This window comes from Microvirga lenta (genome assembly GCF_020532555.1).
Classification (GTDB): Bacteria; Pseudomonadota; Alphaproteobacteria; order Rhizobiales; family Beijerinckiaceae; genus Microvirga; species Microvirga lenta.
This window is the reverse complement of sequence record NZ_JAJBBR010000002.1, coordinates 1-230686: the sequence shown is the minus strand read 5'-3', so window position 1 is coordinate 230686 and position 230686 is coordinate 1. Positions and strand designations below refer to the sequence as shown.

Annotated in this window: 207 protein-coding genes, 1 pseudogene and 1 riboswitch (1 of these 209 cut by a window edge); of the genes and pseudogenes, 99 read left to right on the top strand and 109 right to left on the bottom strand. The window is 63.5% G+C overall.

The genetic code is table 11. The features are described 5' to 3' along the window. The 3 genes in view from LGR44_RS04090 to LGR44_RS04080 are tightly spaced (at most 46 nt apart) and all read right to left on the bottom strand, a layout consistent with a single transcriptional unit that may run on beyond the window. Nucleotides 1-630, bottom strand: the 5' portion of a protein-coding gene (locus LGR44_RS04090) for a carbon-nitrogen hydrolase family protein (protein ID WP_226737532.1). Its footprint begins 243 nt before the window's first position; 630 of the gene's 873 nt are visible here — the first part of the coding sequence; the start codon lies at nt 628-630; the stop codon falls past the left edge of the window. A 19-nt stretch (nt 631-649) separates the two neighbouring features. Continuing rightward, nucleotides 650-907, bottom strand: a complete 258-nt coding sequence (grxC, locus tag LGR44_RS04085; RefSeq protein WP_226737530.1) for a glutaredoxin 3 — start codon at nt 905-907, stop codon at nt 650-652. A gap of 46 nt (nt 908-953) precedes the next feature. Continuing rightward, nucleotides 954-1709: a ComF family protein gene (locus tag LGR44_RS04080; RefSeq protein WP_226737933.1), complete on the bottom strand. Its 756-nt coding sequence runs from the start codon at nt 1707-1709 to the stop codon at nt 954-956. A gap of 111 nt (nt 1710-1820) precedes the next feature. Here LGR44_RS04080 and LGR44_RS04075 point away from each other — a divergent pair, with 111 nt between their 5' ends. The 5 genes from LGR44_RS04075 to LGR44_RS04055 all read left to right on the top strand — a co-directional run bounded on the left by LGR44_RS04075 (nt 1821) and on the right by LGR44_RS04055 (nt 6299). Then, the gene (locus tag LGR44_RS04075) at nt 1821-2702 is read left to right on the top strand and encodes a methyltransferase domain-containing protein (RefSeq protein ID WP_226737528.1); all 882 of its coding nucleotides are present in this window, start codon (nt 1821-1823) and stop codon (nt 2700-2702) included. Nucleotides 2703-2786: 84 nt separating this feature from the next. Then, a complete protein-coding gene (locus tag LGR44_RS04070) occupies nt 2787-3152 on the top strand; it encodes a DUF427 domain-containing protein (protein WP_226737526.1) in 366 nt (121 codons plus the stop codon). A 147-nt stretch (nt 3153-3299) separates the two neighbouring features. Further along, nucleotides 3300-4613 (top strand): calcium-binding protein, encoded by a 1314-nt coding sequence (locus LGR44_RS04065; RefSeq protein ID WP_226737525.1) that lies wholly within the window; start codon nt 3300-3302, stop codon nt 4611-4613. A gap of 94 nt (nt 4614-4707) precedes the next feature. Continuing rightward, entirely contained in the window at nt 4708-5856 is a 1149-nt protein-coding gene (locus tag LGR44_RS04060; RefSeq protein WP_226737523.1) for an iron-containing alcohol dehydrogenase, read from the top strand. Continuing rightward, on the top strand, nt 5850-6299 hold the full coding sequence (locus tag LGR44_RS04055; protein ID WP_226737521.1) for an acyl-CoA thioesterase: 450 nt from the start codon (nt 5850-5852) through the stop codon (nt 6297-6299). Before LGR44_RS04060 ends, LGR44_RS04055 begins: the two co-directional genes overlap by 7 nt. A gap of 193 nt (nt 6300-6492) precedes the next feature. Here LGR44_RS04055 and LGR44_RS04050 read toward each other — a convergent pair whose 3' ends face one another. From LGR44_RS04050 to LGR44_RS04040, 3 genes are all read right to left on the bottom strand, one after another. Continuing rightward, nucleotides 6493-7419, bottom strand: a complete 927-nt coding sequence (locus tag LGR44_RS04050; RefSeq protein WP_226737519.1) for a methyltransferase domain-containing protein — start codon at nt 7417-7419, stop codon at nt 6493-6495. 284 nt (nt 7420-7703) lie between these two features. After that, complete coding sequence (locus LGR44_RS04045) at nt 7704-8630, bottom strand: DMT family transporter (RefSeq protein ID WP_226737517.1); 927 nt, start codon at nt 8628-8630, stop codon at nt 7704-7706. 8 nt (nt 8631-8638) lie between these two features. After that, nucleotides 8639-9049, bottom strand: coding sequence for a (deoxy)nucleoside triphosphate pyrophosphohydrolase (locus LGR44_RS04040; protein WP_226737515.1), 411 nt, complete (start codon nt 9047-9049; stop codon nt 8639-8641). Between the two features lie 229 nt (nt 9050-9278). Between LGR44_RS04040 and LGR44_RS04035 the strand changes: the two genes are divergently transcribed. Further along, nucleotides 9279-9656, top strand: coding sequence for a hypothetical protein (locus LGR44_RS04035; RefSeq protein WP_226737513.1), 378 nt, complete (start codon nt 9279-9281; stop codon nt 9654-9656). A 12-nt stretch (nt 9657-9668) separates the two neighbouring features. On the opposite strand, the gene argJ is transcribed toward LGR44_RS04035, so the two are convergent. Then, nucleotides 9669-10910 (bottom strand): bifunctional glutamate N-acetyltransferase/amino-acid acetyltransferase ArgJ, encoded by a 1242-nt coding sequence (gene argJ, locus LGR44_RS04030; RefSeq protein WP_226737511.1) that lies wholly within the window; start codon nt 10908-10910, stop codon nt 9669-9671. A 160-nt stretch (nt 10911-11070) separates the two neighbouring features. Here argJ and LGR44_RS04025 point away from each other — a divergent pair, with 160 nt between their 5' ends. Beyond that, nucleotides 11071-11286, top strand: coding sequence for a hypothetical protein (locus LGR44_RS04025; protein ID WP_226737509.1), 216 nt, complete (start codon nt 11071-11073; stop codon nt 11284-11286). Nucleotides 11287-11362: 76 nt separating this feature from the next. Here LGR44_RS04025 and LGR44_RS04020 read toward each other — a convergent pair whose 3' ends face one another. After that, entirely contained in the window at nt 11363-12274 is a 912-nt protein-coding gene (locus tag LGR44_RS04020; protein WP_226737507.1) for a peptidylprolyl isomerase, read from the bottom strand. A 256-nt stretch (nt 12275-12530) separates the two neighbouring features. On the opposite strand from LGR44_RS04020, the gene secA reads away from it, so the two are divergent. Together secA and LGR44_RS04010 are read left to right on the top strand one after the other, a co-directional pair. Continuing rightward, nucleotides 12531-15344, top strand: coding sequence for a preprotein translocase subunit SecA (secA, locus tag LGR44_RS04015; RefSeq protein ID WP_226737505.1), 2814 nt, complete (start codon nt 12531-12533; stop codon nt 15342-15344). A 477-nt stretch (nt 15345-15821) separates the two neighbouring features. Continuing rightward, on the top strand, nt 15822-16070 hold the full coding sequence (locus tag LGR44_RS04010; protein WP_226737502.1) for a hypothetical protein: 249 nt from the start codon (nt 15822-15824) through the stop codon (nt 16068-16070). A 366-nt stretch (nt 16071-16436) separates the two neighbouring features. Here the strand turns inward: LGR44_RS04010 and LGR44_RS04005 are convergent, their stop codons facing one another. Further along, nucleotides 16437-16820 (bottom strand): winged helix-turn-helix transcriptional regulator, encoded by a 384-nt coding sequence (locus LGR44_RS04005; protein ID WP_226737499.1) that lies wholly within the window; start codon nt 16818-16820, stop codon nt 16437-16439. Between the two features lie 91 nt (nt 16821-16911). Between LGR44_RS04005 and LGR44_RS04000 the strand changes: the two genes are divergently transcribed. The 3 genes from LGR44_RS04000 (at nt 16912) to ltnD (ending at nt 19716) form a co-directional block, all read left to right on the top strand. Continuing rightward, nucleotides 16912-17490: an NADPH-dependent FMN reductase gene (locus LGR44_RS04000; RefSeq protein ID WP_226737497.1), complete on the top strand. Its 579-nt coding sequence runs from the start codon at nt 16912-16914 to the stop codon at nt 17488-17490. Between the two features lie 130 nt (nt 17491-17620). Further along, the gene (locus LGR44_RS03995; protein ID WP_226737931.1) at nt 17621-18658 is read left to right on the top strand and encodes an LLM class flavin-dependent oxidoreductase; all 1038 of its coding nucleotides are present in this window, start codon (nt 17621-17623) and stop codon (nt 18656-18658) included. A gap of 125 nt (nt 18659-18783) precedes the next feature. Beyond that, a complete protein-coding gene (gene ltnD / locus LGR44_RS03990) occupies nt 18784-19716 on the top strand; it encodes an L-threonate dehydrogenase (protein WP_226737495.1) in 933 nt (310 codons plus the stop codon). 46 nt (nt 19717-19762) lie between these two features. On the opposite strand, the gene LGR44_RS03985 is transcribed toward ltnD, so the two are convergent. The 5 genes from LGR44_RS03985 to LGR44_RS03965 form a co-directional block, all read right to left on the bottom strand. Continuing rightward, nucleotides 19763-20560 carry a L,D-transpeptidase family protein gene (locus tag LGR44_RS03985; protein WP_226737492.1) on the bottom strand — a complete coding sequence of 266 codons (798 nt, stop codon included), beginning with the start codon at nt 20558-20560 and terminating at the stop codon, nt 19763-19765. Nucleotides 20561-20661: 101 nt separating this feature from the next. Further along, entirely contained in the window at nt 20662-21921 is a 1260-nt protein-coding gene (locus tag LGR44_RS03980; RefSeq protein WP_226737490.1) for a L,D-transpeptidase family protein, read from the bottom strand. Between the two features lie 141 nt (nt 21922-22062). Then, entirely contained in the window at nt 22063-23016 is a 954-nt protein-coding gene (locus LGR44_RS03975; RefSeq protein WP_226737488.1) for an acetyl-CoA carboxylase carboxyltransferase subunit alpha, read from the bottom strand. 141 nt (nt 23017-23157) lie between these two features. Further along, nucleotides 23158-24150: an alpha/beta fold hydrolase gene (locus tag LGR44_RS03970; RefSeq protein ID WP_226737486.1), complete on the bottom strand. Its 993-nt coding sequence runs from the start codon at nt 24148-24150 to the stop codon at nt 23158-23160. Between the two features lie 91 nt (nt 24151-24241). Then, nucleotides 24242-24994, bottom strand: coding sequence for a class I SAM-dependent methyltransferase (locus LGR44_RS03965; RefSeq protein ID WP_226737483.1), 753 nt, complete (start codon nt 24992-24994; stop codon nt 24242-24244). Nucleotides 24995-25100: 106 nt separating this feature from the next. Here LGR44_RS03965 and gloB point away from each other — a divergent pair, with 106 nt between their 5' ends. Next, nucleotides 25101-25868, top strand: coding sequence for a hydroxyacylglutathione hydrolase (gene gloB / locus LGR44_RS03960; protein ID WP_226737481.1), 768 nt, complete (start codon nt 25101-25103; stop codon nt 25866-25868). A gap of 37 nt (nt 25869-25905) precedes the next feature. Beyond that, nucleotides 25906-26664, top strand: a complete 759-nt coding sequence (locus LGR44_RS03955; protein WP_226737479.1) for a GNAT family N-acetyltransferase — start codon at nt 25906-25908, stop codon at nt 26662-26664. Here LGR44_RS03955 and yddG read toward each other — a convergent pair. The 3 genes from yddG to LGR44_RS03940 form a co-directional block, all read right to left on the bottom strand. Further along, nucleotides 26639-27511 carry an aromatic amino acid exporter YddG gene (yddG, locus tag LGR44_RS03950; protein WP_226737477.1) on the bottom strand — a complete coding sequence of 291 codons (873 nt, stop codon included), beginning with the start codon at nt 27509-27511 and terminating at the stop codon, nt 26639-26641. The genes LGR44_RS03955 and yddG overlap by 26 nt on opposite strands. Before the next feature lie 66 nt (nt 27512-27577). Next, entirely contained in the window at nt 27578-28303 is a 726-nt protein-coding gene (phbB, locus tag LGR44_RS03945) for an acetoacetyl-CoA reductase (protein ID WP_226737475.1), read from the bottom strand. 143 nt (nt 28304-28446) lie between these two features. Then, nucleotides 28447-29625 (bottom strand): acetyl-CoA C-acetyltransferase, encoded by a 1179-nt coding sequence (locus tag LGR44_RS03940; protein ID WP_226737473.1) that lies wholly within the window; start codon nt 29623-29625, stop codon nt 28447-28449. 247 nt (nt 29626-29872) lie between these two features. Between LGR44_RS03940 and phaR the strand changes: the two genes are divergently transcribed. Then, on the top strand, nt 29873-30448 hold the full coding sequence (phaR, locus tag LGR44_RS03935) for a polyhydroxyalkanoate synthesis repressor PhaR (RefSeq protein WP_226737471.1): 576 nt from the start codon (nt 29873-29875) through the stop codon (nt 30446-30448). Between the two features lie 10 nt (nt 30449-30458). On the opposite strand, the gene LGR44_RS03930 is transcribed toward phaR, so the two are convergent. From LGR44_RS03930 to mtgA, 3 genes are all read right to left on the bottom strand, one after another. After that, nucleotides 30459-32096 (bottom strand): EAL domain-containing protein, encoded by a 1638-nt coding sequence (locus LGR44_RS03930; RefSeq protein ID WP_226737469.1) that lies wholly within the window; start codon nt 32094-32096, stop codon nt 30459-30461. A gap of 213 nt (nt 32097-32309) precedes the next feature. Further along, nucleotides 32310-32495 (bottom strand): 50S ribosomal protein L32, encoded by a 186-nt coding sequence (gene rpmF / locus LGR44_RS03925; protein WP_226737467.1) that lies wholly within the window; start codon nt 32493-32495, stop codon nt 32310-32312. A gap of 123 nt (nt 32496-32618) precedes the next feature. After that, nucleotides 32619-33305 (bottom strand): monofunctional biosynthetic peptidoglycan transglycosylase, encoded by a 687-nt coding sequence (gene mtgA, locus LGR44_RS03920; RefSeq protein WP_226737465.1) that lies wholly within the window; start codon nt 33303-33305, stop codon nt 32619-32621. A 103-nt stretch (nt 33306-33408) separates the two neighbouring features. Here mtgA and LGR44_RS03915 point away from each other — a divergent pair, with 103 nt between their 5' ends. Beyond that, nucleotides 33409-34335 (top strand): polyprenyl synthetase family protein, encoded by a 927-nt coding sequence (locus tag LGR44_RS03915; RefSeq protein ID WP_226737463.1) that lies wholly within the window; start codon nt 33409-33411, stop codon nt 34333-34335. 6 nt (nt 34336-34341) lie between these two features. Here LGR44_RS03915 and LGR44_RS03910 read toward each other — a convergent pair whose 3' ends face one another. The 6 genes from LGR44_RS03910 to LGR44_RS03885 form a co-directional block, all read right to left on the bottom strand. After that, nucleotides 34342-34908 carry a GNAT family N-acetyltransferase gene (locus LGR44_RS03910; protein WP_226737461.1) on the bottom strand — a complete coding sequence of 189 codons (567 nt, stop codon included), beginning with the start codon at nt 34906-34908 and terminating at the stop codon, nt 34342-34344. A 43-nt stretch (nt 34909-34951) separates the two neighbouring features. Beyond that, entirely contained in the window at nt 34952-36883 is a 1932-nt protein-coding gene (locus LGR44_RS03905; protein WP_226737459.1) for a potassium transporter Kup, read from the bottom strand. A 186-nt stretch (nt 36884-37069) separates the two neighbouring features. Continuing rightward, on the bottom strand, nt 37070-38359 hold the full coding sequence (gene ispG / locus LGR44_RS03900; RefSeq protein WP_226737457.1) for a flavodoxin-dependent (E)-4-hydroxy-3-methylbut-2-enyl-diphosphate synthase: 1290 nt from the start codon (nt 38357-38359) through the stop codon (nt 37070-37072). A gap of 97 nt (nt 38360-38456) precedes the next feature. After that, nucleotides 38457-38984: a Fur family transcriptional regulator gene (locus LGR44_RS03895; RefSeq protein ID WP_226737455.1), complete on the bottom strand. Its 528-nt coding sequence runs from the start codon at nt 38982-38984 to the stop codon at nt 38457-38459. Nucleotides 38985-39127: 143 nt separating this feature from the next. After that, nucleotides 39128-39787, bottom strand: a complete 660-nt coding sequence (locus LGR44_RS03890) for a class I SAM-dependent methyltransferase (RefSeq protein ID WP_226737453.1) — start codon at nt 39785-39787, stop codon at nt 39128-39130. After that, nucleotides 39784-40935, bottom strand: a complete 1152-nt coding sequence (locus LGR44_RS03885) for a glycosyltransferase family 4 protein (protein WP_226737450.1) — start codon at nt 40933-40935, stop codon at nt 39784-39786. Before LGR44_RS03885 ends, LGR44_RS03890 begins: the two co-directional genes overlap by 4 nt. Nucleotides 40936-41067: 132 nt before the next feature. Between LGR44_RS03885 and LGR44_RS03880 the strand changes: the two genes are divergently transcribed. The 6 genes from LGR44_RS03880 (at nt 41068) to LGR44_RS21725 (ending at nt 46215) form a co-directional block, all read left to right on the top strand. Next, nucleotides 41068-41385, top strand: a complete 318-nt coding sequence (locus LGR44_RS03880) for a SemiSWEET family sugar transporter (RefSeq protein WP_226737448.1) — start codon at nt 41068-41070, stop codon at nt 41383-41385. A 29-nt stretch (nt 41386-41414) separates the two neighbouring features. Continuing rightward, nucleotides 41415-42572, top strand: a complete 1158-nt coding sequence (locus LGR44_RS03875; RefSeq protein ID WP_226737446.1) for a DNA topoisomerase IB — start codon at nt 41415-41417, stop codon at nt 42570-42572. Nucleotides 42573-42642: 70 nt separating this feature from the next. Next, nucleotides 42643-43485 carry an MBL fold metallo-hydrolase gene (locus LGR44_RS03870; protein WP_226737444.1) on the top strand — a complete coding sequence of 281 codons (843 nt, stop codon included), beginning with the start codon at nt 42643-42645 and terminating at the stop codon, nt 43483-43485. 101 nt (nt 43486-43586) lie between these two features. Next, nucleotides 43587-45023 carry a cytochrome ubiquinol oxidase subunit I gene (locus LGR44_RS03865; protein ID WP_226737442.1) on the top strand — a complete coding sequence of 479 codons (1437 nt, stop codon included), beginning with the start codon at nt 43587-43589 and terminating at the stop codon, nt 45021-45023. Nucleotides 45024-45034: 11 nt separating this feature from the next. Next, a complete protein-coding gene (gene cydB, locus LGR44_RS03860) occupies nt 45035-46084 on the top strand; it encodes a cytochrome d ubiquinol oxidase subunit II (RefSeq protein ID WP_226737440.1) in 1050 nt (349 codons plus the stop codon). Further along, nucleotides 46084-46215, top strand: a complete 132-nt coding sequence (locus LGR44_RS21725) for a hypothetical protein (RefSeq protein ID WP_264196318.1) — start codon at nt 46084-46086, stop codon at nt 46213-46215. The genes cydB and LGR44_RS21725 overlap by 1 nt, the downstream gene beginning before the upstream one ends. 17 nt (nt 46216-46232) lie before the next feature. On the opposite strand, the gene LGR44_RS03855 is transcribed toward LGR44_RS21725, so the two are convergent. Beyond that, complete coding sequence (locus LGR44_RS03855; protein ID WP_226737438.1) at nt 46233-47132, bottom strand: hypothetical protein; 900 nt, start codon at nt 47130-47132, stop codon at nt 46233-46235. 400 nt (nt 47133-47532) lie between these two features. Here LGR44_RS03855 and LGR44_RS03850 point away from each other — a divergent pair, with 400 nt between their 5' ends. The 8 genes from LGR44_RS03850 (at nt 47533) to LGR44_RS03815 (ending at nt 57923) form a co-directional block, all read left to right on the top strand. After that, nucleotides 47533-49311 (top strand): type I secretion system permease/ATPase, encoded by a 1779-nt coding sequence (locus LGR44_RS03850; RefSeq protein ID WP_226737435.1) that lies wholly within the window; start codon nt 47533-47535, stop codon nt 49309-49311. A gap of 6 nt (nt 49312-49317) precedes the next feature. Then, on the top strand, nt 49318-50637 hold the full coding sequence (locus LGR44_RS03845; RefSeq protein ID WP_226737433.1) for an HlyD family type I secretion periplasmic adaptor subunit: 1320 nt from the start codon (nt 49318-49320) through the stop codon (nt 50635-50637). A 408-nt stretch (nt 50638-51045) separates the two neighbouring features. Then, nucleotides 51046-51249: a hypothetical protein gene (locus LGR44_RS03840; protein WP_226737431.1), complete on the top strand. Its 204-nt coding sequence runs from the start codon at nt 51046-51048 to the stop codon at nt 51247-51249. A gap of 7 nt (nt 51250-51256) precedes the next feature. After that, entirely contained in the window at nt 51257-52021 is a 765-nt protein-coding gene (gene otsB, locus LGR44_RS03835) for a trehalose-phosphatase (RefSeq protein WP_226737429.1), read from the top strand. A 3-nt stretch (nt 52022-52024) separates the two neighbouring features. Further along, nucleotides 52025-53833, top strand: coding sequence for a glycoside hydrolase family 15 protein (locus LGR44_RS03830; RefSeq protein WP_226737427.1), 1809 nt, complete (start codon nt 52025-52027; stop codon nt 53831-53833). Nucleotides 53834-53892: 59 nt separating this feature from the next. Beyond that, the gene (locus LGR44_RS03825) at nt 53893-54873 is read left to right on the top strand and encodes a glucokinase (RefSeq protein WP_404809902.1); all 981 of its coding nucleotides are present in this window, start codon (nt 53893-53895) and stop codon (nt 54871-54873) included. Between the two features lie 79 nt (nt 54874-54952). Then, entirely contained in the window at nt 54953-56068 is a 1116-nt protein-coding gene (locus tag LGR44_RS03820; protein ID WP_226737423.1) for a succinylglutamate desuccinylase/aspartoacylase family protein, read from the top strand. Nucleotides 56069-56339: 271 nt separating this feature from the next. After that, a complete protein-coding gene (locus LGR44_RS03815; protein ID WP_226737421.1) occupies nt 56340-57923 on the top strand; it encodes a peptide chain release factor 3 in 1584 nt (527 codons plus the stop codon). Nucleotides 57924-57928: 5 nt separating this feature from the next. Here LGR44_RS03815 and LGR44_RS03810 read toward each other — a convergent pair whose 3' ends face one another. The 7 genes from LGR44_RS03810 to LGR44_RS03780 form a co-directional block, all read right to left on the bottom strand. Then, nucleotides 57929-58291: a DUF3088 domain-containing protein gene (locus LGR44_RS03810; RefSeq protein ID WP_226737419.1), complete on the bottom strand. Its 363-nt coding sequence runs from the start codon at nt 58289-58291 to the stop codon at nt 57929-57931. Next, complete coding sequence (locus LGR44_RS03805) at nt 58288-59190, bottom strand: sugar kinase (protein ID WP_226737416.1); 903 nt, start codon at nt 59188-59190, stop codon at nt 58288-58290. Before LGR44_RS03805 ends, LGR44_RS03810 begins: the two co-directional genes overlap by 4 nt. Before the next feature lie 82 nt (nt 59191-59272). Then, complete coding sequence (locus LGR44_RS03800; protein WP_226737414.1) at nt 59273-60064, bottom strand: bestrophin-like domain; 792 nt, start codon at nt 60062-60064, stop codon at nt 59273-59275. 84 nt (nt 60065-60148) lie between these two features. Then, nucleotides 60149-61057, bottom strand: a complete 909-nt coding sequence (locus LGR44_RS03795) for an N-acetylglucosamine kinase (protein ID WP_226737412.1) — start codon at nt 61055-61057, stop codon at nt 60149-60151. A gap of 41 nt (nt 61058-61098) precedes the next feature. Then, nucleotides 61099-61992: an N-acetylmuramic acid 6-phosphate etherase gene (locus tag LGR44_RS03790; RefSeq protein WP_226737410.1), complete on the bottom strand. Its 894-nt coding sequence runs from the start codon at nt 61990-61992 to the stop codon at nt 61099-61101. A gap of 102 nt (nt 61993-62094) precedes the next feature. Further along, nucleotides 62095-63120, bottom strand: a complete 1026-nt coding sequence (locus tag LGR44_RS03785) for a serine hydrolase domain-containing protein (RefSeq protein WP_226737408.1) — start codon at nt 63118-63120, stop codon at nt 62095-62097. 10 nt (nt 63121-63130) lie between these two features. After that, on the bottom strand, nt 63131-64228 hold the full coding sequence (locus LGR44_RS03780) for an anhydro-N-acetylmuramic acid kinase (protein ID WP_226737406.1): 1098 nt from the start codon (nt 64226-64228) through the stop codon (nt 63131-63133). Between the two features lie 140 nt (nt 64229-64368). On the opposite strand from LGR44_RS03780, the gene LGR44_RS03775 reads away from it, so the two are divergent. From LGR44_RS03775 to LGR44_RS22020, 4 genes and pseudogenes are all read left to right on the top strand, one after another. Then, nucleotides 64369-65868 (top strand): ABC transporter substrate-binding protein, encoded by a 1500-nt coding sequence (locus LGR44_RS03775; protein WP_226737404.1) that lies wholly within the window; start codon nt 64369-64371, stop codon nt 65866-65868. A gap of 71 nt (nt 65869-65939) precedes the next feature. Next, nucleotides 65940-66887, top strand: a complete 948-nt coding sequence (locus LGR44_RS03770) for an ABC transporter permease (protein WP_226737402.1) — start codon at nt 65940-65942, stop codon at nt 66885-66887. A 3-nt stretch (nt 66888-66890) separates the two neighbouring features. After that, on the top strand, nt 66891-67715 hold the full coding sequence (locus LGR44_RS03765) for an ABC transporter permease (protein WP_226737400.1): 825 nt from the start codon (nt 66891-66893) through the stop codon (nt 67713-67715). Between the two features lie 250 nt (nt 67716-67965). Continuing rightward, nucleotides 67966-68148: pseudogene (locus tag LGR44_RS22020) on the top strand (GNAT family N-acetyltransferase); the annotation flags it as partial. Here LGR44_RS22020 and LGR44_RS03755 read toward each other — a convergent pair. The 5 genes from LGR44_RS03755 to LGR44_RS03735 are packed head-to-tail and all read right to left on the bottom strand — an operon-like array spanning nt 68145 to nt 73071. Continuing rightward, complete coding sequence (locus tag LGR44_RS03755; RefSeq protein WP_226737398.1) at nt 68145-69212, bottom strand: Gfo/Idh/MocA family protein; 1068 nt, start codon at nt 69210-69212, stop codon at nt 68145-68147. The pseudogene LGR44_RS22020 and the gene LGR44_RS03755 sit on opposite strands and share 4 nt — an antisense overlap. A gap of 18 nt (nt 69213-69230) precedes the next feature. Then, a complete protein-coding gene (gene nagA / locus LGR44_RS03750) occupies nt 69231-70367 on the bottom strand; it encodes an N-acetylglucosamine-6-phosphate deacetylase (protein WP_226737396.1) in 1137 nt (378 codons plus the stop codon). Continuing rightward, complete coding sequence (locus LGR44_RS03745; RefSeq protein ID WP_226737394.1) at nt 70364-71419, bottom strand: SIS domain-containing protein; 1056 nt, start codon at nt 71417-71419, stop codon at nt 70364-70366. The genes nagA and LGR44_RS03745 overlap by 4 nt, the downstream gene beginning before the upstream one ends. Then, complete coding sequence (locus tag LGR44_RS03740; RefSeq protein WP_226737392.1) at nt 71409-72194, bottom strand: GntR family transcriptional regulator; 786 nt, start codon at nt 72192-72194, stop codon at nt 71409-71411. The genes LGR44_RS03745 and LGR44_RS03740 overlap by 11 nt, the downstream gene beginning before the upstream one ends. Continuing rightward, complete coding sequence (locus LGR44_RS03735; RefSeq protein ID WP_226737389.1) at nt 72175-73071, bottom strand: BadF/BadG/BcrA/BcrD ATPase family protein; 897 nt, start codon at nt 73069-73071, stop codon at nt 72175-72177. The genes LGR44_RS03740 and LGR44_RS03735 overlap by 20 nt, the downstream gene beginning before the upstream one ends. A gap of 404 nt (nt 73072-73475) precedes the next feature. On the opposite strand from LGR44_RS03735, the gene LGR44_RS03730 reads away from it, so the two are divergent. The 7 genes from LGR44_RS03730 (at nt 73476) to LGR44_RS03700 (ending at nt 80282) form a co-directional block, all read left to right on the top strand. Next, complete coding sequence (locus LGR44_RS03730; protein WP_377032492.1) at nt 73476-74735, top strand: ABC transporter substrate-binding protein; 1260 nt, start codon at nt 73476-73478, stop codon at nt 74733-74735. Nucleotides 74736-74804: 69 nt separating this feature from the next. Continuing rightward, entirely contained in the window at nt 74805-75764 is a 960-nt protein-coding gene (locus LGR44_RS03725) for a carbohydrate ABC transporter permease (protein ID WP_226737386.1), read from the top strand. 7 nt (nt 75765-75771) lie between these two features. Further along, the gene (locus LGR44_RS03720) at nt 75772-76605 is read left to right on the top strand and encodes a carbohydrate ABC transporter permease (RefSeq protein WP_226737384.1); all 834 of its coding nucleotides are present in this window, start codon (nt 75772-75774) and stop codon (nt 76603-76605) included. Nucleotides 76606-76639: 34 nt separating this feature from the next. Further along, on the top strand, nt 76640-77740 hold the full coding sequence (locus LGR44_RS03715; protein WP_226737382.1) for an ABC transporter ATP-binding protein: 1101 nt from the start codon (nt 76640-76642) through the stop codon (nt 77738-77740). A gap of 108 nt (nt 77741-77848) precedes the next feature. Next, nucleotides 77849-78136, top strand: a complete 288-nt coding sequence (locus LGR44_RS03710; RefSeq protein WP_226737380.1) for a hypothetical protein — start codon at nt 77849-77851, stop codon at nt 78134-78136. A 33-nt stretch (nt 78137-78169) separates the two neighbouring features. After that, nucleotides 78170-78961, top strand: coding sequence for a 2-keto-4-pentenoate hydratase (locus LGR44_RS03705; RefSeq protein ID WP_226737378.1), 792 nt, complete (start codon nt 78170-78172; stop codon nt 78959-78961). 172 nt (nt 78962-79133) lie between these two features. Continuing rightward, nucleotides 79134-80282: an amidohydrolase gene (locus tag LGR44_RS03700; RefSeq protein WP_226737375.1), complete on the top strand. Its 1149-nt coding sequence runs from the start codon at nt 79134-79136 to the stop codon at nt 80280-80282. 71 nt (nt 80283-80353) lie between these two features. On the opposite strand, the gene LGR44_RS03695 is transcribed toward LGR44_RS03700, so the two are convergent. The 6 genes from LGR44_RS03695 to LGR44_RS03670 form a co-directional block, all read right to left on the bottom strand. Next, the gene (locus LGR44_RS03695) at nt 80354-81103 is read right to left on the bottom strand and encodes a LuxR C-terminal-related transcriptional regulator (RefSeq protein ID WP_226737373.1); all 750 of its coding nucleotides are present in this window, start codon (nt 81101-81103) and stop codon (nt 80354-80356) included. 444 nt (nt 81104-81547) lie between these two features. Next, nucleotides 81548-81727, bottom strand: a complete 180-nt coding sequence (locus LGR44_RS03690) for a hypothetical protein (protein ID WP_226737371.1) — start codon at nt 81725-81727, stop codon at nt 81548-81550. A 128-nt stretch (nt 81728-81855) separates the two neighbouring features. After that, on the bottom strand, nt 81856-82401 hold the full coding sequence (locus LGR44_RS03685) for a sigma-70 family RNA polymerase sigma factor (RefSeq protein WP_226737369.1): 546 nt from the start codon (nt 82399-82401) through the stop codon (nt 81856-81858). Then, entirely contained in the window at nt 82398-82616 is a 219-nt protein-coding gene (locus tag LGR44_RS03680) for a NepR family anti-sigma factor (RefSeq protein WP_226737367.1), read from the bottom strand. The genes LGR44_RS03685 and LGR44_RS03680 overlap by 4 nt, the downstream gene beginning before the upstream one ends. Before the next feature lie 677 nt (nt 82617-83293). After that, nucleotides 83294-84199 carry an SDR family oxidoreductase gene (locus LGR44_RS03675; RefSeq protein ID WP_226737365.1) on the bottom strand — a complete coding sequence of 302 codons (906 nt, stop codon included), beginning with the start codon at nt 84197-84199 and terminating at the stop codon, nt 83294-83296. Beyond that, nucleotides 84196-85005, bottom strand: coding sequence for a hydroxypyruvate isomerase family protein (locus LGR44_RS03670; protein ID WP_226737363.1), 810 nt, complete (start codon nt 85003-85005; stop codon nt 84196-84198). Before LGR44_RS03670 ends, LGR44_RS03675 begins: the two co-directional genes overlap by 4 nt. 155 nt (nt 85006-85160) lie before the next feature. On the opposite strand from LGR44_RS03670, the gene otnK reads away from it, so the two are divergent. Then, on the top strand, nt 85161-86435 hold the full coding sequence (otnK, locus tag LGR44_RS03665; RefSeq protein ID WP_226737361.1) for a 3-oxo-tetronate kinase: 1275 nt from the start codon (nt 85161-85163) through the stop codon (nt 86433-86435). Between the two features lie 10 nt (nt 86436-86445). Then, complete coding sequence (gene otnC, locus LGR44_RS03660) at nt 86446-87084, top strand: 3-oxo-tetronate 4-phosphate decarboxylase (RefSeq protein WP_226737359.1); 639 nt, start codon at nt 86446-86448, stop codon at nt 87082-87084. 50 nt (nt 87085-87134) lie between these two features. On the opposite strand, the gene LGR44_RS03655 is transcribed toward otnC, so the two are convergent. From LGR44_RS03655 to thiB, 5 genes are all read right to left on the bottom strand, one after another. Continuing rightward, nucleotides 87135-87431 carry a DUF2218 domain-containing protein gene (locus LGR44_RS03655; protein ID WP_226737357.1) on the bottom strand — a complete coding sequence of 99 codons (297 nt, stop codon included), beginning with the start codon at nt 87429-87431 and terminating at the stop codon, nt 87135-87137. A gap of 142 nt (nt 87432-87573) precedes the next feature. After that, a complete protein-coding gene (locus tag LGR44_RS03650) occupies nt 87574-89865 on the bottom strand; it encodes a putative bifunctional diguanylate cyclase/phosphodiesterase (protein ID WP_226737355.1) in 2292 nt (763 codons plus the stop codon). Between the two features lie 68 nt (nt 89866-89933). Then, nucleotides 89934-90635: a thiamine ABC transporter ATP-binding protein gene (locus LGR44_RS03645; RefSeq protein ID WP_226737353.1), complete on the bottom strand. Its 702-nt coding sequence runs from the start codon at nt 90633-90635 to the stop codon at nt 89934-89936. Then, on the bottom strand, nt 90622-92196 hold the full coding sequence (locus tag LGR44_RS03640) for an ABC transporter permease subunit (protein ID WP_226737351.1): 1575 nt from the start codon (nt 92194-92196) through the stop codon (nt 90622-90624). The genes LGR44_RS03645 and LGR44_RS03640 overlap by 14 nt, the downstream gene beginning before the upstream one ends. A gap of 8 nt (nt 92197-92204) precedes the next feature. After that, nucleotides 92205-93209, bottom strand: a complete 1005-nt coding sequence (gene thiB / locus LGR44_RS03635; RefSeq protein WP_226737349.1) for a thiamine ABC transporter substrate binding subunit — start codon at nt 93207-93209, stop codon at nt 92205-92207. A gap of 65 nt (nt 93210-93274) precedes the next feature. Then, nucleotides 93275-93381, bottom strand: a riboswitch (TPP riboswitch). A gap of 135 nt (nt 93382-93516) precedes the next feature. Between thiB and solA the strand changes: the two genes are divergently transcribed. The 3 genes from solA to LGR44_RS03620 all read left to right on the top strand — a co-directional run bounded on the left by solA (nt 93517) and on the right by LGR44_RS03620 (nt 97278). Beyond that, a complete protein-coding gene (gene solA / locus LGR44_RS03630) occupies nt 93517-94710 on the top strand; it encodes an N-methyl-L-tryptophan oxidase (protein WP_226737347.1) in 1194 nt (397 codons plus the stop codon). Nucleotides 94711-94862: 152 nt separating this feature from the next. Continuing rightward, a complete protein-coding gene (locus LGR44_RS03625) occupies nt 94863-96611 on the top strand; it encodes a sensor histidine kinase (RefSeq protein WP_226737345.1) in 1749 nt (582 codons plus the stop codon). A gap of 61 nt (nt 96612-96672) precedes the next feature. After that, nucleotides 96673-97278, top strand: a complete 606-nt coding sequence (locus LGR44_RS03620; RefSeq protein WP_226737343.1) for a cysteine hydrolase family protein — start codon at nt 96673-96675, stop codon at nt 97276-97278. A 23-nt stretch (nt 97279-97301) separates the two neighbouring features. Here LGR44_RS03620 and LGR44_RS03615 read toward each other — a convergent pair whose 3' ends face one another. Next, complete coding sequence (locus LGR44_RS03615) at nt 97302-99662, bottom strand: Tex family protein (protein ID WP_226737341.1); 2361 nt, start codon at nt 99660-99662, stop codon at nt 97302-97304. Between the two features lie 169 nt (nt 99663-99831). Here LGR44_RS03615 and LGR44_RS03610 point away from each other — a divergent pair, with 169 nt between their 5' ends. From LGR44_RS03610 to LGR44_RS03590, 5 genes are all read left to right on the top strand, one after another. Continuing rightward, nucleotides 99832-101163, top strand: coding sequence for an Hsp70 family protein (locus tag LGR44_RS03610; RefSeq protein WP_226737339.1), 1332 nt, complete (start codon nt 99832-99834; stop codon nt 101161-101163). A 163-nt stretch (nt 101164-101326) separates the two neighbouring features. Further along, nucleotides 101327-101500: a hypothetical protein gene (locus LGR44_RS03605; RefSeq protein ID WP_226737957.1), complete on the top strand. Its 174-nt coding sequence runs from the start codon at nt 101327-101329 to the stop codon at nt 101498-101500. Between the two features lie 169 nt (nt 101501-101669). Further along, nucleotides 101670-102605 carry a dihydrodipicolinate synthase family protein gene (locus LGR44_RS03600; protein WP_226737927.1) on the top strand — a complete coding sequence of 312 codons (936 nt, stop codon included), beginning with the start codon at nt 101670-101672 and terminating at the stop codon, nt 102603-102605. Beyond that, nucleotides 102602-103378: an SDR family oxidoreductase gene (locus LGR44_RS03595; protein ID WP_226737337.1), complete on the top strand. Its 777-nt coding sequence runs from the start codon at nt 102602-102604 to the stop codon at nt 103376-103378. The genes LGR44_RS03600 and LGR44_RS03595 overlap by 4 nt, the downstream gene beginning before the upstream one ends. Before the next feature lie 199 nt (nt 103379-103577). After that, entirely contained in the window at nt 103578-103790 is a 213-nt protein-coding gene (locus LGR44_RS03590; protein ID WP_226737335.1) for a dodecin family protein, read from the top strand. A 102-nt stretch (nt 103791-103892) separates the two neighbouring features. Here LGR44_RS03590 and LGR44_RS03585 read toward each other — a convergent pair whose 3' ends face one another. Then, nucleotides 103893-104819 (bottom strand): universal stress protein, encoded by a 927-nt coding sequence (locus tag LGR44_RS03585; RefSeq protein WP_226737333.1) that lies wholly within the window; start codon nt 104817-104819, stop codon nt 103893-103895. Nucleotides 104820-105902: 1083 nt separating this feature from the next. On the opposite strand from LGR44_RS03585, the gene LGR44_RS03580 reads away from it, so the two are divergent. The 3 genes from LGR44_RS03580 to LGR44_RS03570 all read left to right on the top strand — a co-directional run bounded on the left by LGR44_RS03580 (nt 105903) and on the right by LGR44_RS03570 (nt 109704). After that, nucleotides 105903-107090 carry a fumarylacetoacetate hydrolase family protein gene (locus tag LGR44_RS03580; protein ID WP_226737330.1) on the top strand — a complete coding sequence of 396 codons (1188 nt, stop codon included), beginning with the start codon at nt 105903-105905 and terminating at the stop codon, nt 107088-107090. A 14-nt stretch (nt 107091-107104) separates the two neighbouring features. After that, nucleotides 107105-108580 (top strand): aldehyde dehydrogenase family protein, encoded by a 1476-nt coding sequence (locus LGR44_RS03575; RefSeq protein ID WP_226737328.1) that lies wholly within the window; start codon nt 107105-107107, stop codon nt 108578-108580. Nucleotides 108581-108936: 356 nt separating this feature from the next. Beyond that, nucleotides 108937-109704 (top strand): CYTH domain-containing protein, encoded by a 768-nt coding sequence (locus LGR44_RS03570; protein WP_226737326.1) that lies wholly within the window; start codon nt 108937-108939, stop codon nt 109702-109704. A gap of 45 nt (nt 109705-109749) precedes the next feature. Here LGR44_RS03570 and LGR44_RS03565 read toward each other — a convergent pair whose 3' ends face one another. After that, entirely contained in the window at nt 109750-110592 is an 843-nt protein-coding gene (locus LGR44_RS03565) for a lytic transglycosylase domain-containing protein (protein ID WP_226737324.1), read from the bottom strand. Nucleotides 110593-110851: 259 nt separating this feature from the next. Beyond that, nucleotides 110852-112483 (bottom strand): alpha-D-glucose phosphate-specific phosphoglucomutase, encoded by a 1632-nt coding sequence (locus tag LGR44_RS03560; RefSeq protein WP_226737322.1) that lies wholly within the window; start codon nt 112481-112483, stop codon nt 110852-110854. 782 nt (nt 112484-113265) lie between these two features. Between LGR44_RS03560 and LGR44_RS21910 the strand changes: the two genes are divergently transcribed. Beyond that, the gene (locus tag LGR44_RS21910) at nt 113266-113892 is read left to right on the top strand and encodes an outer membrane lipoprotein carrier protein LolA (RefSeq protein ID WP_226737319.1); all 627 of its coding nucleotides are present in this window, start codon (nt 113266-113268) and stop codon (nt 113890-113892) included. 80 nt (nt 113893-113972) lie between these two features. On the opposite strand, the gene LGR44_RS03550 is transcribed toward LGR44_RS21910, so the two are convergent. The 4 genes from LGR44_RS03550 to LGR44_RS03535 form a co-directional block, all read right to left on the bottom strand. Further along, complete coding sequence (locus LGR44_RS03550) at nt 113973-115208, bottom strand: CAP domain-containing protein (RefSeq protein WP_226737317.1); 1236 nt, start codon at nt 115206-115208, stop codon at nt 113973-113975. A 273-nt stretch (nt 115209-115481) separates the two neighbouring features. After that, entirely contained in the window at nt 115482-115877 is a 396-nt protein-coding gene (locus LGR44_RS03545; protein ID WP_226737315.1) for a VOC family protein, read from the bottom strand. 173 nt (nt 115878-116050) lie between these two features. Continuing rightward, on the bottom strand, nt 116051-116731 hold the full coding sequence (locus tag LGR44_RS03540) for a LuxR C-terminal-related transcriptional regulator (RefSeq protein WP_226737313.1): 681 nt from the start codon (nt 116729-116731) through the stop codon (nt 116051-116053). Next, nucleotides 116724-118205, bottom strand: a complete 1482-nt coding sequence (locus tag LGR44_RS03535) for a sensor histidine kinase (RefSeq protein WP_226737311.1) — start codon at nt 118203-118205, stop codon at nt 116724-116726. The genes LGR44_RS03540 and LGR44_RS03535 overlap by 8 nt, the downstream gene beginning before the upstream one ends. A 626-nt stretch (nt 118206-118831) precedes the next feature. Here LGR44_RS03535 and LGR44_RS21905 point away from each other — a divergent pair. The 3 genes from LGR44_RS21905 to LGR44_RS03510 all read left to right on the top strand — a co-directional run bounded on the left by LGR44_RS21905 (nt 118832) and on the right by LGR44_RS03510 (nt 129370). Further along, on the top strand, nt 118832-126154 hold the full coding sequence (locus LGR44_RS21905) for a peroxidase family protein (protein ID WP_319004807.1): 7323 nt from the start codon (nt 118832-118834) through the stop codon (nt 126152-126154). Between the two features lie 148 nt (nt 126155-126302). After that, complete coding sequence (locus LGR44_RS03515; protein WP_226737309.1) at nt 126303-128063, top strand: type I secretion system permease/ATPase; 1761 nt, start codon at nt 126303-126305, stop codon at nt 128061-128063. Next, nucleotides 128060-129370 (top strand): HlyD family type I secretion periplasmic adaptor subunit, encoded by a 1311-nt coding sequence (locus tag LGR44_RS03510; protein WP_226737306.1) that lies wholly within the window; start codon nt 128060-128062, stop codon nt 129368-129370. Before LGR44_RS03515 ends, LGR44_RS03510 begins: the two co-directional genes overlap by 4 nt. Before the next feature lie 80 nt (nt 129371-129450). Here LGR44_RS03510 and LGR44_RS03505 read toward each other — a convergent pair whose 3' ends face one another. The 3 genes from LGR44_RS03505 to LGR44_RS03495 all read right to left on the bottom strand — a co-directional run bounded on the left by LGR44_RS03505 (nt 129451) and on the right by LGR44_RS03495 (nt 136567). Beyond that, the gene (locus LGR44_RS03505; protein WP_226737303.1) at nt 129451-130161 is read right to left on the bottom strand and encodes a NepR family anti-sigma factor; all 711 of its coding nucleotides are present in this window, start codon (nt 130159-130161) and stop codon (nt 129451-129453) included. Between the two features lie 134 nt (nt 130162-130295). Next, the gene (locus tag LGR44_RS03500) at nt 130296-134585 is read right to left on the bottom strand and encodes a translocation/assembly module TamB domain-containing protein (protein ID WP_226737301.1); all 4290 of its coding nucleotides are present in this window, start codon (nt 134583-134585) and stop codon (nt 130296-130298) included. Further along, a complete protein-coding gene (locus tag LGR44_RS03495; protein WP_226737298.1) occupies nt 134585-136567 on the bottom strand; it encodes an autotransporter assembly complex protein TamA in 1983 nt (660 codons plus the stop codon). Before LGR44_RS03495 ends, LGR44_RS03500 begins: the two co-directional genes overlap by 1 nt. Before the next feature lie 233 nt (nt 136568-136800). Between LGR44_RS03495 and LGR44_RS03490 the strand changes: the two genes are divergently transcribed. After that, complete coding sequence (locus LGR44_RS03490) at nt 136801-137691, top strand: LysR family transcriptional regulator (protein ID WP_226737296.1); 891 nt, start codon at nt 136801-136803, stop codon at nt 137689-137691. Nucleotides 137692-137841: 150 nt separating this feature from the next. Continuing rightward, nucleotides 137842-138675, top strand: a complete 834-nt coding sequence (locus tag LGR44_RS03485) for a DUF1206 domain-containing protein (RefSeq protein WP_226737294.1) — start codon at nt 137842-137844, stop codon at nt 138673-138675. Between the two features lie 44 nt (nt 138676-138719). Here the strand turns inward: LGR44_RS03485 and LGR44_RS03480 are convergent, their stop codons facing one another. Next, complete coding sequence (locus LGR44_RS03480; protein ID WP_226737292.1) at nt 138720-139187, bottom strand: hypothetical protein; 468 nt, start codon at nt 139185-139187, stop codon at nt 138720-138722. A gap of 6 nt (nt 139188-139193) precedes the next feature. Next, nucleotides 139194-139547, bottom strand: a complete 354-nt coding sequence (locus tag LGR44_RS03475) for a DUF6152 family protein (protein WP_226737290.1) — start codon at nt 139545-139547, stop codon at nt 139194-139196. Nucleotides 139548-139723: 176 nt separating this feature from the next. On the opposite strand from LGR44_RS03475, the gene LGR44_RS03470 reads away from it, so the two are divergent. Continuing rightward, nucleotides 139724-140584, top strand: a complete 861-nt coding sequence (locus LGR44_RS03470; protein ID WP_226737288.1) for a BKACE family enzyme — start codon at nt 139724-139726, stop codon at nt 140582-140584. 4 nt (nt 140585-140588) lie between these two features. On the opposite strand, the gene LGR44_RS03465 is transcribed toward LGR44_RS03470, so the two are convergent. Further along, entirely contained in the window at nt 140589-141566 is a 978-nt protein-coding gene (locus LGR44_RS03465) for a glutathione S-transferase family protein (protein ID WP_226737286.1), read from the bottom strand. 240 nt (nt 141567-141806) lie between these two features. Between LGR44_RS03465 and purT the strand changes: the two genes are divergently transcribed. Together purT and LGR44_RS03455 are read left to right on the top strand one after the other, a co-directional pair. Continuing rightward, complete coding sequence (gene purT, locus LGR44_RS03460) at nt 141807-142976, top strand: formate-dependent phosphoribosylglycinamide formyltransferase (RefSeq protein ID WP_226737285.1); 1170 nt, start codon at nt 141807-141809, stop codon at nt 142974-142976. 110 nt (nt 142977-143086) lie between these two features. Beyond that, nucleotides 143087-143359, top strand: a complete 273-nt coding sequence (locus tag LGR44_RS03455; RefSeq protein WP_264196315.1) for an HlyU family transcriptional regulator — start codon at nt 143087-143089, stop codon at nt 143357-143359. 53 nt (nt 143360-143412) lie between these two features. Here LGR44_RS03455 and LGR44_RS03450 read toward each other — a convergent pair whose 3' ends face one another. Continuing rightward, nucleotides 143413-144228, bottom strand: coding sequence for a GntR family transcriptional regulator (locus tag LGR44_RS03450; protein ID WP_226737279.1), 816 nt, complete (start codon nt 144226-144228; stop codon nt 143413-143415). 146 nt (nt 144229-144374) lie between these two features. Here LGR44_RS03450 and LGR44_RS03445 point away from each other — a divergent pair, with 146 nt between their 5' ends. The 5 genes from LGR44_RS03445 to LGR44_RS03425 are packed head-to-tail and all read left to right on the top strand — an operon-like array spanning nt 144375 to nt 149748. After that, the gene (locus LGR44_RS03445; RefSeq protein ID WP_226737277.1) at nt 144375-145385 is read left to right on the top strand and encodes a Bug family tripartite tricarboxylate transporter substrate binding protein; all 1011 of its coding nucleotides are present in this window, start codon (nt 144375-144377) and stop codon (nt 145383-145385) included. A gap of 14 nt (nt 145386-145399) precedes the next feature. After that, nucleotides 145400-145852, top strand: coding sequence for a tripartite tricarboxylate transporter TctB family protein (locus tag LGR44_RS03440; protein WP_226737275.1), 453 nt, complete (start codon nt 145400-145402; stop codon nt 145850-145852). Nucleotides 145853-145873: 21 nt separating this feature from the next. Beyond that, a complete protein-coding gene (locus tag LGR44_RS03435; protein WP_226737273.1) occupies nt 145874-147406 on the top strand; it encodes a tripartite tricarboxylate transporter permease in 1533 nt (510 codons plus the stop codon). Between the two features lie 8 nt (nt 147407-147414). Beyond that, a complete protein-coding gene (locus LGR44_RS03430; RefSeq protein WP_226737271.1) occupies nt 147415-148449 on the top strand; it encodes an amidohydrolase family protein in 1035 nt (344 codons plus the stop codon). 6 nt (nt 148450-148455) lie between these two features. Then, complete coding sequence (locus LGR44_RS03425) at nt 148456-149748, top strand: MFS transporter (RefSeq protein ID WP_226737269.1); 1293 nt, start codon at nt 148456-148458, stop codon at nt 149746-149748. 11 nt (nt 149749-149759) lie between these two features. Here LGR44_RS03425 and LGR44_RS03420 read toward each other — a convergent pair whose 3' ends face one another. Together LGR44_RS03420 and LGR44_RS03415 are read right to left on the bottom strand one after the other, a co-directional pair. Further along, nucleotides 149760-149912, bottom strand: coding sequence for a hypothetical protein (locus tag LGR44_RS03420; protein ID WP_226737267.1), 153 nt, complete (start codon nt 149910-149912; stop codon nt 149760-149762). A gap of 130 nt (nt 149913-150042) precedes the next feature. Beyond that, the gene (locus LGR44_RS03415; protein WP_226737265.1) at nt 150043-150981 is read right to left on the bottom strand and encodes a LysR family transcriptional regulator; all 939 of its coding nucleotides are present in this window, start codon (nt 150979-150981) and stop codon (nt 150043-150045) included. Between the two features lie 136 nt (nt 150982-151117). Here LGR44_RS03415 and LGR44_RS03410 point away from each other — a divergent pair, with 136 nt between their 5' ends. The 6 genes from LGR44_RS03410 to LGR44_RS03385 are packed head-to-tail and all read left to right on the top strand — an operon-like array spanning nt 151118 to nt 156903. After that, nucleotides 151118-151693: a flavin reductase family protein gene (locus LGR44_RS03410; RefSeq protein ID WP_226737263.1), complete on the top strand. Its 576-nt coding sequence runs from the start codon at nt 151118-151120 to the stop codon at nt 151691-151693. After that, the gene (locus LGR44_RS03405; RefSeq protein WP_226737261.1) at nt 151690-152793 is read left to right on the top strand and encodes an LLM class flavin-dependent oxidoreductase; all 1104 of its coding nucleotides are present in this window, start codon (nt 151690-151692) and stop codon (nt 152791-152793) included. The genes LGR44_RS03410 and LGR44_RS03405 overlap by 4 nt, the downstream gene beginning before the upstream one ends. A gap of 17 nt (nt 152794-152810) precedes the next feature. Further along, a complete protein-coding gene (locus tag LGR44_RS03400; protein ID WP_226737259.1) occupies nt 152811-153593 on the top strand; it encodes an alpha/beta fold hydrolase in 783 nt (260 codons plus the stop codon). A 24-nt stretch (nt 153594-153617) separates the two neighbouring features. After that, nucleotides 153618-154652 (top strand): Gfo/Idh/MocA family protein, encoded by a 1035-nt coding sequence (locus LGR44_RS03395; RefSeq protein WP_226737257.1) that lies wholly within the window; start codon nt 153618-153620, stop codon nt 154650-154652. A gap of 60 nt (nt 154653-154712) precedes the next feature. Beyond that, nucleotides 154713-155804 (top strand): Gfo/Idh/MocA family protein, encoded by a 1092-nt coding sequence (locus LGR44_RS03390; RefSeq protein ID WP_226737255.1) that lies wholly within the window; start codon nt 154713-154715, stop codon nt 155802-155804. Next, complete coding sequence (locus LGR44_RS03385; RefSeq protein ID WP_226737254.1) at nt 155788-156903, top strand: Gfo/Idh/MocA family protein; 1116 nt, start codon at nt 155788-155790, stop codon at nt 156901-156903. The genes LGR44_RS03390 and LGR44_RS03385 overlap by 17 nt, the downstream gene beginning before the upstream one ends. 76 nt (nt 156904-156979) lie before the next feature. On the opposite strand, the gene LGR44_RS03380 is transcribed toward LGR44_RS03385, so the two are convergent. From LGR44_RS03380 to LGR44_RS03360, 5 genes are all read right to left on the bottom strand, one after another. Then, on the bottom strand, nt 156980-157279 hold the full coding sequence (locus tag LGR44_RS03380; protein ID WP_226737252.1) for an antibiotic biosynthesis monooxygenase family protein: 300 nt from the start codon (nt 157277-157279) through the stop codon (nt 156980-156982). A gap of 67 nt (nt 157280-157346) precedes the next feature. After that, the gene (locus LGR44_RS03375) at nt 157347-158429 is read right to left on the bottom strand and encodes an Ldh family oxidoreductase (RefSeq protein ID WP_226737249.1); all 1083 of its coding nucleotides are present in this window, start codon (nt 158427-158429) and stop codon (nt 157347-157349) included. Next, the gene (locus LGR44_RS03370) at nt 158426-158854 is read right to left on the bottom strand and encodes a cupin domain-containing protein (protein ID WP_226737247.1); all 429 of its coding nucleotides are present in this window, start codon (nt 158852-158854) and stop codon (nt 158426-158428) included. The genes LGR44_RS03375 and LGR44_RS03370 overlap by 4 nt, the downstream gene beginning before the upstream one ends. 26 nt (nt 158855-158880) lie before the next feature. Further along, nucleotides 158881-160278: an NAD-dependent succinate-semialdehyde dehydrogenase gene (locus tag LGR44_RS03365; protein WP_226737923.1), complete on the bottom strand. Its 1398-nt coding sequence runs from the start codon at nt 160276-160278 to the stop codon at nt 158881-158883. 319 nt (nt 160279-160597) lie between these two features. After that, complete coding sequence (locus LGR44_RS03360) at nt 160598-161509, bottom strand: YihY/virulence factor BrkB family protein (RefSeq protein ID WP_226737245.1); 912 nt, start codon at nt 161507-161509, stop codon at nt 160598-160600. 684 nt (nt 161510-162193) lie between these two features. Between LGR44_RS03360 and LGR44_RS03355 the strand changes: the two genes are divergently transcribed. Further along, complete coding sequence (locus tag LGR44_RS03355) at nt 162194-162916, top strand: metallophosphoesterase family protein (RefSeq protein ID WP_226737243.1); 723 nt, start codon at nt 162194-162196, stop codon at nt 162914-162916. A gap of 78 nt (nt 162917-162994) precedes the next feature. Here LGR44_RS03355 and LGR44_RS03350 read toward each other — a convergent pair whose 3' ends face one another. Both LGR44_RS03350 and LGR44_RS03345 read right to left on the bottom strand, forming a co-directional pair. Then, nucleotides 162995-163849, bottom strand: coding sequence for a universal stress protein (locus LGR44_RS03350; protein ID WP_226737242.1), 855 nt, complete (start codon nt 163847-163849; stop codon nt 162995-162997). Nucleotides 163850-163861: 12 nt separating this feature from the next. Continuing rightward, entirely contained in the window at nt 163862-165343 is a 1482-nt protein-coding gene (locus LGR44_RS03345; protein WP_226737239.1) for a SulP family inorganic anion transporter, read from the bottom strand. A 470-nt stretch (nt 165344-165813) separates the two neighbouring features. Here LGR44_RS03345 and LGR44_RS03340 point away from each other — a divergent pair, with 470 nt between their 5' ends. Beyond that, nucleotides 165814-167049, top strand: a complete 1236-nt coding sequence (locus LGR44_RS03340; RefSeq protein WP_226737236.1) for a D-alanyl-D-alanine carboxypeptidase — start codon at nt 165814-165816, stop codon at nt 167047-167049. A gap of 43 nt (nt 167050-167092) precedes the next feature. Here the strand turns inward: LGR44_RS03340 and LGR44_RS03335 are convergent, their stop codons facing one another. From LGR44_RS03335 to LGR44_RS03320, 4 genes are all read right to left on the bottom strand, one after another. Continuing rightward, nucleotides 167093-169381, bottom strand: coding sequence for a peptidase domain-containing ABC transporter (locus LGR44_RS03335; RefSeq protein ID WP_226737234.1), 2289 nt, complete (start codon nt 169379-169381; stop codon nt 167093-167095). Further along, nucleotides 169378-170730 (bottom strand): HlyD family efflux transporter periplasmic adaptor subunit, encoded by a 1353-nt coding sequence (locus LGR44_RS03330; protein WP_226737232.1) that lies wholly within the window; start codon nt 170728-170730, stop codon nt 169378-169380. The genes LGR44_RS03335 and LGR44_RS03330 overlap by 4 nt, the downstream gene beginning before the upstream one ends. Then, nucleotides 170720-171667, bottom strand: coding sequence for a hypothetical protein (locus LGR44_RS03325; RefSeq protein ID WP_226737229.1), 948 nt, complete (start codon nt 171665-171667; stop codon nt 170720-170722). The genes LGR44_RS03330 and LGR44_RS03325 overlap by 11 nt, the downstream gene beginning before the upstream one ends. Nucleotides 171668-171770: 103 nt before the next feature. After that, nucleotides 171771-171932: a hypothetical protein gene (locus tag LGR44_RS03320; RefSeq protein WP_226737227.1), complete on the bottom strand. Its 162-nt coding sequence runs from the start codon at nt 171930-171932 to the stop codon at nt 171771-171773. Between the two features lie 588 nt (nt 171933-172520). Here LGR44_RS03320 and LGR44_RS03315 point away from each other — a divergent pair. Then, nucleotides 172521-173030 carry a sigma-70 family RNA polymerase sigma factor gene (locus LGR44_RS03315; RefSeq protein WP_226737225.1) on the top strand — a complete coding sequence of 170 codons (510 nt, stop codon included), beginning with the start codon at nt 172521-172523 and terminating at the stop codon, nt 173028-173030. Then, nucleotides 173027-173836 carry an anti-sigma factor family protein gene (locus LGR44_RS03310; RefSeq protein ID WP_226737223.1) on the top strand — a complete coding sequence of 270 codons (810 nt, stop codon included), beginning with the start codon at nt 173027-173029 and terminating at the stop codon, nt 173834-173836. The genes LGR44_RS03315 and LGR44_RS03310 overlap by 4 nt, the downstream gene beginning before the upstream one ends. 56 nt (nt 173837-173892) lie before the next feature. Here the strand turns inward: LGR44_RS03310 and LGR44_RS03305 are convergent, their stop codons facing one another. The 9 genes from LGR44_RS03305 to hutI all read right to left on the bottom strand — a co-directional run bounded on the left by LGR44_RS03305 (nt 173893) and on the right by hutI (nt 183228). Beyond that, complete coding sequence (locus tag LGR44_RS03305; RefSeq protein WP_226737221.1) at nt 173893-174423, bottom strand: glycine cleavage system protein R; 531 nt, start codon at nt 174421-174423, stop codon at nt 173893-173895. A gap of 130 nt (nt 174424-174553) precedes the next feature. Beyond that, nucleotides 174554-175345, bottom strand: coding sequence for an ABC transporter ATP-binding protein (locus LGR44_RS03300; protein ID WP_226737219.1), 792 nt, complete (start codon nt 175343-175345; stop codon nt 174554-174556). After that, on the bottom strand, nt 175342-176118 hold the full coding sequence (locus tag LGR44_RS03295; protein ID WP_226737217.1) for an ABC transporter permease: 777 nt from the start codon (nt 176116-176118) through the stop codon (nt 175342-175344). The genes LGR44_RS03300 and LGR44_RS03295 overlap by 4 nt, the downstream gene beginning before the upstream one ends. Before the next feature lie 113 nt (nt 176119-176231). Beyond that, nucleotides 176232-177173 (bottom strand): ABC transporter substrate-binding protein, encoded by a 942-nt coding sequence (locus tag LGR44_RS03290; RefSeq protein ID WP_226737215.1) that lies wholly within the window; start codon nt 177171-177173, stop codon nt 176232-176234. A 157-nt stretch (nt 177174-177330) separates the two neighbouring features. Continuing rightward, the gene (locus LGR44_RS03285; protein ID WP_226737213.1) at nt 177331-177921 is read right to left on the bottom strand and encodes a HutD/Ves family protein; all 591 of its coding nucleotides are present in this window, start codon (nt 177919-177921) and stop codon (nt 177331-177333) included. A 24-nt stretch (nt 177922-177945) separates the two neighbouring features. Further along, nucleotides 177946-179610 (bottom strand): urocanate hydratase, encoded by a 1665-nt coding sequence (gene hutU / locus LGR44_RS03280; RefSeq protein ID WP_226737211.1) that lies wholly within the window; start codon nt 179608-179610, stop codon nt 177946-177948. Between the two features lie 14 nt (nt 179611-179624). Further along, on the bottom strand, nt 179625-180461 hold the full coding sequence (gene hutG / locus LGR44_RS03275) for an N-formylglutamate deformylase (protein WP_226737209.1): 837 nt from the start codon (nt 180459-180461) through the stop codon (nt 179625-179627). Between the two features lie 14 nt (nt 180462-180475). Further along, nucleotides 180476-182023, bottom strand: a complete 1548-nt coding sequence (gene hutH, locus LGR44_RS03270; RefSeq protein ID WP_226737207.1) for a histidine ammonia-lyase — start codon at nt 182021-182023, stop codon at nt 180476-180478. Then, nucleotides 182020-183228: an imidazolonepropionase gene (gene hutI / locus LGR44_RS03265; RefSeq protein ID WP_226737205.1), complete on the bottom strand. Its 1209-nt coding sequence runs from the start codon at nt 183226-183228 to the stop codon at nt 182020-182022. The genes hutH and hutI overlap by 4 nt, the downstream gene beginning before the upstream one ends. 99 nt (nt 183229-183327) lie before the next feature. On the opposite strand from hutI, the gene LGR44_RS03260 reads away from it, so the two are divergent. Together LGR44_RS03260 and hutC are read left to right on the top strand one after the other, a co-directional pair. After that, nucleotides 183328-184686, top strand: coding sequence for a formimidoylglutamate deiminase (locus LGR44_RS03260; RefSeq protein WP_226737203.1), 1359 nt, complete (start codon nt 183328-183330; stop codon nt 184684-184686). Continuing rightward, nucleotides 184683-185453, top strand: coding sequence for a histidine utilization repressor (gene hutC / locus LGR44_RS03255; RefSeq protein ID WP_226737201.1), 771 nt, complete (start codon nt 184683-184685; stop codon nt 185451-185453). Before LGR44_RS03260 ends, hutC begins: the two co-directional genes overlap by 4 nt. A 172-nt stretch (nt 185454-185625) precedes the next feature. Here hutC and LGR44_RS03250 read toward each other — a convergent pair whose 3' ends face one another. The 6 genes from LGR44_RS03250 to LGR44_RS03225 form a co-directional block, all read right to left on the bottom strand. Next, the gene (locus LGR44_RS03250; protein ID WP_226737199.1) at nt 185626-186063 is read right to left on the bottom strand and encodes a hypothetical protein; all 438 of its coding nucleotides are present in this window, start codon (nt 186061-186063) and stop codon (nt 185626-185628) included. 337 nt (nt 186064-186400) lie between these two features. Next, a complete protein-coding gene (locus tag LGR44_RS03245) occupies nt 186401-187327 on the bottom strand; it encodes a BKACE family enzyme (protein ID WP_226737197.1) in 927 nt (308 codons plus the stop codon). Nucleotides 187328-187347: 20 nt separating this feature from the next. Continuing rightward, nucleotides 187348-188280, bottom strand: coding sequence for a 3-hydroxyacyl-CoA dehydrogenase (locus LGR44_RS03240; RefSeq protein WP_226737195.1), 933 nt, complete (start codon nt 188278-188280; stop codon nt 187348-187350). 20 nt (nt 188281-188300) lie between these two features. After that, nucleotides 188301-190817, bottom strand: coding sequence for a branched-chain amino acid ABC transporter ATP-binding protein/permease (locus LGR44_RS03235; protein ID WP_226737193.1), 2517 nt, complete (start codon nt 190815-190817; stop codon nt 188301-188303). A gap of 4 nt (nt 190818-190821) precedes the next feature. Next, nucleotides 190822-191697: a branched-chain amino acid ABC transporter permease gene (locus tag LGR44_RS03230; RefSeq protein WP_226737191.1), complete on the bottom strand. Its 876-nt coding sequence runs from the start codon at nt 191695-191697 to the stop codon at nt 190822-190824. Nucleotides 191698-191822: 125 nt separating this feature from the next. Then, on the bottom strand, nt 191823-193073 hold the full coding sequence (locus LGR44_RS03225; RefSeq protein WP_226737189.1) for an ABC transporter substrate-binding protein: 1251 nt from the start codon (nt 193071-193073) through the stop codon (nt 191823-191825). A gap of 72 nt (nt 193074-193145) precedes the next feature. On the opposite strand from LGR44_RS03225, the gene LGR44_RS03220 reads away from it, so the two are divergent. The 6 genes from LGR44_RS03220 to LGR44_RS03195 all read left to right on the top strand — a co-directional run bounded on the left by LGR44_RS03220 (nt 193146) and on the right by LGR44_RS03195 (nt 199348). Beyond that, nucleotides 193146-193871 carry a GntR family transcriptional regulator gene (locus LGR44_RS03220; protein WP_226737187.1) on the top strand — a complete coding sequence of 242 codons (726 nt, stop codon included), beginning with the start codon at nt 193146-193148 and terminating at the stop codon, nt 193869-193871. Between the two features lie 95 nt (nt 193872-193966). After that, nucleotides 193967-194743 (top strand): SDR family oxidoreductase, encoded by a 777-nt coding sequence (locus LGR44_RS03215; protein WP_226737185.1) that lies wholly within the window; start codon nt 193967-193969, stop codon nt 194741-194743. A gap of 31 nt (nt 194744-194774) precedes the next feature. Then, nucleotides 194775-195902, top strand: a complete 1128-nt coding sequence (locus LGR44_RS03210) for an AGE family epimerase/isomerase (protein ID WP_226737183.1) — start codon at nt 194775-194777, stop codon at nt 195900-195902. A gap of 335 nt (nt 195903-196237) precedes the next feature. After that, nucleotides 196238-197236 (top strand): tripartite tricarboxylate transporter substrate binding protein, encoded by a 999-nt coding sequence (locus LGR44_RS03205; RefSeq protein ID WP_226737181.1) that lies wholly within the window; start codon nt 196238-196240, stop codon nt 197234-197236. A gap of 88 nt (nt 197237-197324) precedes the next feature. Next, nucleotides 197325-197816 carry a tripartite tricarboxylate transporter TctB family protein gene (locus LGR44_RS03200; protein ID WP_226737179.1) on the top strand — a complete coding sequence of 164 codons (492 nt, stop codon included), beginning with the start codon at nt 197325-197327 and terminating at the stop codon, nt 197814-197816. Beyond that, nucleotides 197813-199348 carry a tripartite tricarboxylate transporter permease gene (locus LGR44_RS03195; RefSeq protein ID WP_226737177.1) on the top strand — a complete coding sequence of 512 codons (1536 nt, stop codon included), beginning with the start codon at nt 197813-197815 and terminating at the stop codon, nt 199346-199348. The genes LGR44_RS03200 and LGR44_RS03195 overlap by 4 nt, the downstream gene beginning before the upstream one ends. A gap of 102 nt (nt 199349-199450) precedes the next feature. Here the strand turns inward: LGR44_RS03195 and LGR44_RS03190 are convergent, their stop codons facing one another. Genes LGR44_RS03190 through LGR44_RS03180 form a run of 3 tightly spaced genes read right to left on the bottom strand, consistent with a single transcriptional unit; the run spans nt 199451 to nt 202125 of the window. Beyond that, nucleotides 199451-200473, bottom strand: coding sequence for an ABC transporter substrate-binding protein (locus LGR44_RS03190; protein ID WP_226737175.1), 1023 nt, complete (start codon nt 200471-200473; stop codon nt 199451-199453). A gap of 45 nt (nt 200474-200518) precedes the next feature. Next, nucleotides 200519-201310 (bottom strand): ABC transporter permease, encoded by a 792-nt coding sequence (locus LGR44_RS03185; protein ID WP_226737173.1) that lies wholly within the window; start codon nt 201308-201310, stop codon nt 200519-200521. Further along, a complete protein-coding gene (locus tag LGR44_RS03180) occupies nt 201307-202125 on the bottom strand; it encodes an ABC transporter ATP-binding protein (RefSeq protein ID WP_226737171.1) in 819 nt (272 codons plus the stop codon). The genes LGR44_RS03185 and LGR44_RS03180 overlap by 4 nt, the downstream gene beginning before the upstream one ends. 229 nt (nt 202126-202354) lie before the next feature. On the opposite strand from LGR44_RS03180, the gene LGR44_RS03175 reads away from it, so the two are divergent. Continuing rightward, nucleotides 202355-203125, top strand: coding sequence for an SDR family NAD(P)-dependent oxidoreductase (locus tag LGR44_RS03175; RefSeq protein WP_226737169.1), 771 nt, complete (start codon nt 202355-202357; stop codon nt 203123-203125). Between the two features lie 37 nt (nt 203126-203162). Continuing rightward, complete coding sequence (locus tag LGR44_RS03170; RefSeq protein WP_226737167.1) at nt 203163-203732, top strand: GNAT family N-acetyltransferase; 570 nt, start codon at nt 203163-203165, stop codon at nt 203730-203732. A 113-nt stretch (nt 203733-203845) separates the two neighbouring features. On the opposite strand, the gene LGR44_RS03165 is transcribed toward LGR44_RS03170, so the two are convergent. The 4 genes from LGR44_RS03165 to argH are packed head-to-tail and all read right to left on the bottom strand — an operon-like array spanning nt 203846 to nt 207836. Continuing rightward, nucleotides 203846-204679: an ABC transporter substrate-binding protein gene (locus LGR44_RS03165; protein WP_226737921.1), complete on the bottom strand. Its 834-nt coding sequence runs from the start codon at nt 204677-204679 to the stop codon at nt 203846-203848. Nucleotides 204680-204710: 31 nt separating this feature from the next. After that, nucleotides 204711-205475: an amino acid ABC transporter ATP-binding protein gene (locus tag LGR44_RS03160; RefSeq protein ID WP_226737165.1), complete on the bottom strand. Its 765-nt coding sequence runs from the start codon at nt 205473-205475 to the stop codon at nt 204711-204713. A gap of 3 nt (nt 205476-205478) precedes the next feature. Continuing rightward, on the bottom strand, nt 205479-206393 hold the full coding sequence (locus LGR44_RS03155) for an amino acid ABC transporter permease (protein WP_226737163.1): 915 nt from the start codon (nt 206391-206393) through the stop codon (nt 205479-205481). Nucleotides 206394-206411: 18 nt separating this feature from the next. After that, a complete protein-coding gene (gene argH, locus LGR44_RS03150; protein ID WP_226737161.1) occupies nt 206412-207836 on the bottom strand; it encodes an argininosuccinate lyase in 1425 nt (474 codons plus the stop codon). A 129-nt stretch (nt 207837-207965) separates the two neighbouring features. Between argH and LGR44_RS03145 the strand changes: the two genes are divergently transcribed. Further along, nucleotides 207966-208859 (top strand): LysR substrate-binding domain-containing protein, encoded by an 894-nt coding sequence (locus LGR44_RS03145; protein WP_226737160.1) that lies wholly within the window; start codon nt 207966-207968, stop codon nt 208857-208859. 122 nt (nt 208860-208981) lie between these two features. Here LGR44_RS03145 and LGR44_RS03140 read toward each other — a convergent pair whose 3' ends face one another. From LGR44_RS03140 to LGR44_RS03115, 6 genes are all read right to left on the bottom strand, one after another. Further along, nucleotides 208982-210202, bottom strand: coding sequence for a vWA domain-containing protein (locus LGR44_RS03140; RefSeq protein ID WP_226737158.1), 1221 nt, complete (start codon nt 210200-210202; stop codon nt 208982-208984). Next, nucleotides 210199-211113, bottom strand: a complete 915-nt coding sequence (locus LGR44_RS03135) for an AAA family ATPase (RefSeq protein ID WP_226737156.1) — start codon at nt 211111-211113, stop codon at nt 210199-210201. The genes LGR44_RS03140 and LGR44_RS03135 overlap by 4 nt, the downstream gene beginning before the upstream one ends. Before the next feature lie 112 nt (nt 211114-211225). Continuing rightward, nucleotides 211226-212032, bottom strand: a complete 807-nt coding sequence (locus LGR44_RS03130) for an FAD binding domain-containing protein (protein WP_226737153.1) — start codon at nt 212030-212032, stop codon at nt 211226-211228. Nucleotides 212033-212044: 12 nt separating this feature from the next. Then, entirely contained in the window at nt 212045-214408 is a 2364-nt protein-coding gene (locus LGR44_RS03125) for a xanthine dehydrogenase family protein molybdopterin-binding subunit (RefSeq protein ID WP_226737151.1), read from the bottom strand. A gap of 158 nt (nt 214409-214566) precedes the next feature. Further along, nucleotides 214567-215061, bottom strand: coding sequence for a (2Fe-2S)-binding protein (locus tag LGR44_RS03120; RefSeq protein ID WP_226737149.1), 495 nt, complete (start codon nt 215059-215061; stop codon nt 214567-214569). A 175-nt stretch (nt 215062-215236) separates the two neighbouring features. Further along, a complete protein-coding gene (locus LGR44_RS03115; protein WP_226737147.1) occupies nt 215237-215698 on the bottom strand; it encodes a CoxG family protein in 462 nt (153 codons plus the stop codon). Between the two features lie 326 nt (nt 215699-216024). Here LGR44_RS03115 and LGR44_RS03110 point away from each other — a divergent pair, with 326 nt between their 5' ends. From LGR44_RS03110 to LGR44_RS03080, 7 genes are all read left to right on the top strand, one after another. After that, a complete protein-coding gene (locus LGR44_RS03110) occupies nt 216025-216348 on the top strand; it encodes an XdhC family protein (protein ID WP_226737145.1) in 324 nt (107 codons plus the stop codon). A gap of 126 nt (nt 216349-216474) precedes the next feature. Then, the gene (locus tag LGR44_RS03105; RefSeq protein WP_226737143.1) at nt 216475-217167 is read left to right on the top strand and encodes an XdhC family protein; all 693 of its coding nucleotides are present in this window, start codon (nt 216475-216477) and stop codon (nt 217165-217167) included. Further along, nucleotides 217164-218183 (top strand): molybdopterin-binding protein, encoded by a 1020-nt coding sequence (locus LGR44_RS03100; protein ID WP_226737141.1) that lies wholly within the window; start codon nt 217164-217166, stop codon nt 218181-218183. Before LGR44_RS03105 ends, LGR44_RS03100 begins: the two co-directional genes overlap by 4 nt. Then, complete coding sequence (locus tag LGR44_RS03095) at nt 218180-218770, top strand: nucleotidyltransferase family protein (protein ID WP_226737139.1); 591 nt, start codon at nt 218180-218182, stop codon at nt 218768-218770. Before LGR44_RS03100 ends, LGR44_RS03095 begins: the two co-directional genes overlap by 4 nt. Before the next feature lie 276 nt (nt 218771-219046). Continuing rightward, complete coding sequence (locus LGR44_RS03090; RefSeq protein ID WP_226737137.1) at nt 219047-219961, top strand: polysaccharide deacetylase family protein; 915 nt, start codon at nt 219047-219049, stop codon at nt 219959-219961. A gap of 21 nt (nt 219962-219982) precedes the next feature. Next, entirely contained in the window at nt 219983-220312 is a 330-nt protein-coding gene (locus LGR44_RS03085) for a hypothetical protein (protein ID WP_226737135.1), read from the top strand. Further along, nucleotides 220305-221339, top strand: a complete 1035-nt coding sequence (locus tag LGR44_RS03080; RefSeq protein WP_226737133.1) for a CobW family GTP-binding protein — start codon at nt 220305-220307, stop codon at nt 221337-221339. The genes LGR44_RS03085 and LGR44_RS03080 overlap by 8 nt, the downstream gene beginning before the upstream one ends. A gap of 83 nt (nt 221340-221422) precedes the next feature. Here LGR44_RS03080 and LGR44_RS03075 read toward each other — a convergent pair whose 3' ends face one another. Next, nucleotides 221423-222820, bottom strand: coding sequence for a M20 family metallopeptidase (locus LGR44_RS03075; protein WP_226737131.1), 1398 nt, complete (start codon nt 222818-222820; stop codon nt 221423-221425). A 186-nt stretch (nt 222821-223006) separates the two neighbouring features. Between LGR44_RS03075 and LGR44_RS03070 the strand changes: the two genes are divergently transcribed. The 3 genes from LGR44_RS03070 to LGR44_RS03060 all read left to right on the top strand — a co-directional run bounded on the left by LGR44_RS03070 (nt 223007) and on the right by LGR44_RS03060 (nt 227824). Continuing rightward, nucleotides 223007-223948: a threonine ammonia-lyase gene (locus tag LGR44_RS03070; RefSeq protein ID WP_226737129.1), complete on the top strand. Its 942-nt coding sequence runs from the start codon at nt 223007-223009 to the stop codon at nt 223946-223948. Between the two features lie 106 nt (nt 223949-224054). Continuing rightward, nucleotides 224055-224546, top strand: a complete 492-nt coding sequence (locus LGR44_RS03065; RefSeq protein ID WP_226737127.1) for a DUF2165 family protein — start codon at nt 224055-224057, stop codon at nt 224544-224546. A 254-nt stretch (nt 224547-224800) separates the two neighbouring features. After that, nucleotides 224801-227824 (top strand): bifunctional diguanylate cyclase/phosphodiesterase, encoded by a 3024-nt coding sequence (locus tag LGR44_RS03060; protein WP_226737125.1) that lies wholly within the window; start codon nt 224801-224803, stop codon nt 227822-227824. A 70-nt stretch (nt 227825-227894) separates the two neighbouring features. Here LGR44_RS03060 and LGR44_RS03055 read toward each other — a convergent pair whose 3' ends face one another. Both LGR44_RS03055 and LGR44_RS03050 read right to left on the bottom strand, forming a co-directional pair. Beyond that, a complete protein-coding gene (locus LGR44_RS03055; RefSeq protein WP_226737919.1) occupies nt 227895-229262 on the bottom strand; it encodes a putative bifunctional diguanylate cyclase/phosphodiesterase in 1368 nt (455 codons plus the stop codon). Nucleotides 229263-229989: 727 nt separating this feature from the next. Next, a complete protein-coding gene (locus LGR44_RS03050) occupies nt 229990-230358 on the bottom strand; it encodes a 6-pyruvoyl trahydropterin synthase family protein (RefSeq protein WP_226737123.1) in 369 nt (122 codons plus the stop codon). Nucleotides 230359-230686: the final 328 nt, after the last annotated feature.

The window sequence follows — 230686 nt, the reverse complement described above, 5'->3', positions numbered from 1 at the left end:
AGCCGAGATCATGAAGGAGCCCGTCTCGATGGCCCGCGACCGGTGCAGTACGTGCCAGTGGGCCTCGCCGGTCTGCTTCGTGAAGCAGGCGGGGGCCGACAGGAAGGACGCGCCGTTCTCGGCCAGCGCCCGGTAGAGCGCGGCGAAGCGCACATCGTAGCAGATGGTCATGCCGAGCCAGCCCCAGGGCGTCTCGGCCAGCACCGCCCGGTCGCCGCCGGTATAGGTGGCGGATTCGCGCCAGCTCTCGCCGTTCGGCAGGTCCACGTCGAAGAGGTGGACCTTGTCGTAGGAGGCGACGATCTCGCCGTCCGGGCCGATCAGGAAGGCGCGGTTGGCGATCTTGTCGCCGTTCTTGATCGCGTTCGAGCCGAGATGAACCACGATGCCCCGCTCCCGGGCCACCTCGCGCAGGGCCAGCAGCGTCGGGTCCTGCTCCTCCGGCCCGACCTTGTCGAACAGGGCCGCCCGCTCGCGCTCCACCAGGGAGGTCATCTCCGGCGTCTGGACGAAATGGGCGCCCTGGGAGGCCGCCTCGCGCACGAGGGCCACCGCGGCGTCGCGGTTCTTGAGGGGATCGCGCCCGGAACGCATCTGGACGCAGGCGGCGGTGAAGCGGGTTGGGGTCATCGGGTCCTCGAATCTCTCGTCAGGCCTGCAATAGCGGCTCGAGCTGGCCCTTGTCATCCAGGGCGTAGAGATCGTCGCAGCCGCCGACATGGCGGTCGCCGATGAAGATCTGCGGCACGCTGGTGCGGCCGCCCGCCCGCTGGACCATCTCGGCGCGCCGGTCGGGCTTCGCCTCGATGTCGATCTCGGTGAAGGCGGCGCCCTTCTCGTCGAGCAGCTTCTTGGCGGCGGCGCAATAGGGGCACCAGCTCTTCGTGTAGATCGTGATGTCGGGCATTCGAGCCTGTCTCCGTGAACCTTCGGGACTGAAGATATAGGAAGCTTCAGGCTTCTGTCACAACTCTGGCGAAGGCGAGAATGTCGACGGAGGCCGCGCCGCCGCGCAGCAGCACCCGGGAGGCGGCGTTCGCGGTTGCGCCCGTGGTGAGCACGTCGTCGATCAGGAGCACCCGCCTGCCATGGAGCCGCGCCTTGGCCTCGGGCGGGACCCGGAAGGCGCCCTGCAGGTTCTCCTGCCGCTGCGCCTTGGTCAGCCCGACCTGACGGCGCGTGCGCTTGACGCGGGCGAGGAGGAACGGGTCGCAGGGCACGCCGCTTTCCGACGAGACCCGGGCCGCCAGCGCCATCGCCTGGTTGAACCGGCGCCGCCACAGGCGCCAGCGGTGGAGCGGGACCGGCACGATCACGTCCGCCTCCGCCAGCAGCTCCGTCCCGGCGCGGGCTATCATGGTGCCCATGGCCGGCGCCAGGTCCAGCCGGTCGTTGTATTTGAGCCGGTGGACGAGAAGGCTCGCGGTCCCGTCGTATTCGGCCACGGCCCGGGCCCGGCCGAAGACCGGCGGATCGGCGATGGCGGCGGGCGACAGGAGCGGCTGGCCGAGATCGACCGCGAAGGGCGTGCCCAGCCGCTCGCAATAGGGCCGCTCGATGAAGCGGATCCCGGCCCAGCAGGCGGCGCAGAGCGCATGGGCCTCGCCCGTGGCCGCCTGGCAGGCGATGCAGGTGGGCGGATAGAGGAGGGCGAGAGCCGACGCGCCCGCCCGGCGGAGGAAGGTTCGCAGCAGGCCCGGTTCGCGCATTCCCGTCATGGAACGGAGCTTAGCCGTGGCGCCGGTCCTGCACATCTCTCTGCCCGGAGGGGCCGAAAGGCTCTTGGTTCTCAGGGCCTTTCACGCCATATCCAGCGCCTCATGAGCGCACCTCTCGTCTTCGACCGTCCCCTCGTCCGCCACCGCCTCGCCCGCGCGGTGAAGGCGGGCTATGCCGATTTCCTGCTCGCCCGCGCCGTCGAGGACCTGGAGGAGCGCCTGTCCACGGTGCTGCGGCCCTTCCCCCTGGCTCTCGACGTCGGAACGCCGACGCCTGCCGTCGCCGAGGCCCTGCGCCTCTCGGGCCGGGCCGAGGAGGTGGTCCGCGTGGCGCCGGTTCCGGAGCCCGGCAGCATCCTGGGCGACGAGGAGCGGTTGCCCGTCGCGGGCGAGCGCTTCGACCTCGCGGTGTCGCTTCTCGCCCTGCAGAGCGTGAACGATCTTCCGGGGGCTCTCGTGCAGATCCGCCGCGCTCTCAAGCCGGACGGGCTCTTCATGGGGGCGCTTCTCGGCGGCGCGACCCTGAACGAGCTGCGCCAGTCCTTCACACAGGCGGAGGCGGAGCTAGAGGGCGGCGTGAGCCCCCGCGTGGCGCCTTTCGCCGACGTGCGCGACCTCGGCGGGCTCTTGCAGCGGGCTGGCTTCGCGCTCCCCGTGGCGGATTCGGAGGTGGTGCGGGTGCGCTACGGCGATCCCTTCGCGCTCATGCGGGACCTGCGCCGGATGGGGTTCACCAATTCGCTCAACGACCGCCGCCGGACGCCCCTGCGCCGCGCCACGCTCCTGCGGACGGCGCAGATCTACGCGGAGCGTTTCGCCGATCCGGACGGCCGGCTGCCCGCCACCTTCGAGATCATCTGGCTGTCCGGCTGGACTCCGCACGAGAGCCAGCAGAAACCCCTGCGGCCCGGCTCGGCCAAGATGCGCCTCGCCGATGCCCTCGGCGTTCCGGAGAACCCGACAGAGGTGCCGAAGAAGGACTGATGCATCGGGGGCTCCCGACACGCCTCTTGGGTTGCCGGCCCGCCGCGCTATTTGCGTTGCCGAGCCCATGAAGCAGGTGCCGCCATGAAAGAGCCCGGACCCGATCATCCGATCACCATCGAGAAGAACCCCCACCGCATCCGGGTCGTCCTCGGCGGCTTCATCGTGGCCGAGACGACGGAGGCCCTGACCCTCCGGGAGGCGACGCTTCCGCCGGTGCTCTACATCCCGCGCAAGGACGTGAGGATGGACCTGATGGATGCCACGGACCACCGGACCCATTGCCCCTACAAGGGAGACGCCTCCTACTTCACCGCGACGGCGGGCGGGCTCGTGCGGGAGAACGCGGCCTGGAGCTATGAGGAGCCGTTTCCCGCCGTCGGCGAGATCGCGGGCTACCTGGCCTTCTACCCCGAGAAGGTGGATGCCATCGAGGAGTTCCGGGACTAGGCGCCTCCTCCGAGAGGTCGTGCGATCCGGGGGCGGCGCAACGCTCTTCCCCGCTCCGGCGCGGGGCGGCCCCGCCTGCGGGAACTTAACCGCGCGGCGCCCGTTGCAGGTACCCCGGGACAGCCGGGACTAGCTTAGGAGACGGTCTTGCCGACGACCATCGCAATCGAATCGAAGCCCGTGACCCTGCGCGGCTTCTTCGTCACTCCCTATCAGCACCTCTATCTGGTGAAGACCGTCACGGACGATGCCGGGCGGGTTCTCGACGAGCGGGTCATCCGCGGCGACGCGGGCGGGGATTTCACCCTCGTGACCCAGGCCGACATTCCGCTCGCGCGGTCCGCCGACGCGCGCGGATCGGAGACGCCGGAGCAGCGCAATCGCACGGAGATCGACCTCGACGGGCGCGACCCCGAGGCCGTGTGGCAGCTCATGGTTCAGCACGCCGTGAACGTGGACAAGGCCGACCTCCTGTACGGGGTCGATTCCTTCGGGTTCAGCACCGGGGACGGCGCCAACAGCAACACCCTCGTGGCATCGGCATTGCACACGGTCGGCATCAATCTCGGCAGGAATCTGCCCGAGGGAGTCACGTTCGACGAAGTGCCGCTCTTCAACCGCCTCGACGAGATGTTCGTGAACGACACCCTCGTCGGCCATGAGGGGAGCGACCGCGTCTATGGCGGCGTCGGCCGGGATACGATCCGGGGCGACGACGGCAGGGATCGCCTCTATGGCGAGTCCGGGTCCGACCACCTGATCGGCGGGGGCGGCAACGACCTGCTCGACGGCTCGACCGGGGCCGATCGCATGGTGGGCGGCGCGGGCGACGACGTCTACCGCGTCGAGAACCGCCGGGATCGGGTCATCGAAACCGACACGAGCGCGGAAGGCGGGATCGACCGGATCGAGGCGAAGGTGAGCTTCAGCCTGTCAGGCTCCGACATGGCCGGCGTCGAGCAGCTCGCTCTGCGCACGGGGCGCGACCTGAGCGGCAGCGGCAACAGCCTCGACAACTACATGTCGGGAAGCTCCGGCGACAACAGGCTCGGCGGCGGCGGCGGAAACGACGTCCTGCGCGGCGGCAGCGGCAACGATATCCTGCGTGGCGGCAGCGGCGCCGACGTCCTCTCCGGGCAGAAGGGGCAAGACACCTTCCTGTACAAGTCCGCAGCGGAGAGTCTCGCCGGCGAGACGACCCGCGACCGCATCCTCGACTTCTCCTCCGGGGACGTGATCGACCTTCGCGACATCGACGCCAGTGTTCTTGCCGACGGCGATCAGGCCTTCACCTTTGTCGGCTCGGGCGGCTTCACCGGAGCCGGGCAGGTGCGGTTCGAGACGGACGCCTTCGGCAACACCGTCGTGCAGGCCGATGTGGACGGCAACCTGACGGCGGATTTCGAAATCCTGCTGCAGAACTACGACGCGAGCCTGACCCGGGACGATTTCCTGCTCTGACCGACAGGCGCCGAGGTCCGGCCCCGGCGCCTGTCCCCAGCTCCGGCCGGGACGAGACTTGTCGTCCCGGCCCGCGCGGGCCAATCTCGGTCCCATGCCCGCTTTTACCTTCAACACCACCCCCTCGGTCGTCTTCGGTTCCGGCAGCATCGCGCGCATCGGCGAGATCGCGGCGGCGCGCCTCGGAGCGCGCGTGGCCCTCGTCACCGATGCGGGGCTGGTGAAGGCGGGGCTGGTGACACCCGCCCTGCAGGCCCTCGAGGCAGCCGAACTCGCGGTCGATGTGTTCGACGGCGTCGTGGCCGATCCGCCGGAGGCGGTCGTGCACGCGGCCGTGGCGCAGGCGCGGGGTTTCGGCGCCGATGGCGTCATCGGCTTCGGGGGCGGATCCTCCCTCGACGTGGCCAAGCTCGTGGCGCTGCTCGCGAAGGGCGGCGAGGATCTCTCCGCTGTCTATGGCGTCGGCATCGCCAAGGGGCCGCGCCTCCCGCTCGTCGCCGTTCCCACCACCGCCGGCACGGGATCCGAGGTCACGCCGATCTCCATCGTCACCACCGGCTCGCACGAGAAGAAGGGCGTCGTCTCGCCGCTCATCATCCCGGATGTCGCGCTCCTCGATCCCGATCTCACCCTGGGCCTGCCGCCGCACGTCACCGCCGCGACCGGGATCGACGCCATGGTGCACGCCATCGAGGCCTATACGTCGCTGAGCCCCAACAACAATCCGGTCTCCCGGGTGCTCGCCGCGGAAGCGCTGCGGCTGCTGGGCCGCAACATCGAGCGCGCGGTGCATCACGGCGACGACCGCGAGGCCCGGGGAGCCATGCTGATCGGCTCCATGCTGGCGGGCCAGGCCTTCGCCAACTCGCCCGTGGCGGCGGTTCACGCGCTGGCCTATCCCATCGGCGGTCATTTCGGCGTTCCGCACGGGCTGTCCAACGCCCTCGTGCTGCCGCACGTGATGCGCTTCAACGCGAGCGCCTGCGAACCTCTTTACGCGGAGCTGGCGCCCCACGCCTTTCCGGCCCTGGAAGGACGCGCCACGGGCGCCGCCTTCGCCGATGCCCTGGCCGAGCTCAGCGCCCGGCTCGGGCTTCAGCCGCGCCTGCGCGATGTGGGCATTCCCCAGGATGCGGTGCCGATGATGGCCGAGGACGCCATGCGCCAGACCCGGCTCCTGGTGAACAATCCGCGCCCGGTCGCGCTCGAAGACGCGCGCGCGATCTACGAAGCCGCATGGTAGGCCGCCCGATGCCGGAGAAGCCCAAGCGCCTGACCCGCGCCGCCTTCAGGCTCTATCGCCTCGTCGCGACCCGCTGGATGGACAACGACGCCTACGGGCACGTGAACAACGTCCATTACTATTCCTATTTCGACACGGCCGTGAACGGGTGGCTCCTCGAGCAGGGGCTGCTCGATTTCCGGAACAGTCCCGTCATCGGTCTCGTGGTCGAGACGGGCTGCACCTATTTCGAAAGCGTCGCCTTCCCCGATGCCCTGGAGGCGGGGATCTCCGTCGCGCATCTCGGACGCTCATCCGTCCGCTACGAGATCGGGATCTTCCGGCAGGGAGAGGAGCAGGCGGCGGCTCAGGGGCATTTCGTCCATGTCTATGTCGACCGCGCAACCCAGCGGCCCGTGGAGATGCCGGCCGAGGTCCGGGCGGCGCTCGGCGCCCTGTCATGACACGTCGGCCGCAAAGGCTGCAGGACGATACTCCGCCCGAATCCGGCCCTCCGTCGGTTCAGCCGAAAGCGAGCATGACCGTGATCAGCGCCCCGAGGGCGACCACGCCGCCCGCGAAGCCTGCGACGGTCAGCGCGTTGTTGAAGTCTCTGCGATCCATGGGGCACCTCCTGGCGTTCGGCCGTGAACTCTCCTAACGCCGGGAAAAGCCGATGGTCTCAGCGTGACCATCGCGAAGGCGATAAGACGCAACGGTCGGGGCTGGGCCGGCCTTCCGGGAGATGATGAGGGAGTTGATGGTCGAGAGGATCTCGTCCGTCTTCCCGGCAAAACGGTCGTCGACCCGGAACGAGCGGCCGGCGATCATTTCATGGGCGCGGGGGTCGATCTCCGGCACGACCTTCAGGAGGCGGTGTCCCGCTGTGCGGAACAGGTCGAGGAAATCGTCGTGCCTCAACCTGTTCATGTACATGTACCTGTTGCCGGCATAGTGCTCCCATGCCCGGTCCGAATACTGCAGGAAGTTGATGGCCGGGATGCTCTGGTCGGCGTGCCAGAAATGATCGCTGTAATCGATGCAGTGAACGAACAGGCCGCTTCGCTTAACGATCCTGTTGCCCTCCTTCAGGATGTCCCTCAGCACGTCTTCCGGAATGTGCTCCAGCGTCGTGTACGACATGTGAAAATCGACCGAACCGTCCTGCAGATCGGTCCTCGCCGCGTCTCCGGGCGCAACGTACTCGATCCGGCACAGGGCGAGGAACGCCTCGATCTCGAACCGGCCTCTCTTCGAGAACCGCACCAGGGCGTCAAGCCGCTCCGGACACAGCAGATCGCCGAAGATGCCCCTGACTTGATCCTGATTGTTGGAAATATACGCGAGGTGCTCCTTCACGATCTCGCCCTTCAGGTAAGGGTTCAGATCGACCGTGACGATCCGCCTCGCGCCCATCAGCCAGAATGCCAGCGGGGCAACGGGTGCGCGCCCCGTACCCACTTCGAAGAAGACCTTGCCCTTGGGGTCGTGTCCAAGGCTTTGGATGTTCTGCCAGATGTGAACGCCTGCATGCAGGCGGCTCAGTGGATCTGACTGCCTGAGCTCCCCGAAATGCCTTTGCATCCAATAATATAGATGAAATGAAACCGAATGCGGGAGAGTGCTGATCGCATTCTGGATACTTGCCTTGAATTTCCAATGCATGATTTTTTCCCTCACGGCGAACGTTTGTTCTTCCGCCTCGTCCTCCATTGCGGGACGGCAAGGCGCCGATTCGTTCGAGGGTGGTTCGCGGGCTTCAGTGTACGCCGTGCCGCCGCGATTGGCCGTTCCTCAACGGGGGTAGGGGAACCCCCATTCGGTGGATGGCCGCAATTGCTCTCGGGAATCCTGGGGGCGGGCGGCGCTCACCGCATGGGCCGGAGCCGTCCGCTGAACGACACCAGGGCGACGCCGGTGAGCACCACCGCTCCGCCGATCATCTCGCGCACGCCGATGGTCTCTCCCAGAAAGAGCACGGCGAGGGTGGCGGTCCAGACCGGCTGGAGATAGCCGACCATCGAGGCTCTCGTCGGACCGGCGCGGCGGATGAGGCGCATGAAGAGCAGGATCGGCAGCGCCGTCGAAACGATCCCCAGGGCCACGAGCGGGGCCGCGCTCGGCGGCACGGCCGCGAAGGCGGACGGACCCGCGAGGGCGAGCGCCAGCACCGTAGCGGGGAGGCCGGAACAGATCTGCTGCCCGAGAGCGAGACGCGCGGGATCCGCATGCCGGATCGAGCGGACATAGAGGTTCGCGGTGGCATAGCTGAGCGCGGTCGCCACCATGGCCAGCGCGCCCCAGGGGCTGAGGCCGCTGTCGGGCAGGGCGGCAGGGCCGATGAGGATGCCCATGCCGGCAAGGCCCACGAGGACCCCGGCGAGGCGCCTGGCGGTCAGCCGCTCGTCGGCGAAGAGCAGGTGCGCCAGCACCGCGACGATGAGCGGCCCGGAAGCCTGGATCATGGCCGCGGGGGCGGTGCCGATCTGCGTCAGCGCAAAGGCCACGAGGACGTTCGGCACCCAGCCGTTGAGGGCGCCGAGAATCGCCCAGTGGCGCCATTCGCCGCGTTCGGGGCGGATGCTCCTGGCCTGCACCGCGAACCAGGAGGCGAGGGCGGACGCGCCCAGCAGCCCGCGCGTGGCGGCGAGCACGAAGGGATTCACCTCACCGCTCAGCTTGATGAACAGAAAGGAGGTGGACCACAGCATCGAGCAGGCGATGAGGTTCGCCACGAGGAAGACGGGGGTCGGGGCCGAGGGAAGCGCGGCGGCTTCCCCCTTCGCGGCGGACATGAGGGCTCTCACACCAGGAGGTCGAGGAGGAACGGGATCAGGGGCTCGTCCGCGGGCGGCATCGGATACTGGCGCAGCTCCTGCGGCTTCACCCATTTCAGGGCCTGGCCCTCCAGGGACTGCACGAAGCCGTCCCAGCGGCGGCACACGTAGAGGGGCATCAGGAGATGGAAGCTCTCATAGGCATGGCTCGCGAAGGTGAGGGGGGCCAGGCACGGCTCCTTCACCGCGATCCCGAGCTCCTCGCGCAGCTCGCGGATGAGGGTCTCCTCCGGCCGCTCGCCGGGCTCCACCTTGCCGCCGGGAAACTCCCACAGGCCGGCGAGCTGCTTCCCCTCGGGGCGCTGGGCCAGGAGGATGCGGTTGTCCTGGTCGACGAGGGCGACGGCGACGACGAGGGTGAGCTTGAGAGGGGGCACAGGGGTGAATCCACGAACGGGCCGGTTGTGACGGGAAGCCTATAGACGGCTTTGGAGCCGGCGCGAACCCATGCTCCGGAGATTTGCGCAGCCGATCCAGGTGCTCCGGCACACATGGCGGAAGCCGGGAGCGACGGGAAGCAGCGCCGCCTCCTTGCCAAGCTGCTTAACGATATGTTGTAACATAAAGAGTTTCGTAGATGAAGCCCCACGACAGCAGGAGGGTATCATGAGGAAGCTCGAACTCGTCAGCGGGCTGGCGGCGGCCGCATTTTTGTTCTTCACCGGCTCGGCCTCGGCGCAGAACTGCTCCGGCGCACCCATCTACTTCAATGGCAGCATTGCGGCGGTGGAGGGCGAGCTGACCGTGAAATCGGGCAAGGGCTGCACCTTCAACATCAACAACATCCCGGGCGCCATCAACGAAACGGTGATCACGCAGAAGCCCAGGGTCGGGAAGGCGGGCGTGCAGGGCTTGACGCCCTATTACGTGGCCAAGCCCGGCTATACGGGCTCTGACGAGTTCTCCTACACGTTCCTCGGAATGGACCAGTATGGCGGCACGATGCGCGTGACGTTCAAGCAGAAGATCACGGTCGTCCCGTAACGCCCGGCCGGATCAGCTCCGGTAGTCGCCGTTGATCTCCACATAGGCCTTGGTGAGGTCGCAGGTCCAGGCCGTGGCCTCGCCGCGGCCGAGGCCGAGATCGACCCGGATCGTGATCTCGTCGCCCTTCATGTAGGCGGAGGTCTTCGCCTCGTCGTAATCGGGGTCGCGGGCACCCTTCACGGCGACCCGGATGTCGCCGAACCAGATGGCGAGCTTGTCGCGCTCGGCCGGCTCGCCGGCCTTGCCGACCGCCATGACGACGCGGCCCCAGTTGGCGTCCTCACCGGCGACCGCGGTCTTCACCAGGGGCGAATTGGCGATGGCCATGGCGATGCGCTTGGCGGAACTGGCGCCCGTGGCGCCCGTCACCTTGACGGTCACGAACTTGCGCGCGCCCTCGCCGTCGCGGGCGACCTGCTGGGCGAGGTCGCAGAGAAGGCTTTCGAGAGCCCCCCGGAACTCCTTCAGGCGCCGGTCGCTCGGCAGCGAGATCGCGGGCGCGCCCCGCTGGGCCGCCGCGCCCGTGGCGAAGAAGAGAAGGGTGTCGGAGGTGGAGGTGTCGCTGTCCACCGTCACGCAGTTGAAGCTCTTGTCGGCGCCCTTCTTCAGGAGGGCCTGCAGCACCGGCGCCGCGATGGGCGCATCGGTGAAGATGAAGGACAGCATGGTGGCCATGTCGGGGGCGATCATGCCGGCGCCCTTGGCGATGCCGTTGATGGTGACCTCGACCCCGCCGATGGTGGCCGTGCGGGTCGCCACCTTCGGGAAGGTGTCGGTGGTCATGATGGCCTTCGCGGCATCGACCCAGGCGGTGGGCTTGGCCTTCTTCTCGCAGGCCTGGAGCACGCCCTCGAACTTGGTCGCGTCGAGGGGCTCGCCGATGACCCCGGTCGAGGCGATGAAGACCTGGGACGCCCGGCAGCCGGCGGCCTCCGCCGCGAGATCGGCCGTCAGCTTCACGGCCTCGGCGCCCTTCTTGCCCGTGAAGGCGTTGGCATTGCCCGAGTTCACCACCAGGGCCCGCGCGGTGCCCTTCGCCAGGTTCTTGCGGCACCAATCCACCGGGGCGGAGGGGCATTTGGAGCGGGTGAACACCCCGGCCACCGCCGTGTCCTTGGCGAGCGCCACATAGAGCACGTCGGTTCGGTTCTTGTATCGGATGCCGGCCTCCGCGGTCGCGATCCTGACGCCTTCGATGGCGGGCAGCGTCGGATGGGACTTGGGCGCGAGGGGGGAGACGGTCTTGGACATGGGGAACTCGAAAGAGCGGGTCGGAATGCCGGACGGGCCTCGCGACCTGTGGTTTTTTAAGGCTTTTTGTCAAGCCCGCGCTTGGTCGGGAATGGCCGGCCGGACGGAACGGGGCCGGTGCCCTGCCGTTGACCCCTCAAACCAACGACGGAGCCTTCCCATGACGAGCAACAAGCATCCCAAGACGAAGCCCGAAGAGCGCCCGCGCAACGACCTCGACGTCGATCCCGGCATCGGACGCTCGAAGGGCTCCTACATGACCGGCGAGGATCCCCGCAATCTCGACGGCGACTCGACCTTCGAGGGCGACGTGAAGAACGAGACGAACCGGGAAGGCGGTGTCGATCCGGGCAAGATGGGCCGGACGAACAAGTAATTCTGCCGGCGCCCCATCGCGGCCAAAACAAAAGGGCAGCTTGCGCTGCCCTTTCCGTTTTTCTTTCCGCTGACGCTTACTGCTGCTGCGGCTTCTGCTCGACCAGGTTGCCCTTGTCGTCGAGGCGCTCGACCTTGGCGTCCTTGCGCAGGCCCATGATCAGGTCCTGCTGCGCCTTGCGCTCGAGATAGGCGTTCACCTGGTCCTTCATCTCCTCGAAGGACGGCACGGGCTTGGTGCGCTTCTCCTCGACCTTGATCACGTGCCAGCCGAACTGGGACTTGACCGGCTCGGAGACCTGGCCGGGCTCCAGCTTGAAGGCGGCTTCCGCGAAGGGCTCGACCATGCGGTCCTTGGTGAAGAAGCCGAGATCGCCGCCGTCGGTCTTGGAGCCGGGGTCCTTGGAGAGCTCGGCCGCGACCTTCGCGAAGTCCTCGCCGCCCTTCACGCGCGCGGCGGCCTTCTTGGCCTCCTCCTCGGATTCCACGAGGATGTGGCGGGCGCGCACCTCCTCCTCCGGGGTGACGTTCTTGGCCGTCTCGTCGTAGAGCTTGCGGGCGGCTTCCGGGGTCACCGCCTTCTGGGCCTCCTGCTCCAGGTACTGGTCCAGCAGGGCCTTGTCCCGGTTGTAGGCGAGCTTGCGGGCGAACTCGGCGCTGTCGCCGACCTTGGCCGCCTCGGCCGCCTTGGCGCCGAGCTTGAGGTCGATCAGGTAGCCGGTCAGGAGCTCGCGCTTCTGGGCCTCCGGAACGTTGGGGAGCTGAAGCGCCGGGTCGGCGGCGGCGACCGCGAGGTCCCCTTCCGTGATCTCGATGCCGTTCACCCGGGCGATCACCTTGCTGGGATCGGCGGGGGTTGCCGCAGGGGCGGCGGGAGCGGCAGGCGCGGCGGGTGCGGTGCCGGTCTGGGCGAAGGCCGCGCCGGCAGCCATCGGCAGGGCGACCCCGAGGGCGAGGAGGCTTTTCCGGACTTGGGTAGAAACTGACATGTCTGATCCTCTGGTGAGCTTTTCTGACCGCTCACGAAGCGCGGCGATCGTTGGCCGAATGTGTTTACGTTTGCAAGGGATGGCATATTTATGTCACAGCATCCCCCGCTCGCGAGGCCTTGATCGAGGCCAAGCTTGTGGAAGCCGGGCTGCGCCACTCGGGCACAGCCTTTAAGATGCGTGTTGGCATAATTAAGTCTATAAGGCGGCTCAAATCGCCCGCTTATCCAGAATCCTGAAAGTCTGAAGGCCCCCGATGTTCGGTTCTCTCGCGAAGAAAATCTTTGGCTCGGTCAACGATCGACGGCTGAAGTCCTACCGGCCGAAAGTGGCGGCCATCAATGCGATGGAGGCCGAGCTCGAAGCCCTCTCGGACGACCAGCTCCGCGCACGGACGGAGGAGTTCAAGGCTCAGCTCGCCCAGGGCAAGACCTTGGACGACATCCTGGTGCCGGCCTTCGCCACCGTCCGCGAGGCCGCCAAGCGCACCCTCGGCCAGCGCCACTTCGACGTGCAGCTCATCGGCGGCATGGTGCTCCACGAGGGGTCCATCGCCGAAATGCGCACCGGCGAGGGCAAGACCCTGGTCGCCACGCTCCCGGTCTATCTCAACGCCCTGGCCGGCAAGGGCGTCCACGTGGTCACGGTGAACGACTACCTCGCCCGCCGCGACTCGGAGTGGATGGGCCAGATCTACCGCTTCCTCGGCCTCTCGGTCGGCGTGATCGTCCACGGGCTCGACGATTCCGAGCGCGCGGCGGCTTACGCTGCGGACATCACCTACGGCACCAACAACGAATACGGCTTCGACTATCTGCGCGACAACATGAAGTACGAGATGGCGCAGATGGTCCAGCGGGGCCACAACTTCGCCATCGTGGACGAGGTGGACTCGATCCTCATCGACGAGGCGCGCACGCCGCTCATCATCTCCGGCCCCCTCGACGACCGCTCCGACCTCTACAACGCCATCGACAAGGTCATCCCGCGCCTCGACAAGAGCGATTACGAGGTGGACGAGAAGCAGCGCTCCGTCGCCCTGACCGAGGACGGCACCGGGAAGATCGAAGAGCTGCTGCGCGTCGAGGGCCTTCTGAAGGAGGGCGACCTCTACGACGCCCAGAACGCGACGCTCGTCCACCACATGAACCAGGCGCTTCGCGCCCACACCCTGTTCCAGCGGGACAAGGACTACATCGTCCGCAACGGCGAGGTGGTCATCATCGACGAGTTCACCGGCCGCATGATGCCGGGCCGGCGCTATTCCGAGGGCCTGCACCAGGCGCTCGAGGCGAAGGAGCACGTCCAGGTCCAGCCGGAGAACCAGACGCTGGCCTCCATCACGTTCCAGAACTATTTCCGCCTCTACGACAAGCTCGGCGGCATGACCGGCACGGCCGCCACGGAGGCCGACGAATTTCTCGAGATCTACAACCTCGAAGTGGTCGAGATCCCGACCAACCGTCCGGTCTCCCGCATCGACGACAGCGACGAGGTCTATCGGACGGCCGAGGAGCGCTACCGCGCGGTCATCCGCGACATCGAGGCCGCCTCCAGCCGGGGCCAGCCGATTCTGGTCGGCACCACCTCCATCGAGAAGTCGGAATATCTGGCCGATCTCCTCGTCAAGGACGGCTACACGCTGATCGACTTCGACAATCCGCTTGCGCTGGAGCCCCTCTACAAGGCCGCACGGGAAGGCAAGGGCACCAAGCACTTCGCGGTGCTGAACGCCCGCTTCCACGAGCAGGAGGCCTTCATCGTGGCCCAGGCCGGCGTGCCGGGCGCGATCACCATCGCCACCAACATGGCCGGCCGCGGTACCGACATCCAGCTCGGCGGTAACGCCCAGATGCGCATCGAGCGCGAGCTCGTAGGGGTCGAGGGCGAGGAGCGGGCGCGGCGCGAGAAGGAGATCGTCGCCGAGATCGCCTCCTTCAAGGAGAAGGCGCTCGCCGCCGGCGGCCTCTACGTGCTCGGCACCGAGCGTCACGAGTCCCGGCGCATCGACAACCAGCTGCGCGGCCGCTCCGGCCGCCAGGGCGACCCGGGCCGCTCCAAGTTCTACCTGTCGCTCCAGGACGACCTGATGCGCATCTTCGGCTCCGACCGCATGGACGGCATGCTGCAGAAGCTCGGCCTCAAGGAGGACGAGGCCATCATCCACCCGTGGATCAACAAGGCCATCGAGCGGGCGCAGGCGAAGGTCGAGGCGCGCAACTTCGACATCCGCAAGAACATCCTGAAATACGACAACGTCATGAACGACCAGCGCAAGGTCGTGTTCGAGCAGCGCAAGGAGTTCATGGCGGAAGAGAGCGTGCGCGAGACCATCGACGACATGCGCCACGGGGTCATCGAGGACATCGTGGCCCGCGCCATCCCCGAGAACGCCTATGCGGAGCAGTGGGACGTCGCGGGTCTGAAGGAGAGCGTGGCCAACCTCCTCAACCTCGATCTGCCGATCGAGGATTGGGCGAAGGAGGAGGGCATCGCCGACGAGGAGATCCGCGAGCGCATCCAGAAGGCGGCCGACGAGGCCTATGCCAAGCGCATCGAGGAGAACACGCCCGACGTGATGAACTACGTCGAGAAGCAGGTTCTCCTGCAGAGCCTCGACCATCTCTGGCGCGAGCACCTCGTGACCCTCGACCACCTGCGTCAGGTCATCGGCTGGCGCGGCCTCGCCCAGCGCGATCCGCTCAACGAGTACAAGTCGGAGGCCTTCGAGCTCTTCAACAACCTGGTCGGCCATTTGCGCGAGCAGGTGACGGGCCAGCTCATGCGCATCCAGGTGGTGTTCCAGCAGCCCGAGCCCGCGCCGCTGCCGCCCATGTTCGCCCAGCACCTCGATCCCGCCACCGGCGAGAACGAGTTCGACATGCCGCAGGGCTCCGCCTTCGGGGCCGGCTCGGCCCTGGGCTTCGCCGCGGCGACCGCTCCCACGGCGCCGACGGAATCCCGCGACCCGAACGACCCCAACACCTGGGGCCGCGTCGGCCGCAACGAGCCCTGCCCCTGCGGCTCCGGCAAGAAGTTCAAGCACTGCCACGGGCAGTTCGTGGCCTGAGGTTTTGGACGAGACGGATAAGGAAAAGCCCGGCTTAGTGCCGGGCTTTTTGCGCCGTGTGCGTCATCCCCGGCGAGCGCAGCGAGGGAAGGGGATCCAGCTTCCAGCGCAACGCCTATGGCTTCCCTTCCCCTGCGAGGGCTTCGCCCTCTCCGGCCGGGAATGACACGAGGAGCGGCGTTTATCCTCTTCCCGCACGTCTGAGGACGACAGGGAGTTCTAACATTGCTCCTTCGCCTCCCCCCGTGGTAGCACTCCTTCAGGAGCCGAGACACGCGGCTCCGGGGGTGTGATAACCCCTCACGAAGCGGCCGGCATCGGCCGCAACGATGCCTTCCCAGCCTATGGCCGGGGAGGCGCTGTCGTATGTCCAGGGCGAAAGCCTAAAGGGCAGCGCAGCCGTCTTCGTGCGGTTTATCACCTCCCCTGGCCACCAGCCCTGCCGGTGGCCCGTGTCCCACCGGGAGGGAAGCCGCCATGTTTTTCAGACGCAAGCCCAAGCCGCCGCTCACCGAGGCCGCGCGCCTTGCCGAGGAAGCCGTCAGGCTCGTCTATCGCTACTGGCACGACCGGCGCTACAGCCCGAGCGAGGCCGATCTGCAGGCGTTTCAGGACCTGCAAATGCGCCTCTTCCGCAGCGCCGCCACAGCCAGACGCATCGCCATCCGCATGGAGCGGCGCCTGAACGGCGAGCCGGAGGTCAACGAGGCGAAGTGGATCCGTTAAGAGCCTGACTCCGCCGCCTCTGTCCGTGCGCGGTTCTCCGGACGTAGCGCGGGTTTTCCCTCCCCTTGTGGGGAGGGTCAGGGTGGGGGTGTGAGCGATAGCCTATGACGGTGTGGCGCCCACACCCCCACCTCCACCTCCTCCCCACCGCAAGTCGGGTGTTCCCGACTTGCGCAAGAGGATGCGGATCTCGGGCAAGCCCGAGGTCCGTGGGGAGGAGAGCAGGGCGGTGCTTCCGGCGTGAGTCTTCAAGCCGGGCGAGGTCCGTGGGGAGGAGAGTGCGTGCTGCGCTGGTGCGAGCCTTCGGACGGACCGGTCCTCATCCCGACTCCGAGCAGGAGCAAGGGTAAGCAGAAAATCCCGTGCCTACTCCGCTGCCTGCGGCAGCTGACGGGCGTCGTAGGCGGCGCGGGCGGCGGCGACGCGGTCGTGGTTGGCGATGGCCCAGGAGCCGAGGGTGCGCAGGGGCACGAGGAGCTCGCGGCCGAGATCGGTGAGCTCGTATTCGACCTTGGGCGGAACCGTGGGATAGACCGTGCGGGTCACGTAGCCGTCGCGCTCCAGGCCGCGCAGGGTCACGGTGAGCATCTTCTGCGAGATGCCGTCCACGGCGCGCTTGATGTCCATGAACCGCTTCCGGCCCCCGCCCAGGAGCACGATGATGAGAATGCTCCACTTGTCGCCCACCAGGGCGATGACGTCGTTCACCAGCCGGCATTGCAGCGGGACGTAGGTATCGCTCGGTTTCATCCAGGTGCCTCGGTGACAAAAAAGTGCCGTCTTGCGCAAGAGACCACACTCTCTCATGTAAAGCCAGTCACTTTTTGATACGAGGTCACTTATGAAAACCGTAGCCGTTCTGGTCGGCTCCCTGCGCCGTGAATCCATCAACCGCAAATTCGCCGAGAGCGTCGCGAAGCTTGCGGCGGGACGGCTGGATTTCCGTTTCGTCGAGATCGGGGACCTGCCGCTCTACAACGACGATCTGTGGCAGAACCCGCCCGAATCGGTGCTGCGCATGAAGCGCGAGATCGAGGCGGCGGACGCGGTTCTCTTCGTCACCCCCGAATACAACCGCTCCTTCTCGCCCGCGATCAAGAACGCCATCGACTGGGGCACCCGGCCCTGGGGCAAGAATTCCTGGGAGGCCAAGCCCGCCGCCCTCATCGGCGCGACGCCCGGCGCGACCGGCGCCGCCGCGGGGCAGAACGCCCTGAAGGGTCTCCTGAACGTGGTCGACACGGTGCTCATGGGCCAGCCCGAGGTCTATTTCACCTACAAGCCGGAGCTTTTCGACGAGAACAACAACATCGTCGAGCCCTCGACCAAGGCCTTCCTGAACGGCTGGGTGGATCGCTTCGCCGCCTGGATCGCCCGCACGGCGCAGCCGCGCACCACGGCGCAGGCCGACGCCGCCTGAGGCTGCTCTGCGCGACAGCGGGAGGGACCAGCATCCGGTCCCTCCCGGTCGATGGACGACCCGCGGATCGCCCCCTTCCGTTACGGCTGCTATAGCCGGGATGGATTTCCCCATCGCGAGGCGGCTGCCCATGGAACTCGGCGTCTACACCTTCGGCGAACTGACCCCCGATCCCGCAACGGGGCGTCTCATGTCCCCGGCGCAGCGCCTGCGCGACCTCGTGGAGGAGATCGAGCTCGCCGATCAGGTGGGGCTCGACGTGTTCGGCCTCGGGGAGCATCACCGGGCCGATTACGTGGTCTCCGCTCCGGCGGTGGTGCTCGCGGCGGCGGCGGAGCGCACCCGCACCATCCGCCTCACCAGCGCCGTCTCGGTGCTGAGCTCGGACGATCCCGTGCGCGTCTTCCAGAGCTTCGCGACCCTCGACCTCCTCTCCGGCGGACGCGCCGAGATCATGGCCGGGCGCGGCTCCTTCATCGAATCCTTCCCGCTCTTCGGCTACGATCTCGACGATTACGACACCCTGTTCGCGGAAAAGCTCGACCTGCTCCTGAAGCTGCGGGAGAGCGAGCGCGTGACCTGGGCGGGCCGGCACCGGGCCGCGCTGTCGGACCAGCCGGTCTATCCCCGCCCGGTTCAGCAGCCGATCCCGGTCTGGATCGCGGTCGGCGGCACGCCGCAATCGGTGGTGCGCGCAGGGGTGCTGGGGCTCCCTCTCGCGCTCGGGATCATCGGCGGCCAGCCGGAGCGCTTCGCGCCCCTGGCCTCGCTCTATCGCGAGGCGGCCGCCCGGGCCGGGCACGATCCGGCCGCCCTGAAGATCGGCATCAACACCCATGGCTACATCGCCGACACTTCGCAGCAGGCGGCGGACGAGTTCTTTCCCGCCTATGCCCAGGTGATGTCGCAGCTCGGCCGGGAGCGCGGATGGCCGCCGACGACGCGGCCGCAATTCGAGGCCCTGCGCTCCCCGCGCGGGGCGCTGGCCGTAGGCAGCCCGCAGGAGGTGATCGACAAGATCCTCTTCCAGCACGAACTGTTCGGCCACCACCGCTACCTGGCCCAGTTCAGCGTCGGCACCATGCCGCACGCGCAGATCATGCGGTCCATCGAGCTCATGGGCACCAGGGTCGCCCCCGCGGTCCGGGCCGCGCTCGGCACGCGCTGAGCGCGCTGCAATCCCTTGACTCGGCAGCCGTGCCGCCAAGCTCTATCATCCTGACGGAACAGCCGCCGGACGGCGCCGCCCGCAGTGGGCGCGGTGAGCCGGCCATGCAGGGTGGGAGACGTGACATGAGCGTGCAACAGGATCAGCCGTCTTCCGCGAAGGCGCGGGTGGCCGTGATCGGCCTCGGCTCCATGGGCTTCGGCATGGCCTCGTCCCTCAGGCGCGCAGGGTTCGACGTCGCCGGCTGCGACGTCGACCGGTCGGCCGTCGAGCGCTTCGCCGCAGAGGGCGGTCGCGGCGCGGAGTCTCCGGCGCAGGCCGCCGAGGGGGCGGATATCGTCGTTTCCGTCGTGGTGAACGCGGCGCAGACGGAAGCCGTCCTGTTCGGGCGCGGCGGGGTCGCGCAGGCGATGCCGGAGGGCGCGGTCTTCGTCTCGTCGGCCACCATGGATCCGGAGGCCGCACGCCGCCTCGCCGCCCGGCTCGAAGAGAGCGGCCGCCATTACCTCGATGCCCCCATCAGCGGCGGCGCCCGGCGCGCGGCGGAAGGGGCGCTGACGATCCTCGCCTCGGGCAGCCCTGCCGCCTTCGCCAAGGCCCGCCCCGCCCTCGACGCCATGGCGTCGACCCTCTACGAGCTCGGCGATGCGCCGGGGCAGGGGGCGGCGTTCAAGATGATCAACCAGCTCCTGGCGGGCGTCCACATCGCGGCGGCCTGCGAGGCCATCGCTTTCGCGGCCCGGCAGGGGCTCGACATCGCCAAGGTCTACGAGGTGATCACGGCCTCAGCCGGCAATTCCTGGATGTTCGAGAACCGCGTTCCGCACGTGCTCGACGGCGATTACACCCCGCACAGTGCGGTCGACATCTTCGTCAAGGATCTCGGCATCATCCAGGACATGGCGAGAGCCGCCAAGTTCCCCGTGCCGGTCTCGGCGGCGGCGCTCCAGATGTTCCTCATGACCTCCGCCGCCGGAATGGGCCGCGACGACGACGCCTCCGTCGCCCGCCTCTACGCCCAGGTGACGGGAACGAAGCTGCCGGGCGGGGAGGGGTGAGGGAGGGCGTCTTCGGATAAGCCTCCGATCCGCCGGCGCGGCAGGTCTACCAGGCGCGGATCGGTTGGCATGCCATGTCCTCTGCGGGCCCGAAGGCATATCGGCCGGAGCAGACGGAGACGGACGGCGGAACTCCTGTCGTCTCGAAGAGATCGTATCCTTCCTTTAGGTTTGCCCAAAACGACGCCCAGGGATGATCCGCCTTTGCCGCCAGCCGGGCATCCGTCATGCGAAATGGAAAGACGTGCACGGGGATCTCGGATTGGCCGCCACGAAGCGCGGCCTCGACCACACGATAGATGTCGTCGATGCCCTTGTCGGTCATGGCGTAGCAGCCGATCGACAGGCAGTCGCCATGGACCATCAGGAACGATCCCGTGCGGCCATGAGCCCGGTCGTAGGCATTTGGAAAGCCCAGATTGAAGGCGCGATAATAGGCGCTCCTCGGATTGAGCTGGTCGAGGCCGACCGCATAAAAACCCTCCGGGCTTTGCCTGTCTCCCTCCGCGAGCTTGGGCCCCAAGGTTCCGGACCAGGCGCAGATCGGGTAGCTCGCGAACAAGGCAAACGCCCTGTCACGCAGCAGCCAGACCTCCAATTCCTTCTCCTCCTTGAAGATCCGGATGAAGGCCTGCGTTCCGAGGCGGAAGCCTTTCTCGTTCAACCTGTCCGGAAGGGGCTTCTCCGTGCCATGCCGGAGGCGATGCGCCAGAGGATCCGAAAACAGTCCCACGATTCTAATCGCTCGATCTGAGGCGCTGCTCAGAAGGTCCGGGCGAAGTAGCGCCAATCCGATGGCCGCTGCCAGGGCAATGACGGTTGCTGTCGTGGTGAGACGGCGCATCGAACGCTCTGCTCCGGATGCGGCCTAGCGGGATGAGGCAATGACAGAAAGCCCGCCGGTGAGGGCGGGCTTTTCCGAGTTCCTGGAGCGGTCCTGCAGGATCACTGCACCGCTGCGACGTTCACCTTGGACGGAGCCTGGACCCGCTTCTGCGGCACCGCCTGCGGCTGTGCCGCCGGGGCCGCGACGGGAGCCGCCGCGACGGGCTGGGTCGGACCGGAGGTGGTGAACAGGTCGCCGATGCCGTTGAACATCTTCTTGTAGAACGGCGTCTGCTGCGGACCGGCATCGGCCTGATCGGCCACCGGAACCGCGGCCTGGGCGGCGGGCTCGGCCGGGGGAAGCGAGGCGAAGGCCAGGGCGGCGGACGGCGCTTCCGGCCTCGTCCGGCCGCTGTCGTCGAGGGCGATCTCGCGCGGGCCGGTCAGGCTCTCGGGGCGGCTCACGTCGCCGAACTTGTCGCGCATGCGGGCATCGACCACGAGCGACCCGTCCGCGCCCATGGCGCTGGCAAGCGCCGTGCGGAAGGATTCGTGCGAGTCGCCGTCGTGATAGGCGAGCTTGATCGGCTTCTCGCCCTTGGCCACGAGTTCTGCCACCTGCTGCTCGTCCTGCGCCTGCTTCTGGCGCACGGCGGCGACGACGGTCTCGTCGGAGACGTTGAACTGATAGCGCCCGCCGGCGACCGCGATCCGCGGCTCGTCCTTCGTGACCTCGAAATAGTCGGAACCTTCCTTCAGGTTCTTCCAGAAGCCGATATTCGGGTCGAGGCGGTGCTGCGCCAGGTTCTTCGGCGTCATCCGGAACGGATAGGACTGGAACTGGAAGGCGCGCTGGCCGCTGGCGAAGGCCTCGCGGGCGATGGCGTAGATCTCGGCCACGTTCTGGTCGGTCATAGCGAAGCAGCCGCGCGACGTGCACGAGCCATGCACCATGATGTCGCCGCCGGTGCGACCGAACTGGCGGTCATAGGCGTTCGGATAGCCGGTGTCGAAGGACAGGTAATAGGCGGAGTTGGGGTTCATCTGCGCGGGCGAGACCGTATAGAAGCCCTCGGGCACCTGGCGGTCGCCTTCCTTGGTCTTCGGGCCGAGCTGACCCGACCAGCGGCAGATGGGGTAGGTCTTGAGAAGGGCATAGCGGCCGTCGGAACCGCGCTTCCACACCTCCATCTCCGATTCCTTCTTGTAGGCTCGGATCAGGATGGGATCGCTCTTCGACATCCCCTTGCTCGCCATCAGCGCCATGGCGGCGGGCGGAATCGGCTGCAGATGTCGCGTCGAGCTTCGCGAAAAACCGTCGTCCTGACAGGCGGCGAGCGCGAGCGTCAGGCTCGCGGCCAATGCGATGCGCTTCATCATGGGGGTCCCCGCATTCTGATCTGCCCGAACATTGGTGCCGGACAGTTCCCCAATTTCTCTAAATCGTTAGCCTTAACTCCGCCTTACCGCAAGCGGGGCTGTTATGGAGTTATGCTGAATAGGGGGTAAAAATCCTACTTTTTAGAGCTTGCGGCCGATGTTGAGGAACTTCTCGGCCCGGTGGTCGCGCAGCTCTGCCGGTCCCATGTTGCCGAGGTCGTGCAGGGCCTCCTCGATGGCGCTGCCGGTCGCCTCGATCGTGGCCCGCGGGTCCCGGTGGGCGCCGCCCATGGGCTCGGTGACGATGCCGTCGATGATGCCGAGGCGCAGGAGGTCCTGGGCGGTGATCTTCATGTTGGTGGCGGCGTCCTGCGCCCGGGCGGAATCGCGCCAGAGGATCGAGGCCGCACCTTCGGGCGAGATCACGCTGTAGATCGCGTGCTCCAGCATCAGCACCTTGTTGGCGGTGGCAATCGCGATGGCGCCGCCCGAGCCGCCCTCGCCGATGACGACGGAGACGTTGGGGACGCCGAGGGAGAGCTGCATCTCGGTCGAGCGGGCGATGGCCTCTGCCTGTCCGCGCTCCTCCGCCTCGATGCCCGGATAGGCGCCCGCCGTATCCACGAAGGAGATCACCGGCAGACCGAAGCGGTCGGCCAGCTCCATCAGGCGCACGGCCTTGCGGTAGCCCTCGGGCCGGGCCATGCCGAAATTGTGCCGGATGCGGGTTTCGGTGTTGTGGCCCTTCTCCTGGCCCATGACGCAGACCGGCTGGCCGCGGAAGCGGCCGAAGCCGCCGACGATGGCCTCGTCCTCGGCGAACTTGCGGTCGCCGGCCAGCGGCGTGAACTCGGTGATGAGCCCGGCGCAGTAATCCACGAAATGCGGCCGCTGCGGATGGCGGGCCACCAGGGTCTTCTGCCACGGAGTCAGCTTGGCGTAGAGCTCCTTGAGGGCCTCCGACGCCTTGGCCTCGAGCCGGGTGATGTCGTCGGTGATCGAGACGGCGTCCCGGTTCTCGCCGAGCGCCCGAAGTTCTTCGACCTTGGCTTCCAGTTCGGCAACGGGCTTTTCGAAATCGAGATAGCTGCGCATCAGACTCTGTGGAAATGAAAAACCGGCGCTTCAGGCCAAGGCCCCGCCGGACCGGCGCGGACACTGGCGATTTGGCGGCCCCAAGTCAAGTTGAGGCCGGATTTACCCCCCGAAGACCGCCTGACGCAAGGGGATAGGGCCTCACCCGCGCTCCCAGGTCTCCTGCGCCCGTCGGGCCTGAGCGACCGTTCGCCGGACGGCGTCGGCGATGTCCTGGGGATGGTCCTCGATGGTGAAGTGATATGCGCCCGGGACGACCTGCAGCTCCGCGTCGAGCCGCCGGGCAAGCTCCCTGGCCGATTCCAGGCCGAGCGGATCCCTTTCGCCCCATACCACCGTCGTAGGGCAGCCCAGCGGACGCAGCCGCCGGCCGATCCGGATCGTGTCGGCGGTGTGGAAATGCCTGAGCTGATGGGCCAGCGCCGCGGGACCGTTCTCGCCCGAGTAGGGATGCCAGAACAGCTCTTCCGACTCTGCCGCGACCGTGCGGTTCGTATGGCCCAGATTGGCGAGAGCCGCCCTGAAGATCTGCCTCGCCAGGGCGGGCGGCAGGCGTTCGATCGCGGAAGCGGCGGCCTTGGCGGTCCGCACGGCGGCAACCGGCCAGTTGTCGAAGGCGACGCTGTCCGTGAGGACGAGACCGAGGAACAGGTCCGGGGAGGTCGTCGCGAGATGCTGGACGACCCCGCCGCCATAGTCGTGCGCGACGAAAACCGCGCGTTCGATTCCCTGGTGACGAAGCCACGCCCGCAGATAGAAGGCCTGGGCCGGGATCGAGAGGTCCCGTCCCAGGCCCTCCCGCAGCGAGCCGCCGAAGCCGACCTGCTCCCAGGCGAGGCAGCACACGCCGTCATCCGCCACGAGGGGAATGACGTAGCGCCAGGCGCGGGGATTCGTCGGGAGGCCGTGGACGAAGACGACGGGAAGGCCGGTCGCCGGGTCGCCCCCGTGCTGTTCCCACCGCATGCGGATGCCGTCGACGATGCCGGTCCGCACCCGCTCGCGGGCCGCCCGGCCCGGCCGCGGGGGCGGAAGGGCGCTCCGGGTTCGGGAGATCGCCGCCACGGCGCCCGCCAGAGCCACTCCGCCAAGGAGGAGGAGCCACGTCCGGGACATGCGAGGGGGCGGTCGCATCGGCATCACTCCTCGTCGGGGATGGGTAAGACCGACCAACCATGGCGCCACCGATTGGTTCCCCGCGGCTCCGGATCGCGCCCGAGCCGGCTCAGGCCTCGGGCCCGACGCTCACCCGCGAGGCCCGGGCCGGGACGAGGACCGGGACGCGGCGCTGGCCCGCGTGCCGGACCGCGCGCACGGCGCCGGGCCGGTAGAGCTGCTTCGTGGCCTCCACGATGTGCAGGCCCGCGCCCGGCAGCGAGAAGGTCAGGCCCATTTGCTCCCAGGCCTGGGCGGTGCGCAGGAGGAAGCGGCTGCGCAAGGGGGGCATGTAGAGCGTCTCGGCCCAGGCCTCGGGCGAGAACCAGGTCTGGCGCATGAGGCTCTTGAGCTGCGAACGGCTGTAGGGCTGGCCGTAGCCGAAGGGGGTCGTGTCCATGCGCGCCCACAGGCCGCGCCGGTTGGGGGCGACCAGGATGATCCGCCCGCCGGGGGTCAGGATACGCCAGATCTCGTGCAGGAGCTCGCTCGGGCTCTCCACCGTCTCCAGCGCATGGACCACGAGCACCCGGTCGATGGAGGAATCGGGCAGGGGCATCATGAGCGGGTCGACCAGGGCCGACGCCGAGGCGCCGGTGCTCGGCCAGTTCACCACGCCCTGGCTCGCCGGCATGAAGGCCATCGCCCGCTCGCATTCGGACCGGACGGCGCCCAGATAGGGCGGCGCATAGCCGAGCCCGAGCACGCGCAGCCCCGTCAGCGGCCCCCAGAAGCGGCCGATGGCCCTTCCGACGAAGCGGCGCGTGACGCCGCCCAAGGGGCTGGCATAGAAGCTGCGCAGGTCGGTAATATCGATACTCATCACACCATCTGCCGGCCTGTGGAACGACAAGGACAAAGGCCAAGGTCTGGTTTCGCGGCCGAACTGTCCCATGATAACTCGTGACGCATCAAGCCACGGTCCTTCCATGCCCGCTCAAATCCACGTCTTTCGTTGCCTCAGCGACAATATCGGGGCTCTCGTCCACGATCCCGATACGGGCGCCTGCGCGGCCATCGACGCGCCGGAGGAGGGGCCGATTCTGGAGGCGCTGGCCCGGACGGGCTGGCGGCTTTCGGACATTCTCGTCACCCACAAGCACTGGGACCACGTGCAGGGCATCGAGCCCCTGAAGCGCCGCACCGGCTGCCGGGTCGTCGCGCCGGCCAAGGCGCGGGAGCAGGTGCCGCTCGCCGATGTCCTGGTGGGCGAGGGCGACACGGTTCAGGTCGGAACCCTCCGGGCCCAGGTCTGGGAGACGCCGGGGCACTGCGCCGACCACGTCTCGTACTGGTTCGAGCAGGACGGCGATCTCTTCGCGGGCGACACCCTCTTCACCCTCGGCTGCGGGCGGGTGCTGGAGGGGAGCCACACGGATCTGTGGAACTCCCTGCAGCGCCTTGCGACGCTCCCGGACGGGACGCGGGTCTATTGCGGACACGACTACACCCTCTCGAACGCCCGCTTCGCCCTGGCGGCGGACCCGGACAACGAGGCCCTGAAGGCGCGGGCGGCGGAGGCTGAAGCCGCCAAGGCGGAAGGCCGCTTCCTGGTGCCCACCACCATCGGGCAGGAGAAGGCGACGAACCCCTTCCTGCGGGCTGGCGAGCCCGCTCTCGCCAAGGCCGTCCACAAGGAAGGGGCCGCGCCGGAGGACGTTTTCGGCGCCCTGCGCGAATGGAAGAACAATTTTTGACGCCTGATCACGGATCCGGGAAGCCAGAGAGACGCTCATGAGCGACCACAGCCTCATTCTCGGACTCGAGAGCCGCCTTGTGAATGCATGGCCGTCCTTCGACTACCAGGCCTATGACGGCTGGATCCTGCGGCTCGCGGCCGGCTACACCAAGCGGGCCAATTCCGCGACGCCGTTGCTGCCCGGCGCAAGCCTCGACGAGCCGCTGCTGGTCTACATGGTCGAGCGCTTCATTGCGGCCAATGTGCGCCCGACCTTCCGGCTCAACGGGCTCGAAGGTGCAGGCGTCGATGCGCTGCTCGCCGCGCGCGGGTTCCGGGAAATCGAGCCGACCTGCGTTCTCTCGGCACCCGTCGACGGGGATTGCGAGGTCGATTCCGAGGTCGCCATCGAAGCGAAGGTGTCGAAGCAATGGGTGCGCGAGGCGTCGGAATCCTACGGCGGCGAGAAGGACGACGAGGCCGCCCTCCTGGGCATCGTCTCGCGCATTCGCCAGAAGGCGGCCTTCGCGACCCTGCGTCTCGACGAAAGGCCCGTCGCCTGGGGCCTCGGCGTGGTCGAGCGGGGTTATGTGGGCCTCTACGACATCGTGGTCGCGCCGGACCTGCGCGGCATCGGCCTCGGCCGCCGGGTGGTGCTGAGCCTCATGGCCTGGGGCTGCACGCACGGCGCCCACACGGCCTATCTTCAGGTGCGCGAGGAGAACGAGATCGCCCGCTCGCTCTACGGCGCGCTCGGGTTCCGGCTCGCCTACCGCTACACGCACCGGGTCATGCCGGCGCCCGCTTCCCCGTGAGGGTGGCCACCAGCGCCCCGAGGACGATGAGGCCGCAGGAGGCTGCGAGGGTGAGGGTCGGCTCCGCATAGCCGGCGACGACGAGGAGCAGGGTCGACATCACCGGGGCCGCATAGGAGGCCACGCCGAGCAGGCGGATGTCGCCCCGCTTCATTCCGATGTCCCAGACGTAGAAGGACCCGCCGACGGGGCCGAGGCCCAGCGCCACGAGCGCCAGCCATTGCGTGGTCGTCTCGGGCCAGACGGTCGTCTCGAACAGCAGATGGCAGATGAGGCTGAGCAGCGCCGCCATCAGGCAGAAGCCCGCCACCGCGTCGGTGGGGACCTGGCCGAAGCGGCGGGACAGGACCGAGTACCCTCCCCAGAAGAAGGCGGCGACAATGGCGCAGATGTAGCCGGGAACGTCCTCGGCCCGCACCTCCAGGGAGCCGCGTCCGGCGAAGAGCACGACGACGCCCGCGAATCCGAGCAGCGCTCCGGCGATATGGGCCGGCCGGAGCCGCTCTCCCGGCAGGAGCGCGGAGAACAGGACGATCAGCAGCGGCCAGAGATAGTTGAGCAGGCCCGCCTCCGCGGGCGGCGCCCAGCGCAGGGCGGCGAAATACAGGGCGTGATAGCCGAACAGGCCGCTCAGGCCCAGGGCCCAGACGACCGGCTTCTGCCGCAGGGCCTTGATGCCCTGGGGGCGCACGATCCAGCTCGCCATTCCGACGAGCCCGCCGATCAGGAAGGTCACCGCCACGAGCTGGAACGGAGGGATCCGCCCCGTCGCCACTGTCAGCAGGGCCAGGAGGGACCAGAGAAGGATGGCCGTGAAGCCGATCAGGGTGGCGGTGCGCGTCGTCATGATGCGCCGCCAATAAACGAAAGCTCTCCGTCTGGGGAGAGCTTTCGATGACGATCCGGCGATTCGTCAGGCCATGTACTGGCCGCCGTTCATGCTCAGGGTCGAGCCGGTGATGAAACCGGCCTCGTCGCCGGCCAGGAACACCACGCCGCGGGCGATCTCCTCGGCCTCTCCGAGGCGTCCGACGGGAATCAGCGGCAGGATCTTCGCCTTCAGGACTTCCTCCGGCACCGCGCGCACCATCTCGGTGGCGATGTAGCCGGGCGCGATCACGTTCACGGTGACGCCCTTGTTGGCGTTCTCCAGGGCCAGCGCCTTGGCGAAGCCGATCACGCCCGCCTTGGCGGCGGAGTAGTTGGCCTGCCCCATCTGGCCTTTCTGGCCGTTGATGGAGGAGATGATGATGATGCGGCCGAAATTGCGCTCGCGCATGCCCTCGATCAGGGGGCGCGTGCAGGTGAACATCGAATCGAGGTTCGTGCGGATGACCGCAGACCATTGATCGAAGCTCATCTTGTGGAACATGCCGTCGCGGGTGATGCCGGCGTTGTTCACCAGGATGTCGATGGGGCCGAGATCCTGCTCGATGGACCGGATGCCCGCCTCGCAGGCGGCCGCGTCCGACACGTCGAACTTGTAGACGGGGATTCCGGTGTCGCTCTTGAACTGGTTGGCGGCCTGGTCGTTGCCGCCGTAATTCGCGGCGACCGTGTAGCCTGCGTTCTTGAGGGCTGTCGAAATCGCGGCTCCGATGCCGCGAGTGCCGCCGGTAACCAATGCGACGCGCGCCATATCTGTGTCTCCTTCCCAGGCCGTTGCAATCGAGTCTCTTGTGGACCCGTCAAATGGCAAAGGCGGTCCGGAAACCGGGCCGCCTTGAATCATAGCCTAGGATTCGTTGCTGCGCCTAGACCGGGGCGCGTCGATCGAACGGATTAGCGCTCGAGGCACATGGCGATGCCCATGCCGCCGCCGATGCAGAGGGTCGCGAGGCCCTTGCGGGCGTTGCGGCGGCCCATTTCGTGCAGCAGGGTCACGAGGACGCGGCCGCCCGAGGCGCCGATGGGGTGGCCGATGGCGATGGCGCCGCCGTTGACGTTCACGATGGACGGATCCCAGCCCATGTCCTTGTTGACCGCGAGCGCCTGCGCCGCGAAGGCTTCGTTGGCCTCGACGAGGTCGAGGTCCTGGACCTTCCAGCCGGCCTTCTCCAGCGCCTTGCGCGAGGCCGGGATCGGGCCGGTGCCCATGATGGCGGGATCGACGCCGGCGGTCGCCCAGGAGGCGATGCGGGCGAGCGGGGTCAGGCCGCGGCGCTCGGCCTCGGCTTCCGTCATCAGCACGATGGCGGCGGCGCCGTCGTTGATGCCGGAGGCGTTGCCGGCCGTCACCGTTCCGTCCTTCGAGAAAGCGGGACGCAGCTTGGCGACCGCGTCGATGGTGGTGCCGGCGCGGATGTATTCGTCCTGGTCCACCACGATGTCGCCCTTGCGGGACGAGATCGTCACCGGGGCGATCTCGTCCTTGAAGCGGCCCTCCTTCTGGGCGGCCTCGGCCTTGTTCTGGGAGGCGACCGCGAACTGGTCCTGCTCCTCGCGGGTGAGCTGCCAGCGCTGGGCCACGTTCTCGGCGGTGTTGCCCATGTGGTAGCCGTGGAAGGCGTCCATGAGGCCGTCCTTCAGCATGGTGTCCACGAGCTTGAAGTCGCCCATCTTGGTGCCGGAGCGCATATAGGCGGCGTGGGGCGCCTGGGACATGGATTCCTGCCCGCCCGCCACGATGATGCTGGCGTCGCCGTTGGCGATCTGCTGCATTCCGATGGCGACGGTGCGAAGGCCCGAGCCGCAGAGCTGGTTGAGGCCCCATGCGGTCTTCTCGTGCGGGATGCCGGCGGCCATGGCGGCCTGACGGGCCGGGTTCTGGCCCTGCGCGGCGGTCAGGATCTGCCCGAGGATCACCTCGTCCACCTCGGCCCCGTCCACCTTGGCGCGCGAGAGCGCTTCCTTGATCGCGACGGCTCCCAGGTCGTGGGCGGGCGTGTTGGCGAAGGCGCCGTTGAACGAGCCGACGGGGGTGCGCGCCGCTCCGACGATGACGATGCTGTCTTGGGCCATTCCTGTCTCCTGTGCTGGCGCGCCTGACATTGCGGCCGCCTGTTGATTGTTCGATCAAAGCCCCAGAAAAAGGGAAGTCAAGCGCCCTCTGGTGGGGCATAGTCGAATGGTTGAGGGGGGTTGCGGGTTTGCGCGGGCAGCCATGCAACTAGTATCTAGGCAAAACCGCTGAAGTCCTAGACAATTAGGACAGGGCGGCGCGGGCCGTGCAGGTTTTTCGAGTTCAAAGAGGACCGCATTGGGACACATGGCGACGGAAAAAGAACCGACTGTCATCAAGAAATACGCCAACCGCCGCCTCTACCACACCGGCACATCGACCTATGTCACGCTGGAGGACCTCGCCGGCATGGTGCGCCAGGGCGAGGACTTCGTCGTCTACGATGCGAAATCGGGCGACGACATCACCCGCTCCGTGCTGACGCAGATCATCTTCGAGCAGGAAAACAAGGAGGGGCAGAACCTCCTTCCGGTCACCGTCCTGCGCCAGCTCATCCGCTTCTACGGCGACAGCCTGCAGTCGCTGGTGCCGAGCTACCTGGAATTCTCCATGAACAACCTGTCCCAGGAGCAGCAGAAGCTCCGGGAGCAGATGACCCAGGCCTTCGGCCCCGGAGCCTTCCAGGCCATGGAGGAGCAGGTGCGCAAGAACATGACCTTCTTCTCGGAGGCCATGCGCATGTTCTCGCCCTTCGCCCAGCGACAGGCGGGAGAGGCCGGTTCCAAGACCGAGCCGAAGGGCGAGCCCGCGGGCGAACTCGAAGCCCTGAAGCAGCAGATGGCCGACATGCAGGCCAAGCTCGACAAGCTGGCAGGCAAGTAGATCCCGCCGCTCAGGCCCTCTTGAGGCGCTTGAGGGCCGAATCGGGGAGTGCCGCCGCCTCGGCGGCGCCGAACAGGTCGCCCTGCATGTAATCCACGCCCCAGGCCGCGAGCAGGCGCGCGGACGCCTCGTCGTCCACCCATTCGGCCGCGACCGCGATGCCGAGGTGATGGGCCATGTCGATCAGGGTCCGCATGAACAGCCGGTCGTCCGTGGAGCGCTTGAGCGTCTGGACGAAGACGCCGTCGACCGTCGCGAGGTCGATGGGCAGCGCCCGCAGGGAGGCGAGCGAGGCGTAACCGGTGCCGAAGCCGCTCAGGCCGATACCGAGGCCGAGCGCCTTCATGGCGTTGAGCGGCCCGACGACCTCGCCGGCATCCGCCAGGATCGTCTCCGGCAGGGCGACGATGAGGCGGGAGGCGGTGCCCGGCCGCGCGCCCAGATGGGCCGCCAGCATCGGCAGCCATTCCCGATCCTGCAGGGTTTCCTGGGCAACGGGCAGCACGAGGCGGGCCTCCGGATGACGGGCCAGGTGGTCCGCCGCCAGTTCCAGCATCCGCCCGTCGATCAGCAGGGCCGGATTGACCGTCTCCGCGGCCGGAACCGGGCCGAGGGCCGAGATTCCACCGTTCTCGCCCCGCATCGCGGCGCGGGCCTGGACCAGGGCCGGCTGGCGCGAGGGCGCCTCCACCACCGGCTGGAGGGCGAGGACGAGGCGACGCTCGTTCAGGGCCGCGAGGAGATCGCAGACGGATTGGTCGGAGGCTTTGGACTTCGTCGCATGCCGGGTCTTGTGCAGCACGGCCGGCTCCGACCGGCTCAGGGCCGCTTCCAGCGCCATCTCCGCGAAGCGCAGCAGCTTCACCGCTTCGTAGGTGTGATCCGGCGAGCAGGCGGCGCCGAGATGCAGAATTGCGTAGGGCAGGGCGGCCTGGACGAGAGCCGAGGCGCGCCGCATGGCGCTCATGGCCTCCGTCGCCGGACAGCAGGTGAGGGTGATGGCGAAGCGCGTGGGGGAGAGGATGTCCACATGATCGCCCCGGCGCAGCAGCGGCCGGAGGGAGCGCGCGACCTGTTCCATGGCGACGGACTCGTCGTCGTCGCAGGCGCCGACCATGAGGGTGCAGGTATGGGAGAGCTGCGCCGCCTCGTCGATGTTGTCCTGGATGTGGCGCAGGAGGAGCGACCGGGCCTTGATGGAGGCCGGCAGAAGGTCCTGGGCGCTGGCCGCCGGATCGATCCGCAGCATTCCCCGCAGGACGCAGGGGCGGCCATCGGCGTCGAGCTGCCAGCGGCCCGCATCCTGCACCATCAGCACCCGGTTGGGCGCGAAGCGCAGGGCATAGCGGCTGTCGAAGGACGGCTCGGAGCCGTCCTGCGCGGCGAGGTCGCGGTGGTCGGGGCCGCTTCCGGGCTCCACCAGCTTGGAAAAGGCGTATCCGGTCCGGGGGAGGGCGCCGGGGGGCAGGCCCAGCACCTCCGGCGCATTCGGGCCCCAGGTCATCGCGTCCGAGGCCACGTCCCAGGAATAGACGACCCCTTTCAGGGCCGCCAGCGCGGCCTGCGGCCCGGTGGGCGCCGGGCGCCTGCGCGAGGTGCGGGATACGCCGTTGAAGAGTCCCGCCCGGCCCTGCCGTTTCGTCGCCATGAACGCATACCCTCGACAATGACATGCTGCGGGGCTGAGGCGGCGGCGGGTGCGCGGCCCGGATCGTGCCCCGGAAAATCCAAGGGAGCAGGATCGGACCTCAGGCTTAAGGGACGGTAAAAAACCGCTCGAAAGACAAGCTTGGCCGGTGGATTTCGGGCACAAAAAAACCGGCGCCGAAGCACCGGTTCTTATTGTCGCATGTCGCGCTGCTTACGCTTCGGTCTTCACCTTCAGCACCTGACGGCCGCGATACACGCCGGACTTCAGGTCGATATGGTGAGGACGGCGCAGCTCGCCGGAATCCTTGTCCTCGATGTAGGTCGGGGCCTTCAAGGCATCGGCGGAGCGACGCATGCCGCGCCGCGAAGGCGACGTTTTTCTCTTTGGAACGGCCATTTCTCGTCTCCGGGTCAAAAGCGGAGCGCCCGCTCGAGCCGGGGAACGCTCACATCTCAATCTGATGAGGTTGCGCCTCATACAAGGTCTTGGAGGAAATATCTAGTCCCCCAAGCCCAAGAGCTAACTTTTCAGGCAATCCGTATAGGGCGCCTGACGCGACATGCGCGCCGCGAGCCGTCCTGCCAAGGCCCGGTGGCGACTGCTGGGGCGGCCGGGATTGCGCACGATCGGGTTCGGCAGGGCGGTGGCGAGCAGGGCGGCCTCGCGCTGGGTGAGGTTCTTGGCGGGCTTGCGGAAATAGTGCCGCGCCGCCGCCTCGGCCCCGAAGATGCCCTCGCCCCATTCGGCGATGTTGAGATAGTTCTCCATCATGCGCCGCTTCGACCAGATCAGGTCGAGATAGAGCGCCACCGGAACCTCCATCCCCTTGCGGATGTAGGAGCGGCTCGGCCAAAGGAAGAGGTTCTTGGCCGTCTGCATGGGAATCGTCGAGGCCCCCCGGGAGGGGCCGTCCTCGTCGGCCGCCTCCACGACTTCCCGCAGCTCGACCCAATCCACGCCGTTATGCCCGCAGAAGCGGCTGTCCTCGGAGGTCATGACGGCGAGCGGCAGGTGGGGCGAGATCTCCTCCAGCCCGACATAGTCGCGCTCGACCGGCTGCAGGGTCATCCAGCGGCCCAGCATCAGGGTGGAGACCGGCGGCACGGCCCAGTACAAAAGCCCTAGCCAAAAGACCGCACCCACCCATAAGAGTATCAACCCCAGGCCGATCTGGACGAGGCGGCGCAGAAAACGGGTCACCGTCATCGGAGACCTCTTTCGATCCGCCTGCAGCGTCCATTCCGGCCCGGATTGTCCCTCAGCGATTTTCCCGGACGGGGCTGCCGCACCATCCGAATCCAGGCTCATCATGACGCCATCCACCAGCACTTTCACGGCGCGGCTCGCGCAGGCCGCAGGGGTTGTCGAAGCAGGTCTCGAAGCCTTGCTATCAGACAAAGCCCGCCACGGCGAGATTGCCCGGCCTCCTCGGCTGATGGCCGCCATGCGACATGCGGCCTTAGGCGGCGGCAAGCGCCTGCGTCCGTTTCTCACCCTCGAGGCTGCGCGCCTGCTGGGCCACGATGGCGAGGGGGCCGTCAGGGCCGGCTGCGCCGTCGAGCTCCTGCACTGCTATTCCCTGGTGCACGATGACCTGCCTTCCATGGACGACGACGACCTGCGCCGGGGGCGCCCGACCGTGCACCGGGCCTTCGACGAGGCGACCGCGATCCTGGCGGGCGATGCCCTCCAGACCCTGGCCTTCGAGGTGCTGGCCGATCCCGCGACCGATCCGGATGCGGGCATCCGCTCCGATCTCGTGCTGGGTCTCGCCCGCGCCGCGGGCCTCGGCGGTATGGTGGGCGGCCAGCTCCTCGACCTGTCGGCGGAGGGCCGCTACGGACCGGCGGACCTGTCCGAGGCCGACGTGCGGCTCCTCCAGATGATGAAGACCGGGGCCATCCTGGCCTTTTCCGTCGAGGCGGGCGCCATTCTCGGCCGTGCGGATGCGCCGGCCCGCGCCGGGCTCATGGAGTACGGGCGGGCCCTGGGCGCGGCCTTCCAGGTGGCCGACGACATCCTCGACCGGGAATCCTCCGCCGAGGCCCTGGGCAAACGCACGGGCAAGGACCTGGAAAAGGGCAAGGCCACCCTGGTGGACCTGCTCGGCATGGACGGCGCCCGGCGCGAGTGCCGCCGGCTCGTCGAGAAGGCGCAGGGCGCCCTCGACGGCTTCGGCCCGCAAGGAGAGGTCCTGCGCGACGCGGTGCGCTTCGTGGTCGAGCGGCAGGTCTGAGGTCCCTCAGAGCTCGGGGGTGGGAACCCAAAAACCGAGCTTCCAGTGCCCCGGGCGCCGGTCGTGGGGCGTCATTCCCGCGGGCGTTCCGCCGTTGGCGAGAATGACCTTCCTGGACCCCTCGTTGTCGTCGTCGCAGGTGATCAGCACGCGAGAAAAGCCCTCGGCGCGGGCGAGCGGCAGGATCCGGCGCAGCGCCTCGGTGGCGTAGCCGCGCCGCTGCTTCCAGGGAACGATGGTATAGCCGATATGGCCATAGGCGGTGCGCGGCAGGTCCTCCGTCCCGCGCTGGAAGCGAAAGCCGATCCGGCCGCAGAAATCGCCGTCGCTGATCCAGAAATCGTGCGCCGGCAGGCGGGGAACGTCCCGCCCGTCCGGCAGCCTCACCGTCGGGCTGTTGTAGAGATTGTGGAGAAAGCGCACCGGATCGCGCCGGAGCTGCCTCAGCTGTTCGCGGCTGACGTCCTGGTCGGTGTTGGGCGACCAGCCGCGGGCGAGGGCGTCCTCGTAGGCGGACAGCCACTCCAGGCTGGGGCGGACGAGAGTGATGGAGGGCAGCGTCAGATCGGTCATGGCGGCCGCCAGAGTGGCACCGGACCGCCCGGACCACAACGCCTTAGACGGTCACCTGCGTTCCGACCTCGACCACGCGCCCGGTGGGGATCTGGAAGAAGTCCGTGGCGTCGCTCGCCGATTTGGCCAGGCTGATGAACAGCTTGTCCTGCCAGAGCGGCATGCCCGAATGGGTGGCGGGGCGGATCGAGCGGCGCGAGAGGAAGAACGACGTCGCCATGATGTCGAACTTGAAGCCCTGCTTGCGCAGGATGGCGAGGCCGCGCGGGATGTTGGGCGTCTCCATGTAGCCGTAGTTCAACTGGATGCGCCAGAACGAGTCGCCCACGTCCTCGATGCTCACGCGGTCCTCGTCCTCTACCCGGGGCACGTCCTCGCTCTTCACGGTCAGGATGACGTTCTTCTCGTGCAGCACCTTGTTGTGCTTGAGGTTGTGCAGCAGGGCCGCCGGGGCCGTATCGGGATCGCTCGTCAGGAAGACGGCGGTGCCCTTCACCCGGTGCGGCGGGCTCTTCTCCAGCATCTTCACCAGTTCGAGGAAGGGCACGTCGATCTTGCGGGTCTTCTCGAACAGGATTCCGGTGCCCTTCACCCAAGTCCACATCACCGTGATGAGGACGGAGGCGAGGATGATCGGCACGTAGCCGCCCGTGAAGACCTTCAGCAGGTTGGCGCCGAAGAAGGCCAGATCGATGAACAGGAAGGGCAGCATCACCACGAGCGTCAGGCCGAGCGTCCAGCGCCAGCCCTTCCAGATCACGATGATTGCCAGGATCGCGTCCACCGACATGGCGCCGAAGACGGACACGCCGTAGGCATGGGACAGGTTGCTCGACGAACCGAAGATCAGGACGAGGACGATCACGCCGAACAGCAGGAACGTGTTCACCTTGGGCAGGTAGATCTGGCCCTGGTGCGTCTCCGAGGTGAAGCGGATCTCGAGCCGGGGCAGAAGGCCGAGCTGCACGGCCTGCCGCGTCAGGGAGAAGGCGCCGGTGATGACGGCCTGGCTGGCGATGATGGTGGCGAGCGTCGCCAGGATGATCATCGGAACGAGGGCCCAGTCCGGCACGAGGCGGAACAGGGGCGATTCGGCCGTCTCGGGATGGGACAGGACCATGGCGCCCTGGCCGAAATAATTGATCACGAGGGCCGGGAAGACGATGTAGAGCCAGGCGCTGCGAATCGGCTTGGCGCCGAAATGGCCGAGATCCGCATAAAGGGCTTCGGCGCCGGTCACCGCCAGACAGACGGCTCCGAGCACCGCCAGCGAAACGCTGGGATGATAGTAGAAGAACTGGATGCCGTGCAGCGGATTGATCGCCGTCAGCACCGTCGGATCGTCCGCGATGTGCAGGCCCCCGGCCAGGGCCAGGGCGGCGAACCAGACCAGCATGATCGGCCCGAAGAAGGCCGCGACCCGCCCCGTTCCCCGGCTCTGGACGAGGAAGAGCGCGGTCAGGATCGCCAGGGTGACGGGCACCACGTAGGATTCCAGGGTCGGGGCGACGAGCTTCAGCCCTTCGACCGCCGAGAGGACCGAGATGGCGGGCGTGAGAACCGCGTCGCCGTAGAAGAGCCCGGCGCCGACGATGCCGAGCATCAGGACGATGCCGCGCCTCTGCCGGGTGGCCCGCTGGGCCAGGGCCACCAGGGTGAGCGTTCCGCCCTCGCCGCGGTTGTCGGCGCGCAGGAGGATGAACACGTATTTCGCGGTCACCACCAGGACGAGGGACCACAGGATCAGGGACAGGACGCCCAGGATGATGTCGCGCGTCACGGGCCCGCCGGCGGCGGCGGCGGCGACCGATTCCTTGAAGGCGTAGAGCGGGCTCGTGCCGATGTCCCCGAAGACCACGCCGATGGCTCCGAGCACAAGCGTCCAGAAGCCTGCATGAGCATGGTTTTCGGGGAGAGTGGCCTCCGGCGCGACGGAATCGGCGTGCCCGGGGGCGACAGCGTGTTGATCTGCCATATGATCTACTTTGCGGATGGATCCGCAGACGGCCCTTGTTCAACTGCGTTACGAAACGACGAAGGGAGCCCTTCCTCGCTGGACGCGGCGGCCGTCCGTGCCGGCGCGGCGGCTCTTTAGCACATTGCGCCCGGCCGTAAAACGGAATTCGAGACGGAGTCCCTTTGGGAATAAAGGCTTTGCCAGCTATTCCGCAGCGTCCCGCCCCGCCTGGCCGTAGTTTTTCTCGATATAGTCGAGCACCAGTTTCTGGAAGTCCTGGGCCAGCGTCGGGCCACGCAGGGTCAGGGCCTTCCGGCCGTCGATGAAGACCGGGGCGGCCGGCTGCTCGCCTGTCCCCGGCAGAGAGATGCCGATATTGGCGTGCTTGGACTCGCCGGGGCCGTTCACGATGCAGCCCATGACCGCCACGTTCAGGTTCTCCACGCCCGGATATTGCCGGCGCCATTCCGGCATCGACGTGGAAATCCACGACTGGATGTCCTGCGCCAGCTCCTGGAACACCGACGAGGTGGTGCGTCCGCAGCCCGGGCAGGCGGCCACCAGCGGCACGAAGGTGCGAAAGCCCATGGTCTGGAGCAGTTCCTGGGCCGCCTTGACCTCGAGGGTCCGGTCGCCGCCGGGTTCCGGCGTCAGGGAGAAGCGGATCGTGTCGCCGATGCCCTGCTGGAGCAGGATGCCGATGGCGGCCGAGGAGGCGACGATGCCCTTCGAGCCCATGCCGGCCTCGGTCAGGCCCAGATGAATGGCATAATCGGAGCGGCGGGCCAGTTCCTGGTACACGGCGATCAGGTCCTGAACGGCCGAGACCTTGGCCGACAGGATGATCCGGTCGCGCCCGAGGCCGATCTCCTCGGCGCGGGCCGCCGAGAGGAGGGCGGACTGGATCATGGCCTCGCGGGTGACCCAGCGCATGTCGCGCGGGTTGGCCGAGGCCGCGTTCTCGTTCATCAGGTGGGTCAGGAGCTCCTGGTCGAGGGAGCCCCAGTTGGCGCCGATGCGCACGGCCTTGCCGTGCTTGATCGCCTGCTCGACGATCGCGCCGAACTGCCGGTCCTTCTTCTCCTTGAAGCCCACATTGCCCGGGTTGATCCGGTACTTGTCGAGGGCTTCGGCGCAGGCCGGATGGTCGGCAAGGAGCTGATGGCCGATGTAGTGGAAGTCGCCGACGAGCGGAACGGTGACGCCGAGCCGGTCGAGCCGCTCCCGGATCCTCGGCACGGCCGCCGCGGCCTCGTCGCGGTCCACGGTGATGCGGACGATCTCCGAGCCGGTGCGGGCGAGCGCCGCCACCTGGGCGACGGTCGCGTCCACGTCCGCCGTGTCGGTGTTGGTCATGGACTGGACGACCACCGGAGCGCCTCCGCCGACCGTGACGGAGCCGACCCGCACGCCGACCGTGCGATGGCGCGGGGCGGGGCCCGCCAGGACCTCGGCGGAGGTCCGGATCTCGGGAGACAGGGTGCTGGAAGTCATATGCTGATCCACGGCTGCAGCGGCCCGCTGCCGTGGATTAGCTGATGCCAAAACCCTCGTTCGTCAAGCGCGGCCTCTTGGCCCGCCGACGGATCGCTCAGTGGCGCCCGTGGCCATGGCCCTGGCAGCGGCTGCAATGGCCGGCGACCTCCAGGACCTTCGCCCGCGGCTCGAAATCGGCCCGGGACAGGAGATCGGAGAGGGCGCCCGCGAAGGCGGCCGAGGAAGCCGGCTCGACCGTGCCGCAGCCGTCGCAGATCAGATACGCCGTCGCCTCCTGGCTGCCGTCGTCGTGGAGGGTGCTGATATAGGCGTTCCGGCTCGCCAGACGGTGCGCCAGTCCCTGTTCGATCAGGAAGTCCAGGGCGCGATAGACCGTGATCGGCGCCATGCGCCGGGCGTTCGAGGCCAGGAGGTCCGCCAGTTCATAGGCGCCCAGCGGCTTCTGGCTGGAGTAGAGCGCCTCCAGGACGGTCCGGCGGATCGTCGTCAGGCGGACGCCATGGGCCCGGCAGATCGTTTCCGCCCGGGCAAGGGCCTGCGCCGTTTCCTTGGACGGCGCCATGGCCTGAGCCCGGGTGCCGGTATGATGCTCGTAGTTCTTATATGATACAGTATGGGGCATGGTGATCACTCATCATGGACGGTTGGGGGCAGAATTCGAATAACCCTGAAGAATGCACCGTATTTATATAGGTTATATCACTACGTTTTCATAGGGGGTGGGGGCGAATAAAATATCTTTTCACCGGCCGGAGCCCCAAAGAATCACGCTTCGCCGGGCGTTCTGAAGCGCCAGACGCTCGACTTCTTGATCTCGGAATCCTCGAGGGTCCGGGTCACGGGCACCTCGTAGAGGGCAAGCCTCTGCAGGCGCTCCAGGGGCAGATAGCTGCGGCCCGGATCGCCGATGAGAACCGTCGCGCCGCGCCCGTTCAGGGCGAAGAGCCAGTCGGTCACCCGCTGCGCCAGGTCCCGCTCGTAGCAGATGTCGCCGGCGAGCACCGTGTCCCAGCCCTGGTCCTGCCCCACGAGATCGGCCTGGACGGGCTCGATCCCGACCCCGTTGGCCTCTGCATTGAGCCCCATGGCCGCGATGGCGAAGGGGTCGATGTCGCAGGCCGTCACCTGGGCCGCGCCCGCCTTCATGGCCGCGATGGCCACCAGGCCCGATCCGGACGCGAAGTCCAGCACCCGCCGTCCCCGCACGGTTTCCGGATTGTCGAGGATGTAGCGGGCGAGCGCCTGTCCGCCCGCCCAGGCGAAGGCCCAGAAGGGCGGCGGCAGGCCGATCCGTCCGAGCTCCTCCTCCGTTTTCTGCCAGAGCTCGGTGGCCTCGTCGGCCACGTGCAGGACGAGTTCCGGCGCGTGCGGCACGGGCCGCAGGCGGGTTTCGGCACGGATGAAGGCGACCGGATCCGCGATCATGAGGTCAGGGCCGACACGTAGAGCCGTTTGACGGCCTCCATCACGTCCCGCTCCGTAAAGCCGTCGAGCACGCGGGCGCGGGCGGCTTCGCCCAGGCGGGCCACCCGTTCGGGATCGCCGGCGAGGTCGGTCAGGGCATCGGCCAGATCGGCCGCATTCCCGGCGGGAACGAGCATTCCCTCCACCCCGTGGCGGACGAGGGTACGGCAGCCCGGCACGTCGGTGGTCAGGATGGCGCGGCCGCAGGAGGCGGCCTCCAGGAGGGTGCGCGGCAGGCCCTCGCCGCCGCGCGAGGGCAGGCAGGCCACGTGGTGGCCGCGCCAGACGGCGGCCACGTCCCGGGTCGCCCCGTGCCAGGAGATTCCGGGCTCGGCCGCCCATTCCTTCAGGGTCTTTTCCGGAATGGCCTTGGGATTGGAGGGATCGGGGGCGCCGTAGAGGGACAGCTCGACGGCTGCGCCCCGCGCCCGGGCCTGCCGCACCGCCTCGACCGCGAGATCGACGCCTTTAGACCAGAGCATCCGGGCGACGACGGCGACCCTGAGGGGCGGCTGCGGGGGCAGGGGAGCGGGCTTCAAGGCTTCCGGATCGATGCCGGCTCCGCCCACGATGGTGACGTTCGGCCCCGCCGGGTCGAGGCCGATCAGCCTGGGATCGTCCGTGTTCTCGAACAGATAGCGGGTCCCCCGCGTCTCCAGGCCGCGCACCAGCAGGCGGATGGCGCGCTGGGCGAGACGGCCGACGGTGTCCGTGCGCGCGCCGATGAAGCCGAGGCCGGTCAGGGCGTAGACCCGGCGCCCCACCCCGGCCATGCCGGCCGCGAAGCCGCCGGTCAGGATGCCCCGCAGCGCGATGCAATGGACGAGGTCCGCCTTCTCGGCCTTGAGGATCGAGGCGAGCTGGCCGGCGGCATAGCCCGCCGTCATGGGGTTGAGGCTCCGGCGCTCCGCCTGCAGGGGAACCACCTTCGCGCCCGTCGCCTCGATGGCTTCCCGGTGGGCGCGCACGCGGGTGACCACGGTGACCGCGAGGCCGAGTTCCCGCGCCGCACGGGCCATGGGCAGGAAATGCGAGGCGAAGAACCAGTCTTCGGTGACGACGAAGACGAGCTTGCGGCCTTGAACATCGGGAGGAAGCGAAGAGGGCACGGGCAATCCAGAATGAGGGTCCCGGTTCTTCTAGAGCATTTTGCCCGGAAGGGGAGACGGTTTGACGCTCGATGCGCCGGAACCCTCCCGCTCCATGGTCCGTTGCCGTGAGCCGCGAGAACGGAGACGCGCATGAACGAATGGTTGCCGACGATCCTGGGCACGACAGCGGGTCTCCTGTCGACGTCGAGCTTCGCGCCCCAGGTTCTCAAGGCGTGGCGGGAGCGGGACACGGCGGCGATCTCCAAGCGCATGTACATCGTGACCGTCACGGCCTTCGTCCTGTGGACGATCTACGGATTCCTGCTCGGAAGCCTGCCGCTCATCGTCTTCAACCTCCTGAGCCTCGGCATGAGCGCCACGATCCTCGTCCTGAAGATCCGCAACGACCGGCAGGGCGCCAGGGCTGCGGCAACGCAGAGGGAACCGGGGATGGCGCGGTCCGGTTGACCCTTCCCCTGCCGAACCCAAGGCGCGTCATGTTGCTGGATCCGAACACCTCGTCCGAAAACGTCGTCGACCCGCGCGATGCGGCGGAGACGGCAGGGCTTCTCTACGTGTCCGACGAGGAGCCCGGCATCCGGCGCAGGAAGTCCGGCAAGGGCTTCACCTACCAGGGGCCGGATGGAAGGAAGATCGACGACAAGGACACGCTGGCGCGCATCCGCTCCCTCGCGATCCCGCCTGCCTACACGGATGTCTGGATCTGCCCCAAGCCCAACGGGCACATCCAGGCGACCGGCCGCGACGCCAAGGGCCGCAAGCAGTACCGCTACCATCCGGCCTTCCGCGAGATCCGGGAGAGCACGAAGTTCGAGCACATGATCGAGTTCGCGCATGCCCTGCCTGCGATCCGCAAGACCATCGACGAGCACATGAGCCAGCGCGGTCTGCCGCGCGAGAAGGTGCTGGCCACCGTGGTCCACCTTCTCGAGAACACGCTCATCCGCGTGGGCAATTCCGACTATGCCAAGCAGAACAAGAGCTACGGGCTCACCACCCTGCGCGACCCGCACGTGAAGGTGGACGGCACGGAACTGCGCTTTCAGTTCAAGGGCAAGAGCGGCAAGAGCTGGCGGCTCTCCGTGAAGGACCGGCGCATCGCCAAGATCGTGAAGGCCTGCCAGGACCTGCCGGGTCAGGATCTCTTCCAATACCTGGACGAGGAGGGCGAGCAGCAATCCGTGACCTCCGCCGACGTGAACGCCTATCTCAAGGAGGTGACGGGGCGGGACATCACCGCCAAGGATTTCCGCACCTGGGCCGGCACGGTTCTCGCCGCGCTGGCGCTCGCCGAATTCGAGGAATTCGACAGCGAGGCCAAGGCCAAGAAGAACATCCGGCAGGCGATCGAGCAGGTCTCGACGCGCCTCGGCAACACGCCCACCATCTGCCGCAAGTGCTACGTGCATCCGGAAGTGTTCAGCTGCTATCTCGAAGGATCGCTGCTGCTGGAGCTGAAGGAGGAGGTCGAGGCCGAGCTGCGGGACAATCTCGACGGCCTCAGGCCCGAGGAGGCGGCCGTCCTGTCCCTGCTGCAGGCCCGCCTGTCGCAGGAGATCGAAACCACCAAGCGCAAGGCGTCCCGGAAGCGCAAGGCGCATTCGGCCCAGGGCCAGCAGGAGATGCGGGCCTGACGGCCTCGAACATTTTCCTCGCTCCTCGCGTTACGGCTTGGTCATATCCCCATCCGGCGAGGCTCGAAAAATGCGCGTCCACCACCTCAATTGCGGCTGCATGTGTCCGGTCGGCGGACGGCTCATGGACGGCGTCAGCCGTGGGTTCGCGGGACAGCTCGTCTGCCACTGCCTCCTGGTCGAGACGGATGGCGGCCTCGTGCTGGTGGATACGGGCTTCGGCACGCGGGACGTGGAGCGGCCCTACGAGCGGCTGAGCCCGTTCTTCATTCACTTCAACCGCATCCAGTTCGAGCACCGCTACACGGCGCTGGAACAGGTGCGCAGCCGCGGGTTCTCGCCCCGCGACGTGCGCCACATCGTCCTGACCCATCTCGACTTCGACCATGCCGGCGGGCTGGAGGACTTTCCGGAGGCCCGCGTCCATGTGCTGCAGGCCGAGATGGAGGCGGCCGAAATGCGACGCGGCTTCATCAACCGCCGCCGCTATCGTCCCGAGCAATGGGACGAGGTGCGCAACTGGCGCTTCTATGAGCGCGGCGGCGAGCGCTGGTTCGGGTTCGAGGCGGTGCGCGACCTCGACGGCCTGCCGCCCGAGATCCTGATGATTCCCCTCCCGGGTCACACGACAGGCCATGCGGGCGTCGCCATCCGCACGCCCGAGGGCTGGCTGCTCAATGCGGGCGATGCCTATTTCTATCGCCACGAGATGGATCCGGAGCCCCGCTGCACGCCGGGCCTCGCCGCGTATCAGCGGATGATGGAGGTGGACCGGCCGGCGCGTCTTCGCAACCAGGAGCGCCTGCGTGCTCTCGCCAACGACCGGCGCAGCGGCGTGAGAACGTTCTGCAGCCACGACGCGGTCGAACTGGAGGCGCTGTCCCGCCTGAGCACCGGATGGCGTCCGATTTAGGTTGAATCTATTCCTGTGCCGCAGCCCTGCCAAGCGCGTGCGCCTCTGGTCACGGCCTGCGCGCGCCCTAAAAGCAGGAGGGACACCAAGGGGAAGCGGAAATGGAATTCGACGCTCTGATGCTTTCGCGCATCCAGTTCGCGTTCACGGTTGCCTTCCACATCATCTTTCCGGCCTTTACCATCGGCCTCGCCAGCTGGCTAGCGGCGCTGGAATTCAACTGGCTGCGCACGGGCAACCCGCTCTACCGCAACCTCTTCCGCTTCTGGGTGAAGGTCTTCGCGGTCTCGTTCGGTCTCGGTGTGGTGTCGGGAATCGTGATGAGCTACCAGTTCGGGACGAACTGGTCGCGCTATTCCGAATTCACCGGCAACGTGCTCGGTCCCTTGATCGCCTACGAGGTGTTCACCGCCTTCTTCCTCGAAGCGGCCTTCCTCGGCATCATGCTCTTCGGCTGGGAGCGCGTGGGCGACAGGCTCCACTTCTTCGCCACCTGCATGGTGGCGCTCGGCACCCTGTTGTCCGCCTTCTGGATTCTCTCGGCCAATTCCTGGATGCAGACGCCTGCCGGCTATGCGATCGAGAACGGCAAGGCCGTGCCGGTGGACTGGTTCAGCATCATCTTCAATCCGTCCTTCCCCTATCGCTACGCGCATATGGTGATGGGCTGCTATCTCACCACCGCCTTCGCGGTGGCGGGCATGTCCGCCTGGATGCTGCTGCGCCATCCGCACGATGCGCCCGAGGCGAAGCTCGCAGGCTCGCGGCGCTCCATGTCCATGGCGCTCTGGTTCGCCACCATCTTCGTGCCGATCCAGATCGTGATCGGCGACCTTCACGGCCTCGGAGTGCTGGAGTACCAGCCCACCAAGCTCGCCGCCATCGAGGGCAACTGGGAGACGCAGGCCAACATGCCGCTTCGCCTCTTCGCCATCCCCGACGAGGAGGCCGAGACCAACCATTACGAGATTGCGATCCCGAAGATCGGAAGCTGGATCCTCACGCACGCTTATGACGGCGTCGTGCCGGGCCTGAAGGACGTGCCGCGCGACGAGCGCCCGCCGGTCTGGCCCGTCTTCTTCTCCTTCCGCATCATGGTCGCCATCGGTTTCGCGATGCTCGGGATCGGGCTGTGGAGCGTCTATCTGCGCTGGAAGGGCACGCTGTTCACCAACAGAACTTTCCTTACCGCGACGATGATCATGACGCCGTCGGGCTTCGGCGCCGTGCTCTTCGGCTGGTTCACCGCCGAGATCGGCCGCCAGCCCTACGTGGTCTACGGCCTTCTGCGGACGGCCGATGCGGTCTCGCCCGTGTCGGCGGGGGCCGTCACAGCCTCCCTCGCCACCTTCGTGGTCGTCTATGCCTTCGTGTTCGGCTTCGGATCCTACTATCTCGCCAAGCTCCTTCGCCGCGGCCCCGACCCGGTCGAGGACATCCGGGGCGACGATCTGGGCAAGAAGCCCAAGCGGCCCTTCTCCGTTCCCGACGAGGGACTGGAGGGGCGTCCCGGCCACAAACCCCAGCCGGCCGAATAGGAGGCAGCGTCATGTTCGGTTTCGGAACGGAATACGAGGGGCTCGCCTTCTGGCTGCCGCTGGTCTGGGCGGGTCTCATCGCGGTGGCGGTCGCCATGTACGTGATCGTCGACGGGTTCGATCTCGGCGTCGGGATCCTGTTCAAGAGCGCGCACAACGAGAACTGGCGCGACCGCATGATGTTCTCCGTCGCGCCGATCTGGGACGGGAACGAGACCTGGCTCATCCTCGGCGGCGGCGGCCTCTTCGCGGTGTTCCACATCGCCTATGCGGTTCTGATGCCGGCGCTCTACGTGCCCATCATCATGATGCTGATCGCCCTCATCTTCCGCGGCGTGGCGTTCGAGTTCCGCTTCAAGGCCGAGAGGTCGAAGTTCCTGTGGGACAATGCCTTCTTCTTCGGTTCTCTCGTCGCCACCTTCTCCCAGGGCGTGGTGCTCGGCGCCTTCGTGCAGGGCTTCGCCAATGACGGGCGCCAGTTCACCGGCGGCACGTGGGATTTCCTGACGCCCTTCAGCATGCTCACGGGCATCAGCCTGATCTTCGGCTACGGCCTCCTCGGGGCGACCTGGTGCGTGATGAAGACCACCGGGGAGCTCGAGATCTGGGCCCGGCGCATGGCCATCCGGTTCCTCGTCGGGACGATCCTCGCCATGGCGCTGGTCTCGGCCTGGGTGCCGTTCCTCGAAAGGCAGATCGAGGCGCGCTGGTTCTCCTGGCCCAACATCGCCTTCCTGGCGCCGATCCCGCTGATCACCGCCTACACGGCCTATCGGCTCTTCCGCGATCTGGAGGAGGGCCGCCATTACCGGCCGTTCTTCCTGGCAATCGGCCTGTTCCTGCTCGGCTATCTCGGCCTCGGGGTCAGCCTGTTCCCCTACAACGTGCCGCCGAACCTGACCGTCTGGCACACGGCCAACACGGTCAACTCCCAGCTCTTCGCCCTCATCGGCTTCGGCATCGCCATGCCGATGACCTTCGCCTATACGGCCTATGCCTATTACGTGTTCCGCGGCAAGGTGGCGGAGGAGATCCAGGGCGGCGGCTACGGGTATCATTGATGAAGGCCGGACCGACACGCCCGCCGGAGGGGCGCGGCAGGCGCCTCCTCTGGTTCGCGCTCATCTATCTCGTGAGCCTCGCCGCCTTCACGGTGCTCGTCTACGGCCTGCGGGGGATCATTCCCAGATAGGCCCTGGGCTCCCGGTCCTATCGATAGCTGCTGCCGATGATGCCCCGGTCGGTCAGGACCACCCAGTCCCGGCCGCGCCGTTCGATGGCCTCGACCCGGCCGACGCCGGGAACGATGCCGCCGGGGACGACCTCGTAGAGGCGGCGGTTCCGGCCCTCGACGAGGGCCGCGCCGTTGTAGACCTCCCGCAGGACCCATCCGCTGACCGGCTCATTCCGGACCGACTTCACCACGGGGGCGGGAGCCGCTTCCGGCGCGTGGACGGCCGCATCGGTCACGGCCGGCGCCGCTGCGGCAGGCGCGGCAGGCTTGGCGGCCATAGCCGTGAGGGCAGCCATGATCTGGCCTTCCATCCGCTCGAGCCTGGCCTCCAGGGCCGAGGACCGCACGTCGGGATTGCGCAGCGCCGCGGCGAGGGCATCGAGCCTTTCCGCCAGATCTGTCTGGCCGGCCGGTTCCGGCTGCGCAGCGCCGGCCGAATTGTCCTTGAGGGCTGCGAGTTCCGTTCGCACCGCTTCGAGATCGGTGCTCAGCTTGGCGAGGGCTTCCCCGAGAGCGTCCTGGCTGCGGGATGCCTCGAGCCCGGCCCGGTGGAGCGAATCACCATGAGCCTGAGTGCCGGCATAGGAGGCGAACCAGCACGCGCCGATCAGCGCGAGGGCGGCAGCGGCCTGGGGCAGGCGCGCCGAAACGAAACCGCGCCGCCGGGCAGGAGAAGGAACGGAGGCAAGCTTGGCAGATTCGCCATTTTGCGCCGGTTTCGCCGGCTGCTTGGCGCTGGCGATGGCGGCTGCCAGGGCCGCGCTGGCCTTCGGATCGATCCGGACGGGGCCGGCTACCTCTTTTGGGGGAGACGCTTCTCCGGAAGCCTGCTTGCGAGCAACGGACAAATCCTGAGAATGATTTCGCAAGTCCATGGTGTCACCTCATCGGTAGATCACCCTTGTTTAACTATGAAAATTTACCAAAGAGTTACGTTGATACCTTGTGTTCTCTCTATGTTCCCCCTCTAAATGAAGAGTAAAAAAAGAAAGTTAACCGCTTGCAGTGCCTTTTGGTTGACATAATTACATTGAATAGGGTTACAAAAGGCGTGGCGTTACGGAATGCGCCTGCTTGGGGGCACCTGATCTCTATGAGAGTGCGTGAAGAAACCGGAAACTGCTCCGCAGTGAAGGTTGTCTGCTGTCATAGTAAAACACCCCGAAATCGCAGCCGCCTCCGGGCGGAAAGTCTTGTGCAGCACTTTGAGTTCTGCGCGGGATATCGGTAATAATAACATGCGGGCTGTTGTCCGGCCCGACAATGGAAGAAGACATGAAGCAGGCATCGAGAAAATCCAGGGACGACAGCTCGGAAGTCTTCGACGCTCTGAAGGCCAGCAGTCCAGCTTTCATCGGCGTCGCCGTTTTCTCGGCGGTGGTCAACATTCTGGCCCTGACCGGCTCCATCTACATGCTGCAGCTCTACGACCGCGTGCTGTCGAGCCGAAGCATCTCGACCCTCGTCGGCCTCTCGCTGATCGTTCTCGCGGCCTACTTCCTCCAGGGCGGCCTCGACGCCATCCGCGGCAAGATGCTGGCGCGCATCGGCGCCCGTTTCGACGAGCTGCTCTCCCGCCGGATCTTCGACCTCGTGGCGGCGATGCCCCTCAAGGGCGCCCGCCAGGCCGAGAGCCTACAGCCGATCCGCGACCTCGACCAGATCCGCGGATTCCTGTCGAGCCTCGGCCCCACGGCTCTGTTCGACATGCCCTTCATGCCGATCTTCTTCATCGGCTGCTTCATCATTCATCCCTGGCTCGGCTGGATGTCGGTCATCGGCGGCATCGTCATCATCGCCCTGACCCTCTACACGGACTCGAAGAGCAAGGGTCCGTCCTACGAGCTCACCAAGAGCGCCGCCGAACGGCACGCCATGGCGGAGACCAGCCGGCGCAACGCCGAGGTCGTCCGCGCGCTCGGTATGGTCGAGTTCCTGGGCCGCCGCTACGAGGAGGTTCACACCAAGCACGTGGATGACGGCCTGCGCGCCAGCGAATCGACCTCGGGCATCAGCGCCTTCGCCAAGGTCTTCCGCATGATCCTGCAGTCCGGCATCCTGGGCCTCGCCGCCTATCTGGTGATCCAGGGCGAGGTCTCGGGCGGCTCGATGATCGCGGCCTCGATCATGATGTCCCGCGCCCTGGCGCCCATCGAAATCGCCGTCGCGCACTGGAAGGGCTTCACCGCCGCACGCCAGGGCTACCGTCGCCTCGAGCACATCCTGTCGATCATTCCCGCCCAGGAAGACCGCATGCCGCTGCCGGCCCCGAAGGGCGAGCTCGTGGCAGAGGACATCTATGTGGGCGCCCCGGGCAGCAACACGCCCATCGTGGCCGGAGCCTCGTTCCAGCTTCGCGCCGGCCAGGGCCTCGGCCTGATCGGGCCCAGCGCCTCGGGCAAGTCCACCCTGGCCCGCGCCCTCGTGGGCGTGTGGTCGGCCCTGCGCGGCGACATCCGCCTCGACGGCGCGGCCATCGAGCAGTGGGAATCGGACCAGCTCGGCCGCCACATCGGCTATCTCCCGCAGGACGTGGAGCTGTTCGACGGCACGGTGGCCGAGAACATCGCCCGCTTCCAGCCCGACGCGAAGCCGGAGGCCATCATCGCGGCGGCCAAGACGGCCGGCGCGCACGATCTGATCCTCGGCCTGCCGGAGGGCTACAACACCCGGATCGGCGAGAGCGGCACCTCCCTGTCGGGCGGCCAGCGGCAGCGCGTGGCCCTCGCCCGCGCCCTCTACGGCGATCCCTTCCTCGTGGTGCTCGACGAGCCGAATGCCAGCCTCGACGGGGCCGGCGACGAGGCCCTCAACGAAGCCATCCTGTCGGTCCGCAAGCGCGGCGGCATCGTGGTCGTGATCACCCACCGTCCGGCCGCCCTCGGCAACGTGGACGTGGTCGCCATCATGGAAGAGGGACGGATCAAGGCCATCGGTCCGCGGGACGAGGTCCTGCAGGCCGTCATGAAACGTAACACGACGCCGGCTCCGGCTCCCGCACGGGCCGCGCCAGGCGCAGCACCCCAGGCAGCCTCGCTGCGGGAGGTCGGATAAATGTTGATGCAAATCCAGAAGCCGCAGAAACCGTCGCGGCACCAGAAGGCCCTGCGCCGCTCGGCCATCATCGGCACGTCGCTGATCGCCCTGTTCGGCGGCACGATCGGCCTGTGGGCCGCAACCGCCACCCTGTCCGGGGCGGTGGTCGCCGGAGGCCAGTTCGTGGTCGATTCCAGCATCAAGAAGGTGCAGCACCCCGAGGGCGGCATCGTCGGCGAGCTGAAGGTCCGTGACGGCGACCGCGTCTCCGAGGGCGATCTCCTGATCCGCCTGGACGAGACCCTGACCCGCGCCAATCTTCAGGTCGTGGCGAAGCAGCTCGACGAGTTCCTGGCCCGCCAGGCTCGCCTCGAAGCCGAGCGCGACGGCGCGGCACAGGTCGAAACGCCCGCCGAATTCGCCAGCCGTCTCGATGACCCGGCGATCAAGAAGATCATGGGCTCCGAGCGCACCCTCTTCGACGCCCGCAAGGCTGCCCGGGAGGCGCAGAAGGACCAGCTCAAGAAGCGGATCTCCCAGTCGCAGGACGAGATCACCGGCCTCAAGGCGCAGCAGGCCGCGAAGGCCCGCGAGGCCGAGCTCATCAAGGACGAGCTCAAGGGCGTCCGCGAGCTCTACGAGAAGAACCTCGTGCAGCTTCCGCGCCTGAACGCCCTGGAGCGCGACGCCGCCAGCATCGAAGGGCAGCGCGGCCAGCTCATCGCCGCCATCGCCCAGGCCGAGGGCCGCATCGCCGAAACCTCGTTCCAGATCATCCAGATCGACGAGCAGATGCGGGCCGAGGCCATGCAGGAGCTGCGTGAGATCCAGGGCAAGATCGCGGAGTACACCGAGCGCCGCGTGGCGGCCGAGGATCAGCTGAAGCGCATCGAGATCCGTTCGCCCAGTTCCGGCTTCGTCCACCAGCTCAACGTGCACACCGTCGGCGGCGTCATCTCTCCCGCCGAGCCGGTGATGTTCATCGTGCCGGCCAACGAATCCCTCGACCTGGAGGCCCGCGTTCTCCCCAACGAGATCGATCAGGTGGCCATCGGCCAGAAGGCGACCGTGCGCGTCCATGCCACGAACCAGCGCTCGACACCTGAACTGCAGGGAACGGTCACCCGGATCTCGGCGGATGTGTCCCGCGACCAGCAGACCGGCGCGACCTTCTACACGATCCGCATCGGCCTTCCTCCCGAGGAGATCGAGCGGCTCGGCAACCTGAAGCTGATCGCCGGCATGCAGGCCGAGGTCTTCGTGCAGGTCAACGAGCGGACGCCGTTCGAGTACCTCATCAAGCCGCTGGAGGAGCAGGTCGCCCGCGCCTTCCGCGAGCATTAAGCGCCTCCTTCGGGACTGAAAATATCAGAAGCCCGCGGCCGACCTCTCCAGGTTGCCGCGGGCTTTTTTGGGTTGCAGAGGGCTCGGCGGCTCCTTATGCCTTGGCGCGGCGGGCTGGACCTGCTCTGCCTTTCGCCGCCGCACGGCACCAGCGGGCGAAACCAAACAGCCCTCTGAGAGTTTTAAGCTTGGCCGTACGGCTTGTCTTGAACTCCTGCAGGGAAGGGGACCCTTGCGAATCATCGTCCGCTCCGACGGCCCCGCGCTGCCGCGGCACGAAACGCGCCGCGAAGGAATTCGCCCCCGTCCGCGACGGCGAGGAGGGCGGGCCGATTCCTCTCTGCCTGCGCCGGAGCGTCCCGTGAACTTTCGGAGGCGCTGATCGTCAATCCTTACAATGCGCATGCCATGGACGAGGCGGCTCGCGGCGTCCCGACCATGCCCCGCGACGAGCAGCGCGGGCGCATGGGGCTCATGCGCGACCAGGTCCGGGAGCGCAATGGCCGTCGCCGGGCCCGGCAGAGGCTGCTCGCCGCATCCCGGTTGCGCGAGCGGCAGCGCATCCGGCGTCTGGTCGCCGCGGGCCGGGGGCGTGCTCCGGCCAATGTATGAGGTAGCTTTGACACGATCCAATCCTTCCCCACGAACCGACGAATTCGCCCTGTTCCTCGATTTCGACGGCACCCTCGTCGACATCGTGGATCGCCCCGATGCCGTCGCGGTCGATCCGGCCCTGCCGGGCATCCTGACCCGGCTGCAGGAGCGGCTGAACGGTGCGGTCGCCATCATCAGCGGTCGCCCGATCGAGTTCCTCGACAGCCGGCTCAGGCCGCATGTCTTCGACATGGCCGGGCTTCACGGCCTCGAGCATCGCATCGGGGGCAGGTTGTTCCAGTGCGATCCCGACGAGCATCCTCGGCTTCGGGAGACGGCGGCGCGCCTGGAGGAGATCGTGGCCCCGAAGGCCGGTGTCCTCATCGAGGACAAGGGCTGCTCCGTGGCGATCCACTGGCGGCTCGCGCCCCAGGAGAAGGACTTCGCCCTCGCCACCGCCCATGCGGCGGTCGAGGCGCTCGGAAGCGACTATCGGGTCCAGCACGGCAAGGCCGTGGCGGAAATTCTCCCGGCGGCGGCCGGCAAGGGCAAGATCATCGAGAGCTTCCTGCAGCAGGAGCCGTATCGGGGGCGCCGCCCCATCTTCGCCGGGGACGACCTTACCGACGAGAACGGCTTCAGGACGGTGAACGCCCATGGCGGCTTGGCCATCCGCATCGGCGCGGGCGAAACGGTCGCCGGGCTGCGCCTGGGAACGCCTGCGGACCTCAGACATTGCCTGTCGGTATGGGCTTCCGAAGGCACGCCTCCTTTCGACGTGGGTGCTTGAGTCATGCGTTCTCTCGATCTTGCCGTCATCGGCAATTGCACGATCGCAGCCCTGGTGGACCGCCGGGCGCAGATCGTCTGGAACTGCTTTCCGCGATTCGACGGCGATCCCGTCTTCTCCACCCTCCTGGACTGCCCCGAGGAGCATACCGACGCCACCCAGCGCGGTGTCTTCGCCATCGACCAGGTCGGGATGAAGACCTGCGAGCAGACCTATCTCGAAAACACGGCGGTGCTCTGCTCGACCATGACCGACGGCCACGGCAACGTGGTCGAGATCACGGATTTCGTCCCGCGCTTCAAGCATTACGACCGCACCTTCCGGCCGCCGATGCTCATCCGGCGGGTTCGGCCGATCAAGGGTCGGCCGCGCATCCGGGTCAGGCTGCGCCCCCACTTCGACTGGGGCGCGCTGCAGCCGGCGACGACCCGGGGCAGCAACCACATGCGCTTCGTGGGGCCCAACACGTCCCTGCGTCTGACGACGGATGCGCCGATTTCCTACGTGGCGGAGGAGCGGCCCTTCGTGGTGGACCGGCCGATTTCCTTCTTCTTCGGCGAGGACGAGCCCCTGCGCTCCGAGACCGACAGCACGGCCCGGGAATTCCTCGACAAGACCGTGGATTACTGGCGCGACTGGGTCCGCTCCCTGTCGGTCCCCTTCGACTGGCAGGAGGCGGTCATCCGCGCCGCCATCACGCTCAAGCTTTGCAACTACGAAGAGACGGGGGCCATCGTGGCGGCTCTCACCACCTCCATTCCCGAGGCGCCGCACACCAAGCGGAATTGGGACTACCGCTATTGCTGGCTGCGCGACGCCTATTTCGTCATCCAGGCCCTCAACCGGCTCGGCACCACGAAGACGATGGAGGAATACCTCACCTACATCACCAACATCGTCGACGATGCGGACGCGAACCCCGCCCAGAGGGACATGCCGCCGCTCTTCAGCATCACCCGGTCGCCGGAGCTCGACGAGAAGGAGGCTACCGCCCTTGCAGGCTACCGGGGCATGGGCCCCGTGCGCATCGGCAATGCGGCCTATACGCAGATCCAGAACGATGCCTATGGCAGCATCGTTCTCGCCTCCACCCACGCCTTCCTGGACCGCCGGCTGATCCGCACGGGCAACCAGGCGTTCTTCGAGCATCTGGAGGCGCTCGGGCAACGGGCCATCGAAGTGTTCGACCAGCCCGATGCCGGGCCGTGGGAGCTGCGCACGAAGGCGGCGGTCCACACCTTTCCCAGCGTGATGTGCTGGGCGGCCTGCGATCGCCTCGTCAAGATCGCCCGGGCCATGGGACGCGAGGATCGGGCCGCGTACTGGTACGAGCAGGCCGAGCGCATGCACGGCATCATCGATGCCCGCGCCTTCAACAAGGAGAAGGGAACCTTCGTCTCCTCCTTCGACGGCGAGCACCTGGACGCGACCCTGCTGCTGCTGGCGGAACTGGACTTCGTGAAGGCGAGCGATCCGCGCTTCGTCGCGACGGTGGATGCGGTGGGTCGGGCGCTCCGGCGCGGCGACCTCCTCCTGCGTTACGACGTGGAGGACGATTTCGGCCTCATGCACACCGCTTTCATGATCTGCGGTTTCTGGTACGTGGATGCGCTCAATGCCATCGGGCGCAAGCAGGAGGCGGTCGATCTGTTCGAGCGCATTCTGAGCCTCCGTAATTCATTCGGCCTCTTTTCCGAGGATGCCGACTTCACGACCGGCGAGTTATGGGGCAATTTCCCCCAGACCTACTCCATGGTGGGTCTCATCAATTCTGCCGTGCGCCTGAGTCGGAGCTGGGAGGAAGCCTTCTGATGCCGGGGACGCGTGAGAAGCAGAAAGGTCGATAAGGTTTGATGTTCGCGTTTCCCGTTCTGCTCGGCGACATTGGCGGCACCAATGCCCGTTTCGCCATTCTGCCCGCTCCCGGAGAGCCCGTTCACCTTCTGCCGCGGACATTGACCGCGCAGACGCCCGACCCCGTGCAGGCGATCCGAATCGCGCTCCAGGGCTACGAGGGAGCCCCGCCGCGTTCGGCCATGATCGCGGTGGCGACCCGGGTGGATCGGCCCTCCATCCGCCTCACCAACGCGGCCTGGACCATCGATGCGGAGGCCATCGGCAAGGCCCTCGGGCTCGAGCGCGTGACCCTGGTCAACGATTACACCCCGGTGGCGGCATCGGCGGCGGTGCTCGACATGGGGCGCGGCGACCTCGTCCCGCTGGGAGAGCCCATGCCGCCTGGATCGGGCACCCGGGTCGTCCTCGGTCCGGGCACGGGGCTCGGGGCAGGGGCCCTCGTGCCGATCGAGGATCGCCTGGCAATCCTCGCGACGGAGGCCGGACACATGGATTTCGGCCCCATCGACGAGGACGAGATGGGGCTCTGGCCCCATATCCAGCGCGTCGGGGGGCGGGTCTCGGCGGAGGTCGTGCTGTCCGGCCCCGGCCTGTTCCGGCTCGCCAAGGCCTGCGCCGCCGAACATGGGACCGAGTGCCCGTTCACGGTCCCGAACGACATTCTCATGGCGGCCCGCGAGGGCAACGAGCTGGCGCGCCGCACCCTCGACCTGTTCGCCCGCTGCCTCGGGCGCTACGCGGGCGATCTCGCCCTCACTTTCGAGGCCTCCGGCGGCGTCTTCATCGCAGGTGGCATCGCGCCGCGCATCGTCGACGTACTGCAGGCGGGCGGGTTCAGGCGGAACTTCGACCGCAAGGCGCCGCACGATGCCTGGGCGCGCCAGGTGCCGGTCTACGTGATCGTCAATCCGGAGCCGGCCCTGCAGGGGCTGGCAGCCATCGTGACCCATCCGGAGCGCTTCATCTTCCAGTCGCAGGGCTGGGCCGCCGTCTGAGGCCGTTCATGCTGTTCAAGGGCTTCCGGCACTGGTACTGCGGGGGATCCGCCACAGGCCGACCTCCAGCCCGGTTATCATGAGAACAGAACAGATCGCCCTCTCTCCGCTTGCGCCCGGCGCGAGCCTCTCGCTCACGGTTCACCGCTTCGGCGAGGCCGGCGCCCGTCCGCGCGTCTATGTGCAGGCTGCGCTGCATGCGGACGAGATTCCCGGCATGATCACGGCCCATCATCTACGCGAACGCCTCGTCGCGCTCGAGGCCGAGGGCCGGATCGAGGGCGAGATCGTCCTGGTGCCGTCGGCCAATCCCATCGGCCTCGCCCAGAGGGTGCTGGGCGAGCCGATCGGCCGCTTCAACCTGGCGGACGGGGTCAACTTCAACCGGGGCTATCCCTATCTGGTGCCGAAGGTGGCGGAGAGGATCGAGGGCAGGCTGACGGAGGACGGGGAGGCGAATCTTCGCCTGATCCGCGAGGCCCTTCGCGCCGAGCTGAGCGATTGGGAGACGGGGAACGCCGCCGAGGTTCTGAAAAAGACCCTCCTCGGCTTGGCGATCGAGGCCGATCTGGTGCTGGACATGCACTGCGACTCGGAGGCCGTCGTACATCTCTATACCCATACCCGGTCCGCCGAGGCCTTCGCGCCGCTCAACGCGCTGCTCGGCTCCCACGCCTTCCTCCTGGCCGACGAATCGGGGGACGACCCCTTCGACGAGGCCTGCAGCCGCCCCTGGGCCGAACTGGCGGACCGGTTCCCCGACCGGCCGATCCCGTTCGGCTGCCACTCGACCACTCTCGAATTCCGCGGGGAGCGCGATGTGAGTCACGAGTTCGCCCAGGCGGATGCCGCGGCCCTGGTCGATTACATGATCCTGCGCGGAGCCATCGCCGGGGAGGCTCCGAAGCTGCCCGAGCCCCTGTGCCGGCCGACGCCTCTGGCCGCCTCCGAGCCTGTTCAGGCTCCGGCCTCGGGCATCGTCGTGTTCAAGGCGAAGCCCGGAGACAAGCTGAAGGAAGGGGATGCGATCGCCGACATCGTCGATCCGCTGACGGGTGCGGTGACGCCCGCCCGTTCACCCGTCGACGGGGTGATGTTCGCCCGCATCCTGCTGCGCTTCGCCAGCGAGGGGCAGCGTCTCGCCAAGATCGCGGGCACCAATGCCCGGCGTACGGGCAAGCTCCTGAGCGCATGAGCGCAAAAAGAAAGGCCGCCCGAGGGCGGCCTTTCCATTGTCGGTCCGCGGTCCTGATCGACCGCGCCTTTGTGCGTTACGCACGAACCTCGGCAGAGGCCAAGATCCAGGTCACGGCAATCTGGGACCGCTGGGTATGACAATGAGACACTGGATCACCTCCTTTCGTTGTTGACGGGAAAGCCCAATATAGGGTGAGAAGTCCAAGACGTAAGAGGCGGGCCCTGCGGCGTTCTGCCCCCCGTTTCCGAACCCAGAGAATTTGAGAACCATGACCGATCTTCCGGCTCCCGTGAGCCGCCGCCGAACCTTTGCGATCATCTCCCACCCGGACGCGGGCAAGACCACGCTGACCGAGAAGCTCCTGCTTTTCGGAGGCGCGATCCAGCTCGCCGGTGAGGTGAAGGCCAAGAAGAACCGCGTCTCGACCCGCTCCGACTGGATGGGCATCGAGAAGGAGCGCGGGATCTCGGTCGTGACCTCGGTCATGACCTTCGAATACGGCGACTGCGTCTTCAACCTGCTCGACACGCCGGGCCACGAGGACTTCTCGGAGGACACCTACCGGACGCTGACGGCGGTCGACTCGGCCATCATGGTCATCGACGCCGCGAAGGGCATCGAGGCGCGCACCCGCAAGCTGTTCGAGGTTTGCCGGATGCGCGACATCCCCATCGTCACCTTCGTCAACAAGATGGACCGGGAGGCCCGCAATCCCTTCGATCTCCTCGACGAGATCGAGAAGACGCTGGCCCTCGACACGGCGCCGGTCACCTGGCCGATCAGCCAGGGCCGCAACTTCGCCGGTACTTTCGACCTGCGCCGCAACCTCGTGCGCCGCATCGATACGGACGAGGAGCCGACGCAGGTTTCCGGGCCCGACGATCCGGCCCTGCTGGGCCTGCTGCCGCCCGAAGAGGTCGATGCCTGGCAGGAGGAGGTGATGCTGGCGCAGGAGGCCTGCAAGCCCTTCGATCTCGCAGCCTTCCGCGAGGGGCATCTGACGCCGGTCTTCTTCGGCAGCGCCCTTCGGAACTTCGGCGTGCGCGACCTCATCGACTCGCTGGCCGCCTACGCGCCGCCGCCGCGCGGGCAGGAGGCGGACAAGCGGCTCGTCCAGGCGGGCGAGAACCGCATGACCGGCTTCGTGTTCAAGATCCAGGCCAACATGGACCCGAACCACCGGGACCGCATCGCCTTCATGCGGATCTGCTCGGGCAAGCTCCAGCGCGGCATGAAGGCCAAGCTCGTGCGCACGGGCAAGCCCATGAGCCTGAACACGCCGCAATTCTTCTTCGCCCAGGATCGCGCCATCGCGGACGAGGCCTGGGCGGGCGACGTGGTGGGCATTCCGAACCACGGGACGCTGCGCATCGGCGATACGCTCACCGAGGGCGAGGACATCGTGTTCCGGGGCGTGCCGAGCTTCGCGCCGGAAATCCTGCGCCGCATCAAGCTGCAGGATGCCATGAAGGCGAAGAAGCTGCGCGAGGCGCTGCAGCAGATGGCCGAGGAGGGCGTCGTGCAGCTCTTCGTGCCGCAAGACGGCTCGGGCGCCATCGTGGGCGTCGTCGGCGCGCTGCAGCTCGACGTGCTGAAGGAGCGCCTCCAGGGCGAATACGGCCTGCCGATCGACTACGAGCCCACGCGGTTCACCATCTGCCGCTGGATCACGGCGGCGGACCGCACGGAGCTCGACCGCTTCATCGACAGCCATCTCTCGTCCATGGCGCGCGACCTCGACGATGCGCCCGTCTTCATGGCGGCCAACACCTTCAACCTTCAATACGAGATGGACCGCTACAAGGGGATCCAGTTCTCGGACGTGAAGGACTACCAGAAGAAGGCGGCGTAAACCGGTCAGGGGTGAGGTTCGGGAAAGCCGTGGCGGAGACTCAAGGCTTTCAGGATCTCATCCTTGTCCGCGATGAAGCGAAGGCCCCCGCGGGTTCTGCTCGCTAGATCCGCCGGCGCATCCTCGGCCAGGACCAGAAGCGGCAGCGACTGGTTTTCCTCGCCCACGAGGTCGATCACGGCCTTGCGCGGACGCGGCCAGTCCACGCGCTCCACGTCGATGCGCGCGGCCAGGGCCGGAAAAGACGCGAGAATGCCTTCCAGCAAGGCGCAGTCCCAGCAGTAGAAGCGCTTTCCCGGATAGGCCGGGTCCTCGAAGTCGGGCTTGAGCAGAAACAGCCTGTCGCGTGTCGCCGGCGCGGTCTTCATGCCGCCAGACGCCGCTCGGCGAACTGTTCCTGCGTGCGGGCGATATCGGCGAGGGAGGGCAGGCTCGCCTCATTGCCCAGCCGCTGAATGGCGTGTGCGGAAGCCGCGCGCGCGAACACGAAGTGCTCGCGCCAGGGCAGTTCGGGCCGGGCCATGGCTGAATAGACATAGGCGCCATGGAAGATGTCGCCGGCGCCGTTGGTGTCCACGACGGATTCCGGCGGTACCGCAAGGGCAGGCATCACGCTCTCCGCTCCGGTCTCGTCGTACCAGACGAGACCGCGCTCACCGAGCGTCACGCCGCCGATCCGGCAGCCGCGGCCCTTGAGATAGGTCAGCATTTCGCCCGGCGTCATGTCCATCTGCTCACACAGGCGCTCGGCCACGATGGCGACGTCGATGAATTCGAGCAGTTCATGCGTGTTGGAGCGCAGGCCGCCGCCGTCGAGGGAGGTCAGAATGCCGGCCTCGCGGCAGGTGCGGGCATAATGCATCGCCGCGTCGGCCTGGTGGCCGTCGAGATGCAGAGCCATGCAGCCGGTCAGGTTCAGCGGCGGGACCGGGTGCAGGTAGTGATCGTCGCGGCAGCGCACGATGGCGCGCTTGCCGCCCCGCGGCATGATGAAGGACAGGGAGGATTCCGCGACCTTCCGGTGGTGGACGGAGATGCCGTATTTCGCGGCCATGTCCACGAACATGCGCCCCAGCCAGTCGTCCGCGATGGAGGTGAGCAGGTCCGGCGCGATCCCGAGCTTGGCGCAGGCGAAGGCGGCGGTGACGGCATTGCCGCCGAAGGAGATCGCGTAGTCCCGTGCCACGGTCTTTTCGTCGCCGGTCGGAAGCTCGTCCGCCAGGAAGGTCACGTCGATATAGGTCTGGCCAACAAAAAGAGCGTGCATCGCTGAAAATCGTCCCAAGCTCGGTTTCGGACGGGAGAGTCTTGGCCGAGGATGCAGGATTGTGCAAGCGCCCCACCTTGTCTCAGGGGGGCGTCCCGCCCGCCATGATGTGCAGCGCCTCGCGCACGGGTTCCGGTGAGAACCGCAAGGGACCGTCGAACGGGCGCTCCCGGATCCCGATCAGGCCCAGGGAAATCACGACCGCGACGGAGAAGATCGACAGGGCAGCCGCCTGGGCCCTCGGCTTCTCCAGGTGGACGATGCCGATGGCTACCTGGGTCACGAGGGCCAGCAGGATGACGGCGGCCCATTTCGTGCGGTCGGTGCGGTCCCCGCTCAGGGCCAGCCGGTCGTAGCGCGTGCTGCGGAGCTTCAGAACCGTGTCGAGGAGGGCGGTCTGGGCGGCCTGCCCGGCCTCGGCGCCGACCTGGGGGTTGGAGACCCGCGTGAGCAGGTCCAGGAGCGCGGCCCCGGCCTTGGAGGAGCTCTCCTGGGACGCCATGCGGGGCCATTCGTCGTTGACGAGGGCATCCGCATAGAGCTGCGCCGCCGCGCGGATGTCGTTCATGTCCGAAACGGTGGCGATGCTGATGGCGTGAAGCGCCAGAAGCCCGTCCCGTTCGGCCAGGATGGCGCGGCTGGCCTGCCGGTTCCGATCCCAGACATCGTTCGCCAGAAAGCCGGTCAGGAGAGCGAACAGGACCGCGACCGAGCCGAAGAAGGGTGCGACCACGCCGCCGAATGTCGAGGCGCGGGGCCGGGTGAGCTGACCGAAGGAGAGCCAATGGACGAGAAAGGCCGAAGCGGCGAACAAGAGGGCGAGGGCGCCGAAGATGCCCCAGACGGGCATGTCGAGCCATGTGTCGAAGATCACCGCATTCCCCGCATGATGTTGGAACGGTCGAACCTATACGGTTTCGCTTCGGCCGGCCACAAGGCCGGCAGGAGGGGAGATCGTTCAGCTCCTGTGGAGCGTTGCCGCCAGACGGGCGGCGGTCAGCGCGGCGTCGAGGTCGCTTGCGATGAACTCCACCGGCGCCGCGAGATCCTTGCGGAAGGCATCGGCGACGATCCCGTGCAGGCGCGAAGAACCGCCCACGAGCGCGACGGGGCGGGGGCCGAGGCGCTTGATGAGGCAGTTGGCGAGACGTGCCAGCTCCTGACCGGCGTCGCGGAGAATGCCGAGCGCCGTCGGATCGCCTTTCGCCGCCGCCTCCCCGACGGCACGCGCCAGGGAGCCGATCTTGCCCCGGTCGCCGCCATAGACATAGGAACGGACGATGTTCCAGTCCGTGCCGCCGAGCGCATCGGCAAGGCAGGTGCCGAGAAGGGTGGTCCAGCCCTCTCCCGGGGTTTCCTCCTCGGCGCGCAGAACGGCCTTCAGGGCCTCGCGGGCGATCCAGAATCCCGAGCCGCCGTCGTCGATCAGGTTGCCGCGCCCGCCGACCCGGATGACCTCCTTGTCCTCCGACAGGTAGTAGCCGATCGAACCCGTGCCGCTATAGACGAGGATGCCCTCGCCGAGCGCGAAATAGGACAGGTAGGCGATCCACATGTCCTCTGCGACGAAGATCTTTTCCTGCGGCAGGCCGAAGGCCTCCGCGAGGATGGCGCGCATGGTCGCCTCGGCGGGCGTCTCACGGGTCAGGCCGGTGATTCCCGCGATGATCCCGAGGGGATTTCCCGTCTGCGAGACAGCCTGGGCCATGCCCGTGACGATGTGCCTGGCCCGCTCCACGGCGGCGGGGGAGAAGAGGTGGCCCGTCAGCGGCTCGACGGTGCCCTGAGCAATGCACGCGCCGCTTTGGTCCACCAACCGCCAACGCGTGGCGGTTCCGCCCGCGTCGATGCCAAGCCCCAGCGCCATGACATTCCGCCTTCTTCGTTCGGCTGTTCTGTGCGCCGGCCTCAGTCCTTCGATCGGGAGAACTGTGACAGGGCCTGGCGCAAATTTCCACCGCTGCGGGCCAGCGTCGCACGGGCGTCGTCGGGGCTCGCGCCGAGCGCGACGAGGGCTGCCGACTTCAGGTCGCCGTCGGCCTTGCCGAGGGCCTCGATCGCGGTCGCATCGTCGCAACCGGTGATCTGGGACACCATGACCTCGCTCCGCCGCCGCAGCTTGGCATTGGTGGCGCGCATGTCGACCATGAGGCCCCCATAGACACGGCCGAGGCGGACCATGACGAGGGTCGAGAGAAGGTTGAGGATGATCTTCTGCGCCGTGCCGGCCTTCATGCGGGTCGAGCCGGCGATGACCTCCTCGCCGGTCTCGGCCAGGATCGGGTGGGAGCAGGCTTCGAGGATGGGGGCTCCGGCATTGTTGGAGATGCCGATAGTCTGGGCTCCGCGCGCCTTCGCTTCGGTGAGGGCGGCGATGGTGTAGGGCGTACGGCCGCTGGCGGCGACGCCGATGACCACGTCGTCCGCGCCTACATCGGCCTTCTTGACCCCTGCGATGCCCTCCTCGACGGAATCCTCCGCGTTCTCGACCGCCCGCATGATCGCGCCTTCGCCGCCTGCGATCAGGTAGACGATCCTGTCGTCGGGCCAGTTGAAGGTGGGGGGCAGCTCTGTGCCGTCCTGCACGCCGATCCGACCGGATGTGCCCGCGCCCACATAGACGAGCCGGCCGCCGCGGCGCAGCCGCTCGGCTGCGTCCTCTGCGGCGGCGGCAATCGCCGGCAGGGACGGCCTCACCGCCGCAACGGCGGAGAGCTGCCCTTCGTAGAATGCGGAGAGAATGTCGAGGCTGGGCCAGGAATCGAGGTCCTGGAAACGGGTGCTGAAGTTTTCGGTGGCCATCACGATGATCTTTCTAGAGACCAGTATAAGTCCAGTCCGGGGCCCCAGCAATCGCGCCGGCTGCATCCCGGTCCTGCATTCGAGAGATTTTTGACGACGTGCTTAAGACCGCACGCGTGCATCGAACAGGGTTACGACCTGTTCGCCGGTGGCGCGGCGCAAGGCGACGATGCCGCTGTCCTTGTGACGGCTCGGATGCACTCGGTTGGTCAGGAGCGACCATGCCATCTTGCGGTCGAAGTCGATCCACAGGCCGGTGCCCGTGAAGCCCGTATGGCCGATGGTGGCGGGGGAGCACGCATCGCCTCCATGCCAGCCGGCATAGAACCCCTCCCAGCCGACAGTGCGTTTCTCGGACTCCCGGGTGCGAATGGCCTTGAGGGATTGCGCCGAAAGGTCCGAGCCATCCAGGACGGAAAGTGCGAAGTCGAGCACCGCATCGATGGTGCCGAAGAGACCTGCGTGACCCGATGCGCCGCCGAGGGCAAAGGCGTTCTCGTCATGCACCTCGCCGCGAATGACGCGTCCGCGCCACGTGCAGCGCTCGGTCGCTGCGCATTGGCTCGGGTCCGGACGGAAGGTGAAGCCGGCGGGCAGCGGCTGCTCGATCAGGGGCTCGCCCGTGATGCGCTCGATGGCGATGCCGAGCAACATGAAGTTGATGTCGGAATAGACCGGAGGCCCGCTCCGCCACACCCGCTGCAGGATGAAGGCGCGCAGGGTGTTCGGGTCCTGGCCGTAGGTGTAGAGCGGCTCGACCGCCGGCAAGTGGGTCTGGTGCGCAAGACATTGCCGGAAGGTGAGGCACCGCTCGGCGGCGTTCATGTCGTACTGGCGCAGGTCCGGAATAGCCGTCGTCAGCGGATCGTCCAGGCCGATCCTTCCCTGCTCCACGAGATGCAGGATCCGCGTGGTGGTAAAGATCACCTTGGTGAGGGAGGCGAGGTCGAAAACGGTCTCGCGGGCCATCGGCTGCCGCTCGGGCTCGATCTGTGCCGCGCCTTGCCAATGGACGGCGCGGGCGCCGTCCGCTGTCACCAGCCCGAGAGCTGCGCCGGGAATGTTGCCGTCGCCAATGGCGGCGGCTGCGGGCGCGAAGGCCTGCTCGATCAGGTGCGTCAGGGACATGGGTTGCCGATCAGGCCGCGCGGTGCAGCTCGCCGCCCGGCATCGGACGGGGCACGCCCGTGGTCGTCGGAAGGCTCAGGGGCAAACCTTTCGTCGAGCGCACGGCAAGATAGCCGAAGGCCTGGGCCTCGAGAAAGTCGCCGTCCCACCCGACAGTTTCCACCGGTTCGACGCTCACGCCCAGACGCTCGCGCAGGCGGCGCATGAAATGGGCATTCCGCCGCCCGCCGCCGGTGACCAGCCAGCGCAGGGGCGTGCGGGGCACGTGGCGCAACGCGGCCACGACGGATTCGACGGTGAACTCCGCAAGCGTCGCGGCCCCATCCGCGTCGGAGAGCGCTTCCACGCCCTTGGCGCGGGCATGGAAGTCCTGACGATCGAGGGATTTCGGGGCAGGGCGGTCGAAGAAGGGGTTCGTCATGAATTCGGCGACGAGCCTGGGATCGGCCGTGCCGGAGGCGGCAAGCTGCCCGTTCTCGTCGAAGCTCAGGCCTCGCCGACGCAGGACGAAGTCGTCGAGGAGCGCACTGGCCGGGCCGGTATCGAAGGCGATCACCACGTCGCCATCGATATAGGTGACATTGCCGACGCCTCCGAGGTTGAGGATCATCACGGGCTGTTCGAGGCGGCTGGCCAGCGCCCGGTGATAGAGCGGCACGAAAGGAGCGCCTTCTCCGCCGGAGGCCACATCCGCGTGGCGGAAGCGGTCGACCGTGTCGATGCCGAGCTCCTGCGCCACGCGGGCGCCGGTGCCGAGCTGGCGGGTGAAACGGATCTCGGGGCGGTGGTAGACCGTCTGTCCGTGAAAGCCGATGAGGCTCACCTCCGCCGCAGGCACTCCCGCCTCATCCATGAAGCGGCGGATGGCGTGGATGTGCGCCTCGGTCACCGCCCGGTCGAGATCCTCCAGCGGTTCGCTCTGGGCCCGCGCCGGCTCGGCGATCAGATCCTGCAGGCGGCGCCGCAGGTCCTCCGGATAGGAGAAGGTCCGTCCGGGACCGGGGTTGACGATGGTGTCTCCGTCCGTCTCGACGATGGAGACGTCGATGCCATCCATCGACGTGCCGCTGATTACGCCGATTGCCTTGACGGTCGAACGTTGCGCCATCGATGCACTCCAGAAAGCAGGTTGTGCTGCGGACCATACCACATGCCCATCGGCGGTCCAGAGTGGTATGAGATTGGACCATGACAGGTCCACAGCGATGGCCTATAAAACCCTTGCGGCTTGCAAGGGAGAAAAGACGCATGTTCAGGTCAGCACTGCGCAGCGCCATGGGCGCAGGATTCATGGTGGCGGCAATGGCTTCCGCCTCGGCTCAGGTTCTGGAAATCGGCGCGGACAACAGCCCGACCGGTCTCGATCCTCACCTCATCACCGCCTTTCCGAGCTTCATGGTGGTCAACGGCAACATCTATGAGGGCCTCACCGCCGTCGACAAGGATCTGAAGGTCGTTCCGAGCCTCGCCGAATCCTGGACGGTGTCTTCCGACGGCAAGACCTACACGTTCAAGCTGCGCGACAACGTGAAATTCCACGACGGTTCCGCCATGGAAGCCGAGGATGTGGTCTCCACGATCAAACGCGTGCAAAGCAAGGAAATCGCTTCCCCGCTCGCGAGCCGTCTCTCCGCCATCGAGAGCGCCAATGCGGTCGATCCGCGAACCGTGGAGCTGAAGCTGAAGGAGCCCTCTGCGCCGCTGCTCGCCTCGCTCGCCACCATCGCCATCGTTCCGAGCTCGGTCGAAACCAACAAGGACGTGCTGCAGAAGCAGCCGGTCGGCACGGGGCCGTTCAAGTTCCAGGAGTGGCAGCCGAACGGCTTCATTCTCCTCGCCAAGAACGACAACTATTGGCAGCAGGGCCTGCCGAAGCTTTCGGGCCTCAAGTTCAACATCGTGCCTGAATCCGCCACCCGTCAGGTCGGCCTCACCAACGGCCAGTATGCCCTGCTTCCGAACATCGATGCGGCGACGGCGCTGCAGCTCAAGGGCAAGCCGGGCGTCAAGCTCTCGGAGACGCTCGAACTCGCCTATACCCTCATCGGCATGAACGTGTCGAAGCCGCCCTTCGACAACCCGAAGGTGCGCGAAGCGGTGAACTACGCGATCAACCGCCAGGAGATCGTCGATGCGGCGTTGTTCGGCGCCGGCGTTCCCGGCGGCCCGCTTTCGCCGGCTCTGAAATCCTGGGCGCTCGATGTGAACGAGTTCCCCTGCTATTCGCACGATCCGGCCAAGGCCGAAGCCCTGTTGAAGGAATCCGGTGTTTCCCTGCCGATCAACGTCACCATGAACGTCCTGCCGCGCCAGGACATCAAGGACGTTGCCCAGGTCGTTCAGGAGCAACTGAACAAGGTCGGCTTCAATGTCGAATTGAAGAACCAGGAGCAGGGCCAGTTCATTCAGGATTGGCGCAACAGCAACTTCGACATGTTCGCCTCCCTCAATGCGGGCAATCCGGACCCGGACGAGTATTTCTACCGCACGTTCCGCACGGGCGGCTCGACCAACGTGTTCAAGTACTCGGATGCGGAGATCGACCGGCTGCTCGACAGCGCCCGCACCATGCAGGACCAGGCGGAGCGCAAGAAGGCCTACGATCAGGTTCAGAAGAAGCTCGCCTGCTCGGGCCCGGTCGCGCACCTGACCTACGGCACGCTGTTCTCGGCCATGCGCGACAAGCTGCAGGGCTATGAGGTCATGCCGAACCGTTCGCTCTCGACCCTGCGCGACGCAACCTACTAAGCCTTACCCGCCCCGGCGCCGCCTCCGAAAGCGACGCCGGGGTCTTCTTCGAACGAAGTCTTAATTTAGAGATGAATCGAGTTCTGTTCTCGCGGCTCATCGATCTGGTCGTCGTTCTGTTCGGCGTCTCGATCATCGTGTTTCTGATGATCCGCCTCATCCCCGGCGACGCGGTCGCGATCATGCTCGGCGCCAATACGGAAATCACGCCCGAGCGCATGGCGGAGCTCAAGAGTCGTGTCGGCCTCGACCGCCCGATCGTCGAGCAGTACCTGCTCTGGGCCGGCGCGGCTCTTCGCGGCGATTTCGGAACGTCCCTCTGGACCGGCCGCCCCGTCTCGACGGAGATCATGATCCATCTCTGGCCGACGCTCGAACTGACTTTCCTGTCCCTCTTCATCGGCGCCGTCCTGGCCGTTCCCGTGGGATGCCTGATGGCGCAGACCCGCGGCGGCGCCGCGGATGTGGCGATGCGTGTCGCAGCCATCGCAGGTCTCACCATCCCGTCCTTCTGGCTGGGCATCGTGCTGATCCTGCTGCTGGCGACCCTCGCACCCAGCTTCGCCTCACTCGGCTATGTGCCGTTCACCGAGGATCCCATCGGCAATCTCCAGCGGATGCTGCTACCCTCCATCGCCCTGGCGCTGCCGATCCTCGCCAACCTCTCGCGTCTCGTGCGCTCGGCCATGCTCGATGCGCTGGGGCAGGACTACATCCGGACCGCCCGCGCCAAGGGCCTGAGCGAGCGCAAGGTCGTCTACAAGCACGCCCTGCGCAACGCCCTGATCCCGTTTCTGACCAGCGTCGGAATCATGACCGGCTATCTGCTCGGCGGCGCCATCGTGGTCGAGCAGGTCTTCGCCATCCCCGGCCTTGGCCGCCTCATCCTCGGGGCGATCGCGGAGCGCAACTATCCTGTCATCCAGGCCACCATTCTCGTGGTCACGGCCGGGTTCGTGCTGGTGAACTTCCTGGTCGATCTCCTCTACATCGTCGTCGATCCCCGCGTGAGAGCCTGAGCCGTGTCGCGTCTCGCCAAGAACAAGCTCCTGAGCTTCGCGCTCTTCCTCGTGGTGCTGCAGCTCGTCCTCGCCATCGGCGCTCCCCTGATCGCGCCCTACGATCCCATGGCGCAGAGCATCGCCCGGCGCTTGCGCGGGCCGACCGAGCTCAACTGGCTCGGCACGGACCAGCTTGGACGCGACGTGCTGACCCGCATCCTCTACGGCTACCGCACCTCGCTCATCGCCTGCGTGCTCGCCGTGGGAGTCGCGCTACTCGCAGGCGGCTCGCTCGGTCTCGTCGCCGCCTATTACCGCGGCTGGATCGACCGGATCATCATGCGCGTCATGGACGTGCTTTTCGCCTTTCCGGTCATGCTGCTCGCCATCGGCATCATCGCGGTGCTCGGTCCCCATACCTACAGTGCCGCCGCCGCCATCGCCGTGGTCTATACGCCGATCTTCGCGCGGCTCCTGCGGGGACCGGCGCTGGTCCTGTGCGAAAGCGAATACGTGGCGGGCGCAAGAGCCATCGGCGCATCGGATGCGCGCATCATCTTCCTGCACATCCTGCCGAACCTCGCCTCCGTCATCCTGGTGCAGACGAGCCTGCTGCTCTCCGCGGCCATTCTCGTCGAGGCCTCCCTGTCCTTCCTGGGGCTCGGCACGCAGCCGCCGACGCCCTCGCTCGGCCTAATGCTGTCGGAAGGCCGCAATTTTCTGCAGCTCTCGCCCTGGAGTGCGATCTTTGCGGGCTTTGCGATCCTGTTCCTCTCCTTCGGCTTCAATCTTCTAGGCGATGCTCTGCGCGACACTCTCGACCCGCGCCTGCGAGGCCAATCGTGATCGTCAGATGCGCCGACGCCGAGGACATTCCGGCGCTGGCCAGGGTCGCCGAGCGTTCCTACCGAGCTGCCTTTCGGGATATTCTGGAAGGGAGCGTTCTCGCTGGTCGAGATGCCGCCTTCTTCAGCGACCGCTTCGCGTCATCCTGGAAACGGATGCTCGTCGTCGTTCGCCGGGATGCTCCAATCGGCTTCCTGCTCATGACTGACGGGCATATCGACATGCTGTTCATGGATCCCGATGCCGTCGGCAGGGGGCGGGTGCGCTGCTTCTGCAACGGGCTGAGTGCCTGGGTGCGAAAAGCCTGGAATGCTTTCGCGACAACCACGGCGCCCGGAGGTTCTACGAGCGACACGGCTGGCGCCTCGCGCGGGAATACGAGCGCGCCTTTGCGGGACGCGAGCGTAGCTTCGTCCTGTATGAGAAGCCTTAGAGCGAAACCACGCGCCCGGTCCGAACAGCCTCGTCGGCCGCGAGCACGATGCGCAAGGACCGGACTGCATCGTTCATGTGATCGGTCAGATCGAGGTCCTCGTCGATGGCGTGGAGCAGATAACGCTGCTCGCGTTCGCATAGATCGTCATGGTTCGGCTCGTCCGCCGTGTCGATCCTCTCGTCCTCCTTGGCGAAGGTTCCGTCCGGCTTCAGTGCGGCGTGGTGGAGCAGGATCTGGTTCGTCTTCGTATGGGCGTTGATGTCGGCCGATTTGATGTCTCCGGCGGTCTCGGCCATGACGATGCTGACGCTGCCTTTCGGGCCGATGACGTCCTTCACGAAATAGGCCGTCTCGCTCATCATCGGACCCCAGCCGGCCTCGTACCAGCCGACTGATCCGTCGTCGAAGGTCACATGGAGATGGCCGTAATTGTACATGCCCTCCGGCATGTCGTCGGTCAGCCGCGTGCCGACCCCATGCACCTGGACCGGTTTCGCCCGGGTAATCTGGCACATCACATCGACGTAATGAACGCCGCAATCCACGATGGGCGAGAGCGATTGCAGGAGCCTCTTGTGGGCGTCCCAGGCCGCGCCGCTCGATTGCTGATTGAGGTTCATGCGGAAGACGTGAGGTGTTCCGAGGGTCTTCGCAAGCTCGATGAATTTGATCCAGGACGGGTGATGGCGAAGAATGTAGCCGATGACGAGTTTGCGCCTAGTCCGGATCGCCGTCTCGACCACGCGTTCCGCATCCGCCACCGTATCGGCGAGCGGCTTTTCCACGAAGACATGCGCTCCAGCCTCCATGGCCTTTATGGCGTAGGGGGCGTGGGTGTCCGACCAGGTATTGATGGAGACCACGTCGGGTCTGGTTGCGGTCAGCGCCTCCTCGAAATCCGTGAAACGGGGGGCTTGCTGCAGCGGGGCGGGAAGCTGCAGATCCTCGACGTTGCGGGTGCAAAGGCCTACGATCTCATAGCCGTCGATCCGGGAATAGGCGAGGGCGTGGGACATTCCCATATTGCCGAGACCGACGACGAGAACCCGCTTCACGCTCATCAGGACACCTCTTCTTGCTTATTCGCTGTCGCCGTCGATCCAGGTCTGGCGTACGTGCAGGCCTTCGTCGAGAAGGACAAGACTCGCGCTATAGCCTGGAGCGATGCGGCCGAGTTCGTGGTCCATGCGCAGGAAGGCCGCGGGAGCGAGAGAGGCCATCCGCAATACGTCCGGCAGGCCCAGGCCGAGGCGGGTCACGCTGTTGCGCACGGCGCTGGCCATATCGAGATCGGAGCCCGCGAGCGTTCCGTCCCCCGTGGTCAGCTTCCCGTCCTTTCGGTAGATCGTGCGCCCGTGCAGCTCGAAATGGGTCAGGTCCGTTCCGGTCACCGACATGGCGTCGGTCACGAGCATCATGCCTTCCATTCCCTTCGCCGCAATCGCGATGCGCAGGGATGCGTCGCTCACGTGATGGCCATCGACGATGAGTCCGCACCAGGTGCCCCTGCTGTCGAGGGCTGCACCCACCGGCCCGGGTTCCCGGCCGGCGAAAGGCGGCATCGCGTTGAACAGATGGGTAAAGCCCCTCAGGCCGTGCCGGCAGGCCTCCATGATAGTGTCATAGTCGCCGGCGGTGTGTCCGGCGCAGACCAGGATTCCGGCGGCAGCGAGCCGGGCGATCATCTCCATGCCGTTGCATTCGGGCGCCAACGTCACCAGGGTTCGGCCTTCCTGGAGCGAGGTGAGGATACGAAGATCCTCCTCCTCCATCGGGCGCATGTAATCGGGGTTGTGAACGCCCTTGCGCTCCCGATTGATGAAGGGCCCTTCCACATGGATGCCGAGCACGCCTGGAGTGCGTGCGGCCAGCGCCGCCCGCATGGCCTCCACGGCCTCCGCCATGCGCTCGCGGGTATCGGTGATGAAGGTCGGCAGGAGACCGACCGTACCGAAGGATCGGTGCGCCTGCGCAATGGCTCGGATGCACTCGACGCTGCGCACGTCGTTGAACAGCATCCCGCCGCCGCCATTGACCTGCACGTCGATGAAGCCTGGCGCGAGGAGACCCTCGATCCGGCGCCGCTCGATTCCGGCGCCGAGGTCCGTCTCGTGTGGAACGGCGAGGATGCGGCCGTTCTCGACGACGACCGCGCGCCCTTCGAGGATGTGGTTCCCGTCGAAGACGCGGGCTCCCGTCAGAGCGAAGGGCATCATACGGTCTCCGTCACCTTGCGCAGGCGGGGAGGGTTGTCCGGATTGCGCCCCCGTGACAGGGCGATGGCGTTCACCAGGGGGTAGAAGCTCTGAATCATGGCGATCGGCGCGAGATAAGGATGGGTGTTCTCGACCGACGGCAGCATGACGGCGGCGGGTCCCTCCGCTGCGCCCGCCACGACGACTGGAACTCCCTGCTCCTTGAGCTTGGTGACGAGATCGTTGACGCCGCTCAGGGTCTCGTCGCGCTGGCTGAGAACCAGGATCGGGAAGTGATCGCCCGCCAGCGTCCAGGGGCCGTGCATCAGCTCTGCGGAGCTCATGGCCTCGGCATGGACCCCCGAGGTCTCTTTCAGCTTGAGCGCCGCTTCCTGCGCCACGGCGAAGCCGACCCCGCGCCCGACGACGAAGAGGTTGTCAGCCTGCGACAGGAGCGGAAGAGCCTCCGACCAGTCTGTGGCCGAGGCCTGCGCCAGCACGTCCGGCAGCGTATCGAGCGCCTTCAGCAACTCCTCGTCCTGCGACCAGTGCGCCACGAGTTGCAGCCCGGCCGCCAGCGCGGCGATGAAGGATTTGGTTGCTGCGACGCTCTTCTCCGGTCCGGCATGAAGGGGCAGCACGATCTCGCAGGTCGAAGCCAGGGGAGAGGACGTGTCGTTGACGAGCGCCACCGTGAGCGCGCCGTCCTCGCGTCCCGCATTGGCGAGATGCAGGATATCCGGGCTGCGGCCCGACTGAGAGACGGCGAGAAAGAGCGCGTCGCGCATACGCGGCCGCGCCTCGTAGACGGAGGTCACCGATGGGCCGACGGAAGCCGTCACGAGGCCTGAATGGATCTCGAGCAGATACTTGGCGAAGGTCGCCGCATTGTCCGAGCTGCCGCGGGCGCAGGTCACGGCGAAGGGCGGCGGCGCGGAGCGAAGACGCTCGCCGAGATCGCGGCAGAGAGCGGCATTGCTCTCGAGAAGGCGCGCGACCACCTGCGGAGCCTCCCGCGCCTCCCGCAGCATGGCCGTCATGGCAGGAGCGGAGTTGTTCTCGTCAGACATCATCACTTTGCATCCGGTCGGGCTGGCTGATGGTCAGCTCGGCCACGAAGTCATAGGCATCGCCCCGGTAATAGGACGAGGTGAATTCCACGGCCTCGCCCGAGGCCGTGAAGGAGCGGCGTTCGATGTAGAGCGCCGGGCTTTGGTTGGGAACATGCAGCAGCGATGCCTGTTCCTCCGTCAGGAGGACGGCGTGCAGCCGCTGCAGGGCGCGGCTGGGCATGACGCCATGTTCGTGAAGCACGGCATAGAGCGATTGCTTCACGAGGGAGGGATCGGGCAGAAAGCGGCTCGGGACGACCGCATGCTCGATGGCCATCGGAATACCGTCGGCCAGCCGAAGCCTGTTCACGCGACTCACCAGGTCGCCTGGCGACAACCCGAGCGCCATCAGCTCGTTTGGAGCCGCCGGTCCGATGGATCGACTCAGGAGCACCGCCGAGGAGGGCAGGCCGCGGGCGGACATGTCGTCCGTGAAGCTCGACAGCCGTGACAGGGGCTGTTCGAGCCGCATCTGCGGCGCGATGAAAGTGCCGGACCCCCAGCGTTGTACCAGGACACCCTTCTTGACCAGTCCCGTGATGGCCTTTCGGACCGTGACCCTGGAAATGCCGAGCTGCTTCGCGAGATCCCGCTCCCCCGGGAGAGCGTCGTCCGCCTTGATCGTTCCCTTCCTGACAGCATCCTCGATGGATTGCTGGAGCTGAAGGTAGAGTGGCGTGGGATTGCTCTCGTCGAGGAGAATGAGAGGCAATGCCTCAGAGGCCTGTTCGATCATTCCTGCCTCCGCTTTGAGCTGTCCGTCCCAGAAGAATCGCGCCGTCGAGTGCATCGGCTGCCGGAGGCACGATGGCATGCTGCAACGGCGGCGGGAGCCAGGGGCGCAGGGGTTCGGCAAGGCCGCCGAAGATGCATAGCGCAGGGGCGCCGAGATCGAGCAGGCGGGTTGCGATCTGCGCCATCTCGTCGGCCGCGTTCCGGATCAGCTCGAGTCCGATCGGGTCGCGGCGCTGGGCATGTTCCAGGACCAGGGGAGCATAGCGCGCATAGTCGCTCGGACGAGCCTTGCCGACCCAATCGACGAGAATCTCGGGATCATCGTTGAACTCGGCCAGAACGGTTCGGGACAGGGGGGTGGCGGGGATGCGCCCGTCATAGGCCCAGATGGTGCGCCGGAGTATTTCGCGGCCGATCGCGGCGCCGCTGCCCTCATCGGAAATCTCATAGCCCCAGCCGCCGACATACTGGCGCCGTCCCCCGACGCAGCCATACCCGCAGGAGCCGGTTCCGACGATCAGGATGGCTCCATCGCCGCCGCCGAAGGCACCGAGCCATGCGGTGTGGGCATCCGTGTCGATGGCGAAGGAGGCAAAGGGGTGGGGGCGGGAGAGCAGGCGTTCGACGGCACTTTTCTGCCCGGCTCCGGCGGCGCCCATGCCGGCCGGTATCCGCCGGAGATCCTCTTCCTGGAGGCCCGCTTGACGAACCGCTTCGCGGCATGCGGTGAGAATCGAATTCCAGACCAAATCGGGATCGAGCCGAATGTTCGAGGGGCCGCCAGAGCCTTCCCCCAGCAAGTTGCCCTTGTCATCGCGAAGCCGCGCCCGGCACTTCGTGCCGCCGCCGTCGATGCCAAGGAAAAGGAACTCACTCATCGCTTATGGTCTTGGGTCGTTCAAACGGGAGAGGCGGTGCTCACAGGGGCGTCACCATGCCACTTAATGTCCAGTTCGTGAAGGGGCGCCAGTTTGCAATGCCCAACCTCTTTCCGGTCGCGGCCGCAGAGGAAGATGTCATGTAGGGCGGTTCTGTCGAACGGGAGATAGGACGATGGTTCTAGAGAACAGGGCTTGAAAGGTCTATTGTGTTTCACTTCAGGCGATACCAATATGAGGTCACTTGTCCGTGTTCATTTCAGGTGAAACAGTCGTCGGGTTCGCCGGAAGATCAAGAACGCGTCAACGCGCACCGGACAATCAGGGAATCGATACGAGGCGCTTCTCGAAGCGCCCCGCGCACCGGAGGACTGAACAAGATGAAATCCCTTCACACCAAGACGATTTTGCGCCGGGTCGCACATCTGGCCGCCACGGCCTCGTTGGCCACTCTCGCTTTCGTGGGGACGGCTGCGGCGCAGACCCTCACCATCGAGAGCTGGCGCAACGATGATGCGGATGTCTGGAACAACAAGATCATTCCGGCCTTCAACAAGAAGCATCCGAACATCAAGGTCCAGTTCAAGGCCGATCCGCCGACCGAGTACAACGCCGCTCTCAACGCGCGCCTGGCCGGCGGCACCGCGGGCGACCTCATCACCTGCCGCCCCTTTGATGCCTCGCTCGACCTGTTCAAGAAGGGGCAACTCGTCTCCGTCAATGACGTGAAGGGCATCGAAAACTTCTCCGACGTGGCGAAAAGCGCTTGGTCCACGGACGACGGAAGCACGACCTTCTGCATGCCGATGGCCTCCGTGATCCACGGCTTCATCTACAACAAGGAGATCTTCGACGAGCTGAAGCTCACGCCGCCTAAAACAATGGCGGAGTTCCACACGGTACTCGACAAGATCAAGGCCGACGGAAAGTACACGCCCATCGCCATGGGCACCGCCGACCAGTGGGAGGCCGCCACCATGGGCTTCCAGAATATCGGCGTGAACTACTGGAAGGGCGAAGAAGGCCGCAAGGCGCTCATCGAGGGCAAGCAGAAATTCACCGACCCGGCCTATGTGAAGACCTTTGCCGAACTGGCAAGCTGGGCGCCCTACATGGGCAACGGCTATCAGTCGCAGAAGTACCCCGACACCCAGAATCTCTTCACCCTCGGCCGCGCGGCCATCTATCCCGCCGGTTCCTGGGACGTGCCGATCTTCCGCAAGGATGCTGACTTCGAGTTCGACGCATTCGCTCCCCCGCTGCCGGAGGGAGCCAGCAAGTGCTATATCAGCGACCATACGGATATCGCTCTCGGCATCAACGCGAAGTCGAAGAACGTGGAAGCGGCCAAGACCTTCCTATCCTGGGTGGCCTCTCCGGAATTCGCTGAAATCTACGCCAACGAGCTTCCGGGATTCTTCCCTCTTTCGAAGGCCAAGGTCGACGTGAAGGATCCGGTCGCGGCCAAGTTCGTGGGCTGGCGCAACGACTGCGAGAGCTCGATCCGCAATTCCTACCAGATCCTGTCGCGCGGCACTCCCAACCTCGAGAACGAGCTGTGGAACGTCAGCGCGCAGGTCATGAACGGGACCATGAAGCCCGAGGAGGCTGCGAAGAAAGTCCAGGACGGGCTCGCGAGCTGGTACGAGCCGCACAAGAAGTAAGCGCTTTGCACGAGGCGGGCTGCAGCTCCCGGCAGCCCGCCATTTCGTTTTCCCACGGACCGTTTCAGCATGTCGGATATCGCCGCCTCCGGTGTCCCGGTGGAAAGCACCGCTCAGCGTTCGCGCTTTCCGGTTCATATCCTGGTGTTTCTCGCACCTGCGCTGGTCATCTACACGGCTTTCTCGATCTATCCGCTGATCGATACGATCCGACTCAGCCTCTATGCGGGTGACGAGACGGGCGCGCGCTATTTCGTCGGCCTGGGCAATTTCACGACGCTTCTGACCGATCCCGTCTGGGCGGATCAGTTCTGGAACGCGCTACGCAACAACCTGATCTTCTTCGCCATTCATATGGTGGTGCAGAACGGAATCGGTCTGGGACTCGCGATGCTGCTCAGCCTGCCGCACCTCACCGGCGGCAGCGTCTACCGCACGCTTCTGTTCCTGCCGACCATGCTGTCCGTCGTCATCATCGGCTTCATCTGGCAGTTGATCCTCAATCCGCTTTGGGGCATTGCCGAAACGCTCCTCCAGGCCATCGGGCTGGGGAGCCTCTTCGGGCCGTGGCTCGGGCAGGAATCGACCGCGCTGCTGACGGTCTCCCTCATTTCCGTGTGGCAGTTCGTCGGTATTCCGATGATGCTGATCTACGCGGCATTGATCAATATTCCGGACGATCTCCTGGACGCGGCGACGGTGGACGGAGCAGGGCCCTTCAGCGTTTTCTGGTTCGTGCGCCTGCCGTTGATCCTGCCGACGCTGGGGGTGGTTTCCATCCTAACCTTCGTGGCCAATTTCAATGCCTTCGATCTGATCTACGCGATCAAGGGGGCGCTGGCGGGGCCGAATTTCTCCACGGACATCCTCGGAACCTTCTTCTACCGCACTTTCTTCGGCTATCAGCTTCAAATGGGCAGCCCGACCATGGGCGCGACGGTGGCGACGGCCATGCTCGTCATCATCCTCATCGGAGTGCTGATCTATCTCTTCGGCGTGCAGCGGCGCCTGCAGCGGCACACATTCTGAGGGCGCCATGAAAGCAAATGTCCGCCCCAGCCGTATCGCCGTCCATATCGCCCTGATCCTCTACACGATCCTGGCTATCGGGCCGATCGTTCTCATTCTCATCAATGCCTTCAAGACCCGGCGCGCGATCTTTGCCGATCCTCTCGGCTTTCCGGACGCTCGTACCTTCACCACCATCGGCTTCGACCGCGTGTTCTCCAACTCGGATTTCGGCCTCTACTTCTTCAACAGCTTCACGGTCACGATCGTGTCCTTGGGACTGATCATCCTCATCGGCGCCATGGCCGCGTGGGCGCTGACGGAATACCGCTTCTGGGGCAATACCCTTCTCAGCCTCTATCTCGCCATCGGCATCATGGTGCCGATCCGCCTGGGCAGCGTGAGCATTCTGCAGATGATGGTGGAGCTCAACCTGGTCAACACTCTTACGGCGCTCATCCTCGTCTACGTGGCGCAGGGGCTGCCGCTCGCGATCCTGATCCTCGGCGAGTTCATCCAGCAGATTCCGAAGGACCTGCGCGATGCGGCCCGCTGCGATGGAGTGAGCGAGTACCGCATATTCGGCAGCATCATCCTGCCCCTGATCCGTCCTGCTATTGCGACGGTCGCCGTATTCACCATGGTACCGATCTGGAACGACCTCTGGTTCCCGCTGATCCTGGCGCCGGGCGACGGCAAGCAGACCGTGACGCTCGGCGTGCAGCAGTTCATCGGTCAATACGTGACCGACTGGAATGCGGTCCTCGCCTCGCTGACCCTGGCCATCGCGCCCATCCTCGTCCTCTATCTCCTCTTCTCACGCTACCTCGTCCGCGGTCTGACGGCCGGGGCGGTCAAGTGAGGCGTGCGTCGCCTCCTCTGCGGATCTGAACCACATGGCTGACGTCTCACTCCACAGCATCGCAAAGTCCTTCGGCACGGCGGAGATCCTGCGCGACATCAACCTGACCGTGGACGACGGAGAGTTCGTGGTCTTCGTCGGCCCCTCGGGCTGCGGCAAGTCCACCCTCCTGCGCATCATCGCAGGGCTCGAGCCGGTGAGCGGAGGCGAGATCCGGATCGGCGGAAGGCGCGTCAACGAGATGCCTCCGGCCGAGCGCAAGATCGCCATGGTGTTCCAATCCTATGCGCTCTACCCGCATATGTCCGTCTACAAGAACATGGCGTTCGGGCTGAAGTTCGCCAAAACCAACAAGGCGGAGGTCGACCGCCGCGTGCGGCAGGCCGCGGAAATCCTGAAGCTGTCGGCTCTGCTCGACCGAAAGCCGAGGGAACTGTCGGGCGGGCAGCGGCAGCGTGTGGCCATTGGCCGGGCCATCGTGCGTGAGCCCAGCGTTTTCCTGTTCGACGAGCCGCTCTCGAACTTGGATGCGGCGCTGCGGGTCAACACACGGCTCGAGATTGCCAAGCTCCATCGGGACCTCGGGGCGACGATGATCTACGTCACCCACGACCAGGTCGAGGCCATGACCCTGGCCTCCAAGATCGTCGTCCTCAACCATGGGCGCATCGAGCAGGTTGGGGCTCCGCTCGAGCTCTACCGGCACCCCCGCAACCTGTTTGTGGCGGGCTTCATCGGCTCCCCTCGGATGAACTTCATCAAGGGCCAGGTCCTCGGGCTGGACGATACCGGTGCGACCATCGCCTTTGCCGGGGCGCAGGCCGAGGTTCGAACGAGGCTCGGGGCACTGAAGGCGGGAGACGAAGTCACCATTGGCGTAAGACCCGAGCACATGGCGGAGAGGGCGGCGGAAACCATCGCGCTCCAAGGCCGGATCGATGCGGTGGAGAGACTGGGCGAGGCAAGTTTCGTCTATATGCGTCTCGACGGGGGTGAGGATGTGATCGTGCGAGCCCCCGGCGATGAGCCCGCGGTGCCGGGCGAGCGCTTCACAGCCTATCTGTCCCGCGAGACACTGTATGTCTTCGATGCCGCCGGCCAGGCCGTGATACCGACTTCCCGTTCCATGCTCTAAGGGATTAGAGTGGATCGTGGCGACGTCATGAGATGCTCGTGGCCACAAGCCGACATGTGCCGAGCCGAGCCCTGACAGAGCGAGGCTTCCCGAGCATCCGAACACGGCATGCTCGACCAGATCAGGGATGGACCGCCAATGAGCGCCGATAACGCTACGCTGAAAGAGAAGCTGCTGGACCAGTGGCAGAAGATTGCGGTCGATCTCGTGAGGGAAGGAGTGCCTGCCGAAGTGGTCTTTGAAACCATGCTCACCGTCGGACTTGCCGGCCAGGTAGAAATCTACGGCAAGGATGGCGCGGCAACGAAGCTCGCCGCGATAGCGCAACAGCTCTCGGAACAGGCAAGGCAGGAGGCCGAGGCCCTGCGCGAGGCATCGTCCGCGACGAAGAACTGAACTGACGCCGGTACTGTAAGGACGACAAGAACGATGGTTCATGCTGAAGCCGCGGCTGCCGCTCTGCTCAAGGAGCACGATGACCGGACGCCGTTCCACTCTATCCGTGCCGATTATTCAATCGACGACCTGGACGATGCTTACGAGATCCAGGCAAGCCTCGTCAGGCGCCTTCGCGAACGAAACAATGCGGACATCGCAGGATACAAGATCGGCCTGACCTCTCCGCGCATGCAGACCATGTGCGGCATTCCGCATCCTATCGGCGGCTCCGTTCTCCGAAACCGCGTGCATGCCTCAGGAGGCAAGGCCGTGCTGTCCGATTTCGTTCATCTCGGGGTCGAGTGCGAGATTGCCGTTCGGATCGGTCGCGATCTCAGCGACGGACACCTGCCTTCCACCGTCGGGGAAATGGCAGAGGCCATCGCCGGCATCGCTCCGGCACTTGAGCTCGTGGAGGATCGCCAGGCGGACTACAAGTCTCTCGACATGCTCACGCTGGTTGCCGACAATTCTTGGAATGCCGGTGTCGTTCTCGGCGAATTTCGCGAGAGCTGGCCCGATTTGGAGGCCGTCGAGGGCGTCGTCGAGCGGAACGGCGAGGTTCTCGACCGGGGGCACGGCCGTGACGTGATGGGGCATCCTTTCGTGCCCCTGCTTTGGCTTTGCCGGCACCTTGCTAAGCGCGGGAACACCTTACGGGCCGGCGATATCGTGATGACGGGCAGCATGACCCCGACGTATTTCCCTTCCTCGGACGAGTCGATCCGCTTCTCGCTCGGCTCCTTAGGGGCCGTCGAATACCGGTTCAAGGCTCGGGACTGACAGGGCAATCGCCTCAGGTCCGGGTCAAGCCGTCCGGGCTCTGGACCAGCACGAAACCCACGTCAGTCATGGACAAGGGAGCCGAGGAGTGTTTTCCGCCTTTTCACCCGTCCTTGTATCTGCAACAGATCGTTGGATCCCTCATGCCGTTCCTGTCCGGTGGAGATAATCCATGTTCCTGACCAACCAAGACGTGGCCGAGCTGACCGAGTGGCGGCGCAAGCTGCACCGAATGCCGGAATTGTCCGGGCAGGAGGCGGAGACGGCGCAGGAGGTTCAGGCCTTCCTGTCGACGACGGGCCCGGATCGGATCATGTCAGGGCTCGGCGGGCATGGCGTTGCGGCAATCTATAATGGCCGGGAGCCGGGGCCGACGGTGATGGTCCGGGCGGAACTCGACGGCCTTCCGATCGAGGAGATATCGGATGTCCCCCATCGCTCGGCCGTCCCGGGGAGGGCGCATCTGTGCGGCCATGATGGACACATGGCCGTTCTCGCCGCCCTGGCGCGGGGGCTGGGCCGCCAGCGCCCTCAGCGCGGACGCGTGGTCCTGCTGTTCCAGCCGGCCGAGGAGGATGGGTCCGGAGCCGCCGCGGTCGTGGCTGATCCGAAGTTCCTCGACATCAAGCCGGATCTTGCCTTCGCGCTGCACAACCTGCCTGGAATGCCCCTCGGGCGGGTCGCTCTCGCCGAGGGGCCAGTAAACTGCGCCTCGCGGGGAATGAGCATCACCCTCACCGGGAAGACGGCCCATGCCTCGATGCCTGAATTCGGAGTCTCGCCAGTCCATGCGACGGCGAAACTAATGCCGGCGCTCACGGGCCTTGGTGGCGGGACGGTCTTCGAGGAGGGGTTCGCCATGGTAACCGTGACCCACGCCAGAATCGGCGAGCCAGCCTTCGGCGTCGCGCCGGGACGGGCTGAAATCTGGGCCACGCTGCGGACGCTGACCGATGCCGGGATGGATGATCTCTGTGCAAGAGCGGAGGGGCTGGCGACATCGGTTGCCCGGGAGAGCGGCCTCGGCATCGAAACCGCCTATCACGACATCTTCCACCATTGCGAGAATGCGCCCGAAGCCGTTGCCCAACTGCGCCGCGCTCTCGATCTTGAAGGCATCCCTTACGACAGGGGCGATCTGCCGATCCGTGCCTCGGAGGATTTCGGGCGTTTCGGCCAGAACGCTCCGGCGGCGATGTTCTTCCTGGGGGCAGGCGAGAAGCACCCGAGCCTCCACAACCCCGACTACGATTTTCCGGACGATCTGATCGGAATCGGAGCGCGGGTGTTCATGCGAACCCTGCGCAACATCCTTGGATAAGGCGACGAGCAGAGATGCGGTGGGGTTCTCACGAGGAGACTCCACTGCGAGGAAGACGGCTTGATAAAGGACTAGAGGCCCTGATGCCGCTCCGAAGCCGGAGCGAGAGGCTCGTCCAAACCCGCATTCAGGTGACCGGTGGCCCACATCGCCGCCTGAGTCCGGTTGGCTGCGCCGATCTTCCGAAGAATGGTCTTCACGTGCACTTTGACCGTCGCCTCGGCAACGTCGAGCTTGCGCGCGATGATCTTGTTCGGCGCGCCTTCCATCAGACAGCGCAGGATCTCAGCTTCCCTGTTCGAGAGCTTGTGAGCTTTCGTATCGAGCAGCCTCACCGGTGCGGCCGCGGCCGAATCATCAGGCTGATGTTTACGGCTGCGGGATGCTTGGGAAAGCAGCTCAAGTGCCAGCCCGGCCGGGACGAAGGTTTCGCCCAACATCACCAGTTCAAGCACCTTGACGAGGGCAGCCTGGCTGATGGATGTCGTGCAGAGGCCGTCCAGGCCCGCCTCGTAAACCCGGAACAATTCCTTGGGCTCGAGATCGTCAGCAAGGGCGACCACTCGCGCCGCTGAGCATCGGGACTTCACGGCCGAAACAATATCCGCCAACTCATCGGCGGAACGGCTTTCCCCAATGATGAAGAGAAGAGGCGCGGCGTCGGCGGGAGCGGATGGAACGGACCTGTACTCGACGATCTCGTCGGAGACGAGGAAGCATGTGTCTGCAAGCATCTGTGTGATACCTGCGCGAATAACCGAGTTCTTGCAGATCAGGAGAGTTTTCACGTGCTGGCCCGGAGCATTGATCGATGAAAGCATATGTTCTCCAAAGCTACTGTCAATTCTTATCAGCCGTCCTGCCGTCACTTGCCATCGTTGAATGCGTCACTGGCGAGCGTCGTTTGGATTCGATATGATTTGAATGGTGGAGCGCGACGGCGGGATACGCAAAGCGCAAGAAGCTTGGCTTTAACGCAGAAGCTGGCAAATGGTTCCTCTAAAGGACTACTTCCATTTGCGTTTTATTGAGGCGCGATGTGGCTCTGGCCAAAGCTTGCCGCCTCTGTGTACAGGAGAACCTCCTGGTTGATGTGATATCGTTTTTATTTGTTGCCGCTTGGACGACGCGGGAAAGAGCGGATCGGTTCTGGAATATCGTGGCGCCGTCGAATTGTGCGGAAGCAAAGCGAAGGCATGCCGAAATGCTCGGCCGCCGGAGTGCCGCACCTGATGGATTGACCCGGTTGAAGCCCGTCGGCCGGTCTACTGCGCGTTCGACTTATCGGAGCGCGATCCTGTCGTCTCGACGAGACAGACGAGAACGAAGATGGCCAGGACGACGATCATCTCGGCTCCTTGCGTGACCCATGCAGGCGCATCGCTCAAGAAGAGGAGCGTCAGACCGGATGTGATGAGTGCGAGGAGAGTGCCTGAAATCAGCATAGCTGTGATCCATCGATCGTAGGGCGGTGTTTAACTCGGCTTTTCTGAACGGAGCCTGTACAGAACGGCTCTCCCACTCGCGAGCGGGCTTCCGAGACCCGATAAACGCTCCGGTCCGGGCAGGAAGATCAGAGTGTGTTCTGAAGAGCAGCCTGCGTTGTCGGATCGGGTCCGAACTCCTCCCCGTATTCGACCGCGAGAAGTGCTGCCAATCGGGTGCGTGCGCGGTTGACGCGGCTCTTTATCGTGCCGACCGCAACGCCGCAGATTTCCGCCGCCTCCTCGTAGGAGAGTCCCTGCGCTCCTACGAGGAGCAGGGCCTCCCGCTGATCGATGGGAATTCGCGCCAGGGCCTTCCTGAAATCCTCGAAGTCGAGGCGGGAACCTTGTTCTGGCGGGGCCGACAGGCGGGCGGCGTAGGACCCGTCCGCATCCTCGACCTCGCGCCGCCGACGACGGTATTCGGAGTGAAACAGGTTGCGCAGGATCGTGAAGAGCCAGGCGTTGAGATTCGTGCCGGGCTCGAACCGGTCGATCTTCGCGATCGCGCGCGTAAGGGTATCCTGTATCAGATCGTCGGCACGGTCGGCGTTGTTGGTCAGGGAAATGGCGAAGGCGCGCAATTGCGGAACCGCTGCCAGAATCTCGTCGCGGAGGGATGGGTCCAAGGTCAATGGAGAGACCTCCGTGCCGCTTTCGGATCGATCAGGGCGAGAAGCCGATCCGGCACCGGCTCACGCAGCGCCTCGTCGTAAAGCTTTCGCAGTTCCTGTCCGATCCTGTCCTGGACCGAGCGATCGAGCTTGACCTCCGGCGCAAGCATCTGCCCACAGCGCAAAGGGGGCTGCGGCCGGGAGCACGGGGTCTTCTCATCCTCGTCATCGCACATGGGAAGTCTCGCTGCCCAAGTTCCACCGTGCGCCTTCAACCGATTAACTTATGTTAGGTTCCAGTAGAGTCTCCGCCGGAATTGCGGTCGTGACAGATTACTTTGCGGGCTTAAGAATGAAGTCTATGACGAAGCGCGCATCGGCCCGCAATTTGTGGAACGATGTTGCAGCTGCCGAGCAGTATTGGGCTGAGATCCCGCCGCTATCCAGCCGGGTTGATCAGTCTCTCAACAGCGAGAGCGATCTATTGTGTTCCCGGAGGCATGATGTAAGGCACATCCTCGGGACCGGGCGGAGGTTCGTTCTCAGGAGCATCGCGCCCAGGGCTGGAGGGCTCGTCAGCTGGAACTTTGGGCATCGGGTCGATGGTGGGCAGGGGCGAAGGCGTGTCTGTCTGCGGGGTGTCGGACATGGTGACTCGATCCAGGTAGGTTGCCTTTGGCAAATCGCCGCGGCCGAATGCGTTCCCTTCCTAATTGCTTGGTGTGATCGCCAGAGGCGGAACGTCGGTGGCAAACGGAAAGGCCGCGCCTGGTCCTTGAGATAGACCTAGGCGCGGCCCCGGCCCGTTTCTGCCCCACGGGAGACCCTGGGCTAAGAGCCAACCTTGACAGGAATGGGGCGCTGGTGGCGCAAAAGTTAATTCTGTTCCTGGGGTAAGGTCGCGAGCAGGATCTCATTCCTCTCGCAAAGTCGTGTCGCGACGAGAGAGTCTTCCCTCGCCAGCGTCATAAAGCGCCTTCAGACCGTGGCGGAATGTGGGGTAGCGAAGCGTTACGCCCAGATCCGTCTTGATGCGCGTGTTCCGGATCCTCTTATTGTCCTCATAGAAGGAGCGGGCCATCGGGGTCAAATCGGCCTCTTCGAATGGCACCTCGGGAGGAGGGGGACAGCCGAGGAGGTGGGCTGCATAGGTGATGACATCCTGGGGAGGTCCGGGCTCGTCGTCCGCCACGTTGTAGATCGCGTTTCTGCTTGGGCGCTCCATCGATGACAGAAGGACCTGCGCAATATCGTCCATATGGATGCGGTTGAACACCTGTCCTGGCTTGACGATGCGCTGGGCGGTGCCGTCTGCGATCCGTTGGAGGGCGTTGCGACCGGGGCCATAGATGCCGGCGAGACGAAAGATCTGGATGGAGAGGCTGGCCCTCTCCCCAAGCGCGAGCCATTGCCGCTCGGCGGCAAGACGGTGTCGGGATCGGGGCGTGCCAGGATCGGGCGGAGATCGTTCATCGATCCAACCGCCCTGCGCATCGCCGTAGACCCCGACTGTTGAGAGATAGCCGATCCAGCGCAGGCGAGACGAGGACGCGATGTGGGCTGCAAAGCGCCGCAACACGGGATCCTCTCCCCCGGTCGGGGGCACGCAGACGAGGAGGGCGTCTGCGGCGTCGAGCTGGTCGGGAATGCGAGGATCGAAATCCGTGTCGCTGAAGCGATAAGTCGAAGGCCCGGAGCTCTCGGACGGCTGGGAATCCTCCGGGGAGCGGGATGTGCCGGAGATCCGCGCAAAGCGGTCCCCGTAGGCGCCGATGAACCGGCGCGCTGTGTAGCCGAGGCCGAAGATAAAGAGATTCATGCGGACGCGGCCGTGGAAAACCCGGACACGGCTTTGGACCAGGCGCGGAGCCACCCGAGACCGTCCTCGGTTCTTCCGCGCGGCTTGTACTCGGCGCCTATCCAGCCACCGTATCCGATCCGCTCAAGAGTCCGGAGGATCTCCGGGTAATTGACCTCACCCTCGTCGGGTTCTGCGCGGCTGGGCACGGCTGCGACCTGCACATGCCCGATGAGCTCGAGATGCGTCTCGAGTCTTCGGATCAGATCTCCTTGCGTGATCTGGATATGATAGCAGTCGAACATGATCTTCACGTTCGATCTGCCGACCTTCTCGATGATCGATGCCGCTTGCTCGATGCGGTGGAGAAAATAGCCTGGTTTGTCGCGGTGGTTGATCGGCTCGATGAGGATGGTCATCGAAGCTTGAGCAGCCCTGTCGGCTGCGGCTTTCAGGTTCGCGACGAATGTCTGCTCGGCCCGCACCAAATCGTCCGGCGCCACCGCTCCGGCCATGCAGTGAACGGAGCTCGCGCCAATCGCGGTACCGTATGAAAGAGCCTGTTCCACAGCCTGCTGGAACTCGCCTTCGCGGCCGGGCAGGGCTCCCAGGCCGAAATCGCCCGCAGCGGCATTGCCGACCGGCGTGTTCAGTCCGAGCATCGTCAGCTCGCTTCGTGAGAGAGCACTGCGCATCTCCGGTGCCGGCACTTGGTAGGGCCAGTGCATTTCGACGCCTGTAAAGCCCGCAGCCGCGGCTGCAGCAATCCGCTTGGTCTCGGAAAGCTCGGTGAAAAGGAAGCCTAGATTCGCTGAAAAGCGGTGCATCGGTCTGTCCGGGTGGGGAGGGGGCTGGCTCCGGTATCGAAGAATACCACGATAGCAATTGTGATGGGTCCGACCTTATGTTGCAATACGCGCGGCTCGGTCGGCGGCTTGGAAGAGCGGGGCCGTTGGCGGGATGATCCAGAGAGGCACTGACGATGCTGCTTGGCGTGATTGCAGACGACTTTACCGGAGCGAGCGACATCGCCAACACGATCGCCAAGGGGCACGGCCCTGAGGGCGGCCTCCGGACGGTCCAGTATTTGGGAATCCCCTCGACGGTTGCGTCTCCCGAGGTCGAGGCCGGCGTCATCTCCCTGAAAAGCCGCTCGATTCCGGTGCGCGAGGCCGTGTCCCAGTCCCTCGCTGCTCTGGACTGGTTGCTGGCGCAAGGATGCCGGCAGATCATCTTCAAATACTGCTCGACCTTCGATTCGACACCCGAGGGCAATATCGGGCCTGTCGCCGAGGCCCTGGCGCAGCGCCTCGGCGTGAAGGGCGTGATCGCCTGTCCGGCCTTTCCGGAGACGGGGCGCACCATCTACAAGGGCCATCTTTTCGTGGGCGACCGCCTGCTGAACGAGTCCGGCATGGAGAATCATCCGCTCAATCCCATGACGGATGCGAACCTCCGACGGTGGCTGGCGCTGCAATGCAAGGAGCCGGTCGGGCTCGTGGACTGGTCCGTCGTGCGCGAAGGGGCCGGGGCGATCCGAGGCGCCCTTGAAACGATGGCCGAGCAGGGACAGCGTCTCGTCATCGTGGACGTGCTGACCGATGACGATCTCCTCGCCATCGGCAAAGCCAGCGCCGAAACGGCGCTCCTGACCGGAGGCTCCGGCATCGCCCTGGGCCTGCCGCGCAACTTCATCGAGGCAGGACTGGCCAAAGGCGGGCGGCCGCAGGTGGCACCCGTCGATGGATCCTCGGCGATCCTGGCCGGCAGTTGCTCGCGCGCAACCCTGAAGCAGATCGAAGTGCACGCGAAGGATCACCCGACCCTTGCAATCGACGTGAATGACGTGATGAGCGGCAGGCTGTCCGCGGAGGACCTTGCCTCCTTCCTGGAGCGGAATGCAGGCCAGGCACCGCTCGTCTACTCTTCGGCCCAGCCGGAGCAGGTCGCGGCCTATCAGCGGAAGTATGGACGCGAAGACGTCGCGCACAAGCTGGATGGCATCTTTGCCATGACCGCTAGGCGGCTGTTCGATGCCGGCATGCGCCGCATCGTGGTCGCTGGCGGAGAAACCTCGGGAGCCGTCGTGTCGGCCCTCGGAATCGCGTCCTTCCAGATCGGACCGGAGATCGATCCCGGTGTGCCGGTCCTCGTAGCAGCAGACGGAAAAGAAATCGCCATGGCCCTCAAGTCCGGCAACTTCGGCGCACCCGACTTCTTCAGCAAGGCGCTGAAGGCCATGTCCGGGCCGGCGTGAGGAGCAGGTCATGAGCGACGAGACCCGCCTGCGCGAAGCCATCGCCCGGTACGGAGCGATCCTTTACCAGCGCGGGCTTGCGCACGGAACGGCCGGCAACATCTCGGTGCGTCTGGACGATGGCAGCATTCTCGTGACGCCCACCAATTCATGCCTTGGCTTTCTCGACCCCGGACGCATATCCAAAGTGGGGAATGACGGGACAGTGCTTGCAGGCGATCCGCCGTCGAAGGAAGCCTTCTTTCATCTCGCCGTCTATCAGGAGCGGTCTGCGGCTCAGGCCATCGTGCACCTCCACTGCACCCATTCGGTTGCCGTTTCCTGCCTGTGCCACGAGGACACGGGGAATGTCCTGCCGCCCCTCACCGCGTACCACGTCATGCGAATCGGGAAGCTGCCGCTGGTACCCTATTTCCGGCCAGGAGACCGCGCCCTGGCGGAAGCGGTTCGAAACGCGGCGCGCGACCATGCCGCCATGCTGCTGGCCAATCACGGCCCCATCGTTTCAGCCAGGTCGCTGGAGGAGGCGGTCTACAACAGCGAGGAGTTGGAAGAGACGGCGAAGCTGTTCTTCCTCATTGGCAATCGCCCTTCGCGGCCGCTCACATGCGAGGCCGTCGAGGAATTGAACAGAGTGTTCCCCAGTTGAAAGGGCCGTCCGCTCACGCGGGCTGAAACCCGCTTGAACACGCGCCGGGATCAATCGGAGGTTCGGATCCAGTTGATCGTGGGCTTCTCGCGCCACATGGAGCGTTCGAGATAGGTGCTGACGATGTGCTGAACCCGCGCGAGCGATGTTTCGTCCTCGGCTTCCACCACCAGCATCAGCGCGTGCCTTGCCGTCTGCAGGGAGCAGTGCCCAAAGCCGAACTCGGCTCGTCCTTCTCGGGCGGAATAGCTTGCCGGAACCTCCTGGGAGAGGTGCTTGCAGAGCTGAGCCAGGTAGCGGTCGGGCACCATCGTGCCGACACTTGCTTCCGATCTCAGTACTGCCATGGATCCCATTCCTGCGAGGTTCTGAATCGACGAAGGCGCCGTTCAGAGCTGTCCATTGCAAGATGCCTCATGGCTGGCCTGAAACTCAACTAGAAAATCGTTGACCACATGTCCTGTGCATCTTCATGTTGTATCGTTTTAGTCATGCGCATCGGACCTCCTGCTGCTGCAGATAATCCGGGACGGCGGCGGCTGCCATGGGAGGCGCGTAGAGGTAGCCTTGCGCCTGGGTGCAGCCTTTCTCGCGCAGGAAGCTCGCTTGTCCTGCGGTCTCGACACCCTCGGCAACGACGTTCATGCCCAGACCCCGTCCGAGCTGGATGACGGCCAGAACGATGGCGGTGCTGTCCGCATCATTCTCGAGATCCCGCACGAAGCCTTGATCGATCTTGATGTCGTCGATGGGAAACTGCTTGAGATGGAGAAGGGAGGCATATCCCGTTCCGAAATCGTCGAGGGCGATTCTGACTCCGCTCTCGTGAAACTGCCGGAGTGCCGTGACCACATGGGGGGCATTGCGCCCGAGGAAGACAGTCTCGGTGATCTCCACCTCGAGACGCTCGCTCGGGACGCCCGCGTCATGGAGAATGTCGAGGAACCGCTTCGCCAAACCGACCCAATTGAATTGGGCGGTCGAGAGATTGACGGCGATCCGACCGCAATCCACGCCGGCATCGAGCCAGCGCCTGATATCGGCCGCCACATGCCGGAGAAGGTGTTCTCCGAAGGTGACCGAGAGCTCGGAATCCTCGAATGCGGCCAGAAAGGATGCCGGAGTCAGCAGGCCATGAACGGGGTGGTGCCAACGCGCCAAAGCCTCGAACCCGGTCGTCCTGCCGGTTTTGAGGTCGACCTTGGGCTGGTTGAACGGAACGATCTGCCCGTCGCGCAGAGCGCCCTGGATGTCCCGCGTGATGCTGGTTCTTTCCTCCAGCTGCGCTCTCATGTCGGGGGAGTAGATCTCGGCTCTGCCGCGGCCGAGGGCCTTGGCCGTCCGAAGCGCCAGCCCGGCATCCTTCATAAGGTCCGACGGCTGCCTGTCGTGATCGGGATAGCTCGCAATCCCGATGCTGACCTGACACGACAGGAGATCTCCCTGATGAGCGAACGGGCGCCTCATATCCGTCAGGATGCGGTCGACCATGGCCTGGGCCGCATCTGAAGACGGTGGCTCGGCAAGGATGAGGACGAACTCTCCACCGCCCAGCCTCGCAACGATATCGCAGCTCTCGATCAGAGGATTGAGGCGGTCTGCGGCTTCCTTGATCAGGGCATCGCCGGCGAGATGGCCCATCGTTTCGTTCGTGTTCCTGAGGTCGTCCAGATCGACGAGGAGGAGCGTAAGGCTCGAGCCGTTGCGCTCGGCCTGGGCGAGATCCTGCTCCAGCCGGCTCTGGAAGTAGGCCCGATTGGGAAGCCCTGTCAGCGGATCGTGGCTCGCCGCGCGCCAGATCTTTTCCTCGGAGGCTTTACGTTCCGTGATGTCGACGACGCTCGAAATGATATGGGGCTCGCCGGCGATTTCCAGGGCCATTCCCGCCAGGAGAACGGTCCGGATCGAACCGTCGGCCAGTCGTATCCGCGTCTCGAAATTGCTGATCTGCCCGTCTTTCCGAATCCGGGCGAGAAAGACGTCCCGATCCCTGGGGTCGGCGTAGAATTCCTGGGTGGTCCGGATGCCGAGAGAACGCTGCGTCGCGCCCACATAGCGGACGGCCGCATCGTTCGTCTCGACGATGGTCCCATCCACTCGGACGACGAGAAGAGGGATGGGAACAGTCTTGAAAAGAGTTTCGAACATCGCCCGGCTGTCGGCGAGCTCGTTCTTCGCGCGCCGCTCGGCCTGCGTGGCGGACCACTCCATGCGCTGCAGGCGGTTCGAACGCGACACCACGAGAAACAGCGCCAGGTTCAGGATGGTCATCAGGAGAATCAGACCGATTGGCGATGATCCGGCAGGCTCGGGAAGCATGTATCCGAAGAGCACCATCACGCTGGACCCGATCCCCGAGGCTATCGTCCAGCGGAATGCGGTCGGGACGGCGAGATAGTAGATCGAAGGCAGCATCAGAACGGCGAAGAGCGCGAGTTCGGTGTGGGAGCTCACGAGGACGGCGACCGCGGCGCCGTTGATCCATTCCCAGGCGATCATGGATCGTTGGGCCTGCCGGAATGTCTTTGCGCGGCTGATGCTCCAGAAGCACACGAGTGCAATCAGCACTACGACGAGGCGTGCCGGAAACGTGGTCTGAAAATTGGACTCTCCGTAGAGGCTCCAGTCGCTGATAAAGAATGCCGCGTTCAGGCACGCGGAGAGAAGAAACAGCAAACGCGTGTGCCGCAGCGTCTCGGGCAGACGCTCCGCCTGGAACGCAGCTTCGCGCTCAGGATTGCGGAATTCCCCGCCGAATGGTGTCAGGCGTTGTGCTGGCATATTTGCCACTGTGTTTCATAAGTCTCAAAGTCTCGTTAACGGCAAAGGCGCCGGAAGCACAGCGCTGCTTACGATTCCGGGAGGGATGCGGCAATTTTCTTCGCCAGGGAGCCATGCAGGATCTCCGATGGGGTGCCTGAGGCCTGGACCCGGCCGTTGGCCACGAAGGCCATTCGGTCGGCCAGGCCTGCAACGTCCTCGGGCGTGTGGATCGTCATCAGGATGGTGACAGGACGCTTTCGGCGCAATTCGTCCACCAGTTGCACCATGCTGCGGCGAAGATCTGGGTCGAGGCTGCTGAAGGGTTCGTCGAGAAGGATGAGGGGACGCCCTGAGACGAGGGCTCGCGCCAGCGCCACCCTTTGACGCTGCCCACCCGACATCTCGCCCGGCTTGCGCCGGTCGAATCCCTCCAGCCCCACCGCGGAGAGCGCCTCGGAAACGGATGCCCGCTCCGCACTGCTAAGTCGCAGAGACGGATGCAACCCCAGGGCGATATTCTCGGCCGCGTTCAGGTGCGGAAACAGGTTATGATCCTGAAACACGATAGCGACCGGCCGCTCGGCTGGCTCCAGAGGCAGAAGATCGCGGCCATTCAGCGACAGCTTGCCGCTCTGCGGGTGCTCGAACCCGGCAATCATGTGGAGCAGGGTCGTCTTCCCGCCGCCCGAAGGGCCGATAACCGCGCAGAGGCTCCCTGGCTCCACGGCCAGCGAGTAGTCGGCCGTGAAGTCGGGCCATGTCAGACGACAGTTCTCAATCACCAGCATGGGACAGCCGACTGGAAATATGGGCAAGAAGGAATGCGATCAGGACAATGAACAAGCCGACGGCCGCGGCCTCGTCCAAACGGTAGGATCCGAGTCGCTCGTACAGGAGATAGGGGAGCGTGCGAAGCTCAGGGCCGCCAAAGAGGGCGATGATGCCGAAATCGCCGAAGGAGAGCGCCATGGCCAGTGCGAAGCCCGCGCCCATGGGCCGCTTGAGAACGGGCCAGTCCATGATCCGCAGCTTGGCCGTCCCGGTGACGCCGAGCGAAGCCGCAAGACGGCCGTAGCGTTCCTCGGCCACCATCAGACGGGGCGTGATGTAGCGGTAGGCGAAAGGAAGGGCGGCAAGGCCGTTGATCAGGGGAAGGAGGATCAGGCCGGCGGTTGCCGGATCGGCCATGCGCCGGACGAGGAGAAAGAGGCCCGCCGTCAGCGCGAAGGGGGGAACCGCCAGCAGGGTGCTGGGGAGGAAATCGTACAAGGCGGCCAGCCGTGGCGAGCGCAGCGCGAATCTCTGGCGCCGCGCCGCCGTTCCCAACGCGAGGGCGAGAAGACAAGCCAGCGTGCCCGCAATCGCAGCTATGGCAAGACTCGTCGCGAAGGCCTGGAGCAGGTCCGCGTCCATGACGGCCAGGATATGCTGCGATCCGCCCAGGACGCTCAATGCAAGCGGCAGGATGAAGAGAGCCCCTATGAAAAGGACGGCGGCATCCATCGCCTTGAGACGGGGATTGCGGGCATCCGGGCGGCGAACGAGGCTGCGGATGGTGTGCGTGCCGGGCGGTCTCACGAAGGCCCAGTTGAGAAGCCCGGTCAGCAAGAGACAGATCACGAGCTGGATCAGGGCGAGCCAGGCGGCACGACCGAAATCCAGGTCGATCTTCAGCGCCTCGTAGATCGCGACCTCGAGCGTGGCGCGGCTCGGACCGCCGCCGAGCGCAAGCACGATGGCGAAGCTCTTGAAACACATGAGGAAGACGAGGCTGGCGACACCCGGAATTTCGGCGCGCAGGACAGGCCAATCGAGATGACGGAAGATCTGCCCCGGCGTGAATCCCAAGACCATCGCGAGGCGCCAGTGCTCGGCGGGAACCAGGTGCAGGGCATCCAGCGTGATCCGCGCCACGAAGGGGGCATTCAGAAACACATGCGCGATGAGGATGCCGGGATATCCGAAGATATTGAAGCCGGTGCTCCAGCCCATCAGGCCCAGAGCATCGGCCAGCCATCCGCTGCGACCATAGATGGCCAATACGGCGAAGACCGCTACGACGGTCGGAATCACCATCGTGGTGCTCAAGGCCGCCAGCACGAGTTCCCGGCCCGGAAAACGGCGTCGTGCGAGGGCAAGGGCCAGGGCGATGCCGAGCGTGAGCGAGAGGACCGTCGAAAGGCCCGCTTGAATGACCGAGAAGGCGAGAATGCGGGCGAGATAGGGGCCGATGGAGAGAAGGGCGGGCTTCCCTCCATCGACCGTTGCAAGGGCAGTGAAGCCGCCTGCCACGAGAGCCACGATGGCGAGCGCGACCAGGTTCCCGGGATGAGGCGGCTTGAGGCGCATCGACCGGATCAGCGGGCCGCTGCGTTGAGCCACGCGTCGGTGAAGGCGCGGCGGTTCTGCTGCACTTCCTCGGGCGTGAAGAGGAGTGCCTTCTCAGGCTGGACGAGACCCTTGAAAGCCGCCGGCAGACCCGTCTGCGGGGTCTTGGCAGGCATCATCCAGTTTCCCTCCGGCATCGCGGACTGGAACGGTTCACTAAGCACGAACTCCATGAACTTCTTCGCCAGTTCCGGCTGCTTCGTGGTGCGGGTCATTCCGGCGAGTTCCACATGCAGGTAGTGCCCCTCGGCGAAGGCGGCGGCTTTGTAGTTCTCCTTCTTCTCCGCCACGATGTGGTAGGCCGGGGACGTGGTGTAGGACATCACCATGTCGGCCTCGCCCTTCATGAACAGGCCGTAAGCCTCGGACCACCCCTTGGTGAAGGTGACGATGCGCGGCTTCAGCTGCGTCCAAGCCTCTTCGGCCTTGTCGCCGTAGACCTGACGCATCCAGAGCAGAAAGCCGAGGCCGGGGGCGCTGGTGCGGGGGTCCTGCAGCACGATCTTGGGCCCGTTCGGGTTCTCGACCAGCTCCTTCAGGCTCTTTGGTGGATTGGACAGCTTGGTGGAGTCGTAGACGAAGGCCAGATAGCCCCAGTCGAAGGGGATGAAGGTCTCATCGGACCATTCGATCGGGAGAGACAAATCGCTCACCTTCACGCCGTGCGGAGCGAAAATGCCGAGAGCCTTGGCTTCCGCGGCGAGGTTCATGTCGAGGCCGACCACCGCATCGGCCTTGGTGTCCTCGCCCTCGAGACGAAGCCGCCCGACCATGCTGCCCGCATCCTCGGACGTGACCCAGACGAGTTCGCAGGCGCAGATCGCCTCGAAGCGTTCCTTGACCGTTTTTCCCGGGCCGTATTTCCCGGCGAAAGAGCTGTAGGTGTAGACCGTCAGGGTCGGCTTGGATTGCGCGTAGGCCGCGCCCGCTGCCACACAGACCGAGACAAGGGTGAAAAGAAGCCGTCGTAACATCAGGGATGCTCCCATGCGTGAGACAAGCCGGATCGGCGGCACAACTTGCACGGGGCGCAGCTTGATCTGCGATGCATGCTCATTCCCTCCGCCGGTATGACCCGGATCAGGTTCGACGGGTCGGCGGCCTTGCCACCTCTCAGCCTCGAAAGAGGCTCCCCGTGAGACATGTTGCTTGTAGAACAGTTGCGGCATTGGAACAAGCATAGCCGCGCATGTATCAGGCGCATGGCGCCGCCGGTGGAATACCGATTGTTGTTCCTCTCCGTTTCTGGTCGGATGAGGCAGGTGTTTCGAGGGAGCTTCCATGGCCGGTTCAGTTTCGACCTACGATGTCGCCGTCATCGGGCTTGGCGCTATGGGAGCGGCAGCGCTCTACCAGCTTGCGAAACGGGGCGTGCGGGCCATCGGGATCGACCGCTTCGCGCCACCCCATGATCAGGGCTCGACCCACGGCGAGACCCGCATCACCCGCCAGGCCATCGGCGAGGGCGAGGTCTATGTGCCGCTGGCGCTCCGCTCCCACGAGATCTGGCGGGAGCTGGAGGCGGAAACCGGCGAGCGTCTCCTGACGCAGAATGGGTGCCTGATCATCGGGTCGGAGGCCTTGCGGGCCGAGGGGAGCGTTCGGGTCGATTTTCTCGCACGGACGCTTCGCGCGGCGCAGCAATACGGCATTCCGCACGAGGTGCTCGATGCGGCCGAGATCCGGCGGCGCTTTCCGCAGTTCAAGGCGCACGAGGGTGAAATCGGCTATCTCGAGCCCGGTGGCGGATACCTCAACCCAGAGCGCTGTGTGGCAGCCCAGCTTGCCCGCGCCCGCGCTCTGGGAGCCACGGTGCGAACCGGCACCGCCGTCGTCTCCATCGCGCAGGGCGGTCATGGTGTCCGGATCGCGACGGATCATGGGGAGATCGAGGCCGGTCAGGCGGTCGTCTCCGCCGGTTCCTGGGCCCCCGCCTTGCTGGGGCCGCCTGTCGACAAGCTGCTCGCGCCGACCCGACAGGTCATGCACTGGTTTCCGGTGCAGGAGGACCTCGCGTCGGCCTGGGTCGGCAGCCCGGTCTTCATCTGGGCGCATGGATCCGGCGCAAGCGACTTCTTCTATGGCTTCCCGTCCCTGCCTGGGAGCGGAACCGTCAAGACAGCGGGGGAGCAGTACGACGAGACGGCGGATCCCGATCGGGTCGAGCGGCGCGTCGGGCCGGACGAACCCCGAGCGATGCGCGACAAGCATCTTGCAGGTCGGCTGGAGGGGCTTCGGCCGGATGCAGCCAAGTCCATCACCTGCCTCTACACGGTCACACCCGACTCGAACTTCCTGATCGACCGGCATCCCGACCATGACCGCATCCTGGTCGTGTCTCCATGCTCAGGCCACGGTTTCAAGCACTCGGCCGCCATCGGAGAGGCTGTCGCCCAGCTCATGACGACGGGAGGCAGTGCCGTGGACCTGTCTCCCTTCTCCCTGTCCCGTTTCGTCTCGGTGAATGCAGCCTGAAGTCCAGGATATACTCTCCGTTCATAGAGGTATCCTGAGAAAATACTTCCCCCGCCTTCTTCTTGTTGCCGCCGGCGCCCCATCTAAATATGGCTAAGCTATGCTTGGTTCATTTTAGATCTAGGGCGTCATAGGTTCGACACATGGAAGGCTTGCCGACAGTTTATGCCCTGGCGTGCTTGCTGGCCGTCGCAGCCTGTCTTTCCGTTCTCGGTGTCGGGGCTGTCCGGAGAGCCAACCGCTCCTCAAGAACGCGTGGATCATCGAAGCAGGGGCCGCAGACGGCATTCACGATCTCCGATCCCACCAGTCCCATCGGGCATCTTGCCGGCACGTTCGGCGAAATGGCGGCCAAGCTCGGCCTGGGAGAGCCCGAGCGTGCCAGGATCATGCGCGCTCTGCGCGAAGGCGAAGAGCGCCTGCAGGTGGCCCAGGACGTCGCCGGGCTTGGAGTCTGGGACTGGGATCATCTGTCCGGCAGGATCGCCTGGTCGCCCCAGATGTTTCGCGTCACGGGCCTGTCTCCTGAATTGGGAGAGGCCGATCTCCTTTCCGCATGGCTCAATGCCCTCCATCCCGAAGACAGGGGACGAATGGAACGGGAGGTGATGCACCTTTTGCGCAGTCTGCAGCCCTTGACCGCCGAATATCGGATCATCGATTCGGACGGGTCGCTGCGCTGGCTCCTGATGCGGGCTCAATCCCTTCCGGATGACGCCGGCAAACCGCTTCGCACGGTGATCGTCAATCTCGACATCACGCCAAGCAAGGAGAGCGAGGCGCGCGAGCGGTTTCTTCTCGCACTGAGTGATCGAATCCGGGACCTCATACGGCCTGGCGAGATCCTGGCGACGGTGACGGAATCCCTCGGTCGGCACCTGAGCGTCTGCCGCCTGGGCTATGGGGAGGTCAGCGCTTCCACGATGGTTCTGACGCCTCTGGCCGACTGGCATGTCGACGGTCTGCCCGCCGACAGGAAGCCATATGCTCTGACCTCCTTCGGACCCGTTCTCGGAGACGAGTTGAGGGCCGGCCGCACCGTGGTCGTCGGCAGCATCGCCTCCGATCCGAGGATCGAGGGTTGCCGCGGCGCCTTCATGGCGATCCAGGTCGCGGCCTTCATCTGTGTCCCCCTGGTCAAGGAAGGACAATTGCGAGCGGTGCTCTATGCTCAGAGCACCGCGCCCCGTCACTGGCCGCCATGTGAGATCGAGCTATGCCGCGACGTTGCGGAGCGGGCTTGGGCCGCCTTCGAGCGGGCACGCTCCAATGCCCGCCAGAACCTGCTCATCAACGAGCTGAACCACCGCGTCAAGAATACGTTGGCGACGGTACAATCCATCGCGGCACAAAGCTTCAAGTCCGGGCAATCGAAGGCTGCGCAGGAGGCTTTCGAAGCCCGCCTGTTCGCGCTGTCGAAAACTCACGACGTCCTGACTCGTGAGAACTGGGAAGGCGCTAACCTCTACGACATCGTGGCCGAGGCGATGGCGCCCTACGCCAAGGATCACGCCGAGCGCTTCAGGATCGCCGGCGAGCCCCTGCAGCTTCGGCCGCGCATGGCTCTGACGCTTGCGATGGCAATGCACGAGCTTTCGACGAATGCGGCCAAATACGGCGCGTTCTCCACCGAAACCGGTCATGTGGATGTCCGTTGGCATGTGGACGGGGCGGGTGATGTCAGGCACCTGATCCTGCACTGGCAGGAGTGGGGCGGCCCTCAGGTTCAGGTGCCGGCCCGCAAAGGCTTCGGCTCCCGTCTGATCGAGCGCGGACTGACGCGCGAACTCGGCGGCGAGGTCGATCTCGATTACCGCTCCGACGGACTTGTCTGCGCGTTTCGCATTCCGCTGCCCGATAAGGAAGAGGGCGGAACCGACGATATTCTGGGCCTCGCCTGACGCAGGAGATGAGGAACGGCTTACCTCCTCGCCCGTTCTGAAACCACACCAGGAACAGGTCATGCCCTTGCTAGAACATGGTCCCTTGAACGAGCGCACGGTGCATCTTTGCATCGACATGCAGCGCATCTTCTCGACGGAAGGCCCGTGGCCCACGCCTTGGATGGAGCGTGTGCTTCCGACAGTGGAGCGGATCGTCGAGCGTTTCCCGGAAAGGACGGTCTTCACGCGCTTCATCACGCCGGAGCGCCCGGAGGACATGCCCGGCACTTGGCGCCAGTATTACGAGCGCTGGCGCGAGACGACCCGGGAGCGCCTGGATCCGCACATGCTGGATCTGATGCCTCCTCTGGCGCGGTTCGTTCCTCCGGCGACCGTTATCGACAAACCGGTCTATTCGGCCTTCGCCGGCCACAAGCTGGCGGAGCTTCTGCACCACAGAGGTGCGGATACTCTGGTGGTGACCGGTTCCGAGACAGATGTTTGCGTCCTTGCCACCGTGCTGGGAGCCGTGGATCACGGTTACCGGGTCGTGATCGTCGCCGACGGCTTGTGCAGTTCGTCGGACGAGGGGCACGATACGCTCCTCGCCCTCTATAGCAAGCGGTTCAACCAGCAGATCGAGACCGCTGACAGCGAGACGATCCTCTCATCCTGGCGGGAATGAGGGCAGGGGCCGACGATGCCGTGCTACCTGCGCGGTCCCTTGTCCTTCCCGGATGTCTGAGCGAGGCTCGCGCGCCGCAGGGCATCCGCGAGGGCTCCGCCGGAAGATGCCTGCGCACTCTGCCCGGCCGGCTTCCTGTCGCCGCCGGAGTTGCGCGCCTTCTGGAAGGACTGGCGGTTCTCGTCGCCACGGCCTGCCGGCCGCTTCTCGACCGGGTCTCCCATGCGCATGGTCAGGGAGATCCGTTTGCGAGGCTTGTCGACTTCGAGCACTTTCACGCGCACGATGTCGCCGGGTTTCACGACGTCGCGCGGATCCTTCACGAAGGTGTCCGACAGGGCGGAGATATGCACCAAGCCATCCTGGTGGACGCCCACATCCACGAAGGCCCCGAAGGCGGCCACGTTGGTCACCACGCCTTCCAGCATCATGCCCGGCGTCAGGTCGTTGATTGTCTCGACGCCCTCCATGAAGGTCGCCGTCTTGAATTCCGGACGAGGGTCGCGGCCGGGCTTTTCCAGCTCGCTCAGAATGTCCTTGACGGTCGGAACGCCGAACTTCTCGTCCGTGAAGCTCTCGGGCCTGAGCTTCTTCAGGACTCCGCCATTGCCGATGAGAACCTTGATGTCGCTTTTCGTCGCTTCGAGGATCCGGCGCACGACGGGATACGCTTCCGGGTGGACGCCGGATGCATCCAGCGGATCGTCTCCATTCGGAATGCGGAGGAAGCCCGCCGCCTGCTCGAAGGTCTTCGGACCGAGACCCGACACCTTGGTAAGAGCCTTGCGCGTCTTGAAGGGGCCATTGGCATCGCGGTGCGCGACGATGTTCTGCGCAACCCACTCGCCCAGCCCCGACACCCGCGCGAGCAGGGGAGCGGAGGCGGTGTTGAGATCCACGCCGACCGCGTTCACGCAGTCTTCGACCACGGCATCGAGGGAGCGTGAGAGCTTGTACTCGGCAAGGTCGTGCTGATACTGCCCGACGCCGATCGATTTGGGGTCGATCTTTACGAGCTCTGCCAGCGGATCCTGCAGGCGCCGTGCGATCGAGACGGCCCCGCGCAGCGACACGTCGAGATCGGGCAGTTCCTGGCTTGCATAGGCGGATGCGGAATAGACCGAGGCGCCTGCTTCCGAAACCATGATCTTGGTCAGCTTCAGGTCCGGGTGCTTCGAGACCAGTTCCCCGGCGAGCTTGTCGGTCTCACGGGAGGCGGTGCCGTTGCCGATGGCGACGAGCTCGACCTTGTGGATTCGGCACAGGCGGGCAAGCGTCGCGATGGATTCGTCCCATTGCCGCCTGGGTTCGTGCGGATAGATGGTGTCCGTCGCCACCACCTTGCCGGTGGCGTCCACCACCGCGACCTTGACGCCTGTGCGGTAGCCCGGGTCAAGACCCAGGGTCGGGCGGGTTCCGGCGGGTGCGGCCAGAAGCAGATCGCGCAGATTGCCCGCGAAGACCTTCACGGCCTCGTCCTCGGCGAGCTGCCAGAGGCGCATCTTCATGTCGAGCTCGATCGAGAACCGCAGCTTCGTGCGCCAGGCCCAGCGCACGGTCTCCAGAAGCCAGCGGTCGCCTGGGCGGCCTTTGTCTTCGATGCCGAAGGTCAGCGCCGTGCGGCCCTCGTAGGAGCTGACATAGCCCGGCTCGGCACTGTTCGGGTCCTCGTCCATGCGAAGATCGAGGATCTCCTCCTTCTCTCCGCGGAAGAGGGCCAGGATCCGATGCGACGGCAGCTTGGTGAGCGGCTCGGAGAAGTCGAAATAGTCGGCGAACTTCGCCCCATCCACCTTCTTGCCCTCGCGAACCGTCGAGGTGAGGCGGCCGCGCTGCCAATAGGTCTCGCGAAGGGCTCCCAAAAGTTCCGCGCTCTCTGCGAAGCGCTCCACCAGAATGGCCCGGGCACCCTCCAGAGCGGCTTCGGGTGTCGCGATGTCCTTGTCCGTGTTGACGAAGCCCGCGGCGGATTCCTTGGGGTCGCGGCTGGGGTCGGTGAGCAGGAGGTCGGCCAGGGGCTCGAGCCCGGCTTCCTTTGCGATCTGCGCCTTGGTCCTGCGCTTCGGCTTGTAGGGAAGATAGAGATCTTCCAGGCGCGCCTTGGTGTCGGCGGCGTTGATCTGCTGGGCCAGCTCGTCCGTCAGTTTGCCCTGCTCGCGAATGCTGTCGAGGATCGTCTTGCGGCGGTCCTCGAGCTCGCGCAGATAGCGCAGGCGCTCCTCCAGGGTGCGCAGCTGCGCATCGTCCAGAGTGCCGGTCACTTCCTTCCGGTAGCGAGCGATGAAGGGCACCGTCGCCCCGCCGTCGAGCAGGTCGATGGCGGCCTTCACCTGCCATTCCTGAACATTCAGTTCGCTGGCGATGCGCTGACCGATGGATAACATGACAATCTCCGACTGAGCCGAGGCGCGGCTTCTACGGTGCCAGGCATCCCCTGGTCAACTGGAGGCAGACTGCCGCAGGGGAAAGCCATTGCGGGGAAATTTCCCTTGGCGAGGCGCAGCTTGGAGGATAGACCGTCCGGCCCCGTCAGCCCGATTTCGAGAGATCATCATGCCTTCCGCCACCAACGATCTGTCCATCGGAATCGACTTCGGCACCAGCAATACGGTCGTCGCGCTTGCGGATTCCCGAGGACGCGTCGAAGCCCTGACGTTCGACCACAGGGGCAGCGACCTCAAGGTCTATGTCACAGCCCTGTGCTTCTGGGACGAGCGCCATGGAAACGGCGTCCGGACCGAGGTCGAGGGCGGGCCTTGGGCCATTGATCAGTTCCTGGAGGGCCTGACGGCGCATCGCTTCATCCAGTCCTTCAAGACCTTCGCGGCGAGCCAGTCCTTTCAGGAAACCCGGATCTTCCGCGAGCGATACCGGTTCGAGGATCTTCTGAGCACCTTCCTGCGCACCCTGAAGCGGCACGGAGGCGAAAGGTTCGATCTCTCGGCCGGCAATGTGGTGATCGGCCGGCCGGTGCAATTCGCCGGGACCCATCCGGACGATGCCCTCGCCATGAGCCGCTACCGGGCTGCTTTCAGCAAACTGGGGGCGGACCACGCCCACTACGTCTACGAGCCTGTGGGGGCGGCCTTTTTCTATGCCCAACAGCTGAACCACGATGCGACGGTTCTGGTGGCGGATTTCGGCGGCGGCACGAGCGATTTTTCCGTCATGCGTTTCTCGCGCGCCAGCGGCGTTCTTCGCGCCGAACCGCTGGGGCATGCCGGTGTCGGCATCGCCGGAGATGCCTTCGACTACCGGATCGTCGATCAGGTCGTGTCGCCCCGGCTCGGCAAGGGCGGGAGCTACCGCTCCATGGGCAAGGTCCTGTCGATCCCGAACCATTACTACGCCAACTTCGCCCGCTGGAACCAGCTGGCTATGATGAAGGGCAGCGGCGACCTGAAGGAGCTGCGGGAGCTCGCCCGGGCGGCCCTCGATCCGGAGCCCCTCGAAAAGTTCATCGACATCGTCGAGTACGATCTGGGATTTGCCCTCTATCGCGCTGTCTCTTCGGCGAAAGTGGCTCTTTCGGCCCATGAGGAGACGGAATTCCACTTCACGGGCGAGGGCGTCGATATTCGGGCGACCATCACTCGCCGCGACTTCGAGACATGGATCGCCGACGATGTAGCCCGGATCGAGAGCACGGTCGATCAGGCTCTGGCGCAGGCCGGGGTGGAGGCCGGTGAGATCGAGAGGGTGTTCCTGACCGGGGGAACGTCCTTCGTTCCGGCCATTCGCCGTCTCTTCATCGACCGCTTCGGCGAGGATCGGCTGATGTCGGCGGATCAGTTCGAATCGATCGCCTACGGACTTGCCCTCATCGGACAGACGGCGGACCCGGAACGGTGGTCGGTGGCCGGTTCGGTGGCCGCCCCGTCATAGCCGGGGAACTCCTAGTATCTGGATCCGCTGTGTCATCACCGATCTGCTGAAGCGCGGCCACGCTATCGCCGCGGGGGCTGCCCAACAGCGGTACCCCGCCCAGGAACCCGCTTCTGCCTCATGTGTTGGAACATCGAAGCCTGGAACTCACGAGGAGAGTGCCATGTCTCGCGGTGACAAGTCCGCCTATACGGAGAAGCAGAAGCGCAAGGCCGAGCATATCGAGGAATCCTACGAGAGCCGTGGCGTCTCGGAGAAGGAAGCCGAGCGGCGCGCATGGGCCACCGTCAACAAGCAGGACGGCGGCGGCAAGAAGAGCGGCTCTGGGCATAAATAAGTTGCTCCGGGGCTTTTCGGCGCTCGCCGAATAGCCTCGATCCCAGCGGGGCCATGGTGCCCTTGCGGCAAGATCCACCACGAATCGGCAACATGAGCGGTGCACTGGCCGGAAAGCCGGTGTAAGGAAGACGCCGGCTTCCATCCCTCGTTGCCCTCTCATGGAGGAAATCTTGCTCACAAGCTCTGCCGCCGGCGTCTATGTCATCTGCCCCACCCCTTTCGAGGCGGACGGGCGTCTCGACACCGCCTCCACCGATCGCATGGTCGAGGCTTACCTGAACGCCGGAGCCACGGGCCTGACGATCCTGGGCATCATGGGCGAATCGCCGAAGCTGGCGGCCGAGGAATCGCTCGCCTTCGCCAGGCAGGTCATCGCCACCGTCGCCGGCCGGGTGCCCGTTGTCGTCGGCGTTTCGGCCGCAGGCTTCGCCGCCATGTCGGCCCTGTCCGGCAAGGTCATGGACGCGGGCGCGGCCGGGGTCATGATTGCCCCGCCCTCCGGCCTCCGGACCGATGACCAGATCGTCTCCTATTACGCGGATGCCGCCGAGGCCATCGGGGCGGACGTGCCTTTCGTGATCCAGGACTACCCGCTCGTCACCAATGTGGTGATGACGCCCAAGGTGATCATGCGGATCATCGAGCAGAACCCGTCCTGCGTCATGCTCAAGCACGAGGACTGGCCGGGCCTCGACAAGATCACGACTCTGCGCCGCGCCAGCGCGGAGGGCCAGGTGCGCCGGGTCTCGATCCTGTGCGGCAATGGCGGCCTCTTCCTGCCCTTCGAGGTCGAGCGCGGCGCGGACGGCGCGATGACGGGCTATGCCTATCCGGAAATGCTCGTCGGCGTGGTCAACCTCATCAAGCAGGGGCGCCGTCAGGAGGCCCATGACCTCTTCGACCGCCATCTGCCGCTCGTGCGATACGAGACCCAGCCCAATGTCGGGCTCGCCGTGCGCAAATACGTGCTGAAGAAGCGCGGCATCATCGCATCGGACACGCTGCGCAAGCCCGGACCGAAATTGAGCCCGGAGACGATCGCGGATATCGATTGGCTAATGGAGCGCATCGAGCGCTCGCAACAGGGGAGCCTTGCGGCATGAAGACAGGTTTGGAGGGGAAGCGCGCGCTCGTTCTCGGCGCGAGCAAGGGGCTGGGCTTCGGCATCGCCCAGGGCTTGGCGGACGAGGGCGCTCGCGTCGCCATCGCCAGCCGGACGATGGACGGGTCGAAGGCCGCCGCCGAGAAGATCGGAAAGGGTGTCCTGCCCTTCATCTGCGATACGAGCAAGGTCGATCAGGTCGATGCGCTCGTCAAGGACGTGACCGAGGCGCTGGGCGGCGTCGACATCCTCGTCCTCAACAGCGGCGGCCCGCCGCCCGGAAAGGCGCAGGGCGTGGCGAGCGACCAATGGCGTGCTTCGTTCGATGCCATGTTCGTCAACCTCGTCCGGATCGCCGACCAGCTTCTGCCCGGCATGATCGAACGCAAGTTCGGCCGCATCATCTCCGTCATCTCGTCCGGCGTGATCCAGCCGATCCCGAATCTTGCCATCTCCAATGCCATCCGCCCGGCGCTCGTCGGCTGGGGCAAGACGCTGGCGGCCGAGGTCGCTTCATCTGGCGTGACCGTCAATGCCGTTGCCCCTGGCCGTATCGCGACTGACCGCCTGAAGCAGCTCGATGCCGCCAACGCGGAGAGAACAGGCCGCTCCGTCGAGGAGGTTGCAACCGCAGCGCGGGCCGGCATTCCTGCGGGCCGCTATGGTGAAATCGAGGAATTCGCAGCTGCTGCCGTTTTCCTCGCCAGCGAGAAGGCCTCGTTCATGACCGGCTCGATCCTGCGCGTGGACGGCGGACAGATTTCCTCCATCTGATGCAGGCGGCCAGGGTGAGGGCGTACCTCACCCTGCCCGTCCCATGGCTGATTCCCCACACCGCCTGCACGGCCTTCTTGCAGGCGGGTGGCGCAGAGCATCGCCGCCGGTAACGTAAGTTTGTTCCCTGGCATCCCTGCGGCTTCTATGAGGTGCGCCTGATCGCTGTTAGGCTTTCCCGGCATCCTGGGAGGAAGCCATGACGCTGCTCAAGATGATCGAGGTCGCGGCCGAGTCCGATCGGAGCTGGGAGGATGCTGCAAGGCGTGCCGTAAAGATCGCTTCGCAGACGATCCGCAATATCCGCTCCATTTCCATCACGAGCTTCGATGCTACCGTCTCGGACGACGAGATCATGGTCTACCGCGTGAATGCCAAGATCTCCTTTGCCCTCGAGGCCGCGGACGAATGACGCGGGCGGGCTGACGATCAGGAACTCGGCCGGCGAGCGCCCTCGGGCTCGCCGACCAGCAGATCGGCAATGGAGAGTCCGGCTTCCGACATTGCTCCTTCCTCAATAGGAAAGCAGCAGCGGAACCGGAGAGGCCTTCAACATCGACTGAGTGACGCCTCCCAGCACCAACTGCCTCCATCGGGAGTGAACGAAGCCTCCCATCACGACCATGTCGGCTTTGAACAGGCCGATCTGGGATCGGATAGTCTCACCGGCATCGCCGTTCTGCACCCCCAGTTCCTTGACGGTGCAGTTGACGCCGTGGCGGGTCAGATGCGGCGCGAGATCCGCTCCGGTTGAGGAGAGATCTTTCTCCCCCGAGACCGATAGGATTTCCACTTGTTCCGCCGCTCGCAGCAAGGGGAGTGCGTCGTGAACCGCACGGGTCGCCCGCACGCTCCCGTCCCAGGCCACGACGATCCTGCCGGGCTCAAACGTCTCGAAGCCCTGGGGTACGATCAGCAGGGGGCGCCCACCGTTGAAGAGAGCCTCCTCAAGGAAACCTCGGCCCAGGCTCAGCGGGTCCGGTTCGGCGTCGAGAACGGTGATGTCGTGAACGCGGGTTCTCACGGCAAGAGATGCAGCCAGTTCCGGATAATGCCGCTGAAGGACATCGACATTGCAGCCCACGCCTGCGGCCGTCGCCTCCTGCCGCGCCAGTTCGACGGCAGCCTTGGAGGCCTCGTGAAGACGCTGGTTCTCCGCTGCGACCAAGCCGGATGCGACATTGCTGACGAAGGCGTGGGTAACCGTCATCTCCGGCGTGAGAGCGCAGATGGAGGCGTGGGCCTCGGCCTGACGGGCCAGTGAAAGGCCGTATCGCAATGCGAACGAGGGTCGTTCATCGTCGTGAGAAAATCCGATCAGGATGCTTTTGAGGCCTTCAACCATCAATCCGGCTCCTTTTCTCGCTGTGTTTCCAACCGATGAGTCCATCTTCGTATTGATTATAGTCAAAGCGGCCGAAAAGATCCCCTTCGGGGACATTATTGCGCTCTTCGCCGGTTGCTGGAGCCGCTCCTGCGCCCGGCCCTGTCGCCGGCAGCCACCTTCACCCCACTGAGGAAGGCCGGGCAGAAGCGTGTCGTGAAAGGACGTGGCTGCTCAGGGCGAAACGAAGTATCGCTTTACATCTCTGGGGGAACTGTTCCTGGAATGCCGATCGGCTCTCCGGGAGGCGGAGACTCGTCAGGAGTTCCGGGCGGGATGCTCAAGGGTTCCTCGCGGTCCGGGACACCGGCGGGAGCAGGCTCGGGTGTAACCGGGTCAGGCCCTGGGGCTGGAATGTCGGGGCGTGGTTCCGAGGGGGAGGGCGTATCGGCCATGAGATCATCCCTTCGTTCGTCGCTCCGTCCGAGGAGGCAATTCTGTTCGTTTCAGGGGGGGCATCGCAGAGCATGTCGTCGATCACCCCTCCCGGGGGAACTGACGAGCGCCGGTAAAGGATCCAAACGTGAGCCGAAATCCCGAGAACCATTGCGGGGATGAACGGGTTTCAATGGCTGGAGAAGATCACGAGAGACTCAGGGCGTGAAGACCATGTATTCCCTCTCCGTCGGACTGGCCTGCTTCCCCACCATCGGCATCGGAGGCGCGGGCAGCCATGGCGGCGGGACCGGCTCCATCTGCAGCGGCCGTCCCTTGCCCGATGAGTTCTATCCGAAGCCGCCGCCAACCGAACCTGCACCTGTTCTGCCCTCTCCGCCGGACGCCCCGCAGCCGCAGGAGCCTCCTGCCATTCCGTCGCCGTTGCCGGAGCAGGCGCCGGATCCCAAGAGGCCTGTCGTCCACCCGACTCCTCCACCGGAGGTCCCGAGCCGCTGAGGCATGTGCGGAGCCGCGGGCCTGCCCGACTGACCGAGCGGGTGTGGGTCCGATCCAGGCTGAAGATGAGACTGCAGATTTGAGCCTCCAAGGGGCATGAATCAGTCATGCCGGCGGTGGAAGGCGGGCGAAGCATAAATCCCTTGTGACGTTCTCTTTTCCTGTCGCCATGAGTGCATACGTGGCTATATCAATTCTGGAATCGCAAGAACGGGCAGGCATGCCCAATGAGAGGGAGCGCCCGAAATGGACCACCTGTCCTCGCAAGTCGACTTGGCCGAAGTTCTTCCCGCGGATCGATTCGAGGGAGCGCTTGCAGGCCGTATCTGGCGGCCCGGGATAGGACCCTCCGTCGTCGCGATACGGAATGACGGCGTGATCGACATCTCATCATCCTGTGCCACCATGAGCGAGCTTGCCGCCGCGGACGACCCGGCGCGGACGCTCAAGAACGCGGAGGGCGAACGGGTCGGGGCGCTGGAAGACATCCTGGCCAATACGCCTCCCGACCGACGCGACTCGTCGAAGCCCTGGTTTCTCGCGCCTGTCGACCTTCAGGTGATCAAGGCGGCAGGCGTCACCTTCGCGGTGTCCATGCTCGAACGCGTAATCGAGGAGCGGGCACGGGGCGACGCCAGTGCCGCCGCCGCCATCCGCGCGGAAGTGAGCCGGCTCGTGGGGGACGACCTCAGTCGGCTCAAGCCCGGCTCCCCCGAGGCGATGGACCTCAAGGCGGTGCTCGTGGCCCAGGGCGCCTGGAGCCAATACCTGGAAGTCGGAATCGGTCCCGACGCGGAGGTCTTCACCAAAGCGCCGACACTCTCGGCGGTGGGGCCGTTCATGGATGCGGGCATCCATCCGAAGTCGACCTGGAACAATCCGGAACCCGAAGTGGTGGTGGTCGTGGCCCCGACCGGCAGGATCGTCGGGGCGACGCTGGGCAACGATGTCAATCTGCGCGACTTCGAAGGCCGATCCGCATTGCTTCTGTCCAAGGCCAAGGACAACAATGCATCATGCGCGATAGGGCCCTTCATCCGCTTCTTCGACGAGAGCTTCTCTCTCGACGACGTGCGCCAGACCACGGTCACGTTGACGGTCGAAGGCGAGGACGGGTTCAAGCTTGAGGGGGCGTCTTCCATATCGAAGATCAGTCGCGATCCCGAAGATCTTGTCAGGCAGACCATCGGCCCTAATCATCAGTATCCCGACGGCTTCGTGCTCTTCCTCGGGACGATGTTCGCACCCACGCAGGACCGGGATGAAGTGGGAATGGGATTCACCCACAAGACGGGGGACATCGTCACCATCGCGGCACCGAAGCTCGGGGCGCTGGTTAATCGCGTGAGACCAAGCTCCGATTGTGAGCCCTGGACCTTCGGGCTGAGCGCCTTCATGGCCAATCTGGCCGGGCGCGGCCTTATCAAGACATGAACGGGAACGGCACCATGACGAAGAACTACATTGCTGGGGAGTGGGTTGGCGCGTCCGAGGCTTCGGCGGACATCAACCCCTCCAATACAGGCGACATCGTGGGTGAGTTCGCCCGTGCCGGCGCAGTTGAGGCTGAAGCCGCCATTGCCGCGGCGCATGAGGCCTTCCCGGCCTGGTCGCGCTCCTCCATCCAGCAGCGCCACGACATCCTCAAAACTGTCGGCGACGAGATCCTCGCCCGCAAGGAGGAGCTTGGACGCCTCCTCTCCCGGGAGGAGGGCAAGACGCTGCCCGAGGGCATCGGCGAGGTGATCCGCGCGGGGCAGATCTTCCACTTCTTCGCCGGCGAGTGCTTGCGCATGGCTGGCGACAAGGTGCCCTCCGTGCGCCCCCTCGTCGACGTGGAGGTCACCCGAGAGCCGGTGGGCGTGGTCGGGCTGATCACGCCCTGGAACTTCCCCATCGCCATTCCGGCCTGGAAGATCGCCCCGGCGCTGGCCTACGGTAACACCGTGGTGTTCAAGCCGGCGGAGCTTGTGCCGGCCTCGGCCCACGCCCTGTCCGAGATCATCATCCGGGCCGGCGTGCCCGCAGGCGTGTTCAACCTGGTGATGGGGCGAGGCTCCGTCGTGGGCGAGGCGATGCTGAACAGCCCCAAGGTGTCGGCCATCTCGTTCACCGGCTCGGTGCCCACGGGACGCCGAGTGGCCCAGACCTGCATCACCTCGGACCCGATGAAGAAGCTGCAGCTCGAGATGGGCGGCAAGAACCCCATGGTGGTGCTGGACGATGCTGACCTGAAGGTGGCGGTGGAATGCGCCGTCAATGGCGCTTTCTTCTCCACGGGGCAGCGCTGCACGGCCTCGTCGCGGCTGATCGTGACCGAGGGCATCCACGACCGGTTCGTGGCCGCCCTGACGGAGCGGATGCAGGGGCTGGTGGTGGACGACGCCTTGAAGCCCGGGACGCAGATCGGGCCTGTGGTGGATCAGAACCAGCTCGACCAGGATCTGAAATATATCCGCATCGGCCAGGACGAGGGCGCGAAACTCGTGGCGGGCGGGGAGTTGCTGAACCGGGATAGCCCGGGCTTCTACCTGGCGCCGGCGCTGTTCACGGAGGTGGACAACCGGATGCGGGTGGCCCGCGAGGAGATTTTCGGGCCGGTGGCGACGGTGATCCGGGCGCGAGGCTACGACGAGGCGCTGGAGATCGCCAACGACACGCCTTTCGGGCTTTCTGCCGGCATCTGCACCACGAGCCTGAAATATGCTGGTCACTTCAAGCGCAATTCCGAGGCCGGCATGGTGATGGTGAACCTGCCGACCGCCGGGGTGGACTACCACGTGCCGTTCGGCGGGCGGAAGGGCTCGTCCTATGGTCCGCGTGAGCAGGGGCGGTATGCACAGGAGTTCTACACCACCGTGAAGACCGCATATACCTTCGACGGCAACGAAGCATACGTTCCGAAAACCACCGCAAGCGAATAAGCGAACGGCAGGGGGTAGGGTTCAGGCCTACGTCGTTTTCACGCCGCCGCGGGCGCGAGAGGCGTGCGCGGCCTGTTTCTCTACCCCTTTCGGCTTATATGATGCCTCTGCATCGGCAGGAATGAATTCGCTTGAGTGCCAATCTTAACTTTCTGATCAATTTTGCCTTTGAAGTGCCACGATAAGTACTAATTGTATTCTCTCGATTTGCCTGAACTACTCGTCTCCTCTGGAACATAATTTCGTATCTTCATATTGAATGGGAACGAAATACTGTTCCAGGCAGGGGAATGTGTGCTGAGTTCTAGGTAAAGCCGAGCGTTCATTCATGGCTGCTAGCAAAGAGCTCAATCAAAATGAGTACCTCCCGTCGCTATCTGATTGCTTCGTCCTTGGCCCGTCTCATCCGCAAGGAAAGAGGAGGCAATCGCGTCACGGAGGGCCATTTTCCCAATCAGGCCGATCGTAGCTCCTATGTCATCGTCGAAGGTGACAAGGGCAGCCTCGTTCTGATCACCGGCGGGCCCGACGGACCGGTCGAGGAGCGTACGGATGTCCCTCGCGCCCATGCCGAGGCCCTGCTCGACGTCACGCCCGGAAAGGTCGATTACGTCCGGTCGCATCTGACCGTCGGCACCCGTGACATTCACATCAACCGCTATGTGACGCCGGGGCCTCTGGATCTCATCGCCGTCGAGTTCGAGAGCGAAGAGGAGGCGCGCGATTTCCGGCCTCTGGCTTGGTTCGGTCCCGATGTGACGGCCGACACCGTTTACCAGAACAGGACGATCGCTCTCGAAGGTCTCCCCCCTATTCCCGATGTCTCGATCTCGAACGGCGCCCTCAACAGCCTGCTCGACACTCTCGAGAACCGCTACAGCCCGCCGCGCGCCTATGCCCCCGCAGTGCCGGGAAGAGCTTCTGGAGATGCCGGACGACGTGCGGGTCCGCCTGCGCCTCCGCAGGAGAATGCCTCGCGCAGGCAGGGAGCGCCTGCGGGCAAGAACGAGCACGTGCCGGCAGAAGCCGATTTGGCCGACGACGAGGGCAACGATTTGAACCTCAACATCGAGGACAACGTCATCCGCGAACTCGCCCGCTCGCTTCGGCCGCAGCGGCGGTAAGCAGCTGAGGGCCGCAACGGCCCTCAAGAGCCGAATCCAAAGGCCTCAGCTCGGGAGAACGACGCAGCTGCCCCCAGCCTTGCGGATCTTATCGCAGAGCTGGTTCGCTTCGTTGCGTGATGTTGCAGGGGCGCGCACCCGGTAGAAGGTGCGTGTTCCGCGATGGCGCAGCCTCGTCCCGATGATCATGGGCCGGATTTCCCCCAGGACAGCCGCATAGGCTTGGCGGGCGCGAGCGAAGCTGGCGAGAGCCCTGCTCTTGGAGAAGTTGCCGGCGAGTTGAACGCCCCAGGGGGCGAACGGCGCCTCCTCCGGCGCGCCCCGTCCGGGCTGCCGGAGAAGGGCCACGACTTGCATGCATTTCTGCGGGTTTGCGGCATCCGCGTCGTCGGTCTGCAGATTCAGTTCCTCCTTCAGGTCAGCGGCCCAGTCCTCGGCGGACCGGCCTGTGATCCTGAACACGTAGTTCCTCGTTTCAGCCGGTAATCCTCCTCGGCCCGAAAGCCATGAAGCGACGCGGGCGGGGCCGCCGTTATAGGCCGCCGCAGCGAGGCCAAGATTGCCGAAGCGGTCTGTGAGTTCGTGGATGAACTTGGCCGCTTCGGGGATGGCCTGCTCAGGGTCGAAGGGATCGGCCAAGCCCCGTTCCCGTGCGGTGCCCGGCATGAACTGAGCCACACCCTGCGCGCCGGCGGGGCTGATCGCACCCGTGCGGAAGGAGCTTTCCTGCCAGATGAGCTTCGTGAGGAAGTCGGTCGGGATTTGGCGTGCCGCCGCAGCATTGTCGATGAGACGGCACAAGGCCTGCTCAACGGTTTCCGTCGAAGGCGCTCCCAGGGCAGATGCCCAGGAGAACACGAGACTACAGAGAGCAAGCCGGAAGCGCATGGATGACCTCTGGCGAGAACTAGGGTTCCAGCTCTGGATTGCTTGGCTGATCGTAACCTGAACCTTGTGATTTAGGCACGACGTGCGCTTGTCCAGAGCGGAACCGGTCGAAACCAGACAATCCCTGTTCAGCGACTCTGCGCGGGCGCCAGCGAATGTCCATCGCCGGCGCTGCACTCATGCTTCTCTTCCTGCGCGTCTCGCGCTCGTCCGGCAACGGAGCGCAAGCCGGGCCGATCCCGCGGGCTCGTGAGGGCGCTCAGGTGATGACGGTGGGAGCTTCGAGACCGGTATAATGGGAGATCTCGGCGATCGCGTTTGCCGCCGCGACGACAGGCGCCAGAACCTCCGCCGTAGGGAGCGAGTGGCGGTTCGGATCCGGTTCGAACCGCTCCATGTAGACGCGGAGCGTCGCGCCCGAGGTGCCGGTGCCGGAGAGACGGAATACGGCCCGGGCATCCTCCTCGAAGAGGATCCGAACTCCCTGTCGCGGCGTCACGGAGCCGTCGACCGGATCGGTGTAGGAGAAGTCGTCGCAGCCTGCGACGGTCAGTCCGGCAAATTGCTGGCCCGGGAGCTTCGAGAGCTTCCCGCGCAGATTGTCCATCAGGTCATTGGCGGCTTTCGTTTCAAGGTCTTCATAGTCGTGGCGGGAGTAGTAGTCCCGTCCGAAGGCTGCCCAGTGATCCCGTACGATCTGATCGGCCGGTTTCTCAAGCGCCGCCAGAATGTTGAGCCAGAGGAGCACGGCCCAGAGGCCATCCTTCTCTCGAATATGGTCGGAGCCTGTGCCGGCGCTTTCTTCGCCGCACAGGGTGATCAGCCCCGCATCCAGGAGATTGGCGAAAAACTTCCATCCGGTGGGGGTCTCATACGCCTTGATGCCGAGCTTGGCCGCCACCCGGTCGGCCGCGCGACTCGTCGGCATCGAGCGGGCAACGCCTGCAAGGCCCCTGGAATAACCCGGAGCTAGGTGCGCATGGGCCGTGAGGATCGCCAAGCTGTCGCTCGGCGTCACGAAGAGTCCTGGGGCGACGATCATGTTCCGGTCGCCATCGCCATCCGACGCGGCTCCGAAGTCAGGGGCATCGGGGCCGTGCATAAGGTCCATGAGGTCGTGCGCGTGAACCGGATTGGGGTCCGGATGATGGCCGCCGAAATCGGGCTTCGGCTCCCCGTTCACGACGGTGCCCGCGGGGGCGCCGAGACGCCCTTCGAGGATCGCCTTCGCGTAAGGGCCGGTCACGGCGCTCAAGGCGTCGAAACGCATGCGGAAGCCGGAGCGGAAGAGGCGCGAAACCCGGTCGAAATCGATGAGGGTCTCCATCAACTCCGCGTAATCCTCGACCGAATCGATCACCTGAACCGTCGCGTCGCCGAGGCGGGTCTCTCCCAGGCGCCCGAGATCGACGTCGGACGCCTCGATGATCTTGTACTCGGAAATCCCGCTGGCCCGCTTGAAAACGGCTTCTGTGAAGGTCTCGGGAGCCGGGCCCCCATGCGCCATGTTGAACTTGATTCCGAAATCCCCGTCGGGCCCGCCAGGATTGTGGCTGGCAGACAGCACGAGGCCGCCCACGGCCTTGTACTTGCGGATGATGCAGGACGCCGCGGGAGTCGAGAGAAGGCCGTTCTGGCCGACGAGAATGCGGCTGAAACCGTTTGCTGCAGCCATTTTCAGAGCCGTCTGAATGACGGTTTCATTGAAGAACCGGCCGTCGCCGCCGATAACGAGCGTCGCGCCCTGAGCGCCCTCGACGGTATCGAAGACCGCCTGAATGAAGTTCTCGACGTATCGAGGCTGCTGGAACACGGTGACTTTCTTCCGCAAGCCTGAGGTGCCTGGGCGCTGGTCGGAAAAAGGAGTCGTCGGAACGCGATTGGTCACCATGAGCGCTTGTCTCTTCCTTTAGTTCGTTTTGGCCTTCGGAGCCTTTTCTGACCCAGTCGGCGCTCTCCTGTTTGGCGGATGTTCGGGAGAGCAGCCAAGGTGCCAGATAGGTGAAATCCACTACAATCGATCAGAACCATCCCGAATCCGCCGGGCGAGGCTGGCGGTAGGGCCTCTCAGGGCGGTTTCGGGCGAATGTATATGGAACCACCCGAAGGAGGGTCGAGCCCTCGACATCTGCATGGGCGTACCCATGTTAGAGGCGGCGCGGCCTCGGCCCGCCTCAAGAAGGCAGGAAGGACTATTCTGCCTTCATTCAGCCTCCAAAGGGCACCAAGAGATGAAGAGCGGCCTCCCAGCCCGAGGCCTTTTCCATTGCAGTTTTGGTAAGCGGTGAGTTCATGCGCAACAAGTCCCTGTCCCTTTCTGTCGGCCTTGCCGTGGCACTCGCCTGTTCCTCCCCGACGGCTGCTCAGCAGGCCTCCGATCCGCTCACGAGATTTCTCGACGGTGTTTTCAAGCGCGATGCCGCTCGCCCGTCCGCGCCTGCGGAGACGGTTGCGCCTCAGCCGGTCGCTCGCCCTGAGCCGTTACCGTCTCGGGCATCCCCGCAGGCAAAGCCGCAGACCGCCTCCAAACCGAATTCGACTGCGCCGCAGCGGCAGCAGCCTCGAAGCGCCGGGCGCAATGACGCACCGGCAAGGCCGGCGGTGGTCGAGCCGCGGAAAGCCGCTGCGCCGGCGGCTCCCGCGAAGACGGCCGTTGTCGAGCAGCCGAGGACCGTGACCTCCGCACCGCCGGCAGAGCCCGCTGTATCGTCCGAGGCCACGAAGGCGAGTCTCACAGCGGCGAAGGCGCCGGCTGCGCCCCGAGTGGCGGCGCAGTCCATTCCGAACTCGCCCGCCGCCGCTCTTGAGAGGGTGAATGCCTATTTCAACAGCATCGATCAGCTGACGGCACATTTCGTGCAAAGCAGCACCAATGGGCAGCGCTCCGAAGGGACCCTGTCCCTCAAGCGTCCGGGGCAGCTCCACTTCGCCTATGCGCCGCCCAGCACCCTGGAAGTCGTCTCCGATGGTCGTTCGGTTGCCGTGCGCGACAAGAAGCTCGGCACCAACGATGTCTATTCCATCCGCCAGACGCCCCTGAAATTTCTCGTACAGGATCGTGTCGACCTGGCAAAGGACACCAAGGTCCAGGACGTGCAGGTGGGCTCCGATGGAATGATCACGGTCCGTTTCGAGGACAGTGCCACACTGGGCGGGACCTCCAAGATCACCCTTCGCTTCGACGCCCGCGCGAATGCCCTGAAGCAATGGACCGTGCTCGATGCCCAGGGATACGAGACGACTGTCGTCCTTTCCGACCTCAACGTCTCGCGCCGGACAAGCGCCGAGGCCGCCAACTGATTGGGACGCCATCAGGCAATCGGGCATGAAGAAGGCCACCCCTCCGCCGAGGGGTGGCCTTCATTTCGTCCGGGCAGTCGTCAGAACAGAAAGTCGCCGCGATCGATCAGGGAGAGTTTGGTGTTGAGAACCGCGATCGAGTAGTCGCCGGCCTGGATCAGCACATCGTCGCGAACTCCGTCATTGTCAGTATCCGCCCGCCGGATCTTCAACTTGGAGAAGGACAGATCGTTGGAGCGCAGGTCGATCCGGTCTTTGCCGTTCTGGAAGTCCATGACCCGATCGGAGCCCCACTTGCCTCGAAAGGAGAACACGTCGGCATCCTTGCCGCCGTAGAGACGGTCGTTGCCATCCCCACCCTGGAGGACATCGCGCCCGGCCCGTCCATACAGGGCATCGTTGCCCGCCTTGCCCGACATGCGGTCATTGCCCGAACCGCCGTCGAGGCGGTCGTTCCCGGCCTGGCCGTACAGACAGTCGTTCCCGCCGAGACCCTTGATGATGTCGGCATCCGATGTGCCGAACAGCCTGTTGCCGCCGGAGGTGCCCGATATTTGGTTCGTGGTGGGGGACGAGGTCGAGACGCTCGTCGGCGTCCCGCCCGCCGCAGCCGGGTTGACCAGATCGAGCTTGACGTTCGTCGTGTCGATGGTGACCTGATAAGTCGTCGTAGCCAGGCCTGATCCTGAGAAGGTGACCGTGTAGGAGCCGGCCGGGAGATCGATCTGGTAGCCTCCGGCGCTCATCGTCGCGGTCGTATAGGTTTGCCCGGTCGAGCTTACCGCCTTCACGGCAATATTCGCGAGGCCCTCGCCAGGATCGTAGAATTTGTCTCCATCGCCGTCCCGAAATGCCACTCCCGTCAGCAGGGATCCTGATCCAGATCTCGCGAAGTTCTCGGTGACGAAGGCGCTCTCCCGGCCCTGGTAATCGCCGATCTCGAAACCGATGCCGATTTCCTTGAAGGAGGCATTCAGGAGATTGGTGCGGTGTCCCGGGCTGTTCATGAGGTTGGTGTGCAGCAGGAGCACTTCATCCTGAGATCCCTGTGGGGCTCTCGTCGTCGCCCATGCGATGTTCTCGGCCGAAGCCCAGGACCCTGCAAACCGGAATCCAGCATCGGTCATCCGCTGCGTGGCGCTCGATCCGCCAGAGCCGGTGTGAGAGAAGGTGTCTGACGAGAGCATCCACAGGCTGTGCTTCTCGGCCGCCGTCAGGAGGTTCGCGTCGAAGGCAAGAGCCTGGGCCCCGGTCTTTGCCCGCTCGGCATTGATCAACTCGAGCAGGTACTGCTCGTTGGCGCTGGGCTGCGTCATAGAGGATCCTTTGCTGGGTTCCGTTTGAGGAACTCCTGTTCTGTCTTCAGGTCTGCCGAGCCGCCCTGGTAACGGCCCGGCAAAGCCAGCGCTAAAAGGGAAGTGTGTCCTCTATCCGGCACAAGCGGGGCCATTCGGGGCAATTCGGCCCGCTTTCTGCCCCAATAGGATTATCTGCAAAGGGCTCAGCGAACGGAGCTCGATCGCAAAGGCGCGCCAGGGAATTTCGTGCGCGCCCCGCTACCGACTGGGTGCATCAGAAGGAGAGGCCTGCTAGCGATAGCGGCCCTGACGTTGAAGCACTTCGATCTTGTAGCCGTCGGGGTCCTGAACGAAGAAGAACTTGGCCAACACGACGCCGTCGTGCTCCAGCTGCTTGACTGGAGTTGGAGAGAAGCCGAGACCCTCAAGGCGCTGGCGCTCCAGTTCGACGTCATCGACGGCGAAGGCAATATGCCCGTAGCCGTCGCCGAGGGAATAAGGATCCTTCCGGCCGTGATTGACGGTGAGTTCGAGTTCGAAGTCGCTCTCGGCGTTTCGCATGTAGACGAGGCTGAAACCGTCAAAGGCGAACCTGTCCACGATGCCGAGCCCGAAGGCCTTGGAATAGAAGCCCACCGAGCGTTCCTCATCCAGAACGCGGACCATGGAATGGATGGCTTTGGCCATGGTGAATCCTTCGCAGTTGACGCCGGGGTTGTTCGAGCAAGCAGAATGATGGCTTTCTCAAAGCATCATTCTCCCCGCAGGGCAACGGGACCTGCAACTCCGACGGACTGGAAGCCGTGCAATCGCCGGGGAGACGATCTGTCTCCCCGGGATGCCGATGGGATGCGATTCGATCAGCGTCTCAGTTCGGCAGTCGCAGTGGAGCGCTGCGAGAGGCGATCGGATGCGAGAAGGGCTGCCTCGACGCGATTGCGGACCTGCAGCTTTTGGAGAATGTTGGTGAGGTGGTGCTTGATGGTCTTCTCGCTGAGATCGAGCTTGTTCCCGATTTCCTTGTTGCTGCGCCCCTCCACGAGAATGGAAAGGATTTGCTCCTCGCGAGGTGTCAGATCGGAGAAACGGTCCGGCCGCTTCTCCTCGCGCGCGGGAGGCGTGCCGGAGCGCATCAGCAGCTTGGCCGCAAGGCTTGGAGAGACATAGCTCTCCCCCTGACTGATCAAGCGAACGGTCTGGACAAGCTCGGGACCGCTCGTTCCCTTGAGAAGATAGCCGCGAGCCCCGCGCTTCAAGGCCGAGCAGACCTGCTCCTCGTCCGCCACTACCGTCAGCATCAAGGTTCTGACCATGGGGTGGTGCTGGGCGATGGCCTCAACTGCATTCATTCCGCCGCCCGGCATCGTCATGTCGAGCACCAGCACGTCAGGTTGTTGCTCGGTCGCGATGCGGAGGGCGTCGGCAGCGGAGGCTCCCTGGCCGACAACCTCGAAGTCAGGCTGCGCCGCCAGGGTAAAGATCACGCCATCCCGATAAAGGGGATGATCGTCGACAACTCCGACTCGGATTTTGCTATTCATCGGTTTCCCCCCTGGTAAGTGGTAGACAGGCCGTGAGCCGTGTACCCGCGCCGGGCGCACTGTTCACCGTCATCGTTCCGCCAATGCTCTCGATACGGTCCCAGAGCCCGGTCAAGCCCAGACGGCGCTGGCCACCCGAAACGGTATGAACCGGCATTCCCGGCCCGTCATCGGCAACTTCGATCATGATGGCTTTTCCATCCCACCATGCCGAAACCTGCTGGCCTTTCCCGCCCGCATGACGAAAGGCATTGTTGAGACCTTCCTGCACGAACCGGCAAAGGCAGATCTTTACGATATGCGGCACATCAGCCGGCAGATCCGAGATCCGGCAGGCGACACCCGTCCGGGTTCTGCGCTCGTGATCCTGCGCTATGTGGCGCAAGGATTCGGTGAGCGTGAGATCTTGGAGCTGAGGCAGGAGAAGACCGGCGCAAAAGTTGCGAATGTCGCTCAGGGCATCCGAAAGCGCGCCTCTGATCGTGGCGAGATTTTCGCTGTCCCTGCCCGAGGGGTTCAAGGCATCGAGACGCAAAAGAGCCAGCCCGATCAATTGGGCCGTCCCGTCATGCAGATCGTAACCGAGTCTGCGAATGAAGCGCTCGTTGTCTTCCGCCGCGTTGCGGGCTGCGCGTTCGATGCGCGAACGAAGTGCCTCGTTCTGCTTGAGCAGTTCCGACAGCTGCGACACGCGCTGCGTCAGCGACATGCGTTGCTCGTCGATTGTTCGGCTTCCATTGGCGACAATGGAGAACAGGGCCGTCATCATGGCAAGCGTCACCAGCGCAGTCATTGCCCAGCTGTGCCACTCCGCCTTCGAGAGCTGGGCCTGGTACTCGCCCGCGTTCTCATAGAATTCGAGAACGGCGATGATGTTGCCGCTTCGGCTCTCCCGCACGGGAACATAAACCTCGAGCAGGGGGACATCGCTGGCGCGTTCCCGGGCATTCTCTGCATGCTGGCCATCGACGAATGCGGCCGCAATCCGCCCTTCCCATGCCTGCTTCAAATTCGGCTTCAGGGGGAAGGTTCTACCTACGAGGCTCCTGTCCGTGCTGTAGATGACGAAGCCGTCGTGATTCCAGATTTTGACGGAAGTGACGTTGAGGCGGGTGACGGCACTCTCGATCGCCTGGTTGAGAGCCGTGAGGCTTCCGGCCGAGAGGGAGTCGCCGGAGGCGAGCTCCTGCAGATGCGGGGTGAGAAGGCTGTTGATGTAAAGAGCTGACGATGCCGCGGCGATCTCGGCAACGCCGTTTTCGATCTTCCGCGTCACCCACGATCCTAAAGTGAACATCCCGACCAGGAGAACGCCGAAGGCAACCATGATGAATTGCCTGGCAAGGCTGTGCCTCAGCCAGAACAGGCGCGCTGGCTCCGAGCCTAACCTCATCTCCTGGAAAGCATACACCCCTGACCCGCCCCAATTATTCGTCTGCAGTTCTAGGTTATATAGGACTTTCTGCCGGCACAATTAAGCATTCGATAACAATTAAGTGGTATGTAAATGATACACTATTCATATTTAAGAAGCAGCGATGTGTTTGCTGGATAACTAACCAATTTGAGAATTGGATTTAGCCCGGAAAACAGCGCTAAACCTCTGTGCTGTTCCAGCATGAGGCCTTCTGCGCAACTAGCCGCGGCGTTGGAATTCATTGCCGATATAGTTTGATTTGCGCCGGATCTTAGGTCAACACGCCGCCCCCTCTGCGGATGAGGTCATCTGGCCGCAAGCAAAAGATATTTCGCTTTGCGTGCAAAGGGTTCTCTCCGGATGTGAGGGGGCGGCTCACTTCATGCTCAAAAGGAGTAGTGCGAAGGAGCGCAGGCAGCCGCTTCCCTTGTCGCGCGGCTCTCCTTCTTGAACGCCTCCTCATGTCGCGCCTCCTGCCACTTTGTACGTAGCTGCATCGCTATCGTGCGCGCGAAGACAAAGCGACTTCAGTCCAATCGGAATACGACCTTGGTCCTAAAGACCAGGGCCTTCAGTCGCTGTCCTGCAAGCCTTCAGACCGTATGGCGCTAAGCCCATCAGTTCGCCCAACATGTGTCGGGCTGCAGTCAGTATTGCGGCAAAAAAGAGGGCAGGAGGCAAGCATGGTCAATCTCGTTAAGCACGATCTAGAATTCATCTTGAAGCAGATCAAGATTGCGGAGGCTCACTCCGCCGGCACCCCACTCAACGAGATTCGCGTCGACGATCAGGGCAACGTGTTGACGCCCGGCGACGAAGGCTATGCTACGGCCGTTCCTGCCATCAGCCATCCGCTTGCGCCGTATGGCCTGCGCACCGTCGATGGCAGCTTCAACAATCTGACGGCAGACCGCGACCAGTGGGGCGCATCCGACAATGTCTTTGAGCGCGTCACCGATCCGTTCTGGAGGAACGAGGGCGATGATCAGATCGTCTTCGGACCCGGCGTCATCTACAACAACAACGATTACGGCCAGTCCGGCGGCACGCCGCCCGCACAGGGGCAGCCAGCGCCCGGTACAGTGATTGACGCGGATCCGCGCATCATCTCGAACCTGATCGTCGATCAGACTCTGGACAATCCCGCTGCCATCTATGCCGCTCTGGTTCATGCAGGCGTCACAGGTGCGGCCCTGATGCCGGCTCTCAACGAGATCAGGGCGGCCAAGGAGGCACTCGACGCCGCTCTGGAGAATGCGGGGCCGACGCCGGCTGAAATTCTCGCTCTTCAGGAAGCGCTGACCGAAGCAGAGGCAGCTGCAGTTGCGGCGCAGGCTGCTGCCGATGCCGCGCAGGCACAGGCCGCTTCGAACCAAGCCGCATATGATCTCGCGCTTGCCGATGTGGCTGCCGCTCAATTGGGCGTGAACGCCGCCCAGGCCAGTCTCCTCGAACTGCTCGTGGGCGACGGTATCCCCAATGAGGAGCAGCAGGCGGAGATCGACCAGGCGATCGCGGCTCTCGAAACTGCGGGAAACGAACTCCAGACAAAGCAATCGGCAGCCACGGACGCCCAGGCGATCGCCCAGGCGTCGAGCGCAGCGGCTGATGCAGCCAATGCCCTCTCGGCTCAGGCGGCTGCTCAAGTTGTCGCAGCAGAGCTGGCTCTCACTGCCGCACAGGAGGCAAGCTCCGGCGCAAATGCGGACATCACGGCTGCTCGCAACGCGCTGAATGCCGCGCTGGCAGAACACGGTGTCGAAATGGACGGCAGCAGCGTCGTCCTTCCCAACGTGGCTCCCGATGAAGGCCTTTCGGCGCCCTATAACAGCTGGTTCACGCTGTTCGGGCAGTTTTTCGATCACGGCCTCGATCTCGTCCAAAAGAGCGGTAACGGCACGGTCTATATCCCGCTTCAACCTGACGACCCGCTTTATGTCGAAGGCAGCCCCACCAACTTCATGGCCGTGACCCGCACGAGCGGAGACGCCAACAATGTCACGACGCCTTGGGTCGACCAGAATCAGACCTACGGTTCCACCGCATCGAAGCAGCTCTTCATGCGCGAGTATCAGATGGTCGATGGCGAGCCGCTCGCGACCGGCAAGCTGCTCGAAGGTACCCGCGGACTCGCCACTTGGGCAGACGTCAAGGAGCAGGCGCGCACCAAGCTCGGTTTCGAACTGACGGATGCCGACGTCGGCGCTATCCCCGTCTTCGCCGTTGACGCCTATGGCGAATTCATTCGTGGTCCGAACGGTCTGCCCCAGGTGCTCGCCGCATTCGACGTCAATGGAAACCCGATCTGGGTTGAGGGTGATCTCGACAACCCGGTCAATCCATCGGCCATACAGTTGCCTGTCGGCACGGTCATCAAAGGAACGGGCACTTCCACCAATGTAATCGAGGCTGGCGAAACGGTCTCGGCGGCACGGACGGCCCACGCCTTCCTCGATGATATTGCTCACGCAGCCGTACCGGTTCTGGCTGGCGGCGTTCTGCAGGCCGACGGCGACAATGCGGTCGGATACAGTGGCGGCTTCAACAGCCGCGGCGGCCAGACCGCCTATGATAACGAGCTGCTCGACGCGCACTACATCACCGGCGATGGCCGCGGAAACGAGAATATCGGCCTCACCGCGGTCCATCACGTGTTCCATTCGGAGCACAATCACCTAGTCGACCAGGTGAAGCAGAAGGCGCTGGAATCGGGCGACTTGGCCTTCCTCAACGAATGGCTGCGTGTCCCGGTGAACGCAATACCTTCGGATGCAGCTGGTGTTGCTGCTCTGCAGTGGGATGGCGAGCGTCTGTTCCAGGCGGCGCGGTTCACGAACGAGATGGAGTACCAGCACCTCGTCTTCGAGGAGTTCGCCCGTAAGGTTCAGCCGGACGTGGACGCCTTCGTCTTCAACCCGTCGACCGACATCAATCCGGCGATTTTCGCCGAGTTCGCGCACGTCGTATACCGCTTCGGCCACTCGATGCTCAACCAGACGGTTGATCAGATCGATCCGAACGGCAATGTCACCAACATGACGCTGTTCGATGCGTTCCTAAACCCGCTCGCGTTCGGATCTGCGGATATCGACCACAATGCGGCTGCCGGCGCCATCGTCCGGGGAATGACCAGTCAGGTCGGCAACGAGATCGACGAATTCGTTACCGACGTGCTGCGCAATCAGCTTCTTGGCATCCCGCTCGACCTCGCGGCCATCAACATCGCCCGCGGACGTGATGCCGGAATTCCGCCGCTGAACGAAGCGCGGCGGCAGTTCAAGGAGGCCGCGAACGGTGACACGCAGCTCGACCCCTACACGAGCTGGATGGATTTCGCACTTAACCTCAAGAATCCGGCCTCGATCGTCAACTTCATCGCCGCATACGGCACCCATGCCACGATCACAGGGGCTCAGACTGCCGAAGCCAAGCGCGATGCGGCATGGAAGCTCGTCTTCGGCGACGCGAGCCTGAACGAAGAGGATCGCCAGGCCTTCCTCAACGCGACGGGGCAATACGCCACGAAGCTCGGCGGTCTCGAAGACGTCGACCTCTGGGTCGGCGGTCTGGCCGAAAAGAAGATGGCCTTCGGCGGCATGCTCGGATCGACTTTCTCGTTCATCTTTGAGCTGCAACTCGAGAATTTGCAGAATGCCGACCGGTTCTACTATCTCTCCCGCGTCCAAGGGCTGAACCTGCTCAACGAGCTGGAGAACAACTCTTTCGCCAAGATGGTGCTGAACAACACCGACCTGGCGGAGACGGGCTATGCCGTTCCGGGCGACATCTTCTCGGTGCCGGACCACGTCATGTACGTGGACAAGAACGTGCAGAACCAGTTCGGCCATCTCGACCCCGTGCACGACGATCCTGTCCTCGAGGCGGTCTCGAAACTCGTCGAGCGTGTGGACGCCGATGGCGACGGTGTGGCCGAGTACATCCGTTACAACGGGAACGATCACGTCCTGATCCAGGGCACGAACGAGAATGATCATATCGTGGCCGGCGGTGGTGATGACAGCGTTTGGGGTCGGGACGGCAATGACCGGATCGAAGCCGGCTACGGCGTCGATCGGATCCATGGCGGCAAAGGCGACGACATCATCACCAATTCCGGCACGGACATCGGTGAAGTCGACATGCTGCATGGCGAGGAGGGCAACGACGTCATTCATGGCGGTTCCGGCCTCGCTCTGATCTTCGGCAACGAAGGTCAGGACTTCCTGATAACCGGCCCGGATGGAAAGGAGGCCTTCGGTGGCCTGGGCAACGACTTCATCCTGGGCGGCGAAGGTGGCGACTTCCTCCTCGGCAATGAAGGAGACGACTGGCTTGAGGCCGGAAACGGCTTCGACACCACGGCAGGCGACAACTCCGAGCTCTTCTTCAACTCGACCATCATCGGCCACGACGTGATGTTCGCAGGCCAGAACGAGCATGATTTCGACGCCGAATCCGGCGACGACATCATGGTCCAGGGCGAGAGCGTCATGCGCAACGAGGGCATGTGGGGCTTCGACTGGGCGATCCACAAAGGCAGCAACGAGGCGGCAGACGCCGATCTCCTGCGGCCGATCTTCACCACCGATCAGCAGGACATCCTTCGCAACCGTTACGATGCGGTGGAGGCGCTCTCCGGCTGGAAGAAGAACGACGTCCTGAAGGGCGACAATCGCGGCGCCGTCGACCCGGAAGAGGAGGGCGGAAACGGCCTTGCGGGCGCCGAGAACACGATGCTGAATCACGAGCTGACCCAAGCGGGCGTCAATCGGATCGACGGCATGCGAGAGCTGCTCGGAGACTGGGCTGCGGCTCCGACTGCGGGCGATCTCGAGGCGCAGATTGCCTTCGACGACGGCAACATCCTACTCGGTGGCGGCGGCAGCGACGTCATCGAGGGACGTGGCGGCAACGACGTCATCGACGGTGACAGCTGGCTCAATGTCCGCATCCGGATTACGCATGAGGGGCAGACCTACACGACTGAGGGAATGGCCCAGAAGGTCTATCTCGAGACGGATTTCGTGGAAGGGGTCCTCGTCGAAGGCGCGGTTGCGCAGTTCGGCGGCAAGACGCTCGACGCCCTGATGCTCGACCGGACGCTGAACCCGGGACAGCTCTCGATTGTCCGCGAGATCGTCAAGGATGACGGTGTCGGTGACACGGACGTGGCGGTCTACTGGGACGTGGTGGACAATTACTCCTTCGCCCGCAACGCGGATGGTTCCGTGATTGTCTCTCACACCGGCTTCGATCAGGGCGATGTGCCTGCTGGCTCCAACCTTGTGTCGGACGGCGTCGATAAGCTGCGGAACATCGAGAAGTTGCGTTTCTCGGACGGCAACGGCGGCACGGTCGAGTACAACATCGACGAGCTCTTCAACCGTCCGGCCACTGGCGTGCCGGTGATCAGCGACACGTCTCCCACGGAAGGCCAAGTCCTGACCGTCAACACGAGCGGCATCCAGGATCTCAACGGCCTGGGCGCCTTCTCCTACCAGTGGCAGTCTTCTGCCAATGGAACGGCCTGGACCGACATTGCTGGCGCCACTGGAGCGACCTTCACGCCACAGGACCTTCCCGGGACCGCCTTCGGCGCCCAGGCCGGGCTCCAGCTCAGGGTGGTGGTGAGCTTCACCGACGGCCGTGGAAACCCGGAATCAGTCACCTCGGCGGCCACGCGGCCGGTGGGTGTGAACTGGGACGGCAATTTCGCCTCCAATAACACGCTCAATGGCACGGCAGGCGACGATATCGGCGAAGGCGTCGGCCCCTTCTTCTTCTTCGGAGGAAACGACGTCCTGAACGGTAACGGCGGCGACGACCTTCTCGATGGCGCCGGCGGCAACGACGTCCTGAATGGCGGCACCGGCAACGATGTCCTCGTCGGCGGGGGCGGCACTGACGCAGCTGTCTTCTCGGGTCCGGTCGGCAACTACAGCTTCGCGCTCAACGGCACGAACCTGGTCGTTACCGATAATGTCGGAACGGACGGGACGGATACGCTGAGCGGGATCGAAGACCTCCGATTCGGAGCTCAAGAGCTCTCTCTGATCCAGGGCACCAACGGCAACAACAACCAGCTGATCGGTTCCGCCGGAGCAGATCTGGTGCTGGGCTTCGACGGCAACGACAACATCGATGCCGGTCTCGGGAACGACGTAATCCTCGCCGGCAACGGCAACGATACGATCAACTGGGATGCCAACGCATTCGGTGCCACCGACGGTAGAGACATCATCGATGGCGGAGCCGGAGAGGATACTTTCGACATCGACGGTCGCGCCGGTGCCGAGACCTTCCGTGTCTACACCCGAGCGGCGGCGGTTGCTGCCGGCATGACCGGCCTTGCGGAGAACACCGAGATCGTGATCACCCGCAACGGGACGAACAATGCTTCGATCGTAGCGGAACTCGATAACATCGAGGAAATCATGATCGGGACCCGAAGTGTCGCAGTCCCCGGTGGCCCGGCCGGTGGAGGCGCCGGTGGCGGTGATACGGTTCAAATCATCGGCGATTTCACCCAGACGAGCCTGAACTTCAACACCATCACGATCGACGGTGACGAAGGCGACGACACGGTCGATATCTCGGGCCTGACTTCGGCCCACAGGATCGTGTTCCGCTCCAACGGCGGCAACGACACCATTGTCGGCACCCTCCGCGCTCAGGACGTGATCGAGTTGCCTCCGGGCATGAAGCCGGAGGATTTTACCAGCACTGGGAACGATGACGGCACGGTTACGCTCGCCAGCGCCAATCATCGGATCACCTATATGGGGTCCGGCACTCCGATCATCCGGGAATGCACGGCCGAGCCACCTGTGCAGAACCCGGACGAAACCGGGGAGCTGATTGCCAAGGATGACAGCTTCACGATCAAGAAAGGTGAGGTTCTCACCCTCACGGCTGCGGCTCTTCTCGGCAATGACGTGGCTCCCGAAGGCGCCCAACTGGTCCTGCGGTCGGTCGATGAGGACGAACACGGTGAGGTGGTCCTCAACGAGGACGGCACGATCACCTTCACGCCTAAGGCGGGCTTCACCGGCTATGCTTCCTTTACCTACCTGATGATGGACGGCCAAGGCAGCTACGACGAAGGCAAGGTGTTGATCAAGGTCGAGAAGGCGACATCTGATCCGATTACGCCTCCTGCTGAGCAGCCCCCTGTTGAGCAGCCTCCTGTCGAACAGCCGCCGGTAGAGCAGCCGCTTCCTGCCAATCCTCCGGCACCCGTCGATATGGTTGTCAGGGGTGGCCGCGGGCACGACCGGCTCCATGGCGACGATGGCAACGATCAGCTCTACGGCAACAGTGGAAACGATCGTCTCTATGGTCACAATGGCAATGACCGCCTCTATGGAAACAATGGCAACGATCGCCTCTATGGTGACGAAGGCGTTGACCGGATGTGGGGCGGCCGCGGCAACGACACCTACGAGGTCGATCATCGCCAGGATCGGGCCTACGAGAGCCGTGGGCAGGGTATCGATACGGTCAAAGCTTCCGTGTCCTACTCCCTCTCCGCTCACGTGGAGAAGCTGACCCTCACCGGCGCAGCGAACATCAGCGGCACCGGAAACGGCCTCAACAACAGTCTGACCGGCAACTCAGGAGACAATTCTCTCAAGGGCGGATCCGGCCATGACACGCTCAAGGGCATGAGCGGTGACGACAAGCTCTTCGGGCAAAGAGGCAACGACAAGCTCCTGGGCGGCGCCGGCGACGACATGCTCAAGGGCGGAGGTGGCGACGATAGGCTCACCGGCAACTCGGGGCAGGATGTGTTCATCTTCGAGCGGAACGGCGGGCGGGACACCGTCACTGACTTCCGCGACGGCGATGACAGGCTCGACGTGAGCCGCCTCTCCGGTGTTGAGAGCATGTCGGATCTGAACGTGTGGCAGATGGGTAGCGACGTCATGATCTGGCGCGGCTCCGACATCCTCATCCTCAAGGGCGTCAACGCATCCGACCTCGACAACAGCGACTTCATCTTCTGATGGGTCCTGGCTGAGATCGGCGCAGGCCCGCCGGGAGCAACAGCCCCCCATCGCTCCCGGCGGGTTTCTCTCAAAGCACATGTAGCCGGCGCCCTCTCGAGGGGCAGCCGGAATGCCAAACCCGAAGCATCTCATTCGAGGAATCTCGATGACCAGCCCCCTCAAGAAACGTCTCAGCATCCTGGCGACCTCGCGCGGAGCCTTCCTGGGGGTCGCGCTGCTGAGTGGTCTCATCAACCTGCTTTATCTGTCCGGCTCCGTCTTCATGATGGAGGTCTATGACCGGGTTCTTCCAAGCCGGAGCATCCCGACGCTGGTCGGTCTCTCCATCATCATCGTCGTGCTCTACCTGTTTCAGGGAATGTTCGACATGATCCGAGGACGCATTCTCGCCCGCGTCGGCGCGGCCGTGGACGAGGATCTGAGCCAGCAGGTATTCCAGAGCCAGCTACATGCTCCTCTCAAGGCCCGTAGTGAAGGCGACGGTCAGCAGCCGCTGCGGGACCTCGATCAGATCAGGGCCTTTCTCGCCGGTGGTGGACCCTCCGCGCTCTTCGACCTGCCCTGGATGCCGCTTTACCTCCTGGTCTGCTTCGGCTTCCATCCGTGGATCGGGCTTGTCGCTCTAGGCGGTGCGGTACTCCTCGTCACCATTACGCTTCTGACCGAAGTTCTGACGCGGGATGCTTCCAAGGAGGCGGTTGGCGCGGCGCTTCTTCGCAACGGCATTTCCGAGGGCGCACGCCGCAATGCGGAGGTCGTCCAGGCCATGGGAATGGCGCGGCGCATCGGAGTGCGGTGGGGCGATGCCAATGCTCGTTACCTCGCGTTCCAGCAGAAAACGTCTGACGTGTCCGGCGGCTTCGGAGCCATGTCGAAGGTGCTGCGCATGCTCCTGCAATCCGCTGTTCTTGCCGTCGGCGCCTATCTGGTCATCGATGGGCAGGCGACAGGCGGTATCATGATCGCGAGCTCGATCCTGACCTCCCGCGCCCTTGCGCCGGTCGAGTTGGCGATCGCCAACTGGAAAGGCTTCGTGAGCGCACGTCAGGGCTGGCGTCGTCTTCGGGAGCTGCTGAACGAGGCGGGCCAGAAAGGGGAGCCGTTGAAGCTGCCCGCTCCCCGCATGGTTCTGTCGATCGAGAATGCCGGAACGGGTGCGCCTGGCAGCCAGCGATTTGCCATCCAGGATGTTTCCTTCCAACTCCAGGCAGGATCCGGCCTCGGCATCATCGGCCCCAGCGCCTCCGGCAAGTCCTCGTTGGCTCGCATGCTGGTCGGCGTCTGGCCCACATGGCGGGGCAAAGTCCGTCTCGACAGCGCGGCACTGGAGCAGTGGCTGCCCGAGGATCTGGGACATCACATCGGCTACCTGCCGCAGGATGTGGAGCTCTTCGCCGGAACGGTTGCGCAGAACATCTCCCGCTTCCATCCCGATCCCGATCCCAAGGCCGTCATCGCCGCGGCCAGGGCTGCCAACGTGCACGAGATGATCCTTCATTTGCCGGACGGGTACGAGACGCAGGTGGGCGATGCCGGAGCGGCCTTGTCCGGCGGTCAGCGTCAGCGCATCGCCTTGGCTCGGGCACTTTATGGAAATCCCTTCCTCGTGGTGCTCGACGAGCCGAACTCCAACCTGGATGCCGAAGGTGAGCAGGCTCTTACGGCGGCGATCCTGAATGTGCGGGCACGTGGTGGAGTCGTGGTGGTGATCGCCCACCGTCCAAGTGCCCTGGCGGGCGTCGATTTGGTGCTCGTTATGGGAGAGGGGCGCGTCCAAAGCTTTGGGCCGAAGGATGAGGTTCTGAGCAAGGTGCTGCGTCCGGTGCCGGCGCCGCAGGCCTCGGAGCCGAGGATGCCCTCTGCCTCCCCGTTGAAAGTCGTTGAAGGTATGGGAGTCGCGTCATGAACCCGGTCACAAAATCAAAGGCCCGCAGCTCCATCCGTCGGCATACGCTGGTGGCAGTATCGTCCGCCGCTTTCCTGGTGGGTGGTCTCGGAGGCTGGGCAGCCGTAACGGAGCTTTCAGGGGCTGTCGTGGCGCCGGGCTCAGTCGTGGTGGACAGCCACGTCAAGAAGGTCCAGCACCCCACCGGAGGCGTGGTCGGTGAGATCCACGCTCGCGACGGCGACCGTGTGCGGGCCGGCGATGTCGTCATTCGTCTCGATGAGACAGTTGCCCGCGCCAACCTGTCCATGGTTGCCAAGAGCCTGGACGAGCTTGCTGCGAGACAGGCGCGCCTCGAAGCCGAGCGCGATGGGCTGAAGGACGTGGTCTTTCAGGCTTCTCTGAAAAACCGCCTGGATGAACCGGAGCTCGTCAGCCTGCTGAGGGGTGAGCAGCGCCTCTTCGAATCCCGGCGCGATGCGAGATCCGGTCAAAAGGCCCAGCTGAAGGAGCGGGTCTCCCAGCTTCAGGAGCAGATCGACGGCCTGAACCTCCAGGCAGCCGCGAAGGCCGACGAGATCAAGCTGATTCAGGACGAGTTGGCCGGCGTCGAGCAGCTGTGGCGCAAGAACCTCGTGCCGATCACGCGCGTGACGGCGCTCAAGCGCGAGGAGACGCGCCTGAGGGGCGAGCGCGGGCAGCTCATCTCCAACGTCGCCCAGGCCAAAGGCCGCATCAGCGAAACGGCGCTCCAGATCATCCAGATCGACCAGGATCTCAGAAGCGAGGTTTCCAAGGAGCTGCGCGAGGTTCAGGCGAAGATCGCGGAGCTTGTAGAGCGCAAGGTCGCAGCCGAGGACCAGCTCAAACGGATCGATATTCGCGCTCCACAGGACGGCATCGTGCACCAGTCCATGGTTCATACCGTCGGAGGCGTGATCAATGCGGGCGATCCCTTGATGCTGATCGTCCCGGAGACGGACGAGCTCTCGATCGAGGTGAAGGTTTCGCCGCAGGACATCGATCAGCTTCAGCCGGGATTGGAAACCGTTCTGCGTCTTTCCGCCTTCAACCAGCGCACGACCCCGGAGCTCAAGGGCAAAGTAAGCCTGATCGCCGCCGACCTCGTCGTGGATCAGCGCTCGGGTGCTCAGTACTATCCGGTGCGGGTGGCGTTCGCAGAGGGCGAGCGCGAAAGACTCGGCAATGCGAAGCTCATGCCGGGCATGCCGGTGGAGGGCTTTATCCAAACCGGTTACAGAACGGTGTTCTCCTATCTCACGAAACCGATCAGCGACAATCTGGTCAAGGCGTTCCGCGAAGAATGATCATCGCAACAAAACGGGGCGCCCAGCGCCCCGTTTCCATATTCGTGCAGCCGGTTCGACGACTCCCTGGTAGCCCCCGGTCACTCGCCTCCGCTCATGGCCGAGCGGATGACATTGTCGGAAGCCAGATCGCCGGGGCTGTATCCCAGAAGCTCGGCCAGACGCGTGCGAGCCCGGTTGACGCGGCTCTTGATCGTTCCGACGGCCGTTCCGCAGATCGCGGCAGTCTCCTCGTAGGAAAGACCTTCCGCGCCGACCAGGAGCAGCGCTTCGCGCTGTTCAGGAACGAGCCGCTCAAGGGCGCTGCGGAGATCCTGGACGTGCAGATTGTCCATCTGATCCGGCACGGTTTTAAGCTGAGCCGCATAAGCTCCGTCGCTGTCCTCCACCTCGCGTGACCGTTTGCGGTGCTCGGAGAAGAAGGAATTGCGGAGGATCGTGAACAGCCAGGCGTTGAGGTTCGTCCCAGGCTGGAAGCTGCCGCGCTTGCTCCAAGCTCTCAGAACCGTGTCCTGGACCAGATCGTCCGCCCGGTGCGGATTGCCGGTCAATGAGAGCGCGAAGGCGCGCAGGTTGGGCAAGGCGTTCAGAATGCCGTCCCGAAAAGCAGGCTCGACCGTCTCGCCTTGGTCGGCAAGAGCTTTCTCCAACTGCTTGACGAGTTCCTTGAGCCGGTCCGGTAGATGCTCCGTACCGGCTTCATCATAAAGAGCTTTCAGATGTCGTCCGAGATGGACCCGGATATCTGGACCGAGTTTCGGCTGATGGGGCTCGGTCGCAGAAAATGACATCGACGCGGCGTGATTGGACATGGCACCTGCAGATTGACAATGTTGTGGGCAATATCTTTCAACGCCAAGCTCGTCCGGTTGGTTCCGACATTGATCCAATTAGTATCTCGGCGGACCTTGCGGCTAAGCTTGCATCAGTATTCCCACTCTGCACCGACGCCGACCGCCGTGTTGCCGCTTGCTCCGACTTCTCCCTGCACACGAATGCGGCGGGTCACGTCGATATCGACCGAGATACCGCTTTGCTCCGTTGAGGCGCCGGCCTTCACACCGACACTAATGCGATCGCTGATCGCCCTGGATATGCCGATCGTCGGGCCGCCCTCTGCTCCGAGAGAAATGTCGAGCCCTTCTACGCCGAGGGAGCGGCGCAGGCTCTCAAAAACCCCATCCCCACCGCTGCCGGAAAACTGTGCCGCTACTTGCGCCAGCTGCAGTGCCTGAGTGGCGGACAAGCCGCCCGAGGCCTTGGCGAAGAGGAGCCTGGAGAGAACCTCGTCCTGGGGAAGGTCGGGATCGGACGTGAAGGTGAATTGCGGCTCCCTGGCAGAACCAGTCACACCGATCCGGGCGGTCACGTCGCCGGCGCGGGTTTCTGCCAGGAAATCGAGCTCCGGAGTCAGGTCTCCCGTGAACGTGAGGCGGCCGCGTGTGAAGTCGAGGCGGGTGCCGACGACCGACAGCCGGCCGCGGCGCAGGTTGAACGCGCCAATGGCGACGGGATTGTCCAGGGTTCCGGTCAGTTGGAGGTCGCCGCCGAGCTCCGCGTCGATGCCGCGCCCACGCACGAAGATGCGGCTCGGTGCAACCACCGTCAGATCAAGAATGGCATTGAAAACGGACGATTGTCGTGTTCCGGCTTCGACTCTCGCTTTCTGCGCAAGACGTGCCGCGACGATCGGCGGAGGGTTGACGTGCCGCGTCCCCTCGATCGGCCGGATTGTGGCGGGGAGCCGTTCGGGAACGGTCACGTCCATCGACAGGATCAGCACTTGACCGCTGATTCTGGGGTTCTGGGCCAGGGGACCCGATAGGGTGAGATCGAGATTGGCCGTGGTCGTGACGATCTCGTTCGAGACCAGCTCCGCCCTCCGACCAGTGACGCGGATATCTCCTGGAAATCCAGCTTCGGGATCGAGGGCGACGCGCCCGCTGGCGGACAGGGTGCCGCCGTTGCGCGTCGTGGCCGAGAACCGTTCGATGGAGATGTCGGTGCCGCGGGCGACGAAGCGGCCCTGGATGTTGTCCAGGCGTATTCCCTGGAGGAGATCCCGGAAGCTCCCGCCCGACAGGGTCAGTGTGCCGTTGACCGCGGGCTCGCTGAGCGTGCCGCCGATCCGGAGATCGAGTGCGGCATTGCCTGTGACCTGGCGGCCTGTTGCCGACAGGAAGCTGTTGGCGATGCTGAGATCGACGCGACCTTGTGCCGAGAGGTCAAGGACGCCCGTCCCGAGGGGCACTGTTCCTGTCACGCGCAGCGTGCCGGCGCGTCCTGCATTGATGGTGCCCTCAACGGTTGTTGCTCCACCGGTCAGACGACCCTGGGCGGAAATGTCGAGGGGAGGGGCTCCAAGGTCGCGGGCTTGCGCAGCAACAAGCCGCGTAAGGCGCAGACGCCACTCGCCGGTCGGAGCGCTGGCCGTACCGCCGATTTGGGCGGTTCCATCCAGTGTTCCGGACAGTCCTGTACCTGGGACGAAGATATCGACGGCAGAAAGAGGCACGGACTGAGCCGCAAGGCGGAGGTCGAGGGTCGATCCGGCCCGCCCGTCGACGGAAATTCTTCCGCGATCGACGCCAAGCACAAGCTCGCGTACCGCAACGCCGTCATCGGCAAATGTGATTGTCGTCGGCTGCGCCAGCGCGATCTGGCGTCGATCGCGACGGGCCGTAAAGGCCGTCAGATCGAACCGAATCGGCGTCTCGGGCACGAGCCTGCCGCGTGCATCGAGGGAGAAGCCGCGTGCCTCCGCGGTGAGGGTGATTTCGCTGGCAGCGGGAGTTCCCGCCGCATCGAGTCTGATCCGCGAAAACGTTTCGCCCGCAACGACTGCTCTGTCGATGGCAATGGCGGCATCGACCACGGGTCTGGTATACAGATCGGCGATGGAGGCTCGTGCATTCAGCCTCTCGATTGATATGTCCGCGAGCCTCAGCCGTGCACCCTGCGCCTCGAGCTGCGCGTTCTGGCGACCGTCCACGACCTCGAGTGTCACGTCAGCGTTCAGATCCCCTGTCAGAGGGGTCAGCACGAGAGGCGACAAGTCGTTCAAGTCACGGGCATCGATCCGCAGACGCCCGGTCGCCAGATTGGTGGCATCGAGTGCGGCATTGCCGCTCACCGCGACGGATCCGACGTTGAGATTCAGCTCATCCAGGAGCCATCCACCTTCATTCCGCTTTGCCACGTGAACCGTGCCGTTCGCAGGTTTCCGGTCGACTTCTCCGGACAGGTTCACGCGCGCATCGAGAAGGCCCAACAGATCGTTGGCCGTGGCGTCCAGGGTCAGGTTCGAAATCGGCCGTCCCAGCGCGGTGGCGTCGCTCAGATTGGCCCGAAGGGTCGCATTGGGGCGGTCGAGGGTGCCGGACAGCTTCGCAACGATCTCACCCCTGCCGGTGAGGCGTGGATCTGCCCTTCGCAGATCCGGAAGGTTGATGTCGGCGTCGAGGGCAAGGGCGTTGGGTGTCGCCTCCCCGTCAAGCCTGGCGCTCGCATGGGCGCCCACGAGGCGGAGGTTCTGAAAGGTCACCCCTCCATTGGGGAGCAGGCGAACCCCTCCGGAGAGAGCGAGGCGGCCGCCGGCAAGACGGTCGATAGCATCGATGCCGGTGGCAAAGCGGGAGGCATTCCCGTCGATCGTCGCAAGAGTCGGGCCGTCCGAGAGAAGCCCCTCCACTTGCGCGCTCAGGTCGAGCTCCCCCCTTAGCCGCAAGGAGGCCAGTTCGCCGAAGCGCGACAGGTCAGGGGCCTGGACAGTCAGCCGGCCCACTGCATCCTGCGTCCCCAAGCGTCCGGAATAGGACGCCTCCATGGAAGGCGTGGACAGGCGGGCGGTCTCGATGTCCGTGGCTCCGTCAGGCGCCGCGCTGCCCCTGAAGGTAAGTGTCAGTTCATTGCCGACTGCCCGAGCAAGGGAAGGGTCCGCGAGCGCGACGCCCCTTGCCCTCGCATCCGCGACCAAGGCAATCCGCGTAGAGGGCTCGGACAGCAATCCGTTGGGTGTCGCCGAAAAAGATGCGGTGAGTTCCTCCATGCGCCCGGCAGGAACCTGGACGTCCTCCGCCTGAAGGTCGCCGGCGATGCGCGGGCTCGTCAGAGGGCCGCTCACAGTGCCGTCGAAGACAAGGGTGCGGATTTCGGCTCCACCGGCGACCGTTCGGCCCTGGTCCGTCGGCACCGCTCGCGCCGAGAGCCTGAGGTCGACGTTTTGATCGGCAGAGAGGCTTCCTGTCGCATCGAGCCGCGCAGTGCGGGAGACGATCGAGAGCTGGGAAATGTTAACGGCGCCATTGTCGGCAAAGGTCGCGTTCGCATCCAGCTCGGTATTGCCCGCAAAGACCGGGGCAATGACGTCCGGCAGGAGACCCTCTATGCGGGCGTTCAGGTCAAGTCCGAGACGGCGCACGTCGCCCTGCCGGCGCAGATTGGCCGAGCCGACGGCGCCGATGGTGTCCCCCGCGTTGAAGGTGAGCTGGGCCGCAAAATCATCGAGCGGGCCCTGGCCCGTCAGGTCGAGTTGCACCGGAGGGAGGCCGGGAATGTTTGCGGCTCGTGCCAGAATGCCGCCTTCAGGCTCGTTCAGGGAGAAATTGAGGTCCAGCCTTTCCGAGGCATAGGTCAGGCGTGCGACGAAAGTTCCCGGTGCGTCCAGCCGCCGGGCGTCGAATCTCAGGTTGAGGCCCTCCGCGGGATTCCCGAGAGAGGCCTCTCCGGAGGCGGTGAGGCGCGCCGCTACCCCTAGGATCGGCTGACCGAGAGTCAGCTCCTGAAGGGAAAAATCTTCAATCTGCACCTTGACCGGAAGCTCCGGCAGGAGAGGCTCATCCGCACCTGCAACCGTCTCGTCTGCGGGAATGGGACGGCGCAAGATCTGGACCTGTCCGATGTCGAGGGTGTCGATCTCCAGGCGGCGGGAGAGGAGAGCGAGGCGACGCCAGACGATGCGCGCTCGGTCGAGCCTGAACCACACGCCCTCACGGTCGGAAATGGTGATGTCCCTGATCGTCGCGTCGGAGGAGAGTGCCCCCTCGACGGCGCCGATGGATACCTGAGTGCTGGGGGTCGACAGGGCGCGCGAGATGAGCCCCGCAAGAAAACCCCGGTCGGCTTCGTCGCTTCGCGTTCCCAACGTGAGGGTGAACAGGATCGCGCCTGCAAGCAGGAGGATCAGCGGGATCATGAAGCGGCGCATGGAGGTCATCAAAAGGCCTGTCCTATGCTCACGTAGAGCGAGAGCGGCTTGTCGCCGGGGCGACGGTCGAGCGGCGCGGCAATATCGAGACGGATCGGGCCGATGGCTGTGTAGTAGCGCAGGCCCAACCCGGCCGACACGCGGATCCTCTCACTGAAATCCGGGAAGCTCGATTCGAACGCCCCGCCCGCATCGATGAAGGGCACGATCCCGATCGTATCCGTGATCTTGATGCGGGCTTCCAGGGAGGCTTCCAAAAGGGAACGTCCGCCGACAACCTGTCCAAGGGGGCCTATCGGGCCAAGGCTTCGATAGCGGAAGCCGCGGACGGATCCGCCGCCGCCCGCGAAGAAGCGGAAGTTTGCGGGGATCTCGTCGAGATCGGCGCCCGTGATCGAGCCGAGGCCGATGCGCCCGGCCAGGATGTAGCGGGCATCTTCGTCGAGAGCATAGTAGGTGGAGGCTGTGGCCCGGCTGACCACCATGCCTACGCTCGAGCCGAGGAATTCAGGATAGGGCGAAACCGATGCGTTGATGCGAAATCCCTGGGTCGGGTCCAGCGGGCGGTCGGTCGAGTCGTAGGTGAGGGAGGCGGGCGTGCCGACCACGAGATAGTCGATCTGACCGAGTACGTCGCTCGTCTGTCCGCGCTGAACCTGAAAGCCGGCCTGTGCGGAAAAGGTACTGCTGAACCGGTGCCGGATGAAGGCCGTGCCGTCGATGAGACGACTCGTATAGCCGCCATAGCGGTCGCCGCCGGTCCGGTCGCGCTCGATGAGGCCGTCGATCAGGAGGTCGTTGCGTGTGCCCCCGAGAGCGGGCTTGAGGAAGCTGGCCCTGAAGCGGCCGCCGATATCGGACCGCTCCAGATCTCCGACCCGCTTGATCCGTGTGCCGTCGTTCCGCGGGGCCAGGAATATATCCGCTTCAAGACGCAGGCGCTCGGCGCCCCCGAAAAGGTTGCGGTGTTCCCAATAGCCGCGAACCGCCGGGCCATCGATGGTCGAATAGCGGGCGGAGAAGCCCACGACGCGCGGGGCCCTCTCGGTCACCTCCACGAAGATCGGCAGGCGTCCATACTCATCTAGTGTCTCAGCCTCCCGAATCCGGACGGAACTGAGGGCCTGGATGGTGCCGACCGACTTGCGGGTGTCGGCCAGGGCATCCGGGGAATAGGGATCTCCCGGCTCCAAGTAGATGAACGACCTCACCACGGCCGGATCGACGTTCTGGGTGCCGGTGACGGTGATGTTGCCGATGGGGGCGATAGGCCCCGGATCGAGAGAATAGGAGACATCCATCAGGCGCGTGGGATGGAAGACGACCGGATCGATCGCCACCGCTTTGGCGAGCGGGCGGGACTGGGCGCGGAAATGATCCACCATCCGCGCCTGCGCCGCCCTCAGGTCCGCCGCCCGGGCCGGATCGCCTGGTTCGAGCTTGACGACGCGGGGAGGCAATTCCTGGGCGGAGAACGGACGCCGTGTGCGGGCATCGCTGACCTCGATGTCTCGAAGCTCGAAGAGGACGCCCGGATCCACTCTCGCCACGACCGGAACGACGGCGCGGTTGCGGTAGCTTTCGGCCACGCGGATCGCTGCGGTCGGGTCGCTGTCAATCCGCAAAACCGTGCCGCCGATCTCGAAGACCATGTTGGCGTTATAGTATCCGAGCCCCCAGAGGGCATCGAGCAATGGACCGAAATCCGCTTGCGCGCGCCTGACCAGCGCATCCCCGTCGACTGGAGCATCGCCGCGAAGCCTGTAGAGGGTCGAGGCGTTCTCCAGGGCCCGCTCGACATCGTCCGGGTCGCCCGCGACTTGGAAAGTCAGCGCATAGGGAACGGTGCTCGGCGAAATTGCGGGAGGCGTATCTCTCGATCCGAAGAGACCGAAGAAGTCGAACGCCCGCGCATCCTGGCTCGCAAAGCCGGTGATGCAAAAGAGACCTGCTGAGAGAAGGACGGCTTTGCGCCAGGGCGGTAACTGCATTCGGTACTCCGGATGCCACAAACAGGGGCATCAATGCGGAAAATTTGTGATTGTGACGAGCCGCAATGTCTTATTCTGGCTGAAATAGTGGACGGTTCAATGATTGGGGTAGGGCAGGGACGTTTAGGGTTAATGGAGATTCGGCTTGCAGGGAAAGGAATGGCCCCCCTCTTAACTCATTGCAGTGAGGGAGAGGAAGCGGTAGCAAAGTTGCGGTTTTGGAGAGAGTTGTCTTGGACTGGGACAAGATCAGGTTGTTCTATGAAGTGGCCGAGGCGGGAAGCTTCACCCGTGCCGGCGAGCATCTCGGGCTGAACCAATCCTCGGTCAGCCGTCACATCAGCGCTCTCGAGCGCGAGCTCAAGGTGCCTCTCTTCCACCGCCATGCGCGCGGGCTCATTCTGACCGAGCATGGAGATATTCTCTTCAGGACGGCGCAGGACATGCTCCGGCGCATCGAGTCGACCCGCAGCCGCCTCGACGAGACGAGCGAGTTGCCCACCGGGAACCTCAAAGTGACGGCGACCGTCGGCATCGGCGCCATGTGGCTTGCGAGGCGGGTCTCCGAGTTCCTGAGCCTCTATCCCGAGGTGCGGATTCAACTGATCGTGACCAATGAGGAGCTCGATCTGGCCATGCGGGAGGCCGATGTCGCGATCCGCCTTCGCCGCCCCTCACAGCCCGATTTGATCCAGCGGCGCCTCTTCACGGTGCATTATCACGCCTATGCATCGCATTCCTACATCGAGAGGTTCGGCGAGCCGGCCAATCTCGAGGATCTCGACAACCACCGTATCGTCTGCCTGGGCGGAAACCAGCCGTCCTTCATCCTGGCGGTTCATCAGCTCGCGACAATGGGCCGGGACCCGAAGGATCCACGCCCGCGGCATTTCATCGTCAACGACAGCCTGGCTCTCCGGGTCGCGATCGAGGCCGGCGCCGGCATCGGCATGGCGCCTGCCTATGCGATGGAAGGCAATTCGAATGTTACGCAGGTGCTGCGGGATGTCGAAATGCCGACACTGGACAGCTACATGGTCTATCCCGAGGAGCTGCGCTCGGTGGCCCGCGTTCAGGTCTTTCGGGACTTTCTCGTCGCCAAGGCACAGCGCTGGTCCCATTGAGGGAGGTGCATCGGCGCCGTTCAGCGAACTCGGGGCGATGTGACTGCATTCCTGCTACACGCGTGTGTGCGGCCAGAGCCATGCGCCCTTGGAACATTCCTGAACTGTCCCCGGTTTCACACCCGAGCGCAGCAGTAGGAGTGTGACGGGATGGAAATGATGGCTCGCCTTGGATATGGGGCTCGTGGCATCGTGTATTGTCTCGTCGGGGGATTGGCCCTGCTGGCCGCCTTTGGATCGGGCGGCCAGACCGGAGGCAGCAGGAGCGCCCTTCACTCACTCCTGTCGCAACCCTTCGGAACCGCCTGGTTGATCGCCATCGCGATCGGCCTTTTCGGCTTTTCGGCATGGCGCGTCGTGGAGGCCCTCACGGATGCGGATCACCGTGGAACCGAGTGGAAGGCACTGAGCGTCCGCGCGGCTCATCTGCTGAGCGGGGGCATCTATGCCAGCCTTGCCGTCTTCGCGATCAACCTCGCCCTGGGATGGAGCGGTGGCGGCGGCGAGGATCAGGCTGCACGCGGATGGACCGCATGGCTCCTGTCGCAACCTTTCGGGCGATGGATGGTCGGCCTGATCGGTGCGGCCGTTGTTGCAACGGGACTTGGATTCATCTGGAAAGGCTGGCGCAGCAACGTCACCGACTATCTTTCACTTCCATCTGGTGCCGATCATTGGGCGGTGCCTCTGGGGCGACTTGGTTTCGCGGCTCGTGGAGTTGTCTTCGTCCTGGTCGGAGGATTTCTGATCCTGGCAGCCTGGCACAGCAATTCTGCGGAGGTGCGCGGGCTTGGGGGAGCTCTCCAGAGCCTGCAGGGTCAGCCCTTCGGCTGGGCGCTGCTCGGGATCGTCGCGGCGGGTCTATTCGCCTTCGGAGTCTTCGGCCTCGTTCAGGCCCGCTACCGACGTCTCGATGCTCCCGACTGGGACGATGCGCGCAATGCCGTAACCGATGGTGTTCGCGCTCTCAAACCAGGCAGCTGACCCGAAGGGGCGGGCGCTCGCGATCCATGGACGGGCTCCCCGGATCAGAGATATGCGATGAGGCGACCAGCGAGCAGGGCCGCGATCCAGGCGACCAGCGATACCACCGCATAAGCCCGAGCATCCGGCGGCAGAGCATCCTTGCGCAGGACGCCGCCGAAGCGGGCATGAAACAGCGCAACATTGACGAGCCCCAGGGCGATGAACCCGAGCTTGACGTAGAAAGCCGGATTGATCCCGAGCGCCCGCGCCTCGACGGCGAGCAGGATCGTCCCTGTCGGGATCTGCAGGGCCAGGCCCGCCGCCGCAAGGGGGATGGCGAAGCGGCCGACCTGCCAGGCATGCCGCCCGCGCTCCACCAGAACCTTGAGATCGAAAACCGCGATGCTGCCGACGACGAGCGAGGATCCGAGCACGTGCAGCAGGTTGGCGACCGTGAACATCCAGGCGGAGTGGCGTGCGGTGTGCCCGAGCCAGGATTCTTCCAGTGCGCCCAGCAGGTCGAGATACATCGTGAGCTAGCGCAGCTCGAAGGTCTTGCCGCCGGCTGTAATCCGCTCCGCCCGCATTTCATTCTCGACCCGCGTGGAGGGGTAGCCCTCGACCGTGATGCTGGTTCCTGGTTTGAGCATGTCTTCGCTCAAGCCGCGGGCGCTCATGCGGAAAGGAGGGGCCAGAACCGCATCCCAGCTCTTGCCTCTATCGTCGACCACGATCTGCACATGGGGATTTTGCCATTCCACACTTTGCACGGTGCTGCTGAGGGTGAGCTTTCGCGCCGCGTCATAGCTTCCCCAGCCGTGATGGGCCAGGGCGACGCCGCCCAAGGGAAGGGCACCGAGAAGACATAGGGCCGTCAGCTTGTATCTCATGATGATGCTCCTTCGTTTCAGGCGCAATCGACGCGAAGAGAGATAGAGTCCACCTCAATGGCTGGAGCGTCAAGACGGCCAAGCGATACGCGCCGGACCATCCCCTTGACATTGCGTGGCGATGTCCAAGGTGAGCGAGACAGCCTCGCTCGTCGGGTCACATCCAAGGGTTTGCCATGACCTCCCCCGTCGTCATCGCCGTCGCCATCACAGGTTCCGTGCCGCGCAAGAGGGACAATCCCGCCGTGCCGATCTCGCCTTCTGAGCAGATCGAGTCGACACAGGAGGCCTACGAGGCCGGGGCCACTCTGGTGCACATCCACGTTCGCAATGATGACGAGACGCCTTCATCGGATCCGGAGCGTTTCGCTATCGTCCAGGAAGGCATTGCCAAGCACTGCCCGGGCATGATCATCCAGTTCTCGACCGGCGGGAGGGGGCGGGATCCGAGTCAGAGAGGGAGTGCTCTCTACCTCAGGCCGGACATGGCATCGCTTTCGACAGGCTCCGTCAACTTTCCCACTATCGTCTATGAGAACCACACCACCTTCGTGGAGGGGCTGGCAGGACGGATGAAGGAGTTCGGGATCAAGCCGGAGATCGAGATTTTCGACCTGTCTCACCTGCACGGCGCCCGACGCCTCATCGACCGGGGTCTGATGGACGAGCGGCCTCACGTGCAGTTCGTCATGGGTGTCCAGAATGCGCTGCTGGCCGAGGAGCATCTGCTCGACATTCTCCTCGGTGAGCTGAGGCGCCTCATGCCCCTGGCCACCTGGACCGCGGCAGGGATCGGACGGCATCAGGCGCGGGTGATGGACTGGGCTCTCATCCGGGGTGCCGATTCCGTGCGTACGGGCCTGGAGGACAACATCCGGATCACGAAGGAGCGCTTGGCAGCAGGCAACGCGGAGCTGGTCGAATATGCCGTCCTGGCGGTCGAACGGCGCGGGCGGCGAGCTGCGAGGCCCGAGGAGGCTCGCGCGCTCCTCGGATTGAGGCCCTCTCATGCCTCCGGAGAGCTCGTGAACTCTTGAGCGCTCAGAGCTTGTCTCGCCCTGAAGGTGCTCCGAGGTCGAGAACGGGCCCCTTCGGAACGATGCCTGAGGGATTGATCATGCGGTGGCTCTCGTAATAATGCCGCTTGATGTGCTGCATATCCACCGTCTCGGAGATGCCCGGAGTCTGGTAGAGGTCTCGGAGGTACGCAGAAAGATTGGGATAACCGGCGATCCTCCGCAGATTGCATTTGAAGTGGCCGACATAGACGGTATCGAAGCGCACGAGGGTCGTGAAGAGACGCCAGTCGGCTTCGGTTTGCCGGCCGCCTGTGAGATAGCGCCGGGACTCCAGCAAACCGTCGAGCCAGTCGAGAGTGTCGAACAGAGAGGTGACGGCTTCCTCGTAGGCTTCCTGCCGGGTGGCAAAGCCGGCCTTGTAGACGCCGTTATTGACCGTGTCGTAGATGCGGGCGTTGAGCTCATCAATTTCCGCCCTCAACTCCTCCGGGTAATAGTCACCCGGTGTCGCGCCGATGCCGTCGAAGGCATGATTGAGCATGCGGATGATCTCGGCAGACTCGTTATTGACGATTGTCCCCTGCGCCTTGTCCCACAATACGGGTACGGTGACCTTTCCCGTGTAGTCGGGATCCGCCGCCGTGTAGACCTGATGCAGATAGCGGGCGCCCTGGATCGGGTCCTGGATCACGCCCGGCCCCTCCTCAAAGGTCCATCCGTTCTCCAGCATCAGCCAGTTAACGACCGAAAGGCCGATCATCCCCTCCAAACCTTTCAGCTTGCGGAAGATCAGGGCCCGGTGGGCCCAGGGGCAGGCGAGGGAGATGTAGAGATGATAACGTCCCGGTTCGGCCTTGAAGCCGCCTTTTCCTGTAGGGCCCGGCGAGCCGTCGGCCGTGATCCAGTTGCGGAAGGCGGAGTCCTTTCGGATGAAGCGTCCGTCGGAGCTCTTGGAGACCAGAGGCTGATCGTGCCAGACGCCGTTGACCAGAGCACCCATCGTTCTCTCCTTGGCATGAACCGAGGCTTGTCAGCCTGTTGCTAGAGGCATGCGCCGCCGAACTCTATTGCCCTCTGCGAGGTTCCGGTCAAATAGGGCTGCGGAGGCCGCGGCCAAGCGCCATGGCACACGGCGCTTTCTGTGAGCGGTCTCCGGTGCTGCTTCCCTGCAAGTCTTGCAGGCGATGCCCGGATGATGGACAAGGGGCGCACTCGGGTTGCTAGACGGCGCAGCAGGACAATGACATTCACCGCTAAAATCCTCCTCCTTGGGTCGGGCGAACTCGGCAAGGAGTTCGCGATCTCCGCCAAACGCTATGGCTGCCATGTCATTGCGTGCGACCACTACGCCAATGCACCGGCGATGCAGGTGTCCGACGTTGCGGAAGTCTTCTCCATGCTCGATGCGGACAGGCTCAGAAGCGTGATCGAGAAGCATCGGCCCGACTATATCGTGCCGGAGGTGGAGGCGATCCGAACGGAGGTTTTGCAGGAGTTCGAGGACAAGGGCTTCGCCGTCGTGCCTTCGGCCCGCGCCACCTACATGACCATGAACCGTGATCGCATTCGAGAGGTGGCGGCCACGGAGCTCGGCCTTCGGACATCGAAATACCGGTATGCCGAGTCCCTGGAGGAGGTCCGAGCCGCCGCGGAGCATACGGGGTTCCCCTGTGTCATCAAACCGGTCATGTCGTCGTCCGGCAAGGGGCAGAGCAATGCCAATTCGGCCGACGAGCTGGAGAGGGCCTGGACCTATGCCGTCGACAACATGAGGGGCGATCGCAAGAAGGTGATCGTCGAGGAGTTCATTCGCTTCGAATACGAAATCACTCTCCTGACGGTGCGCACCCGCGACGGCGTCAAGTTCTGCGAGCCGATCGGCCACCGGCAGGAGCGTGGCGATTATCAGGAATCCTGGCAGCCGACGCCAATGTCCGACAGGCTTCTTCAGGAAGCGAGGGACATGGCGGAAAAGGTCGTCGACAATCTCGGAGGCTATGGGATCTTCGGCGTCGAGTTCTTCGTCACCCGGGACGAGGTCATCTTCTCGGAACTTTCTCCCAGGCCGCATGATACGGGGATGGTCACGCTCATTTCCCAGAACCTGTCCGAGTTCGATCTCCATGCCAGGGCCATTCTTGGACTGCCCATTTCCAGCATCACGCTTCGTGGCCCTTCGGCCTCGGCCGTGATCCTGGCCGATCGCGAGGCGGACAGCTTCTCCATCCAGGGGATCGGCGATGCACTTCGGCAGGAGCCGGAGAACGGCGAAGTCGAGGTGCGGATCTTTGGCAAGCCCACAACCCGTCCATACCGGCGGATGGGAGTGGCGCTGGCCTGTGCCGACACGACCGATCGTGCCCGGGATTACGCCCGCAGAGCCGCCGAACGCGTGAAGATCATCTACTGATCGACATGCGAACGGCTCACGCTCGAACAGCCCCTCGGGTATGCTGAGCGGGCGAATCATCAGTAACAGGTAGGCTCCCGCTCATGGTCTCGTTTTTCAAAGATCTATGGATGCGCCTTGCCGGAGGCGGAGGCGCGCCTGACGGAAAGGAGCTCTCGGCGGAGCCTGTCGAATACAAGGGCTACCGGATTCGACCGGCTCCCTATCCGGCCAAAGGCCAGTATCAGACCGCCGGCGTGATCGAGAAGGAGATCGGCGGCGAGATGAAGGCGCATCGCTTCGTGCGTGCCGAAACCCACGCGAGCAAGGATGATGCGGTCTCGTTCGCCATTGCGAAGGCCCAGCAGATCATCGACGAGCAGGGCGACCGCATCTTTTCGTAAGGTCATCCTTTCAGGCTGGATCTTTAAGGAGAGGCGCCAAGCAGATCCTGTTCTCAGGCTTCCGCTTTCACACTGGCGATTTCCGTGGCGATTTGGCGGTGCGGCTGGCTGGTATTGGCTCCCGAGCGCCTCAGACGGTGCCGCAGGCGGAAGCGATCTGCGCGATAATAGGCCCGCGAGCATTCGAGGGCCTCGCCGCTGTCGGAATAGATGATGCGTTCCACGAGAATGAGCGGGTGCCCCGTCTGAACGCCGAGCATATCCGCCCTGAACCCGTCGGCGACGATGAACTCGATGACCTCGTCCGCCTCCACCGCCTCGACGTCATAGAGCCGCTCGATCAGCGCATAGAGTGGCTGGGAGAGGTCCGCCTGCAGGAGTTTGGGGGCGATCCGTGCGGGAACGAAGGTGGTGCGGAAGGCCGCAGGCTGGTCATCCGCCGAGAGGAGCTTGCGGATCTTGTGCACCTGATCCGCCGACCGAAGGCCGAGCTTTGCCATGATCCAGTCCGGAGCAGGGACCGTCTCCGCACTGTAGACGCTGATGTTGCGGGGATCCGCCGCATCGAAGCCGGACAGCAGGAAGTGCTCTGGATCGGTGAGCGGCTCGGCCAAGCGCGGCGCCAGCACGAAAGTCCCGCGACCCTGCTTCTTCTGAAGAAAACCCTCGTCGACCAGGGCCGAGATCGCCTGACGCACCGTAATGCGTGAGAGGTCGTAGTGCTCGCAAAGCTCGCTCTCGGAGGGGATCTGGTCCCCGGGCTGAAGATCGAACGTCACGTAGTCGCGCAGGGCGTGCTTCAACTGGAGCCACAGAGGTGTGCTGCCGGTCCCCCTCAGAGGATGAAGGTTGGGGCCTGTATCCGTCATTGAAGCACCTTTCCTGCGAGTCCCGCCCGGGCATCGCCACTCGTCTCGAAAAGTCTCTTTATCGAACTTGACATGGAAGGAAAGCCAGACCTAGTCTCAACACGTCTTATGACGTCATAATAAGCTATCGAACGGAGGAAGCAACCATGCATACGATCGGAAGACTATCGACTCGGTTCAGCCGCCGCCTCATCATGATGGGGGCAGCCTCTGCAACCGCCGCTTTGATGCTTGGCAGCCAACCGGTCCTTGCGCAGGGCAAGGCACCGACCGGTCCCATCGAAATCACCTCCGGCACGAGCCCCGGCGGCACGCCGGACGTCCTGATGCGCCGCGCCGCGAAAATCCTCAACGAAGAGAAGATCATCACCAATCCGATCGTCGTGCAGAACCGTACCGGCGGGTCCTGGATGGTTGCAGCCAACTGGGTGCTGAACAAGAAGGGCGACGACAACACGGTCCTCACCATCGCCCAGCCCATTCTCACCACGCCGATCACGACCGGCCAGCCGACGGTCTACGACAAGCTCACGCCCATCAGTATGTTCATCCAGGGCGATCTTCTCATCGCCGTGCAGCCCAACTCCCCTGCGAACAACCTGAAGGAGTTCATCGATCTGGCAAAGCAGCGCGAGCGCAGCGTCAAGGTCGCAGGCGCGCAGGCAGGATCGACCGATCACATGGTGACCGGGCTGGTCGAGAAGGCCGGCAACGTGAAGCTGAACTACGTTCCCTTCGACGGCGGTGGCGCTGCGACGTCCGCCTTCCTTGGAGGCAACGTCGATATGATCGTCCTGCCGCCCAGCGAAGCTCTGCCCCTCATCAAGAGCAACAAGGCGAAGCTGCTTGCGGTCCTGAGCGAGAATCGCCGGAAGGAGCCGGAGTTCAAGGATGTCCCGACTGCCAAGGAGCAGGGCTTCGATATCGTGTGGGGTCAGTCCTGGGGTCTTGCCGGTCCGCCGGACATGGATCCTGAGCTCGTGAAGTTCTGGGACGATGCCATCCAGAAGCTCGTGAAGACCGACGCTTGGCAGGCCATGGTCGACGAGATGTTCCTGCGCAGCGAGGTCGTGCCGGCCAGCCAGGCGAAGGAGCATATGGCTGAACTGCACCAAGAGCATCTTGCCCTCCTGCGTGATCTCGGCCTCGCCAAGTAAGCCGGATCCAGGTCATGAAAACTGCGGATATCGTCAGCGCGGTTGTCATGCTCGTCCTGTCGGGGGTGGTCTTCGCGACCACCCGCGACTTGCCATATTGGGCGGATTTCGCGCCCGGATCGGCCTTTGCGCCGTTCTGGGTGGCCGCGACGGGTGCCGTCCTCTCCATCGCGTTGCTCGTCAGCGCCCTGCGCCGGCCGGCCGGACCGCCCGTCGACTGGCCTGACCGCACCGGATTCCAGCGGGTGATCCTGACGGCCGGAGGCCTCTGGGCCGTCATCGTCGCGGCTCCGTTCCTCGGGCTGGTGGCCACCGCCGTTCTGTTCATGTTGTTCTTGCTTCTCGTCGTCGAGCGCCGCCGCCTTCTGCCCAGTCTCTTCACCACCGCGGTTACGACGGCGCTCGTCTATGGCGTGTTCGTTGCATGGCTCGGGATCGCTTTTCCCAAGGGCTTGCTGGGCGTCTGACGCCATCAGGGATCGTATTCGATGATCGATGCACTTGCTTCTCTCGGCCAAGGCTTTCAGGTGGCTCTGGCGCCGATGAACCTCATGTTCATCTTCATCGGCGTCTGCCTCGGCCAGCTGATCGGCGCTCTGCCGGGGCTCGGCCCCTCGGCCGGCATGGCACTTCTCCTGCCGATCACCTTCGGCATTCCGCCCGTCACCGCAATCATGATGCTGGCCGGCATCATGTATGGCGGCATGTATGGCGGGACCCTGACATCCGTGCTCGTCAACGTGCCCGGCGAGGCAGCCTCCGTCATGACGGCGGTCGACGGTCACAAGCTCGCCAAGAAGGGCAGGGCCGGTGCCGCTCTCAGCGTCTCAGCCATCGGATCGTTCCTGGCGGGTATCGGAGCCGTCACCGCTCTGGTCTTCGTGACTCCCCCACTGGCGGAGTTCGCGCTCAGCTTCTCGTCTCCCGAGTATTTCCTTCTCGCCACCCTGGGCATCACGGCCACGGCAAGCATCGGATCGGGCTCTCCGCTCAAGGCGATCCTGATGGCGGTCTTCGGCCTTATGATCGCGCTGATCGGCACCGACCCGATCCTCGGAAGCTCCCGTCTGACGTTCGGCGTCACGGAACTGCTCGACGGCATCGACTTCCTGCCGGTGGCGATCGGCATCTTCGGTGTCGCCGAAGTTCTGGCCTCCCTGGAGCGAAGCTACGATTCCGAGCCGATCAAGACACGGCTGCGCGACATGTGGCTCAGTGCGAAGGACTGGGCCGAATGCCGCGTCGCCATCCTGCGCGGGGGCTTTCTAGGTTTCTTCATCGGGCTGATGCCGGGTGCGGGGCCGACCGTGGCCTCTATCCTCGCCTATGTCACGGAAAAGCGCTTCAGCAAACACCCGGAACGATTCGGAGAGGGCGCTCTCGATGGTGTCGCGGCCGCGGAATCAGCCAATAACTCGGCAGCTCACGGAGCTCTCATCCCGATGCTCGCACTCGGCATCCCGGGATCCGCATCGACGGCGGTGCTGCTCGCGGCATTGGTCCTTCAGGGCATCCGCCCCGGCCCCACGCTTCTCGTCGAGCAGGCGGATCTCGTCTGGGGGCTCATCGCCAGCATGTTCGTCGGCAACATCATCCTGCTGATCCTCAACCTGCCGCTTGCGCCGGTATTCGCCGCACTGCTGCGGATCCCCTACGAGTATCTGGCGCCGGGCATCCTCGTGATCTCGCTCGTCGGCGCCTATGCGACGACCCTGAGCCTGTTCAATGTCGGCCTGACGCTCTTCTTCGGAATGGTCGGCTATCTCATGATCAAGGCCGATCTGCCGCGAGCCCCTGTCGTGCTCGCAGTCGTGCTGGCGCAGCTGATGGAGTCGTCGCTGCGACAGTCTCTCATGCTCTCGGAAGGGAGCCTCGTGATCTTCGTGCAGCGCCCGCTGTCGGCGATCCTCCTCCTCCTCGTCATAGGCTCTCTGTTGCTCCCGTTGCTGAACATGCTGACGCGCCGTCGCGTCGCCCGCCGCAACCGGCGCGAAGGCTCCATTTCCATCGCAACCAAATAGGAATCCCCATGACTTCCGTTCGTACCATCGATGTCCATGCGCATATCCTCACTGAGGAGATGATGCGCCTCATGCGGCGCGAGGCGCCTGATATCGGGCCGACGCTGAGCGAGGTCGACGAGCATGGCGGGGTGCTCCAAGTCGGCAGCATCGTCCAGCGTCCCTTTCCCCGCGGGGCTTGGGATCTGGAACTCCGCCTGCGGGACATGGACCAGGCGGAAGTGGACATGCAGGTCCTCTCCGTCTGTCCGCAGACCTTCCTCTATGACCGAGATCCTGCCCTGACCGCGGCCCTGTCGTCCATTCAGAACGACGAGATCGCAAAGATCGTGCGCCAGCATCCGGACCGCTTCCTCGGCATCGCCACGCTGCCGATGCAGGATCCCGAGCGCGCGGTCACCGAACTGCGCCGGGCCATGACGCAGCTGGGCCTCAGCGGTGCTCAGATCGGTTCCCACGTGGAAGGGCGCAATCTGGACGATCCGGCTCTCGAGCCGCTTTGGGCCGCGGCGGAAGAGCTCGGCGCCTTCATCCTGGTCCATCCGCAGAAAACCGCAGCCGGAGACCGGCTCAAATCCTACTATCTCAAGAACTTGATCGGGAATCCGCTCGATACGACGATCGCCGCCGCATCACTGGTTTTCGGGGGTGTCTTGGAGCGCCATCCAAACCTGAAGTTCTGCTTTGCGCATGGCGGTGGCTTCATGCCCTATCAGACCGGGCGCATGAACCACGGATATGACGTGCGCGCCGAGGGCAAGGTCAATCTGAAGGAGCCTCCGGAGGTCTCCATCCGCCGTCTCTATTTCGACTGCATCCTGCATTTCGAGCCGGCGCTGCGTTACTTGGTCGACACCTTCGGCGCCGACCACGTACTGCTCGGCAGCGACTACCCGTTCGACATGGGGACGATGGACGGTGTCCGGCAGATCCGTGCCTTGAGGGCGACGCCGGAGGAGCGCAACCTTATCCTGGGCGAAGCGGCAGCGGTGCTCCTTGGGCAGCAAGGCGCTCCCGTCAAGCGAGCTGCCCAAGCCGGTTAGCAGCCGATGCCGACCCACGGAGGCGAACGGCCGGAGCAAGCTCACTCTCCTGGTGAGTTTGCTCCGTCGAGCCGCGAGAGCGGACATCGCTATCGGTGGGTCATTCTGTCGGTCGGCGTTCTTGCTCAGGCGGCTCTCGCTGCCCTGCAGCACGGGTTGCCGGCCCTCGGCCCTATTCTGCGAACGCGTTTCGATCTGACGCTCCCCGAGATCGGATTGGTTCTCGCTTCCTCAAACTGGGGCATCATGAGCACGCTCCTGCTCTGGGGGGCGCTCGCGGATCGCTGGGGCGAGCGCCTTGTGATCGCCGCCGGTCTCGGTGGCAGTGCTGTTGCCATCATTGCCGCATCTCAGGCTGCGGATGTCACGGAACTCGTTCTCTGGCTGATCTTGGCCGGTGCGCTTGGTTCCGCAGCTTCCGCGGCCTCAGGCCGTGCCGTGATGCACTGGTTTTCCCGGCGGGAGCGCGGCTTTGCCCTCGGCATTCGTCAGATGGCGATCCCTCTGGGAAGTGCCGTGGCTGCTCTCTCGCTCCCGCTGATCGCCGCGGCCGCGGGGCTCGATGCGGCCCTTTTCGCGCTTGCGGGAGCGGCCGGGCTCGGAGCTGTGTGCGCAGCTCTGCTGTTGTCTTCGTCTCCAGGCGCCAGCGGCGAAATCAGCCTCGTCGTTCCGCTATCGCCCCTGCGCGACGGCGTGCTCTGGCGTCTTGCCTTCTGCTCCGGACTTCTGGTGTGCAGCCAGGTGGCCATGAATGGTTTCGTCGTTCTGCTCCTGAACGAGTATCGTGGAATCGCCCTTGGACCGGCGGCACTTGTGCTCGCAGCCATCAATCTGGGAGGAGGCGCGGCGCGCGTGTTGGTCGGCCGCCTTTCGGACCGCTCCGGTCGACGGTTGCCGCCGATCCGCAAGCAGGCGCTCTGGTTGGCCTCGGCTCTGATGGCTTCCGCGCTGCTGATCGATGCACCTCTGCCGTTGCTAATTCCTGCATTGGTCGCAGCAGGAGTGTTCGCCCTCAGCTGGAACGGGCTCGCCATGACCGCCGCGGCCGAGATGGCAGGTCAAGCCCGAGCCGGCTTGGCCATCGGATTGCAGGGAACCGTCATCCGTGTCGTGAGCGCCGGAGCGGGCGTGGCTTTCGGCTTCGCCGTGGAGCAGACCGGCTCTTGGGCTCTCGCAATCCTGCTTCTCGGATTGCTGCCTCTCATCAGCTACAGCCTCATGGCTCCTCTGTCTGGGGAGGAGGAGCGCAGGCTCCTGCCCTTGGACCCCGCGCGCCCGGCGACCTCTCCACCCGCTTGAGGTGGGGGACCCTACCACTCCAGCGAGGGATGCTGGCGACGCTGATCTTCCCGCAACGCATGCGTCTCGGCAAGGATCTCGCGCAGAAGCTTCACGACTCGACCCACGAGGGCAAAGCCCCCGAAGGGGCTCGAGAAGGGCTTCAGAACGCTGACGGTGGACATAGTACTGGACTCCAGGAGGCACAGAATTGCTCTATCGCGCCGCCTTATACTTTGGGCGGCGCAGCATGCAATATGCTGCGCTGCAGCGGAGACATGTCCCAGGGGCAAAACTAAATGAAAAACGACGGTCTCAGACTGGCTGACGCACCTGTTCCACTCCGTTCCAAAGGGCATTCAGGCGAAGGGTTTCCTGCTCCAGCACCGCCAGGAAGGTTTCTGCTGCAGCGGAAAGCGGCTGCCGGGCCGGTTCGATCAGGACGAGATCCGTTTCCAGGGACGGCTGTGCCAGCGGATTGATGACATAGTGCCGGCTCGCGATGTCGTTCGCCATCATGACTCCGGGAAGGACCGTAACCCAGTCGGAGCTTGCGACGAGATCGAGGGTGCCGAGCATGGCATCGAGCTCCAACATCCGGCCGATCTTGACCCCATTGGAGGAGAAATAGGTCTCCAGGCTGCGTCGGCGCGTATTCTGTCCGGTCGGCACCACGATCTTCAGCGTGCCCAAGTCGGACAGACGCACAGGAGCCATATGCCGGACGTCGAGTTGCCCCTTGGACACGAGAACCTCCGGCGTCCGGGCGAGAAGACGGCTCTTAAGACCCATCGCATCGGCAAAGGCGGGAACAACGGCAAAATCCAGTTCTCCCGCTCGGACCTGCTGCGTCAGCACGGCTGAGTAGGCTTCGGTGATGCGCACCACCACGTTGGGATGAGCCTCCATGAACTTGGCCAGGGCCGGGGCCATGGCGCATCGCGTCATCGTCGGCATGAGGCCGACCGTGATTTCCCCCTCGAGACCGCTACCGAAGTTCATCAGGGCCCGCGTCGCGGCCTCGTTGCTGCGGAGCACATCGATACAGTGTCGATAATAGCTGTCCCCTGCGGGTGTCGGGATCACGCCGCCTGGACCACGGGCGAAGAGCTTGACCCCGAAGCGACTCTCGATCTTGCGAACATGCTGGGACACCCCCGACTGGGTGGCATTCTCGCGAGTCGCCGCCGCAGTGAACGAGCGCTCCTCGTAAACGGCGACGAACAGACGGATATCGCGCAGGCTCTCGAGCATTGGGCTATCACGATCTATAATGGCGAGAAGTAGATCATATCATTTTATCGTCTGACGAGTCGAGGTTATCTTCAAGATTAAAGCCATCCTCCCATCGCCCGGCTCAGCGTCGGCAAGCATAGGATGATCCGATCACATGACCCAGCAGATGAGTCCCCGTAAGGTCGAGGACCCTCGCCATCTCCGCCAGGCACTGGGGCGCTTCGCGACCGGCGTCACCGTCGTCACGACCTGCTCGCCGACCGGCAAGCTGGAGGGACTGACGGCCAACTCCTTCTCGTCGGTTTCGCTCGATCCGCCCCTGGTGCTCTGGAGCTTGCAGAAGCGGGCTCCATCTCTCGAGAGTTTCCGCTCTTCCGGGCACTTCGTCGTGAACGTTCTCGGTGCGCATCAGCACGACCATTGTCAGCATTTCGCGCGGCCCTCCCAGAACAAGTTTCAGGACGTTCCGCATGAGATCGGCCTTGGCGGCTGCCCCGTGTTGGACGACTGCATCGCCACCTTCGAGTGCTCCACTCACAGCATCGTCGAGGGCGGCGACCACCTGATCTTCATCGGACGGGTCGAAAGAGCCGTCTACCGGGACGGCGAGCCGCTCATCTTCAGCGCAGGCTCCTTCTGCGTTCCGTCACAGTTCCAACAGCCAGAAACCGCCTCAGAGGCGCGGACAACAGGACGATCCTCATTCGTCCAAAGGGAGTGCTGCTCATGAAGCTAGGCTTCTTCACGATGCCGATCCATCCGGTTGAACGTAATCTCACGGAGACACTCAAGGAGGATCGCGAGCTGGCGCTCATCGCCGACCGTCTCGGCTTCGTTGAAGGCTATTTCGGCGAGCATGTCACGGACGCGGCAGAGACGATTTCGTCGTCGCTGATCTTCATTGCGTGGCTCCTGAACGAGACGAAGAACATCAAGCTGGGATCCGGCACCATCAACCTGCCCAACCACCATCCGGCCATGGTTGCAGGTGAGGTCGCCATGATCGACCACATGGCGGAGGGGCGGTTCATCATGGGCATCAGCCCGGGTGGACTTCTTTCCGATGCGGAGGTCTTCGGGAACCTCGACAAAGATCGCACCGCGATGTTCGTTGAGGCCATCGATCACATCCTGAACATCTGGGCTGGAGAGCCCCCCTACAACCTCAAGGGCGAGCACTGGACGATCTCGACCGAGCGCACCCACATTCCGGAACTGGGCCAAGGCTACATCCACAAGCCCTACCAAAAGCCGCATCCCCCGATCGTCGTCACTGCCGTTGCGCCTTTCTCGAAGGGTGTAAGCGAGGCGGCGGCCCGCGGCTGGGATCCGATTTCGGCGAACTTCCTTCTGCCGAAGTGGGTCAAATCGCACTGGCCGAAATATGTGGAGGGCTGCGAGAAGGGCGGGCGTATCGCGGATCCGGCGAACTGGCGCGTCGCGAAGAGCATCTTCGTCGCCGAGGACATGGCGACCGCCCGGCGCTACGCCACAGAACCGGGAAGCCCCTACTACAATTACTACCGGTCACTCGCCACCAAGCTGATCAAGAATGGCCGCGCCAATCTGTTCAAGGCGGACCAGAACGCGCCGGATTCTTCCGTCACTGTGGAAAGCGTCGTCGACCAGCTGATCATCTGGGGCACGCCGGAGAAGGTGACGGACGATCTCTTGGCCTTCCGCGATGAAATCGGCGATTTCGGCACCCTGCTTTATGCAGGGCATGACTGGGCGGACCGCAATCTTGCCGTCAGATCGATGGAGCTGATGGCGGAAAAGGTCCTGCCTGCCGTCAACAGCTCGATTGTCTCGGCAACGGCCGCCGCGTGATGACGATGCAGAAGGAAATGCGCGTATCCGCGAATGGAGCGGAGTTCCGGGTCCTGATCGATGGTCCCGAGGAGAAGCCTTGGCTGACATGTCTCCACTCTCTCGCGACCCGGGCTGAACTCTGGGACGACCAGATCGCGGAGCTGACGAAGACTTTCAGGGTCCTGCGCATCGATGCGCGTGGGCACGGGCGCTCCGAGCCTGTCGAGGGACCCTACAGCTTCGATCAGCTTGCCAAGGATGTCGTCGCCATCTGGGACCGTCTCGGGATCGAGAGGTCGGCGGTGCTCGGCCTCTCCATGGGCGGCATGACGGCCTTCGGACTGGCGCTCGACCACACGTCGCGCGTGACCCGGATCGTTGCGGCGGACTGTCGCTCGGATGCTCCGGACTTCTTCAGGAACATGTGGACCGACCGTCAAAAGATTCTGCACGAGAAGGGGATGGAGGCCATTGCCGAGATCACGATCCCGAGCTGGCTGACCGAGGAGACGCGTAACACCCGGCCCGACCGAGTCGAGCGGGTGCGCGGCATGATTCTCGAAACGTCGAGAGAGGGCTATATCGGTGCGACGGAAGCCTTGCGTGCCCTGAACTACAAGGATCGTTTGTCCGAGATCAGGTGTCCCACCTGCCTCGTGGTCGGGGCTGCCGACGGTCCGCATCCCACTGAGATGCGTTCCATGGCGGAGCGTATCCCGGGCGTTCGCTTCATCGAAATCCCGGCTGCCGCGCACCTCGCCAATGTCGAGAATCCTGAAGCCTTCAACAAAACGGTTTGCAGCTTTCTGTCGGAGTAGGGGCGGCACTATCGGGAGGGAACTATGATTCGAGCGGCAATCGTGGGTCTGGGGTGGTGGGGCAAGCACATTGTCCGACGCATGAAGGGTTCGCAGAAGCTCAAGCTCATTGTCGCTCTCGACTCCTCCGATGCTCATGCCGCTTTTGCGGCAGAGCATGGCCTTCGCTTCACGACGGATTGGGACGACGTGCTGAGCGATCCTACTATCGATGCGGTCATTCTCTGCACGCCGCATTCCATGCATACGCAGCAGGTCCTGGCTGCCGCCGCCGCCGGAAAGCACGTCTTCTGCGAAAAGCCTCTGGCTCTGACGCGGGAGGATGCCGAGCTTTCGGTCGAGGCTTGCCGTGCAGCCGGAGTTCTGCTGGGGATCGGTCACGAGCGTCGTTTCGAGCCGGCGTCGATCGAGCTTCGCCGGATGGTCAAGGAAGGCGCTCTCGGAACCATCATGCATGTCGAGGCCAATTTCAGCCATGACAAGCTTGCAAATGTTTCGGAAAGCGACTGGAGAGCCTCGCCCGCTGATGCGCCGGCAGCCGGGATGACGGCGATGGGGATCCACCTGACTGATCTTTATCTCGATCTTTTCGGACCCATTGCCGAAGTCTATGCGCAGACTTCGCAGCGGGTATCGAAGCGTTCCAATGGAGATGTGGTCTCCGTCCAGATGCGTTTCGCGTCCGGGGCCACAGGCTACCTCAATGCGATTCTCGTCACTCCTCTCTACATCGGTATGACGGTCTTCGGCTCTGACGCGTGGGTGGAAATCCGCAACCATACCCACCCCGACACGCCGGGCTTGACCACGCTGACTTACCAGCACCGCAACGGGTATCACGATATGATCGAGTTTCCCTGGGAGGACACGGTGCGCAGGAACCTCGAGGTCTTCGCGGATGCCGTAGAGAACGGAACCCGTTATCCTTTCAGCGATGGGCAGAAGGTTGCGAATATCGCTACGCTCGAAGCGATCTGCATCTCGGCGGCGAGCAATATGCCTGTTCCCGTCGAAAGCGCCAGTGGTGCCCGCACCCGCGCCATCGCTTTTACGGTTTGAAACACTGCCGGCGGCCGACCGCCAGGCTTAAGCACTGAGAAAAAGGAAGGCGAAAGAAAAATGAAGCAGGTCGAAGTCGGGGTGATCGGCACCGGATGGGTTGGCGGCATCCGTGCCGAGACGCTGGCGCGGTCCGCGCTGGTGGACAAACTCCATATCTGTGAAATTCGCCCCGATCGGCTGGCTGAGGTCAAGGCCCTCACGAACCCGGCAACGGCTACGCTCGACTATCAGGATATCGTCCGGAACGACAACATTCAGGTGGTCTTCATTTCAACGACGCCGGAACCGACCCATTTCCCGATTGCGCGCGACTGCCTGAAGGCCGGCAAGCATGTGATGCTGGAAAAGCCGATCGCACTTGAGATGTGGGAGGCGGACGAACTGATCGCCATTGCCAAGCGCAACAACGTCAAGTTTACCATCGGCTATTCGCAGCGCTTCAACCCGAAAATTGCCTTTGCGAAGAAAAAGATCGCCGATGGAACGCTCGGCAAGGTCGTGAACGTGATGGTGAGCCGCCATCTGTCGCGCAGCCTCGGCAAGAAAATTGCCTCTCGCGTCAAGCTTTCTCCGGCCGCGATGGAGTCGACCCACGACCTGGATTTCGTATTCTGGCTGCTGGAGCCGGCCAGGCCCGTTCGGCTCTACTCTCAAGGCGCGTATGGCTACATGGAGGCTATCAACGGCTCCTATGACTGCATGTGGACGACTGTCACCATGGACAATGGGACGCTCGTCGTCATCGGCGGCGGCTGGAACCTGCCGCCGAGCTACCCGAATTTCAGCTCGACCTGGATCGAGATCACCGGGACCGAGGGGGCGCTCATTCTCGACGACACCCATCGGGACAATTGGTTGAACACGGTCTCCGAAGGAACGCGCTATCCCATGTCGACCATGCCGGGCGAGCAGGTGGACCACGTCTTTGCGGGCCAGATGGGGCCTGAGACGATCCACTTCCTGGAATCCATCCTTCTCGACAGACCGGTGATGGTGGCCCCTGAGCACGCGCGCATGGTCATGGAGGCCTATACGGCTGCCGACCTGTCGGCGGAAATCAACGAGCCTGTCGACCTGCCGCTCTCTAATCGGTCGATTGCAGCCATCGCGGATCTAAAGGGAGGACATAAACTTGAAAAAGTCGGCTAAAGGCATCGGTCTTGCGATCATCGGCGCAGGACGCGTCGGATTATTCCGGGGTGAGGTGGCCGCGCGCCATCCCGCCGTCGAGTGGATCGGTATTGCAGAGATCAACCCCGAACGGGCCAAGTTGGTCGCGGACAAAGTCGGCGCCGACTTCGTCACCTCCGACTACCGTGAGCTCCTGCGGCGTCCTGAGGTCAATGCGGTCATCATCGCAACGGACGAGCATCTCCATGTCGATCCGATCATGGCGGCAGTGGAACGCGGCGTGCCGATGCTGATCGAGAAGCCGCTGGCGACTGACCTAGCCGAGTCGGCAAGGGTCTTGCAGGCCATCGAGGCAGCCGGGATCGACGCGGTGGTCGGCTACACTCAGCGCTTCCGCCGCAAATGGCTTTCGGCCAAGGAGAAGGTGCGGGTCGGAGCCCTCGGGGACGTGACGCTCGTCACATCACGCGCTTTCATGAACCGCTTGGTCGCTATCGACAACTACAAGCGCACCGACGACCCATCGACGATCTCGCCGATGGTGATCTCCGGGACACATGCCCTCGACATTGTCATGTGGTACATGGAGGAAAAGACGCCGGTCGAGGTATATGCCCGTTCTGTCGACAAGGTGCTGGGGCCGGAATATGGCGGGATCGATGCCACCGCCGGGATGATCATGTTCTCGGACGGCAGCGTTTATCACCTCAACATCTCCTGGGCGCTGCCCGTGACTTGGCCCGGTGCGGTCTACAGCCTCGAGGTCGGCATCAACGGCACGGATGGCGTGATTACGATCGACGACACACACCGCGACATCGTGATGGCCGTGTCTGCACCCCAATCGGAAGGGTATGCGCCGGATCAGCGGCGTCTCGTCGACTTCCTCGGCAGCTACCCACCGGGAGACATGGCGTTGGGCGAGTTGCGCGGGCCCATGCGCGAGGAAACGGATTCCTGGCTCAATCGGGTTTCGCTCGGACTGCCGACACAAGCCGCAACGGCTGCGGAGGCACACCGGAATCTCATGCTGACCAAGGCGCTCGATTTGTCCGCCAAGCTCAAGCGCCCCGTGCAGCTTCCGCTCGAGCCGGAGCTCGGCCTGGCTGCTGCATAGTCGATAATGCTCAAGTGGAAAGGCCTACCCCGGTTTCCTGGGGCAGGCCTTTTGTCGTTATAAGCAGCGCTTGAACTCAGAAGCCTTTGACGGCTTGCTGCGTATGCTCGACTTCGGGAGCGATTTCAAAGCAATGGCTGACGAGGCGACGCCATTCCTGGAAGTCTTCGGAGCTCCTGAAGTCGACCGTGTGGTTCTCAAGGGTCTCCCACTGGACGAACAGGCGGTATCGGCTCGGCTTCTCGATGGAGCGCTGCAGCTCCATGCTGATGCAGCCTTTTGCCCGCTGAAAGAGCGGAGCCGCCTTGGTCACGCCGACTTCGAAATCAGCCTCCATGCCTGGCTTTACGTCGATCTGCGCGATCTCGAGGATCATCACGGCCTCCCTATTGGGCAAAGACTCCCGTGCCTTTGCCGGTCATGAATGAGAACAATCTGAACGGTTAAGCCTGGAGGGAGGAAATTCCAAGCTGGTTCGCCAAGCCGTCGAGCTTTTGGCGAAGCTCGGGAGAGAGTGGGACGCCGTCCCGCTGGCGGCTCTCATAGCGAACCACTCGCTGCTCGCCCGGAATGCGGATCTCGTCGAAGCCGGGCAGCCTCTCCGAATTGCGCAGATCCCTGAGATGACGGTCGACCTCGGCCTTGAACGTTTCAAGCGGCGTGAAGCGGGAGACATCGATGGCGACGATGAAATGCCCCGTATTCGTTTCCGTGGTCGCATCGGCGTTGAAATCAACCACGTCGCGCCCGAAGGCCGCTCCGTTCAATGTTCCGGCCAAAAGGCCCAGGATCAATGCAAGTCCGCTGCCCTTGTACCCGCCGATGGGCAGGAGGAGCCCTTCGCTGCTGCGCTTGGGGTCCTTCAGGGGAGTTCCGTCCGCGCGGTTGATCATCCATCCTTCAGGAATGCTCTTTCCCTGGAGGGCATAGTTCTTGATGGTGCCGTAGGACACCATCGTCGTCGCAATATCGAGAATGACCGGAGGCTCTTCTCCCGCAGGAATGCCTACCGCAAGCGGATTGGTCCCCAACAAGGCCTCGACGCCGCCCCAGATCGCCATGTGATTGGCGCTGGCTACAGCGGAGTAGAGCCCGATCATTCCGTGCTCCACGGGCATGGTGGCATAAAGGGCTGCCGGTCCTGCATGGTTTGAGTGATGCGCTCCGACCCAGGCAACACCGTTTTCCCGCGCGATCTCGATGGCAGCCTCCGCGGCACGGGACATCACGAGGTGGCCCATGCCATTGTCTCCGTCGACGAGGGCCGTTGCGGGAGCTGTCCGCTCGACGCGGATTACGGGCTTCGGATTGATGCCGCCAGCCTGGATGCGCTGCACATATTGAGGCAGACGAAAGATGCCGTGGGCATCGGCCCCGGTCAGATCGGCTTCGGTCATGAGCTCGGCGACCTTCGCGGCGTCGGCTTCAGGAAGGCCAACCTTCCGAAGCGCCTGCTCGATGAAGGTTCGGATTGCGGCGCTGGGGACCCGATCCGAGGTGGTGATTGTGGCCGTGAGTGCGCTCATGGAGCAATTCTCTTGGCATGCTCGGAGGCAACCGGACGGGTTTCTCCCGTTGCGACCAGTGTTCTCGTCGCGTCCACCGAGGCATAGGTCCAGAAGATACGCATCGGTTCCGTGTCGGATGCATTGCGGAAGCGGTGCGGCACGTCGGAGGGAATCCAGGTCGTGTCGTGCGGACCAAGCTCATATTCCATACCATCGATCTCGGCGATGGCACGGCCCTCGAGGATCATTACGCTCTCCTCGCAGTTATGGCTGTGGAGAGGGATCGCCGCGCCCGGCTCGAAGGATGTGATGCCATTCAGGAGACTCGTGGAGCCGATCCCCTTTGTCACGAGAGGGATGGTCCGCGCCCCGCCTCCGCGGTCGGCCGGTTTGATTTCGGCAGGGCGCAAAACCGCACCAGCCGCTGCCTTCGTCTCACTCATGCCTCGTCTCCACCCTTTCGTTTCGTTCACTCGGACAAGGTCACGCGGGTCGCGTCCTGCGCCGGGCCGATCCAGATCGTCTTGATGTTCGTGAATTCGCGAATACCGAAGACCCCGAGTTCGCGTCCGTATCCGGATTTCTTGATACCGCCGAAGGGAAGTCTCGGATCCGACGCGACCATGCCGTTGATGAACACCGCGCCTGCCTCGATACGGCGGGCAAGAACCCGGGCTCGCTCAAGATCGCCCGTCCAAAGGGCGGCGCCGAGGCCGAACTCCGTCCTGTTGGCGAGTTCGACTGCCTCCTCCGCATTCCGCACACGAATGATCGCTGCGGCCGGTCCGAAGGTTTCCTCGACGAAGGCTGCCATATCGGGGGTAACACGGTCGAGAACCGTCGGTGCATAATAGAAACCGGGTCGATCCAGGGGGTGCCCGCCCGTAAGTAGTTCGGCTCCGGCTGCGACGGAGCGCTCGACCTGCGAGTGCAGGTCGTCGCGCAAATTGGCCCTCGCCATGGGGCCGATATTGCAGTCGCGTCTCATGGGATCGTCAACGACGAGTGCCTCGACTTTCGCGCACAGGGCCGCGGCAAAGGCATCGGCCACGCTCTCCTCGACAATAAAGCGCTTTGCGGCGATGCAGCTCTGTCCGACGTTCAGAAAGCGGGCTCGGACCGCTACCGCCGCTGCCGCTTCCACATCGGCATCGGCGAGAACGATGAACGGATCCGATCCTCCGAGTTCCAGCACCTGTTTCTTGATCTGCCGGCCTGCCTGGCTCGCGACCAGACTTCCGACCTCGGTGGAGCCCGTAAGGGTCACCGCGGCGATGCGTGGATCCTCGATGAGGCCCTCGACTGCGGAGGCTCCGACGATGAGCGTACGAAAGAGACCCGTGGGGGCGCCGGCGTCCCGCAGCACCTCTTCGATGGCCAGAGCGCACTGAGGCACGTTGCTGGCATGCTTCAGGACCGCACCGTTCCCGGCCGCCAGGGCAGGGGCGAGGAAGCGGAAGAGCTGCCAAAAGGGATAGTTCCAGGGCATGATTGCGAGAATGACGCCCAACGGATCAAAGACGACCATGCTCTCCGATGCATTGCTGGGAACCTGCTCGGGAGCTAGGAAGCGCTCAGCCTGTGCGGCGTAGAAGTCGCAGTTCCAGGCGCATTTCTCGACCTCGGCCTCGGCTTCGAGGATGGGCTTTCCCATTTCCGATGTGATGAGGCTGGCGTAGTGCGCTTTCCTCGAACGCAAAACCTTGGCAGCCTTCGTCAAGAGCCTGACCCGCTCGCTGACTGGTACGTGTGCCCACGCCCGCTGCGCCTGTGAGGCCTCCTCGAGAGCCTGCTCGATATCATCGGGCTGGTACTCTTCGAAACTCGCAATGACTTTGCCTGTGGCGGGATTGACCGAGTCGATCAACTTCGGTTTGCGAAGAGCTGTTTCAAGCACGGACGGCACTCCCTTCATCCGACCATTCTGGCGAGGCTTTCTGCCATGTGGCAGTCGTGCCAAGTCAGCTGGTCTGATCCTCAAGACCTGAGCACCCAATAAGGGCCAATTTTCAACCGGCCGCCGATCAGGATGAGAGGTCATATAACGTCATATGACAAGAAGTGTAGGAAGTCGCTTGGCGATGTGTCAAGCCGCCTTTGTCATCAGGGCTGTCCCGGTCCTCATCAGTCCTGCAATGGTTTCCCATGAGCCCGCGCGGGCCTCTGCCGCGGGCGGAGAGGCCGGATCAGCAAGCCACTGAACTCGCGTCGAGGTCTTCCAAGCCGCCGCTCACCGGGGTGAGAGCGGGCTTCCGCTTCCGCCGCCGCCCGATTGCCGCATTCAGTTCCGCACCAAGGATGAAGATGGCCGCGGATAACTGCAGGAAGATCAGAGCCGTCAGGATGCCGGCCAAACCGCCATAGGTTGTCTTCAGGTGCGTGAAGCGCGCCAGGTACTCGCCGAAGAGCGTAGCGCTTCCTAACCAGAGGAGAACGGTCATGGTGATGCCAGGGACGACATCGCGCAGGCGGGGGCGCTCATCGGGAAGCCAGAGATGGGTCACGAAGAGGCCTATGATCAGAACAACCGAGGCGAGGCTGAAACGGATGGTGTCGTAGGTCACCCTGACGCCTTTCAGGTCCGTCACGTAGGAGGCGGTCGTTCGCCATATCGAAGGCCACAGGACGATCAGGACCGCCGATGCGACCAGAGCGCCCGCCCCGATCAGAACGAACGAAACGCCGATCATTCGTCTGAGCCACCAGGGACGCGAGCGCTGCACCCCGTAAGCGCGATCCAAGGCCACGCTCAAGCTTTCGACCCCATTCGCCGCCACCAGGATGGTCAGCCCGGCGCCGATGGTCAAAAGGCTGCTGCGGGCGAGAAGTACCTTGTTCGCCTCCTTGGCGAGGGGGCCAGCCACGCCGTTGGGCCAGAAATCGAAAAGAAGGTGAATGATGTGATCGGAGATACGCCCTGCTCCGAGCAAACCCGCGAGCCCAGCAACGCAGACCAGGAACGGAAAGAGCGCGATCACGAGCGACAGGGCCACGTGACTGGCAAGCGCCATCCCGTCGTTTCGAGAAAAGCTCGTGAAGGTGTCGGCAAGAATCGTCGAGGCTGCCCGGATGGGAGCAGAAATGAGAGAAAATGACACGTGGGCTGCCTCCGGACCGTTACGGCCTGTCTACGGCAATTGTGGTTACAGAATGGCTGTTACCCTGTCACTCTCGTCACGTCCGGCCCGTTCCGAGCCAAATGGTACGAAGGTCGATATCCTCCTGTGAACCTTTGCGGTGCCCCAACGTTAGCGTGGGCATCGCTCGGGAGGGTGACGTGGCACGCATATCGAGATCTGCCATTGCGTTCGCTTTCTTCTGGGGGAGCGGCGTATCGGTCACGGATGCCCACGACTGGTATCCAATAACCTGCTGCAGCGAAAAGGATTGCCGCGCCCTGATCGAGGCGAATGGAGAAACCGTTCTGGAATCCATCGCCGGCTGGGAACTCTGGGACGGCCGGGTCGTCCCACGGGATGCCGCCAAGCCCTCTCCGGGCGGCAAGTTCCATCTCTGCGAAAACCCCGCAAAGCAGGTCCTTTGTTTCTTTGCCCCTCCGGGCGCCTCCTGAGCGAAGGCGGGTCGCGGGAGCATGGAACTATTGATCCGTTTTCTCGTACACCGTGATCTTGGGTGAGAACGAGCGAGCCCTATTTGAGGTCGTCGGAGCGGCCTCTTGCTCTGGTCTGCAGGACCGTATCCGGCTCACCGGTCGCGACGGCAGAGTGCCGGCCACCGGCCTTCGCGGTGGAGGGAGGCATGCGGAAAGAGAGGAGATATTGATGAGTGGTAAGAACGGCCCGCTGAAGGTTGCGGCTATGGCGGATCTTCATATCAAGGAGACCCAGAAAGCACCTCACCGAGAACTCTTCTCCGAGATTTCAGAGAATGCGGACGTTCTGGTGCTCGCGGGTGATCTGACGGATCTGGGCAAGCCGCGCGAGGCCGAGATCCTGGTAGAGGATCTGAGGTATTGCACCATTCCAGTGGTGGCGGTGCTCGGCAATCATGACTATGAGTGCGGTCAAGTCGAGAAGGTGACCCAGATCGTCCGGGATGCGGGCGTCCACGTTCTCGATGGCAGTTCCGTCGAGATCGGAGGAGTCGGTTTCGTGGGTGTGAAAGGCTTTGCCGGGGGCTTCGGCCGCCGGATGCTCGGAGCCTTCGGAGAGCCGGCCTACAAGCAATTCGTCTCGGAGACGGTCAATGAGGCCCTGCGCCTGGAGAACGCCATGCGAGCCGTGCGCAGCGAGCGCTCCCTGGTCGTGCTTCACTATGCTCCGATCACCGAGACGATCGAAGGCGAGCCGCTGGAGATCTATCCGTTCCTGGGATCGTCTCGTCTGGCCGAGATCATAGACCGCTTCAAGGTCAGCGCCGTCGTCCACGGCCATGCCCATATCGGAAAGTACGAGGGCCGGACACCCGGAGGACAGCCCGTCTACAACGTGGCTTCCCATATCGAGAAGCCGACTGGTCGCCCTTACGGAATCCTCGAACTCTGAGCCGGCCGCTTCCTGTCCGCAGTTTCAGGAAGACGAACCGGAAAACCTGATGTTGCTCGTCTCCCGGAACCTCGGAGCTTACCTGAAGAGCAGCACCGGGATCTTGCAGCGCTGGATCATGGCCGTGGTCGTGCTGCCGACGACGAGATTGCGGATGCGGGTGTGGCCATAGGCTCCCATCACGAGAAGGTCGATCCCATCCTTCTCGACCTTGTCCCCAATCACCTCCTCGGGGCTGCCCTGCAATAGGTGCGACTGAACCTTGAAGCCGGCGTCCCGCAGCCGTCCTGCGGCGGCATCCAGATGGAAGCGAGGCTCGCCCTCCCGGGCGCCGACCATGAGCATCTCGCAATCCAGGCCCCTCAGGAGAGGATCCCGGATCACATGCTCCACCGCCTTGTTGGCGCTGGCGCCGCCGTCATAAGCGATGAGGACGCGGCTGATCGGGCGGAAAGCCCGTGCGGCCACCAGGATCGGTTTATGGCTGGCGCGAACGACCCGCTCCAGATTCGATCCGAGGTGTCCCTTGGCGAAATCGGCAGCCTCGCCTCTTTTGCCGATCATCAGGAGGTCGGCGTCCGCCTCGAATTCCCCGACCGCCTCGACGATATCGCCGTTGCGGAGCTTGGTGGATACCTCCTTGACGTTGGCGTCCTTCAGGCGCGCCTTGGCCTCGTCGAGCAGGAGCCGTCCGCGCCTGAGCGCAAGTTTGGACCTCTGCTCGTCGAGGGCGGCCAGCTCCGTCAGGAGCTCGTCGCGCTCGTCCACGTTCAGGTTTCCACTCAGATCCGCCGGTGCGCTGGCGACCTGACGGCGGCCCAAGACGTGCAGTACCTCGACTGAGCCCGAAACCCGGTTCGCCGCCCAGGCAGCAAGATCGCAGACGCTCTGGGCGTAGATGGACCCGTCGATGAAGGCGAGTATCTTGGTCATGGCATTTCTCCCTTAGTGGCCCATTAGGCGCTCAAGGGCGCCGGGCTTATCATGAATGGCGAGCTTATCGACGATCGTCGCGCTCGCTTCATTGAGGCCGATGATCTCGACCTCGGTGCCTTCGCGGCGGAACTTGAGGACGACCGTATCGAGTGCAGCCACCCCGGACAAATCCCAAATGTGGGAGCGACTCACATCGATCCGGACGCGCTCCAGCGCTTCCTTGAAGTCGAAGGCGGCCGTGAAGTCCTCGGCCGAGGCAAAGAAGACCTGCCCCTCGACGATATAGGTCCGCTCGAGCTCGTCTTCGGAAACGGTCGAAGTCACGCGGAAGATCTGCGCCACCTTGGAAGCGAAGAAGATGCCCGACAGAAGCACACCGATTAGGACGCCGATGGCGAGGTTATGGGTGAAGACAACCCCGGCGACGGTCGCAAGCATGACGATGCTGGATCGGCGCGGATGAACGGCCAGATCCTTGAGCGACGTCCAGCTGAAAGTCCCTATGGACACCATGATCATGATTGCCACGAGGGCTGCCATGGGGATGATGCTGACCCAGTCGCCGAGAACGACAATCAGGAAGAGAAGGAAGATCCCGGCACTGAAGGTGGAGAGACGTCCACGCCCGCCGGATTTCACGTTGATGACCGATTGGCCGATCATGGCGCAACCTGCCATGCCGCCAAGGAAGCCGGTGATGAAGTTGGCGATGCCTTGGCCGATGCATTCCCGGTTTTTGTCGCTGGGCGTATCGGTCAGCTCATCGACGATGGAGGCCGTCATAAGGGATTCCAGAAGACCGACAGCGGCTACGGCGGCCGAATACGGCAGGACGATCAGAAACGTCTCCAGATTCAGAGGCACGTCCGGCAGCAGAAAGACAGGCAGGGTCGAGGGCAATTCGCCCATGTCGCCGACGGTGCGCAGATCCAATCCGAATGCCAGTGAAATGGCAGTGAGGACAACGATGCAGACGAGCGGCGAAGGAATGGCCTTCGTGAGGCGAGGAAACAGGTAGATGATGGCCAGCCCGCCTGCCACCATCACATAGGTCAGCCACGGGACCCCGATCAACTCAGGCAATTGGGCCATGAAGATCAGGATCGCCAGCGCGTTGACGAAGCCCGTCATGACGGAACGCGATACGAAGCGCATGAGATGACCCAGGCGGAGAAGACCCGCCAAGACCTGGATGACTCCTGCCAGAATCGTCGCAAAGAGCAGGTATTGCAGCCCATGCTCCTTCACCAGTGTGATCATCAGCACGGCCGTGGCTGCGGTGGCGGCCGAGATCATGCCCGGGCGGCCGCCCACGAAGGCGATGATGACTGCAATGGAGAACGACGCGTAGAGGCCGATCTTGGGGTCGACGCCGGCGATGATCGAGAAGGCGATGGCTTCGGGAATGAGGGCGAGGGCAACGACGAGACCTGCGAGAAGGTCGCCACGAATGTTGCCGAACCACTCGGAGCGGAGGCGAGCGAAAGACATAGGCTGGAAACTCCAAGGCGCTCTCCGGCCAAGGAGGCCGAGAGTTAGAAATGGGAAGAAGGAGATAGGTGCGCGAGGCGCACGGCAGCGAGCTGGATTGGGCCGATCAACACCATGCGTGCCGCAGGCCCGAATGGGCGCGGCAAGACATATGAATGTGGTGGATCAGCCTACATCGGATCGCTTAATGCTCGGGGGATATCATGCTGCAATGCAGCATTCGAGTGCCGCACTCCTAACATGCTCGGACAGGAATGGGAAGTCTCGCCTGGACGCGAAGTTGCATGTTCTTTGGTCAACCTGCCTATGGTGCTGGGACTTACGTGTTTTTTGTGCGCTCGCTCGGCCTGGGGCCTCAGGGCTTTGACGAAAGCGCGCCAGCCTTTACCCAGTGTTAACCGACCCAATCGAGCCTGCTCCCAAGGCAGTCGCCGATATTCCCGAATTCGAAATTGGACAGGGCCTTATCGTTGCAGCAACGGTCTCTCATTCATCTCGTCGCCATTATGGTCCGCTCGCGGACCGTATTCGCTAGGCTTTTCGCTTTCTTCCTGCTTCTGCTTCCGGCTCAGGGGCTGGCCAATTCACGCTACGCCGCCATCGTGTGGGACATCACGTCCGGAAAGGTGCTCTACTCCGATGCCGCCGACGAGCGACGTTATCCCGCGTCGCTCACCAAGATGATGACGCTCTATGTCCTGTTCGAGGATCTGGAGAGGGGTAGGGTGAAGCTGAACACGCCTCTCAAGGTCTCCGCCCACGCGGCTGGGCAAGTGCCGACAAAGCTTGGGTTGCGTGCAGGGCGGACCATCGCGGTCGAGCATGCCATCAAGGCTCTCGTGACGCGTTCGGCCAACGACGCGGCTGTCGTGATCGCAGAGAACTTGGCAGGAAGCGAGAAAGCCTTTGCGGAACGCATGACCCGGACCGCTCACGAGCTCGGCATGGCCAACACTCAGTTCCGCAATGCGTCCGGTCTTCCCGACCCGGGGCAAGTCACCACCGCACGAGACATGATGATCCTCGGCGCCGCGCTTCAGGTCCGGTTCCCGCGTTACTATGCTTATTTCAAGACGCGCTCCTTCACCTATCAGGGACGGACCTACAGGAGCCACAACCGGCTTGTGGGGAAGATCAAGGGCGTCGACGGCATCAAGACGGGCTACATCCGTGCCTCCGGCTTCAACCTGGTGACTTCGGCGCGGCGTGGAGGACGCAAGGTGGTCGCCGTGGTCTTAGGCGGCCGAACGGCTAAGAGCCGAGACCAGCACATGGCCTCGCTCATCTCGCGCTACCTGCCGAAGGCGCAAGCCGGAAAGGGCTATGCGCAGGAAATCCTCATGGCGGTCAGGAGGTCTCCGGTGATGGTGGCTTCCGCCGATCCCGCCGTAGTGACGGCAGCGGCAACGGCCACCACGACTCCGGTGGCGGAGAAGAGTGCTCCGACTGCCGCGGGACCGGCTGCACGCAGCTCCGGATATGCGATTCAGATCGGTGCGCTTCCCAGCAGCGATGCGGCCGTGGAGATGCTGAAGACCGCGCAAAGCAAGTACGGCGATATTCTAGAGGGCGTCGAACCGGTGACGGAGCCTTACAAGACCTTCGTTCGCGCCCGTTTTGCCGGATTCACGGATCGCAAGGCTGCGCAGGACGCTTGTGACAAGCTGCGGGAGAGGGAGGTGCCTTGCCTGGCGCTTGAGCTCTGACACAGTTCTTGTCAGAACAGGACCGGCGAGGAGGCCGCCGGTCTCATCGTGCTATCTCGCCCCCAGTCTCAGCGCGGTCTGGAGCTGGAGCGGCGTGTGGCATTCTGCCGGCTTTCCTTCGTCCTCTCCTCTCCTTTCTCTTTTTGTCCCTTTTGTTGGTGAGGGCGGCCTCCAGGAGGTACGGTGCATGGATCGCGTTCTCCTGGTAGACGTGATGTCGCTGGAATGGCGCTCCTGCACGGAGCTTTCCCTGTTCGAGAACGATCACGCGCCCCGACATGCGGATGGTCTCCGGCCGGTGGGCAATGACGATGCGCGTGATCCCCATGGCCCTGAAAGCCGCATTCACCGTTTTTTCCCGCTCAACGTCCAGATGGCTCGTGGCTTCGTCAAGCAATAGAATGCCTGGTTGGCGGTAGAGTGCACGCGCGATCACCACACGCTGCTTCTGGCCCCCGGAGAGAACAGTGCCCATGTCGCCGATCAGCGTAGCGTACCCCATGGGCATGGCCGCGATATCATCGTGAACGGCTGCCTGCTTGGCGCAAAGCATAATGCGATCGATATCAGGCTGCTCGGAGAAGAAGCTGATGTTGTCGGCAATGGAGCCGGCGAAGAGTTGGTCGTCCTGCATGACGACGCCAATCATGGCTCGGTAATTCTCCAGACCGATTCGGGCGAGAGGCTCTCCGTCGATCAAAATCTCGCCGTGGCAGGGCTTGATCAGGCCGGTCAGCAGCTTCAGGAGCGTCGACTTGCCACCTCCGGACGGCCCTACGATCGCGACTGATTCCCGAGCCTCGATGCGAAGATTGACGTTGTCGAGAACCCACGGATCCTGTTCGTTGTAGCGGAAGCTGACATTCCTCAGCTCGATGGTCGGAGGGCGCTGACCTCCTGGTGCCGGCACGAGGGAGGTGCGCGTCTCCGGCTCCGTGAGCGCGATGTCAGCCAGGCGCTCTGCGTGAAGACGCAGCATCTTCAGGTCTACGGCCCGGTCGATGAGAATGCTCACGCGGCTGATGAATTGGTCCTTATAGGCGATGAAGGCCAGAAGCAGGCCCACGGAAAGAGTGTTGTCCAAAACCTGTCTGGCACCGAGCCAGATGATCAGGATCTTGAGGATCCCCATGAGCAGCATGTTGCCGGTCCGGAAGAGGAACCTGAGCTTCTCCGCCGTCAGATTTCGATTGGTTGTCTCGACCAGAAGATTCAGCCAATGGGCGCGACGGTCTTCCTGGCCATTGAAGAGCTTGATCGTGCGGATGCCGCGCAAGGTCTCGAGGAAGTGCGTGTCGAGTCTTGCCTCCCAAACGATGGCCTCCATGGAGGCTTGGCGCAACGGAGTGTACAAGGCCCAGCGCAGAATGCCGTACAAGGCGGCTCCGGCGAGAACGATTGCCGTCATGCCCGGTGCAATCACCAGCATGATGGCGAGGGTGAGGCCCACCATCAGGCCGTCCATGATCGCCTCGATCAGCTCGGTGGTGATCGCATCGAGGATCGTCTCCTGAGAATGGAATCTCGATGTTACGTCACCCAGGTGACGGGCCTCGAAGAACGATGGGGACAGACTGATGAGATGGGAGAACAGGTTCGCCCGCGACTGGACCTTCAACGTGGCGCTCAGGCCCATCAGCATCCAGCTGCGCATCGCCGTGATCGTCGTCTGCAACAGCAGCAGAAGCAGAAATCCGAGGACGAGAGTGAGGAGGAGATCGCGGTCTGCCGCGACAAGCGCGTGGTCGACGACCCAGCCCAGAAAGAGGGGGCCGGCCATCGCGAATACCTCGATCGCCAATGCAAGCGACAATTGATGAGACAGGGCCCTCTTGACCCCGACCATGCGTCCGAGCAGCTTCCGGAGGCGAACCCTTGGCGGGGCGGCGGCAGGCTCGAACCGATCTGTCGGGTACAGCTCAAGGGCAATGCCCGTAAAATGGCGCGAAAGCTCCGCTTCCTTCATGCGGATAATGCCTATGGCCGGGTCGTGAATGACGGCACCCGACCGTCCGATGCTGACCAGAACGACGAAGTGGTTCAGGTCCCAGTGCAGGATGCAGGGGAGTCGGAGCTTTGGCAGCTCCTCCATGTCGAGGCGTAGCGGCCGAGTGGCGAAGCCGAGTTGATCGGCAATGCGGACGAGCTCCTTGAGTGTCGCACCTTTCAGCGAAAGGCCGTAGCGCCGACGCAGATCAGCCAGATCCGCCTCGTAGCCGAAATAGCCGGCGACCATCGCGAGGCTCGCAAGGCCGCATTCGGAAGCTTCCGTCTGCAGAAGCATCGGGGTTCGTCGTCCCCATCCGAGGTTCAGGCGTTCGGCGGCGCTCATCCGGCCCACTTTCCACTGATGCTGAACAAGGGCTCAAGCATCCACTCCACCAGCCGGCGGCTTTCGAGAAGCACGTCCGCTTCGAGCTGCATCCCCGGCTGCAGCGGCATCGACTTGCCATAGGCAGTGACGTTCTGCTGGGAGAGATCGACCGTGACCCGGTAGACCGGCTCGTTCGTTCCATAGAGGGTCGTCAGTCCGCTAAGCTGCTGGGTCATTTCCGCCGGGCTCATGGCGGAGCGCGATACGGAAACCACGACACCTTGGTGAAACCCGAACTTCTGATAAGGGAAAGCCTCGTAACGCAGATGCACCCTCTGGCCTTCGCGCAGGAAGCCGACGGCGCGACTCGGACTGAAGAGCTGCGCCTGCAAGGTCGCGCCCGCCGGAACGATATTCATGAGCGGAACACTGGGCTGGGCGCTGCCGCCGCTTTCGACCTGCATTCCCGTAACGGTGCCATCCTGAGGTGCCAAAATCACGATTTCCCGGCGCTCCTCCGCTTCCGCCAGTTCCTGCTCCAACAGAGCGACGTTGCGTTCGATCTCGGCAAGCTGCGTGAGGCGCCGGAGCGGGATTTCACGCAAAGAGGCGGTCAGCTGGAGATGCTCCCGCTGAAGTGCGGCTTGAGTCCGCTCCAGCCCTTGCAGCTTGGCGTTTTCCTGGATTCGCTCCCGTTCGGCCTCCTCCAGGCGAGGCTCCGGGACGATATCCTTGGCGCGCATGGCCCGCATCCTCTTGGCCACCCTCTCGCTGAGCTGGATGCGCGATCGTTGCAGGTCCATCTCCTGCGCCAGGTACTTCTGCTCGTCCTCCAGGGCCGCGATGCGGCGCATCAGATCAGCCGCCTGCTGAGAAAAGAGGCGCTCCTGGACAGTCTTTTCTTCGGCCATGCTGTTCCTGCGCTTCGTGAGACGGTCGACCACCTCCTGTCGTGTCGCACCTACAGTCAGGCTCTGCATCTCCGTGGAAATGGCCAGAAGCGGTGCGCCCTTTCTGACCTCCGTACCCTCCTTCACATGAACCTGCGTGATGACGCCGCCCTGGGGCGCAAAAACCCGCACAAGTCCCTGCTGGGGCACCAGCCACCCGTTGATGCGGGCCTTCCGGGTATAGGAGGTAAAGAACAGGAGCCCGAGCACCGCCGCCGTCGCGACCAGTGCGAGAGAAGCGAACATCCAGTGCGTGATCCGCGGCTCCAACAGCACGGTTCCGAGCCACTGGGACTGGTGCTCCACCATCACCTCAGGTCTGAACAGGGGCTGGGCCGGGGCTGGAGCTGGCGTTCCCCTGCGCTCGACTTCCGAGGGCACCGTCTGCTTGGGGCTGATGATCGTATCAGTCTGCAACTTGGTGGTCCTGTACCTCGAAGCGCACATCGATCATTTGAAGAGGGCAAGGGATGCGATGCACCTTCCTTATCCTCGGGTCGAGGAAGTCCTTGAGGAGCGGAGGGCGTGCCGACTTGAAGTAGAAGGCTGGCTCCTCCTGGACATCGCTTCCGGCGATGAGGTTGAGCTCATCCCGGCGCGTTACGGTTTGGATGATGCAGGGAGCATGGGTCACTCCGTGAGCGAGCAAGGCGAAAGCACGGTGGTGGCCATTGTGCAGGACGAGGCGGTTATCGGACTGAATCGCCGTCAGGAAGTTGGAGCTGAAGCCCACGACGAGGCCAACGACCATGGCCGAGGCGCCGAAGCGCACGCCCCCGGCGATCTGGTCGGCGCGGAGCAGAATGGCCTCGCGAAAACGGAGGTCCGACGATTCCGAGGTGAAAGAGAAGCGTGTATCTCCGATGCGCCGGACCCCGACATTGGGCCCCGGGCGATCTATGGGATGGCAGAACCGGAATACTTCATCGTTGGACGGTTTCGCCGAGAGGTGCTCCCTCAGCCGGTTGACATGGGTAAGGTTCACGTGCGGCTGCGCGACGACGAGGTGCTGCAGTTCGACCATGGCCAGCCGGGTCGGCAGAACGTCGTAGGCGCGGCGGTAGCAAGGGTCTTCCCTCAGCGCGTCGGCGAGAGGCTCCAGCGAAGATGGAAGGTCGAGGATTTCGATGCGATCGGCGAGGCCGGCCTCGCCGGTCTCCAGCTCATAGTAGTAATCGTTGGCCCTGCGCCATTCATCCACGAGAGCCGAGCGCGGCAAGCTTCTCCCATCGACGACGGTATCCTGCATGTAGCTAAGATACTGATGCAGCGGCGGCTGGCCCAAGAGCCAAAGCTCCTCTTGTACCGCGTCGTCCTGCGCAGATGGAATGGCCCAGCCGGGAAGCGCATCCATGCCCTGCTCCCTCAGGTTTGTCGTTGGAATGCCGTCGATGGTCGAATAATCAGTCTGTTGATGTCGGCGCGGCGGGGGCCGCCGCGCCGGTGCTGATCAACGATCAGAGCATAGCGCGATGCTTCTTGCTCTTGCTGCGGCTGTAGCTCTTGCTCTTGCTCTTGCTTCTGCTCTTGCTGCCTTTCTTGTGCTTGTGCTTGCGACCACAGCCCTTGCCGCCGGCCCCATAAACGTGGCCCAGTTCTTCCATGCTCAAGTCACGCATTTTGAAACTCCCGATGGGTGATGGTTATGAACATGCGCCTCGAGTGCAGAAGCAAGAATTCATGCGAATCTCTGGCGCACAGACATAAGAATTCTGCTAGAAGATTTGTTCAATATCTAAAAAGAACTAGCGGAACTGGGCTAGTAAACATAAGGTATAAGGCGCAGTATTATGTAGTTAGCTGAAAGTTGTGCTAAAGCTTTCTTTGAGATTTGCTCGCATAATCGTGATCGAGGCGAATTTGGCAAAGATAAGTCCCCGCCGAACCAGACAGGTTCGAACGAAGGGATAGAGCTTGTTCCAGTGTTCTGCGGCGTTCCTCACATGTGGCGTTTCGACCGTGCTTCTTGCGGCGGCACGGCCTTCTGCTCATAGACGCCTGGGCTTTTTGCTTATTCCTTTGCCACACCATCTTTTCGCCGGCTCATGATCGCTGCCGCCGAATTGCTGCTCCAGAGTATAGGTGGCTACGAAATGGCTACCGCCGATGAACGGTCATCGAAGCGGGAATATGGGCCCAGTATAGGACGTCTGTGAACAGGCCATTCCACAGGGCTCGTCACATGGTGGTGATCCTTCGAGCAGATCATGAATGAAATAGAGGCGCTGATTCAGCCCAAGATACCGGCCCTGCGCCGCTATGCCTTTGCGCTCACCCGCGACAACGATCTCGCCGACGACTTGGTTCAGGACTGTCTGGAGCATGCGGTCCGACGATGGCATATCCGCGCAGCCGACGAGAACCTTCGCGCATGGCTCTTCGCGATCCTCCACAACGTCTTCATTTCGCATGTGCGATATTGCTCACGGCGAGGGGCGCAGGTCGATTTCACATGCATGGAAGATCCACCTTCCAGGGATGGAGTGCAGGAGCGCCGCCTGGAAGTGCGAGATGCTTTGAGCGGACTCGCGCAGTTGCCAGCTGAGCAGCGCGACGTTCTCCTGCTCGTGGGCGTCGAGGAGATGTCCTATGCCGAAGCTGCGCAAGTGCTGGGAATCCCGATCGGGACGGTCATGTCTCGACTGAGCCGTGGCCGGGAAGGTTTGCGTCGGATCTTGGAGACTGGGCAAGCAGAGACGTTGAGGAGCGTCAAGTGAGCACTGCCGAACGACATATAGAGGAGGGCGAGCTGCAGGCCTATGTCGACCGCAGGCTCGAACCGGAGCGGCGTGCCGCCGTAGAGGCTTATCTTCGTACAAATCCGAAGACCGCCAGTCGCATCGGGTCCTACTGCCGTCATCGGCAAGACCTCAAGGATCTTCTCGACACGGTTGCCGAGAAGCCCGTTCCTCGTCGCTTACATATCGGCACCATAGCTGCAGGTGTTCGGCAGCAAAGATTCGCGCGTTATCGGCAGGTGGCCGTGATCTGCCTCTGCATAGCGACCGGGTTGCTGCTGGGGTGGTTCCTGGGCGGAATGCGCAGCATCGACGTTCTGGGTCTATCCGCCCAAGCGGATGGATTGAAACGAGATGCGATTGCCGCACATCGCTTTCTCTCGACCGACATCCAGCCCAGCGCCGTCCTGACGGCCGGGGATGCCCAGCTACGCCGCTGGCTGCTGAGAAGATTGGGAGCTCCCTTCGCCGTTCCGGACCTGACTGCGTTCGGGCTGAACTTCCTGGGCGGGCGTATCCTCCCGTACCGAAAGGACAACGCCATTGCCTTGCTGCTCTATGGTGATGGACGAGGCGTCCGAGTGACGGTTTATATGAGAGCCGGAGAACACGTTGAAACAAACCTTCGTTCCGCACGGATCGAGGATACGCCCGTCTTCTATTGGCTGGATAATCGCTGCGGATACGTCATTGCCGCCACGGCGGATCTTGACAGGTTGCCAAGCGTGGCGGCTGTCGTGTTCGACCACTTCGAGTCATCCGCAAGTAAAAAGTCCGCTCTCTAGGGGCTCGGCGGGAGTACAAGGGTACTCTTATAGTGAAGTGAGTGCCCTGGTTGCTGCTACAGCAGGCTTTCCTCGATCTGGCAGTCAAGTCCCATGGTCCCAGCGGTGTTGCGCACAGTCGCCAGGCACAGACCCGCCTGTTCGGGTGGGACGAATACGGCAAAGCGCGTCACGTAGAGTCCTCCATTCTCCTCGGGGAGCTTACGTGCTTCGAGGCGGACGATGTTGGCCGCATACTGCTTGAACACCTCGGACAGGCGAGCCACCAAACCGAGCTGGTCACCCCCGCTGATAGTGATCCGGTGAGATACGTTGCCGGTTGGCCCTGGGCTAGGATCGAAGGCGTAAGGCACAGCGCGAATTTCGGCTCCCTCAAGTTCAGGAACCTGCTTCAGGCCGGTTTCGAGTTCCTGCGCCGTCACCCCTTCCGGCAGCTCGCAAACGGCCACGAACTCCGCGCCTGATCCAAGGGCCGCGAAAGCCGTGTCGCGCAGGTTCACGCCTGCGCCGAACAGGTGATCCGCAATCGCAGCAACCAGTCCGACCCTGTCGGGGCCAAGCACGGATACTAATGCAATCGAGACCATCGTGTCCTCCAAACCGCGCTTTTCATCCTGCATGCTACAGGAGGTCTGGCGGGGCTTTCAATCGAGTCAGGCACATTGCACTGTCGTATGTCCGGTAGGCAGCACACTCTCACCGCGAAGGGCGGCGGGCCTAATATACTCCGTCGGCCTGCAGGGCCTCTGCGCGGATCTCTTCCGTCAGCTGTGCCTTAAGATTAGAGAACTCAGGACTCGTCTTCATGCGATAATGACGAGGATGAGGCAGGTCGACCGGTATATCGGCCTTGATTCGGCCCGGACGGGCGGTCATTACAACCACCCGTGAAGCGAGAAAGATCGCCTCCTCGATATCATGGGTTACGAAGAGAACAGTCTTGCGCTCCCGCTCCCATATGCCGAGCAGCAGCTCCTGCATCAGGGCACGGGTTTGGTTGTCCAGCGCCCCAAACGGCTCATCGAGGAGCAGGATGGCGGGGTCGTTCGCCAAGGCTCTGGCAATGGCCGTACGCTGCTGCATTCCGCCTGAGAGTTGCTTGGGATAGTGGTTCTCGAAACCGCGAAGGCCCACCTTTTCGGTGTAGGAGGCTACAATATCCTGCCGCTCGGATTTGGGGATCCCCTTCTCACGAAGCCCATAGGCAATGTTCTCGGCGATCGTCAGCCATGGGAACAGGGTGTAGGACTGGAAGACCATGCCGCGGTCGGCGCCTGGCCCGGTGATCTCGCGGCCCTCCAGGAGAACGCGGCCCGCGCTCGGGCGATCAAGGCCGGCCACGATGCGCAGGAGGGTGGACTTGCCGCAACCGGACGGCCCCAGAATGGTGATGAAGTCGTTGCGGGCGACATTCAGGCTGGTCGGCTCCAGTGCTCGAATGGGAGCGCCGCCCCGCACACCAGGGAAGACGCGCGATACGCTCTCGATGCTCAGGATCGTATCGGTCATGCGAGCCGCCACGGAAAGAGCGCCCGGTTGAGGCCCTTGAACAGGAAATCGGAAATCAGGCCGATGACGCCGATCACGATGATGCCGAAGATCATCTGCCCCGTCGCCATCAAGGCTTGGCTGTCTATGATCATATGGCCGATGCCGGAGGATGAACCGATCAACTCCGCCACAATCACGTAGGTCCAGGCCCAACCGAGAACGAGTCTCAGAATTTCGGCGATCTCGGGTGCATTGGCCGGAAGCAGGACGCGCTTGACGATTCCCATGTCTGTGGATCCCAGCGTGTAAGCGGCTTCCACCAGGTCGCGGCGGGTATTGCCGACAGCGACGGCAATCATGAGGATGATTTGGAAGAAGGAGCCGATGAAGATGACGAGAAGCTTTTGGAACTCGCCGATCCCTGCCCACAGGATGAGAAGCGGCACGAAGGCGGATGCCGGCAGGTAGCGAGCGAAGGAGACAAAAGGTTCGAGAAATGCCTCAAATGGCTTGTAGGCCCCCATCATCAAGCCAATGGGAACGGCGATGACCGCAGCCATGATGAAGCCTCCGACCACGCGCCACACTGTAACGGCGATATCCGCCGCAAAGCCGAACCGGGTGAGCAACAGCCATCCATCCTGCATCATGGTGATCGGATCGGCCAGGAAAGTCCTTGAGACGAAGCCGCCTAGCGTCGCCACCGCCCAGGCGACGACGAAGATGACGAAGAAGGAGACGCCGAGCACGATCCGTGTGCCCTGGCCGACAGGTTCGAGAGGACGAGGCATGAGAGGTCAGTTCCGTCGCCCGGACTGCTGTTACAGCGGCCGGTCCGACAACGTAGAGCAAAGATCAGGACGACGGCCCGCCCATGCGGGCCGTCGCGGACGAGTCGTCGCGGTTACTGGATGAAGCTGGTGTCGGCAAGGGCATCCATGTCGGGCTTCTGTTTGATGACGCCGATCTCCAGCAGCAGGTCGGCGGCCTCGTTGGAGAAGGTCTTGAACTCGCCCTCGAAGAACTTCTTGTTGGCCTCCCGATCCTGCCAGCGCAGGAACTGCGCGGACTTACCGAACGCTTCACCCGTCTGCTTCACGTCGGCGCCCATGATCTCGTAGGCCTTGGCCTGATCCTTGGCGATCATGTCGAGAGCCTCGAAGTAGCTATCGGCCAGAGCCTTGGCGGCCTTCGGATTCTCGCTGAGGAACTTCGGGGTGCAGCCGAAGGTGTCCATCACCATCGGGTAGTCGAGAGTGGTGGCAATGATCTTACCGGCTTGCGGCGCCGCACGTACGGAGGAAAGATACGGTTCATAGGTCATGGCAGCATCGTTCTGACCTGCGATGAAGGCCTGTGCGGCCGGGCCAGGCTCCATGTTGACGACGGTGACATCCTTCATCGACAAGCCGTTCTTCTTCAGCATCCATGCGAGGGCAAAATAAGGCGACGTGCCGGGCGCCGAGGCCGCCACCGTTTTGCCCTTGACGTCCTTGATCGAGTTGACGTCGTTGCGCACGACCATGCCGTCGGCACCATAGCTCTTGTCGAGCTGGAAGATCTGCTTCGTAGGTACGCCGTTCGCGTTCCACACGATCCAGGTTTCCACCGTCGTGGCTGCGCATTGGATGTCGCCGGACTGGATTGCGAGGTGGCGGCTCGCTTGCGGGACCTTCTTGATCGTCGCGTCGAGACCGTTCTTCTTGAAGATGCCGGCTTCCTTCGCGAGGGTAAGAGGCGCAAAGCCTGTCCAGCCCGAGATGCCGATTGCTACCTTCGTCTCCTGGGCGGAGGCGGAGCCTGCCGCCAGCGCCAACAGCGCGAACCCACCGATTATCGCCTTCATTCCTGCCTCCATCTGTTCATCCCACCTTGATCCGACGACGCCCTCTGGAAGATTTTACTGTTGCCTCGTCTGACTCAGGGCGAGCGGCCGGAATGGCACCACGCTCGCACTCCGATGTCAAATGTATAGACATGAGGACATGCTGCATGTTTCCGCATCACGGGTGGCGATCGCCCTCTCTTGCCGAATCTTCGGGCACGATCTCGACCAGAATCGACTGACCAGTCCCGGAAAGCTGGATCATCTCCGATCCCGGATCGAGGACGAGGGTATCGAGGGGGTGAAGCGAGTGCACGACATCCCCTACGAACACGTCGAGCGATGCTTCCACGGCGGTAACGAAAGCCGCGCAGGCATCTTCCGACAGGAGCATCACTCCGCTCCTCACCGTTCGTGTCCGATGGGTGAAGCGGCCACGTCGTGTCATCACGTTCAGATCGCGGATTCCCCCTGACAGGAGCCTGCCGAGGGTGGCGTCATCCCCTGCGAAGGAGAGCTTGGCGAGCGCTCCCTCGAGGCGGTATGGCACGCCCTCGACATCCAGTTCGATACCGTTTCCTTCAAGCACGATCAGCGTACGATCGATCCCGGGAAAGGTTGAGAAAGGGCCGTCAGAGGCCACGTCCGCCATGCTGATACGCCACCCGAAAGCATCGAAGCCCAACCCCTCGGGGAAGGCGGCAAGCTCTGCGGTGGTGCCGCCGCCATTCTTCCATGGAATCCTGACGAGATCGCCGGAACGGATCACCCGGGTGCTCATAAGACGATCGCCCTAGCGCAGGCTCGGCAGGTTGAGGTTGAACTCGCGGGCGCAGTCGATGGCCATGTCGTAGCCCGCATCCGCGTGCCGCATGACACCGGTCGCGGGGTCGTTCCACAGCACTCGCTCAATGCGCTTGGCGGCCTCGGGCGTGCCGTCGCAGACGATCACCATGCCGGAATGCTGCGAAAAGCCCATCCCGACGCCACCGCCATGGTGGAGCGATACCCAGGTAGCACCGGACGCGCAGTTGAGAAGAGCATTCAGGAGTGGCCAATCCGACACCGCATCCGAGCCATCCTTCATCGCCTCCGTCTCCCGGTTCGGACTCGCGACCGAGCCGGAATCGAGATGATCGCGGCCAATGACGACTGGGGCCTTCAACTCCCCCTTGGCCACCATCTCGTTGAAGGCAAGGCCCAGGCGGTGGCGGTCGCCGAGGCCGACCCAGCAAATGCGCGCCGGCAATCCCTGGAACTTGATCCGCTCGCGCGCCATGTCGAGCCAGTTGTGCAGATGCTTGTTGTCGGGCAACAACTCCTTCACTTTGGCGTCGGTCCGGTAGATGTCCTCCGGGTCACCCGAGAGGGCCGCCCAACGGAACGGTCCGATGCCGCGGCAGAAAAGAGGGCGGATATAGGCCGGAACGAAACCCGGGAAGGCGAAGGCGTCCTCGACACCTTCCTCCTTCGCCATCTGGCGGATATTGTTGCCGTAATCGAGAGTCGGAACACCCGACTTGTGGAAGTCCAGCATGGCGCGCACGTGCTCCGCCATCGAGCGTTTGGCGGCGTGCTCCACCATCTTCGGGTTGGTCTCGCGCTTCGCCTCCCAATCGGCCAACGACCAGCCCTTCGGCAGATAGCCGTTGACGGGGTCATGCGCCGAGGTTTGGTCCGTCACTACGTCCGGCCGGATACCCCGGCGGTAGATCTCGGGGAAGATCTCGGCCGCGTTTCCGAGAAGCCCGACGGAGACAGGCTTCCTGTCGCGGCAGGATTGCTCGATCATGGCGAGTGCTTCGTCGAGACTGTCCGCCCGGCAATCGAGATAGCGGGTTTTCAGACGCATCTCGATGCGGCTTGCCTGACATTCGACCGCCAGGCAAGAGGCCCCTGCCATGGTGGCCGCGAGGGGCTGCGCCCCGCCCATGCCGCCTAAGCCCGCGGTGAGGATCCAACGCCCGGAGAGGTCGCCGTTGTAATGTTGTCGCCCCACCTCGACGAAGGTTTCGTAGGTGCCCTGAACGATGCCCTGTGTGCCGATATAGATCCATGATCCGGCGGTCATTTGGCCGTACATCATGAGCCCCTTGCGGTCGAGCTCGTGAAACTTGTCCCAGTTCGCCCAGTGCGGAACGAGGTTGGAGTTGGCGATCAGCACGCGCGGCGCATCCGCATGAGTCCGGAAGACCCCGACGGGCTTGCCCGACTGCACCAGCAATGTCTCGTCGTCGTCTAGGTTCTTCAAGGCGGCCGTGATGCGGTCGAAGCTGTCCCAGTCGCGTGCGGCGCGGCCGATGCCGCCATAGACGACGAGTTCGCCCGGCTTCTCCGCCACGTCGGGATCGAGGTTGTTCATCAGCATGCGAAGGGGCGCTTCCGTCAGCCAGCTCTTGGCTGAGAGTTCAGTGCCGTGGGCAGCGCGGATCACGCGGGCATTGTCGATGCGTGTCATGGAATCGTCCTCGATCAGGCTTTTGATTTCGCGAAAGTCAGGCAGGCTTTCAGAATGCGAACGAGTTGGTCCCGCATGGGTGCGGCATAGGTCTCATCATAGGCGGCTGGCCACTGACCCTCTGCTACAGGACCGAGCGGCTCTCTCATGTAGCCGCGGCAGGCAAGCTCCATCTGCACGGCGTGCACGCCGTTCTCCGGCTGACCGAGGTTGCGGGTGATGTAGCCGCCTTTGAAGCGACCGTTGACCACGTGGCTGAACTCGCTCGTGGTGCAGATCCGCTCGACCTCCTCGCTCAGCGCTCCGTCGCAGGTCGTTCCACCATTCGTGCCTATGTTGAAGTGCGGCAGCGTGCCCTCGAAGAGGCGCGGGATGACTGACCGTATGGAGTGGCAGTCGTAGACGACGACGGCAGGGTGCGCAGACCGCAGGCGATCGACCTCGGCCCTGAGCGTGGCATGGTAAGGCTCGAAGAAGTGATTGCGGCGTTCCTCGATGCTTGCGTGGTCCGGCTCGGCGCCAGGGTGGTAGAGCGGCTCGCCGTCGAAGGTGGTGGTCGGGCAAAGTTCGGTTGTCGCCTGCCCAGGATAGAGCGATACCCCGGACGGATCGCGGTTGACGTCAATGACGGTTCGGGAGATCGAGGTACGAATGACGGTCGCGCCCAGACTGGCGGCGAAGTCGTATAGGTGCTCGATCCACCAGTCCGCATCTTTGCGGGCAAGCCAGGATGAGACGAGCCCCTGCTCATATTCCGCCGGGATATCGGTGCCGGTATGCGGCAGGCTAACGAGGAGCGGGGCGTCTCCACGTGTCAGCGAGAGCCAGGAGGGGCGATCCGTTTCGATCATAAGCGCCTTTCCTTCTACGCCACATCTTCGGCAACGAAAGGCAGCATGTCGCTCCCGACGGCGGATGCGAGCGCTCCCGAGACCACGAGAGCCGCCGCCCGCTCCATGTCGGGAGTCATGTGCCGATCATCATTCAAGGGAGGGACGTCAGACCGCAGGAGGGCGCGCGCGCGCTCCAGGCTTTCACTCGAACGCATGGGGGCGTGGAAATCGCAACCCTGAACGGCAGCGAGCAATTCGATTCCGATCACGTTGGCCGCGTTGGTCGCCATGGGCAGGAGGCGCCGCGCTCCATGAGTGGCCATGGAGACATGATCCTCCTGATTGGCCGATGTGGGGATCGAATCGACGCTCGCCGGGTAAGCGCGCTGCTTGTTTTCCGACACCAGGGCGGCGGCAGTGACCTGCGGGATCATGAAGCCGGAATTGAGGCCTGGCTTCGGAGTCAGGAAGGCAGGCAGGCCTGAAAGGGTAGGATCAACCAGCATGGCGATGCGCCGCTCCGCGAGGGAGCCGATCTCGCACAGCGCCATGGCGATCATGTCGGCCGCGAAGGCTACCGGTTCCGCATGGAAGTTGCCACCGGAGATGACCTCGCCCGTTTCGGAGAAGACAAGCGGGTTATCGGATACGCCGTTGGCTTCGGTGCTGAGTGTGCTGCCGGCTTGGCGCAGTAGGTCGAGCACGGCGCCCATCACCTGTGGCTGGCAGCGCAGGCAGTAGGGATCCTGGACGCGATCGTCATTGGTCAGATGCGACGCGCGGATAGCGCTGCCCTCCATCAGTATGCGCAGCGCGGCGGCGACCTCCGCCTGCCCTCGGTGGCGTCGCAGCTGTTGGATGCGCGCGTCGAAAGGACCGTCCGATCCCTTCGCCGCATCGGTCGCCAGGGCACCGGTGACGATGGCGGCCCGGAACACCTGCTCTGCCTCGAACAAGCCTGCCAGCGCAAGTGCAGTCGAAACCTGCGTGCCGTTGAGCAGGGCAAGTCCCTCCTTGGGCCCAAGGACGAGAGGGGCCATGCCCGCCTCGGCCAAGGCCTTTGTCGCCGGCAGGCGCGTGCCATGGAGGAAGATTTCGCCTACGCCCATCAAAGCGGCCGTCATATGCGCGAGCGGGGCGAGGTCGCCCGACGCACCGACGGACCCCTGGGCCGGAATGACCGGAACGAGGCTCGACTCAAGGCAGGCGGCGAGATGCTCGATGGTGGACCATCGCACGCCCGAGGCACCCTGCGCCAAGCTCGCGAGCTTGAGGGCCATTACCAGCCTGACGACCGCAATGGGCAAGGGCTCGCCCATACCTGCGGCGTGCGATAGCACGATGTTGCGCTGAAGCGTCGCGAGATCCGCCTGTCCGATACGGACGCTCGCAAGCCTTCCGAATCCGGTGTTGATGCCATAGACCGGGTCGCCCTTCGCGACGATGGCATCGATTGTCTTGGCGCCGGCCTCCACCTGCGGACGGCAAGCCTCGTCCAGGGAGACGGCGGCGCCGAAATAAACCTGGCGCCACTGAGTCAGGCGCACGGAGCCGGGGACGAGCGTTACTGTTCCGGTCACTGTCCTCTCCATATGCGGGTGTGCAGCGGGTTGAAACCGATCCGGTAGACGAGCTCGGCCGGGCGGTCGATGTTCCAGATGGCGAGGTCGCAGGCCTTGCCAGGTTCGAGCGTGCCGATCTCGTCCAGGCGTCCAAGCGCGCGGGCAGCCTCACGGGTCACCCCGGCAAGGCACTCCTCGACCGTCAGGCGAAACAGCGTCGCGCCCATATTCATCGTGAGCAGGAGCGACGTCAGCGGCGATGTGCCGGGATTGCAGTCGGTGGCGAGCGCCATCCGTGTTCCGTGCCGCCGAAAAGTCTCGACGGGCGGAGCCTGCGTTTCACGCAGCATATAGAACGCTCCCGGCAGCAGCACCGCGACCGTGCCAGCCTGCGCCATGGCGGCGGCTCCGTTGTCATCCGTGTATTCCAGATGGTCGGCGGAAAGTGCTCCGAACCCGGCAGCGAGCTTCGCGCCGCCGAGATTCGAGAGCTGATCCGCGTGAAGCTTGGTGCTTAAGCCCAGTTCCCGAGCGACGGCGAACACGCGTGCAGTCTGTTCGGGCGAGAAGGCGATTCCCTCGCAGAAGGCATCGACGGCATCGGCGAGGCCTTCCCGGGCGATGGCGGGAAGCATCTCCTCGCACACCTTGCCGATGTAAGCATCCTTGTCACCATTCGCTTCCGGCGGCAGAGCGTGGGCACCGAGGAAGGTGGTTGTGACCGTGACGGCACGTTCGTCAGAGAGACGCTTCGCGGCACGCAGCATCCGCGCCTCTGTTTCGAGGTCGAGGCCGTAGCCTGACTTGATTTCGACCGTGGTGCAGCCCTCGGCCAGGAGGTGGTCGAGCCGGGGAAGGGCGCTGGCGACGAGGTCGTCCTCGGTCGCGGCTCGGGTCGCCTTCACGGTGGAGACGATTCCACCACCTGCGCGGGCGATCTCCTCATAGCTCGCGCCCTTGAGGCGCAGTTCGAACTCGTGCGCCCGATCGCCCCCAAAGACAAGGTGGGTGTGGCAATCCACCAGGCCCGGTGTAACCCATCGCCCTTCGCAGTCGATGCGCTCGGCGGCATCCCAATCGGTGGGAAGATTCTCTGCCGGACCGACGAAAGCAATGTGCCCGCCCGTTGCGCCTACCGCTCCGCCCTCGATGATGCCGAGGCCGTCCGCGTCTCCGGCGAGCGTCGCAAGCCGAGCGTTAAACCAGATCCGGTCGAAGCGCATGTTCCTCCTCCGCGGACGCATCCAATTGTCTATACATAATCGCGGAGAACCATTATTGTCCAGCCGAGTCCGAACAAGCTTCAAGGGTAGGTGTCAGCAGTGCAGAGGCTTCTTCTCGATCATGCCCTCCTTCCGGGCGGTTGGGCCCGGGACGTGGCCGTCGATGTCGAGAACGGCACATTCGCGGCCGTTCGCCCGGACTCGTCGTCCGAGGGACGGGAGCGCATTACCGGTATTGCGCTGCCGGGACTTCCCAACCTGCACAGTCATACGTTCCAGCGCGGCATGGCTGGTCTTGCGGAAACGCGAGGCCCCGAGGGCGACAGCTTTTGGACGTGGCGGCAGGTGATGTACCGCTTCCTCGGCAATCTCACGCCGGAGAATGTCGAAGCGATCGCGGCCCATGCGATGATGGAGATGCTCGAAGCCGGCTTCACAGCCCTGGCGGAGTTCCATTACCTCCACCATGGCACAGACGGCCGGGCCTATGACAACCCGGCCGAACTTGCTGAGCGCATTGCAGCGGCGGCCGCCGCGACGGGCATGGGTCTCACTCTTCTGCCGGTGTTCTATGCACAGGGCGGTTTCGGGGGAGTTCCGCCGGGCGAGGGGCAGCGGCGGTTCATCAGCGATGTGGCCATGTACGAGCGCCTCGTCCGTGGTGCCCGTAGAGCAGTCGCAGGTCTCGACGACGCGCGAGTCGGCATTGCGCCGCACAGCCTCCGCGCAGTGACGCCGCATAGCCTGCGCGAGATCCTATCAACCACGACTGAGGGGCCGATCCATATCCACATCGCCGAGCAGGTAAAGGAGGTGGAGGACTGCCTCGCCTGGTCCGGGCAGCGTCCTGTTGCATGGTTGCTCGACCATGCCGCCGTCGATGCCCGCTGGTGCCTGATCCATGCGACTCACCTCGACGAGAGCGAGACACGCAATCTTGCGGCAACGAGAGCCGTCGCGGGGCTGTGTCCTCTGACGGAGGCCAATCTCGGCGATGGCATCTTCGAAGGTGTCGGTTTTCTCCAGGCCGGTGGCCGCTTCGGAGTCGGCTCCGATTCGAATGTCGAGATCAGCGCGTCCGGAGAGCTCAAGCAGTTCGAATACAGCCAGCGACTGAAGTATAGGGCCCGCAACATTCTTGCGCAGCATGAAGGCCAGTCCACCGGGGGCGTTCTTTACCGTGGGGCTCTGGAAGGCGGAGCCGCTGCCCTCAACCGGCGGATCGGAGCCATCGAAGAGGGCTGCCGGGCGGATGTCGTCGTGCTCGATGCCGCACATCCGGATCTCGCGGCCCTGTCTGGCGACCGCTGGCTCGATGCGTACATCTTCGTCGCCGGCAAGACAGCCATCGACAGGGTGATTGTCGGCGGTAAAGAGGTCGTCGTGAACGGGCGGCACCACGCCCGTGAGAGCATCGTCGCGCGCTATACCTCTGCGATGAGGCAGGTCCTGGCATGACCGAAGCGCCCCTGAAAGTTCCTGCTGGCGCCAAGCAGCATCTCTACCAGCGGATCCGTGACGACATCGAGGCACGCATCATGTCGGGTGAGTGGCCCCCGGGACACCGAGTGCCCTTCGAGCATGAACTGATGGCCGAGTACGGCTGCTCGCGTATGACCGTGAACAAGGTGCTGTCCACTCTGGCCGCCAACGGACTGATCACGCGGCGCCGTAGGGCAGGGTCCGTCGTCGCGGAGCCGAGCAAGGAGCGGGCTGTGCTGGAGATCCAGGACTTCGCGTTTGACGCTGCGCGGACAGGCAGCATTTATCGTTTCAGGATCCTGCACCGCGCAGTCGAACGCCTCGACAGCACGGCTGCGCAACGAATAGGCTTGCCGGCGGGCTCTCAGGTCCTCAGCGTCGTCACCATCCACCTGATCGACGGCTTGCCGGGCGCCTATGAGGAGCGTCTCATCAATCTCGCCGCCGTTCCCGAAGCGAGTGAGGAAGCTTTCGTAGGGGATCCACCGGGCACATGGCTGCTGCGGCGGGTGCCCTGGACGGATGCCGAGCATATCGTCCGGGCCGTGAATGCCGACCGCACACTTGCCCGGCATCTCCATCTCCAGAGTGGGGACGCCTGTCTGGTGCTTGAGCGGAGGACTTGGCAGGCCGGCACTTTCATTACCGAGGCGCGGATAACTTATCCAGGCAGCCGGCACCACCTGGTTGGGCGGTTCTCTCCCGCAGGTCAGGGAACACCTACGGGTCTTGCGGTTCCTTGAGGCCGCCTCATCACAGCCTTGGCGTAGATGCGCACCCTTGCAAAGAAGCTAAAGGACCTTGTGCCCGAGAGTGGTCCCAGCGCGCCAGCGCAACGCTTTGCTCGGTCATGAAAACGACGGTTCGGAGTTTCCTGAAGGGCAAATAGGAGCGTGGCTGCGAGGTCGCCCGCGATTACCAGTTCCGTCGCGCTTCTCCTTGACGAGGGTCATCCTGAAAGTAGGGCTGCCCATCATGAGAATAGTCGTGAGCGCGTGCCGGAGGATCCTTCACCCAGCGTTGTTCCGGCTCAGGTTTTGAGAGGCCGTTGAGAAGGTCGAGGCTCCCCTGCAGGACTGAGCGTGCAGCATCCACAGCTATATCCGCAACGTCGCGCAGACGGAGATCGCCGATGCTACCGCTGGAGCGGTGCCCTGGCTGCTCATAAGGTGACGTTTGATCCCCATGGTAGCGGCCGCTTCCACCCATCAGATCCGAAAAGATGCCGGCGCTCCCAAGAACGAGGATCAGGATTATGGGAACGGCAAAGCGAAGGGCCAAGCCAATGACCCTAGAGACGATCGCAAAACCGATAATCAGGACGATGACCGTGGTGATGATGCCCGTATCCAAACCCTCTATCTCCCTTTCGGCTCCGGTTTGAGTAGAGGCCATTAAGGATTTCGACGGCCTTTTTGTGGTGGCTCTCTGCTAAAGATGAGAAATCGCCACCCAGCGTCGATCCGCTGTTCCACGGTCAAGCTCGCGCGCTTGCCCTCCGCCTCGGGCGAGGTGCTCCCAGATCATTTTGGTACGGCAGCCAAGAATCCTCCTGGTGCTCACGATCTCCCATTCACCACGATGCTGGACTGGTGCCAGAGAGTGTGATCGGGAAGAGGTGCCCGCTCACCCATCAGCTTGGATATCGTCAAAAACAGAACAGAGGACCTCGGCTGACTAACAGGATCCGCTAGAAATTGACGCGGTCGCCTCCCTTCAACGACAGCATTCTGCGTGCGTCGTCCGGAGTGGCGATCTCGAGCCCGAGCCCTTCGATGATCTGGCGCGCCAACATAACCTGCTGCGCATTGGATTCGGCAAGCTTGCCCGGCCCAATCCAGAGCGAATCCTCGAGCCCGACACGCACGTTGCCTCCCATGGCTGCGGCTTGAGCAGCAATAGCGAGTTGGTTCTTGCCGGCACCGAGTACCGACCACTGATAGTCGCTTCCGAACAGTCGATCAGCGGTTCGCTTCATATGCACCACGTCTTCTGGGTGGGGGCCGATGCCACCAAGAAGGCCGAAGACGCTTTGGACGAAAAGAGGCGGCTTGATGAGTCCGCGGTCTACGAAGTGAGCGAGGGTGTAGAGGTGTCCGATGTCATAGCACTCGATCTCGAAGCGGGTGCCGTTCTCGGCGCAGGTGGTCAGAATGTACTCGATATCGGCGAAGGTGTTACGAAAGATCCTGTCGCGCGAGCCTTCGAGATATGGCTGTTCCCAGTCGTGCTGGAACTCCTTGAAGCGGCTGAGCATCGGATAGAGCCCAAAGTTCATCGAACCCATGTTGAGGGATGCGACCTCCGGCTTGTAGTGGGCCGCTGGTCGGACCCGCTCCTCTACCAGCATGGTTGGTGCGCCGCCCGTCGTGATGTTGATGACGCAATCGGAGCGCTGCTTCACGACCTGCAGAAAGGGGGCGAAGGCCTCCGGGGACTGGTCGGGTCTGCCTGTCTTCGGATCACGCGCATGCAGATGGACAATCGCGGCACCTGCCTCGGCCGCGCCGATAGCAGCCTCCGCGATCTCCTCCGGTGTAACCGGAAGATGAGGGGACATGGAGGGCGTATGAATGGCACCGGTAACGGCGCAGGTGATGATGACTTTGCGGGCCATGGGCGTCTTCCTCGAGGAGATCACATTTCTGCTTGGGAGTTCTTGTGAGCTTTCAGCGCAGCCAAACGCCTGTCTCGCCATGCGGAGCGGCGAGTGAGCGCTTCAAGTGCCGGCGCATCACCCCAGGCTTCCAGGATGCGCTTCACGTTCTCCTCGTCCCAGACAAGCGGCTTGGCCGGGTCTTCGGTGAGGCGGCGATAGAAGCCGGTGTAGCGCCTGCAGTAATCTGCAATGCCGCCCGGTGCGTTGAGTTCGATCGTCTCGAAAGGGCCGAGAAAAGACCAGCGCAAGCCCAAACCGTCCTTGAGCGTCTTGTCGAGATCCTGTGGGCTCACCACACCGTCGCCAACGAGCCTGAACGCCTCTGCCAGCAGAGCGCCCTGGAGCCGATTGAGGACAAAGCCTTCGACCTCACGGTTGACGATGATCGGAACCTGCTCGACGCTTTGATAGATTTCGCGTGCACGGGAAACTGTTTCAGGAGCCGTCCAGGGGGCTCCGCAGAGCTCGACGAGCGGCACGAGGTGAGGAGGATTGACGGGATGCGCCACAAGGCAGCGGGAGCGACCTGAAAGCGCCTCTGTGAACTGTGATGCAACGATCGCTGAGGTCGAGGATGCAAGGATCGCGTCCGCCGGCGCGAGGCGATCGAGTTCGGCAAATATGGCGCGCTTGATGTCAACGGACTCAGGACCATTCTCCTGGACGAGGTCGACACCGTGGACGGCCTCTGCGATTGAAGGCACAGCAATCACACGCCCGGCTGCAAAGGCAGGATCCGTTGCGAGGCCGTGGCTCGCAAGCTCTTCAAGCCCTGCGCGAACCAGACGGGGAGTATTCTCAAGTGTCTCCGCACTCGGATCGGTGATGCGCACATCCCAGCCAGAGCGGGCGAACACCATCGCCCAAGAGCGGCCGATCAGTCCTGCACCAATGATAGCGACACTTGGCATTCAATCGTCTCCGTAAACGGTCACAGCCACAGGACCTTGCGGCGAAGCGCAAGATCGTCCCGCAGATCCTTCGATGGGCCGGTATGGATAACCCGCCCCCGTTCGAGCGCGACCGTTCTGTCAGAGAGGGCCAACGCAAGATCGAGATGATGGTCGACAATGATGATCGAAACCTCATGCCTGAGCTTGTCGAAACTCTCGAAGAGCTGCTCAACGATCGCCGGGGCGAGACCCTCGAAGGGTTCATCGAGAAGGAGTACCTTCACATCGCCCGAGAGTGCGCGTGCGACGGCCACCATCTGCTGCTCGCCGCCGGAGAGGAAGTCCGCCGGCGTGTCGAGCCGTTCCCGGATGCGGGGAAAGTACTCGAAGATCCTGTCCAAGTCCCAGCGAACGCCGTGGCCAGTCTCGCGCTTTAGCCGCCCGAGCTCAAGATTCTGCGCCACGGTCATTCCGGCGAAGAGCCCGCGCCCTTGCGGTACGTAACCGATGCCGAGACGGGCAATGGCGGCCGAAGGCTGTCCCGCGATCTCTTTCTCGTCGAGCCTGATCGAGCCCGAGGAAGGTGGTGAGATTCCGATCAGTGTCTTGAGCAAAGTCGATTTGCCTGCGCCGTTACGACCAAGCAGAGCGATGATCTCGTGCTGGCGCACGTCGAAGGATACGTCCGTCAGCACGTGGCTCTTTCCGTAGAAGGTGTTGACCTCCGTGACGGTGAGCACGGTTGAAGTCTCGGCTGCACTTGCCCGGGATTTGGCCGCAACAGCCGTCGTGCCAGACCCGATGTAGATCTCTTGAACTTGCGGGTTTGACCGGGCGTCCTCGACATTTCCATCGACGAGCACCTCGCCCGCATTCATCACGGTGACGGCGTCGGCGATCTGGAACACCCGGTCTATATCGTGCTCCACAAGCAGGGTTGGTACATCAAGAGAGATGCGCTTGATGATGTCGCCGATGCGCTGGCGTTCGGCGGCAGCAAGACCCGCGAGAGGCTCGTCGAGCAGAAGCACTCTCGGCCTGGTCGCGAGCGCTAGCCCCATGTCCAGGAGGCGCTGACCGCCATAGGAGAGCGCCCCGGCTTCTGCCCTCTCGATCCCGGCAACGCCGAGATAGCGGATCACTGCCAGGGTCTCGCTCTCGATCTGCCTGATCGATCTAGCCGCTGTCCAAGGGTTGAAGCGCTGCGGGTGGCGCGCCTGCACAGCAAGGCGGATATTCTCCTCGACGGACAGTGCAGGGAAAAGATTCGTGATCTGGAACGAACGTCCTATACCGGCCTGGGTGATGGCCTCAGGGGAGAGGCCGGCGATGGACCGCCCCCGGAGAACCACGTCGCCCTCGTCCGGATTGTAGAAGCCGGATAGCAGGTTGAATGCAGTTGTCTTTCCGGCGCCGTTCGGACCGATCAGGGCATGAAGACTGCGGTCCCGGACGGCAATGTTCACGTGCTCGACGGCTTTGAGCGCCCCAAAGCTCTTGGTGATCCCCCGGGCTTCCAGCACCACTCCGTCGACGTGGTCCGGTGGTTTGAGGAAGGAGGGCAAGGGCTCGTCCGTGAGAGTGCGTCCAGCCATAGCAGCTTCTTCCGTTACCTTGGGGCGGAAGGGCGCAATGATCCGCTGCGCAATTCCGACCAGCCCCGTCGGAGACAGGACAATGAAGCCAACGAAGAGAATGCCGAAATAGAACAGCCAGTGCGGGGTCCAGATCGACAGGAACTCACGAAAGAGGATGTAGAAGAGGGCGCCCAGGGCTGGCCCCAGAAAGCTGCGCATTCCCCCGATCACCACCATGGCGATCAACTCACCCGAGAATGCGACCGAGAGAGGTTCCGCCGAGGCAAAACGGTGGTTGAAGACCGACAGGACGCCCGCGATGCCGACCACCACGGCGGAAACAACGAAACCGAGCAGCTTGTAACGGTTTGTCGGGTATCCAAGAAAGCGCGCGCGCTGCTCGTTCTCGCGGATCGCCACCAGGACGCTGCCGACCGGTGAGCCGTGAAAGCGCAGCAGGGAGAAGCAGACTGCCAAAGCAACCGCCGCGACGAACCAGTAGTAGGTCCAGTCGGAGACGAGATCGAGGCCAAGCGTGCCGGTTCGCACCACGCCTCCGAGGCCGCTCTCTCCTCCTGTCAATGCCGTCCAGCGGTAGGCGATTGCAAACAGCATGGCTGCCAGCGCCAAGGTCAGCAACGAGAAGTAGACACCACGTCGACGAAGAATGAGGGCTCCGAGAAGAAGCGATACGACTCCGATGAAAACAATGGCGAAAAGGGCCGGAAAGACGACGCCTCCGGGAAACCAATGGATCTGGCTCAGCGCAGCGGCATAGGCTCCGAGCCCGAACCACACGCCATGCCCAAAGGATACGAGGCCGGTGTGGCCCACCAGGACATTCAGTCCCAAACAAGCGATCGCAAACACCACCACATCGATCGACGAGCGAAGTGGAAGGCCAATGGGATCGAGGATCCAGGGCAGCAGGACAAGCGCGGCTGCTGCAATCAGGAGAAGCCAGTAATCCTTGCGCATCGACCTACTCGAATTTCTGGATACGTTCGCCGAGCAGACCGCGAGGCCGCAGGAGCAGCACGAGGGCCATCAGCATATACATCGAAGCTTCGCCGGCAGGCGGGAAGAAGTAGATGGTGACACCGCGCACCACGCCCACAAGAGCGGCGGCGGCGATTACGCCCCAGAAGGAGCCTAGCCCGCCGATCACGACGACCACGAAGGCAGCGGTGAGAATCTCCGCTCCCATGGCCGGATGAACACCTGAGATCGGCGCCAGCAGGACACCGGCGAGGGCCGCCAAGCCGACGCCGATCGCGGCGATGGCCGTCATGTACGGCTGAAGCGATATGCCGAGCGCTCCCACCATGTCGGGATTCTGCACGCCTGCACGAACGACACGACCGAAAGCCGTGCGATAGACGAGGAACCATGTGGCGATGACCGCCGCCAGTGCCACTCCGAAGATGATGAGGCGGTAGCGTGGGTAGATGAAGTTGCCGAGGAGGATCTGCCCTCTGAACTCCGTCGGAATCGAGAAGGGCAGGGGGGCTGCTCCAAAGATCATTCGCAGGCTTTGCTCGATGATCATGGCCAGGCCGAATGTCAGCAGCAGGCTGAGAATGGGATCCGAGCGGTAGAAACGCCGGAAGAGCAGGCGTTCGATCACGACTCCCAGGAGTGCAACGAGCAGGGGGGACGCAACAAAGGCACCGGCAAAGCCGATCCGGGGGGCCAGCGTCACGGCGAGGTATGCGCCAATGGCGTAGAATGCGCCATGGGCGAGATTCACGATTCCACCGAGGGAGAAGATCAGGGAGAGACCCAGCGCTATCAGGAGATAGTACGCGCCGACCAACAGGCCGTTCAGTACCTGCTCGAGGAGGAAGACGAACGCCAAGCGATACTCCTTTTCCATCCGGAAGGCTCCTGCGGTGAGGAGCGGGAACTCAGGGAAAGCGGAATGTCATGTTCCCACCGGGCCGGGCGGCATTGGCCGTCCGGCCCGGTGGGTGCGCTGCCGTTTTATGCCGGCATCTTGCAGGTGCCGTCCTTCGGCGGAGCTAGAACTTCGAGGTCCTCGCTCGGGCCGGGCACCGAGCCAAGTGGCTCATAGATGTCCCACTGGTTGCTCATCTTGTCCGGGTCCTTGGCACGGACGGCATACATCTCCTGCACCATCTGGTTGTCATAGGGGCGGAAGTAGCCTTCCCGACTCTTCAGGATGTCGAACTTCGCACCCTTGCGCAGATGCTCAGCGAGCTTCTGCGGGTCCGTGGACTTCAATTCCTCGAAGGACTGAGCAACAATCCTGAGGGAGTTGTAGTCGCCCCAGGATTGGTTCTCCGGCGGCTTCCCATATGCCTTGCTGAAGGATTCAACGAACCTCTTTGATGAGGGAGTGTCCACCATGTGATGCCAGATCAGCGGCCAGATGCCTGAGAAGTTGCCCTTGCCGGCACCCCAGGCCACGGCCGTGTCGAACCCAAAGCCGGTAATCGGGAACTGGAGGCCGTACTCGGCATATTGCTTGATGAAGTTCGTGATCTGGTTCCCGGCGAGATTGGAAGCGACGATATCGGGTTGAGCCTGCCGGATCTTGAGCAGATAGGGGCTGAAGTCGGTCGCATCCGTGGGGACGAGTTCCTCCCCAATGAACTCTCCGCCGTTCTCCGATACGAACTTCTTGGCCACCTTGAAGAGATCGTGTCCGAAGGCGTAGTCGGCCGTCAGGGAGTACCACTTCTTTCCCTTGATCATGTTCTCGTTTTTCAGGTAGGTGCCGACTGCCGTGACCATCATCGAGTTCGCGGCTTCGATATGGAACATGAACGGGTTGCAGCTCTCTCCGCGCAGGGCATCTGAATTGGCGCCGGTGTTGATGAACACCGTCTTGGTTCGGTTGGCGACTTGGCCGATGGCGAGGGCGGAAGCCGATGAGATTTCGCCGATGATCATCGCGACCTTGTCCCGCTCGATCAGGCGCTCGGCCTTGGCGGACGCGGTCTGGGGGTTCACGGAATCTTCGATCACAAGCTCGATCTTGCGGCCCATCACGCCCCCGGCGGCATTGATCTCGTCAGCCGCAAGCTTCACGCCCATCTGAGCAAATTCCCCGAGCGGGCCTAGAAATCCCGTGATTGGCGTGAGGTGTCCGATGCGGATCACATCGGATTGCGCCTTGACGATCGCAGGCATTCCGAGACCAACGAGCGCAGTGGTGCCGGCCGCTCCCTTAAGGAGCGTACGGCGAGTCAAGTCATGTGAATGTGCCATGGCCGTTTCCTTCCTCCTATTTCGTGTCGCGGTTCTTGCCGCGATCTGTGATCACAGTTAGGGTGTCTTAAAATGAGTAACTTGTCGAGCCCCCGAACTTCCGAAACTCCCCTGGCTATCGCTCAGATCGGCCGGTTGGAGCGCATTACTCTGGGTGAGCGTGTTCACGCCGAACTGCGAGAACTCCTCATGAGCGGCGAGCTTGCTCCCGGTCAGAAGATGTCCCTCCGTAGCGTTGCCGAAACGCTTGGCGTTTCGATGATGCCGGTGCGGGAGGCCGTTGCACGGCTTGTCGCCGACCAATCTTTGGAGGTGCTGCCCAACCGCGCCGTGCGCGTGCCGCTGATGACCCTTTCGCGCTTCCGCGAACTGACGGCCGTGAGGCTCGCAGTCGAGGGCTTCGCCGCCGAGGAAGCCGCGCGCCGTCGCACGAGCCAGGATATGGCCGAGATCAAGCGCTTCGAAGAGGCTTTTCTATCGGAGGCGCGCAGTCCAAACCCTCAAGCGGACCAAGCGGTTCGAGCAAACAAGGAGCTTCATTTCGCGGTCTATCGGGCAACGAGCCTGTCGACATTGGTTGGAATCATAGAAGGTCTCTGGTTGAAGATTGGGCCGGTGCTCAACTTCGATCTCAAGATCTCCCCCGAGCGGCTCCGAACCGGAGGTGCGCCTGAACACCACCGTAAGCTCGTGGCGGCCGTCGAAGCCGGCAATGAGGCGGCCGCACGCAATGCGCTCGTCAACGATATTACGGGTGCCGCCTCTTTCATCGAAAGCACCGGACGTCTGCTGGATTAGAGTGATGCCGATCGTTCGACACGCTTTCCTTCATTGGTACATCAATGCGACGGCCTCTCGACTTGGCCGGGACCGTCCTGGAAAGGGAGAAGACAATGGACCTTGGGATCGCCGGATCGCGGGTGCTGGTGACGGCCGGGGCGGCAGGAATCGGACTTGAAATCGCTCGGGCCTTCTTGCGCGAAGGGGCTCGCGTACACGTCTGCGACGTTGACCGTGCCGCTCTCGATGGGATCACCTCGAGCGACCCCGATCTGACCTCCTCCTATGGGGACGTCACCGACAGGACAGGGATCGCGAAAGTATTCGAGGATGCACTGGGAGCCCTCGGCGGGTTGGATATCCTCATCAATAACGCTGGCATAGCGGGGCCTACGGGCCGGGTAGAAGAGATCAATCCTGACGATTGGGATCGCTGCCTCGATGTATGCATCACCGGACAGTTCAACTGCACTCGCTTGGCTGTGCCTCACCTCAGAAAGAGCCAGAATGCGTCGATCGTGAACATCTCGTCCGCGGCGGGCCGGTTCGGTTTTCCCCTGCGCTCCCCGTATGCCGCAGCGAAGTGGGCGGTTATCGGGTTTACGAAGTCGCTTTCTCGGGAACTGGGCGAGGACGGTATCCGCGTGAACGCAGTACTGCCGGGAATTGTCGCGGGTGACCGGCAGCGTAGAGTATTGGAGGCGAAAGCTCAGCAAATCGGGGTTCCATACGCTGAGATGGAGCGTAGGGCTCTCGCGAACGCCTCTTTGAAAGAGTACGTGACGGCACAGCAACTTGCCGATCAGATTGTCTTCCTTTGCTCTCCACGTGGACGGACGATTTCCGGTCAAGCCATCTCCATCGATGGCGATCTCCAGGCGCTCTTCTGAATGAGTCTTCTCAATTGTTCTTGAGGCCGTGATGGATCCCCGTACCTTCCTTCTTGACCGGGTCCTGCCCTTTTGGGCCGAGCGGGCCTATGATCCAAAGCATGGGGGATATTTCACCGAGCTTACTCATGAAGGCCATCCTGTTTCGGAGGATAGGCGTTTCTGCCTTGTTCAAGCGCGGATGCTATATACTTTCAGCCATGCCTATTGGCTCTCGCGCGAGGACTGGGCTCTCGCCGCTGCCGAGCGAGCGCTCGATTTCATGTTGAGACGTCTCAAACAACCGGACGGAGCATTCGCGACTGCGGCCTACCTTCGCGGTAATGAGGAGAAGTTTGATCTCGTCGACTTTTATGACCAAGCCTTCGTGCTTTTCGGCCTCGCTTGGTGGCACCGAGCGAGCGGCGATGCCGATGCGCTCCCCTTGGCGCGAGCGGCACTTTCCGCTCTGGACCGCAGCTTGAAGGATGCGGCTCACGGTGGATGGAAGGAGGCTACCAAGCAGAATGGCCCGCGTCGGCAGAACCCTCACATGCACCTTCTCGAAGCAATGATCGCTTGGTTCGAGACAAGCGGTGACGAGGTATGGCTCGTGCCGGCGCGGGAAATCATACGATTGTTCGAAGACCGCTTCTTCGACGCCTCAACCGGGACACTGCGGGAGTTCTTCAACGACGATTTTTCCCCTGCTCCGGGCTTGGCAGGCCAGATACGCGAGCCAGGGCATCATTTCGAATGGGTTTGGCTCCTGCATCACTATGACCGACTGACCGTCTGCGACGGTCTTATCGATGCGGCCGAGCGCCTCTACAAGACGGCGCGCAGATGCGGAGTTGATCATGAAGGATCGGTTGTCGAAGCAATGGATCCCCAGGGGGAGGTGCTCAGGTCAGGACGCCTGCTGTGGCCGCAGACCGAAGCTGTGAAGGCTGCTCTGGCTCGGACTGAGTTCCTCGATGCCGATCCATCCGAAGCGGATTACTTTCTCGCCACGATGATGGCTACCCACTTTCCAGGGGCTGGGCCACTTTGGATCAATCACATCTCCAGCGGAGGTGAGCCCCTCTCGGAAGGTGTGCCTACAAGGCTCCTGTATCATCTGACACTCTGCATCGCCGAATATGAACGGGTGCGCAAGCAGCCGGTAAGTAAGGCATAGGATGCAATGCCATGATGCCGAGAGGCCAGATATAGGGCCGTAGCGGAGCGGAAAAACGCTCCAACTCTGCTCAATGCGTCACAGAAGGACCCAAAGACGATCGGCAGCCATATGCGCAAGAGACGCACCTAACATCTTCACGAGCGCTGGCCGCAATCCAAAACTCCGCAGTCTTTATAATTGACGTTAGCCATCGGAGGCAGATTATTGGTCTCGTTGTGGTGCGTGCCGCACTTCAACCATGGAAGAGGATCGACGAGCACAGCAAGAGAGGTATCAGCCCTATGCTCGCATGGTCTAGAGACGGGAATGGAAACGAACAAGGGGAGTGGAACATGATTACGCGTAGGCTGCTCGGAGCCTTCTTTGCGGCCGCCATCGCTAGCGGCCCTGCCTTGGCGCAGAACTATCCAGAACGGGAACTCACAGGGATCATCATGTGGGGTGCAGGTGGCGCAACAGACGTGGTCGCGCGTGCGATCACTCCTAGTGCCGAGAAGGCACTCGGACAGCCAATCGTCCTGCAGAACAGGCCCGGTGGCGTAGGAGCCATCTCGACGGCCTATGTGAACTCGCAGCCTGCAGATGGCTATACGCTCCTCTATGGAGCGGAAAACCCGCAGATCCACAAGGTCATGGGTCTCTCACAAATCGACTACAAGGACTTCTTCCCCGTCAATGTGATCGCCCGCGGTATCGCTGTCGTGGTGGCCAATAACAATACGCCGTGGAGCTCGTTGAAGGAGCTTGTCGAAGATGCGCAAAAGCGTCCGGGAGCCATCAAGATGGGGTCGACGGGTCCTGGCGGCGTCGCCCATGTCGTCAACACCATGTTGAGCAATGTGACTCCCTTTCGCGTTGCCTCAATCCCGTTCGACGGAGAGGGGCCTGGCATCACGGCTCTGCAAGGAGGGCATGTCGATTACATGCCGGTCGGGCTCAGCGCGGCCGCCGAACACATCAAGGCAGGGCGTGTGAAAGTGCTCGCAGTGGTAAATGCGGAGTCGCTTGAAACCTTGCCCAACGTTCCGCCGATCACCCGCGACTTTCCGCAGTTCGCGAAGTTCCTGCCCTGGGGACCCTTTTATGGCGTGTTCGTCAAGAAGGGAGCGCCGGAAGCAGCAAAGGCCAAACTGGTCGAGGCCTTCAAGCAGGCCGCGGGCAACGAGCAATTCACAAAAATGATGGTCGATCGCGGCAATGTCATGATGAACATCTCCGGAGAGGAGGCGGATGACTTTCTGGCGAAGTACCAGGCGGTCACATCATGGACGCTCCATGAGGCAGGGGCGGCAAAGAAGTCGCCGGAGGAGTTCCAAATTCCTCGTCCATAGAGGTAGGCGTAAGAATGGGCTCTATGCACATCCCATAGGGCCCATTCCCCAGTTCCGTCGCTCGTGTGCTCTACTAAGGAGCGTGGCCATGAACATCCTGCCCCGCCCACGACAGCCAGGCGAAACGATTTTCGCTTACCTGCTGCTCCTGTTCAGCCTGTTCGTTTTCTGGGAGGCCTACAAGATCTCCGGCTTCTCTTCCGCCAGCTCAGCCGGTGTGTTCCCGATGTGCGCGGCCGCGGTTATGCTCTTCGCATCGGTACTCACGATTGTCAGGACGCAAAGAGCGACCGCATACCAGCGCGAGCCTGGATTGTCGAAGGTCCGAGATTTCAGAAATAAGATTGTTCCGGCAAACATCATAGTTTTTGTTGCGCTTCTAGTCGCCTATACCATAGCCCTCGATGCGGCTGGTTTTCTCCTCTCGTCGTTCCTCTTTTTGTTTCTTTCCATCGCATACCTATACAGGCGTGGTCCTCTTGTTGCCCTCCTCATTGCAGCAGGTGGTCTGGTCGTCATTTACGTTGTGTTCCGCATGATCTTTACCGTAGTGCTGCCGAAAGGGTGGCTCTTCCAATGAGTGCAGACCTCTCCAACTTCCTGATGGTCTGGACCCAGCCGGACTTCTTCGCTCTCACAGCCATCGGCGTATTCGCGGGTATCTATATCGGCGCCATTCCAGGTCTGTCGGTCACGATGGCGGTCTCCATTCTGATCTCCTTCACATTCTCCTGGGACGTGAACCCAGCCCTTGCCCTGATCGGGGGGATCTTCATGGGCGGTGTCTATGGTGGATCTCGGAGCGCGATCCTCCTCAACATTCCTGGGGCTCCGAGTGCGATTGCAACAGCATTCGACGGCTACCCGCTCGCGAAGCGCGGCGAGGCCGGAATCGCGATCGGCATCAGCACGGTCATGTCTGTTGTGGGGGGCTTCCTCGGCATCGTAGCGCTGGCGGTCGGTGCGCCGGCCATCTCGGAGTTTGCGCTTCTCTTCGCGCCTCGAGACTATTTTTTGCTCGCCATCATGGGGCTGCTGTTGGTCGGCAGCCTCTCCGGAGAGTCGGTTGCCAAAGGCTTGTTCGCAGGTGCGCTAGGAGTTGCAATCGGCATGGTCGGGCTCGACCCGATGACTGCTGAGAGCCGCTTTACCTTCGACACTATCGAGCTGATGAACGGCATTCCGTATGTGGTCGCAATGATCGGTCTTTTCGGTATTTCCGAAGCGCTCGTTCAATTGCATCATCTCGAGACTCCGCTGGTGAAGCAGGATGTTTCGCGGATCGTTCCGCCGTGGTCTCTCGTCCGGAAATACCTGCCGCTCGCGTTTCGCAGTTCAGCAACAGGCATTGTTATTGGAGCGCTACCCGGAACCGGAGGGGATATCGCGGCTCTCATGGCCTATGATCAGGCCAAACGGTCCGTGAAGAATCCATCCCATCCGTTCGGCCATGGAGCTTATGAGGGGCTCGTTGCACCAGAGGCGGCCAACAATGCTGCAGTAGGCGGTGCATTCATCCCGATGCTGACACTTGGCATTCCTGGCGATGCCGTCACCGCAGTGATCATCGGGGCTCTGTATATCCATGGCCTGAAGCCCGGTCCCATGATGATGATCGAGACGCCACACCTCTTCTGGTTTACCGTCGGCAATCTGACGCTTGCAACGATTTTCCTTTTGATCTTTGGTCTCATGGGCATCCGCTTGTTCGTCAAGATGGTCGAATGCCCAAAAGGTGTACTGATCCCACTGATCGTCATTCTCTCTGTGGTCGGAACCTACTCGATTCAGAACAGCGTGGTGCACGTCTATTGGATGCTTGGGTTCGGAATCGCTGGCTATTTCCTCAAGACCTACGGGTTCGAGGTCGGCCCCATCATCTTGGGAATGATCCTCGGCCCGCTCATGGACGCTTCCTATCGCAGGGCCGTCTTATCTACGCAGGACAGCTTTTCCCTGTTTCTATGGGACCTTGTCTCAAACCCGATCACCTTCGTGCTGGCCGCTTCGGTCGTCCTCCTGCTTCTGAGCCAGACGCCGTTCTGGAGGCCTGCGAGAACCGGCTTGCTGCGCGTGATGTGGCGGCGAGGTGGCGGGTTGCCGTCGCTCTAAGGCATGCGGCCTCACTGCAATTGCCGGCATCGTGCGATGCCGGCAACTTCGGTCCAGTCAGTGGGCGGCGTCTGTCTTCCGTAACACCGTCGCCTTGCTGTGCTAGCTCGATGCCTTTTTGACGAACCGGCCGTCGAATGTGGCTGCGAGGTCAATCTTGGCGTCACGTAGCTCCGGATCGAGCTGCTTGAGCATGTCCATGACGCTTTCCATGCCGCTCGCCGGCACGATCCCGTCGCGAGAGTAACTCTCCAGGGAGTTCTGCACCGCCTTCAGATACAGCGGCTTGTCTCCAAGGTGATATTCGGGTGGCACTGTCTCTGCGACATCCTCCGGCTTTGCCGTTTGGAGCCATTTGAGCGACTTTATGAAGGCATTGACGAGCCGCTGTGCCGTCACCGGGTTGGCGTCTATGAACTCCTTCTTGGTATAGAGGGTTGCTGCCGGGTTCGATCCTCCGAAGAGGGCTCGTGTGCCTGCCTCGGTGCGTGTATCGATGAGGATGGTAATATCGCCTTCCGATTCCAGCTTGGAGATTACAGGGTCAAGGTGGGAGATCACGTCGATCTCACCCTTCTGCATGGCCGCTACGGCGCTTGCACCCGATCCGATGCCGATGAAGGCTGCGTCAGTCGGCTTCAGACCCGCCTTCACCATGGCGTACTGAGTCGTCAGTGCAGTGGAAGAGCCGGGAGCCGTAACGCCGATCTTGAGCCCCTTGAAGTCGGCGGCGGACTTCACCTGCCCCGCCTTGTCCTTCTTGACGGCGATCACGATGGCTGGGAAACGGCCGAGTTCGGTGATTGCGACCACATCCTGGCCCTTGGCCTGCATGCGGATGGTGTGCTCATAGGCACCCGTCACGACGTCGACGGATCCGCCGATCAGCGCTTGGAGCGACTTGGCACCACCCCCGAAATCGTTGATCTCGACGTCGAGGCCCTCTTCCTTGAAGAAGCCCTTCCGCTCCGCGATGGTTAGCGGGAGGTAATAAAGTAGCGGCTTGCCGCCGACGCCCAAGGTGACTTTGCTTTTCTCAGGCTTTGTCTGCGCAAACGCATTTGGGGCTAGTCCCGCAGCCAAGGCGGCTGCGCCGGTTCCGATGAGAAATGTACGGCGTTCCATCCCGATCTCCTGCTTGTCTGCAGTTTTGAGGACGAGAAGGATTCCTTATCCTTGCCCGTTTGTCGATGGGGCAGGGCGCCAAACGAGCAGCCGCCTTTCGACGAGGGTGACCAGCGCGTCGATGAGGATCACGAAGATCGAAAGGATGACCATGCCCGCGAAGACGCCGGTGACGTCGAACACGCTCTCCGCCTCGTGGATCTTGTAGCCGAGCCCTGCCGACGAGCCGAGATACTCGCCTACCACCGCCCCCACGAGAGCAAAGCCTACGGAGGTGTGCAGGGACGAGAACATCCACGTCAGGGCTGCCGGCCAATAGACATGCCGTAGCAGTTGACGTTCATTCATGCCCAGCATGCGCGCATTGGCCAGAACGACCGGGCTCACCTCGCGCACGCCCTGGTACACATTGAAGAACACGATGAAGAAGACCAGGGTGAAGCCGAGTGCCACTTTCGACCAGATTCCCAGGCCGAACCACAGGGCAAAAATAGGTGCAAGCACCACTCGCGGTAGAGCATTCGCGGCCTTGATATAAGGATCGAACACGGCGGCCAGCAATTCGCGTCGGGCGAACAGAAATCCGAAAAGGATTCCACCGCAGGCTCCGAAAACGAAAGCCAGAACGGTCTCCACGAGCGTAATCCAGAGATGCCCCCAGATTTCGCCGGACGAGAATTCCTTCCAGACCCGAGCCAGCACGTCGGTAGGGGTCGAGAAGAAGAATTGCGTTTGCCTGGTCGGCGCGAAGATGGGGTAGGCCGTGAGAATGTGCCAGATCAGCAGAAAGCCGAGACCCACTGCAAACTGGAGGAGAATCAACTTCGCCCGGTTCATGCGGAGGCTCCCTCTCCCTGCGCGTAGGCCTTTTGCACTTCGGTGCGCAGGCTTGCCCAGATCTCCTTGTGGATGTGATGGAAGGATGGTTCGAGCCGCACCTCGGCAATGTCGCGCGGGCGCGGCAGCATCACGGGAAATTCTCCGATGATGCGCGCTGCCGGACCGGCCGACATGACAACCACCCGGTCGGCGAGTGCTATCGCCTCTTCCAGGTCGTGGGTCACGAAGAGAACCGCCTTGCGATTGGCGGCCCACAGATCCAGAAGCAGGTTGCCCATGATCTGCCGGGTCTGCGCGTCCAAAGGCCCAAAGGGCTCGTCCATCAGAAGAATTTCAGGATCGCGGATCAGCATCTGCGCCAGGGCGACCCGCTTCCTTTGCCCGCCCGAGAGCATATGCGGATAGCGATCCACGAAGGCCGCGAGGCCGACTCGACGCAGCCACTCGCGCGCTTTCAGTTCGGCTTCGGCGCGGGACACCCCCTTGGGTTCCAGTGCCACGGCGACGTTCTGCAGCGCTGTTTTCCAAGGCATCAGCGCGTCCTGCTGGAAAAGATAGCCCGCACGCGCGTTGAGGCCGGCTAGTGGCGATCCGAAAATCTCGACCTCTCCATCTGACGGCTTGAGGAGTCCCGCCGAAGCGTTGAGCAAGGTGGACTTCCCGCAACCTGTCGGTCCAACGATGGCGACGAATTCTCCGGGTTTCACGGAAAGGTCTATTGATCTTACAGCCGTGTAGCCGGCTCCCTTCGCGCCAAAGGTGATGGCGACGTCGCGGAGCGATACGGCTGGAGCAGTCGATGACACGGGCATGGTTCTAGGCGTTTCCTGCGCCTTTTGGTGGCGCTTGTGAGCATCCTAAAGGCTCGTCCATCGATGGCAAGTGCAGCTGGATAAGGATGTTCATCGGCCCATGAGGCACGGTGTAGTTATGTTGTTGCCTCTGAATCTGGTGTTCGTCACCCTGAGAGCCCGGACGCCTGTTGAACTTCGAAAGGCGACATGCAACCGTCGGCCGCCTCCACTTCTGCAGGAAAGAGCCATGATCCAGATGATCAGCCCAGAGAGTCTGACGGTGCTTGTGACCGGCGCGACAGCCGGCTTTGGTGCCGCCGTGTGCCGCCGGTTCCATGAGGCGGGGGCGAAAGTGATCGGTACGGGACGTCGCGAGGATCGCTTAGCTGCGCTGAAGACCGAACTGGGAGAACGCTGCCACACGGTTCAACTCGATGTCATGGATCGGCAGGCCGTGTTCGAGGTCCTTGGAACGCTTCCGGCGCCCTTCGACCAGCCCAACGTATGCGTGGTGAATGCCGGGCTGGCCTTGGGGCTCCAGCCGGCGCACGAGGCGGATATCGCTGATTGGGAGCAGATGATCGCCACGAACATAAACGGAGCAGTCTCGACGGTGCGAGCCGTTCTGCCGGGCATGGTTGCCCGCGATGAAGGGCATCTGGTGCTCATAGGGTCGGTGGCCGGCGACTACCCGTATCCCGGAGGGAACGTGTATGGCGCCACGAAAGCCTTCGTGAAACAGTTCGCACTCAACTTGCGCGCCGACCTGATCGGCTCGAACGTACGGGTCACCAATATCGAGCCGGGAATGGCCGAAACCGAATTCTCGATGGTGCGGCTGAAAGGGGATCAGGAGCGGGCCGGAAAAGTCTACGAGGGTCTTACCCCGATGGCGGCGGAGGACATCGCTGAAACGATCTTCTGGTCCTGCACCCTCCCGCGGCACCTGAACATCAATCGCATGCAGATGATGCCTGTCATGCAGGCCTTCTCTCCTTTCGCAGTAAAAAGACGCTGACACTTTCCCCGGGCTCTGGAGGTAGGACTTCGCGTTCTTGCAGGATCTCCATGAAACAGAAAGGAAACGGGTGGCCATAAACGTTCGGCCGGCACGGCAAGTCGACGCGCAAGCGATCGCACGGTTGCATTATCAGATGTGGCGCGCGACCTATCGCAGACTTGCTCCTGAATCCGCCTGCCGGACGCTGACGGAGCAGGTTCGCCTCTCGCGGTGGCAGGACATGCTTGCGCGCGAAACGAGAGGGCGCTCGATACTGGTGGCGGAGGTGGATGGAAATCTGGCCGGCTTCGGTTTCGCCGGGGCGGCGTCTCACGCGATTTTCCAGAATAGAGCCGAAGTCAAATTTCTATATGTCGGAACCGATTACAAGCGGATGGGCATCGGCCGCATTCTGCTGGTCAAACTCGCGCGCGACATGGTGGACTTCGGCTACAGCGGCATGGCGCTAGGTGTTGTAATCGGAAATGATCCGGCTATCGGCTTCTACGAAGCCATGGGAGGCCGGAGGGTTGGGCACTATACCGATCCGGGCCCGGTATGGCGCTCGGAGAATTTCGTCTATGTATGGGATGATCTGCGAGCATTGCTGGCGCTCGAAACCTGAAGTGCACAGGTCCGAAGCAGTGGCTTTTCCTGAAGCACTACTTTCAACAGCATCCGGACTCAAAAGGAAACGGGCCTGAGCTCTTCCCGCACAGGCCCGTCATTCAGAGGAGCTTAGCTCTGGCCTTGGTTGATCGCAATCGGCGAGAGCTTGTTGGCCTGGAGACCGTACTTCTTCAGGATTTCATCGTAGATGCCCTTCTGCTGAAGACGATCAAGGCCTTCCTTCACGGCATCGCGCAGCTGGGTCTCGGTCTTCAGGACCGGAATGCCGGAGAGCGACGTCGTGAATGCATCACCGATCAGAACGTAGGTGTTCGGCTCCTGTGCCTGGAAATATGGCAGGGTTTCATTGCCTTGCACTGCTGCATCCAGCCGCTGGGTCTTGAGCTGCGTACGAGCGTCCGCCGAGCCTTCGGTCCCGATCACTTCGATGGCAGGCTTGCCTTTGGCGACGCAATTGGCCTGGCTCCATTCCCCGATCTGACGGGGCCAGTTTGTGGAGCGGCTGGCACCGACCTTCTTGCCGCAGAGATCCTCGGGAGACTTGATGGTCGCGGCCATGGCTGGCGTGGTGTAGAACTGCGCGCCGGACTTCATATAGTCGACGAAGTCAACGATCTCGCGCCGGGCCGGCAGGTCGCTCATGCCCGCCAGCGCCAGGTCGACGCGCCCGGTCTGGAGCGAGGGGATCATCTGGGCAAAGGCAATTTCCTGCCACTCGATGTCGACGCCGAGTTCCTTGGCAAGGGCCTCGCCGAGCTCGATATCAAAACCCGTGAGCTTGTTGGTGGCCGGGTCCTTGAAGGTAATCGGCGCATAGTTCGGCATCGTCGCGACGACGATCTTGCCGGCTTTCTTGATCCGATCCGGAAGCTCCGCCGCCTGGGACGGAGATGCTAAGCCGAGTGCGAGTGCGCTCGCCAGCAAACCTGCAATGAGTTTCATGTTCGTCGGTCCTTTTCCTGGGAACGGTTTTTCATGCGAGAACCGCGGCAATGAAGTCGCGGGTTCGCTGTTGTTGCGGATGCACAAGCACCTCTTGCGGCGAGCCCCGTTCCACGATGGCCCCCCGATCCATGAACACCACTTCATTCGCCACTTCCCGGGCGAAGCCAAGTTCGTGAGTCACGACGATCATGGTCATGCCAGAACTGGCTAGGTCCCGCATCACGGCAAGAACTTCTCCCACGAGCTCCGGGTCGAGGGCCGAGGTCGGTTCATCGAACAGCATCAGTTTCGGCTTCATGGCAAGCGCGCGGGCAATTGCGACACGCTGCTGCTGACCGCCGGAGAGCTCGGACGGATAGGCATCACGCTTGGCCTCGAGCCCCACCCGCTCCAGAAGGGCCATGGCTTCATCGACGACTTCGTTGCGGCGGCGCCTCTGCACTGTCACCGGGCCCTCGATGATGTTCTCGAGCGCGGTCATGTGCTGGAAAAGGTTGAATCGCTGGAAGACCATTCCACTCGCCAGTCGCTGGCGGGCGATCTCGGAATCCGTCAGTTCGTACAGCTTGTTGCCGACGCGGCGATATCCGATCAACTCCCCATCGACCCATATCGCGCCGGAGTCGATCCGTTCCAGCTGATTGATGCAGCGAAGTAGCGTGCTCTTGCCAGATCCTGATGGGCCGACGATGCAAAGCACCTGACCTGCGGGAATTTCGATCGAGACGCCGTCGAGCGCCTGAACGGAACCGAAGGTTTTGCGGACATCCGCCGCGACGACGATCGGAATCATGGCTCAACTCTCCGTGGCGGGCCGAGCAGCCGGGCGCGCTCTACGACGACTCTGTCCCTTGGCAAAGTAGCGTTCAAGGAAATGCTGTCCGACGCTGAGGACCGTGACGATCATCAGATACCATGCTGCCGCAACGATCAGGAGTTCGATTACCCGAGCATTGGCGTAGTAGATTGTCTGCGCATTGCGTAGCACCTCGGCATAACCAATGACGCTTGCAATCGAGGTGAGCTTGACCATGCTGATCACCTCGTTACCCACGGGCGGAATGATAACGCGCATTGCCTGCGGAAGAATAATGCGGCGCAGTGTCGTCAGGCGGGTCATGCCGATGGACTTGGCGGCTTCCGTCTGTCCGGCGTCGACCGAGAGGATTCCGGAGCGCACGACTTCCGCCGTATAGGCGCCCTGATTGATGCCCAGCCCGAGGAGCGTGGCCACGAACGGCGTCATCACGTCCACCATGCGCGCCTCGAAGAGCCCGGGAATTCCGACCCGCGGGAAGACAAGGGCCAGGTTGAACCAGATCAGGAGCTGGAGAAGCAGCGGCGTGCCCCGGAAGAACCAGATATAGAACACCGCCACACCCTTGAGGACGGGGTTCGGGGACATGACCATGATCGCGAACAGAACGCCCAGTGCGATCCCAAGCGCCATGGCGCAGAACGTCATGATGATCGTATTGACCAGACCATCGAGAATGGACTGAGCAGTGAAGAACTGTCCAACGACCTTCCAGTCGATCTGCCCTTCCGCGAAGGCCTTCGCGACATAGATGAAGGCGATGAGAATCAGGAGGCTGGCAATCCAGCGTCCATAGTGCCGGCGCGGTACATGGGTCAGGTGCGCGATGGACGGATCGAAGCGTTGGGCCTCGGTGCTCGTTCCCGTTGCGGATTGTGCGGCGGCGCTGCTCATCCGGTTGTCCTCGCTTTTTTAAGTCCGCGGCCCGTCATAATGTATCGCCCACTTCCTCTGATCGTGAAAAAGCGAGCGCAGGCGGGCAAGTTGTTCGTTCACTCGTTCGGGTGCCGTGCCCCCATAGGCATTGCGTGCGGTGACTGCCGCCTCGGGCGTCAAGCAGGATTTGATCGATGCGTCAAGGCGTGGGTCCACAGTGGCAAATTCCTCGTCGGAAAGGTCTTCGAGACCAATTCCGCGATCTTCGCAATAACGAACGAGGCCGCCCGTGATCTCATGAGCTTCGGAAAACGGCACGCCCCGGCGTGCAAGCCAGTCGGCCACCTCCGTCGCCAGGGTAAAGCCCTCGGTCGCCTGACGCTTCAGCTCCTCGACATTGACCCTCATGGTGCGGACCATGCCTGCCATGGCAGGCAACACAGCGGCGAGAGTATCGACTGCCTCGAAGGCGGCTCGCTTATCTTCGGCGAGGTCGCGGTTATATGCAAATGGCAAACCCTTAAGTGCCGTGAGCATCGTCGTAAGGCTGCCAATGAGCCGTGCGGAGCGCCCCCGCGTCAGTTCCGCAATGTCGGCGTTCTTTTTCTGCGGCATGATGGACGATCCGGTTGCATAGGCATCGTCGAGCTCGATCCAGCGAAACTGCCGCGAAGACCAAAGGAATATTTCCTCGGCAAGACGTGAGAGGTTCACTCCGAGCATTGCCGTCACGAACAGGAATTCCGCGACGTGATCGCGGCTGCCGACTGCGTCGATGGAGTTCTCGCACGGGCCGTCATAGCCGAGCTCGCGGGCGGACAATTCCGGTTGTCTTGCGAGCGCCGAGCCGGCCAGCGCGGCGGCTCCCAGCGGTGATCGGGCCGACCGACGGTCCCAGTCTCGCAGCCGCTCGATGTCACGCGCGAAGCCCTGGGCATGGGCAAGGAGTTGATGGGCGAAGCTGACAGGCTGAGCCGGCTGGAGATGTGTGAAGCCGGGCGCTAACGTGAAGATGTGCCGTTCAGCCTGGTGGGCCAAAGCCTCCTGCAGACCTAAGAGGTCGAGAGCCATGCGGCGGCTTCTGTCCCGCAGGTAGAGCTTGAGATCGTTCGCCGCCTGATCGTTGCGCGAGCGGCCCGCCCGCAGCTTGCCTCCCAGGGGGCCGAGCCGCTCCATCAGGATCCGCTCCAGGAAGGTATGCACATCCTCGTCCGTGCTGGAAGGGTGGATCGCTCCCGCTTGTATGTCTGTTCCGATCGAGGCGAGAGCTGCCTGGATACGTTCACCCTCCGCCTTCTCGATCAAACCGGAACGGACGAGTTCCCGCGCATGCGCCGACGATGCGACCAGATCATAGGGCGCAAGTCGAAAGTGGCTCGTCTCGGACCGTGAAAGGTTCATGAGCTCGGGAGACGGATCGGAACGAAACCTCGACGCCCACAAGACCTTTGGTGCTGTCATCGCAACTCTCCCTTTCACTTGGTGTCCCAAGGGAGAGGATCGGTGACAAATGAAAAATAGTCGCCTTTCTATTCCATTGTGGAATAGAAAGGCATTCTGTTCCAACTCGTCGATACTGCCGGTTTGTCCATGAGCATCCAGCGCCTCCCAAGCTCCATGACGTCACTGAGAGTGCTCCTTGCCATTGCCGAACATGGCACTGCTTCAGGAGCTGCTCAGGCTGTGAACCTGACGCAAAGCGCGGTCAGCAAGCATCTGCGTACCCTGGAGGAGACGCTGGGCGCCGTGTTCTTTACCCGCGGGAGCCGAGGCTTGGTGCCGACGGAGGCCGGAAGGATCTATATCAAGCATGCTCGCCTGGCTCTTGCGGAACTCGAGGCTGCGGGTGCGCGGATCTCGGCCTTGAAGGCATCGCCCTGGTCAGTGCGGCTTCATGTGCTCCCGATCATCGGCGACCGGTGGCTCGTGCCACGTTTTTCGCGCTTCGCCGAGCTCCATCCTGAAATCGACGTGCAGTTCACGAACTTTGTTACGGCTGATACCACGGAGGCAGCCGATGGTGTGTTCCGGTTCGGGGAGGGGCACTGGCCGGGGCAAAAGGAAGATTACCTTTTCGGACGCAATGTCGCTCTCGTCGGTGCGCCCTCGCTCCTCTCCCGCATGGGCGGTATCGTGACGGCGCAGGATGTCCGCCGATATACCGTCCTCGATCATTTCCAGACGCCGCTGCGCTGGAGCGAGTTCGCGTCTGCGCAGGGGCTTAGTGATTTTGAGCCCACTCACACCATCCGTTTCGGATTCTATTCCTTGGTTATTCGGGCGGCGATCTCCGGCCAGGGGCTCGCCTTGGTCCCACGGCGTCTCGTGCAGGAGGAACTTGAGAGCGGTCGATTGGTCAATCCCGCCGGCCTCGGGTTCAAAAGCCGCAATGCTTATTGGTTCACGACACCGGAGGATCGCCCCATGCGCGCCGGCCTGCAGGCCTTTCATCGATGGCTGCTGGCCGAGGTGCGGGCGTCCTGAGGAAAGCAGGAGCGGCCACGCTTCCGAGCCCTCGCAACTGAAAACCGGCAGGCGCCCACCCACGGGAGCCGAGTCGGTCGATCGTTGCAACTCATTCCAGTGGCCCAGTCCTCCTTCATGGCTCAAGGCGAGCGCGACCACTGACGCGGATCCCCTCTTCCAGACTGTCGGCTGGAGAGGGCTCGACAAAGTTCGTCCATCGAGGCGAGGCTGTGGATAGGGCGGAATTCATGCACGTACGGCAGCATCGCCCGGATGCCGGAGGCGCGAGGTTCGAAGGCATCGAAACGCAGTAGCGGGTTCAGCCAGATCAGACGCCGACAGGAGCGCTTCAGGCGGTCCATCTCGAAGGTCAGTTGATCTGTCACCTCCCGTTCCAGTCCATCGGTGAAGAGCAATACGACGGCACCCTGTCCAAGAACCCTACGGGACCAATGGCGGTTGAACTCGTGCAGGGCCTGGGCGATCCGCGTTCCTCCCTCCCAGTCCTGTACCCGTTTCGACGCACGGGCAAGCGCCTCATCCGGATCCCGGCCTGTCAACTCGCGGCTGATATTGGTCAAGCGAGTAGCAAACACGAAGGAGTGGACGCGCCGTCTCTTCTCGGCAATTGCATGCAGAAAATGCAGGAAGAGACGGGTATAGTCCGCCATTGAGCCCGAGATGTCCATCAATGCCACCACGGGCGGGTGTCGCACGGCCGGCTTACGATATGCGAGATCAATTGCAGCCCCTCCTCCACGCAGTGATTGTCGGAAGGTACGACGCGGGTCGATCCGGCGGCTCTTGCGATCTGCCAAGAAGCGGCGCGTCATAACCGTGTCGTCGGGCATGCAAAGCTCGTTGATCAAATGTTTGGCCCGGGCGATCTCATCAGCCGACATTTGGGCGAAATCCTTCGCCTTCAGAACTTCCCGGTCCGAGACGGTGAGACGCGCAGAGATTTCCGTCTGCTCGAGGGGTTCCGGCTGCCTCGACTGGGGAGTGGCCAAGGCTTCGGCCACCCGCAAAGCGCCCGCTTTCGGCTTCTCCTCCTTCTTCGCTCCTCCAGGGGATATGGGCGACATCTGGGCAATGAGCTTCTCAAGCAATGCACGCCGCCGCCAGAAGATTTTGAAAGCCTGATCGAAGAGAATGCTATGTTCATGTCGCTTCACGAAGACGGCATGAAGGGTCCAGTAGAAATCCTCTCGGCTCCCGATCTGGGCAGCCTCGACCGCTGTGATCGCATCGAGAACAGCCCCTGGCCCTACCGGTAGGCCCGCGCTGCGCAATGCTCGCGCAAAATAGGCGATGTTTTCCGCAAAATGGCCTTCGCCCTGTCGGACGGCCGCACCCGTCACGCCGGGACCCTCAACTCGCTCAGCACCCGATCGAGCATTTCCTTGGCGCGGCTCCCCTGCATTCTTTGGATGTCGTCCTGGTACTTCAGCAGAACGCCGAGCGTGTCCGAGACGAGAGCTGGGTCGAGCGCCACCGCGTCAAGCTCCACCAAGGCGGAAGCCCAATCCAGCGTTTCTGCGACACCCGGTGCCTTGAACAGATCTTCCTTTCGGATCGCCTGAACGAATCCGACAATCTCCTTCGACAGACGTCCGGATGCATCCGGCACGCGGCTCTTCAGGATCGCAAGTTCACGCCTGGCGTCGGGGTAGTCGACCCAGTGATAGAGACAGCGGCGCTTGAGCGCATCGTGAATCTCCCGCGTACGGTTCGACGTGATGACGACGATCGGCGGGTGCTCTGCCCGAACGGTTCCCAACTCCGGAATGGTCACTTGGGAGTCCGACAGCACCTCGAGGAGGAATGCTTCGAAGGCTTCGTCGGTGCGGTCGAGTTCGTCGATCAGGAGAACCGGAGCTCCGGCGGCGTCCGCCTCGAGGGCCTGCAGCAGCGGCCTTTTTACGAGATACCGCTCCGAGAACAACTCGCCTTCAAGTGTATCGCGATGCACCGCCCCACCGGCCTCGGCGAGCCGGATCGCCATCATCTGTCCTGCATAATTCCATTCGTAGACGGCGGCGGCTATGTCGAGTCCTTCGTAGCACTGCAGGCGGATGAGGCGCCGCCCCAGGGTCGTGGACAGGACTTTCGCGATCTCCGTCTTGCCGACTCCGGCTTCCCCTTCCAAAAGGAGCGGCCGCCCGAGTTTCAGCGCAAGAAAAAGGATTGTCGCGAGGGGGCGGTCGGCAACATATCCTGCGCTCTCCAAGAGCGCCAACGTCTCGTCGATGGATCCGGGTCGTTCAGCCACGGGATTCTCTGCTCCATTGGAACGCCATGCCCGGGCTATGGCCCGGGCATGTAAACCTCAACGCTCCCTCCGGTTCTGTCGTCATGGTGGCCTGAGCGCGGAGCGGAGGCGCTCAGCCGCGGGAGGCGGCGGCCTGTACGGCGCGCCGTGCCATAATGCCGACGAGATGCGCGCGATAGGCCGCGTCCGCATGAATGTCGCCGTTCATGCCTTCGGGCGGTATGATGATCCCCTCAAGGGCATCGGGGGCGAAGTGCCGGCTCAGGGACTGTTCCATCTCCGGCACCCGGAAGACGCCGTCCGCGCCGGCCCCCGTCACGGCTAATCGGACGTCGTTACCGCGCTCTGCGACGAACACACCGACCAGAGCGTAGCGGGACGCCGGGTGGCGGAACTTGGCATAGGCGGCGCGAGAGGGGATCGGGAACGAGACCCTTGTGATGATCTCGCCTTCTTCCAGAGCCGTTGTGAAGATCCCCTGGAAGAAGTCGTCCGCCGCGATTTCCCGCTTGTTGGTGATGATCGTGGCGTTCAGGGCAAGGCAGGCCGCCGGATAATCCGCGGACGGATCGTTGTTGGCGACCGAGCCGCCGATCGTGCCGCGGTGACGCACATGCGGGTCGCCGATCAACTCAGCCATCTCGGCGAGAGCCGGGATCGACTCGCGGATCTCGCTCGAATTCACGACCTCCGCATGTTTGGTCATGGCGCCGATGGTGATCGATTCGGCGGAGCGCTCTATCCCGTGAAGCTCTGCGATCTGGCTGAGGTCTATCAGACTGGCTGGGGCGGCAAGGCGCATCTTCATGGTCGGCAGAAGGGTATGCCCTCCTGCCAGGAACTTGACGTCCTCGACTTCGGTGGCGAGGGTCGCTGCTTGCCCGATGCTCGTCGGGCGATGATATTCGAAGGCGTACATCGCAGTTCTCCCTTATTCGGCCGCCATGGGCATGTGCGCTTTCCGCACCGCGCGCCAGACAGCCTGGGGTGTTGCGGGCATGGAAATGTCCTCGTGGCCGAGCGCATCCGTGATCGCATTGATGACGGCTGGTGGCGCGGCTATGGCGCCGGCCTCGCCGCAGCCCTTGATTCCGAGCGGATTGGAGGGGCAGGGCGTTACAGTCACGTCGACCTGGAATGACGGCAGGTCGGCGGCGCGCGGCATGCAGTAATCGTTGAAGCTGGCCGTCACGAGCTGACCGCTTTGGTCATAGACGGCTCCCTCCAGGAGCGCCTGCCCGACACCTTGTGCGATGCCGCCATGGACCTGACCCTCGACGATCATCGGATTGATGATCACCCCGAAATCGTCCACGGCCGTCCAGCGCTCGATGGTGGTGACGCCCGTATCGGGATCGATCTCCACCTCGCAAATATGCACTCCTGCCGGAAAGGTGAAATTGGTGGGATCGTAGAATGCTCCCTCCTTCAGTCCTGGCTCCAGATCCTGGCCGGAGAACTTGTGAGCGATGTAGGCCTGCAGCGCCACCTCTCCGAAGCCGAGAGCCCGGTCCGTGCCGGCCACTCCGAACTTGCCGTCCTTGAACTCGATATCGCCCTCGGCCGCCTCGAGCACATGGGCCGCCACTTTCTTGCCCTTTGCAATGACCTTATCGAGGGCTTTGGCAATAGCCGACATGCCTACGGCACCAGAACGCGAGCCATAGGTGCCCATGCCGAACTGCACCTTGTCGGTGTCGCCGTGAACGATGCTGACCTGGTCGATCGGGATACCCAAACGGTCCGAGACGAGCTGGGCAAACGTGGTCTCATGGCCCTGCCCGTGGCTGTGGGAGCCGGTGAGAACCTCGACGGATCCCGTCGGATTCACCCGCACTTCCGCAGATTCCCACAATCCTACGCCCGCACCGAGCGATCCTACGGCCTGCGAGGGAGCAATGCCGCAGGCCTCGATGTAGCTTGAAAAGCCGATGCCCCGCAACCTGCCGCGACGTGCGCTGTCGCGCTTTCTCTCGCTGAAATTCGCAAAGTCGGCGAGTTCCAGCGCCTTATCCAGCGAGGCGGCATAATCCCCCGTATCGTAGGCCATGATGACCGGAGTTTGATGCGGAAACTGCGTGATGTAGTTCCGCCTGCGGAACTCGGCGGGGTCTTGGCCGAGTTCGCGAGCGGTCTTCTCGACGAGGCGCTCGACGACAAAGGTGGCCTCGGGACGGCCAGCGCCGCGATAGGCATCGACGGGCGCCGTGTTCGTGTAGACTCCATCCACCTCGCAGTAAATCGCCGGGATATCGTACTGGCCGGAAAGGAGAGGGGCATAAAGATAGGTCGGAACGGACGACGAGAAGGTGGAGAGATACGCCCCGAGATTGGCAATGGTATGAACCCTCAGGCCGAGGATCTTGCCGCTGTCGTCCGTTGCCAGTTCGGCGCGTGTGACGTGGTCTCGACCGTGCGCATCCGAGAGAAAGGCTTCCGTACGGTCCGACGTCCATTTCACAGGCCGCTTGACCTTCTTTGCCGCCCACACGCAGACTGTCTCTTCGGCATAGATGAAGATCTTCGAGCCGAAGCCGCCGCCGACATCAGGAGCGATGACGCGCAGTTTGTGCTCGGGTGCCACACCGATGAAGGCGGACAGGACGAGGCGCGCCACGTGGGGATTCTGGCTCGTCGTGTAGAGGGTGTAGTTGTCCGTTCCCGGGTCGTACTCGCCGAGTGCAGCGCGGGGCTCGATCGGGTTCGGCACAAGCCGGTTGTTGACGAGGTCGATCTTGGTGACGTGTTTCGCCTGTGCGAATGCGGCATCGGTCGCGTCCTTGTCGCCGAGATGCCAGTTGAACACGGTGTTGTCGGACGAGACATCGTGGACCTGAACCGACGAGTTCTGTGCCTCAGCGGTCTCGACCACCGCTGGGAGAACGTCGTAGTCGACCACAATCGCCTCAGCGGCGTCCTTCGCCTGCGCCAGGGTTTCCGCGATCACGACAGCCACGTGGTCGCCGACATAGCGCACCTTATCCTGGGCAAGCGCCGGATGAGGACCGGCCTTCATCGGGGAGCCGTCCTTGGAATGGATCATCCAGCCGCAGATAAGGCCGCCGATCTTGTCCGCGGCGAGGTCGTCGCCCGTGAAGACGGCCAGGACACCGGGCATGACAAGTGCCGGGCCTGTATCGATGGACCGGATCGCCGCATGTGCATGGGGCGAGCGCAGAAAATAGGCATAAGCTTGACCGGGTCTGTTGAAGTCGTCCACGTAGCGCCCTTGGCCGGTGACGAAACGCTGATCTTCCTTGCGGCGTACGGGCGCGCCGATCCCTGTCGCGGTCATGATGTCCTCCCTTATGTCGTCTGCCCTCGCCGGAGAGGCGGAGCCAGCGTGGGAACCTCGAAGAATGCTCCGGAGACAAGGCGCCTGCTTCGAGGCTCGCCGCTACTGCATCCTCATCCGAGGGGCGTTGTGCCTTGGGCGAGCCTGCCGGCGGTGCCTTATTCTGCTGCCTGCCGGACAGGGTTTTGGACCATGGCCTGAGCTCCGGCGGCAACGGCCTTGACGATGTTGTGGTAGCCTGTGCAGCGGCACAGGTTGCCTTCTAATTCGGCGCGAATGGTCTGTTCGTCGAGGTTGGAGCCCTTTCGGTTCACCATATCGACAGCCGCCATGATCATGCCGGGGGTGCAGTAACCGCATTGCAGCCCATGATGCTCGCGGAAAGCCGCCTGCATCGGGTGCAATTCGCCTCCTTGGGCAAGGCCCTCGATTGTAGTCACGACGCTGGCGTCCGCTTGCACGGCCAGAACGGTACAGGCTTTTACGGCTTGACCATTCAGGTGTACGACGCAGGCGCCGCACTGGCTGGTGTCGCAACCGACATGCGTGCCGGTGAGGCGGAGATTTTCGCGCAGGAACTGCACGAGTAGGGTTCGGGGGTCGACGTCTGCGGTGACGGATTGACCGTTCACCGTCAAGGAGACGGTGGTCATGCTTGATTTCCTCCACGGACGCCGGCAACCCGGCCAACCTTTAGGTGGTCTCAGGCACCGGCAGGTATTCTTGTTGGACGACCGAGAAATACGATCCGTCGACAGCAAGTGTGAACCGCGATTCTGAAGCGGTCAAGCATTGGAACGATGTGCGGGGGCGCCAGGCAAGAACCGGCTAAGCGGCAGTTTCCGCAGGTGAGAGGATCTTGGCGAAATTCGCAAAGAATTCATCGGCGTACTTCTTCGCGACTCCGTTGATCAGGCGCCCTCCCAACTGAGCGATCTTGCCCCCGACATGGGCCTCGACATCATAGGTCAGCCGAGTACCTCCTTCGACATCCTCCAGACGAACCCTTGCGCCGCCTTTTGCCCAGCCAGCGATGCCGCCCTGGCCTTCGCCGCTGATGGTGTAGCCATTCGGCGGGTCGAGATCGGACAGCGTCACCCCGCCTTTGAAGGTCGCCTTGACGGGACCGACCGCAACCTTGGCGGTTGCCTGGAACTGCGTGTCGCTCACCTTCTCCAGGTCTTGGCAGCCAGGAATGCATGCCTTCAGGATATCCGGATCGTTCAGTGCATTCCACACCGTCACCCGATCCACCGCTAAAAAGACTTCCCCCTCCATCTTCATGGTCATGCTACCCTCCCTTGTCTTCGACCAGCATTGATGAGGAGTATGGAGCAAATCGGCCGGTGCGCCACCCGTCCCGTTTTGTTGCAATGCCGTTGATGCTTGTTGCAGTGCATCAGAGTTCTTGGATACGAGCGAGGCATGGCCGCCAGAAGCAGCGCCGGTGCGCGACGCGCTTCTCCCGGCTGTCGACATGGGCGCGGCGATCTCCAGATCTTCCAAATCCGGATCAAGTCCATTGAGTGGACCCCGGTTGCAGTCCCATCGTGGGAAATGGCAGTATTGGTTGCAGACTTCATCCTGCAAATGGCTCTTCCCGTTTTGGAGCTCCCATGCTCTCGACCGATGCGGATATCCTGAAGACAGCAGAGGCCTGGCGGCGTGCAGGCAAAGGCGTTGCAATCGCAACCGTTGTCGAGACCTGGGGTTCGGCTCCTCGGCCTGTTGGCAGCCACCTTGTCATCGACCAGGATACGAACTTCCTCGGATCCGTCTCGGGCGGCTGTGTGGAGGGCGCGGTCATCACGGAGGCTTCTGAGGTCATTGCCGACGGAAAACCGCGGATGCTAGAGTTCGGAGTCGCTGACGAGACGGCTTGGCAGGTCGGGCTTTCCTGCGGCGGACGGATCAGGATCTATGTCGAGCGGGTAGACTGAAGTGACCGCAGCCGGCTGCTCGCACCTTCCCTCGATACCGGAGCCCGAGAAGAGGCATGTCCGCCTCTCGTTCAGAGAGCAGCGGTGATGTTGCACATTGTGCCGGAAGGAGGGTGACGGAGCGACATGCGTTTGGATCTCCTTTCCGGTCTCAATGCGGAGCAGGCCGCCCGACGTCCGGCGATCCTTATCACCGACCTCGCCTCGGGCGAGCAGCGCCTCGTCCGGGCTAAAGACATTCGGAACGATCCCCTGGAGGACGAACTGCAGGAGTATCTGCGGCTTGGCAAAAGCGGCCTGCTGGAGAAGGAGGGGCATCAGTTCTTCCTGACAGTCCAGGTGCCGCCGGTGAAGGTCGTCATCGTCGGCGCCGTTCACATCAGTCAGGCCCTGGCTCCCCTGATGAGGGGTGTGGATCTTGATGCTATCATCATCGACCCGCGTACGGCCTTCGCGACACCTGAGCGTTTCCCGGACGTCACGGTGCTGGCCGAATGGCCGGATGCAGTCCTGCCCGGCATGAGTCTGGATCGCTATACCGCGATGGTGGCGCTCACCCACGACCCCAAGATCGACGATCCGGCGCTCTCCGCCGCTTTACGCTCATCATGCTTCTATATCGGTGCTCTCGGCTCCAGGAAAACCCATGAGCGCCGCACCCAGCGTCTGATGGCGGCCGGCTTCACGGACGCCGATATTGCCCGCATCCATGCGCCGATCGGCCTCGATATCGGTGCCGTCTCACCTGCTGAGATCGCCGTTTCCATTCTTGCTGAAATCATAGCGACTCTTCGCCGGGATCGGAGGCGGGCGGCGTGAAGTTCGGCCTCGTATCCGTGGAGGAAGCCGTTGGAGCGCTTGCTGCCCACAGCGTGCGTGCGGGTGGGCTGGTGGTCAGAAAAGGGAGTTTGGTCTCCCCCGAAGTCGCGTCGCATCTAAAGCGCGCCGGTATCGAGCAGATCATTGCCGCTCGGCTGGAGCCTGGTGATATCGGCGAGGATGAAGCTGCCTGGCGACTTGCCAAGGCGCTGGCCGGAGAGAATGTCCTTGTCGAGCGCCCCTTCACCGGACGCTCCAACCTATACGCGACGACCTCGGGAGTTCTGCTGATCGACCTCGAAGCCATCAATGGCTTCAACGCGATCGACGAGGCCATGACGGTCGCAACCCTGCCAGCGTACAAGGCCGTTGCTGCGGGCGAGATGATCGGCACCGTCAAGATCATTCCCTATGCGGTCCCGGAAATCCTCCTGCAGGATGGCCTTGCCAGAGCGGGTGCAGGAGGCTTGCGGATCGCCTCATACACACGCCGCCATATAGGAGTGATCTCGACCATTCTGCCGGGCCTCAAGCCCAGCATCATCGACAAGACCATTGCCGTGCTCGCCAAGCGACTGGAGCCGGCGGGCGCAACTGTCGCCTGGGATAAACGCGTGCCTCACGACGCGCCTGCGCTGGCGCAAGAGCTCGCGCATCAGGCAACTGGCGATTCTTATCCGATCATTGTGTTCGGGGCTTCCGCCATTGCCGACCGCTGCGACGTCATTCCGTCAGCCATCGAGATGGCCGGCGGACACGTGGAGCATTTCGGAATGCCTGTCGACCCGGGAAACCTGCTCCTCATCGGGTCCATTGCAGGCAAACCCATCATCGGCGCTCCAGGCTGCGCCCGCTCTCCTAGGGAGAACGGGTTCGACTGGGTTCTCCAGCGCATCTTGGCGGATGTGCCCGTTACCCGTGCCGACATCACGTCTCTGGGGGTTGGAGGGCTCCTCATGGAAATCGGCACCCGGCCGCAGCCGCGTGCCGGAGGTGAAAGTGAGGACGAGGAGTGAGCGACGTTGCGGCGATTGTTCTGGCGGCCGGCCGGGGCACCCGGTTCGGGCAGGAGCCCAAACTGCTGGCCCACATCGCCGGCAAGCCTCTTGTGCGCCACGTGGTCGAGGCCGCGGTCATGTCCGTGGCTCACCCGGTGATCGTGGTCACCGGTCATCGGGCGAGTGAGATTCAGACCTCGCTGCAGGGACTTCCGGTCGAGACTGTCTACAATGCTTTCTATGCAGACGGGCTTTCGACCTCGCTCCAGACGGGCTTCGCTGCGTTGCCCGCAAACGCCAAGGCAGGAGTCGTTCTTCTCGGAGACATGCCGCTGATCAAAACGGACCTCATCGATGCGCTTGTGAAGAACTGGCGGGATCTGAATGAGCCGGCGGCGCTGGTGCCGACCCTGAAAGGCCGACGCGGTAACCCGGTCGTGCTCTCGCGGGAGCTGGAATGGTTGATCGAAGGGCTCTCTGGGGATATCGGCGCCGGGCAAGCCCTTCGCGGGCGCGCCGATGTATTGGAGTGGCCGACCGCAGATCCGGCCGTGCTCCAGGATATCGATACATCGGACGAGATCCGCAAGCTCCAGCAACTTTAGAATTTGCGTCCTGGAGGGACACTTCTCGACGCGGTGACCGACACGGGCGGGCCGGGCTGCCACCTCGTTGCCAGAGTTGTCTGGTGGGGTCGTGGAACCCCGCTGCAGGCGCTTCGTTGAGGCTCAAAGAGCTTGTCTCTGGCGCAGGTTCTTCGGCGTTCGGCCCGTCCATCGGCCCTTAGGAGCGCTCGCCGACGAGAATTTCTGTCATGGCGAGACGCGTCGATAACTTTAGGTGAATCCACACAGGCCCCGGCGATCGAAGGAGAACCTGCCATGGCGAAAGAGATTCTGTGCAGCTTCGGCATCGACGTCGATGCCGTCGCAGGATGGCTTGGAAGTTATGGTGGCGAGGATTCGCCGGATGATATTTCCCGCGGTCTGTTTGCGGGTGAGGTCGGCAGTCCGCGTCTGCTGCAACTGTTCGATCGCTTCGGCATCAAGACGACCTGGTTCATCCCTGGCCATTCTATTGAGACCTTTCCCAAGCAGATGCAGGCGGTTGCCGATGCAGGTCACGAAATAGGAATACATGGTTACAGCCATGAGAACCCGATCTCGATGACCCGAGAGCAGGAGACGGAGGTCCTCGACAAGTGCATCGAGCTTGTGACCCAGCTTTCAGGCCGACGGCCTACCGGATACGTGGCTCCGTGGTGGGAGTTCTCGACCGTCACCAACGAGCTTCTGCTCGAACGTGGCATCAAATACGACCACTCATTGATGCACCATGATTTCCAACCTTATTACGTTCGCGTCGGAGATCGGTGGACAAAGATCGACTATTCGAAAAAGGCCTCCGACTGGATGAAGCCGCTTGTGCGAGGAGAGGAGACCGATCTCATCGAGATTCCGGCGAGTTGGTATCTCGACGATCTGCCGCCCATGATGTTCATCAAGGCGTCGCCGAACAGTCATGGCTTCGTCAATCCGCGTGACATCGAGCAGCTATGGAGAGATCAGTTCGACTGGGTCTACCGCGAATACGACTATGCCGTATTCCCGATTACGATCCATCCGGATGTTTCCGGCCGCCCGCAGGTCCTGATGATGTTGGAGCGGCTTTTCCACCACATGACGAGCCACCCCGGTGTCCGCTTCGTCACCATGGACGAGATCGCGGACGATTTCGCGAGGCGCTTTCCGCGAAAGGGGTCGCTCAAGACCGGTGTGCCTGAGCAGGCAGGCTGATTGGACAGGAAGAGAACTGGCATGTGCGCATTATGCGGCGTTCTCGGTGGCTCGGACCATTGGACGGATGCCATCGCCCGCCCCGGAGTGTTCAGTCGCAACCCGGAGGCTGCGGAGCGCCGCCGCGAGCGCTCGCGGCGAGTGCAGTGCGCCAATAAGCTACTGACGTTTTATGGGCTCAGGCTGCGAGATTGGCAGGGCTCGGCATTTCTGCTCAGTTCTGCAACGGGAAAGACAGAGATTGTCGATCATCTAGCCCATTTGTGGATCAAGGCTGAGAGGCTGACCGGCCGCAAGTGCGATCCTCTTGACCCAGCGCTGATCGCAAGACTCGAGGCCTCTGGTGACTGACGAGGTAACCCTGACACCCGTCAACCTGATCACCGGGTTTTTGGGCTCAGGCAAGACGACCCTGCTTCAGCGGCTCCTGAGCGATCCGGCACTGGCCGATACGGCGGTTCTGATCAACGAGTTCGGCGAGGTCGGGCTGGACCATCATCTTCTCGAACGCATCGACGATACGATGGTGCTCCTGCAATCCGGATGCCTGTGCTGCACGATCCGGGGTGAGCTCTCCTCCGCGATCGGAGATCTGCACTCCAAACGCGAATGCGGCGCCATTCCCTTTTTCCGGCGGATGATCATCGAGAGCACGGGGTTGGCCGATCCATTCCCCATCCTGTCGACCGTGCATGCCGATCCGGTGCTGAAGCATCACTTCCGTCTCGGCAATGTTATCGCCACTGTCGATGCGGTGAACGGCGAGGCTCAACTCTCTCGCCAACCGGAGAGCGTGAAGCAGGTTGCCGTCGCGGACCGGCTGGTCGTCACCAAAACGGATATCGCTGACGAGGTGACGGTTATTTCGCTTGTCGACCATATACGTCAGCTAAATCCATCCGCTCCCCTCTGGTGCTCTCCTCAGACGATACTGGATATCGAGGCGCTGCTGTCGCACGATCTGTTTCAACTGGCCGGAAAGAGCGCGGCGGCGCAGCACTGGTTCTCCGCAGAGATCACTCGAACCGGAACGCAAGACCATCATGTTCACGACCCTAACCGTCATGGTATCGGCATCCAAGCCTTTGCAGTCGTGTTCGATGAGCCAGTCGACTGGACGCTGTTCGGAATCTGGCTCACCATGCTGCTGAACAGGCATGGGGCTGCGATCCTGCGCGTGAAGGGCATACTCAACATCGCAGGTTCATCAGCGCCGGTGGCCGTTCACGGCGTGCAGCACCTTGTTCATCCGCCAATCCATATGATGTCATGGCCCGACGAGGATCGGCGCTCACGACTTGTCTTCATCGTAGACGGACTCGACCGGGCCCTGATCGAGCGGTCCCTCTCTGCTTTCCTTCGTCTTGGTGCCGCCTAATAGCCGTTACTTGGTTTCGGCGCGATCCCGTTGCGAACCTGTCCGGCCCCTCCTGCAGATCGGGCACATCCGCGTTCTCGGCCTCAAGCGCTTGTGGCTGTTGGGACATCGCCGGTGCCGAGATCCCAATAGAGGCCGGCCATCATGGCGAGTCCCTCTCGGGCGATTGCAGTCGGAAGATGCTCGTTCGGGGCATGTTGCGAGCAGCCGGGATAGGAATGCGGCACCCAGATCGTCCGCAGTTGCAGGATTTCCGAGAAGATGTCGTTCGGCAGCGATCCGCCGAGATTCGGCAGGATTGCGGGCTTCTTGTTCGTCGTCCTGGCAAGCGAGTTTACAGCCCAGGAGACCCAGGCATCTTCCGGATCGAGGCGCGTGGCGTGGAAGATCTCCTCACGGCTCTTGGTGATCCGGACCATGGAGAACCCATGCCGGTCAAGGTGACGGCGCAATGCCGGCAGAACCTCGTCCGGGTCGATACCCACGACGAACCGCAACTGGCAGCGGGCCCAGGCACTTGGCGGAACAGCGTTGACGGGAGTTTCAGGATTGCCGGACTTCATGGCGAGCACATCGAAGGAGCACCAGCCGAAAACCTGCTCGGCAGGCGTCAATCCCGGTTCGCCCCAATGAGGATCGATGCTCGGGCCGTCGGGCCCTCCGTCTACCTCGCAGTCGGCAAGGACTCGACGGACCGAGGTCGGGATCTCCTCGGGTACCCATTCGGGAATCCGGATCTGCCCGGTCGGGGAGACGATCGTGGCGATGGCATGCGCAAGCTGGATGGCAGGATCGGAGAGAAGGCCGCCCCAGTTTCCGGAATGGTGTCCGCCATCGCGGGCATCGATCGTCAGATCGAAAGTGATTCCGCCCCGGGAGCCGAGGAAAACCGTCGGGCGTTCGGCATTGAGGCGCGGTCCATCGGAGGCGATGAGCAGGTCCGCCTTCATGAGCTCTTTCTGCTCGGAGCAGAGCTCGCGTAGGCCAGGGGAGCCCACCTCCTCGCCCATCTCGATGAGATACTTGGCGTTAAAGCCGAGCTTCCCACGAGTCTCGATCACGGCTCGTAGTCCGGCAATATTGATGATGTGCTGTCCCTTGTTGTCAACCACGCCGCGTCCATACCAGCGGTCGTCGACCTCCGTCAGAGACCACGGAGAGAGGCCTTCGTTCCACTCTTTGTCGAGGCCGCGGATAACGTCGCCATGCCCATAACCGAAGACAGTCGGCAGTCTGGGATCCTCGATCCGCTCAGCGAAGAGGAAGGGACCCTTGGCCTTGGGGTGATGCAGGGTCGTGCACCTGAAGCCGAGGTTTTCGAGGAGCGGACGCATCTCGCGCTCGATATAGCTCGCGAGAACATCGGCTCTGTCCGGATGTTGACTTTCCGTCGGCATGGCGATCAGGCGAGCCAGATCTGCCTTGAGCGCTCCGGAATCGAAATAGGTCTCAGCCTTCGCAATGGCCGCTTCACGAGACATCGAGGTGTTTTCCTTTCGCCCTGGTACTCAGCCGGCTGATGCGCCGGATAACAATGTGTTCTGTTTCTGATTGAAGATTGCACAAATCTCTCAAGTCGGAAAATGTAGAAATATCAAACGCGCACCTGCAAATGCGCTCCGCCACAACGGCACGATGTGCCGACGTCCTACGGAGGAGTTTCACGCATGATCACAATCGACCACATCCTTTCCGCGCAGGAACGCATCGCGCCTTTCATCAGGCGCACTCCCACGCTGCCGGCAATACAGATGCGCGATCCCGGCGGGCTCGAGGGGCGCGTCACGCTGAAGCTGGAACTCCTGCAGGCAGCGGGATCGTTCAAGGCGCGAGGCGCCATGAACCGGCTGATGACGCTTTCCCCCGAACGACTGGAGAACGGATTGGTGACGGCTTCCGGCGGTAACCATGGGTTGGCCGTTGCTCGCACGGCCTATGTGGCTGGAGTTAAGGCGAAGGTCTTTCTGCCCTCCAACGTGGCGCCCGACAAGGTAGCGAAGTTGAAGGGGTGGAACGCGGCCGTCGAAATCGTCGGATCGGTGTGGGACGAAGCCAATGAGGCTGCTCTGGCCTTCGCGGCCGAGACCGATGCCACTTACGTGCACCCGTTCAGCGATCCGGCCGTTGTCGCGGGTCAGGGCACACTTGGGCTCGAGATACTGGACGACATGCCGGACGTGGATATCCTCCTGGTTGCCATTGGGGGAGGCGGGCTCATCACCGGCCTTTCTACCGCCGTGAAGGCCCGGCGCCCCGAAGCCAGAGTGATCGGGATCGAACCGGTCGGTTCTCCCACATTGCGGGCCTGTCTCGATGCGCAGCGCCTCGTCGCGCTCGACGATGTCAGCACGAGAGTTCCGACCATGGCCTGCCGGCGAACGGATGAGGCCATCTTTCAGGTGGTGAGCCGCAATGTGGATGATATCGTTCTCGTCACCGATGATGAGATGCAGGAAGCGGCGCGCTGGCTCTGGTTCGAGTTCGGCATCGCGGCCGATCTGTCAGGCGCGGCGTCGATTGCGGCCCTGAGGACAGGACGAATTCCGCAGGCGGGAAATTCCCATGTCTGCGCCCTGATCTGCGGGGCGGGAGCCGATGGAATCTCGTAGCTGAATACTCCTGCAGATTGTTCACAGCCCTCTAGCCGCCACTGCAGCCTTTTTGCCTGTCGGCTACTATGTTGTAGCGGCGGATCGACTCGATCTAGGATCTGTCATGACTGTCGTCAGGATTTCGAAAACCGTCATGGTTGCGGCCATCGGGCTCTTTGCAAGCCTCGTTGCCTTCGGAAACATCACCGATTACGGGACCAATTTTGCTTTCGTTCAACATGTCCTATCCATGGATACGGTGTTCCCGGGAACATCCATCGGATATCGAGCGGTCACGAATCCGTCTCTTCATCACGCCGCCTATATGACCATCATTGCCGCAGAGGCGATCGTGGCTGGGCTCTGCTGGTTCGGAGCGGCGAGGATGTTCAGGCAGATCGGAATGTCTGCCGCTGCTTTCAACCGTTCGAAGGGAGCGGCCGTTGCCGGGCTGACGCTTGGCTTCTTGATCTGGCAGGTCGGCTTTATGTCGATCGGCGGCGAATGGTTCGGAATGTGGATGTCGCAACAGTGGAATGGTGTTCCGTCAGCCTTTCGCTTCGCCGTCACGATCATGGCAGTCCTGATTTACGTCGTCATGCCCGATGGAGATTGAGAGACGGCTGTCCATTTTCGTGCGGCCGTGACCGCTCATCGCGAGCACGAACGGTGAATCGTACCACGACGCGCGAAGCTGGCGTCGAAGACAACGTAATATCGAGGCGATTGGGGCGAGCCCTGCGATGCGTCCCGGAACCACGACTTGCGACAGACGGGACTGCCGCAGCATCTCAAGCCGTTAGCCTTAACGCCTACGAAGACGAGCTTGTTTGAGCGGAGGGCTGTTGTCGCATCCCCATTGGGTGTTTCTTGGGCTATGGGTCGTACGCTGCGTCCAACACCATCGCAAGAACGAAGAACAACGAGTCTGCTGCGGGGCAATTTACCATGTCGGTACGTGTCAATGAGGTCTGTGCGCCCGTCTGGGATGAGGCTGCTCGCCTCAATGCGGTTCGCAGCCTGGAGATGTTGGACACAGAGCCCGAGACAGCATTCAACGACATCGTGAATCTTGCATCCCGGATCTGCGATGCTCCATTGGCGGCCATCAGCCTGCTCGACGAGCGCCGGCAATGGTTCAAGGCCGGGATCGGCCTGGATGTCCGAGAGACGACGCTCGATATCTCTTTCTGTACCCACACCATTCGACAGACGGGCGTCTTTATCGTTCCCGATGCGACAGAGGACGCGCGCTTCTGCAGCAATCCTCTTGTAACAATGAAGCCGCATATTCGTCTTTACGCGGGAACTCCCCTCGTCAGCGAGGAGGGCCTGCCGCTCGGCACGCTTTGCATCGCGGACACCAAGGCGCGGCCAGACGGACTCACGGAGCTGCAGTCTGCAGCGCTCCTCACCTTGGCACGCGCTGCGGTGCGGGAACTGGAGCTTCGCCAGACGAGCAGGATCCTGACCCAGCGGGGGAAGGCGTTCGAGACGGTCGTCGACGCGCTGCCGCAGATGGCGTGGGCCGCCAGCGCGAATGGAAGGTTCGAGTACCGGAACAAGCATTACTACGAATTCATCGGGGTGCCTCCGGATTCCACGGAGTGGAGCAGCGTCGCCCATCCTGATGACCAGGAGCGGGTTCTTGTCAGATGGAATCGCTGCTTGAGCACCGGGGAACCGTATCAGGCGGAGTATCGCCTCCGTCACCATTCCGGTGAATACCGATGGATCCTGGCTCGTGCGCACCCGATCCGCGATAGGCACGGGAATATTGAGCGGTGGATCGGCACCAGCACCGACATCCATGCCGTCAAGACGGCTGAAGCCACCCTGGCGCGGGAGGAGGAGCGGCATCGAGCCCTTCTCGAGGCGAGTTCAGTCGTCCTCTGGGTCGCCACACCAGATGGCATGATCACGGAAACGAAAGGCTGGCAGGAGGTCACGGGGCAGGAGAAGAGTGACTATGTCGGGCTTGGCAGCGTCGACACGCTTCACCCCGATGATCGTGCCCGCATCGAGCAGGCATGGCTGAAGGCAGTCTCCGCAGGGGTGCCTTACGAGGCCGAGTGCCGTGTGCGGCAAGCGGGTGGCGAGTACCGCTGGATGCAGACGAGAGCCGTGCCGGTCAGGAACCCGGATGGTACGATCAGGGAGTGGGTCGGCGGTCTCTCCGATATCCATGACAGAAAGGATGCAGAAGAGCAGCTTCGGGCGAGCGAAAAACGGCTGCGGCTTGCCATGCAGGCGGGCCGTATGGTGGCCTGGGAGCAGGATCTCGCTGCTGAATACGTCACGCGCTCCGAGAACTCCATCGATGTGCTCGGGATCGGGTCCGGCCCACCTCAGGAGTTTCTGGAGCGCGTCCACCCAGAGGATCTGCCGGCGCGCGATCAGCTGCTTGCGGAAATCGCCGAGAAGGGCACGGAGACAAGTGAGTTCCGCTATATCCTGCCGGACGGCCGGACCTTGTGGCTTGCAACCCGTGGAGAGAGGGTGGGGACGGACCGCATCGTCGGTGTCACATTCGACATCACCGACCGCAAGGCGGCCGAGGAGGAGGTTTGGCGAGTTGCCAACCACGATCCGCTGACCGGGCTTCCCAATCGCGTCCTCTTCCAGCGCCGCCTCGAACAGGCGTTGACCAGAGCCAAGCAGAACGGCACCTGCGTCGGTCTGCTGATGATCGATCTGGACGATTTCAAGGACGTCAACGATACCCTCGGCCATGGTGCAGGTGACGCGCTGCTGGTGGAAACGGCCAATCGTCTGGTCCCGATGATGCGTGAATGCGACATGGTCGCGAGGCTCGGAGGAGACGAGTTCGCCGTTCTGGTCACCGATCCGCTGAAGCTCCACAATACGGTGAGCCTTGCCGAGATCATCATCAAACGCTTCAGGCAACCCTTTGCCTACGAGGGGCGAACGATCAGCGGTCAGGCAAGCATCGGCGTCGCCGCTTTCCCCGACCATGACGACGAGCCCGCAGAACTGATGAAAGACGCGGACATCGCGTTATACCGTGCCAAGGCCGAAGGCCGTAATCGCGTGGTCACCTATTCTCCCGAAATGCGAGCCATGACCGAGCAGCGGTTGGCAATCGGGCGTGAGATGAGATCCGCCATCTCGCAGGATCAGATCATCCCGGTCTACCAGCCCAAGGTGTGTCTCAAGACCGGAAGAATCGTGGGGTTCGAGGCGCTTGCACGGTGGGATCATCCGACCCGGGGCCTCCTGACGCCAGGCACCTTCGGCGTGGCCTTCGACGATCCGGAACTGGCGAAAACGATCGGCAAGCGATTGATCGGGAAGGTCGCTTCCGACATCCTCAAGTGGCTCAGTGCCGGCTTCGACCCGGGCCGGGTCGCCGTCAATCTCTCCAGTGCGGAATTCAGTCAGCCTGACATGGCCGACGAGGTTCTCCACATCCTTGCTCTGGCGAAGATTCCCACGAAACACTTTGAGGTGGAGGTCACCGAGCGGGTCCTGCTCGAAAGCCGGTTCGGCATGGTGTCCGATGCGCTGACGCAATTCCACCGGCAAGGAGTTCAGATCGCTCTGGACGATTTCGGCACGGGATATGCCTCGCTGGCTCACCTCAAGCAGTTTCCCGTCGACCATATCAAGATCGATCAGAGCTTCGTGAGCGGCCTGGAGCAGAACGGAGACGATGCGGCGATCGTGGCCGCCGTCATCGGCCTCAGCGGAAGCCTGAACCTGCAGGTCACCGCCGAGGGAGTGGAAACCGAGGGGCAGGCACGACGGCTGCGCGAGATGGGCTGCAACAATGCCCAAGGGTACCTCTTCGCCAAGCCGGTGTTCGGGGCGGAGGTGGCCGAGCTTCTGGCAGGGTGGGATCCAGAACGACTAAGCGCGATGGGGATCCGCTGAGCGCCTCCCGGCTCCGGCCTATGAACGATAGGAGTATCCTGGAGACGTGGCGCCGAGCCGTGGAGATGGATCACGTCGTGCAATGTGCCGATTTGAGCGTGTAGACCAATTCGCGGGCAGGTTTCGGGCGTCCGAAATAGTAGCCTTGGGCTTCCGTGCAGCCGGCAGCCCGGATCTGGCGGAACTGATCCTCGGTCTCCACGCCCTCGGCGACGGTGGACATCCTCAGGCCGGCACCGAGACTGGCGATCGACTGTACGATGACGAACGAGTCGGCCTGGGAGGGGATGTCCCGCACGAAGGATTGATCGATCTTGATCTTGTCGAAAGGAAAGCCGCGCAGGTACCCGACTGACGAATAGCCGGTTCCGAAATCATCCATGGCGATGCGGACCCCAAGCCGGCGCAACTGGTACAGAACCGCCAAGGTCGCCTCGTTCTCCTGGAGCAGGGACGACTCCGTAATTTCGAGCTCCAGTCGGTCGGGGGAAAGGCCTGTCCTTGCCAACGCACCGCTGACGCTCTGCACGAGAGACCGGCTTCTGAACTGGAGCGGCGAGAGATTGACCGCAACCTTCATGTCACGGGGCCACTTGCTCGCCTCTGCACAGGCTTGGTTCAAGACCCACTCGCCAAGAGGCGAGATCAAACCGATATCCTCGGCAATCGGAATGAACTCCGCCGGCGAAATCATGCCCCGCAGGGGGTGATGCCAACGAAGAAGGGCCTCGAACCCGCTGATTTCCTCCGTCTCGATATTGATCTGGGGCTGATAGAACAGCTCGAACTCGTCGTGTGCCAAAGCCCTGCGCAGGTCCACCTCGAGGATGCGACGGGCGTGCAGACGAACTTCCATCTCCGGCTCGAAATAGCGAAAGGTGCCGCGTCCCTGCGACTTGGCCTCGTAGAGGGCCAGGTCGGCATGCTTCAAAAGCTGGTCGGGGGTCACGATCCCGTTGCCTGCGGCAGCGATGCCGATGCTCGTGCCGATGACGATTTCATGCCCGTCGATGACATAGGGGGCGCTCAGCTCTTCCACGATCCTCGACGCTTGAGCGGCGCAGGATTCCATGCTTTCGATGGGCTGCTGCAGGATTGCGAATTCGTCGCCGCCGAGACGGGCGGCAATGTCGCCGGTTCCCAGGCATCCCCGAAGGCGATCGGCTACGACCTTCAGAAGATAATCGCCGACTTCGTGCCCAAGCGCATCGTTGACGTTCTTGAAGCGATCCAGATCAAGGCAGAGGACGGCAAAATCCCTTCCCTGCTGCCGGAAGGCCTGAAGAGCCACCTCCAGCTTCTCGCGGAACAATACGCGGTTCGGAAGATCGGTCAGCGCGTCGTGATTGGCCGCATGAGCGAGACTGCCGGCAAGGACATGGAGATCCGCATGCGCTTTTCCCAGAAGCCGGTTATGTCTGTTCAGGAGTGCGATCATGACGATCCCGAACAGGATCAGGCTGATGGCAAGTCCGGAGAAGAGCCAGTGCAGACGGATGAGCTCCTGCTGATCCCGCGCAACCCGTTCCGCCTCAAGATTGTGCGCGAAGGATGCGAGTTGAATCAGCCGAGGCTCCAGAGGCGCCAGAACTTCGAGCGCTTGCCGAGCAGCGCCTGGCCGGTCGAGGGTCTCCATGAGTGGCTGCACGGCGGCCAAGGCGCTGGCAAGGTTGCGCAGCGTGTCTTGGTGATCGGGAGCCGACTGAACGAAGGTCTGGAAGGCTCCCTCCAGTAGAATCTTCGTCCTGTTTAGAATGATGTCGTACCGAAGCAGGACCTCGTCCTTGTCGCTTTCGCCGTGTTGATCCTCGAAGACTACCAGGTGTCGCTCGAGGCGCATGAATTCGGTGACGGCCTGGCTTACCTGAAACGCCGGATTGTAGTGGGAAATTTCCCTCAACAATTCCTGGCGCTCCACCACCAGAGCCGAGATGTAGAGCGTCGCTATGAGAAAGCTTCCGACTGTAAAAACGAAGAATATCTTCAGTGCGCGTAACGATACGATCATGGCTCTGGTGTGCTCGCCCGTCGGAAAGATGAGATTGAAATTCAGTGCTCAACATTCATTCTGAATAATGGCTGCCCACTTGCGCCTAGGCATAGGCGAGTGAAGCGCCCGTTATGTGAGGGCGCCCATTCCTGCTACTCCGGATCGGCGAATTTCGTCAGCCGACGCTTTCGCCGCGATAGATGCAGCCCTCCGACGAGCCTGTCATGCCGCGCTTGAGCTCAACTTCTTCAAGTCCGGGAAAGCGAGGCTTCACCAAACGCCAGATATAGGTCGTGATGTTTTCAAGTGACGCGATCCCGATTTCCGGAACGAGATCGAGATTGGCATGATCCAACCCGGTCCCGTGCTCGCCCTTGATTTCTTTGATGAAATTTTCGACATCGTAGAGATTGACCGGCCAGCCATAGGTCTCGTCGGTCGCTCCCCCGAAGGTGAGCCTTGCGATGAAGGTATGTCCGTGCAAGCCCGAATAGGGTTGCACCGAGTGAGCAGCCTCAAACGTAAACTCGCAGTATGTCTTCATCCGTCTTGCTCCGGCCGACCGCTTCTCGTGTTGGCTGATGTGTGTTTCGCATCATTGCAGCGCGTGTATACGAAGGTCGCGGTTTCGAATGAAGTATCATCTTTGCATGGCTGCCGGCCTTTGCGGTGCTCTTGGAAAACCGTCCCGGCTCGATCAACCGTCGCATGGCGAAAGTTGAAGGTCTTCGATGTTTCTTTGTTGCGCGAAGGCGCATGAGACGGCTTGCGCCCAACGCCTGCCTTGCCCCTTCCGGATCGGGCGGGAGACGCCGAAGGCGTCTCCCGCCCCGGGTCACCTAGGCGCGGTGTGCGCCATGGGCCGCCCTCTA

Bases quoted from the DNA above. Each gene is read 5' to 3' on its own strand.
- LGR44_RS03450 (WP_226737279.1), bottom strand. From the start codon at position 144,228: ATGACGGATACAGGCCCCAACCTTCATCCTCTGAGGGGGACCGGCAGC.
- argJ (WP_226737511.1), bottom strand. From the start codon at position 10,910: ATGTCCAAGACCGTCTCCCCCCTCGCGCCCAAGTCCCATCCGACGCTG.
- LGR44_RS03465 (WP_226737286.1), bottom strand. From the start codon at position 141,566: ATGGGTGCTCTGGTCAACGGCGTCTGGCACGATCAGCCTCTGGTCTCC.
- LGR44_RS03085 (WP_226737135.1), top strand. From the start codon at position 219,983: ATGTGCGCATTATGCGGCGTTCTCGGTGGCTCGGACCATTGGACGGAT.
- LGR44_RS03180 (WP_226737171.1), bottom strand. From the start codon at position 202,125: ATGCCCGTGTCATCGACTGCTCCAGCCGTATCGCTCCGCGACGTCGCC.
- LGR44_RS03560 (WP_226737322.1), bottom strand. From the start codon at position 112,483: ATGGTGACCAATCGCGTTCCGACGACTCCTTTTTCCGACCAGCGCCCA.
- LGR44_RS03495 (WP_226737298.1), bottom strand. From the start codon at position 136,567: ATGCAGTTACCGCCCTGGCGCAAAGCCGTCCTTCTCTCAGCAGGTCTC.
- LGR44_RS03395 (WP_226737257.1), top strand. From the start codon at position 153,618: ATGATTCGAGCGGCAATCGTGGGTCTGGGGTGGTGGGGCAAGCACATT.
- secA (WP_226737505.1), top strand. From the start codon at position 12,531: ATGTTCGGTTCTCTCGCGAAGAAAATCTTTGGCTCGGTCAACGATCGA.
- LGR44_RS04050 (WP_226737519.1), bottom strand. From the start codon at position 7,419: ATGCAAAGGCATTTCGGGGAGCTCAGGCAGTCAGATCCACTGAGCCGC.
- LGR44_RS03610 (WP_226737339.1), top strand. From the start codon at position 99,832: ATGCCTTCCGCCACCAACGATCTGTCCATCGGAATCGACTTCGGCACC.
- LGR44_RS03775 (WP_226737404.1), top strand. From the start codon at position 64,369: ATGTTCAGGTCAGCACTGCGCAGCGCCATGGGCGCAGGATTCATGGTG.
- LGR44_RS03205 (WP_226737181.1), top strand. From the start codon at position 196,238: ATGATTACGCGTAGGCTGCTCGGAGCCTTCTTTGCGGCCGCCATCGCT.
- LGR44_RS03550 (WP_226737317.1), bottom strand. From the start codon at position 115,208: ATGACGCAGCCCAGCGCCAACGAGCAGTACCTGCTCGAGTTGATCAAT.
- LGR44_RS03875 (WP_226737446.1), top strand. From the start codon at position 41,415: ATGTTGCTGGATCCGAACACCTCGTCCGAAAACGTCGTCGACCCGCGC.
- LGR44_RS03390 (WP_226737255.1), top strand. From the start codon at position 154,713: ATGAAGCAGGTCGAAGTCGGGGTGATCGGCACCGGATGGGTTGGCGGC.
- LGR44_RS04045 (WP_226737517.1), bottom strand. From the start codon at position 8,630: ATGTCCGCCGCGAAGGGGGAAGCCGCCGCGCTTCCCTCGGCCCCGACC.
- LGR44_RS03595 (WP_226737337.1), top strand. From the start codon at position 102,602: ATGAAGACAGGTTTGGAGGGGAAGCGCGCGCTCGTTCTCGGCGCGAGC.
- LGR44_RS03975 (WP_226737488.1), bottom strand. From the start codon at position 23,016: ATGCGCAGCTATCTCGATTTCGAAAAGCCCGTTGCCGAACTGGAAGCC.
- LGR44_RS03425 (WP_226737269.1), top strand. From the start codon at position 148,456: ATGCCGACCCACGGAGGCGAACGGCCGGAGCAAGCTCACTCTCCTGGT.
- LGR44_RS03125 (WP_226737151.1), bottom strand. From the start codon at position 214,408: ATGACCGCGACAGGGATCGGCGCGCCCGTACGCCGCAAGGAAGATCAG.
- gloB (WP_226737481.1), top strand. From the start codon at position 25,101: ATGCCCGCTCAAATCCACGTCTTTCGTTGCCTCAGCGACAATATCGGG.
- LGR44_RS03155 (WP_226737163.1), bottom strand. From the start codon at position 206,393: ATGAGCAGCGCCGCCGCACAATCCGCAACGGGAACGAGCACCGAGGCC.
- LGR44_RS03220 (WP_226737187.1), top strand. From the start codon at position 193,146: ATGAGTAACTTGTCGAGCCCCCGAACTTCCGAAACTCCCCTGGCTATC.
- LGR44_RS03215 (WP_226737185.1), top strand. From the start codon at position 193,967: ATGGACCTTGGGATCGCCGGATCGCGGGTGCTGGTGACGGCCGGGGCG.
- LGR44_RS03420 (WP_226737267.1), bottom strand. From the start codon at position 149,912: ATGTCCACCGTCAGCGTTCTGAAGCCCTTCTCGAGCCCCTTCGGGGGC.
- LGR44_RS21725 (WP_264196318.1), top strand. From the start codon at position 46,084: ATGAAGGCCGGACCGACACGCCCGCCGGAGGGGCGCGGCAGGCGCCTC.
- LGR44_RS03065 (WP_226737127.1), top strand. From the start codon at position 224,055: ATGACTGTCGTCAGGATTTCGAAAACCGTCATGGTTGCGGCCATCGGG.
- LGR44_RS03405 (WP_226737261.1), top strand. From the start codon at position 151,690: ATGAAGCTAGGCTTCTTCACGATGCCGATCCATCCGGTTGAACGTAAT.
- LGR44_RS03240 (WP_226737195.1), bottom strand. From the start codon at position 188,280: ATGCCAAGTGTCGCTATCATTGGTGCAGGACTGATCGGCCGCTCTTGG.
- LGR44_RS03235 (WP_226737193.1), bottom strand. From the start codon at position 190,817: ATGCGCAAGGATTACTGGCTTCTCCTGATTGCAGCAGCCGCGCTTGTC.
- LGR44_RS03505 (WP_226737303.1), bottom strand. From the start codon at position 130,161: ATGTCATTTTCTGCGACCGAGCCCCATCAGCCGAAACTCGGTCCAGAT.
- phbB (WP_226737475.1), bottom strand. From the start codon at position 28,303: ATGGCGCGCGTCGCATTGGTTACCGGCGGCACTCGCGGCATCGGAGCC.
- LGR44_RS04075 (WP_226737528.1), top strand. From the start codon at position 1,821: ATGAGCGCACCTCTCGTCTTCGACCGTCCCCTCGTCCGCCACCGCCTC.
- LGR44_RS03305 (WP_226737221.1), bottom strand. From the start codon at position 174,423: ATGGTCTCGATTGCATTAGTATCCGTGCTTGGCCCCGACAGGGTCGGA.
- LGR44_RS03830 (WP_226737427.1), top strand. From the start codon at position 52,025: ATGCGTTCTCTCGATCTTGCCGTCATCGGCAATTGCACGATCGCAGCC.
- LGR44_RS03740 (WP_226737392.1), bottom strand. From the start codon at position 72,194: ATGATCGAACAGGCCTCTGAGGCATTGCCTCTCATTCTCCTCGACGAG.
- LGR44_RS03615 (WP_226737341.1), bottom strand. From the start codon at position 99,662: ATGTTATCCATCGGTCAGCGCATCGCCAGCGAACTGAATGTTCAGGAA.
- LGR44_RS03980 (WP_226737490.1), bottom strand. From the start codon at position 21,921: ATGATGAAGCGCATCGCATTGGCCGCGAGCCTGACGCTCGCGCTCGCC.
- LGR44_RS03575 (WP_226737328.1), top strand. From the start codon at position 107,105: ATGACGAAGAACTACATTGCTGGGGAGTGGGTTGGCGCGTCCGAGGCT.
- LGR44_RS03695 (WP_226737373.1), bottom strand. From the start codon at position 81,103: ATGCTTTCATCGATCAATGCTCCGGGCCAGCACGTGAAAACTCTCCTG.
- LGR44_RS04055 (WP_226737521.1), top strand. From the start codon at position 5,850: ATGGTAGGCCGCCCGATGCCGGAGAAGCCCAAGCGCCTGACCCGCGCC.
- LGR44_RS03705 (WP_226737378.1), top strand. From the start codon at position 78,170: ATGGTTCATGCTGAAGCCGCGGCTGCCGCTCTGCTCAAGGAGCACGAT.
- otnK (WP_226737361.1), top strand. From the start codon at position 85,161: ATGCTGCTTGGCGTGATTGCAGACGACTTTACCGGAGCGAGCGACATC.
- LGR44_RS03970 (WP_226737486.1), bottom strand. From the start codon at position 24,150: ATGCGACCGCCCCCTCGCATGTCCCGGACGTGGCTCCTCCTCCTTGGC.
- LGR44_RS03355 (WP_226737243.1), top strand. From the start codon at position 162,194: ATGAGTGGTAAGAACGGCCCGCTGAAGGTTGCGGCTATGGCGGATCTT.
- LGR44_RS03715 (WP_226737382.1), top strand. From the start codon at position 76,640: ATGGCTGACGTCTCACTCCACAGCATCGCAAAGTCCTTCGGCACGGCG.
- LGR44_RS03650 (WP_226737355.1), bottom strand. From the start codon at position 89,865: ATGCCAGCACAACGCCTGACACCATTCGGCGGGGAATTCCGCAATCCT.
- LGR44_RS03840 (WP_226737431.1), top strand. From the start codon at position 51,046: ATGGACGAGGCGGCTCGCGGCGTCCCGACCATGCCCCGCGACGAGCAG.
- LGR44_RS03785 (WP_226737408.1), bottom strand. From the start codon at position 63,120: ATGTCCCTGACGCACCTGATCGAGCAGGCCTTCGCGCCCGCAGCCGCC.
- LGR44_RS03435 (WP_226737273.1), top strand. From the start codon at position 145,874: ATGATCGATGCACTTGCTTCTCTCGGCCAAGGCTTTCAGGTGGCTCTG.
- LGR44_RS03790 (WP_226737410.1), bottom strand. From the start codon at position 61,992: ATGGCCACCGAAAACTTCAGCACCCGTTTCCAGGACCTCGATTCCTGG.
- LGR44_RS03370 (WP_226737247.1), bottom strand. From the start codon at position 158,854: ATGAGTGAGACGAAGGCAGCGGCTGGTGCGGTTTTGCGCCCTGCCGAA.
- LGR44_RS03735 (WP_226737389.1), bottom strand. From the start codon at position 73,071: ATGAGTGAGTTCCTTTTCCTTGGCATCGACGGCGGCGGCACGAAGTGC.
- LGR44_RS03780 (WP_226737406.1), bottom strand. From the start codon at position 64,228: ATGGCGCAACGTTCGACCGTCAAGGCAATCGGCGTAATCAGCGGCACG.
- LGR44_RS03640 (WP_226737351.1), bottom strand. From the start codon at position 92,196: ATGCGCCTCAAGCCGCCTCATCCCGGGAACCTGGTCGCGCTCGCCATC.
- LGR44_RS03655 (WP_226737357.1), bottom strand. From the start codon at position 87,431: ATGGCAGTACTGAGATCGGAAGCAAGTGTCGGCACGATGGTGCCCGAC.
- LGR44_RS03175 (WP_226737169.1), top strand. From the start codon at position 202,355: ATGATCCAGATGATCAGCCCAGAGAGTCTGACGGTGCTTGTGACCGGC.
- LGR44_RS03605 (WP_226737957.1), top strand. From the start codon at position 101,327: ATGTCTCGCGGTGACAAGTCCGCCTATACGGAGAAGCAGAAGCGCAAG.
- LGR44_RS03055 (WP_226737919.1), bottom strand. From the start codon at position 229,262: ATGATCGCACTCCTGAACAGACATAACCGGCTTCTGGGAAAAGCGCAT.
- thiB (WP_226737349.1), bottom strand. From the start codon at position 93,209: ATGTTACGACGGCTTCTTTTCACCCTTGTCTCGGTCTGTGTGGCAGCG.
- LGR44_RS03075 (WP_226737131.1), bottom strand. From the start codon at position 222,820: ATGTCTCGTGAAGCGGCCATTGCGAAGGCTGAGACCTATTTCGATTCC.
- LGR44_RS03375 (WP_226737249.1), bottom strand. From the start codon at position 158,429: ATGAGCGCACTCACGGCCACAATCACCACCTCGGATCGGGTCCCCAGC.
- LGR44_RS03680 (WP_226737367.1), bottom strand. From the start codon at position 82,616: ATGTGCGATGACGAGGATGAGAAGACCCCGTGCTCCCGGCCGCAGCCC.
- LGR44_RS03120 (WP_226737149.1), bottom strand. From the start codon at position 215,061: ATGACCACCGTCTCCTTGACGGTGAACGGTCAATCCGTCACCGCAGAC.
- LGR44_RS03315 (WP_226737225.1), top strand. From the start codon at position 172,521: ATGAATGAAATAGAGGCGCTGATTCAGCCCAAGATACCGGCCCTGCGC.
- LGR44_RS03130 (WP_226737153.1), bottom strand. From the start codon at position 212,032: ATGTACGCCTTCGAATATCATCGCCCGACGAGCATCGGGCAAGCAGCG.
- LGR44_RS04070 (WP_226737526.1), top strand. From the start codon at position 2,787: ATGAAAGAGCCCGGACCCGATCATCCGATCACCATCGAGAAGAACCCC.
- LGR44_RS04010 (WP_226737502.1), top strand. From the start codon at position 15,822: ATGTTTTTCAGACGCAAGCCCAAGCCGCCGCTCACCGAGGCCGCGCGC.
- LGR44_RS03725 (WP_226737386.1), top strand. From the start codon at position 74,805: ATGTCGGATATCGCCGCCTCCGGTGTCCCGGTGGAAAGCACCGCTCAG.
- LGR44_RS03515 (WP_226737309.1), top strand. From the start codon at position 126,303: ATGACCAGCCCCCTCAAGAAACGTCTCAGCATCCTGGCGACCTCGCGC.
- LGR44_RS03755 (WP_226737398.1), bottom strand. From the start codon at position 69,212: ATGAGCGTGAAGCGGGTTCTCGTCGTCGGTCTCGGCAATATGGGAATG.
- LGR44_RS04000 (WP_226737497.1), top strand. From the start codon at position 16,912: ATGAAAACCGTAGCCGTTCTGGTCGGCTCCCTGCGCCGTGAATCCATC.
- LGR44_RS03855 (WP_226737438.1), bottom strand. From the start codon at position 47,132: ATGGACTTGCGAAATCATTCTCAGGATTTGTCCGTTGCTCGCAAGCAG.
- LGR44_RS03915 (WP_226737463.1), top strand. From the start codon at position 33,409: ATGACGCCATCCACCAGCACTTTCACGGCGCGGCTCGCGCAGGCCGCA.
- LGR44_RS04020 (WP_226737507.1), bottom strand. From the start codon at position 12,274: ATGTCAGTTTCTACCCAAGTCCGGAAAAGCCTCCTCGCCCTCGGGGTC.
- LGR44_RS03905 (WP_226737459.1), bottom strand. From the start codon at position 36,883: ATGGCAGATCAACACGCTGTCGCCCCCGGGCACGCCGATTCCGTCGCG.
- hutI (WP_226737205.1), bottom strand. From the start codon at position 183,228: ATGCGCTTCGACCGGATCTGGTTTAACGCTCGGCTTGCGACGCTCGCC.
- phaR (WP_226737471.1), top strand. From the start codon at position 29,873: ATGGCGACGGAAAAAGAACCGACTGTCATCAAGAAATACGCCAACCGC.
- LGR44_RS03620 (WP_226737343.1), top strand. From the start codon at position 96,673: ATGCCCTTGCTAGAACATGGTCCCTTGAACGAGCGCACGGTGCATCTT.
- LGR44_RS03845 (WP_226737433.1), top strand. From the start codon at position 49,318: ATGCAAATCCAGAAGCCGCAGAAACCGTCGCGGCACCAGAAGGCCCTG.
- solA (WP_226737347.1), top strand. From the start codon at position 93,517: ATGGCCGGTTCAGTTTCGACCTACGATGTCGCCGTCATCGGGCTTGGC.
- LGR44_RS03570 (WP_226737326.1), top strand. From the start codon at position 108,937: ATGAGTACCTCCCGTCGCTATCTGATTGCTTCGTCCTTGGCCCGTCTC.
- LGR44_RS03585 (WP_226737333.1), bottom strand. From the start codon at position 104,819: ATGTCCCCGAAGGGGATCTTTTCGGCCGCTTTGACTATAATCAATACG.
- LGR44_RS03545 (WP_226737315.1), bottom strand. From the start codon at position 115,877: ATGGCCAAAGCCATCCATTCCATGGTCCGCGTTCTGGATGAGGAACGC.
- LGR44_RS03870 (WP_226737444.1), top strand. From the start codon at position 42,643: ATGCGCGTCCACCACCTCAATTGCGGCTGCATGTGTCCGGTCGGCGGA.
- LGR44_RS03890 (WP_226737453.1), bottom strand. From the start codon at position 39,787: ATGATCGCGGATCCGGTCGCCTTCATCCGTGCCGAAACCCGCCTGCGG.
- LGR44_RS03995 (WP_226737931.1), top strand. From the start codon at position 17,621: ATGGAACTCGGCGTCTACACCTTCGGCGAACTGACCCCCGATCCCGCA.
- yddG (WP_226737477.1), bottom strand. From the start codon at position 27,511: ATGACGACGCGCACCGCCACCCTGATCGGCTTCACGGCCATCCTTCTC.
- LGR44_RS03745 (WP_226737394.1), bottom strand. From the start codon at position 71,419: ATGATGTCTGACGAGAACAACTCCGCTCCTGCCATGACGGCCATGCTG.
- ltnD (WP_226737495.1), top strand. From the start codon at position 18,784: ATGAGCGTGCAACAGGATCAGCCGTCTTCCGCGAAGGCGCGGGTGGCC.
- LGR44_RS03955 (WP_226737479.1), top strand. From the start codon at position 25,906: ATGAGCGACCACAGCCTCATTCTCGGACTCGAGAGCCGCCTTGTGAAT.
- LGR44_RS03470 (WP_226737288.1), top strand. From the start codon at position 139,724: ATGACCTCCCCCGTCGTCATCGCCGTCGCCATCACAGGTTCCGTGCCG.
- LGR44_RS03050 (WP_226737123.1), bottom strand. From the start codon at position 230,358: ATGAAGACATACTGCGAGTTTACGTTTGAGGCTGCTCACTCGGTGCAA.
- LGR44_RS03410 (WP_226737263.1), top strand. From the start codon at position 151,118: ATGACCCAGCAGATGAGTCCCCGTAAGGTCGAGGACCCTCGCCATCTC.
- LGR44_RS03350 (WP_226737242.1), bottom strand. From the start codon at position 163,849: ATGACCAAGATACTCGCCTTCATCGACGGGTCCATCTACGCCCAGAGC.
- LGR44_RS03445 (WP_226737277.1), top strand. From the start codon at position 144,375: ATGCATACGATCGGAAGACTATCGACTCGGTTCAGCCGCCGCCTCATC.
- LGR44_RS03070 (WP_226737129.1), top strand. From the start codon at position 223,007: ATGATCACAATCGACCACATCCTTTCCGCGCAGGAACGCATCGCGCCT.
- LGR44_RS03345 (WP_226737239.1), bottom strand. From the start codon at position 165,343: ATGTCTTTCGCTCGCCTCCGCTCCGAGTGGTTCGGCAACATTCGTGGC.
- LGR44_RS03720 (WP_226737384.1), top strand. From the start codon at position 75,772: ATGAAAGCAAATGTCCGCCCCAGCCGTATCGCCGTCCATATCGCCCTG.
- LGR44_RS03815 (WP_226737421.1), top strand. From the start codon at position 56,340: ATGACCGATCTTCCGGCTCCCGTGAGCCGCCGCCGAACCTTTGCGATC.
- LGR44_RS03295 (WP_226737217.1), bottom strand. From the start codon at position 176,118: ATGCCTCGTCCTCTCGAACCTGTCGGCCAGGGCACACGGATCGTGCTC.
- LGR44_RS04005 (WP_226737499.1), bottom strand. From the start codon at position 16,820: ATGAAACCGAGCGATACCTACGTCCCGCTGCAATGCCGGCTGGTGAAC.
- LGR44_RS03865 (WP_226737442.1), top strand. From the start codon at position 43,587: ATGGAATTCGACGCTCTGATGCTTTCGCGCATCCAGTTCGCGTTCACG.
- LGR44_RS03810 (WP_226737419.1), bottom strand. From the start codon at position 58,291: ATGAAGACCGCGCCGGCGACACGCGACAGGCTGTTTCTGCTCAAGCCC.
- LGR44_RS03690 (WP_226737371.1), bottom strand. From the start codon at position 81,727: ATGCTGATTTCAGGCACTCTCCTCGCACTCATCACATCCGGTCTGACG.
- hutG (WP_226737209.1), bottom strand. From the start codon at position 180,461: ATGATCGAAACGGATCGCCCCTCCTGGCTCTCGCTGACACGTGGAGAC.
- LGR44_RS03335 (WP_226737234.1), bottom strand. From the start codon at position 169,381: ATGAGCGCCGCCGAACGCCTGAACCTCGGATGGGGACGACGAACCCCG.
- LGR44_RS03210 (WP_226737183.1), top strand. From the start codon at position 194,775: ATGGATCCCCGTACCTTCCTTCTTGACCGGGTCCTGCCCTTTTGGGCC.
- LGR44_RS03225 (WP_226737189.1), bottom strand. From the start codon at position 193,073: ATGGCACATTCACATGACTTGACTCGCCGTACGCTCCTTAAGGGAGCG.
- LGR44_RS03415 (WP_226737265.1), bottom strand. From the start codon at position 150,981: ATGCTCGAGAGCCTGCGCGATATCCGTCTGTTCGTCGCCGTTTACGAG.
- LGR44_RS03380 (WP_226737252.1), bottom strand. From the start codon at position 157,279: ATGATCCTCGAGATCGCGCAGATCGACGTAAAGCCAGGCATGGAGGCT.
- LGR44_RS03795 (WP_226737412.1), bottom strand. From the start codon at position 61,057: ATGGCGCTGGGGCTTGGCATCGACGCGGGCGGAACCGCCACGCGTTGG.
- LGR44_RS03985 (WP_226737492.1), bottom strand. From the start codon at position 20,560: ATGCGCCGTCTCACCACGACAGCAACCGTCATTGCCCTGGCAGCGGCC.
- LGR44_RS03850 (WP_226737435.1), top strand. From the start codon at position 47,533: ATGAAGCAGGCATCGAGAAAATCCAGGGACGACAGCTCGGAAGTCTTC.
- LGR44_RS03580 (WP_226737330.1), top strand. From the start codon at position 105,903: ATGGACCACCTGTCCTCGCAAGTCGACTTGGCCGAAGTTCTTCCCGCG.
- LGR44_RS04080 (WP_226737933.1), bottom strand. From the start codon at position 1,709: ATGCGCGAACCGGGCCTGCTGCGAACCTTCCTCCGCCGGGCGGGCGCG.
- LGR44_RS03245 (WP_226737197.1), bottom strand. From the start codon at position 187,327: ATGGCCCGCAAAGTCATCATCACCTGCGCCGTTACCGGTGCCATTCAT.
- LGR44_RS03195 (WP_226737177.1), top strand. From the start codon at position 197,813: ATGAGTGCAGACCTCTCCAACTTCCTGATGGTCTGGACCCAGCCGGAC.
- LGR44_RS03300 (WP_226737219.1), bottom strand. From the start codon at position 175,345: ATGACCGATACGATCCTGAGCATCGAGAGCGTATCGCGCGTCTTCCCT.
- otnC (WP_226737359.1), top strand. From the start codon at position 86,446: ATGAGCGACGAGACCCGCCTGCGCGAAGCCATCGCCCGGTACGGAGCG.
- cydB (WP_226737440.1), top strand. From the start codon at position 45,035: ATGTTCGGTTTCGGAACGGAATACGAGGGGCTCGCCTTCTGGCTGCCG.
- LGR44_RS03565 (WP_226737324.1), bottom strand. From the start codon at position 110,592: ATGCGCTTCCGGCTTGCTCTCTGTAGTCTCGTGTTCTCCTGGGCATCT.
- LGR44_RS03165 (WP_226737921.1), bottom strand. From the start codon at position 204,679: ATGAAACTCATTGCAGGTTTGCTGGCGAGCGCACTCGCACTCGGCTTA.
- LGR44_RS03400 (WP_226737259.1), top strand. From the start codon at position 152,811: ATGCGCGTATCCGCGAATGGAGCGGAGTTCCGGGTCCTGATCGATGGT.
- LGR44_RS03500 (WP_226737301.1), bottom strand. From the start codon at position 134,585: ATGACCTCCATGCGCCGCTTCATGATCCCGCTGATCCTCCTGCTTGCA.
- LGR44_RS03770 (WP_226737402.1), top strand. From the start codon at position 65,940: ATGAATCGAGTTCTGTTCTCGCGGCTCATCGATCTGGTCGTCGTTCTG.
- LGR44_RS03645 (WP_226737353.1), bottom strand. From the start codon at position 90,635: ATGCTGGTGATTGAGAACTGTCGTCTGACATGGCCCGACTTCACGGCC.
- LGR44_RS03145 (WP_226737160.1), top strand. From the start codon at position 207,966: ATGAGCATCCAGCGCCTCCCAAGCTCCATGACGTCACTGAGAGTGCTC.
- LGR44_RS03115 (WP_226737147.1), bottom strand. From the start codon at position 215,698: ATGACCATGAAGATGGAGGGGGAAGTCTTTTTAGCGGTGGATCGGGTG.
- ispG (WP_226737457.1), bottom strand. From the start codon at position 38,359: ATGACTTCCAGCACCCTGTCTCCCGAGATCCGGACCTCCGCCGAGGTC.
- rpmF (WP_226737467.1), bottom strand. From the start codon at position 32,495: ATGGCCGTTCCAAAGAGAAAAACGTCGCCTTCGCGGCGCGGCATGCGT.
- LGR44_RS03455 (WP_264196315.1), top strand. From the start codon at position 143,087: ATGCGCCTTGCCGGAGGCGGAGGCGCGCCTGACGGAAAGGAGCTCTCG.
- LGR44_RS04060 (WP_226737523.1), top strand. From the start codon at position 4,708: ATGCCCGCTTTTACCTTCAACACCACCCCCTCGGTCGTCTTCGGTTCC.
- LGR44_RS03485 (WP_226737294.1), top strand. From the start codon at position 137,842: ATGGAAATGATGGCTCGCCTTGGATATGGGGCTCGTGGCATCGTGTAT.
- purT (WP_226737285.1), top strand. From the start codon at position 141,807: ATGACATTCACCGCTAAAATCCTCCTCCTTGGGTCGGGCGAACTCGGC.
- LGR44_RS03480 (WP_226737292.1), bottom strand. From the start codon at position 139,187: ATGTATCTCGACCTGCTGGGCGCACTGGAAGAATCCTGGCTCGGGCAC.
- LGR44_RS03805 (WP_226737416.1), bottom strand. From the start codon at position 59,190: ATGCACGCTCTTTTTGTTGGCCAGACCTATATCGACGTGACCTTCCTG.
- LGR44_RS03590 (WP_226737335.1), top strand. From the start codon at position 103,578: ATGACGCTGCTCAAGATGATCGAGGTCGCGGCCGAGTCCGATCGGAGC.
- LGR44_RS03325 (WP_226737229.1), bottom strand. From the start codon at position 171,667: ATGGATGCGCTTCCCGGCTGGGCCATTCCATCTGCGCAGGACGACGCG.
- LGR44_RS03185 (WP_226737173.1), bottom strand. From the start codon at position 201,310: ATGAACCGGGCGAAGTTGATTCTCCTCCAGTTTGCAGTGGGTCTCGGC.
- LGR44_RS03670 (WP_226737363.1), bottom strand. From the start codon at position 85,005: ATGCACCGCTTTTCAGCGAATCTAGGCTTCCTTTTCACCGAGCTTTCC.
- LGR44_RS03675 (WP_226737365.1), bottom strand. From the start codon at position 84,199: ATGAATCTCTTTATCTTCGGCCTCGGCTACACAGCGCGCCGGTTCATC.
- hutU (WP_226737211.1), bottom strand. From the start codon at position 179,610: ATGACACGCATCGACAATGCCCGCGTGATCCGCGCTGCCCACGGCACT.
- LGR44_RS03940 (WP_226737473.1), bottom strand. From the start codon at position 29,625: ATGGCCCAAGACAGCATCGTCATCGTCGGAGCGGCGCGCACCCCCGTC.
- LGR44_RS03200 (WP_226737179.1), top strand. From the start codon at position 197,325: ATGAACATCCTGCCCCGCCCACGACAGCCAGGCGAAACGATTTTCGCT.
- LGR44_RS03700 (WP_226737375.1), top strand. From the start codon at position 79,134: ATGTTCCTGACCAACCAAGACGTGGCCGAGCTGACCGAGTGGCGGCGC.
- LGR44_RS03160 (WP_226737165.1), bottom strand. From the start codon at position 205,475: ATGATTCCGATCGTCGTCGCGGCGGATGTCCGCAAAACCTTCGGTTCC.
- LGR44_RS03910 (WP_226737461.1), bottom strand. From the start codon at position 34,908: ATGACCGATCTGACGCTGCCCTCCATCACTCTCGTCCGCCCCAGCCTG.
- nagA (WP_226737396.1), bottom strand. From the start codon at position 70,367: ATGATGCCCTTCGCTCTGACGGGAGCCCGCGTCTTCGACGGGAACCAC.
- LGR44_RS21905 (WP_319004807.1), top strand. From the start codon at position 118,832: ATGGTCAATCTCGTTAAGCACGATCTAGAATTCATCTTGAAGCAGATC.
- LGR44_RS03190 (WP_226737175.1), bottom strand. From the start codon at position 200,473: ATGGAACGCCGTACATTTCTCATCGGAACCGGCGCAGCCGCCTTGGCT.
- LGR44_RS03440 (WP_226737275.1), top strand. From the start codon at position 145,400: ATGAAAACTGCGGATATCGTCAGCGCGGTTGTCATGCTCGTCCTGTCG.
- LGR44_RS04025 (WP_226737509.1), top strand. From the start codon at position 11,071: ATGACGAGCAACAAGCATCCCAAGACGAAGCCCGAAGAGCGCCCGCGC.
- LGR44_RS03880 (WP_226737448.1), top strand. From the start codon at position 41,068: ATGAACGAATGGTTGCCGACGATCCTGGGCACGACAGCGGGTCTCCTG.
- LGR44_RS03930 (WP_226737469.1), bottom strand. From the start codon at position 32,096: ATGGCGACGAAACGGCAGGGCCGGGCGGGACTCTTCAACGGCGTATCC.
- LGR44_RS03110 (WP_226737145.1), top strand. From the start codon at position 216,025: ATGCTCTCGACCGATGCGGATATCCTGAAGACAGCAGAGGCCTGGCGG.
- LGR44_RS03430 (WP_226737271.1), top strand. From the start codon at position 147,415: ATGACTTCCGTTCGTACCATCGATGTCCATGCGCATATCCTCACTGAG.
- LGR44_RS03710 (WP_226737380.1), top strand. From the start codon at position 77,849: ATGCTCGACCAGATCAGGGATGGACCGCCAATGAGCGCCGATAACGCT.
- mtgA (WP_226737465.1), bottom strand. From the start codon at position 33,305: ATGACGGTGACCCGTTTTCTGCGCCGCCTCGTCCAGATCGGCCTGGGG.
- LGR44_RS03895 (WP_226737455.1), bottom strand. From the start codon at position 38,984: ATGCCCCATACTGTATCATATAAGAACTACGAGCATCATACCGGCACC.
- LGR44_RS03540 (WP_226737313.1), bottom strand. From the start codon at position 116,731: ATGAATAGCAAAATCCGAGTCGGAGTTGTCGACGATCATCCCCTTTAT.
- LGR44_RS03105 (WP_226737143.1), top strand. From the start codon at position 216,475: ATGCGTTTGGATCTCCTTTCCGGTCTCAATGCGGAGCAGGCCGCCCGA.
- LGR44_RS03965 (WP_226737483.1), bottom strand. From the start codon at position 24,994: ATGAGTATCGATATTACCGACCTGCGCAGCTTCTATGCCAGCCCCTTG.
- LGR44_RS03320 (WP_226737227.1), bottom strand. From the start codon at position 171,932: ATGCGTGACTTGAGCATGGAAGAACTGGGCCACGTTTATGGGGCCGGC.
- hutC (WP_226737201.1), top strand. From the start codon at position 184,683: ATGACCGAAGCGCCCCTGAAAGTTCCTGCTGGCGCCAAGCAGCATCTC.
- LGR44_RS03475 (WP_226737290.1), bottom strand. From the start codon at position 139,547: ATGAGATACAAGCTGACGGCCCTATGTCTTCTCGGTGCCCTTCCCTTG.
- argH (WP_226737161.1), bottom strand. From the start codon at position 207,836: ATGACAGCACCAAAGGTCTTGTGGGCGTCGAGGTTTCGTTCCGATCCG.
- LGR44_RS04035 (WP_226737513.1), top strand. From the start codon at position 9,279: ATGAGGAAGCTCGAACTCGTCAGCGGGCTGGCGGCGGCCGCATTTTTG.
- LGR44_RS03090 (WP_226737137.1), top strand. From the start codon at position 219,047: ATGGCGAAAGAGATTCTGTGCAGCTTCGGCATCGACGTCGATGCCGTC.
- LGR44_RS03290 (WP_226737215.1), bottom strand. From the start codon at position 177,173: ATGAAGGCGATAATCGGTGGGTTCGCGCTGTTGGCGCTGGCGGCAGGC.
- LGR44_RS03820 (WP_226737423.1), top strand. From the start codon at position 54,953: ATGAGAACAGAACAGATCGCCCTCTCTCCGCTTGCGCCCGGCGCGAGC.
- grxC (WP_226737530.1), bottom strand. From the start codon at position 907: ATGCCCGACATCACGATCTACACGAAGAGCTGGTGCCCCTATTGCGCC.
- LGR44_RS03510 (WP_226737306.1), top strand. From the start codon at position 128,060: ATGAACCCGGTCACAAAATCAAAGGCCCGCAGCTCCATCCGTCGGCAT.